This window comes from Desulfobacter sp., assembly GCA_028768545.1.
Taxonomy (GTDB): domain Bacteria; phylum Desulfobacterota; class Desulfobacteria; order Desulfobacterales; family Desulfobacteraceae; genus Desulfobacter.
On record CP054838.1, the window covers coordinates 3655001 to 3885686 of the forward strand.

At 47.2% G+C, this 230686-nt stretch carries 209 protein-coding genes, 2 tRNA genes, 1 rRNA gene, 1 other RNA gene, 6 pseudogenes and 1 riboswitch (2 of these 220 cut by a window edge); of the genes and pseudogenes, 68 read left to right on the top strand and 151 right to left on the bottom strand.

What is annotated here, in order from left to right; genetic code table 11:
- The 21 genes from HUN05_17690 to HUN05_17790 all read right to left on the bottom strand — a co-directional run.
- Positions 1-1192 (bottom strand): 16S ribosomal RNA (locus HUN05_17690) (it extends 370 nt beyond the left edge of the window).
- 172 nt (positions 1193-1364) lie between these two features.
- Complete coding sequence (locus HUN05_17695; GenBank protein WDP86725.1) at positions 1365-2651, bottom strand: tyrosine--tRNA ligase; 1287 nt, start codon at positions 2649-2651, stop codon at positions 1365-1367.
- Between the two features lie 18 nt (positions 2652-2669).
- Positions 2670-4223, bottom strand: a complete 1554-nt coding sequence (gene rny, locus HUN05_17700; GenBank protein ID WDP88123.1) for a ribonuclease Y — start codon at positions 4221-4223, stop codon at positions 2670-2672.
- 129 nt (positions 4224-4352) lie between these two features.
- Positions 4353-4539, bottom strand: a non-coding RNA gene (ssrS, locus tag HUN05_17705) — 6S RNA.
- A gap of 27 nt (positions 4540-4566) precedes the next feature.
- The gene (locus tag HUN05_17710; GenBank protein ID WDP86726.1) at positions 4567-4863 is read right to left on the bottom strand and encodes a cell division protein ZapA; all 297 of its coding nucleotides are present in this window, start codon (positions 4861-4863) and stop codon (positions 4567-4569) included.
- Between the two features lie 27 nt (positions 4864-4890).
- Positions 4891-5163 (bottom strand): hypothetical protein, encoded by a 273-nt coding sequence (locus tag HUN05_17715; GenBank protein WDP86727.1) that lies wholly within the window; start codon positions 5161-5163, stop codon positions 4891-4893.
- 54 nt (positions 5164-5217) lie between these two features.
- Positions 5218-5970, bottom strand: coding sequence for an NTP transferase domain-containing protein (locus HUN05_17720; GenBank protein ID WDP86728.1), 753 nt, complete (start codon positions 5968-5970; stop codon positions 5218-5220).
- Between the two features lie 118 nt (positions 5971-6088).
- Positions 6089-6496, bottom strand: coding sequence for a F0F1 ATP synthase subunit epsilon (locus HUN05_17725; GenBank protein WDP86729.1), 408 nt, complete (start codon positions 6494-6496; stop codon positions 6089-6091).
- 21 nt (positions 6497-6517) lie between these two features.
- On the bottom strand, positions 6518-7921 hold the full coding sequence (gene atpD / locus HUN05_17730; protein ID WDP86730.1) for a F0F1 ATP synthase subunit beta: 1404 nt from the start codon (positions 7919-7921) through the stop codon (positions 6518-6520).
- Positions 7922-7967: 46 nt separating this feature from the next.
- Positions 7968-8864: an ATP synthase F1 subunit gamma gene (gene atpG / locus HUN05_17735; protein ID WDP86731.1), complete on the bottom strand. Its 897-nt coding sequence runs from the start codon at positions 8862-8864 to the stop codon at positions 7968-7970.
- 62 nt (positions 8865-8926) lie between these two features.
- Positions 8927-10441 (bottom strand): F0F1 ATP synthase subunit alpha, encoded by a 1515-nt coding sequence (locus HUN05_17740; GenBank protein ID WDP86732.1) that lies wholly within the window; start codon positions 10439-10441, stop codon positions 8927-8929.
- Positions 10441-10992, bottom strand: a complete 552-nt coding sequence (locus tag HUN05_17745; GenBank protein WDP86733.1) for a F0F1 ATP synthase subunit delta — start codon at positions 10990-10992, stop codon at positions 10441-10443. Before HUN05_17745 ends, HUN05_17740 begins: the two co-directional genes overlap by 1 nt.
- Positions 10992-11582, bottom strand: coding sequence for an ATP synthase F0 subunit B (locus tag HUN05_17750; GenBank protein ID WDP86734.1), 591 nt, complete (start codon positions 11580-11582; stop codon positions 10992-10994). Before HUN05_17750 ends, HUN05_17745 begins: the two co-directional genes overlap by 1 nt.
- Positions 11582-12013: an ATP synthase F0 subunit B gene (locus HUN05_17755; GenBank protein WDP86735.1), complete on the bottom strand. Its 432-nt coding sequence runs from the start codon at positions 12011-12013 to the stop codon at positions 11582-11584. Before HUN05_17755 ends, HUN05_17750 begins: the two co-directional genes overlap by 1 nt.
- 280 nt (positions 12014-12293) lie before the next feature.
- Positions 12294-13406: a rod shape-determining protein RodA gene (rodA, locus tag HUN05_17760; protein ID WDP86736.1), complete on the bottom strand. Its 1113-nt coding sequence runs from the start codon at positions 13404-13406 to the stop codon at positions 12294-12296.
- Between the two features lie 2 nt (positions 13407-13408).
- On the bottom strand, positions 13409-15274 hold the full coding sequence (mrdA, locus tag HUN05_17765) for a penicillin-binding protein 2 (GenBank protein ID WDP86737.1): 1866 nt from the start codon (positions 15272-15274) through the stop codon (positions 13409-13411).
- A gap of 1 nt (position 15275) precedes the next feature.
- Positions 15276-15626 carry a hypothetical protein gene (locus HUN05_17770; protein WDP86738.1) on the bottom strand — a complete coding sequence of 117 codons (351 nt, stop codon included), beginning with the start codon at positions 15624-15626 and terminating at the stop codon, positions 15276-15278.
- 204 nt (positions 15627-15830) lie between these two features.
- Complete coding sequence (gene mreC / locus HUN05_17775) at positions 15831-16640, bottom strand: rod shape-determining protein MreC (protein WDP86739.1); 810 nt, start codon at positions 16638-16640, stop codon at positions 15831-15833.
- A gap of 4 nt (positions 16641-16644) precedes the next feature.
- Positions 16645-17691: a rod shape-determining protein gene (locus tag HUN05_17780; GenBank protein WDP86740.1), complete on the bottom strand. Its 1047-nt coding sequence runs from the start codon at positions 17689-17691 to the stop codon at positions 16645-16647.
- A 111-nt stretch (positions 17692-17802) separates the two neighbouring features.
- Complete coding sequence (locus HUN05_17785; protein WDP86741.1) at positions 17803-18900, bottom strand: beta-lactamase family protein; 1098 nt, start codon at positions 18898-18900, stop codon at positions 17803-17805.
- On the bottom strand, positions 18900-19778 hold the full coding sequence (locus tag HUN05_17790) for an LD-carboxypeptidase (protein ID WDP86742.1): 879 nt from the start codon (positions 19776-19778) through the stop codon (positions 18900-18902). The genes HUN05_17785 and HUN05_17790 overlap by 1 nt, the downstream gene beginning before the upstream one ends.
- A gap of 483 nt (positions 19779-20261) precedes the next feature.
- Between HUN05_17790 and HUN05_17795 the strand changes: the two genes are divergently transcribed.
- Positions 20262-20789 (top strand): hypothetical protein, encoded by a 528-nt coding sequence (locus HUN05_17795; protein WDP86743.1) that lies wholly within the window; start codon positions 20262-20264, stop codon positions 20787-20789.
- 14 nt (positions 20790-20803) lie between these two features.
- Here HUN05_17795 and HUN05_17800 read toward each other — a convergent pair whose 3' ends face one another.
- A complete protein-coding gene (locus tag HUN05_17800; GenBank protein ID WDP86744.1) occupies positions 20804-21127 on the bottom strand; it encodes a cupin domain-containing protein in 324 nt (107 codons plus the stop codon).
- 136 nt (positions 21128-21263) lie between these two features.
- On the opposite strand from HUN05_17800, the gene HUN05_17805 reads away from it, so the two are divergent.
- Together HUN05_17805 and HUN05_17810 are read left to right on the top strand one after the other, a co-directional pair.
- Entirely contained in the window at positions 21264-23237 is a 1974-nt protein-coding gene (locus HUN05_17805; GenBank protein WDP86745.1) for a U32 family peptidase, read from the top strand.
- A 182-nt stretch (positions 23238-23419) separates the two neighbouring features.
- Positions 23420-24832: a transferase gene (locus HUN05_17810; protein WDP86746.1), complete on the top strand. Its 1413-nt coding sequence runs from the start codon at positions 23420-23422 to the stop codon at positions 24830-24832.
- A 129-nt stretch (positions 24833-24961) separates the two neighbouring features.
- Here HUN05_17810 and nuoB read toward each other — a convergent pair whose 3' ends face one another.
- The 9 genes from nuoB to HUN05_17855 all read right to left on the bottom strand — a co-directional run bounded on the left by nuoB (position 24962) and on the right by HUN05_17855 (position 36936).
- On the bottom strand, positions 24962-25705 hold the full coding sequence (gene nuoB, locus HUN05_17815; protein ID WDP86747.1) for an NADH-quinone oxidoreductase subunit NuoB: 744 nt from the start codon (positions 25703-25705) through the stop codon (positions 24962-24964).
- A gap of 46 nt (positions 25706-25751) precedes the next feature.
- On the bottom strand, positions 25752-27263 hold the full coding sequence (locus tag HUN05_17820) for a hydrogenase (protein ID WDP86748.1): 1512 nt from the start codon (positions 27261-27263) through the stop codon (positions 25752-25754).
- Complete coding sequence (locus HUN05_17825) at positions 27260-28714, bottom strand: hydrogenase (protein WDP86749.1); 1455 nt, start codon at positions 28712-28714, stop codon at positions 27260-27262. The genes HUN05_17820 and HUN05_17825 overlap by 4 nt, the downstream gene beginning before the upstream one ends.
- Positions 28715-28724: 10 nt before the next feature.
- A complete protein-coding gene (locus HUN05_17830; GenBank protein WDP86750.1) occupies positions 28725-29366 on the bottom strand; it encodes an NADH-quinone oxidoreductase subunit K in 642 nt (213 codons plus the stop codon).
- Positions 29363-30283 (bottom strand): NADH-quinone oxidoreductase subunit H, encoded by a 921-nt coding sequence (locus HUN05_17835; protein WDP86751.1) that lies wholly within the window; start codon positions 30281-30283, stop codon positions 29363-29365. The genes HUN05_17830 and HUN05_17835 overlap by 4 nt, the downstream gene beginning before the upstream one ends.
- Positions 30284-30415: 132 nt before the next feature.
- Positions 30416-32374 (bottom strand): hydrogenase, encoded by a 1959-nt coding sequence (locus tag HUN05_17840; protein ID WDP86752.1) that lies wholly within the window; start codon positions 32372-32374, stop codon positions 30416-30418.
- A 575-nt stretch (positions 32375-32949) separates the two neighbouring features.
- A complete protein-coding gene (locus tag HUN05_17845) occupies positions 32950-34362 on the bottom strand; it encodes a transferase (GenBank protein WDP86753.1) in 1413 nt (470 codons plus the stop codon).
- Positions 34363-34685: 323 nt separating this feature from the next.
- Positions 34686-35594 carry a transcriptional activator NhaR gene (gene nhaR / locus HUN05_17850; protein ID WDP86754.1) on the bottom strand — a complete coding sequence of 303 codons (909 nt, stop codon included), beginning with the start codon at positions 35592-35594 and terminating at the stop codon, positions 34686-34688.
- 106 nt (positions 35595-35700) lie between these two features.
- Positions 35701-36936, bottom strand: coding sequence for a hypothetical protein (locus tag HUN05_17855; GenBank protein WDP86755.1), 1236 nt, complete (start codon positions 36934-36936; stop codon positions 35701-35703).
- Between the two features lie 89 nt (positions 36937-37025).
- Here HUN05_17855 and HUN05_17860 point away from each other — a divergent pair, with 89 nt between their 5' ends.
- From HUN05_17860 to HUN05_17920, 13 genes are all read left to right on the top strand, one after another.
- Entirely contained in the window at positions 37026-37604 is a 579-nt protein-coding gene (locus HUN05_17860; protein ID WDP86756.1) for a TetR/AcrR family transcriptional regulator, read from the top strand.
- Between the two features lie 25 nt (positions 37605-37629).
- Complete coding sequence (locus HUN05_17865) at positions 37630-38847, top strand: response regulator (GenBank protein WDP86757.1); 1218 nt, start codon at positions 37630-37632, stop codon at positions 38845-38847.
- A gap of 15 nt (positions 38848-38862) precedes the next feature.
- Positions 38863-40620 carry a sensor histidine kinase gene (locus HUN05_17870; protein ID WDP86758.1) on the top strand — a complete coding sequence of 586 codons (1758 nt, stop codon included), beginning with the start codon at positions 38863-38865 and terminating at the stop codon, positions 40618-40620.
- Positions 40621-41265 carry a hypothetical protein gene (locus HUN05_17875; protein WDP86759.1) on the top strand — a complete coding sequence of 215 codons (645 nt, stop codon included), beginning with the start codon at positions 40621-40623 and terminating at the stop codon, positions 41263-41265.
- Positions 41266-41314: 49 nt separating this feature from the next.
- Positions 41315-41743 carry a response regulator gene (locus HUN05_17880; protein ID WDP86760.1) on the top strand — a complete coding sequence of 143 codons (429 nt, stop codon included), beginning with the start codon at positions 41315-41317 and terminating at the stop codon, positions 41741-41743.
- Between the two features lie 392 nt (positions 41744-42135).
- Positions 42136-43590 (top strand): SLC13/DASS family transporter, encoded by a 1455-nt coding sequence (locus HUN05_17885; GenBank protein WDP86761.1) that lies wholly within the window; start codon positions 42136-42138, stop codon positions 43588-43590.
- Between the two features lie 21 nt (positions 43591-43611).
- Positions 43612-44166 (top strand): CBS domain-containing protein, encoded by a 555-nt coding sequence (locus HUN05_17890; protein ID WDP86762.1) that lies wholly within the window; start codon positions 43612-43614, stop codon positions 44164-44166.
- Between the two features lie 232 nt (positions 44167-44398).
- Positions 44399-45169, top strand: coding sequence for a hypothetical protein (locus HUN05_17895; GenBank protein ID WDP86763.1), 771 nt, complete (start codon positions 44399-44401; stop codon positions 45167-45169).
- Between the two features lie 307 nt (positions 45170-45476).
- Positions 45477-46841 (top strand): Trk system potassium transporter TrkA, encoded by a 1365-nt coding sequence (gene trkA / locus HUN05_17900; GenBank protein ID WDP86764.1) that lies wholly within the window; start codon positions 45477-45479, stop codon positions 46839-46841.
- Positions 46841-48292 carry a TrkH family potassium uptake protein gene (locus tag HUN05_17905; GenBank protein ID WDP86765.1) on the top strand — a complete coding sequence of 484 codons (1452 nt, stop codon included), beginning with the start codon at positions 46841-46843 and terminating at the stop codon, positions 48290-48292. The genes trkA and HUN05_17905 overlap by 1 nt, the downstream gene beginning before the upstream one ends.
- Before the next feature lie 1308 nt (positions 48293-49600).
- On the top strand, positions 49601-49744 hold the full coding sequence (locus HUN05_17910; protein ID WDP86766.1) for a hypothetical protein: 144 nt from the start codon (positions 49601-49603) through the stop codon (positions 49742-49744).
- Between the two features lie 23 nt (positions 49745-49767).
- Positions 49768-50013, top strand: coding sequence for a hypothetical protein (locus tag HUN05_17915; protein ID WDP86767.1), 246 nt, complete (start codon positions 49768-49770; stop codon positions 50011-50013).
- Positions 50006-51778, top strand: a complete 1773-nt coding sequence (locus tag HUN05_17920) for a Na(+)/H(+) antiporter subunit D (protein WDP88124.1) — start codon at positions 50006-50008, stop codon at positions 51776-51778. Before HUN05_17915 ends, HUN05_17920 begins: the two co-directional genes overlap by 8 nt.
- Positions 51779-52139: 361 nt before the next feature.
- Here the strand turns inward: HUN05_17920 and HUN05_17925 are convergent, their stop codons facing one another.
- The 19 genes from HUN05_17925 to HUN05_18015 form a co-directional block, all read right to left on the bottom strand.
- A complete protein-coding gene (locus HUN05_17925; protein ID WDP86768.1) occupies positions 52140-52613 on the bottom strand; it encodes a cyclic nucleotide-binding domain-containing protein in 474 nt (157 codons plus the stop codon).
- A gap of 22 nt (positions 52614-52635) precedes the next feature.
- Positions 52636-53142, bottom strand: a complete 507-nt coding sequence (locus HUN05_17930; protein ID WDP86769.1) for a cyclic nucleotide-binding domain-containing protein — start codon at positions 53140-53142, stop codon at positions 52636-52638.
- Positions 53143-53154: 12 nt separating this feature from the next.
- Positions 53155-54945, bottom strand: coding sequence for a Na(+)/H(+) antiporter subunit D (locus HUN05_17935; protein ID WDP86770.1), 1791 nt, complete (start codon positions 54943-54945; stop codon positions 53155-53157).
- Positions 54935-55207 (bottom strand): hypothetical protein, encoded by a 273-nt coding sequence (locus HUN05_17940; GenBank protein WDP86771.1) that lies wholly within the window; start codon positions 55205-55207, stop codon positions 54935-54937. The genes HUN05_17935 and HUN05_17940 overlap by 11 nt, the downstream gene beginning before the upstream one ends.
- A gap of 159 nt (positions 55208-55366) precedes the next feature.
- Positions 55367-56848 carry a monovalent cation/H+ antiporter subunit D family protein gene (locus HUN05_17945; protein WDP86772.1) on the bottom strand — a complete coding sequence of 494 codons (1482 nt, stop codon included), beginning with the start codon at positions 56846-56848 and terminating at the stop codon, positions 55367-55369.
- 33 nt (positions 56849-56881) lie between these two features.
- Positions 56882-58393, bottom strand: a complete 1512-nt coding sequence (locus HUN05_17950; GenBank protein ID WDP86773.1) for a monovalent cation/H+ antiporter subunit D family protein — start codon at positions 58391-58393, stop codon at positions 56882-56884.
- Positions 58390-58797, bottom strand: a complete 408-nt coding sequence (locus HUN05_17955; GenBank protein ID WDP86774.1) for a cation:proton antiporter subunit C — start codon at positions 58795-58797, stop codon at positions 58390-58392. Before HUN05_17955 ends, HUN05_17950 begins: the two co-directional genes overlap by 4 nt.
- 9 nt (positions 58798-58806) lie before the next feature.
- The gene (locus HUN05_17960; protein ID WDP86775.1) at positions 58807-59625 is read right to left on the bottom strand and encodes a Na(+)/H(+) antiporter subunit B; all 819 of its coding nucleotides are present in this window, start codon (positions 59623-59625) and stop codon (positions 58807-58809) included.
- Positions 59622-59867, bottom strand: coding sequence for a DUF4040 domain-containing protein (locus HUN05_17965; GenBank protein WDP86776.1), 246 nt, complete (start codon positions 59865-59867; stop codon positions 59622-59624). The genes HUN05_17960 and HUN05_17965 overlap by 4 nt, the downstream gene beginning before the upstream one ends.
- 2 nt (positions 59868-59869) lie before the next feature.
- Positions 59870-60223: a monovalent cation/H(+) antiporter subunit G gene (locus HUN05_17970; protein WDP86777.1), complete on the bottom strand. Its 354-nt coding sequence runs from the start codon at positions 60221-60223 to the stop codon at positions 59870-59872.
- 12 nt (positions 60224-60235) lie between these two features.
- Positions 60236-60523 carry a pH regulation protein F gene (locus HUN05_17975; protein ID WDP86778.1) on the bottom strand — a complete coding sequence of 96 codons (288 nt, stop codon included), beginning with the start codon at positions 60521-60523 and terminating at the stop codon, positions 60236-60238.
- Positions 60520-60975, bottom strand: coding sequence for a Na+/H+ antiporter subunit E (locus HUN05_17980; GenBank protein WDP88125.1), 456 nt, complete (start codon positions 60973-60975; stop codon positions 60520-60522). Before HUN05_17980 ends, HUN05_17975 begins: the two co-directional genes overlap by 4 nt.
- A gap of 147 nt (positions 60976-61122) precedes the next feature.
- Positions 61123-61596 carry a response regulator gene (locus tag HUN05_17985; protein WDP86779.1) on the bottom strand — a complete coding sequence of 158 codons (474 nt, stop codon included), beginning with the start codon at positions 61594-61596 and terminating at the stop codon, positions 61123-61125.
- Positions 61597-61787: 191 nt separating this feature from the next.
- Positions 61788-62657, bottom strand: coding sequence for a universal stress protein (locus HUN05_17990; GenBank protein WDP86780.1), 870 nt, complete (start codon positions 62655-62657; stop codon positions 61788-61790).
- Between the two features lie 32 nt (positions 62658-62689).
- Positions 62690-63082 (bottom strand): response regulator, encoded by a 393-nt coding sequence (locus HUN05_17995; GenBank protein WDP86781.1) that lies wholly within the window; start codon positions 63080-63082, stop codon positions 62690-62692.
- The gene (locus HUN05_18000) at positions 63082-64635 is read right to left on the bottom strand and encodes a response regulator (GenBank protein WDP86782.1); all 1554 of its coding nucleotides are present in this window, start codon (positions 64633-64635) and stop codon (positions 63082-63084) included. The genes HUN05_17995 and HUN05_18000 overlap by 1 nt, the downstream gene beginning before the upstream one ends.
- 15 nt (positions 64636-64650) lie before the next feature.
- Positions 64651-66714, bottom strand: a complete 2064-nt coding sequence (locus tag HUN05_18005; GenBank protein WDP86783.1) for a PAS domain S-box protein — start codon at positions 66712-66714, stop codon at positions 64651-64653.
- Between the two features lie 40 nt (positions 66715-66754).
- A complete protein-coding gene (locus HUN05_18010) occupies positions 66755-68269 on the bottom strand; it encodes a sodium:proton antiporter (protein WDP86784.1) in 1515 nt (504 codons plus the stop codon).
- Positions 68270-68584: 315 nt separating this feature from the next.
- Positions 68585-68962, bottom strand: a complete 378-nt coding sequence (locus HUN05_18015) for a PilZ domain-containing protein (GenBank protein WDP86785.1) — start codon at positions 68960-68962, stop codon at positions 68585-68587.
- Between the two features lie 398 nt (positions 68963-69360).
- On the opposite strand from HUN05_18015, the pseudogene nhaA reads away from it, so the two are divergent.
- A pseudogene (gene nhaA / locus HUN05_18020) lies at positions 69361-70540 on the top strand (Na+/H+ antiporter NhaA).
- 52 nt (positions 70541-70592) lie between these two features.
- On the opposite strand, the gene HUN05_18025 reads toward nhaA, so the two are convergent.
- Both HUN05_18025 and HUN05_18030 read right to left on the bottom strand, forming a co-directional pair.
- The gene (locus HUN05_18025) at positions 70593-70781 is read right to left on the bottom strand and encodes a hypothetical protein (protein WDP86786.1); all 189 of its coding nucleotides are present in this window, start codon (positions 70779-70781) and stop codon (positions 70593-70595) included.
- A 182-nt stretch (positions 70782-70963) separates the two neighbouring features.
- A tRNA-Pro gene (locus HUN05_18030) sits at positions 70964-71040 on the bottom strand.
- Between the two features lie 430 nt (positions 71041-71470).
- Here HUN05_18030 and HUN05_18035 point away from each other — a divergent pair.
- The 6 genes from HUN05_18035 to HUN05_18060 are packed head-to-tail and all read left to right on the top strand — an operon-like array spanning position 71471 to position 77904.
- Positions 71471-71974: a hydrogenase maturation protease gene (locus HUN05_18035; GenBank protein ID WDP86787.1), complete on the top strand. Its 504-nt coding sequence runs from the start codon at positions 71471-71473 to the stop codon at positions 71972-71974.
- A gap of 36 nt (positions 71975-72010) precedes the next feature.
- Positions 72011-75061, top strand: a complete 3051-nt coding sequence (locus HUN05_18040; protein ID WDP86788.1) for a CoB--CoM heterodisulfide reductase iron-sulfur subunit A family protein — start codon at positions 72011-72013, stop codon at positions 75059-75061.
- A gap of 30 nt (positions 75062-75091) precedes the next feature.
- A complete protein-coding gene (locus HUN05_18045) occupies positions 75092-75295 on the top strand; it encodes a hydrogenase iron-sulfur subunit (protein WDP86789.1) in 204 nt (67 codons plus the stop codon).
- A 21-nt stretch (positions 75296-75316) separates the two neighbouring features.
- A complete protein-coding gene (locus HUN05_18050) occupies positions 75317-75541 on the top strand; it encodes a hydrogenase iron-sulfur subunit (protein ID WDP88126.1) in 225 nt (74 codons plus the stop codon).
- On the top strand, positions 75532-76467 hold the full coding sequence (locus HUN05_18055) for a methyl viologen-reducing hydrogenase (protein WDP86790.1): 936 nt from the start codon (positions 75532-75534) through the stop codon (positions 76465-76467). The genes HUN05_18050 and HUN05_18055 overlap by 10 nt, the downstream gene beginning before the upstream one ends.
- The gene (locus HUN05_18060) at positions 76468-77904 is read left to right on the top strand and encodes a Ni/Fe hydrogenase subunit alpha (GenBank protein WDP86791.1); all 1437 of its coding nucleotides are present in this window, start codon (positions 76468-76470) and stop codon (positions 77902-77904) included. It begins immediately after the preceding gene.
- Between the two features lie 147 nt (positions 77905-78051).
- Here the strand turns inward: HUN05_18060 and HUN05_18065 are convergent, their stop codons facing one another.
- Complete coding sequence (locus tag HUN05_18065) at positions 78052-78492, bottom strand: hypothetical protein (GenBank protein WDP86792.1); 441 nt, start codon at positions 78490-78492, stop codon at positions 78052-78054.
- Positions 78493-78602: 110 nt separating this feature from the next.
- Entirely contained in the window at positions 78603-79325 is a 723-nt protein-coding gene (locus HUN05_18070) for a hypothetical protein (protein ID WDP86793.1), read from the bottom strand.
- Positions 79326-79768: 443 nt separating this feature from the next.
- Between HUN05_18070 and HUN05_18075 the strand changes: the two genes are divergently transcribed.
- The 5 genes from HUN05_18075 to HUN05_18095 all read left to right on the top strand — a co-directional run bounded on the left by HUN05_18075 (position 79769) and on the right by HUN05_18095 (position 84714).
- Entirely contained in the window at positions 79769-81205 is a 1437-nt protein-coding gene (locus HUN05_18075) for a sigma-54-dependent Fis family transcriptional regulator (GenBank protein ID WDP86794.1), read from the top strand.
- A 226-nt stretch (positions 81206-81431) separates the two neighbouring features.
- A complete protein-coding gene (locus tag HUN05_18080; protein ID WDP86795.1) occupies positions 81432-81803 on the top strand; it encodes a response regulator in 372 nt (123 codons plus the stop codon).
- Between the two features lie 128 nt (positions 81804-81931).
- Positions 81932-83563: a two-component sensor histidine kinase gene (locus HUN05_18085; GenBank protein WDP86796.1), complete on the top strand. Its 1632-nt coding sequence runs from the start codon at positions 81932-81934 to the stop codon at positions 83561-83563.
- Positions 83560-83919, top strand: a complete 360-nt coding sequence (locus HUN05_18090) for a response regulator (protein WDP86797.1) — start codon at positions 83560-83562, stop codon at positions 83917-83919. Before HUN05_18085 ends, HUN05_18090 begins: the two co-directional genes overlap by 4 nt.
- Positions 83920-84009: 90 nt before the next feature.
- Positions 84010-84714, top strand: a complete 705-nt coding sequence (locus tag HUN05_18095) for a HAMP domain-containing histidine kinase (GenBank protein WDP86798.1) — start codon at positions 84010-84012, stop codon at positions 84712-84714.
- Between the two features lie 28 nt (positions 84715-84742).
- Here HUN05_18095 and HUN05_18100 read toward each other — a convergent pair whose 3' ends face one another.
- The 3 genes from HUN05_18100 to HUN05_18110 are packed head-to-tail and all read right to left on the bottom strand — an operon-like array spanning position 84743 to position 87353.
- Positions 84743-85912, bottom strand: coding sequence for an IS4 family transposase (locus tag HUN05_18100; protein ID WDP88127.1), 1170 nt, complete (start codon positions 85910-85912; stop codon positions 84743-84745).
- Positions 85913-85953: 41 nt separating this feature from the next.
- Complete coding sequence (locus tag HUN05_18105) at positions 85954-87114, bottom strand: hypothetical protein (protein ID WDP86799.1); 1161 nt, start codon at positions 87112-87114, stop codon at positions 85954-85956.
- Between the two features lie 56 nt (positions 87115-87170).
- The gene (locus HUN05_18110; GenBank protein ID WDP86800.1) at positions 87171-87353 is read right to left on the bottom strand and encodes a hypothetical protein; all 183 of its coding nucleotides are present in this window, start codon (positions 87351-87353) and stop codon (positions 87171-87173) included.
- Between the two features lie 263 nt (positions 87354-87616).
- On the opposite strand from HUN05_18110, the gene HUN05_18115 reads away from it, so the two are divergent.
- Together HUN05_18115 and HUN05_18120 are read left to right on the top strand one after the other, a co-directional pair.
- A complete protein-coding gene (locus HUN05_18115; protein WDP86801.1) occupies positions 87617-88111 on the top strand; it encodes a response regulator in 495 nt (164 codons plus the stop codon).
- Between the two features lie 83 nt (positions 88112-88194).
- The gene (locus HUN05_18120) at positions 88195-89406 is read left to right on the top strand and encodes an IS256 family transposase (GenBank protein WDP86802.1); all 1212 of its coding nucleotides are present in this window, start codon (positions 88195-88197) and stop codon (positions 89404-89406) included.
- A 274-nt stretch (positions 89407-89680) separates the two neighbouring features.
- Here the strand turns inward: HUN05_18120 and HUN05_18125 are convergent, their stop codons facing one another.
- On the bottom strand, positions 89681-89869 hold the full coding sequence (locus tag HUN05_18125; protein ID WDP86803.1) for a hypothetical protein: 189 nt from the start codon (positions 89867-89869) through the stop codon (positions 89681-89683).
- A 115-nt stretch (positions 89870-89984) separates the two neighbouring features.
- On the opposite strand from HUN05_18125, the gene HUN05_18130 reads away from it, so the two are divergent.
- On the top strand, positions 89985-91430 hold the full coding sequence (locus HUN05_18130; protein WDP86804.1) for a PLP-dependent aminotransferase family protein: 1446 nt from the start codon (positions 89985-89987) through the stop codon (positions 91428-91430).
- Between the two features lie 2 nt (positions 91431-91432).
- Complete coding sequence (locus HUN05_18135; protein ID WDP86805.1) at positions 91433-91891, top strand: ferritin family protein; 459 nt, start codon at positions 91433-91435, stop codon at positions 91889-91891.
- A 20-nt stretch (positions 91892-91911) separates the two neighbouring features.
- Here the strand turns inward: HUN05_18135 and HUN05_18140 are convergent, their stop codons facing one another.
- The 10 genes and pseudogenes from HUN05_18140 to HUN05_18185 form a co-directional block, all read right to left on the bottom strand.
- On the bottom strand, positions 91912-92937 hold the full coding sequence (locus HUN05_18140) for an NAD(P)-dependent glycerol-3-phosphate dehydrogenase (GenBank protein ID WDP86806.1): 1026 nt from the start codon (positions 92935-92937) through the stop codon (positions 91912-91914).
- Positions 92938-93095: 158 nt separating this feature from the next.
- The gene (locus HUN05_18145) at positions 93096-93575 is read right to left on the bottom strand and encodes a hypothetical protein (GenBank protein ID WDP86807.1); all 480 of its coding nucleotides are present in this window, start codon (positions 93573-93575) and stop codon (positions 93096-93098) included.
- A 24-nt stretch (positions 93576-93599) separates the two neighbouring features.
- Positions 93600-94148, bottom strand: a pseudogene (locus HUN05_18150) (DJ-1/PfpI family protein).
- A 23-nt stretch (positions 94149-94171) separates the two neighbouring features.
- On the bottom strand, positions 94172-96661 hold the full coding sequence (locus HUN05_18155) for a BatD family protein (protein ID WDP86808.1): 2490 nt from the start codon (positions 96659-96661) through the stop codon (positions 94172-94174).
- A gap of 4 nt (positions 96662-96665) precedes the next feature.
- Positions 96666-98618, bottom strand: coding sequence for a VWA domain-containing protein (locus HUN05_18160; protein WDP86809.1), 1953 nt, complete (start codon positions 98616-98618; stop codon positions 96666-96668).
- Between the two features lie 4 nt (positions 98619-98622).
- Positions 98623-99663 (bottom strand): VWA domain-containing protein, encoded by a 1041-nt coding sequence (locus tag HUN05_18165; protein WDP86810.1) that lies wholly within the window; start codon positions 99661-99663, stop codon positions 98623-98625.
- Positions 99663-100211: a hypothetical protein gene (locus tag HUN05_18170; GenBank protein WDP86811.1), complete on the bottom strand. Its 549-nt coding sequence runs from the start codon at positions 100209-100211 to the stop codon at positions 99663-99665. Before HUN05_18170 ends, HUN05_18165 begins: the two co-directional genes overlap by 1 nt.
- On the bottom strand, positions 100208-101086 hold the full coding sequence (locus HUN05_18175; GenBank protein WDP86812.1) for a DUF58 domain-containing protein: 879 nt from the start codon (positions 101084-101086) through the stop codon (positions 100208-100210). Before HUN05_18175 ends, HUN05_18170 begins: the two co-directional genes overlap by 4 nt.
- 7 nt (positions 101087-101093) lie before the next feature.
- Positions 101094-102068, bottom strand: coding sequence for a MoxR family ATPase (locus tag HUN05_18180; GenBank protein ID WDP86813.1), 975 nt, complete (start codon positions 102066-102068; stop codon positions 101094-101096).
- 120 nt (positions 102069-102188) lie between these two features.
- Positions 102189-102806 (bottom strand): TetR/AcrR family transcriptional regulator, encoded by a 618-nt coding sequence (locus HUN05_18185; protein ID WDP86814.1) that lies wholly within the window; start codon positions 102804-102806, stop codon positions 102189-102191.
- A gap of 304 nt (positions 102807-103110) precedes the next feature.
- Between HUN05_18185 and HUN05_18190 the strand changes: the two genes are divergently transcribed.
- From HUN05_18190 to msrB, 3 genes are all read left to right on the top strand, one after another.
- On the top strand, positions 103111-103299 hold the full coding sequence (locus tag HUN05_18190; protein ID WDP88128.1) for a hypothetical protein: 189 nt from the start codon (positions 103111-103113) through the stop codon (positions 103297-103299).
- The gene (locus HUN05_18195; GenBank protein WDP86815.1) at positions 103289-104317 is read left to right on the top strand and encodes an arginine kinase; all 1029 of its coding nucleotides are present in this window, start codon (positions 103289-103291) and stop codon (positions 104315-104317) included. The genes HUN05_18190 and HUN05_18195 overlap by 11 nt, the downstream gene beginning before the upstream one ends.
- Before the next feature lie 67 nt (positions 104318-104384).
- Positions 104385-105527 (top strand): peptide-methionine (R)-S-oxide reductase MsrB, encoded by a 1143-nt coding sequence (gene msrB / locus HUN05_18200; protein ID WDP86816.1) that lies wholly within the window; start codon positions 104385-104387, stop codon positions 105525-105527.
- Positions 105528-105579: 52 nt separating this feature from the next.
- On the opposite strand, the gene HUN05_18205 is transcribed toward msrB, so the two are convergent.
- The 8 genes from HUN05_18205 to HUN05_18240 form a co-directional block, all read right to left on the bottom strand.
- On the bottom strand, positions 105580-106509 hold the full coding sequence (locus HUN05_18205; GenBank protein ID WDP86817.1) for a UbiA family prenyltransferase: 930 nt from the start codon (positions 106507-106509) through the stop codon (positions 105580-105582).
- Entirely contained in the window at positions 106499-107110 is a 612-nt protein-coding gene (coxB, locus tag HUN05_18210) for a cytochrome c oxidase subunit II (GenBank protein ID WDP86818.1), read from the bottom strand. Before coxB ends, HUN05_18205 begins: the two co-directional genes overlap by 11 nt.
- A 9-nt stretch (positions 107111-107119) precedes the next feature.
- Positions 107120-107401, bottom strand: a complete 282-nt coding sequence (locus tag HUN05_18215; GenBank protein WDP86819.1) for a cytochrome C oxidase subunit IV family protein — start codon at positions 107399-107401, stop codon at positions 107120-107122.
- A gap of 14 nt (positions 107402-107415) precedes the next feature.
- Entirely contained in the window at positions 107416-108021 is a 606-nt protein-coding gene (locus HUN05_18220) for a cytochrome c oxidase subunit 3 family protein (GenBank protein ID WDP86820.1), read from the bottom strand.
- 69 nt (positions 108022-108090) lie between these two features.
- Positions 108091-109713, bottom strand: a complete 1623-nt coding sequence (locus HUN05_18225; protein WDP86821.1) for a cbb3-type cytochrome c oxidase subunit I — start codon at positions 109711-109713, stop codon at positions 108091-108093.
- A gap of 56 nt (positions 109714-109769) precedes the next feature.
- On the bottom strand, positions 109770-110687 hold the full coding sequence (locus tag HUN05_18230) for an SCO family protein (GenBank protein ID WDP88129.1): 918 nt from the start codon (positions 110685-110687) through the stop codon (positions 109770-109772).
- 23 nt (positions 110688-110710) lie between these two features.
- Positions 110711-111250 (bottom strand): DOMON domain-containing protein, encoded by a 540-nt coding sequence (locus tag HUN05_18235; GenBank protein ID WDP86822.1) that lies wholly within the window; start codon positions 111248-111250, stop codon positions 110711-110713.
- A gap of 10 nt (positions 111251-111260) precedes the next feature.
- Positions 111261-111686: a hypothetical protein gene (locus HUN05_18240; GenBank protein ID WDP86823.1), complete on the bottom strand. Its 426-nt coding sequence runs from the start codon at positions 111684-111686 to the stop codon at positions 111261-111263.
- 373 nt (positions 111687-112059) lie between these two features.
- Between HUN05_18240 and HUN05_18245 the strand changes: the two genes are divergently transcribed.
- Positions 112060-112197, top strand: coding sequence for a hypothetical protein (locus HUN05_18245; GenBank protein ID WDP86824.1), 138 nt, complete (start codon positions 112060-112062; stop codon positions 112195-112197).
- 228 nt (positions 112198-112425) lie between these two features.
- Here HUN05_18245 and HUN05_18250 read toward each other — a convergent pair whose 3' ends face one another.
- From HUN05_18250 to HUN05_18275, 6 genes and pseudogenes are all read right to left on the bottom strand, one after another.
- Complete coding sequence (locus tag HUN05_18250) at positions 112426-113079, bottom strand: thioesterase family protein (protein ID WDP86825.1); 654 nt, start codon at positions 113077-113079, stop codon at positions 112426-112428.
- A gap of 3 nt (positions 113080-113082) precedes the next feature.
- The gene (locus tag HUN05_18255; GenBank protein WDP86826.1) at positions 113083-113256 is read right to left on the bottom strand and encodes a hypothetical protein; all 174 of its coding nucleotides are present in this window, start codon (positions 113254-113256) and stop codon (positions 113083-113085) included.
- Between the two features lie 3 nt (positions 113257-113259).
- Positions 113260-114261 carry an electron transfer flavoprotein subunit alpha/FixB family protein gene (locus HUN05_18260; GenBank protein ID WDP86827.1) on the bottom strand — a complete coding sequence of 334 codons (1002 nt, stop codon included), beginning with the start codon at positions 114259-114261 and terminating at the stop codon, positions 113260-113262.
- Positions 114245-115108, bottom strand: a pseudogene (locus HUN05_18265) (electron transfer flavoprotein subunit beta/FixA family protein). The gene HUN05_18260 and the pseudogene HUN05_18265 overlap by 17 nt, the downstream one beginning before the upstream one ends.
- A gap of 28 nt (positions 115109-115136) precedes the next feature.
- Positions 115137-116294: pseudogene (locus HUN05_18270) on the bottom strand (acyl-CoA dehydrogenase family protein).
- A gap of 98 nt (positions 116295-116392) precedes the next feature.
- Entirely contained in the window at positions 116393-117553 is a 1161-nt protein-coding gene (locus HUN05_18275; GenBank protein WDP86828.1) for an iron-containing alcohol dehydrogenase, read from the bottom strand.
- A gap of 209 nt (positions 117554-117762) precedes the next feature.
- Between HUN05_18275 and HUN05_18280 the strand changes: the two genes are divergently transcribed.
- Positions 117763-117924 carry a hypothetical protein gene (locus HUN05_18280; GenBank protein ID WDP88130.1) on the top strand — a complete coding sequence of 54 codons (162 nt, stop codon included), beginning with the start codon at positions 117763-117765 and terminating at the stop codon, positions 117922-117924.
- 547 nt (positions 117925-118471) lie between these two features.
- Here the strand turns inward: HUN05_18280 and HUN05_18285 are convergent.
- Complete coding sequence (locus HUN05_18285) at positions 118472-119917, bottom strand: adenosylhomocysteinase (GenBank protein WDP86829.1); 1446 nt, start codon at positions 119915-119917, stop codon at positions 118472-118474.
- A 164-nt stretch (positions 119918-120081) separates the two neighbouring features.
- On the bottom strand, positions 120082-121254 hold the full coding sequence (locus tag HUN05_18290; GenBank protein WDP86830.1) for a methionine adenosyltransferase: 1173 nt from the start codon (positions 121252-121254) through the stop codon (positions 120082-120084).
- A 235-nt stretch (positions 121255-121489) separates the two neighbouring features.
- Between HUN05_18290 and HUN05_18295 the strand changes: the two genes are divergently transcribed.
- The 3 genes from HUN05_18295 to HUN05_18305 all read left to right on the top strand — a co-directional run bounded on the left by HUN05_18295 (position 121490) and on the right by HUN05_18305 (position 123982).
- The gene (locus HUN05_18295; GenBank protein WDP86831.1) at positions 121490-122461 is read left to right on the top strand and encodes an adenosine kinase; all 972 of its coding nucleotides are present in this window, start codon (positions 121490-121492) and stop codon (positions 122459-122461) included.
- A gap of 312 nt (positions 122462-122773) precedes the next feature.
- A complete protein-coding gene (locus tag HUN05_18300; GenBank protein ID WDP86832.1) occupies positions 122774-123451 on the top strand; it encodes a response regulator transcription factor in 678 nt (225 codons plus the stop codon).
- A 378-nt stretch (positions 123452-123829) separates the two neighbouring features.
- Entirely contained in the window at positions 123830-123982 is a 153-nt protein-coding gene (locus HUN05_18305; GenBank protein WDP86833.1) for a hypothetical protein, read from the top strand.
- A gap of 307 nt (positions 123983-124289) precedes the next feature.
- Here the strand turns inward: HUN05_18305 and HUN05_18310 are convergent, their stop codons facing one another.
- From HUN05_18310 to HUN05_18330, 5 genes are all read right to left on the bottom strand, one after another.
- On the bottom strand, positions 124290-124499 hold the full coding sequence (locus HUN05_18310; GenBank protein ID WDP86834.1) for a hypothetical protein: 210 nt from the start codon (positions 124497-124499) through the stop codon (positions 124290-124292).
- 347 nt (positions 124500-124846) lie between these two features.
- Positions 124847-126280, bottom strand: a complete 1434-nt coding sequence (locus HUN05_18315) for a hypothetical protein (GenBank protein WDP86835.1) — start codon at positions 126278-126280, stop codon at positions 124847-124849.
- Between the two features lie 616 nt (positions 126281-126896).
- Positions 126897-127493 (bottom strand): hypothetical protein, encoded by a 597-nt coding sequence (locus HUN05_18320; protein ID WDP86836.1) that lies wholly within the window; start codon positions 127491-127493, stop codon positions 126897-126899.
- 253 nt (positions 127494-127746) lie between these two features.
- Positions 127747-128319: a cob(I)yrinic acid a,c-diamide adenosyltransferase gene (locus tag HUN05_18325; protein WDP86837.1), complete on the bottom strand. Its 573-nt coding sequence runs from the start codon at positions 128317-128319 to the stop codon at positions 127747-127749.
- 115 nt (positions 128320-128434) lie between these two features.
- Entirely contained in the window at positions 128435-129355 is a 921-nt protein-coding gene (locus HUN05_18330) for a hydroxymethylglutaryl-CoA lyase (protein ID WDP86838.1), read from the bottom strand.
- A gap of 326 nt (positions 129356-129681) precedes the next feature.
- Between HUN05_18330 and HUN05_18335 the strand changes: the two genes are divergently transcribed.
- Positions 129682-130851, top strand: a complete 1170-nt coding sequence (locus HUN05_18335; protein WDP88131.1) for an IS4 family transposase — start codon at positions 129682-129684, stop codon at positions 130849-130851.
- 107 nt (positions 130852-130958) lie between these two features.
- On the opposite strand, the gene HUN05_18340 is transcribed toward HUN05_18335, so the two are convergent.
- The 8 genes from HUN05_18340 to HUN05_18375 form a co-directional block, all read right to left on the bottom strand.
- A complete protein-coding gene (locus tag HUN05_18340) occupies positions 130959-131609 on the bottom strand; it encodes a flagellar brake protein (GenBank protein WDP86839.1) in 651 nt (216 codons plus the stop codon).
- A 363-nt stretch (positions 131610-131972) separates the two neighbouring features.
- A complete protein-coding gene (locus tag HUN05_18345; protein ID WDP86840.1) occupies positions 131973-136220 on the bottom strand; it encodes a cadherin-like domain-containing protein in 4248 nt (1415 codons plus the stop codon).
- Between the two features lie 105 nt (positions 136221-136325).
- On the bottom strand, positions 136326-138023 hold the full coding sequence (locus HUN05_18350; GenBank protein WDP86841.1) for a hypothetical protein: 1698 nt from the start codon (positions 138021-138023) through the stop codon (positions 136326-136328).
- Positions 138024-138098: 75 nt separating this feature from the next.
- Positions 138099-138284, bottom strand: a complete 186-nt coding sequence (locus HUN05_18355; GenBank protein WDP86842.1) for a hypothetical protein — start codon at positions 138282-138284, stop codon at positions 138099-138101.
- Positions 138285-138456: 172 nt separating this feature from the next.
- Positions 138457-139671: an ISL3 family transposase gene (locus HUN05_18360; GenBank protein WDP86843.1), complete on the bottom strand. Its 1215-nt coding sequence runs from the start codon at positions 139669-139671 to the stop codon at positions 138457-138459.
- A 254-nt stretch (positions 139672-139925) separates the two neighbouring features.
- Positions 139926-141311 (bottom strand): phenylacetate--CoA ligase family protein, encoded by a 1386-nt coding sequence (locus HUN05_18365; GenBank protein WDP86844.1) that lies wholly within the window; start codon positions 141309-141311, stop codon positions 139926-139928.
- The gene (locus HUN05_18370; protein WDP86845.1) at positions 141308-142189 is read right to left on the bottom strand and encodes a 3-keto-5-aminohexanoate cleavage protein; all 882 of its coding nucleotides are present in this window, start codon (positions 142187-142189) and stop codon (positions 141308-141310) included. The genes HUN05_18365 and HUN05_18370 overlap by 4 nt, the downstream gene beginning before the upstream one ends.
- On the bottom strand, positions 142186-142665 hold the full coding sequence (locus tag HUN05_18375; GenBank protein WDP86846.1) for a GNAT family N-acetyltransferase: 480 nt from the start codon (positions 142663-142665) through the stop codon (positions 142186-142188). The genes HUN05_18370 and HUN05_18375 overlap by 4 nt, the downstream gene beginning before the upstream one ends.
- 331 nt (positions 142666-142996) lie before the next feature.
- Here HUN05_18375 and HUN05_18380 point away from each other — a divergent pair, with 331 nt between their 5' ends.
- Together HUN05_18380 and HUN05_18385 are read left to right on the top strand one after the other, a co-directional pair.
- A complete protein-coding gene (locus HUN05_18380; protein ID WDP86847.1) occupies positions 142997-144115 on the top strand; it encodes an ISAs1 family transposase in 1119 nt (372 codons plus the stop codon).
- Positions 144116-144226: 111 nt separating this feature from the next.
- Complete coding sequence (locus tag HUN05_18385) at positions 144227-145438, top strand: IS256 family transposase (GenBank protein WDP86848.1); 1212 nt, start codon at positions 144227-144229, stop codon at positions 145436-145438.
- 227 nt (positions 145439-145665) lie between these two features.
- On the opposite strand, the gene HUN05_18390 is transcribed toward HUN05_18385, so the two are convergent.
- The 25 genes from HUN05_18390 to HUN05_18510 all read right to left on the bottom strand — a co-directional run bounded on the left by HUN05_18390 (position 145666) and on the right by HUN05_18510 (position 173092).
- Positions 145666-145938: a hypothetical protein gene (locus tag HUN05_18390; protein ID WDP86849.1), complete on the bottom strand. Its 273-nt coding sequence runs from the start codon at positions 145936-145938 to the stop codon at positions 145666-145668.
- 33 nt (positions 145939-145971) lie between these two features.
- A complete protein-coding gene (locus HUN05_18395; protein ID WDP86850.1) occupies positions 145972-146616 on the bottom strand; it encodes a hypothetical protein in 645 nt (214 codons plus the stop codon).
- A gap of 17 nt (positions 146617-146633) precedes the next feature.
- Positions 146634-148034 (bottom strand): phenylacetate--CoA ligase family protein, encoded by a 1401-nt coding sequence (locus HUN05_18400; protein WDP86851.1) that lies wholly within the window; start codon positions 148032-148034, stop codon positions 146634-146636.
- A 211-nt stretch (positions 148035-148245) separates the two neighbouring features.
- Entirely contained in the window at positions 148246-150729 is a 2484-nt protein-coding gene (locus HUN05_18405; protein ID WDP86852.1) for a VWA domain-containing protein, read from the bottom strand.
- A 30-nt stretch (positions 150730-150759) separates the two neighbouring features.
- Positions 150760-151599, bottom strand: coding sequence for a hypothetical protein (locus tag HUN05_18410; GenBank protein ID WDP86853.1), 840 nt, complete (start codon positions 151597-151599; stop codon positions 150760-150762).
- Between the two features lie 108 nt (positions 151600-151707).
- Positions 151708-154368: a hypothetical protein gene (locus tag HUN05_18415; GenBank protein WDP86854.1), complete on the bottom strand. Its 2661-nt coding sequence runs from the start codon at positions 154366-154368 to the stop codon at positions 151708-151710.
- A 226-nt stretch (positions 154369-154594) separates the two neighbouring features.
- A complete protein-coding gene (locus HUN05_18420; protein WDP88132.1) occupies positions 154595-155764 on the bottom strand; it encodes an IS4 family transposase in 1170 nt (389 codons plus the stop codon).
- Positions 155765-155875: 111 nt separating this feature from the next.
- Complete coding sequence (locus HUN05_18425) at positions 155876-156559, bottom strand: hypothetical protein (protein ID WDP86855.1); 684 nt, start codon at positions 156557-156559, stop codon at positions 155876-155878.
- Positions 156560-156652: 93 nt separating this feature from the next.
- Complete coding sequence (locus HUN05_18430; protein WDP86856.1) at positions 156653-157315, bottom strand: endonuclease III; 663 nt, start codon at positions 157313-157315, stop codon at positions 156653-156655.
- Positions 157316-157326: 11 nt separating this feature from the next.
- On the bottom strand, positions 157327-158013 hold the full coding sequence (locus HUN05_18435; protein WDP86857.1) for a DUF554 domain-containing protein: 687 nt from the start codon (positions 158011-158013) through the stop codon (positions 157327-157329).
- 56 nt (positions 158014-158069) lie between these two features.
- The gene (locus tag HUN05_18440; GenBank protein ID WDP86858.1) at positions 158070-158894 is read right to left on the bottom strand and encodes a phosphoribosylformylglycinamidine synthase subunit PurQ; all 825 of its coding nucleotides are present in this window, start codon (positions 158892-158894) and stop codon (positions 158070-158072) included.
- A complete protein-coding gene (locus HUN05_18445; GenBank protein WDP86859.1) occupies positions 158891-161890 on the bottom strand; it encodes a phosphoribosylformylglycinamidine synthase in 3000 nt (999 codons plus the stop codon). Before HUN05_18445 ends, HUN05_18440 begins: the two co-directional genes overlap by 4 nt.
- 1 nt (position 161891) lies before the next feature.
- Positions 161892-162962, bottom strand: coding sequence for an RIP metalloprotease RseP (gene rseP / locus HUN05_18450; GenBank protein WDP86860.1), 1071 nt, complete (start codon positions 162960-162962; stop codon positions 161892-161894).
- A 9-nt stretch (positions 162963-162971) separates the two neighbouring features.
- Positions 162972-164138, bottom strand: coding sequence for a 1-deoxy-D-xylulose-5-phosphate reductoisomerase (locus tag HUN05_18455; GenBank protein ID WDP86861.1), 1167 nt, complete (start codon positions 164136-164138; stop codon positions 162972-162974).
- Positions 164135-164950, bottom strand: coding sequence for a phosphatidate cytidylyltransferase (locus HUN05_18460; protein ID WDP86862.1), 816 nt, complete (start codon positions 164948-164950; stop codon positions 164135-164137). The genes HUN05_18455 and HUN05_18460 overlap by 4 nt, the downstream gene beginning before the upstream one ends.
- Positions 164917-165687 carry an isoprenyl transferase gene (locus tag HUN05_18465; GenBank protein WDP86863.1) on the bottom strand — a complete coding sequence of 257 codons (771 nt, stop codon included), beginning with the start codon at positions 165685-165687 and terminating at the stop codon, positions 164917-164919. The genes HUN05_18460 and HUN05_18465 overlap by 34 nt, the downstream gene beginning before the upstream one ends.
- A complete protein-coding gene (gene frr, locus HUN05_18470) occupies positions 165677-166234 on the bottom strand; it encodes a ribosome recycling factor (protein ID WDP86864.1) in 558 nt (185 codons plus the stop codon). Before frr ends, HUN05_18465 begins: the two co-directional genes overlap by 11 nt.
- Positions 166235-166355: 121 nt before the next feature.
- The gene (locus tag HUN05_18475) at positions 166356-167078 is read right to left on the bottom strand and encodes a UMP kinase (protein WDP86865.1); all 723 of its coding nucleotides are present in this window, start codon (positions 167076-167078) and stop codon (positions 166356-166358) included.
- A gap of 4 nt (positions 167079-167082) precedes the next feature.
- Positions 167083-167679: a translation elongation factor Ts gene (gene tsf, locus HUN05_18480; GenBank protein ID WDP86866.1), complete on the bottom strand. Its 597-nt coding sequence runs from the start codon at positions 167677-167679 to the stop codon at positions 167083-167085.
- 24 nt (positions 167680-167703) lie between these two features.
- Positions 167704-168579: a 30S ribosomal protein S2 gene (rpsB, locus tag HUN05_18485; GenBank protein ID WDP86867.1), complete on the bottom strand. Its 876-nt coding sequence runs from the start codon at positions 168577-168579 to the stop codon at positions 167704-167706.
- Between the two features lie 163 nt (positions 168580-168742).
- Positions 168743-169609: a peptide chain release factor N(5)-glutamine methyltransferase gene (gene prmC / locus HUN05_18490; GenBank protein WDP86868.1), complete on the bottom strand. Its 867-nt coding sequence runs from the start codon at positions 169607-169609 to the stop codon at positions 168743-168745.
- A gap of 20 nt (positions 169610-169629) precedes the next feature.
- Complete coding sequence (gene prfA / locus HUN05_18495) at positions 169630-170694, bottom strand: peptide chain release factor 1 (GenBank protein ID WDP86869.1); 1065 nt, start codon at positions 170692-170694, stop codon at positions 169630-169632.
- 78 nt (positions 170695-170772) lie between these two features.
- A complete protein-coding gene (gene rpmE / locus HUN05_18500) occupies positions 170773-170991 on the bottom strand; it encodes a 50S ribosomal protein L31 (protein WDP86870.1) in 219 nt (72 codons plus the stop codon).
- 82 nt (positions 170992-171073) lie between these two features.
- Entirely contained in the window at positions 171074-172321 is a 1248-nt protein-coding gene (gene rho / locus HUN05_18505) for a transcription termination factor Rho (GenBank protein ID WDP86871.1), read from the bottom strand.
- 156 nt (positions 172322-172477) lie between these two features.
- Positions 172478-173092, bottom strand: coding sequence for a dephospho-CoA kinase (locus HUN05_18510; GenBank protein ID WDP88133.1), 615 nt, complete (start codon positions 173090-173092; stop codon positions 172478-172480).
- Between the two features lie 141 nt (positions 173093-173233).
- Between HUN05_18510 and ndk the strand changes: the two genes are divergently transcribed.
- Positions 173234-173713: a nucleoside-diphosphate kinase gene (gene ndk, locus HUN05_18515; protein WDP86872.1), complete on the top strand. Its 480-nt coding sequence runs from the start codon at positions 173234-173236 to the stop codon at positions 173711-173713.
- Between the two features lie 115 nt (positions 173714-173828).
- Here the strand turns inward: ndk and HUN05_18520 are convergent, their stop codons facing one another.
- From HUN05_18520 to HUN05_18530, 3 genes are read right to left on the bottom strand one after another with little or no spacing between them, the layout of a single operon-like run.
- The gene (locus tag HUN05_18520) at positions 173829-174272 is read right to left on the bottom strand and encodes a DNA-binding protein (GenBank protein WDP86873.1); all 444 of its coding nucleotides are present in this window, start codon (positions 174270-174272) and stop codon (positions 173829-173831) included.
- Between the two features lie 28 nt (positions 174273-174300).
- A complete protein-coding gene (gene larE, locus HUN05_18525; GenBank protein ID WDP86874.1) occupies positions 174301-175134 on the bottom strand; it encodes an ATP-dependent sacrificial sulfur transferase LarE in 834 nt (277 codons plus the stop codon).
- Positions 175103-175408: an antibiotic biosynthesis monooxygenase gene (locus HUN05_18530; protein ID WDP88134.1), complete on the bottom strand. Its 306-nt coding sequence runs from the start codon at positions 175406-175408 to the stop codon at positions 175103-175105. The genes larE and HUN05_18530 overlap by 32 nt, the downstream gene beginning before the upstream one ends.
- Before the next feature lie 127 nt (positions 175409-175535).
- On the opposite strand from HUN05_18530, the gene HUN05_18535 reads away from it, so the two are divergent.
- From HUN05_18535 to HUN05_18545, 3 genes are all read left to right on the top strand, one after another.
- Positions 175536-175609, top strand: a tRNA-Gln gene (locus HUN05_18535).
- An 887-nt stretch (positions 175610-176496) separates the two neighbouring features.
- Positions 176497-176943: a hypothetical protein gene (locus HUN05_18540; protein ID WDP86875.1), complete on the top strand. Its 447-nt coding sequence runs from the start codon at positions 176497-176499 to the stop codon at positions 176941-176943.
- Positions 176944-177405: 462 nt separating this feature from the next.
- Entirely contained in the window at positions 177406-177822 is a 417-nt protein-coding gene (locus tag HUN05_18545; protein WDP86876.1) for a hypothetical protein, read from the top strand.
- A 150-nt stretch (positions 177823-177972) separates the two neighbouring features.
- Here HUN05_18545 and HUN05_18550 read toward each other — a convergent pair whose 3' ends face one another.
- Entirely contained in the window at positions 177973-178200 is a 228-nt protein-coding gene (locus tag HUN05_18550; GenBank protein WDP86877.1) for a hypothetical protein, read from the bottom strand.
- Positions 178201-178788: 588 nt separating this feature from the next.
- Here HUN05_18550 and HUN05_18555 point away from each other — a divergent pair.
- The 4 genes from HUN05_18555 to HUN05_18570 all read left to right on the top strand — a co-directional run bounded on the left by HUN05_18555 (position 178789) and on the right by HUN05_18570 (position 183438).
- Complete coding sequence (locus HUN05_18555; GenBank protein WDP86878.1) at positions 178789-180003, top strand: ISL3 family transposase; 1215 nt, start codon at positions 178789-178791, stop codon at positions 180001-180003.
- A 362-nt stretch (positions 180004-180365) separates the two neighbouring features.
- Positions 180366-182285, top strand: coding sequence for a PAS domain S-box protein (locus HUN05_18560; GenBank protein WDP86879.1), 1920 nt, complete (start codon positions 180366-180368; stop codon positions 182283-182285).
- Positions 182286-182375: 90 nt separating this feature from the next.
- Positions 182376-182454, top strand: a riboswitch (cyclic di-GMP riboswitch).
- A 427-nt stretch (positions 182455-182881) separates the two neighbouring features.
- Positions 182882-183172 carry an integration host factor subunit alpha gene (locus tag HUN05_18565; protein ID WDP86880.1) on the top strand — a complete coding sequence of 97 codons (291 nt, stop codon included), beginning with the start codon at positions 182882-182884 and terminating at the stop codon, positions 183170-183172.
- A 2-nt stretch (positions 183173-183174) separates the two neighbouring features.
- The gene (locus HUN05_18570) at positions 183175-183438 is read left to right on the top strand and encodes a YheU family protein (protein ID WDP86881.1); all 264 of its coding nucleotides are present in this window, start codon (positions 183175-183177) and stop codon (positions 183436-183438) included.
- 102 nt (positions 183439-183540) lie between these two features.
- Here the strand turns inward: HUN05_18570 and HUN05_18575 are convergent, their stop codons facing one another.
- From HUN05_18575 to HUN05_18590, 4 genes are all read right to left on the bottom strand, one after another.
- Positions 183541-184440 carry a hypothetical protein gene (locus HUN05_18575; protein ID WDP86882.1) on the bottom strand — a complete coding sequence of 300 codons (900 nt, stop codon included), beginning with the start codon at positions 184438-184440 and terminating at the stop codon, positions 183541-183543.
- Between the two features lie 170 nt (positions 184441-184610).
- The gene (locus HUN05_18580) at positions 184611-185063 is read right to left on the bottom strand and encodes a PaaI family thioesterase (protein ID WDP86883.1); all 453 of its coding nucleotides are present in this window, start codon (positions 185061-185063) and stop codon (positions 184611-184613) included.
- Positions 185064-185148: 85 nt separating this feature from the next.
- Complete coding sequence (locus HUN05_18585) at positions 185149-187389, bottom strand: molybdopterin-dependent oxidoreductase (GenBank protein ID WDP86884.1); 2241 nt, start codon at positions 187387-187389, stop codon at positions 185149-185151.
- Positions 187390-187415: 26 nt separating this feature from the next.
- Positions 187416-188378, bottom strand: coding sequence for a 4Fe-4S binding protein (locus HUN05_18590; protein ID WDP86885.1), 963 nt, complete (start codon positions 188376-188378; stop codon positions 187416-187418).
- Between the two features lie 172 nt (positions 188379-188550).
- Here HUN05_18590 and HUN05_18595 point away from each other — a divergent pair, with 172 nt between their 5' ends.
- The 3 genes from HUN05_18595 to HUN05_18605 all read left to right on the top strand — a co-directional run bounded on the left by HUN05_18595 (position 188551) and on the right by HUN05_18605 (position 190108).
- Entirely contained in the window at positions 188551-188913 is a 363-nt protein-coding gene (locus tag HUN05_18595; protein WDP86886.1) for a hypothetical protein, read from the top strand.
- Positions 188914-188918: 5 nt separating this feature from the next.
- On the top strand, positions 188919-189536 hold the full coding sequence (locus tag HUN05_18600; protein ID WDP86887.1) for a helix-turn-helix domain-containing protein: 618 nt from the start codon (positions 188919-188921) through the stop codon (positions 189534-189536).
- Positions 189537-189769: 233 nt separating this feature from the next.
- Complete coding sequence (locus tag HUN05_18605) at positions 189770-190108, top strand: tRNA-binding protein (GenBank protein ID WDP86888.1); 339 nt, start codon at positions 189770-189772, stop codon at positions 190106-190108.
- 2 nt (positions 190109-190110) lie between these two features.
- Here HUN05_18605 and HUN05_18610 read toward each other — a convergent pair whose 3' ends face one another.
- Both HUN05_18610 and HUN05_18615 read right to left on the bottom strand, forming a co-directional pair.
- The gene (locus tag HUN05_18610) at positions 190111-191703 is read right to left on the bottom strand and encodes an amidohydrolase family protein (protein ID WDP86889.1); all 1593 of its coding nucleotides are present in this window, start codon (positions 191701-191703) and stop codon (positions 190111-190113) included.
- Positions 191700-192839 (bottom strand): hypothetical protein, encoded by a 1140-nt coding sequence (locus tag HUN05_18615; protein ID WDP86890.1) that lies wholly within the window; start codon positions 192837-192839, stop codon positions 191700-191702. The genes HUN05_18610 and HUN05_18615 overlap by 4 nt, the downstream gene beginning before the upstream one ends.
- A 353-nt stretch (positions 192840-193192) precedes the next feature.
- Here HUN05_18615 and HUN05_18620 point away from each other — a divergent pair, with 353 nt between their 5' ends.
- Together HUN05_18620 and HUN05_18625 are read left to right on the top strand one after the other, a co-directional pair.
- Entirely contained in the window at positions 193193-194947 is a 1755-nt protein-coding gene (locus tag HUN05_18620) for an adenylate/guanylate cyclase domain-containing protein (GenBank protein WDP86891.1), read from the top strand.
- 180 nt (positions 194948-195127) lie between these two features.
- The gene (locus tag HUN05_18625) at positions 195128-196297 is read left to right on the top strand and encodes an IS4 family transposase (GenBank protein WDP88135.1); all 1170 of its coding nucleotides are present in this window, start codon (positions 195128-195130) and stop codon (positions 196295-196297) included.
- A 7-nt stretch (positions 196298-196304) separates the two neighbouring features.
- Here the strand turns inward: HUN05_18625 and HUN05_18630 are convergent, their stop codons facing one another.
- The 14 genes from HUN05_18630 to HUN05_18695 form a co-directional block, all read right to left on the bottom strand.
- Positions 196305-196526, bottom strand: coding sequence for a DUF3781 domain-containing protein (locus HUN05_18630; GenBank protein ID WDP86892.1), 222 nt, complete (start codon positions 196524-196526; stop codon positions 196305-196307).
- Positions 196527-197072: 546 nt separating this feature from the next.
- Positions 197073-198242, bottom strand: a complete 1170-nt coding sequence (locus tag HUN05_18635; GenBank protein WDP88136.1) for an IS4 family transposase — start codon at positions 198240-198242, stop codon at positions 197073-197075.
- Positions 198243-198353: 111 nt separating this feature from the next.
- Entirely contained in the window at positions 198354-199706 is a 1353-nt protein-coding gene (locus HUN05_18640; protein WDP86893.1) for a sodium:alanine symporter family protein, read from the bottom strand.
- 325 nt (positions 199707-200031) lie between these two features.
- Positions 200032-201255: a sigma-54-dependent Fis family transcriptional regulator gene (locus tag HUN05_18645; protein ID WDP86894.1), complete on the bottom strand. Its 1224-nt coding sequence runs from the start codon at positions 201253-201255 to the stop codon at positions 200032-200034.
- A gap of 177 nt (positions 201256-201432) precedes the next feature.
- Positions 201433-202644 (bottom strand): IS256 family transposase, encoded by a 1212-nt coding sequence (locus HUN05_18650; protein ID WDP86895.1) that lies wholly within the window; start codon positions 202642-202644, stop codon positions 201433-201435.
- 213 nt (positions 202645-202857) lie between these two features.
- A complete protein-coding gene (locus HUN05_18655) occupies positions 202858-206283 on the bottom strand; it encodes a transporter substrate-binding domain-containing protein (GenBank protein WDP86896.1) in 3426 nt (1141 codons plus the stop codon).
- Complete coding sequence (locus HUN05_18660) at positions 206258-207370, bottom strand: transporter substrate-binding domain-containing protein (protein ID WDP86897.1); 1113 nt, start codon at positions 207368-207370, stop codon at positions 206258-206260. Before HUN05_18660 ends, HUN05_18655 begins: the two co-directional genes overlap by 26 nt.
- A 115-nt stretch (positions 207371-207485) precedes the next feature.
- On the bottom strand, positions 207486-208400 hold the full coding sequence (gene lipA / locus HUN05_18665; protein ID WDP88137.1) for a lipoyl synthase: 915 nt from the start codon (positions 208398-208400) through the stop codon (positions 207486-207488).
- 49 nt (positions 208401-208449) lie between these two features.
- The gene (gene lipB, locus HUN05_18670; GenBank protein ID WDP86898.1) at positions 208450-209181 is read right to left on the bottom strand and encodes a lipoyl(octanoyl) transferase LipB; all 732 of its coding nucleotides are present in this window, start codon (positions 209179-209181) and stop codon (positions 208450-208452) included.
- A gap of 4 nt (positions 209182-209185) precedes the next feature.
- On the bottom strand, positions 209186-210613 hold the full coding sequence (gene gcvPB, locus HUN05_18675) for an aminomethyl-transferring glycine dehydrogenase subunit GcvPB (GenBank protein ID WDP88138.1): 1428 nt from the start codon (positions 210611-210613) through the stop codon (positions 209186-209188).
- Between the two features lie 26 nt (positions 210614-210639).
- Positions 210640-211980 (bottom strand): aminomethyl-transferring glycine dehydrogenase subunit GcvPA, encoded by a 1341-nt coding sequence (gcvPA, locus tag HUN05_18680; protein WDP88139.1) that lies wholly within the window; start codon positions 211978-211980, stop codon positions 210640-210642.
- Positions 211980-212378 (bottom strand): glycine cleavage system protein GcvH, encoded by a 399-nt coding sequence (gene gcvH, locus HUN05_18685; protein ID WDP86899.1) that lies wholly within the window; start codon positions 212376-212378, stop codon positions 211980-211982. Before gcvH ends, gcvPA begins: the two co-directional genes overlap by 1 nt.
- 36 nt (positions 212379-212414) lie before the next feature.
- Entirely contained in the window at positions 212415-213680 is a 1266-nt protein-coding gene (locus HUN05_18690; GenBank protein ID WDP86900.1) for an aminomethyl transferase family protein, read from the bottom strand.
- 29 nt (positions 213681-213709) lie between these two features.
- Positions 213710-214135, bottom strand: a complete 426-nt coding sequence (locus HUN05_18695) for an Lrp/AsnC family transcriptional regulator (GenBank protein WDP86901.1) — start codon at positions 214133-214135, stop codon at positions 213710-213712.
- A gap of 223 nt (positions 214136-214358) precedes the next feature.
- Here HUN05_18695 and lpdA point away from each other — a divergent pair, with 223 nt between their 5' ends.
- Positions 214359-215792, top strand: coding sequence for a dihydrolipoyl dehydrogenase (gene lpdA, locus HUN05_18700; GenBank protein WDP86902.1), 1434 nt, complete (start codon positions 214359-214361; stop codon positions 215790-215792).
- 46 nt (positions 215793-215838) lie between these two features.
- Here the strand turns inward: lpdA and HUN05_18705 are convergent, their stop codons facing one another.
- Positions 215839-217629: an SLC13 family permease gene (locus tag HUN05_18705; protein WDP86903.1), complete on the bottom strand. Its 1791-nt coding sequence runs from the start codon at positions 217627-217629 to the stop codon at positions 215839-215841.
- Between the two features lie 259 nt (positions 217630-217888).
- On the opposite strand from HUN05_18705, the gene HUN05_18710 reads away from it, so the two are divergent.
- The 6 genes and pseudogenes from HUN05_18710 (at position 217889) to HUN05_18735 (ending at position 223158) form a co-directional block, all read left to right on the top strand.
- On the top strand, positions 217889-218986 hold the full coding sequence (locus tag HUN05_18710) for a HAMP domain-containing histidine kinase (GenBank protein ID WDP86904.1): 1098 nt from the start codon (positions 217889-217891) through the stop codon (positions 218984-218986).
- Positions 218987-220327: a sigma-54-dependent Fis family transcriptional regulator gene (locus HUN05_18715; protein ID WDP86905.1), complete on the top strand. Its 1341-nt coding sequence runs from the start codon at positions 218987-218989 to the stop codon at positions 220325-220327.
- 217 nt (positions 220328-220544) lie between these two features.
- A complete protein-coding gene (locus HUN05_18720; GenBank protein WDP86906.1) occupies positions 220545-221021 on the top strand; it encodes a heavy-metal-associated domain-containing protein in 477 nt (158 codons plus the stop codon).
- A 26-nt stretch (positions 221022-221047) separates the two neighbouring features.
- Entirely contained in the window at positions 221048-221503 is a 456-nt protein-coding gene (locus HUN05_18725) for a DUF2318 domain-containing protein (GenBank protein WDP86907.1), read from the top strand.
- Between the two features lie 11 nt (positions 221504-221514).
- Complete coding sequence (locus HUN05_18730) at positions 221515-221676, top strand: hypothetical protein (GenBank protein ID WDP86908.1); 162 nt, start codon at positions 221515-221517, stop codon at positions 221674-221676.
- Between the two features lie 311 nt (positions 221677-221987).
- Positions 221988-223158, top strand: a pseudogene (locus HUN05_18735) (IS4 family transposase).
- A gap of 7 nt (positions 223159-223165) precedes the next feature.
- Here HUN05_18735 and HUN05_18740 read toward each other — a convergent pair.
- From HUN05_18740 to HUN05_18755, 4 genes and pseudogenes are all read right to left on the bottom strand, one after another.
- Positions 223166-224314 (bottom strand): annotated as a pseudogene (locus tag HUN05_18740) (IS256 family transposase).
- A gap of 223 nt (positions 224315-224537) precedes the next feature.
- A complete protein-coding gene (locus HUN05_18745) occupies positions 224538-225035 on the bottom strand; it encodes a GNAT family N-acetyltransferase (protein WDP86909.1) in 498 nt (165 codons plus the stop codon).
- Positions 225036-225149: 114 nt separating this feature from the next.
- On the bottom strand, positions 225150-225590 hold the full coding sequence (locus HUN05_18750; GenBank protein WDP86910.1) for a hypothetical protein: 441 nt from the start codon (positions 225588-225590) through the stop codon (positions 225150-225152).
- Between the two features lie 168 nt (positions 225591-225758).
- Positions 225759-226337, bottom strand: a complete 579-nt coding sequence (locus HUN05_18755) for a hypothetical protein (protein ID WDP86911.1) — start codon at positions 226335-226337, stop codon at positions 225759-225761.
- Between HUN05_18755 and HUN05_18760 the strand changes: the two genes are divergently transcribed.
- The 5 genes from HUN05_18760 to HUN05_18780 all read left to right on the top strand — a co-directional run.
- Positions 226280-227730 (top strand): IS3 family transposase gene (locus tag HUN05_18760; GenBank protein WDP86912.1). Its coding sequence is split into 2 segments (ribosomal slippage): positions 226280-226667 and positions 226667-227730, totalling 1452 coding nucleotides; the frame shifts between segments, so codons are not numbered across the junction. The two genes, HUN05_18755 and HUN05_18760, sit on opposite strands and share 58 nt — an antisense overlap.
- 353 nt (positions 227731-228083) lie before the next feature.
- The gene (locus tag HUN05_18765; GenBank protein WDP86913.1) at positions 228084-228266 is read left to right on the top strand and encodes a hypothetical protein; all 183 of its coding nucleotides are present in this window, start codon (positions 228084-228086) and stop codon (positions 228264-228266) included.
- Between the two features lie 56 nt (positions 228267-228322).
- Positions 228323-229483 carry a hypothetical protein gene (locus tag HUN05_18770; protein WDP86914.1) on the top strand — a complete coding sequence of 387 codons (1161 nt, stop codon included), beginning with the start codon at positions 228323-228325 and terminating at the stop codon, positions 229481-229483.
- A 572-nt stretch (positions 229484-230055) separates the two neighbouring features.
- Entirely contained in the window at positions 230056-230331 is a 276-nt protein-coding gene (locus HUN05_18775) for a hypothetical protein (protein ID WDP86915.1), read from the top strand.
- A 293-nt stretch (positions 230332-230624) separates the two neighbouring features.
- Positions 230625-230686: the 5' portion of a site-specific integrase gene (locus HUN05_18780; protein ID WDP86916.1), read on the top strand. 1030 nt of this gene lie beyond the right edge of the window; only the first 62 of its 1092 coding nucleotides appear in the window; its start codon is at positions 230625-230627; its stop codon lies beyond the right edge, outside the window.

Below are 230686 nucleotides of genomic sequence, written 5' to 3' on the forward strand. Positions count from 1 at the left end.
CCCCGTTAACCGGGGCAGTCTCGCCAGAGTTCCCACCATTATGTGCTGGCAACTGACGATAAGGGTTGCGCTCGTTGCTGGACTTAACCAAACATCTCACGACACGAGCTGACGACAGCCATGCAGCACCTGTCACTGTGTTCCCGAAGGCACTCTCGTATCTCTACAAGATTCACAGGATGTCAAACCCAGGTAAGGTTCTTCGCGTTGCGTCGAATTAAACCACATGCTCCACCGCTTGTGCGGGCCCCCGTCAATTCCTTTGAGTTTTAGTCTTGCGACCGTACTCCCCAGGCGGTTCACTTACTGCGTTAGCTTGGGCACAGCAGATTTTAATATCCGCCACACCGAGTGAACAACGTTTACTGCGTGGACTACCAGGGTATCTAATCCTGTTCGCTACCCACGCCTTCGCGCCTCAGCGTCAGTATCGATCCAGAGAGCTGCCTTCGCCATCGGTGTTCCTCCTGATATCTACGAATTTCACCTCTACACCAGGAATTCCGCTCTCCTCTCCCGTACTCAAGCCTTGCTGTTTCAAATGCACTTCCAGGGTTGAGCCCCGGGCTTTCACATCTGACCGACAAGACCGCCTACGCGCCCTTTACGCCCAATAATTCCGAATAACGCTTGCGCCCCCCGTGTTACCGCGGCTGCTGGCACGGAGTTAGCCGGCGCTTCCTCCACTGGTACCGTCAATATAAACACCTATTGGATATTTATAATTTCTTCCCAGTTGACAGAGCTTTACGACCCAAAGGCCTTCTTCACTCACGCGGCGTTGCTGCGTCAGGGTTTCCCCCATTGCGCAAAATTCCTCACTGCTGCCTCCCGTAGGAGTCTGGACCGTGTTCCAGTTCCAGTGTGACTGATCATCCTCTCAGACCAGCTAACCATCGCAGTCTTGGTAGGCCATTACCCCACCAACAAACTAATGGTCCGCAGACTCATCTCCAAACGATTGCTTTCAAGAAGAGGCAATCTTTCATAGATCAACTTATGCTGATCAACTTTATCCGGTATTAGCTACCCTTTCGAATAGTTATTCCAGGTTTGAAGGTAGATTATCTACGTGTTACTCACCCGTGCGCCACTCTACTCAGGATTGCAAGCAATCCCTTTCTCGTTCGACTTGCATGTGTTAAGCACGCCGCCAGCGTTCATTCTGAGCCAGGATCAAACTCTCCAGTTATAATCCTTTTACTAAAACTTGCGGTCACAGCTTCCAACGAAGCTGTGACCTGCTCTTTTCTTCTTCACTGACCAATTTTCAAAGATCAAACATCGTCAGGTTTTAAACCCCCTGACCGACAAAACCAGAACAATATACACGCAGGTCCTGGTTTTGTCAAACCCTTTTTTAACTATTTTAAAATAATTTTATGGTACTTCTTTTTCCCGGCCCGAAGCAGAATTTCACCCCCATCCAAATCCTTGGTTCCGATGATCTGATCAAAAGCTGAAAGCCGTTCTCCATTGATATAGGCACCGCCCTGTTTCACCAGGCGCCGAGCATCTGACTTTGACTTGCAAAGGGCTGTTTCACAAAACAAATCCACGGCCGGCTTTAGATCAATGACCTCTGCCATGGGATATACCGTCGCAGGAACAGACTCATCTTTGCCCGCAGATTGGGTTCCCCTGGGTATGGTTGCCGTGGGCAAAAGATTTGAGGGTACCGTAATGGACCCAAACACAGAAACCGTTGCCTTGAATGCCTTTATCGCTTCATCTTCACCATGGGCGATTTTTGTAGCCTCATAGGCCAGAATTGTTTTAGCCGGATTTAAATCCGCCCCCTCAAGGCCTTTTACCGTTTGGATTTCTTCCATGGGTAAAAAAGTAAACAGGGCAAGAAAGCGAGCCACATCAGCATCATCAGAGTTAACCCAGAATTGATAGTACTCATAGGGGGAAAACCTTTCAGGGTCCAGCCAAACAGCACCTTTGTGGGTCTTACCCATTTTGATGCCCGATGCGGTGGTAATCAACGGAAAAGTAATCCCAAAGGCCTGCTTTCCGGTCATTTTCCTGACAAGGTTGATGCCGGCCACAATATTACCCCATTGATCAGAGCCGCCCATCTGCAAAAAGCAGTCATACTCCTGACTTAAGCGCATGAAATCATAGGATTGAAGCAGCATATAGTTGAATTCAATAAAGGTCAGTCCGTCTTCGGAATCCATACGGGCTTTATAACTTTCAGCTTTGATCATCCGGTTAACGCTAAAATGCCGCCCCACATCCCTTAAAAAAGGGATGTATTTTAAATCATTGAGCCAGTCTCCATTGTCCACCAGCAAGGCTTTATCATCTGAAAAGTCAATAAACCGTTCCAATTGACTCCGGATCCCCGTCTTGTTTTCACTCACCTGTTCGGTGGTGATGACCTTGCGTAATTCGGTTTTTCCGGAAGGATCACCAATCATGCCGGTGCCCCCGCCAACCAGACCGATGGCCCGATGCCCTTCCCGCTGCATATGGGCCAGGGCCATGATACAGACAAGACTTCCCACATGAAGACTTGAGGCCGTGGGATCAAATCCGATATAACAGGTTGCCCTGTTGTTTGTCAGATAATCTTCCAATTCCTCAGTGTGAGTTGTCGCCTCAACAAAACCCCGCTCTTTTAAAACCGATAAAACACTCATTCAGCTTCTTTCCTTCATCTATTTCTTTGTATATTCAACTGCTCTGGTTTCCCGAATCACTACCACCTTAACCTGGCCCGGGAAGGTCAGATTCTCTTCGATCTGACGGGCAATATCCCTTGAAAGAAGCACGGCACTGTCATCGGTTACTTTTTCACTTTCCGTAATAACACGGATTTCACGCCCGGCCTGAATGGCATAGGTATTGGTAACCCCGTCAAAGGCATTGGCTATATTTTCAAGATCTTCAAGGCGTTTAACATAATTTTCAAGGCTTTCTTTTCTGGCACCCGGCCTTGCGCCTGAAAGGGCATCTGCGGACTGAACAATAAAATCATATACGGTTTCAGGCATCCGGTCCTCATGATGCGCGGCAATGGCGTTGACCACACTTTCAATCTCACCATATTTTTTGGCAAGCTTGGCGCCAATAATGGCATGGGCGCCGTCCACTTCATGATCAACCGCTTTTCCGATATCATGGAGCAGCCCCATGCGCTTGGCCAATTTAATATCCAGACCCAGTTCCGCAGCAATCACACCGGACAAAAAGGCCACTTCCACAGAATGCTGAAGCACGTTCTGGGCATAAGATGTTCTGAACTTGAGCTTACCTAAAACCTTGATCAGTTCAGGATCAATACCATGAACCCCAAGGTCAAATGCAGCCTGCTCACCAGCCTCCTTAATGGCGGCCTCCACCTCTTCTCCGGCTCTTTCCACCACATCTTCAATCCGTGCCGGGTGAATCCTTCCGTCTGAAATCAATTTTTCAAGGGAAAGCCTTGCCACCTCACGGCGAACCGGATTAAACCCGGAGAGAATAACAGCTTCGGGTGTATCATCAATGATGAGATCAATCCCGGTTGCCGCTTCAAGGGCTCTGATATTCCGCCCTTCCCTGCCGATAATCCGACCCTTCATCTCATCACCGGGCAGATGAACCACAGAGACCGTGCGTTCTGCCACATAATCACCCGCATACCGCTGAATCGCTGTGGAAATTATTTTCTTGGCCTCTTTATCTGCCTTTTCTTTGGCTTCGGAAGTTATCTTTTTTATCAACTTGGCCCCTTCATGCTTGGCCTCATCTTCCATGGCCTTGAGCAGCAGTTCCTTGGCCTCCTCCAAAGTCAGCCCGGAGACTTTTTCCAACTCTTTTTTTGTCTCATCAAGCAATACATTAAACCGGTCTTCCTTCTGCTTGGCGGAATCAAGCCGTTTGCGGGCCTCTGATTCTTTACTGGAAATTTCATTTTCCCGCCTGGAAAACAGGTCTTCTGATCTGTCTAATTTCTCACTTTTCTTGGCCAACCGCCGTTCTTCTTTTTTGAGTTCAGACCGTGTCTCCTCGGTTTCAGCATCAAAATCACTTTTCATTTCAAGAAGTCTTGAACGGGCTTCGAGTTTTGCTTCTTTGAGAAGGGTCTGAGCCTTTCGGTCCGCCTCTTCAACCCTTCGTCTTTGTTCTTCTTCTATATTCAGATTTTCCTGGGTTACCTTTTTCTTAATTACGAAAAAGGCCACAACACTGCAACCCAGCAGGACAACCAGAACTGATGCAAGCATCATCATAAGGTCCATTCAATCAGTCTCCTAAGTTTATTAGCATCCAAAAAATAAACGATAGTGTTTGACTTTATAAAAATATGGAATGGGATAATGCCTCGAAAGGGGATATAAAAATTAGATATGATAACAATTCCCCCCACAAACTGCCGTGTTGCTTTTAAGGCTTTGAACCAAAGGTCCAAAAGGTGGGTGTTCAATAATGCCTTTAGGCTTTTCCATAACCGTTGGAACCTGCTCACCAGCATCAGTGTGAACGCCCTTTTTTCTATGCGTTAGGACAAAGTCTGTCATACAATCACGCACATTGCAGGGGGGGGTGTTATAAGAACAAATTAAATTTTACCTATTCAATTTCCTTATCTATCTTTTGTATCAAGGATAAAATTTTATTTTCGACATCTCTTTCCAGTTCAGAATATTGCAGCTTTAATTCATTAAAATCTTTAGATAAGTTCATGGCTGCCAGAAGCAAAATAGCAATCTTATTTTTAGCGCTTGTTTTATTTTGAAAAAGATTTTCTGCCTCTTTTACATACTCCTGTACATGGTCTGCAATCTTTACCGAATCTATTTTCTCATTATCATCCGGTTTAAACCGAAATTCTTCCCCGAAAAGCTCAATTTTAACAATTTCATCCAAAGAAATCCCTTTACCGATTCACTTTTGTCAAACGCCTGACAGATCATCTCTGGATTCAGTTGTTGTAAACGCATCCAGTTTATTTAGAAGTCCGTCGATTTTTGACTGTATAAAAGATTCCTGCTCTACATAGACTTCTTCACTTTTTGACCGCCTTTCCAGTTCAGCTTCCAGTGTCGCAACCCTGGAAAGCAATTCTCGATTTTCTTCCTGCAAAGACTGGCTAAGTTCAATCAAAAAATCTACACGGATCTCAATGTCATCAAACTTGCTTTTAATACCCTCATTACCCAATTTCATAGTCTCATAAAGTGGTTTATTAAAATTTAGTATAGTTCAGATTCTCAAGTAAAGTCAAGATAATTCATTTTGGATTTGCCCAAACAAAAACTCTGCTCGACCCAATTCTTCCGGGGTATTCACCCCCATAACCTGATCTGGTTCATCTATCTGCTGAACAAGGGTTTTTACATTCTGAGACACGGCAATCTCCACAAGATCAGTAAGATAATACTCGCCCTGGCTATTCTTATTTTCAATCAGGCGGATAGCAGCCTCAAGAAAATTGCGGTCAAAGCAATAGATACCAGAATTCACCAGATCAATATGTTTTTCAGCTTCACTGGCATCTGATTCTTCCCTGATAGCGGACAATCCCCCCTGGGGGTCAATAACAATACGACCATATCCTTTAGGGGTATCCACTTTAACGGCCACCACACTCAGTTTGGATTTGACCTTTATATGGGCATTGACCAGGTCCTGAACCGTTCTTTTTCGAATCAAGGGCACATCCCCGCACAGCACCAGAACAGATTTAATGGAATCCTCTATTCCGGGCAAAGCAGCCCTGACAGCATCTCCTGTGCCAAGCAATTGTTCTTGATAAGCAAAACAGACCGGAAGGCTTTTTAAAACTTCGGTTTTCACCTGCTCTGCCTGGTGACCGACAACCACATGAATATGATCCCGTGTCAGGGCACTTGCACAGGTAATCACATGGTTAATCATACTTTTACCGGCCACTGGATGGAGTACCTTGGCAATGTCGGATTTCATTCGAGTTCCTTTGCCGGCGGCCAAAATAATTATTGCAAGATCATCCATTTTAAATATCCGTTTTGAATCATTGGCAAAAAAAAGGGGGCGCTGTTAACAGCACCCCCTTTTTGACGTCATCATACAAGCAGTCAAACTGCCTGATCTAACTATGGGATTCCCTTATCTACTTGGTATCCGCAAGATTGAGCCGGTAAATAGCCCGTCTCAGAGCAGCTTCAGCCCGGACCAGATCAACATCAGCAGCCTTTGCTGCAATCCGTTTTTCAGCCCGTTCCTTGGCTCCCATGGCCCGGGAAACGTCGATGTCTTTACGGCGCTCAGCTGATTCGGCCAGAATGGTCACCTTATCAGGCAGAACTTCTGCAAATCCGTCATTGATAAAGAGAAACCGTTCTTTGCCAGAGGCGTCCTTGTACCGAAGGGTGCCTGTCTTCAAAGAAGTCAGAAACGTGGTATGCCCTTTCAAGGCACCGAATTCACCTTCAGAACCTGGCGCCACAACAATCTCAGCCTCTTCACTGACAATTGCCTTTTGTGGTGTAACTACTTCAAGAAATAGTTGTTCAGCCATGATAGTCCTCCGTTTGCTTATTTACGCTTTTGCTTTTGCAACGGCGTCCTCGATGGAACCTACCATATAGAAAGCGTTTTCAGGAAGATCATCATGTTTACCATCAATAATCTCTTTGAATGATCTTACCGTGTCTTCAACCTTTACAAAGATACCGGCCATACCGGTGAAAGTTTCAGCAACATGGAAAGGCTGGGACAGAAATTTCTGGAGTTTTCTGGCCCGCTGTACAGTGATTTTATCCTCGTCTGACAGCTCATCCATACCCAGGATAGCAATGATATCCTGAAGCTCTTTGTATTTTTGCAAGGTCTGCTGAACCACACGGGCAACATTGTAATGTTCTTCACCAATGTAGGCTGCATCCAAAATCCTGGAAGTGGAGTCAAGGGGATCCACAGCAGGATAAATACCCAGTTCCGCAATCTGACGAGAGAGTACAACCGTACCGTCAAGATGACCGAATGTGGTGGCAGGTGCAGGGTCAGTCAAGTCATCGGCAGGTACGTAAACGCATTGTACCGCTGTGATGGAACCTTTATCAGTAGATGTAATACGTTCCTGAAGCTCACCCATGTCAACTGCCAGTGTGGGCTGATAACCAACCGCAGAAGGCATACGACCAAGCGTTGCAGAAACTTCGGCGCCCGCCTGGGTGAAACGGAAAATATTATCGACGAACAAGAGCACGTCCTGGCCTTCGACATCGCGGAAGTATTCAGCGCAGGTCAAAGCGGAAAGTGCAACCCTTGCACGGGCTCCCGGAGGTTCCGTCATCTGACCATAAACCAGGGCACATTTGGGAAGAACGCCTGAGTCTTTCATCTCATGGTAAAGGTCATTACCTTCACGGGTTCTCTCACCAACGCCGCCGAATACGGAGATACCACCATGCTGCATGGCGATGTTGTTAACCATTTCCATCATGATAACGGTTTTACCAACGCCGGCACCACCGAACATACCCATTTTACCGCCACGGGGAAAGGGAACCAAAAGGTCAATAACCTTTACGCCGGTTTCAAGAACACGTACGGAGGTATCCTGCTCAATGAACTCAGGGGCATGTCTATGGATGGGAAGCATGTTTTCCTGGGAGATGTCTCCCAGACCGTCAACGGGACGGCCCACAACGTTGAGAACACGTCCCAATGATGCTTCACCAACCGGCATCATGATGGGAGAACCCGTATCTTTTACGACCATCCCTCTCTGGAGGCCGTCAGTTACGTCCATACCAATGCAACGAACCACATTGTCTCCCAGATGCTGGGCCACTTCAATAACCAGATTGTCTTCCATGTCCCCGATGGTGGGATTTGTTATGGTCAAAGCGGTGAGGACCGGAGGAAGGTTTCCGGGCTCGAACTCAACGTCAACAACCGCGCCGAGAACCTGTGAAATTTTACCTATATTTTCAGCCATTTTTATCTCCTATAAAGCTGTTTAATTATCTTAAGTATACCTAATTTTATCCCTTAAGTGCCTCTGCACCGCCGACAATATCCATAAGGTCCGCTGTAATGCCGGCCTGACGGGTTTTATTAAAAATTGTCTGGAGTTCATCCACCATGTCTTCGCATGCCTTGGTGGCATTTTCCATGGCCCGCATACGGGCGGCATGTTCGGAAGTCGATGTCTGAAGCAGCGCATCATATATCTGAATAAAAATATTCTTGGGCAGCATCTCACCCAGTAACGCATCAGAAGAAGGCTCGCAGAGATGTTCGGGTAGAAATGTCCCGTCTGCGGGTGTCTCTTTTTCATCTTTTACCATCTCATCCAAAGAGGGGATGGGAAGAATCTGCTTTACAGAGGGAATCTGTTTTGCCATACCCTGAAATTCAGAGTAAATCAGATATACTTCATCAACAGCTCCGTCAAGGAAACTGTCTATCAAGGTCTGGCCTGAAGTGGAAGCCACGGAAAACTCGACATTCCCGCCGACCACACCAATATATTCATCCTCAATGGTGAGTTCGGCTTTCTTTGCCCAATCCCGTCCTTTTTTGCCGAAGCAGACAAAGGAGACTTCTTTTCCTTCAAGCTCATATTTGAGCATTTTTTCAGCTTTATCAATCAAGTTGATATTAAAACCGCCACATAGTCCCCTGTCAGATGTACACAGGAGCAGGGCCACCTTTTTTACTTCGTCTCTGGGAACCAGGAGAGGAGATGCTTCCTCGCCTGAGTTCCCGGCAATGCTGCCTAAAACTTCGGCAAACTTGGACGCATAGGGCATAAACTGCTCCATGCTGGTTTGTGCACCGCGCAATCTTGAAGTGGCGACCATTTTCATGGCAGAGGTAATCTGTTTAGTCTTTTTTACACTGACTATTTTCGATTGTACTTCTTTTAATGTTGCCATATGATCTACCTTTACGCCTATAAGTTAATAATTGTTTTCACAAAAATGATCCAAGTCACCGATTAAACGGTCTCCTTGAATTCTTCATCATAGGCTGTCAGGCATTCTTTCAACTTGGCTTCGAGGTCATCATCAATTTTCTGTTTTTCTTTGAGTCCGGAAAAAACCTCGGGGAAACGGCTTTCAACAAAGGGATAAAGCCCTTCTTCATATTTGGCAACCGCTTCTCTGGGATATTTATCAATATAACCCTTGGTTCCTGCATAGAGGGCCGTTACCATTTTTTCCATGGGAAGGGGCTTGAACTGGGGCTGTTTGAGCAGCTCAACAAGGCGCTCTCCACGGGTCAGCTGTTTCTGGGTAGCTTCGTCAAGATCCGAACCGAACGCTGCAAAGGCTTCAAGCTCACGATACTGGGCCAGGTCCAGACGCAGGGTACCTGCCACCTGTTTCATGGCTTTTACCTGGGCAGCACCACCAACACGGGAGACAGAAAGTCCAACGTCAATGGCAGGTCTGATACCGGCAAAGAAAAGGTCTTTATCCAAAAAGATCTGGCCGTCGGTGATGGAGATAACATTTGTGGGAATAAAGGCGGAAACGTCACCTTCCTGGGTTTCAATGATGGGCAGAGCCGTCAGGGAACCTGCACCCTTTTCATCACTGAGCTTGGCAGATCTTTCAAGAAGACGGGAATGGTTGTAAAAAATATCACCAGGGAATGCCTCACGTCCTGGCGGACGCCTGAGCAGCAGGGATACCTGACGGTAAGCAGCAGCCTGTTTTGAAAGGTCATCATAAACGATCAGGGCATGCTCGCCTTTGTCACGGAAGTATTCACCCATGGCACAACCGGCATAAGGTGCCAGGTACTGCATGGCAGCAGATTCCGATGCAGAGGCAATGACAACGGTGGTATATTCCATGGCACCATGCTCTTCAAGGGCAGCCACAACCTGGGCAACTGTGGATTTTTTCTGACCGCAGGCAACATAAACACATTTAATGCCGCTCTCTTTCTGGGCAATGATGGCATCAACCGCAACAGCAGTCTTACCGATCTGACGGTCACCAATAATGAGCTCACGCTGGCCGCGACCCACAGGGGTCATGCCGTCAACGGCTTTTGCACCGGTGTAGCAGGGTTCGTGAACCCCTTTTCTGGCAATAACACCAGGGGCAACCAATTCCATATTCATGTAAATATCAGAGTTGATCGGGCCCTTGCCGTCAACCGGTTCACCAGTTGTGGTTACAACACGACCGAGAAGGGCTTCACCAACGGGCACGGAAGCGATACGGTCTGTTCTTTTGACCACGTCACCCTCTTTGATGACCTTGTCATCACCGAGAATGGCCACACCCACATTATCCTCTTCAAGGTTCAGAGCAAGACCCAGAATTCCGCCGGGAAACTCAACCAGCTCCATTGCCTTAACTTTTTCCAAACCATAAACACGGGCAATACCATCACCCGCAGACAGAACCACACCTGTTTCGCTCAGATCAACCTCTGCATCAAATCCCTTGATCTGGTCTTTTATAATCTGGCTTATTTCTTCTGCTTTAATTTCCATTAGACACTCTCACCTTTTTTTAAAGTTTCCCTCATATTGATCAGCTGAGTTTTCACGCTGCCGTCAAGAACAAGATCGCCGATTTTTGTCACCACGCCGCCGATAAGGCTTGGATCCTGTTCAACATTCAGAACAATTGTTTTACCGGTCTTCTTAGACAGGGATTCCTTGATTTTATTCACCGCATCCTCGGACAATTCGGTTGCGGAAGTCACACTGGCCTTGACAACCCCGTTGAGTTCATCGGCCATGTCTTTATAGTAGGAAGCAATTTCCCTTAGAAAACCGATTCTTCCCTTGTCAAACAATAGTATCATAAAAGATTTCATGATATCTGACAGGTCAGTAGCGCCGATAACGGCCTCCAGCAATTTCTTCCTGTCGTTCTTATTGATCAAAGGATTGGTCAAGGCAGATTCAAATCCTTCCTGGGTGTCGAAAAGCCCAACGATGGCGGAGAGCTCTTCATTGTATTGTTCTGCCTGGCTGTTTTCCTGGCCGATCAGAATCAATGCTTTGGCATAACGCCTTGAAACCGCAAGATTTTTCATTATGCCTCCACCTTTTTCAAGTATTCGCCAACAAGTCGATCCTGATCTTCAGCTGAGATGGATTCTTTAATGACTGCTTCTGCCTGTTCCATTGCCTGTTCAACAATACGCTGCTGAAGTTCAGCCTTGGCAGACTTAAACTCTTGTTCGATATTCCGCTTGGCCATATCTTCGAGTTTGCCTGCCTGGGTCCCGGCCTCTGCAATGATTCTTTCCTTGGCCTCTTCGCCCTGTTTAATATAATCTTCAACAATCTGTTTAGATTCTTGTTCAAGATTTCTAAACCGGACTTCATACTCTGCCAATTTTTTTTCTGCGTCCGCTTTTTTCTGTTCCAGATCGCTCAGTTCTTCTTCAATATCCTTTGCACGGGTAGAAAAGAACTGGGCTACCGGCTTCTTAGCGATAAAGAACACGCCAACGGCAAGAAGACCAAAATTCAACACTTTCCAGGTATCAACAGTCAGCCATGAGTTATGAACCTCACCGTGACCACCGCCAGACGCCAATGCAACAGCCGTAGAACCTGCAACCAAGGCCATGACAGTTCCGGAAACTTTCAGGTGTTTTTTCCAATTAATTTTTTCCATTAACAAGCCCTCCCTAAAATCTTTTCACCAATGGCTTTGGCATAAGCATCCACCTCGGCTTCAAGCGCTTTTTGGGCCTGCTCAGCTTCTTCTGCCACCTGCTGTTTAATTTTGGCAAAATTGGCCTGAGCCTTCTTGTTAATCTGGTCGATTATTTCCTTTTCCTGTACAGATGCCTCTTCGATGAATGCCTCTTTCTTTTGGAGACCTTCACCTCTGGCTTGCTTCAAACCGTTCTTGTAAGCATCTATCCCGGAGTCAAGATCAGCAGACGCTTTTTCAACGCCACCTTCAAGGTTTTCCACCTTGGCTTTTCTCTCAAGAAGTACATTACGGATCGGTTTGTACAAAACCATGTTGAGGACAAAGAGCAGGACAAGGAAATTGATCATCTGATATACCGCTGATATATCAGGAATCACAGTTATCATAAAATTCCCTCCGCCAGTTAATAATTACAAAAAAAATCAACCACTTATATCCTATTGGCCGTTTTTACACAAAAACAGCCCAAATTCAAAAATAATCGAGACTTGAGTACCATCCGGCAAATCATTTGTCAATATTGAATCACAAATAATTTCACGGTTTGACCCCTGTTTTTTTCAAGTCTTCCAGCCCGAGACAACCCCAAATTTTTTTTGTTTGAATTTTAGATTTTTTTGTTCAAAAATCATGATAAAAACCATACAAAACTCAAAAAATTACAGGTCAGGACTTGGTGAATTTCCTCATGCTGATATTCAACAATATACCAAATCCAACCATATTGGTCACCACAGACGAACCACCGTAGGAGATCAGGGGCAAAGGAACCCCCACCACCGGCATCAGACCCATCACCATACCGATATTGATAAAAATCTGCCAAAAAATCATCACTGTAATGCCAAAGGCCAGGATGGACCCAAACATGGACCGACAGGCATAGGCAATATTCAACCCCCAGAACAATAAGATCAAATAAAGGATTAAAAACACTCCGCAGCCGACAAGACCCCACTCCTCCGCCAAAACCGACAGAATAAAATCAGTATGCTGCTCCGGTAAAAAGTTCAGGGCATTCTGGGTTCCCTGTAAAAAGCCTTTTCCGGTAATCATACCCGAGCCGATGGCGATTTTCGACTGAATGATATGATATCCTGCTCCCAGAGGATCCCGGTCAGGGTTCAAAAAAGTAAGAATTCTTCCTTTTTGATACTCTTTGAGTCCGAAAAACCAAACCAGAGGCACAATGGCAAGACCGATACCGGCCAGAGTAAAAATCACCTTTTTTTGCACCTTCACAAAAAAGGTGATGGATCCGGCAATGAGCATTAACAGTAACCCTGTTCCCAAATCCGGCTGTTTTACAATCAGGGCAAAGGGAATGAGGCATAGGATCAAAGGCTTGATCAAATTTCTAAACCCCAGGCCTTCCTGGGAGACAACATTGTCCGAATACACAGCTGCAAGGCTGATGATCAAAGAGATTTTCATCAATTCCGAAGGCTGCATGCGTACCGCCCCCATGACCAGCCATCGTCTGGACCCGCCGCCCATCTGCCCGAACAAATAGGTGGAAATCAAAAGCCCGACACAGATCACATATATAAACAGGTTGAGTTTATCCAATTCTCTAAAATCAATGATAAGGCTACCCGCCATAATCACGAACCCCGCCCCCATCCAGATCATCTGTTTTTTTAAAAGCGTGTGCAGGGCGGCACTGTCAGCTCCGGCGGTCACGGCAGAGTATAAAATAACAAGACCTGCCGAACAGATCAAAGAGATCACCCCAAGAAATCCCCAGTCAAAATTCTCAATCAAGCGACGATCAAACATGACTACTCCTGTTTAGCTTCATTGGCAGGCAAAACCATAATATCTGTGTTTGTTCCGCCCAAATAGGTCTTGATTAATTCCATGGCCACGGGGGCTGCCGCGCTGGACCCGTGCTCACCATGTTCAATGATCACCGAAATGCCAATTTTGGGATTCTTGGCCGGGGCATAGCAGACAAACCATGCATGGTCCTGCATGGTCCGTTCCAATTTTTTATTGTCAAATTTTTCACCGGCTTTTCTGCTGAAAACCTGGGCTGTACCCGTTTTCCCGGCGATATCGATATCTTTGATCCGAATCCGGCGGGCAGTTCCCCGATCTCCGTGGACCACCTTGAGCAACCCGTTCTTGACAATGGCCAGATTCTCTTTTGATGTAGGCAGGCCCCCGGTGATTTCAGGCTCAATCGCCTTTACCACGTTCCCTTTAGCGTCCCGCACCGATTTTACGATCCGAGGTTTATACAAGGCCCCCCCATTGCCGACGGCAGAAATAAAAACAGCCATTTGCAGCGGGGTAACCAGGTTAAACCCCTGACCAATACTGATGGACAAGGTTTCACCTGCCTGCCAGGCTTCCTTAAATCGCTTTTTTTTCCATGCAGCCGTGGGAATCAGTCCGCTTCGTTCATGGGCCAAACGGATCCCTGTGGGCCTCCCTAATCCGGAGCCTCGGGCATATTGTGCAAGAATGTCCACCCCTAATTTCTCACCGGTCTGGTAAAAAAAGACATCACAGGACTGGGCCAGGGAGTCAACCACATCAATGTCTCCGTGCCCGTGCCGGTTCCAGCAATGGTAACGGCGGTTTCCGAATTTATAGAACCCAGGGCAATGAAACCGGCTGTTTCGATCAATCACCTGTTCTTCAAGGCCGGCCATGGCAGTGAGAATCTTATAGGTAGATGCCGGCGGGTATTCCGCCTGAATAGCCTTATTGTTCATGGGCCTTCCCGGGTCATCCATCAGGGCCCGCCATTTTTTGCTGGAAATCCCGCCGATAAAATCATTCTGATCAAAGCTGGGGGTTGAGGCCATCACCAAGACATCCCCGTTTCCAGGATCGATCGCCACAACACACCCGTCCTTGCCTGCCAATAGTTTTTCAGCCCGTTTTTGCAGGATCAAATCCAGGGTAAGATGCAGATCTTTTCCAGATACAGGTTCCACGGTTTTGAGGACTTTGATCACCCGTCCGTTCACATCCACTTCGACCTGACGCCCTCCCCGCTTGCCCTGGAGAAAGGATTCAAAGCTTTTTTCCACACCGTATCGGCCAATGGAATCCCCTGCCCTGACATTGGGATATTGCCCGCTTTCAAGTTCTTTTCGGTTAATCTGGCCCAGGTATCCCAGCAAATGGGCGGCTGTTTTTTCATATATATAATGACGGGTGGGCTTAACATCAATATGTATGCCGGGCAGATCAAACTGGTGCGCCTCCACAATGGCCAACTGGTCACGGGAAATATCCCGTTTCAGGATCATGGGGGTATAAAAGGCGGATTTGCCGGCTTTTTCAATACTGTCCATAAGCTCTTCATAGGGTTCATCAATGAGCAGGGAAAGACGGCTTATGGTCTCTTTCACCGGCCCTGAATCCTCTAAAACAATGGTCAGATCAAAAGCTGGCCTGTTGTCCACCACCAGCCGGTTATCACGATCATAAATCAGTCCCCTTGAAGACTTAATGCTTTTCAGACGGACACAATTGGTTTGAGAAAGTCTTCTAAACTCCGCCCCCTTGATCAACTGAAGGTATACCAGCCTCAAAAACAACAGGGAAAAAACAATCAGCACACAAAGGCTTGCACCGATAAGCCTTTGTTTTACCCAGTCCCGGTCCGGATTTTTATTAATCGCACTCATCCTACCCCCTGTATTTTCTCTCTAATTCCCGCCTGATCTGTCTGGCAAAATAGACAAAATTTTGTCGCATCAGGTTCATACCCCATATTCCCGGGGGGATAAAGAGAACGCCCCAGATAAGCTGTCGAAGCATGAGGGAAAAATCCAGGGTTAAGACACCCTCCTGGCCGTTGGAAACAAAAATGGAAAAAAGAATAAGTCCCTGGTGAATCGCCACGGAAATCAGGCTGATCACCATCATAAACACCAGGTTTCGCTGGAACACAAATTGTTTGAGCAGTTGAACGATCATATAAACCCCAAAATAGGAAAAAATATGAAGAAAAAAGGGAACTCCGGAAAGGCTGTCCATGATACCTCCAAGCAGAACCAGACTTAAAACCACCCAATAATTGGAATAGGCAAGACTTAGGTAGATAACAAGGATGATCAAAAGGTCAAAGGATTGGGGAAACCAGAAAACCCCAGGCAGAATAATGGTCTGGCATATAACCAAAAAAAGGGCAACAACAACAAAAAAAAAGAAAAAAATCATACCATGATCTTTGGGAAATTATCAGTCATTTTTATACACTAAAACTTCCTCAAGTTTATCAAAATCAACACTGGTCTCGATAATAATATCCTGGAAGAGCTGGGAGTGAACTTTTTTGACATCCAGAATTTTTCCGATCCTCAACCCCTTGGGAAAGACCTGATCCATTCCTGAAGAGACAATCATTTCACCGGGTTTGACCTCATCCTTGCGCAAGGCATACACAAAAGAGCAGCTGTCCAGATTGCTTCCTTTGACCATTCCCCGCACCCGGGTATTCTGGACCAGGGCATCCACAGCAGAGTTTCTATCGGTAATCAGCAGCACCCGGGAAAAGGTGCGGGCCACTTTAATGACCTGCCCGACAATGCCTTCTGACACCAAAACCGGAGATCCCTTAACAAGTCCGTCAGCCTCTCCTTTGTCAATGACAATGGTCTTGAACCAGGGAGAAGGATCCCGTGCAATGACCTGGGCGACCACATAGGTCGCAGGTACCGACCCTGTAAAATTAACAAATTTTTTAAGCCGGGCATTTTCAAGTTCAAGTTCTTCATACCGATTTTGAATTTCCAAAGCCCGGGCCAACTCTTGCCTGAGCTGATGATTTTCCTTGACCGCAAGAACAGAAGCAAAATAGGTTTCCCACACACGTTGGGTAAACCCGATGGTCTGGGTGACCATAAACTGGAACGGAGAGGTAATGGAAATGGCAAGACGTTCCAGGCCGCTGACCGGCAGGGATTGTCGACTGGTCATAGTAATCACGGTGAAATTCACCGCAATGAACAAACCCACGCCGACAATAATAATCATCCGCCTGGAAAACATTTATTTAATTAATCACCACTTCTTTGAGGATTTCAATACTGTCAAGGGATTTGCCGCACCCCAAGGCGACTGTGGACAGAGGATCATCTGTCACCACAATGGGCAGGCCGCTTTTTTCCTTGAGCAGTTTATCTAAATTTTTAAGCAGGGCACCACCGCCGGTGAGCACAATGCCTGAATCTACAATGTCGGCAGCCAGCTCCGGGGGGGTCTGCTCCAGTGCAATGCGCACGGTTTCCACGATGGCGTCTATCTGCTCTGAAATCGCCACCCTGACCTCTTCGGAATCAATGGCCAAAATCTTAGGAATCCCGGAGACCAAATCCCGGCCTTTGACTTCAATGGTTTCCAGATTTTCCGGATCAGGATAGGCATTCCCAATGGTGGTTTTTATAATTTCCGCAGTTCGTTCACCGATCAAAAGATTATATTTACGTTTAATGTGCTGGCTGATGGAAGAATCCATTTTATCCCCGGCCACCCTCAAGGACTGTGTATAAACCACCCCTGCCAGGGAAATCACGGCCACCTCGGTTGTGCCGCCGCCGATATCCACCACCATGTTGCAGGTCGGTTCGGTAATGGGAAGACCGGCCCCGATGGCGGCAGCCATGGGTTCTTCAATGAGAAAGACCTCTCTTGCCCCTGCAGACTCTGCACTTTCCTTTACCGCCCGCTTTTCCACCTGGGTGATACCCGAGGGCACAGCAATGATAATTCTCGGCCGAACCAGGGTTTTTCTATTATTATGAACTTTACGGATAAAATGCTTGAGCATGGCTTCAGTCACTTCAAAGTCGGCAATCACCCCGTCCCGCATGGGGCGGATGGCCACAATATTTCCCGGGGTACGCCCAAGCATCCGCTTGGCTTCAAGCCCCACCGCCAACACCTTGTTCTTGGCCCGTTTATCTGTTCTTACGGCCACAACAGAGGGCTCACTCAGTACGATCCCCTTTCCCTTCACGTAAACCAATGTGTTTGCAGTTCCAAGGTCGATGGCCAGATCATTGGAAAAGGCACCAAGCAACGTATCAGTTATAAAGTTCATTTGTCCTCTTTCATGCAAAATTTTGGTTAATTTTCCACATCATTTTAAAAAAAAATTATTAAAAGATATTTGCTAACAAACTTACGGTTTTTTTACAAGAATAAAAATGTTTCACACCCGTATATTTCTATTATAGGCCAATGCAACTAAATCATGGAGCTTGGGCCTGAAGGACTTGATTTGCAAATTATCCCGGCGAGGATGCACCCTATTGGTCAATAAAATCACAATCAGTCCGGTTTCAGGGTCCATCCAAAAGGAGGTGCCGGTGAACCCCAAATGCCCCACACTGGATTTTGAAAAATAATGACCCGATGAAGAATTTTTTGGGGACGGGGTATCAAACCCGGCCACCCTGTCCCGGCCCGGGGTCTTGTTGACAAAGGATTGGAGAATTCCCGAATCCAGAACTTTTGGATGGTTATGGGTCAGGGCATCCATGATTTCACAGCAGAGGCGGTGTATGGAAACCGCATCCCCGAACAGCCCGGCATGCCCTTCAATACCACCGACGGCCCAGGCATTTTCATCTTCCACCTCACCTTTGAGCAGTTTCCCGCGCCAGGGACAATCCTGGGTGGCGGCACAAAAATCACCCGATCCCTGATGATTTTCTCCAGATGCCATGAAAAACAGATGGTTTATATTCAAAGGATGATATATCCTCTCATAGACAAACGCATCCACCCCCTGGTTTGCTATATTTTCCACCACCCAGGCCAATACCATATAGCCAAGATCACTATACGTCTGCGCCATTCCGGGCTGAACGTCCAAAGGTTCTTCAAGAATCAGGCGCCTTAACACCTGCCTTGAATTCTGACCTGGGCCCTTGAGATTTTTAAAATATTTTCTGTGGGCCGGGAGGCCGGAGGTGTGGCGCAAAAGCATATCAATGGTAATTTGGGCCTTATCCGTTCCCAGGGTTTCAGGTATGAGCCTGGCAAGGGGAGTAAACGTTTCAAGGGCCTTAGATTTGATCAACTCGGCCACGGCAAGAGCTGTGGCCAAAGGTTTGGTCAAAGAGGCCAGATCAAAAAAGGTGTCAGGCTGAACAGGCGCCCCCGTGGTCAGATCTTTAATTCCAAATGCCTTGTGATAAAGGATGGTCTCTTTTTGGGCCCAGAGCAAAACCGCGCCCGGAAAAACGTTCTCCTGGACCCCCCTTGCCATGGCCTGATCGATTTGATTTAAACCCAAGCCTCCCATTACAGGCACTCCCACCCAAGAGATCGTTTCTGGGTATCAAGTAACACCGGCTCTCCCATGGGGAGAGACAAATTGATCTTGCCATGGCCGGCCTCAAGTCCCATGAGTACGGGCACTCCAAATTCGTCAAAAATTTCAGTTATAATCTCAGGGATATAATCGCTGTTGGCACAATCTTCAAACGAGCCTGTCACCACCCCTTTGATATGGTCAAAACACCCTGCCATTTTCATTTGAGAAAGCATCCGGTCAATTTTATAGGCAGGTTCCCCCACATCTTCAATAAACAGGATGCCATGATCAAACTTGGGCTCAAACCCTGTGCCGATCATATGGACAAGGGTGGCCAGATTACCGCCGACCAGAGGGGCTACAACCTGTCCTGGAAAAATGCAGCGGCCGTTATCAACCTTAATCTGATTTAATTGTCCTGTAACAGCCCTGAAAAATCCATTCAAGGTCTCTTTGCCGGCCCTGGCCAAAGAGACCAGATTAGGGCCGTGGACAGCGGTCATACCGGCCTTTGATATCAAACCTGAAATCAATGCGCTGGCATCTGAAAACCCGACAAATAAACTAGGATTTTTCCTGATCCTGTCCCAGTCCAGCCCCGCTAAGATCCGCATGGCCCCAAAGCCTCCCCTGACACAAATAATGCCCCTGATCTCTGGATCTTCAAATAATTCATTGACAACCCTGGCACGGACAGAATCGGTTCCGGCAAGATATCTGTGCTCATCAAAAATGGCAGGGGGGATGCGGACAGAAAATCCCATTGATTCAAGGCAATCCACCCCTTTTTTAAAAAGGTCCGGGTCAAACCGGGCTGAAGGGGCTGCAACCCCGATGGTATCTCCGGGTTTTAAACAAAAGCGCATGGATTTTACTTTCCCTTCACTGGTCTGATCTTTTCTTAAATTAGTTGAAAAACAAGTATACTTTCACGGACAAGTCAAATCATACCCTTTTTCAGGAGAAAAACAATAGGGCCGCATATATCACGAATCAATTTTGCTTTAGGTGCAAGGCGTCGGCCCGTGAAGCCGCAGTGACTTTACTGCCAACGGTCTGCAACGCCGCAGATGAGGTAAAATCGGTTCGCCCGAAAAGTGACCATTTTCACCCTTGCAATTGGTTTGGCGAGCCATTATAAGGTATTGTATTTAAAGGAATACAATATCCTGTCGCCTCAAATTGTCAGTTTCTGACCTACAGGTGATGAAATATTCGGTATAGGCCATCTTTTAAGGATATTCGCATGCATGCCTTGACAAAAATCCCTGATTCGCCATACAAGAGACTGAGTACAGATAATCGTCTTTTGAATTTTGCTAAACGTCTACACACAATGGGGCTTATCTATGAAGAAACTAGTTTTCGGTTTTTTGGCAATCATCATTGGTCTGCCGGGATTTTCATTATTATTTTCCAATTTTATAGGCGTGGTCACCGGCGGCCTGCCCATAGTTCTCATTCTTGGGGGCGGACTTGCCTTTTACCTGGGATTTGAAGAGATCCGGGCTGAAAAAAAAGACACAGAATCACCCGTGACAGAAGATCTGCAAAAAAACAAAGAGACCTCCCCATTGGAGCAGGACTTGGCATCCACCGCGCCCAGAGCGGATGCCCCCAATGATGAAACAATGCCCAAGTCAGACCCTGATTCTGCCGATGATATCAACGAAACAACCAAACCGGCCTCAAACACACAAAATGAAAAATCTCTTCCCCAGGAAAATCTTCCTTCTTTCATGGGAAACATTGATACCCTGGTATTCCACAGCCTTGAATGCAATTTTTCACAGGGTAAAAAATGCACCGCCGCCTTTGCAACCCGGGAAGATGCCCTGTCCCAGGGGTATAAACCATGCAAAGTGTGCAATCCCTAAAAAAAGCCCTCCGGTTAGGGCAGATAATCCTCCCGCACCGGGGAAAAGACCTCAATGGCCACAGCATCTTCCATAATCTGGGCGCTGTGTGTCACATGACCGCCAATGGACCAGGAGTCACCCGGCCCTGCGTCAAAGGATTCATTCCCGATGGTCAGACGGATTCTGCCTGAAATAAGATAGCCTGTCTGTTCATGGGGATGGGAATGGAGAGGCAGGCGTGCACCTTTGGCCAGACAAAACCGTGATAGAAGACTTTTTTTTCCGAAAACCAGGGTTTTCATCGAAATACCCTCGGCAGGTTCTGCATATCCATTGTCATTAAAGGCTTCAAACATAGGAAATCCTTTATTTTTTTAAATTTAATAATAAAACTGAACACCGTGACCAGGGGATATTTTGACATTTTCCCCTAAAATTGCAATACTAAGCTGATTTTAACCCAAACCCCATAACCCTTTCATTGAAGGCTGTATGACTCCCAATAATATCACCCCTCCCATGATCCTGGCACCTGCCGGCGATAAAAATGCCTTTTTGGCTGCTATGGCAGCAGGGGCGGATGCCATCTACTGCGGGCTTAAAATTTTTTCCGCCCGCATGGAAGCGGATAATTTTTCCATTGAATCCTTGTCCAGGCTCACCCGCCTTGCCCATTCAAAAAACATAAAGGTCTATATTGCCTTTAATTCCATTCTCAAAGAATCAGAAATGGAAAAAGTATACCGCATTTTGACCAAACTTGTCCGGTATGTGGCGGCGGATGCCCTCATTGTCCAGGATCTGGCCATGGTCGATCTGGCCAGAAAAGCCGGATTTAAAAATTCCCTTCACCTGTCCACCCTTGGCAACTGCACCCATCCGGCAGGTCTTGAATCTGCCCTGAAATCAGGGTTTTCCAGGGTGGTTCTGCCCAGGGAATTCAATATTGATGAGATCAAGGCCATGGCCCAGGCCGCCCCTGAGGATCTGAACCTTGAGGTCTTTATTCACGGGGCCTTATGCTATTCTGTGTCCGGACGATGCTATTGGAGTTCCTGGTTTGGGGGCAAAAGCGCCCTTCGGGGAAGATGTGTCCAGCCCTGCAGGCGAATCTATACCCAGGGCAGTCAAAAAATGAGGCATTTTTCCTGTACGGATTTTGCTGCAGATGTCCTTGTTAAAGTGCTCAAGGAGATCCCCAAAATAACCACATGGAAAATTGAAGGACGGAAAAAAAGCCCCCACTACGTGTATTACACGGTAAAGGCATACAAGCTTTTCCGGGATGATCCCAAGCAAAAAAAACAGGCCCTTTCCTTTCTTGAATATGCCATGGGCAGAGAATTCACCCATTATAATCTTTTATCCCAAAGAAAAATAAATCCCCTGGCCCAGGGAGATGAAACCGGGTCCGGCCTTTTTTTAGGACGGGTAAAAAACCCGGCAGAACCCTATTTTATTACCCGGGAAGAACTATTCTCACAGGATTTGCTGCGCATCGGTTATGAAGAGGATAGATTCCACGACATCCAAAAAGTGACCCGGGCCGTGCCCAAAAAAGGAAAATTTTTCCTGTCTAAAAAAGCCAAAAATCGTGTCAGAAAAGGAACCCCCGTCTTTATCATTGACCGGAGGGGAAAAGAACTGCAAACCCAGATCCAGAGTCTGGAATCAGAACTTGCCTCCTTTGACCCGGTCACGATCAGGCCGGCAAAAGAGGATAAATTGCCTCTGCCCCACCGCCAGGGGGCCTTAAAAAATAAAGGCCCAAAAAACATTCATGAAATGACGGTTTTCAGAGGCGTATCAAAGCCGCCAAAGGACTTTGGGGACAGGGGGATGTGGATATCTGCAAAAGGCTACGGAATCAAGCCTGTGGGAAGGGCCTGGCTGTGGCTGGATCCCCTGGTTTTTCCCGAAGAAGAAATTCTTTGCCGCCGGTATGTGGAAACCGCCATTAAAAAAGGGGCTAAAAACTTTGTTCTCAATGCCCCCTGGCAAATTGAAATGTTCAGGCAACCCAAACCTCTGAATCTCTGGGCAGGCCCTTTTTGTAATATTACCAACTCAGGTGCTGTGGACCGGTTAAAGCGGCTCGGGTTTTCAGGGGCCATTGTCAGCCCGGAGCTGGACAAAGAGACCTTTTTATCCCTGCCCCGGGCGTCATCCCTCCCCCTCGGGGTCGTGACCCGGGCCAACTGGCCTTTGGCCGTGTCCAGGATTGTCTCCCCAAACCTGTCCATCGGCCAGGTCTTTTTCAGTCCCAAGGGAGAAGGGGCCTGGACCTCTAAATCCAACAACACCTATTATACGTTTCCCAACTGGCTTCTCGATTTTTCCAAACAAAAACCAGATCTGGAAAAAGCCGGTTACACTCTCTTTGTAACCTTGAATGAAAATATTCCCAAATCCGTAAAGATAAAACCCCGGCCCGGATTGTGGAACTGGAACTTGAATCTAATATAGACCGATTGGGTCAAAACGGGCATGATTTTCCAAGCCCAGGCCGGGGAATCTTCCTGTCCAATGGTCTTGCCAGAGATCTGTTCTTATGTTATTTATTTGAATTCACCTTGGTTTTTTCAAAAAATTGAACTTTGAAAAAATTGGAACTCGACATTTTTTTTTAATGTATTAAGGATATGCCGATGAATCAGTTAAAAAAGCTCAACGACAGAATTATCAGCCGCGTAAATGTAAATTTAAGCGAGTTTGATTTTGATACGGAAAATTTTGTAAAAAATGCCCTTGACTACGAGAAGATGCTGGATTTTTATGCATTTTACGGAATCACTTCCCACCATCCCATCTATTTCCACTTTAAAAACTCAAATATTGCCGGCAGTTATTTTCTCGGAAAATGCCATGTGGGACGGTCCGCCATCTACAAGAGTGATGTCCGGGGAGATGAATTAAAACGAAAAGGGGATAATATCCGCTGCGCCAAAGACATCCCCCTTGTGGAAGATGAAATGATCACCATCAGGGACAGCCTTTTGTATAAAACCCTGGTGCATTCCAACTCCCACAATCCTGAAAGCCCCGAAGAATTCGGTATTAAAAATACCGTGTCAGCCCACTATGCAAACATTCACGGGTCCACCCTTGAAGGATGCTTTCTAGGTCCTTTTTCCACGGTGGATTTAATGAACCTTCACTCGTGTATTGTGGGTGAATTTTCCTATGTTCAGACCGGCGAACTTTTCCACAGAAAAATTGATCCGGGCACCGTATGGGTCAGAAGTCCCCATTTTGAATTCAAGTATAAGTTTAAAAAAGAAATCCTGGATAATTTTATCGGCATGAACGAATCCTCCCAGCCCAGGGGGATCATCTATGATTTTGTCCAGGAAAGAGAGCAAGATTATGAAAAATTATTTGATGTCATGAACATAGAGCCCATAAATGCTCCTGCATCCTCTGCAGTGAACCGGTATGCCGTTGTCCAGGGAAAAATCAATATCGGTGAAAATGTTTTGGTGGCCCAGAGGGCCTTTTTGGAAAATGCCGTCATGGGAGACGGGTCCAATGCCCAGGAAAATTCATATATCATCAATTCAACCCTGGCCGGCAATGTTGTCACCGCCCATGGGGGAAAAATCATTCTCTCAGAGATCGGCCTCAACACCTTTGTAGGATTTAACTGCTTTTTAAACGGCAAATCAACGGCCCCCATAGAGATCGGTGAAGGATGCATTGTCATGCCCCACACCATCATAGACCCGGACCGGCCCATAAAAATCCCTGCGGATCACCTGGTCTGGGGATATATCGCCTGCGAAGAAGACCTGGCAACCAACACCATTGCCATGGATGATCTTGCCGACACCAGGGATGAACTGAAAATCGGCAGAATGACCTTTACCGGAAAAGGATCGGTCTTTATTGAAGCCTTCCGTAAAAGAATCGACCAGATTCTGCTGCTCAACGGCGCCCTTTTTCAGGACGAAGAGAGCCGGGGCCATGCCCAGGACGATCAGAACATCTCTTTTAATATCATTCAGCCCTACAGGACAGGTGAACTTAAAGGATTATACCCTTCCATAAGAATTAAACCTTAATTTTCACACCAAATTTTTTTAACAAAAAGGCCGTGATCATAAAACCTATGATCACGGCCTTTGGTATTGGATAAACGACCTGAATCATTCCCGGGAACTCATTTGAGTTAAGATCCTCGGTCCGCTAGGTTATTTAAAAAAATCTAAAAATCCGTGGAGATTGGTCAACGGATGGGGGGGACACCCCGGTATGAACAGATCCACCGGTAAAATGGTATCCAGTCCTTGTGTGATCTCATCACTTCCCACAAAGGGCCCGCCGGAGATGGTGCAGGAGCCGACAGCCACAACGACCTTGGGATCGGGCATGGCCTCATAGGTCTGAAGCAAGGCGGTCTTCATGTTTCTTGACACAGGACCGGTCACCACAATACCATCGGCATGGCGGGGAGAGGCCACAAAATTAATGCCGAAACGGGCCAGATCAAAAAACGGGGTGGCCAAAACGTTCAGGTCGGCCTCACATGCGTTGCACCCGGCAGCAGAGACCTGGCGAAGCTGAAGAGATCTGCCGAACAATTTTTTAAAATGCTGTTTGGAATGGGCTGCTAAAGCCGGAAGATCCCCGCCCGTAATCAGGTCCGCTCTCTGGGCAGTGGAAATCTCAAAATCCCCGGTAAACTCGACAAATTCTTTTTTGGAAACCCTTTCACAGGTGCCGCAAAATACGCACTTGCCCATGTCTATGGTTTTTTGGTCCACATTAATCGCATCCTGGGGACAGGCATCCGCACAGGCCTGAATCACTTCAGCAGCGGCATCTTTCCGGACGACTGGCCTTCCCCTGTATCTTGGGAATACAGCGGGTTTTTCCTTGGGATAGCTGCAGGTTCGATACCCCTGTTCATACCTGTTTTTAAGTGTATTGAGCATAAAAACTCTCTTTTATTATGGTCTTAATTTATTTTTAATTTCCAGCTTAAAGGTCAAACCCGCAATATGACAGGTTAAAACTTTTATTGTTCAAGGGAAAATCCGATATACCCGTATCCCTTAAAGACATGGCAAGCCCGTTCCAATTATGGAAAGAGGGATCTTTGACCTTATACCTTAAAATTTTGCCGGTTTCATCGGTGAGAACGGCATGGGAAATCTCGCCCCGCCATCCTTCATTGATGGTCACGGCAAACGAAGACGGATCCAGATCAAACCCTGTCCCTTCAACACATTGGGTTTCAACAGGCTCAAAAATCAGGGCCTCAATAATACTCATGGACTGAAGGATCTCATCATACCTGACCCGGGCACGGTCATAGACATCCCCGTTGGGTTTTTTATTTTCCGGAATATTAATTCTGCCATAGTGTTCTGTGGGAAAACAGCGCCTGGCATCATAGGGGATGCCGCAGGCCCTGCCGGCCGGACCCACAAGTCCGAGTTTTTCTGCATCATGGGTGGAAACTGTCCCGCATTCTTCAAACCGGGCCCTGACCGTTGATGCCCCGAAAAGAAGCTCCATCACATGCTCCACCTGGGGTCTGAGCTCGGCAAGCCGTTCTGTCAGCGTCTGTCTGACCTCATTGTTAAGATCAAATCTCACCCCTCCGGGTCTGACCAGTCCCTTGCCAAACCTGTTTCCGCACAAGAGCAGGGAGAGATTTAAAAAATCCCCCCGAATCCGTCCAAAATAATTGGCCGGGGGCAAAAAGGCCACATCCCCGCTCAAAGCCCCTAGATCACCGATATGATTGGCCAGCCGTTCAAGTTCCAGGGCAATGACCCGGATAATTTTAGCCCCCCGGTCCGGTTCAACCGAGGTCAGGGCCTCAACTGCCTGGGCCATGCAGAGCCCGTGACCGATTGTGGTATCCCCTGCAATATTCTCAGCAAGAATGGGAAGACGCTTGGCCGTGACATTGTTGAGAAGGTTTTCAACCCCCCGGTGCTGGTACCCCAACTGAATTTCCAGGTGAAGTACCCGCTCTCCAATGCAGTTGAACCTGAAATGCCCGGGTTCGATCACTCCGGCATGAACAGGCCCCACAGCCACTTCGTGAATCTCGTCCCCGTCCACCTGGTAATAGGGATAATTGCCCGGAATATCTTGGGTATAGTCATTGCCAAACACATCGTCCCTACCCTGGCTATTGGGATGGTACCTGACCATCTTGAGCCAGGGATGACCTTCGGGCCGTATACCGAACTGCTCGGCAATTTCCCGTTCAAACAGGTGAAAGGGTTCACATTCCTGGGTTAAACACGGGTAAGTTTGAGGGGCATCGCATCCGCCAACCAAAATCTGGGTCTGGGTTCTTAAAACCGTCAGAAACTTAAGTTTGTCCTTTTCCTTGTAGGCAAAAAACTGGACCACCTTGCCCCCCTCTTTCACAATTTTGAGTGCATTTTCACTCAATGCATCAAAGGACAGGTGGGGGATGAGATTTCTGTCAATTTTTTCGCCGTTGGATATGTTCAAAAAAGCAGTTGTCATTTAATTCCTCCGCCAATGGCAGTCACCGCATCAATGATCGTTTGATATAATGTGTCCGGGATAAAAAAACATAATACCAGGGATGTTAATAGCAGTATATATTGTGGCCAGACCAGGCTGGCTTTTTCTTTGATAAGAATTTGTTTATCAGATGCCTGTTCATCGTTTCTGCCGCCCTTAAGATCATTAAATGAAATCTTCATGACCTGATTGGCAAGTCCTGCAAAAATAACGCAAAGGCTTAGGATGAAAATGGTGACCACCACATAGTGGCCTGTTTTAAAAGCACCCACGATAATAAAAAGCTCGCCGATGAAGATACCAAAGGGTGGAAATCCTGAAATGCCGGCAAACCCTGCAAAAAATGCCTTGAATGTTTTGGGCATCAGCCTTGCCATTTCTCCTGTGTTCTTGATCATCCGGTCTCCATATCCTAAAAGGATATTCCCGGAAGACAAAAACAAAGAGGATTTGATCAGGCTGTGGTGGATCATGCAGATCACGGCGCCATAAGCGGCAAGCCCGCCGATACCGGTTCCAAATGCTATGATCCCCATATTTTCAATACTGGAATAGGCCAGCATTCTTTTGTACTCATTCTGCTTAAGAATAAACGTGGCTGCCGCCAATATGGACATGAGCCCGAACACAATGAGAATGGTGCCCGAAAAATCCCCTAGCCCGGCAGCGTACATGATCTTATTGGTCTTGAAAATACCCAAATAGGCGCAGTTTAACAGCACCCCGGATAAAAGGGCCGAGGCAGGGCTGGGAGCCTCGCTATGGGCATCGGGAAGCCAGGTATGCATGGGCGCCAATCCCATTTTGGTACCGTACCCCACCAGGATAAAGACAAACCCCGCCTTGAGCCACATGGGATCAAGCGCTTTGGCCACCTGGGTCAGGGCAGAAAATGAAAGCGCGGATTCCACATTGCCGATATCCATGGAAAGGGTGATTAAAACCGTGCCCAAAAGGGCCATGGCAATCCCCACCGAACAAATGATCACATACTTCCAGGTGGCTTCAAGAGAAGCCGAAGACCTGTGGGTATAAATCAAAGGCGCACTTGCCAGGGTGGTGGCCTCAATGGCGATCCACATCACCATGATATGATCGGACAGGGTGACCATGGTCATGGTGGATAAAAATAAAAGCATGGAGCCTGTAAAAATATTCTCCGATTTCAGGTCGCTCTCTTTAAGATATCCCATGGTGTATATGGATATCAGAAAGAAAAGAAGCGAAATCACCAAAAGGGAGAGCAATCCTTCCGGGGTCACTGCAAAAAAATGATCAAAAACGGGCAGGGATCTGTTTTTCCACAACAGCAAGGAGAGAAACAGATGAATAGCTCCGGTGCCGACCAAAAGCTGGCGCCCGACTGCTCTGGGCAGGAAAAAAGCAAGGACGCCGGTAATAAAAGGGGCTAGAAAAATAATTTCCACCATGAAATAACACCTATTCCTTTAATGTTCTGAGTAGAGCCGTATCAACGTCGTCAAAGGTCTTTTTGATATTTTGAAAAATAATGGCCATGATCATGACACCGGCCAGGACATCCAGTAAAATACCAAACTCAACAATATGGCGGGCCTGAACCGAAAAGGTCGTTCCCACAAGATAAATCCCATTTTCCATCATGATATAACCGATGACCATGGCAATGGCGTTTCTCCTTGCAATCAAAAGAAACATGCCGGTGACCAGCAAAGCGATGGCCGCAGGGATGATCAGCAAAAATTCACTGATATTGGGAATATTGAGCTGGCTGCTGATATAGGTCGCGGCAACGATCAGCCCAAGACCGAAGAGCAACGAGGCCTGGTATCCGATAACAGGCTCCACCTCTCTGTCAATGGCGACTTTCTTGATGGCCAGATAAATACTTGCCGGAATGATGATCCCCCGTATCAACAGGGTCACAAAGGTAAAGATAATCCCGCCGGCAGACATGTCATGACCAATAAAAAAAGGCACAACAGATACCACAATCCCCTGAAAGGCTAAAAGCTTTATGAGTCCCGGAACCCGGCTGGATCCGTATGAAAACAGAACGGACAGCAACACAAGTGATAAAATCGTATCGACCGGATGTATCATTTGATAAACTCCATACTGATAATGGTTGCAAAAAAGGCCAGGGCAAAGGAGGTCAAAACAAATTGGGGCACTTTATCCATTCTGTAGCGGGCAATCACCGACTCGGTTACCCCCACACCAATGTAGACAATAAAAAGCCCGGCAATATAAAGACAGAACCCAAGTCCTGAAATTTCCGAAGAAAAGGGTAAAATCAGCCGTGAGATAAGGGTTGAATAAAAGAACAACTTGCAAAAAGAACCCAGCTCAATAAGCGCAAAATCAGGTCCTGAGTGATCCAGCACTATGCCCTCATGAATCATGGTCAGCTCAAGATGGGTGGCAGGATCATCAACCGGAACCCGGGAATTTTCCGTCAGAAGAATAATAAAAAAGGATATCACGATAAAGAGCAGAGGGGCGCCGGCAGTATTCCACAGCGCCATGGTATTTTCCCCGGCAAAATAGGCGGACAGCTGAAGTTCACCGGTCAGCCGGTAGAAAAATATCAGAATCATGAACATGGCAGCTTCGCAGATAATGGGAAAATACGCCTCCCTTGCCGCGCCCATGCCTTCAAAGGGAGAGGCCGTGTCCATGGCTGCGGCAATGGTGAAAAACCGCCCCAGCCCCATGACGTAAAGGAGAAAAAGGATATCTCCCTTAAACGAAAACACAGGGGCATGGCCTGCAATGGGCAGAAACAATAGCACAACAACAGCCGTGCTCAAGGAAATGATGGGACCCAGCTTAAAAACAAGGGTGGTGCTGTGACTATAAACAGACCCCTTTTTAAACAGCTTGATCAAAGTGTAATAATTGATCAGCAGTGGCGGTCCTTTTTTCCCTCCGAAAAAAGCCTTGATCTTGAGGATAACAGCAGAGAAAAAAGGCGCTGTTAAAATTGCAAGAAACCAGAGAATAACGGATTCAATCATGAAATTTTCTCACTTTTTAATTTATTATATGAAACTCGAGCCAAGGTCTTGCAATCATCAGAGTTTCATTTTCAATTGTGGCCAAAAGCGAATACCATGCTCCTGCCAATTTATGCCCTTTAGGTATGCCGCCTATACAAAAAACAACAATAAAACGATGGCCAGCAAAATATAGCCGATATACAGGTGAATGTCCCCATGCTGAATCCATCGAAGCTTATCAAAAAAGGATAAGACTGGCCGGACGATTGCCCGGTCCATATGGAATTCTGCAATATCGTGTATTCGGCTTTTGTAATATGTTTTTAAGGGAAATCTTCCCTTGATTTCAGGATGATCTTCTTCCAAAGGGGCTGCGGCGCTGAAAAACTCAAGGATGGAACCAGCATAGGAAGATCCGGTATACTGCATTTTTACGGTGGGCTGGGTAAAGCCGCACCCCCAGGTCCCTGATTTTCCGACAACTTTTCCTTTATAGCTCAATGAGCGCAGAATCGCGACAATCAGGATCACGGCAATGAGAAGAACCGCTGCCTGGGTGATATGGCCGGTCATCTGGTAAAAGGGTTCCAAGGGTACACTGCCAAAATCCAGGCCCAGGGCAGAGACTGCGGTCATGGGCAAACGGATCAAAATACAAGGATAAACACCGATAAAAAGGCATCCTGCAGCAAGAACCGCCATGGAAAAAAGCATGCTCCCCCCTTTTTCAGTGACATTCTGGGCTGCTTTTGTTCTTGGTTCTCCTTGAAATACCACGCCCACAACTTTGGTAAAGGTGGCCAGAGCCAATCCCCCGATCACGGCCAGGCCGATAATGGCCACGATGCTCATCACCAAATCGGTTTTTCCCAGAATTACCCCTTTAAATGCGCCCAAATAAATAAAGAACTCACTGACAAACCCGTTAAAGGGCGGCAGCCCGGAAATGGCCAGGGTCCCGATAACAAATGTTGTCCCGGTAATTTTCATATTTTTTAACAACCCGCCAAGGGCATCAATGGATCGGGTTCCGGTCCTATGAAGCACCATGCCCGCCCCCATGAACAACAAGGATTTAAAGATGGAATGATTCAGGATATGAAGAAACCCGCCTGAAAACCCCAGAACCGCCATAAGTGAATTGCCTGTTGAGACCCCGATCATCCCGATGCCCAATCCAATGAAAATAATACCGATATTTTCTACACTGGAATAGGCCAGCAGCCGTTTGAGGTCCTGCTGGCCCAGGGCGTAAACCACCCCGAGAATACCGGATATGACCCCTACAGACAAAACAATATACCCAAAAACCGGGGTGTTGAACCCCAGAAGCGAATATACCTTGAGGATGCCGTATACGCCGGTCTTGATCATTACCCCTGACATGACCGCTGAAATATGGCTGGGCGCTGCCGGATGGGCATGGGGCAGCCAGACATGAAACGGAAAAATACCGGCTTTTGAGCCAAACCCGATAAAAGAAAAAATAAAAACCAGATACTTGGTTGGCTCAGGCAGGGCCCCAAATCCCTCAAACCCAAAATGACCGCTATGCGCGTAAACAAGAGCAAATGCCACAAAAATAAACATGGCCCCCACATGGGAAAAAATAAAGTAAAGATACCCGGCCTTTCGGTTTTCATCGGATTCATAATTATAAATGACCAGAAAAAAAGAAGACAGGGACATGATTTCCCAGGAAATCATAAAGGTTATGATGTTTGCGGATGTTACCACCAGGGCCATGGAAGCAATTAAAATGCTGAAGAAAAAATAATTGCCCGCCACCCGGATCCATGATTTTTCATGGCCCATATAATCATAGCTGTAAATCGTTGCCATGAGTGAGACAACAAAAATGGCACAGAGAAAAAAAGCAGAGAGCCCGTCGATCTGAAAGGCCAGGGAAAAGACTTTTAAAAAAGCAAATGAGGCGGTAAAGCTTCCGCCTGCCATGAGCTTTATCCCGGTATCGATTACCCCGAAAAGACAACCGGCGCTTAATGAGAGAACGGCAACAATTCTCATTAATTTAGCCTGCCGCGCTAACACAAGGGCAGATATACCCCCAAAAAAGACTATCAGTATTGCCATGAAAAATTGACTCATAAATTCCCCAACCTATATTTTATTGTTTTATCTATTCAATTTTTTATCCGGTTTGACGGTTGAGCTTAAAAGGCTTGATGTGCTTTGAATTTTCAGATGGCATTTTTCCAGGTTACCCTCTGGCTGCAACGCCCGTATATGCCTTTATTCTTAAGCTGTTATTCATTATTGTTTGTTATTTTTTCAAGACTTGACTCTGAATACATTTGTACCCTGAAATCCATTTTTCGCCTTGTTTAAAATGATTTCTACTATGATAGGCACCTGATTTTGTCAAGACTTTAAAAAAAACAAACCCATGGGTTTGAAACAAAATTAAGGGAAAAACTAGCTTGGGATAAATCAGAAATAAAGGGGAAAAAAGGGATTAAAACCAGATAATTTCAACCTTGTTGCCCAGAATTAAACCTTTAAAATCAATCGATTGCGGTTTGGTTTTAGGTCCTGGATCTAAAATAGTCCAGGGGGGGCTGTTTTTATTATTAACCAAAGATCACCGGGTTTAAATAGATTTTTTATAGGCTAAGCAAAATTGAAAACACCCGGAGCCATGGGGAGAAGACCGGCAAATGCCCTCACGGATCAATGCAGACAGAAGGAAAAATCCCCCTGTTCTCCCCTGTGGCATAGGGCTGCAGCGTATTAAAAGAAATATTCTGACCATCCTGGGCATGCCCCCTGTTTTTCCCGTTTTGGAAAAAAGCCCCGTTGGCCTTTAAAATTTGATTGATTCGATCTTTGTTGGCTTTAATAAAAGCATGCCCGTTGCCTGAGAAGCTCAATTTACCCAGGATCATTTCTTCTTTGACAGTTTCAAACTCAGACAGGGAAATGGTATGGGCATCAAGGTCCCGGAAAGATCGAATATATCCCCAGACCAGGTGATCGTCCGGAATATCCAGAAAAACCTTGGGGGCAATGATGGTGTGGGGCATGATAATGCACCCCTTTCCGATTTGCACCCGGGCTGTTTTTTTCCCATGCACAAAGGCATTAAATCCCACAAAGGTTTTAAATCCCACCTGGGCGTGAACGATTTTTGCGCCATGGGCAGTCACGTTCATTCCTTCAAGATGGGCGTCAACCACATAGGCATTTTCCTGTACATTGGACCCGCACCCGAGCCTGGCATTGTCCAGAAAAGCCCGCTGGGCCACCAGCACATTTTCACCAATGATCGTTTTCCCCTTGATCACAGCATACCTGTTGACCGCAGAACTTTCGGGAAAATCCAAGGGCTTAAGTGAAACCACATCAAAAAGGCGTTCGTATTCTTTTTCCCTTTGTTTAACAAAGTCAAAAATTATTCCACAAGGCTGGTACTCAGCATCGACCTGAACATACCGGCTCAATATCTCTTTGGCAAATCTATATTTAAACTCAAATTCAGGGTGTTTTACCCAGACGGTGCCCGCACCAATTTTCCGGTGAAACAACTCACCGGCCTGCACATAGGAAAAGGGCCCGATAATAGAGGCATGGAGATTCATAAGATCCACGGTGGCAAAAGGATATAAAAAACATCCCACCAGTGTGGATCCGTGGATATTGGAATAATGGGCTGCAATTGTATTTCGAATTGAAAATTCTTCAGGGGACTCAGGGTTGTGGGAATGGGAGTGAACCAGGGTTTTATACAGCAGGCTGTCCCTTATGGTGATCATCTCGTCATCGAGCAGGGGGATATTTTTCACACAGTCAATGGGATCTCCCTTTTTCTTGAGTTCATCTCCCCGGATGTCGCTTTTATAGATGGTTGAGCGGCTCACATGGCATTTGCCTAAAAAATAACTGCCGGCAATATTGGAATGCTTAAAATCAAACGAAATGGGATGGTGGGCGGTTATCCCGTAAAAGGCATAAAACCGCATCATTTTTTCATCATCAATGGCAGCCGAAACAAAGGCGTTTGAATCAAAACTTAACCCGTTCAGATTCGTGTTCAACCGGCTTATCACCCGGTCATTTAGTTGTTTGAGTTTACTCATGGTTTATTCTTATACCTATATTCTTCCCCAAAAGGCCCAATACATCTGTCGGCAAAGTCATTTTAACAAACCTAACGATAACGTAATTAAATTTTATCACAACGAACATTCATTGTCGCCAATAAAAAGCTCATACCTGCTGGATAATACAGCTAAGCACCTGCAAAATCAACACAGGAGGTCAACCATACCGGAAAATTTAAATTCGGTCAACACGAATCCAAATAAAAAATAATTCGTATTGATCGAATCGTTTTCGCAGCGATTCGTATTCAGGCGACAACCCATTCGGGTCAAAAAAAGACGCTTCTTTGGGGAAAAAATTATTTTTGATGAAAAAAGGCTTTTTCCCGGGTGGCCTTGTAAATAGCAACAAGGGCAGGATGTTTGATCACCCGTTCCACAGACAGGGCATAAAATTTTTCCAGGACCTGGTTTGATCTTCCAAGAACCTCGACCTGGTATTGCTGCTGAATCTCTTTTTCAATCACCTGGGGACCTGCAAACACGCCGTCCCCGGCCTGACCAAAGACCTTGAGCAGGGCAGAATCATCAAATTCTCCGATAATATGGGGCATAATGTCCAAGGTATCAAACCATCGGTCCAATCTCCCCCGCAATGCACTTTTCCCCATGGGAACCAGAATGGGCGCCCTGTCAAGGGAGTAGGGGAAATTTTTGCTCAGCCGGGAAGCCAAATTTTTCCGGGCAAAAAAACTGATACCGCACTCAAAGAGAAGGTGACTATAGGCTTTTACACTCAGCCCCGGTCTCATGGGCACATCCGAAAGCACCACATCAAGGTTGTGAACGGCAAGCTCCGACAACAGGGTTTCCAACTTGCCTTCCTGGCAGACAAGATGAAGATGATCATCCATTTCCATGGCCGGCAAAAGAAATTTCCGGGTCAAAAGTTTTGGCACCACATCCATGACCCCCACCCGTAACGACAGGGGGGATTCATTGGGCATGCTGTGGATGGCATTCATCATCTCCTGACCAATGGTAAATATTTTGTCTGCATAGCTAAAGACCATATGGCCAAGGTCTGTGGGTTCAAGATTCCGCCCTACCCGGTTAAAGAGCTTGCCCCCCAGGGTTTTTTCAAAGGAGCTCAATTGGGCGCTGATGGTGGACTGAGCAAGTTCCAGTCGGTTGGAAGCCGCCCTGATACTGCCCGTATTCATGACAACCCAAAAAAAATAAAGATGATGATAATTAAGCATCTCCATGAACAAAACTCCCATATCCAATCAAAGGGTTAATCCCAAATTCGCAGATCTGTCCTCGGTCCCCATACCATATTTCAGCCCCCCTGTTTTTTTAACAAATCACAGGTTATAGCCTGAAAATAACCGGGCGACCGTCAATATCAATATCAATTCCCACAGAATCGCCTGTTTTAAATCCAAGGCGGGAAAAATCCTTGACCATCTCGTCATGGCGTTCCACTTTCCAGTAAACAGACCAGAGCGGATTTCTCACCGTATCAATCCCATAGGCATCATGGCTGCACAAATTTATCCGAAACTTATGCTTGGCAATCAGGGTATCTGCTTCACCCAGAAAAATATCAATTTTGTACAAATTGTTGTGCAAGGCTCGGGACACTTTTTTTTGCAAGTCTGGAAATTCATCCAGATAATGGTTGGCCACCTGAAACAATTCCCCTGAATCCTGGATGGAAAACCCAAGAACGGCAAATCGTTGATGCCTTAAGGCAAAGGCTTCCAATTCTTTTTCATAGGCCTGAATGCATGAGATCACATCAGAAAGATCAAGACTTGTGGGATCTGTTTTATGAACAAGCTCTTCGCACCGGCTGATAATATTAATGTAAAACGCCTTGTTGTTCATCACATAGACAGGGCGCTCTCTGTAGCTTCTGCGTTTTCGAATCCGCCTGATGCCGTCAAGCTTGATGGACCGTTCGCTTTCTTTTTCCTCAAGGGTCTCTATGTTTGAAATATCTTTGGCCTGGACCACATAGATATCCCCCTGGTTGGACACGATATATTCAATTTCACACCTGAATCCCAAGGTTTTTTGAATCTCTTTTGACAATTGCATCAGTCGGCGGTCATGGGGGGTTTTAGTAATATGGGGTTCGTTTTGAACTTTATGGGACCTGTTTCTGCAATAGCCAAACTCCCACTCATCTCCAATCATCTTGGCCATAACACTTGCACCGGTCACAAAGGGCATGACAATCACCCCCATTTCATCCATATCAATCTGGGGTGCATGGTTAAAGACCTGCTGCCGCTTGATTGACAGGCGTTTGGATGTCCTGGCAATTTTTATCACCTTGTTCCTGGCATATTCGATTCCCTTGATGTCGGCATAGGTTTCAAGGGAGTCAAATGTACCGCCCTTGTATTCGGATTCCAAGGGATGGGCGCTTCTGGCTATTACTTTATAACTTTCACGGTGGATCTCTAAAAAGGCTTCAAGCGCTTTAAAATTCCCAGTATTGAACTGGTCTGCAGTCACATAAATAAAGTCAGGCACCATGAACCCTTTTTCTCTCAGTTTTTCCAGCAATCTTGCCTTTTCAGGTAGTCCGTCTGTCATGTTTGGCCTTGACTTTTTAGGTGAATTTTCATACTTGTTAAAAACCCGACCGATCATTCGGTTGGAGTAACCTTATATTTAGGTAACATATGTCCAAACGAAATGCAATACTTGCCGCTGCCACCCGGTCCTTCTCAAGAAACGGATACAAGGAGACCTCCATGTCCGACCTTTCCCGGATGACAGGGGCAGCCGGCGGCACCATCTTCCACCATTTTAAAAATAAAGAAGATCTCTTTTTGAACATACTCAAAGATGTTCAGGATACAATCCTGGGCGCCTTTGCCCGGCACAAGGAGACCATGAAATACGATACCGGCCTTGACATGGTGGAAGGGGTGATTGCCTTTTATCTCCACCTGGCCGGAGAGATGGAAGATCAATTTTTAATGCTCCACCGGCACTATCCCTATCAAATGGCGGAAACCAATGCCCTTTGCCGCTCTTACCTTGAATCGGTTCACAATTGTCTTTTGGATATTTTTGAACAAGCCATTTTTGTGGGCGTAAAAGACGGGACGGTCAACACAGCCGCCCCTCGAAACACGGCAATGATCATATTTGCCCTGGTGGACGGTGTTGCCCGGTTCAACACCTACAATCTCTATCACGGCGCCTCACTATATCAAGATCTTATTTTATCCTGCCGGAAAATACTCAACCCATGAAAACCTATAGGGCCAAGGAAATACAATGTCTATTATAACCCTGTTCAGCGGCGTGTTCTGCAATGAAACTGCCGTGGCTCAAGATATTATGGAAAGTACGGGATACAGACTGATCACAGACGAGATGGTCACGGCCCGGGCACAAACCTTATCCGGTATGGACAAAGATAAAATCAAACGGGCCTTTACCGCAAGGACCTCTGTTTTCAATCCATTTACCCATGAAAAAGAACAGGCCATAGCATACCTGAAACTGGCCCTGGCAAACATGCTGAAAAACAAATGCATTGTCACAGGGTACAGCGGACTGTTGCTTCCCCAAACCATCACCCATGTCCTCAGGGTCTGCCTTATCGCCAAAACCGAATTCAGGCTCAGCATTGCACAAACCCAAAACGGTGTTTCAAAAGAGGCAGCCTGCGATTGTATTCTTGCAGAAGACCTTGACCGCACGGCCTGGACCACCACCTTATTTTCCCAAAAAGATCCCTGGGCACCTTCACTATACGACATGGTCCTGCCCATGGGAAAAACCGTTCCTCCCAAGGCGGCGGCCCTGATCGAAGAAAATCTTTTAAAAAAGGTGGTCAGGCAGACCCAGGATTCAAAATCCGCAATGGATGATTTTCTGCTGGCGGCCCAGACAGAGGTGAATCTTGTAAATGCAGGTCACAATGTCGGCGTGGATGCCCACAACGGGATCGTTGAATTGACCATCAATAAAAAAGTACTCATGCTCAGCCGTCTGGAACAAGAACTCAAAAGCATTGCCGGAACAATCCCCGGGGTCGAATCGGTTCACACCCATGTCAGAGAGTCTGACCTTTTAAATGCGGTGTATCAAAAACGGCCAATGGATATTCCCCCAAAAGTATTGCTGGTGGATGATGAAAGGGATTTTGTCCAGACCCTTTCAGAACGGCTCCAGATCAGGGACATCGGTTCGGCCGTTGCCTATGATGGAGAATCCGCACTTGATCTTGTCCATAACGATGATCCGGAGGTGATGATCATTGATTTAAAAATGCCGGGCATAGACGGAATGCAAGTATTAGAGCAGGTCAAACTCAACCGCCCTGAAATAGAGGTCATTGTATTAACCGGCCACGGTTCTGAACAGGACAGGGAAAAATGCATGAACATGGGGGCCTTTGCCTATATGCAAAAACCTGTTGATATCAATCAATTAAGCACGACCCTGAACCAGGCCCATGAAAAAATAAAAAGGGCAAGCGCCGTTTAAGGGCGCAAATCTGCCATGGTTCAATTTAAAAAATTCAAACCAGCGTTCTGGGACTATCAGGACCCCCAGGCAGGTCCCCAGGGACAGGCCCGGTTCGATTTCAGAAAAAAATGGAAACTGCTGGTTATATTCACCGCTTTTATGGCGCTTTTACCCCTCTTTGTCATGACCTTCATGGATTTTCGTCTCACCCGGAGGATCATTGAACAAGAGCTGAAAACCAGCATGGTGAAAACCACAGTCTCGGCCGCTAATCTGGTTTCTTTTTCCATTGACCGTGAAAAAGCCATCATGGAAAACCTGGCCTCCCAGACCAGCCGTGACATGCTTTTAAGCCCCGGCAGACTGGAGGCGGTCTATGACCATCTGTCCATTTACTCAGAAGGCATCGTTCATATCTATTTGGTCTCTTTAAAGGGAGAACTCCTTGCCCAGGAAGGCCGATTGCCCTCCCCCTTGTCAGACTTCGATCAATTGCCCGGGGCCCTTGATTTTCAAAAAACAAACACTTATTTCCAGGAAACCTATGAACCGCCTTATATAAAAATATCCCTGATAGCCCAGGACCAAGGATATATTTTACAATTTATCTTGAATATGGACCTTTTGTTCGACCCGACCCAGTTTATCGATTCAAAGAACGGCCAGGATATGTTTCTTATCGACAATCAAAATAGGGTGCTGACCCCGTCAGTATATTTGGAAAAAACAAAAAAATCCCCCTTGTTTGACAAGGTTATATTTCCAGATCATCAGGGATTTGTCCAATTGGCGCCTTTAAAAAACACCCCTGTCATTACCGCCTATACTAAAATTAAAAACACCTCCCTGACCTGTGTTCTGATTCAAAGTCAAACAGGGGTGACAAATCTCTGGTTTGGACCCCGGCTCAAACTTGCGGGCTATCTTGGAATCAGCATTCTTGTCATTCTCCTGTCCATCATGGGAACGGCCACCTACCTGATCAAGCGGATCCAGATTGCCGACAAACGAAGACTGCAGGCCCTTCACCATGCAGAATACGCAAACAGGCTGGCCTCCATTGGGCGGCTGGCCTCAGGCGTGGCACATGAAATCAACAACCCCCTGGCCATTGTCAACCAGAAAACCGGGCTGATCATGGATTTGTTCTCCCTCAATGAAAAGGGTTGTCCAGAGAGCCGGTTGATTCCCCTGGCCAAAGATATTCAGGATGCGGTAACCCGGTGCAGTTCCATCACCCGGCGACTGCTTGACTTTGCCCGGCACATGGAACCGAGCATCGAACCCATCAATTTAGAAAGGGTCCTGAACCAGGTATTGGCATTCCTGAAAAAAGAGGCAGAACGAAGAGAAATTACCATTGAAATCGTTCATAAAGATCAGGTGCCGGAATTTGAATGTGACAAGGGCAGTCTCCAGCAAATTTTTTTAAATCTTGTTGAAAATGCATTCAGCGCAATGGAAGACGGGGGAAAATTAAAAATCAAAATCTGTTCAAAACATCAGTCAACGGTCATTCTGGAATTTTCAGATAACGGCTGCGGCATTGCCCAGGAGGATCTTGCCAAAATATTTGAACCCTTTTATTCGTCAAAAAATGATTCCTGGGGCAGAGGATTAGGCCTTGCCACCACCTATGGTCTTGCCAAGGAACTGGGCGGTGATATCAGGGTAAAAAGCCGTGAGAACAAGGGGACAAAATTTATACTGACCCTGCCTCTGACCCAGGACGTCCCCCTGCAACCCAATTCAGATACACCTTCAAAAACAAACCCAGAAACGAGGCAATAGATGGCCCCAGATAAAAATATCGAAACCGGCATCACCTTTTTGGGACAAATTTTGGCATCCGCCACCCATGAGATAAAAAACCACCTGGCCATTATCAATGAAAATGCAGGACTTCTCGGTGATCTTTCACTCATGGACCCCATGGCTTTGGCCCCGGACCGGACAAATGGGATATCCCTGAAAATAGCTGAACAGGTCAGGCATGCAGACCTGGTATTAAAACGGATGAACGAGTTTTCCCACAGTGTTGATCTTTGTGACCAGCCTGTAGATCTTGAACAAACCGCCGCCTTTGTTATAAAATTTGGATCCCGGCTGATCAAAATGGCGGGTATTGAAATAAAGCTCATGCCTGCGCCCTCCCCTTTGATGGTATCCACCCATTTGTTTTTTCTTGAATACCTGATCTGGCAGCCCATCAACGCCTGTATTGATAATCCAAAAAAAATAAAGCAGCTAGGTATATCCTTTGAAAGCAGCAGTTCAGGGGCATTGATCTGGTTTTCTGCCAAAAATGAAAACCGCCTGCTTAACCCCTTTGATACCCCGAAGAACAAGGCGTTGCTGGAACATCTTGGTATCTGCCCGCAAATAAAAAATAACAACCGGGATTTAGGGCTGTTATGGCCCTGTCCTGACGAATAATTTAGGCCAGCCGAAAAGGTCAAAACCCAATAGTTACAAGGAGAGAAACATGTCAGAAAAAGTATTGCTTGTGGATGATGAAAAAGAATTTTTAGAAATCATGTCCGAACGGATGCAGGCCCGGGGAATGATCGTTACGACCGCAAGCTCTGCGGATCAGGCCCTGGCCATCATTAAAAAACAAACATTTGACGCCATTGTCATGGATTTTCAGATGCCTGAAATGGATGGAATGGAGGCGTTAAAAGCCATTAAAACCCAAAGGCCAGAACTGCAGATTATTCTGCTGACCGGTTATGCAACCGTTGAAAAAACAGTAGAGGCCATGAAAATTGGGGCGTCTGACTTCTTGGAAAAACCGGCAGATATTGAAGCACTTGCAGAAAAAATCAAAAAGGCCAAAACCGAAAAAATGTTGATTGTTGAAGAAAAAACAGAACAAAAAATAAAGGATATTCTCCAGCGGTTCGGCAATTGATGCACTGAACCTTTTGAGGGCCCTTATTCCATTTAATGATTCAAATCAGAATGAAACAAGGGCTTTCCTATAAATTTTAGAACCATATTCCAGCCATTTTTGGCGATCTGTTATCGCACATAAATTGTTTTTGTATGGTTGCGCCCATATTTAAGTCTTCTCAATTTCAGATCTAAACCCTTAAAGTCAAAGAGTTTTTCTTCCAAAAAGATCTTTTCAACCACCATAAAAACAGCCTAAAAACCTGTTTTTTTCCATAATTTACACCTTCAAAATCCAAGACTCTTCTTGACAACAGCAGATCTCCTATCTTATTAAAAACAGATTTGAAAAATAAAAGGGACGTATATCCCTTATACGCAATAAATTAATTATTAGGAGATATCTTGACTATGAACGAAACCGCACCAACCTTTGACTGGAAACGAATTCTCTTTATTCTGATAGGGGTAACCCTGTTTGCAGTTGTTAATTTTTCACCGGCCTGGCCCGATGCCATTGATCCTACGGGCAAACATTTTGTGCTGAGTGCCGAGGGCAAAGGCGCATTGGCCATATTCCTGCTTGCCGGCACCTGGTGGGTGTTTGAAGTCATTCCCATTGGTATTACCAGTTTGACCCTGGGTGCCCTGCAGGTTCTTTTCATGGTCCGTCCTGCTGAAAAAGCACTTAAAGATTTTATGACCCCGTCCGTATTGTTCATATTCGGATCTCTGGTCATCGGCATGGTATTTACCAAAACAGGTCTGACCAAACGTCTTGCCTATAAAATGCTGGCCGTTGTGGGGGAAAAAACCAGCATGATCTACCTGGGCTGTTTTGTGGTCACGGCTGCCCTTACCCATATTATGGCCCATACGGCCGTAGCCGCCACCATGTTTCCTTTGCTCATGACCATTTACGGCATGTACACCGAAGAGGAAGGCCCCACCAAATTCGGCAAAGGCCTTTTCATGGGTATGGCATTTGTGGCAGGAGCAGGCTCTATTGTCACCCTTTTAGGCGCGGCCCGGGGTGCTGTGGCCCTTGGTTTTTTCAAGGATATTGTGGGCAGGGACATCAGTTTCTTTGAACTGACCTTTTATATGTTCCCCATTGGATGGCTCATGACCTTTCTGCTCTGGGGATTTTTCATGATCTTTTTCAAGCCTGAAAAAAAAGAAATCCCAGGCCTTCGTGAAAAGGCAAAAAAACTGGGAACCGCCATGGGCGGAATCACCAAAAATGAAGTATTGGCCGCTGTGATCATTTTTTCCTGCATCGGCATCATGTCTGTTAAGCAATTTATTCCGGCCATCTCTTCTTTGGACAAAAATGCCATCATCCTGGTCTCCACCGTATTGTTCTTTGTATTTAAAATACTTGACATTAAAGATCTTGAGTCTATCCCCTGGAACATTATCCTGTTGTTTGGCGGTGCCATGAGTATTGGATTCTGCCTCTGGGAAACAGGTGCTGCCGAATGGCTGGCCATCAACTGGCTGACCATGTTTCAAAATTCTCACTGGTTTGTATTTGTTATGAGCATTGCGTTTTTTGTTATGATCATGACAAACTTTATCATGAATGTGGCCGCCATTGCCATCTCCCTGCCCGTTGCCCTGGTTATTGCGCCTTACCTGGGAGTCGCGCCTGAGGTCATCTTGTTCTCCGCCCTGGTCACTGCAGGTATGCCCTTTCTCCTGCTGGTGGGTGCAGCGCCCAACGCCATTGCATACGATTCAAAACAATTTACCACAGGGGAATTTTTCCTCTATGGCATCCCGGCCAGCATCATGCTGATGGTTATTGTTGCATTTGCCATCTGGCTGTGGGGAATTATGGGAATGCCTATACTGGTAAGCTAACCACCGAAAGGAACCAATAGGATGAAAGCAAGAAAAGTCAATGAATTGATGATTCCCTTGTCGGATTATGCAACGGTTTTAGAGGATGCCTTTCTGGCCGATGCCATCAAGGCCCTTAAGACGGCCCAGTCCGATACCAAATTCCAATACAAGCACCGCGCAATTCTTGTATTGGACCCAGGCAACAATGTGGTGGGAAAACTTGGGATCCGTGAAATCCTCAAGGCACTTGAACCCAAATACCGTCAGTTTGAACACAGTGATGACACCGCCAGTATCGGATTGTCACGGTTTGGGTTTAATATGGGATTTCTCTCTTCCCTTGTGGACAAACTCGAACTTTGGGACGAGACCATGGAAGAACTGGTTCTCAAGGCGGGCCGTTTGACGGTAAAAGATATCATGTACTCCCCTTCCAAGGCCGAGTATGTGGACCAGACCGCCCCCATTGCCGAAGCCGTTCATCAATTCATCTTAGGCTGTCACCAGTCCCTGCTCGTTCTGGACGGGGATGTGGTCGTGGGCATCCTGAGGCTTGCAGACATCTTTGATCTGGTCTGTGACCTGATTGAATAAAAAAACCACCCCGGCCTGTCCATAACAGGACAGGCCGGGCGTTTTTATGTGTCATTGCATCCTTTGGCCTGATCAATTAAAAACACAGATCCAGGTTAAAAAACTCTTTTCTTAAATTCAACTCTCCGGTTGAAAAAATCACGTTTTGATGCAAAAATCAGCAAAATTGAAAAAGGGGTTTTGCCTTTAAACAGGCAAATGCCTTGAACATGAAAATCATAAGGATGGGTTGATGAGTGATAAAAAATTACGGGAACTTGTTGAAAACCATGTTCCCGGCCTCTTTGTCATTATTGTTGTTTTTGCCATTATTGAGTTTGGCATTCTGCTTGCCTGTGTTGCCTATTCCGCCAATCAGGATATGGTTAAAATTTACGGCAAAAACAATGAACCCCTGTATGAGAATGTCTATAACTTAAGCCATATAAATGAATTTAAAAAGCTCTACGGAATAGACAATTTTCAAGAGAGCGGATTTGTCCTGACCCGTATGACCATTGAAAACAAATTTCCCACAAGGGCCTGGATCGCCTTGTCCGTTTGTGTCCCCTTAGTTCTTATTCTCTTTGTGGTATTTATCGTCAAGGTCTTTGAGGATATGTTTCATTCCCAAAAAGAGAATACCCGCAAAAAAGATGACCCGGACCCGGAATTTGAAGAGACCCGGTTTGAAAAGCTGTTTTCCACTCTGGGACGGCTCAATATCTACGCTCTGGGTACCACGGTTATTTTAACGGCCTTTCTCTTCTGGATGGTGCCCGACCTTTTAGTCTATCTTGGCAAGGTCAGCTATGAGACCATTTCAGAACTTAAATGGGTAATCCTGGGCATTATTCTCCTGGGCGGGCTTTACCTGATCTTCAAAGCCTATTTTTCCTATAAGACTAAAATTCAGATCATCAAGCACCAGGCAGTTATCCAGCAGCACCGGGACCGGCTGGCCATTGAAGCCAAAACCGAAAAAAAACGTCTTGAAGATAAGACAAGTCATTTAAGTCTATAGACCCAGCACATCGGGTGATTGACTGAAACCTCCTGACCCGGTGCCAAAATCCATCCTTTAAATTTTTCTTTTGTAATCCGGACCGGTTCCCCCCTTTCTGCCGCCCCGGCAATCGCCCCCATTGCAGCGCCAAAATGATAACCAGATTGTCCAAGTTATCCTTTCCAGACTCCCCCCTATTATAATCGGATGCCTTGATCATGGATCAGGGCTGTTTTAGCATCATTGACAGTCCCGGTACAATTTAGTAAAAGTTTGTCCCATAAATTTTAAGGTCTGCCCATTCCAAGCAAAACAGGAGAAAATTTTGAAAATCGTGATCATCGGAGCCGGCGAAGTCGGATACAACATTGCCAGACGACTGGCCCAGGAAAGCAACGCCGTCGTGGTCATTGACCAGGATGCGGCTGCCACCCGAAGAATTGCTGAAGATCTTGATGTGCAGGTGCTCACAGGCTCGGGAAGCAACCCTGATGTCCTGAAGCAGGCGGGTATTCTGGATGCTGATATCCTGCTGGCGGTTACAGACAGTGATGAGATCAATATTGTGGCCTGTTTGATTGCCAACCAGATTTCACCTTTAACCCGCAAACTGATTCGCCTTAGAAACGAGGCCTTTATCCCCTTTCACCCCAGCCTGAAGAATGAAAACCCGAGCATTGACACCATTATCAACCCCGAAGCCGAGGTGGTTAAAACCATCATAAAGCTCATGGCTGTGCCCGGAGCCTGTGATATTGGTGTTTTTCTGGACGGCAAGGCCAAATACGTGGGCGTCCGCCTTGACAAAAGCTCACCCATTGCCGGCATGGAACTGTCCCAATTTCATGCTGAATTCGGCCAGGAACGGCCCCTGATTGCGGCCATCATCAGAAACAATGAAGTCATTGTACCCAGGGGCAAAGACCAGACCCGTGCTGGAGATCTGGTCTATTTTGTCTGTGAATCAAGCCATCTTGAAAAAACACTCACCCTTTTGGGATTGTCCATCAACCCCGTTAAACGGGTATTGATCGTGGGCGGAGGCCGCATTGGCGCCCAGCTTGCAAAGGCGCTTGAAACTGAAAAAATCGAAGTGAAAATCATTGAATCAGATCTTGACCGCTGCCATGAACTTTCCCGGGAAATAAAAAAAAGCGTCGTCCTCCACGGAGACGGGTCTGACCAAAAATTGTTCATGGAAGAAAATATAAGACAGATGGATGGTGTGGTCTCGGTCACCAACGATGATGAGACCAATATCCTTGTCTCTTTGCTGGCCAAAAACATGGGCGTGACCAACACCATTACCCGGATCGGCAAATCAAGCTATTACCCCCTGCTTTCGACCATAGGCATTGAAAAAGTCGTCTCCACGAGGATATCGGCAGTCTCCTCCATTTTAAGCAACATCCGCCAGGGCAACGTGGTCTCTGACATCTCCATTTTCGGGGAGCGGGGAGAATTCATCGAAGCCATTGCCCTTGAAACCTCGGATATCACCAAAGCCCCCCTTAAAAAACTGGCCTTTCCCAAAGGCTCTCTTTTGGTCTGCATCATAAGAGAGGACAAGGTGATCATGCCCATGGGCGACAGCCAGGTGGCTCCGGGTGACAGAATCATTCTTTTTGCCGTTCAGGGGGCGGTGAAAAAACTTGAAAAACTGCTCACTGTAAAGCTTGGCTTTTTCTGATGCGCTGGCCTTTTATCCTCAGAATCATCGGCATTCTTCTCTTTTTTTTGGGCCTGTCCATGGCCGTTCCCCTTGCCGCCAGCCTCTATTTTGCAGACGGGGAACATATTGGGCATGGGGTTGCCATGGCCCTGACCATGGCCATGGGGATCTTGTTGGTGCTTGTTTCGGCCAAGGCCAACGGCCAGACCTATATCAACCAGAAAGAAGGCATGGCGGTGGTGGCCTTAGGATGGCTGGGCATAGGGCTGTTCGGCGCCCTACCTTTTTTCATGGCCCCGGATTTTTCAACTTATACCGATGCCTTTTTCGAGTCGGTCTCGGGCTTTACCACCACAGGCTCATCCATCATGTCCAATATCCAGGGAGCGGCCCCAAGCCTGCTGCTCTGGCGCAGCCTGATCCAGTGGCTGGGCGGGATGGGTATCATTGTGCTCTCCCTGGCCATTCTTCCCTTTTTAGGAGTGGGCGGTATCCAGCTTTATAAGGCAGAGGTGCCAAGTCCCGTGCCGGACAAGCTGACACCGCGACTCTCTGATTCGGCAAAAATTTTATGGATGGTCTATGCCGGCATGACCCTTATCCTAATTTTTCTTCTTTATATGGGAAAAATGCCTTTGTTCGAAGCTGTATGTCATGGCCTGACCACCCTTCCAACCGGCGGATTTTCCCCTAAAAACGCCTCCATTGCTCATTATAACAGCGCCTATTTTGACTATACCATCCTGGTGTTCATGATTTTGGCAGGGATTAATTTTTCCCTTCATTACCAATTGCTCAGGGGCCGGCCCCTTGCCTTTTGGAAGGACAGTGAATGCCGGTTTTTCCTAGGTCTTGTTCTGGTCTGCACCCTGGCCATTACCTGGGATACAAAAGGAGCGGTATATGAAAGTTTTTCCCAGGCCTTTCGCTATGCAAGTTTCCAGGTCGGCTCCATCCTGACCACAACCGGATTTGCCACGGCAGATTATGAACAATTTCCAGGATTTTCCCAGGCCATCATCCTTTTGTGCATGTTTGTCGGTGCCTCGGCAGGCTCCACAGGCGGCGGTATTAAATGCGCCCGGATTATGGTCTGCTGCAAATACTTCTATCGGGAGCTGTTTCAGCTTGTTCATCCCAGAAGCGTCAGCCAGATCAAGGTCAATAACACCATTATTTCCGAAGAACTGTTACGGACCATTATGGGATTTTTGAGCCTGTATATTCTGGTATTTGCCGTGGCCACCATTCTTTTGGCTGCCATGGGCGTTGACCTGCTCACCTCCATTGGGGCCACGGCATCTTGTATCGGTAATATCGGACCTGGATTCGGGAGTGTGGGCCCGGTTGAAAATTTTGCCCATTTGCCCGGCCCCGGCAAATGGCTGCTCTCCTTTTGCATGCTGGCAGGACGCCTGGAAATCTATACCGTGATTATTCTCATGGTGCCTGAATTCTGGAAGAATTAAACAAAGGCAAGCCTTTTGTCACTTTATAATTTTAAACCGTTTCCCAACTCATCACAGATCCAAATTTAGGTTCCCGGTCGGTCTGCCTGTTTCCATGGGCAGACCTTTTTTTACCCTCCCCACAAAGCAGTTAATTATTTGAATTTAAAGCATATTTAATGTGGCTGTGTGTGATAAATAAATTTTAGGTTAATTTGCAAAATTTTCCCTTTGACACCTGGGGCAGAATGACCTATTTTTATCGCCTTTGTGCACTATTTTTTTATTTTGGAACCCAAGGCCATTTTTATGGAAAGTTAACCCCCTAAAAAGGAGGAAAGTATGACAATTTCTCCCGCAATCATTGCGGCGCTCTGCCTGGGAGCGACTTTTGTCTGTGTTGCCGTCTGCCTGGCTGTAGCCATTAAAAAAAATCTAATATAAGAATCGATTGTCTCCCCCAAAATAAAAGATTTTGGGGGGAGATATCGTTTTATCCTTTCCCCCAAACCACAGCCTGAAAAAGAAAATCGATCCAGGCATAATTTTTCCACGCCCCTCCCGCCATCCAAAGCCGAAAATCGGTATTATAAAAAAAATTGAATCTTTACGGATTGAAATTTTAAATAATCTCTTATATGAATATATTAAATGCAAGACTATAATTAATTCCCATGGAATTGACAGGGCGGAGCTATGACCTGGTCAAAAATTGCAATGGGACCTGTAAGAGATGGTATTTAACAATAAAACTCAATGAGTTTACCTATAGGACCTAAAATAATACTCTGATTCTAAATTAAACCTGACTCGTGCTTTTCTCTCTACTCCCAGCACAAGCCCATTATTCATCTCATTTCTTCTCCATTTCTCAACTTCTCTTGTTTTCCTTACCCCACTATTTTTCTTTTTTTATTTTTCCGATTCAACCTGTTTTGGCAAACCGGACCTATCTTTTGTTTCTTTTTTTTCTCCGGTTCCCCCCTTTATTCAAAAATTGAGGTTTTTCCCACAGCATAATTTCATCTAAATACGATTGCACCTGGACCTTGGCAAATCATCTGTTTATCACACCCTGCGTGGGGGCAACGGCCTTGATTTGCCGTCCAAAATTTTTTCATCAAAGGTTAAGCCCATTTGAACGGACCTGGCAGACCTATTTCACAATGCCTTGATGCCCCTTGCCCTTATGAGCAGGCCAAGAATATGGTGCGACCCCAAAACAGCCCTCCGCCCTGGTGGGACTGGTGACCAGCCTTATCGGATCTAAACAACGCGCATCTTCCAAGCATATCTCTTTGGAGCGTGAACAGAAATTAAGGAAAATCCATGAATACAAAAATTAAAAAAATCAACAACCAGGACTTTGAAATTTTGGAGCACGGTGAAACCCCGGAATTCAGAACAGCGTTTCACATTATTTTTGGTGTGGCTCTTGCCTACTTCATCTACATATTTACCCGTGTGCACTGATCTAATTGAGAAAGGACCAGAAAATGAAAAAGGAATTAACGATTTTTGACAAGCCTAAAAATGTCCGCCGACTCTTAAAAGGCTTTTTCGCAGCCCTTGTTCTCATTCTGATTGCCGAAGCCTTTGTGGACATGCATGCCGAATTTTCCGTGGCTCATTTTTTCGGATTTTATGCGGTTTTTGGATTTATCTCCTATGTCACCCTTATTTTTGTTGCCAAGTTCTTGAGAAAACTCATTATGCGAAAAGAGGACTATTATGATGACTGATCTGCTCCCCCCGCCGTCATTGATTCTTATATTCGGTGCTGTCCTGATTCCGTTTCTGCGTGGAAACCTGAAACAGGGCTATATGCTCCTATTGCCGATCATTGCTTTTTTTCTTGTAATCAAGCTGCCTCTGGGAAATTTCTGGACTGTTGAATTTTCCGGGTTTGATCTCATCCTCGGCCGGGTGGACCGCCTGTCCAGGATTTTTTTAATCATCTTCACCATCATGGCCTTTATCGGGGTACTCTTTGCCCTGAAAGTAAAGGACAACCTCCAGCAGATATCTGCCATGGTCTATGCCGGATCCACTTTAGGGGTGGTCATGGCAGGGGATTTTCTTTCCCTTTACCTCTTCTGGAAAATCATGGCCATTGCCTCCACATTCCTGGTCATTGCCCCCAGAACAAAGGCCTCCAGAGATGCGGGATTTAGATATCTTATGGTTCACATCGTGGGCGGACTCATCCTTTTGGCCGGAATTGTCTTTTACATCCAAAAAAACGGAACAACCACCTTTGACTATATCGGGCTTCAAGATCCGGCCTCATGGTTTATCTTTATCGGGGTGGCCCTGAATGTCGCAGCCATACCTCTACATTCCTGGCTGCCGGACGCCTACCCCATGGGTACCCCTACAAGCACGGTGTTTTTAAGCGCATTCACTACAAAATCGGCTGTTTATCTGCTCATCAGAACCTTTCCGGGCACTGACCTGCTCATTGTGATCGGGGCATTAATGGTCTTCATCCCCATTTTCTATGCGGTTCTTGAAAATGATATCCGTCGGGTACTCTCATACAGTCTCATGAACCAGGTGGGGTTCATGCTGGTGGGGGTGGGCGTTGGCACGGAACTGGCCCTGAACGGGGAAGTGGCCCATGCCTTCTGCCATATCATCTACAAGGCGCTTTTGTTCATGGCAGCAGGCTCTGTGCTTCAGATGACAGGTAAAATCAAATGTACGGAAATCGGAGGGCTGTACAAGACCATGCCCCTGACATGTCTGTTCTGTCTTGTGGGGGCCGCATCCATATCAGCCTTTCCCCTCTTTTCGGGCTTTGTCTCCAAATCCATGATTGTGTCAGCGTCGGCCCAGGAAAAAATATTTCTACTCTGGCTGGTCCTCCAGTTTGCCTCCACAGGGGTTGTGGACCATGCCGGCATAAAGGTGCCCTTTTTCACCTTTTTCGGCCATGATTCAGGTATCCGTGCCAAGGAGCCGCCTTTAAATATGCTATTGGCCATGGGATTTGCAGCCTTTCTTTGCGTTGGCTTAGGTGTCTGGTACCAACCGCTTTACAATCTTCTGCCCTTTGCCGTGAACTACCAGCCCTATAACGGCGCCCATGTGGTGGGACAGCTTCAGCTGCTCATGTTCGGAGCCTTTGCCTTTGCCCTCCTGATTTTGTCAGGCTATTATGTTCCTGAAATTAAAAGCCGAAACCTGGATGCAGACTGGCTCTATCGCAAAGGGACTAAAATCATCTATCAATCACTGGATAAGGGGCTCAATTCATTGAACCGGGCCTGCGAAGGAATCCTTTTGGAATTTGTGCGAAAAACAGCCGCCTTTTTCCAACAGGCAAGCATTCATTTTGCCTTGTTTTGTGCGGTTAATCTCTGGCTTGTCCAGGGATATCGGGGCAAGCGCCTGAGCTATAAAAAGGAACAATTTTATAACGATCTAACCCATGGCACCCTTCCCATTGGTATTGGGGCGGCAGCGGCCATATCATTCATAATGATTATATTTTTAATCACCTGATTTAGCCCGAATATTTCATGAAATTTTAGGTATTTTACCAAAAAGTTATATTATTACAATTAGTTGTGTCGTGGTTTAAGTCGTTTTCCATTATACAAAACCTCACCCTCCGGGCAAAGCGTTTTACCTCATCTGCTGGGTTACAGTCCGCTCGCAGTAAAGGACTACGGCTTCTCGGTCTGTGCCTTGCAGCTAAGGCAAAAACGCTTTGTGAAATATGCGGGTTAGGTAAAATCGAAGCGTTTAATAAAAAACGGTCTTTGACATTGTCAAAGACCGTTTTTTTGTTTGAAACAAATGCGCTCCAACCAGAGCTTTTTTTAATAGGCTATCTGGTTAAAGCCACGAATGGGTGTCGCCTTTATGCCTGCCGGATGGCCGGGTGGGTGGCAAGGGACTTTAAAAACTGAGCCGTATGCCGGTTCATTCGCGTTTTAAATTTTTCAACCACCTGCTGCATCACCGTATAACCGATGGCATAGTCTGTTTTAAACAATTGAAGCATTTGGGCAGAAGAGAGGGTAATAATCTGACACTCCTGTGCACATATAGCCGTATAGGTTGAAGGAGAATTTTCCAGCAGGGCTGAGACGCCAAAGGTCTGTCCAGGGCGTAATTCATCCAGGGTCAGGGCCTGGCCTCCAGACGCACGGCAGTTGAGAAAAATCCGTCCGGAAACCAGCATGTAGATCAGATGCTTGGCCTCATCCTGACGGATGAGAATGGTCTCTTCGTCAAAGGTTTCCATCTGGGCCACCGTGGCAATTTTCTCCAGAATATCATCGGGAAGGGTTTTGATAAAATTTATTTTTTTCAGGTCTTTAATACCAATCATGGGACTGCCTTTTTTCTTTGGGTTAGTACACCGGCGTCAGTTGCTCAATATCCTGAATCCCCTGTTTGAGGTCAGGATTCTCTTCAAGGGTCTTGATGATCATCTGGGCCCGCTTGTCCATGGTTCGTTTATACTGGCCGGCCACACCGATCATAAGATGATAGGCCAGTTCCTGATTCTCTTTAAAAAGTTCAAGCAGGCGGGGACCGTAAAGGGTAACCACCTCACAGGGTTCCTGACAGACGGCAGTATAAGAGGCAACGGAATCTTCTATGAGAGCGGAGGAGCCAAAGGCCCGTCCAGACTGGAGATTATCTAAAATAACATCAATATCCGGGGTCAACGCGACCTTCAGGGCTACCTGCCCCATAATCATCAGGTAAAAGGTATCAATCTTGTCTCCCACAGTGAACAACTGGGTATCGGTACCGTAAATATTGAGCTGGGCCTCCTGACTCAGGATCTCAAGCAGATGGTCCGGCACCTGTTTCATCATATTGATACGCTTTAAATCTTCTATTTTTACCATTATATCTTTCCTTTAGGTTAACACATAGACCAGAACAACAAATGAAATGGCAACTGCCGCACCAATGCCTATGGGCATGGTGCCCTGGAGGATGTCATTGTAAAGCCGCTGTTTTTTCATGGCCAGCCGTTTGTCCTTCACCCCCTTGATCATCCAAAAATTCACCGAGAAAAACAGGGCCAGCCTTGCAGCAGAATCCTTAAAAAAACGGGAGACAAAAGAGGCCACAGACCGAACAATGGATTCACACCAGGTATTCAAAGGATTCAAGGTTTTGGACAGCAGGGCGTAAACCCCTTTACCGCCTTTGCGGTAAATCCAGTCGGAATCCAGGTTGATCGCCCGCTGCTCAGCCGGGTAGATCCCTGCCAGAAGCAGAAGGGTAAAGGCCAGTGCTGAGAAGAACAAAAGTTCGGTCTGGGTCAGGACATGGGAAATGGTATAGGGTTCATAATCCGTGGGAAAGGGCAGCACATCGTACAAAAAGCGAGGAAAGGTCCCGACAAAGATACACAAAAATGCGGCAATGCCCATGGCAATGAGCATATTTTTAGGGGCTTCTTTTACCCTCAGACCTGAGTCATGCCCGAAAAAGGCAAAAAAGGGAATCTTAATACCGGCATGGTGGAACACCCCTGCTGCGGCAAAGAGCAGCACCAGCCATACATAGACCAGAGAACCCTGCCCCGGTATATGGGAATTTGCCGCCACGGCTGACATGACCATGGATTTGGACACAAAACCGGAAAAAAGCGGGAAGGCTGATATGGATGCCGCGCCCACACAACAGAACAGACAGGTCCAGGGCATACTTTTGTATAGACCTCCCAGATCCGTTGCATTAATTTTGCCGGTCCGGTACATGACCGCCCCCATGGACATGAAGAGCAGGCCCTTGAACAAAACATCGTTGAATGCATGGGCACAGGCCCCGTTAATGGCAAGCTCGGTGCCCACACCAATACCCACAACCATAAATCCCACCTGGTTGATCAAACTGTAGGCCAGAACCCTTCGCAAATCATTTTCAATGACCGCATAAAAAATGGGAAAAGCGGCCATGCCCACACCGATCCAGATCAGCATTTCTGTGCCCGGATAAAGCCTGGCAAGGGCATATACTGCCGTTTTAGTGGTAAATGCACTTAAGAATACCGAACCGCCTATGGTGGCTTCAGGATACGCATCTGTAAGCCAGGGATGAATCAGGGGCCAGGCACAATTGATGCCGATACCGAAAAAAATCAGGTAGGAGGAGAGGCTGCCCAGGGTAATATGAGACATCTCAAGGGAACCGGTCTCTGTAAAATGGAAAACAATCCCGGCCAGAAGCACAAGTCCGCCAAAGGCATGGACCATAAGGTATCGAAAGCCTGCGGCCTGGGCGGATTTTGTTTTCCTGGACCAGATCAGCATCACAGAACCGATGGTCAAAGATTCCCAGAAGACAAAAAAGGTAAACAAATCCCCGGCAAAGATGGTGCCTAAAGCGGCCCCGGAGTAGAAAAAACCTGCCATATATTCCACATTATCCTTAAAATTCAGGATATAGATCACCGTAATAAAGGCAATGATGTGAAAGATGTACCCAAAGAGCAGGTTCAGCCGGTCCACCTGGAGCAGAACCAGGTTAAAGTCTCCAAACCCCATGAGCATGTGCTGACCTTCCGGGATATGGATCAGGTTTAAAAACCCTGCCACAGGAATGGCCATCATATAAAGGGATTTGGCTTTTCCCCTGAAAAACGGGATCAAAAGACCGCCCAGCATAAAGATCAAGGCCGGCATATAATTAGTTGTCATAATAATCCTCCTTGCGCTTTACCAGGGGGCGAAGGATGTATTTTGAGACCAGCACCAGGATAACGCAGGCCACAAACCCGTATACCGAGTAAAAACTCCAATACTTTTCCCATTCATATTCCACATGACGGTGGATAATATGCTGTTCGGATAAAATAATATAAACCACATCAATAATGAGAAGTGCAACCACAGAGCTAAAAAAGATTTTCAGCAGTCTTTTTACATTCTGGGGGTTGTCAAACATATTTTTTTTTTCCATGCTTACTCTGCCTATTTTCTATAAACAAGGTTGAGATAAAATATAAGCCATATACAGACAGCTGGCGATGAATACCACCATAAAAACCGGTATGTAGCCTGGTACTGCCTCGTGTTTCAACTCCATGAGTTCTTCTTTTTTGTGTTTTTTCATGGGTGGTTAACCTCCGATAAATCCTTTAACAGCCATGGATGCAAGGTTTAAAAATGGCTGGGGTACAAAAAATAGCACAAATGAAATCAAAGCGGTGATCACCAGGGGTACCACACAAATCATGGGTGCTTCGTCAATTTTACGTTCAAACATCGCCTCTTCAGGAGTACAGAAAAACGCTTTATAGAAAATGGGCATGAAATAGGCTGCATTAAGCAGAGAAGAGGTCAGCAGGACAAAGAGCATGATCATCTGATCACCCTCAAGCGTCCCTAAAACCAGGTACCACTTGGAGATAAATCCTCCTGTGGGGGGCAGTCCGATAATGGACAAAGACCCGAGAAGAAAAGCGGTCATGGTCACAGGCATCCGGTACCCGATTCCCACCATCTGGCTCAAATATTTTTTCCCGGTGGCCACAAAAATAGCCCCTGCACAGAAAAAGAGGGTAATCTTGCCAAAGGCATGCATGGCAATATGAAGCATGCCGCCGGTCATCCCCTTGGGGCTGAGCAGGGCCGCTCCCAATACGATATAGGAGAGCTGACCTATGGTTGAATAGGCCAGGCGCCGTTTAAATTCATCCTGGGACAGGGCAATGGCTGAACTGACCAGAATGGTGACTGAAGCAATCCCGGCAACCACAGCCCCAAGATCAAATGAGGCTAAGAATTCAACACCGAAAATCCCTGTGAGCACTCTGACAATGGAAAACACCCCCACCTTTACAACCGCCACCGCATGAAGCAGGGCAGAAACAGGTGTGGGGGCCACCATGGCTGCGGGCAGCCATGAATGAAAGGGCATGATGCCGGCCTTGGCAAACCCGAATACAAACATGAGCAAAAGAACCGTTGCATGGGGTTTGGACAATTGGTCTGTAAAAATCCCGGCACCTGAAAACTCAAGGGTTCCTGTGGCATGGTAGCACCAGATCATGGCCGGCAGTACCAGACCAATGGAGGTTCCCAGAATAAAGGTGAGATAACGTCTGCCCGAGGTTCTGGATTTGGCATCCTGATGGTGGGCCACCAGAGGATAGGTTGCCAGGGACAAAATCTCATAAAATAAATAGAGTGTCAGAAGGTTGGCAGAAAATGCCGCACCGATGGTTGCAGAAATTGCCAGGGCAAAAAAGGAGACAAACCGGGTCTGGCCATGTTCATTCAGCCCCCTCATATACCCGATGGAATACATGGAGGTAATAATGTACAAGGAAGAGGCTACCAGGGCAAACAGCATGCCCAAGGCATCCACCCGAAAGGCAATATCCGCTCCCGGGGCAATCTTGAACAGGGTTAAGCCCACCTGGTTGCCGTCCAGAATAACAGGCAGCATTGAGACCACAATTAAAAACTTGATGGTACCGGCTATAAATGTCCAGGACTCCCGGGCATTAGGCTTGCTCGAAGACGAGATCAGCACTGGAATCACTGCCAGGGACACCAGCACAGCCAGAAGGGGTTTAATTGATGTAATCAGTTCCATTTATTCCTTAGCCTTTGTGTAAATTTATTTGTTTCATTTTAAAAAGGGCAGGATAACCTTATCCACAATAGTGCCGGAATAAAGCCCCACCACAATCAAAGCAATGCTGACAATTCCCAGGGTCGCAAGGGAGGACACAGGTGCCTCTTCCATGGCCACAGCATCCTTACCATGGCCGTGGCCGGAATCGTCTTCAGCCACATCGTGACCGTGGTCTTCAGCCATGGGTTCAAAAAAGCAGATCTCAAACACCTTGAAAAAAAGCACGGCGCAGATCAGAGAAGAAATCAGCAGGGCAGCAGCAAAGTGGTAGGCACCGGCTTCAAAGGCCCCGAGAATAAGGTACCATTTTGAAAAGAAACCGCAGGTCGGGGGCACCCCAACAATGGAGAAGGCTGCCAGCACAAAGCCTGCCATGGTCCAAGGCATCTTTCCAAATAGTCCTGAAAGGTCATTCAGATCCACCCGGCCCAGCTTATAAACCATATTGCCCACAGCCAGAAACAGGGCAAAGGTCATGAGGGCATCGTTGACAATGTGCAAAATGGCGCCGGTCATGCCCAGGGTATTGCCCAGCCAGGCACCGCCCACCATATATCCGATTTCACAGACAATGATATAGGTGAGCATCTTTTTAAGATTATTCTGAGACAGGGCCATAATGCCGCCGGCAAGGACGGCAAAGGTTCCCAGCCAGACAACGCCCTGGGCCAGGTTCAGGGTATTAAAAATATAGTCCAGGCCAAATACGGTCACCATCAGTCTGACCATGACATAGACCATGACCTTGGTCATGAGCGGGGCCACAACCCTTGCAAATCCCACGGGAGAGTAGGCATATGCATTGGGCAGCCAGACATGGAGGGGAAAAAGGGCCATTTTGATCCATACCCCGAGAATACAGAGGATAAAGGCCACCAATAATGATGAAGAACTGCTCATGGCAGGAATCATCCCCGCCACATCCCCCATGTTCAACGAACCGGTAATAATATAAATATAGCCCACCCCGAGCAGGTAAAAGGATGCGCCGATAACCCCGATAAAAACATAGTTCAAAGAGGACAGAGGCCCTCTGTCCTTGTCCCCCAGGGCAATCATGGTATAAGAGGTCAAAGAGGTGATTTCAATCAAAACATAAAGGTTGAAAAGATCGCCTGTTGACACCACACCCAAAAGTCCCACAACAAAAAGCAGGTACATCACGTAAAAGGCGCCGGTCCGGTCAGGGGTTTCCTGGGCGACATTCTTGAAACTGGCCACCAGGTTGAGAAAGGCAATGCCGGTAATCAAAACCAGAACCATGGCGTTGAGACCGTCAATCCTGTATTCAATGCCCATGGGAGGCATCCACCCGGCCATGGTGTACTGGATGGGACCTGAGCTTAAAACCAAAAACAGGTCATTAACAGCAGCGGCAAGGGCAATACCAAGGGCAGTCAGGGCAATGGGGTAGGTAAACCGATCATCCACCCAGGCGGTGATCCCCGCAAAAAAGGCCCCGAGCAATGGGGCAATGACAACGATTGCTGGATAATTGTTCATATCTTTTTTTCCGATAAGCGCATTCTGAGTTCATCTTCTTCCAGGGTATTGTACCGCTGGTATATTCTTACACACAGGGCCATGGCCACCCCAAAGGTGGCAACAGAAACAACAATGGCCGTAAGCATGAGCACATGGGGCAAGGGATTGATATAATCTGCCGCCTTTATAATGGCCTCTGCGCCATGACCGCTGTGATCCCCCTGGATAATGGGGATGGTGGCGCCTCTTTTATATCCGATGGATACATAAAAAAGGATAATGGCGGTCTGGAAAATATTCATGCCCACCAGTTTTTTGATAAGATTGTTCTTGACAATCATGGCATAGAGCCCGATCATCATGAGGATGATATAGAGCCAGTAATTGTACTTTGCCACAATCAGGGGTAAAAAATCAGTCATATGCGCCTCCTATAGTCCTTCGTCGTGTCTGCCTTCGGAGACGATATTAATATAAATAATGGCCATGACTGCGGTAACCGCCATGCCCACACCGATTTCAACCCCCAGCATCCCCAAGGCCCGGATGTGGTGTTCCCCAAAAAAAGGAATATATTGGGAATAATCTAAAAAATGACCACCCAGCACCATGGAAAAGGCACCGATGCCCACATAGACCAAAACACCGGCAGCTGAAAAAATGCCCAGAAACTTTTCACTCACGCGTTTCATCAGGGTTTTCAAATTGTATGAAATGGCTAAAAGGATAAAACTGGACCCGAAAATCACCCCGCCCTGGAATCCGCCGCCCGGAGAAAAATCCCCATGGGCAACCACGTAAAGGGCATATATCTGAATAAAGGGAATCAGGATCCGGCATACGGTTTTAATAATGGTATCTGACGGGACCCAATCCTTGTCCACATCTTCAAACTCTTTGCCCGGGGCGATCTGTCTTTCATTGTTCTTGACATGAAGGACAACGCCGGTGGGCACGTGCCGGTAGTAATACTCTTTTTTGGGACGGAAATCGCGAAGCAGCAGAAAACAGGCAAGGCCCGCACAAAAGACCACCGCTGTTTCAAACATGGTGTCATACCCCCTATAGTCTGCCAATACAGCCGTGACCAGGTTAGGGACTTCAGTCTGCTCCATTGCATGCTCGATATAATCATTGGACAGATGGATGGATGCCGGCGAATGAGGATCCCCCCAGTCAGGCAGTTCCCCTGTCCCGTATAATAAGAGTCCGCCGGTCAGGCAGACAATAATAAACCCGAAAAGCTTCAATCTTTTGTCCTCCTGCTTGTTCTAAATACAGCTGCAACAAAAAAAACAGTGCTCACCCCAGCCCCGACAGAGGCCTCGGTAAACGCCACATCCACCGCCCCCATGACAGCCCAGAGCAGGCACATCATAAAAGAATAGGCACCGAATAAAATGGCAGTTCCCAAGAGGTCTCGAACGGAAATGGCGGCAATGGCACAGAAAATAACAAAGGTCAATACAATAAGGTCAATGGGCCAAGACATGTTTATTCCTTTCCTGTTTCCCGGGGTTGAATCGTATTATTCTTAGGCTTCCGGGTCCATGGCCTCAAGCCTGCCCGCATCCCGGCATCCACAATGGAGTGGGTTGCCGTGGGGCTGGACATGAATACAAAGAAAACGATCAGCATCATTTTAATGGATAAAAGAACGGTCCCCAGGGAAAAATGATGAAGGTTATACAGAGCAAGGCCTCCCACCATGGCCATTATCCCTAAGGTATCAAGTTTTCCTGCAGGGTGAAGCCTTGAATAAAAATCAGGCATCCTGATAATGCCCACAGCGCCCCCCAGAAAAAACAAAAAACCAAAGGCCAAGAGTATGATTACAAGTATATCCATGACAACTCCTCATCAATCCATAAAAGATTCTTCGTACAGGCCTTTTCTTTTGTGGAAATACCTGGACGCGGCAATCACGGCCACAAAGTTTAAAAAAGCATAGGCCAGGGCAATATCCACAAACATATCCACCCGTTCGTATAAAAACCCGATCAGCAGTAAAAGGACAACGGTCTTGCTGCCGATGGCATTCACCCCGACCAGCCGGTCCAATACTGTGGGACCGAACAGGCACCGGTACAAAGACAGGAACATGAGCAGGCAAAGGCCCATGGCGACGATAAGAAAAAAGGTGTTCATATATCTTCTCCGTAAATATCAGCCACCTTGTTCAGCATGTTTCCCGGACAGCCTTGGGCAGACGGCTTATCAATGGCATGAACCCTGTATACTCCGTCAGCACCGTTGGTGACGGTGATCGTCCCCGGCGTCAGGGTAATGGAATTGGCAAGGGTGGTAATGGCAAGGTCTGATTCAAGGTCGGCTTTAAAATTCATAATATGGGGATCGATCAACTCGTTCATCCGGGGATGAAAAACAAGATAGAGCAAATGGAAATTTGCCTTGATAATCTCCACAATCAGCCAGGGAATATAGGCTGAAAACTTGATAAAAATTCGGAAATGGCCCGGGGTGATGGACGGGAACAAAAGATCGTGGAAAAACCAGGCCACAAGCAGACTGGAAACCACCCCCAGGCTGACGAGAAGCCCTGAAAAATTCCCGGACAGGACCAGCCAGGTGGCAAACATAAGTATAAATGTGATTAAAAACGAAACAAAAGAAAATCCCGACTTTTTTTCAACAGCAGGGGCAGTTTTCCCCTCACCGGTACCAGATTGAATCAATGGAGGTCTCCTTAATCAAAGTAATGTAAATCTTCAAGTGCCGAACATCGGCTATTTTTCAACGCCGTAAATTCCCCGGAACTTGTCATACAGCTTTGATAAGGTCCCTTTCTTTTTTGAATCCAACAAGGTGTGTTCGGGAGTATCTGAACGGCCTTCCTGAACCAGCCTGTGATCATAGGCGGCATTTATGGTCTGGATGAGGGTTTCCATATCCACGGGTTTTGACAGGAATTTAAAGGCATTATACTTGCCGCTTTCAAGTGCATTTTCAACACTGCCATGCCCGGTTAAGACAATACAGGGCAAAAACGGCTGCAAATCTTTTAAACGTTTCTGGACCTCAATACCGTCAATTCCGGGCATCTGCAGATCCACCACAGCCACGTCAAAATCCTCCTTTGATGCCGCTTCAACCCCTTCTTCACCTGAAAAAGTGGTTTTTACCGTAAACCCATCCAACACCAGCCGCTTGGCAAGGTACTTCAAAAACGTCTGTTCATCATCTATAAATAAAAGCTTCATATTGACCCTTTATTAGCATAAATATCTTATTTCTCACTTAATATTTTTTTATCAAAAAACAATTTAGTACCAGAACCAAAAATCGGAGTCAAGGCGTTCTTTTTACAAGTCAAAGCTAATTTATAGATTTACAATTTCCCCCTATATCCTTAAAACAAGCCGCTTTTAAAGGATCAATCCTTGATTATCCGTCAAACCGGAAACAAGAGACACGGATAAATACTCTTGTCTGCTATATTCCTTGATATGGACCCCATCCATCTTTCAAGCATGGCATTTTTCTCACTGGTCCCCAGAACGATCATAGATGCCTGATATTCCCTGGCCGCCTTGAGGATTTCATTTTCAGGATCGCCCACATAGACATGGGGCCTTGCATCAATACCGGCGGCTTCAAACTCATCGCAAAGGTCATCCAGGCGGCCGCGTTCATATTTTCTGACCTTCTGCACCTCATGGGTATCGGTACTTTTTAGATCCTTATCACTGACCACATGCATGAGATGAATCTGGCCGATGACATTGGAAAGTCCCTTTAAACAGTCGACGGCAGCCTGGCTGCTGCCTGACCAGGAGGTGGCAAACAAGGGACGTTTGAATAGTTGTTCAGGCACCACCTGATCCTCGAGCATATGCTTGAACACCAGGATGGGAATTTTCACCCGCCGGGTCAGCTCGGTAATATCAGACCTTGAGTAAAGCTGCTCCAAAGGTCCTTTGTGGGACCTGCCGATAACGGCAAGGTCCGGCTCCTCCCGGTCAATGACCTTGAGCATCTCATACACAAGACTTGAGACCTCAATATAGGCCCCGACTTCCATGCCCAGTTCAAATAAATTTTCCGCCCAGTCAATAAACCGGATATTGGCGGTCTCTTTAAGTTTTACCTCTTCTTGTTTTAAATAGCCTGAGCCCCGCTTCATGGAGACCTTGTCCCGTTCGATCACATTGAGGAACACCACATGGTCGAGATCTGCCTTGCGCAGGCTTAAAAGAGCATTTAAGGCGTCAAAGCATAAATCCTCAAACTTGGTGACAAAAAGCAGTTTTTTTATTTTCATAACCTCTCCTGGGGGCTGGTTTTACCCTGAATTTAGCCGATTTTTGTTTCAATGGCCTGGACCAGTTCTTCGGGTTCCACGGGTTTTTCAAGATAAATATCGGGCTTGGGAACCTCTCCGCCTTTAAACTCGTCCAGCACTTTCTGGGATTTTAAAAACGATCTTAGGGCAATGCCGGTGAACATGATCACAGGCAAATCCTTGAGCGTCTCATCGGTTTTCAGGTGACGGTAAAGCCGGATGCCGCTGCCCCGGGGCATGAGCACATCAAGGATGACCAGATTCGGCCGGTTGGCCTGGATCTTTTCAAGTCCGTCAACACCGTCGTGGGCAACCAGAGGCAAATAACCGTTTTCCTCCAGCACTGTGACCACAAATGACCTGACATCAGGATCATCATCTACCACAAGCACCTTTTTGCTCATTATTTATCCTCCTTGGCCAGTCTTTCATCAAAGGGCGAAATGGGGTCAAAGGGAAGCTTGAGGGTAAAACAAGACCCTTTTCCCTTTTGGCTTTTAGTATCGATACGTCCCTTATGCTCTTCCACAAGCTTGCCGGTCACCAAAAGCCCAAGGCCTGTTCCCTTGCCCCCCTTGGTACTGAACATGGGATTAAACAATTGCGACAGGGTCTTTTCATCCATGCCGCAGCCGTTATCCTCAACTTCGAAACAGATCATCTCCTGGGCGTCTGTATAGGTTTTGATTCCAATGACAAATTTTTTGGACAGATCCTCATCTTCCAGACAGGCGTCCATGGCATTGTTCACCAGATTGAGCAATGACCTGTGAATGGTTTCAGGATCGGCAAGGACAACTCCGATACGAGGATCAATCTTTGATTTTATAGAGATATCTTTGGCCTTTGCCGCCTCTTTGACCAGGCTGACCACCTCCTCGACAATCTCATTGGGAGAACAGGGGGCCATCTCAGGATCATGCTCCCTGGAATAGGTGAGCATGTCCTGGGTCAGGTCCGAGACCCTGGAAATGTTCTTTTTAATGGTCTCCCAACCTGTCTTAAGCTTTTGGGTATTATTTTTTTTCATGCCCACATCCACCACATAGGATCCGCCTTTGAGGCCGATGAGAATATTTTTCACATAATGGGCAAGGCCGGACACGGTCTGGCCGACTGCTGCCAGCCGTTCGGACCGGACCAATTCTTTTTCCAGGTCCTTGATCTCGGTTAAATCCTGAAAAAAATTAACAATCCCCATGAATTCACCTTTTTCATACAGCACATTGGTGGTAAACCGCACAGGAAAAGTTTTCCCCTCCTTGATGGTCAACATCATTTCCTTCCAGGGCAGATTACCGGCGTTGGGGTTTTTTCTTGCCTCTTCTTTGAAAACACCAGAGATCTCAGGCTGGTAAAGATCCTCAATGGTCATCTTGTTGATCACATTCACCGAAGGTTCATTAAAAATCCGGGCCGCCTCTGGATTATAGACCACAATTTTCCAGTCATGATCAAAGGCCACAATGGCGTCATTGGAAAAATGGATCAGCAATCGTTGAAAGTTGGATTTGCGGCGAATCTCTTCTGTGGCCTGGGCCACTTTAAATTCAAGGTTTTTGGTATACCCCTCCAATTGCTCCCGGATATGGATCTTTGCCTTGGCGCGCTCCAGGGCAATGGCCAGGGCCTCGTCCCGCACAGGCTTGTTGATAAAATCACTGGCCCCGTACTGAAGCGCTGTAATGGTCGAATCAATATCCCCGTGACCGGTGACAATGATCACCTCTTTGTCCGGATCAATCAGCTTGATTTGTTTTAAAAGCTCAAGCCCGTCCATCACCGGCATTTTGATATCCGTGACCACAATATCAGGAGACTGAGCCTTGAGCACCTCAAGCGCCTCTTCACCGTTACCGGCAGTCACCGTTTCATACCCGTCACTGCGAAGGGACATGGACAAGAGCCGGACGATAATTTCTTCATCATCAACAATGAGAATTTTATTTGCAGACATAGGTTTTTTCACTCCTTAATCAACGGCTGGAAACCAAATTATAAATTGTGCGCCCTCACCTTCACGGCTCTCTATTTCTATGGTTCCGTTATAATCTTTTATGATTCCAAAACTGATACTGGTGCCAAGGCCCGTGCCCTTGCCTGTCTCTTTGGTGGTAAAAAAAGGTTCAAATATTTTACCTTTGACCGTAGCACTCATGCCCACCCCTGTATCGGCCACAGAAACCCCCACTTTGCGGTCCTGGGCCCAGGTTTTAATGGTCAATATTTTTTCCACAAAAGACTCTGTATTTTGGGCTTTTTCGTCCATGGCATCAATGGCATTGGTGACCAGATTAATAAAGACCTGCTCAAGACGGTTATGCTCGGCCCGGATCTGGGGAACCTGATCATCAAGATCCAGTTTCACCTTGACCGAATGAACCGTGAGCTGGTGTCCCAAAACCTTGAACACATCATTGATGGGATCGTTAATGCAAAGCTTTTTCAAGTCCCGGTCCGACTGGCGGGCAAAATCCCTGACATGCTTGATCACCCCGGACGCCCTGGCCACGTTGTCAATAATGTCCCTGGCCATGGTCGTGATTTCTTCATCCGGTATGGTCAGCCCTTTTTTGATCATTTTCAACATCAAATCGGCACAGATCTGGATCACGTTCAACGGCTGATTAATCTCATGGGCCATGCCTGCGGCCATGGTGCCCAGGGTGGCCAATTTTCCGGCCTGGATCAGCTGGGTTTCTTTTTCAACGCTTTCAGAAATATCCGTTGACGAGGCAATGAGCACATCTCTGTTGCTGTAGGTGGTGTTGACCACCTTGGTATTGACAAAAAACGACTCTCGGGATTTTTTAAAATGCCGCCTTTTGGTAAAGAGCAGTGTCTGGCCCTTGTATAGCCCCTTCAATCCCTTTTCTATGGTTTCATCATCCTTGTCCCAAAGATCGAGAAAAGGCCGGCCCAGAAGATCGGATTTTGAATACCCGTAATCCTCTTGCACCCTGTGATTTATGTCAAGAACCTCAAGGGTGATACTGTCGATGATAAAAATGGGATTGGGATTATTGTTAAACAGGGACCTATACTTTTCTTCTGATTTTTTATACTTTTCATGGAGCTTGAGCAGTTCCTGATCCTGGAGGGCAATTTCCTGTTGGGCGGCCTTGTCTTCACTTCTGTCCCTGAGGGTTTCAATGGCGCCTATGATTTCTCCGTCCGGGGATTTGATGGGGGCGGCCGTAAAAAAAATCCATTTCCCCCGATCTCCGATGTGGGGAAAAAATTCTTCTGCCTCCAGGGCCTCTTGTACAATTTTGGATTTACGCCAGGAGGTGCCGTAATATTTTTGGGTATCTTCCTCGCTCAGACCGTCAACCACAATATCTGCCAGGGTGGGACGCTTAGCCGAACGAAAAGGGACCCATTGCCGGTCAGTGCCCACAAGTTCATAGGCATTGTGGCCGGTGAGTTCTTCGCAGGCCCGGTTCCAATGGGTCAGGATATGCTCATTATTTATAATAAAGGTGGGGATCATACTGCCCTGGATCACCTGGGTCAGCTCTTTTTCCATTTCCAAGAGTTCTTCTCTCTCGGTCTTGAGAAACTGGGTTTTTTTACTGAAAATCTCGGTGATATGACCTGAGAACCGGTCAAAGAGACATACCAAATCATCCCGGCAGACATCTATGTCCTTAATTTGTTCCCTGACCCTGATTTTTTCAGCCTCGGTCCCAAGCAGACTGAGAAAAGAGACCGCCTGGTAGGAGTCCAGCTCCAGCACCTGGACACCCCGCTGTTCCAATTGCCTGAGAATGGGGGCCAGGGCCTGGTCATTTTTCAGTTTCAGCACAAGATCCATGGTATCCAGCCCCAGAAGATCCTGATATTCGACTGTGGTGGGAACCCCGACCCGTTTGGCACAGGCAAAGCCCTCATTCTGGACCAGAGGGTCGGCCAGCAGCATCACTTCACATTTCAGGCTTGCCAGAGCCGAATCGGTCAGCCGAGTGAGTATCTCGCAGCAGGGATTGTTCCCGCCGATGATGCCGATCTTTCTTTGGTTCAGGTCAAGCTTCATGAACAGCTCCTTTTTTTGTTTGGCTCCGGGTATCAGTATATTAAAAGAAAATCAGGGTGACAACCACAAAGGTCGGGATGAGAAAGACCAGAGAATATTTAAAAATATACCCGAAGAAACTGGGCATTTCCACACCGGCTTCACTGGCAATTGACCGTACCATAAAATTGGGGGCATTACCGATATACGAGCAGGCCCCGAAGAAAACAGCCCCGGCAGAAACCGCTTTCAGATAGATGGCATTTTCCGTCATGAGCAGGGGCACAGACACAGCTTCGGTCATGCCCGCATAAAAACTGCCCAAGGCGGTATTAAAAAAAGTCAAATAGGTCGGGGCATTGTCCAGAAAGGCAGACAACAACCCTGTCACCCAAAAATAATGCCAGGGCTCTTGAACCGCATTGATCAAAAATGCAAACCCGCCTTTGGATCCGGCCTTGAGCAAAAGCAGGCAGGGAATCATGGTGATAAAAATTCCAATAAAAAGATAGGCCACCTCGACAATGGGAAACCAGGTAAATTCATTTTCCTCCCTCAAGGGTCTTGGGGTGGCAAAAAGGGAGGCCAGCCCCATGATGATGAGCAATCCATCCCGAAGCCAGTCCTGGACCGCCCTGTGAATCCCAAAGGTGGACACCTGGCCTAAATCCAGAATACCGCTCATGAGAACCGCCCCCACAATCCCGCCAAGGAAGATAAAATTATAGGTGCCGATAAGACGTAAAGGCGCAGGTTCCCCGTCCTCGGGCGGAGGGGCACCCCCTTCTTTTTTATAAAAAAACAAATCCAGGCAAAAATAGATGCCAATAAGAAGAGTTGAGGTTACCTGCATATGGGGCAGAATTTTAAAGGTCCAAAAAAAGCTAACGCCGTGGAGGAATCCCAAAAAAAGCGGGGGATCCCCCAAAGGGGTAAGCGCCCCGCCCACATTGGCCACTAAAAATATAAAAAAGACCACCATAAAGGTCTTGTTTTTCCTGTGGGCATTGGCCCGGATAAAGGGACGAATCATGAGCATGGCAGCTCCTGTGGTTCCCATCCAGGATGCCAGCAGGGTGCCAACAATAATAATCAGGGTGTTTACCCCGGGAGAGCCCCTCAGCCGTCCTTTGAGCAAAATTCCGCCGGACACGGTAAACAAGGCCCAGAGCAGGATAATAAAGGGTAGATAATCGGCCAGGATAATATGAAAAATTTCATGGATGGCCTGGCCCTTGTGAACAATAACAAAGGGAATGGCAAGACAGGCGGCCCAAAATGCGGAAACCTTGCCGAAATGATGATGCCAGAACCTGCCGGCCACCAAGGGCAGCAGGGCAATGGACAAGAGCATGCCGGCAAAGGGGATGCAGGAAAAAAGGGGCAGTACTTCTCCCAAATTAATATGGCCGTGGCCGGTTTGGTCCCGGCCTTCTGCCGCAACATGTGCGGAATCTGCCAATGTCCCATGGGGGAGATTTTTTTTGTTTTGTCCCCCATGGCCCGCAGTAACAAGGAACAAAAAAATCAAACAGACAAAAACCAAAATCATAGCCGCATGCTTGTCCAACTTCATGATCCAATCCCCCTGGGGTTCTGGGTGCTTTTGAGCATTGGTCACCGGATGAATGCCCGCACGGCTGATCATGCGGGACTTGAATATCCACAAAAAAAAGGTGTGGCGAAAACCAAAATCAGACACTAACGGGACAGGTAAAATACAGATGCATTAAAAATGCACTATTAAATATCCTTGTAAATGTCAAGACGAAACCTTGAAGATCCTTGAATCAAAAACAGGGCCCCCATAAAAACAGAACAAAAATAAAAGACAGAAAACCCCTTATAATCCTTTTTTTCCTGAAACTTCAATTAAAAAACGGCCTGGGGCTCAGGCAAGAAGCAGCTTTCCCAATGCCTTTTGGGCATAATTGGTCATTTCTGAAAACCAGATGGCCACCCCGCCCTCTTCTGTTCTGACCACCTTGCCCTTTAGTTTAAACGGGGTTTTCTGGCCGGGAACCATAAAAACCACTGTGGCAGAAGTCCCTGGCTCAGCCTTTACACTTGTATTGATAAAAACCCCGGAGGCACTCATATTTCTTGAATCTGACTGGATGACCTTATCATCGATGAGCACATCCACCTCAAGCCGGGTCTTCACCCTTGGATAGGTTCTGACATCCTGAATGGATTGAATGTACTTGAGAACATCTCTTTGCTGATCTTCATTTAGCGCACCGGCCTGCCTGGTGATTTCATCCAGCATTCTCTTTTCTCCTGAATTTAAATGACCCAATAACTGCCTCCTTTTTGCCGCTCCCCCGGAAAAACAGGCGTCCAATAACTAAAGAGGGGTGTGCCATGGGGAGAGCCTGATTGACCCTATGCCTTTTTCAAGTATACAAGCTTATCGTAAAGATTACCATGGAAACACGTCCCGGCATTCTCTTTTAATTCCCCCCAAGACCGTTGCACCGGGTATGATCCCGGTCAAAATGTATACAGCCCCCAAAAGGGCAGTCCCTTAACGGCCCTCCTGCCCCATGGGGAAAAAACATCTTTTCAAGATGCAGGCTCCCAATATGGGTATTGCAACCAAACCTTTTTTCTGATAGCCATTTATTAATGCTCGCTAACGTTGATGATAGAATTTGAGGTTATATTATGGATCACGCTCAAGAATCTTTTTTATCTAAATTTTTCAAATTGGAATCTGCCGGGGGATTGACGCTGATGTTTGCAGCAGCTCTGGCCGTTTGCATTGCAAACACACCCTTGTACACATACTATGCAATGCTCATAGATACGCCCGTAGAAATCCGCATTGGGGGATTACACATAGCAAAACCTGCCCTGCTCTGGATCAATGACGGATTGATGGCGGTATTCTTTTTTTTGATCGGCCTGGAACTCAAACGTGAGGTCTTGGAAGGCGAACTTTCCGATAAAACAAAAATCATCCTTCCGGGCGTCGGGGCCATAGGCGGCATGACAGTACCGGCACTCATATATATCTATTTTAACATAAATGATCCTATGGCCATGAAAGGCTGGGCCATTCCAGCGGCAACAGATATTGCATTTGCCCTGGGGATACTATCCCTTTTGGGATCACGAGTCCCGGTGAGCATCAAGGTGTTTTTGACCTCACTTGCCATTTTCGACGACATCGGCGCCATTGTGATCATCGCCATGTTCTATACGGAAAAAATCTCCATGGCAGCCCTATTGGTAGTGCTGTGCTGCATACCGATTCTGGCATTTATGAATTGGCGCAACATAGAGTCAAAAACCGCCTATGCCGTGGTGGGCCTATTCATGTGGACCGCAATGCTCAAATCAGGAATTCGCCACCCTGGCCGGGGTTCTACTGGCCTTTTTCATCCCCATAACCTCTGCACAGGACCCTGAATATTCTCCTTTAAAAAGCATGGAACACGACCTGCATTTTACTGTGGCCTTTTTCATCCTGCCGGTGTTTGCCTTTGCAAATGCAGGCATTTGTTTTACCGGCATGGGGGCTGAACAGATTTTTCATCCCGTATCGTTGGGCATTGGCCTGGGATTGTTCATCGGAAAACAGATCGGCATCTTCGGCCTCTGCGGTCTGGCGATTCGTGCCGGGCTGACACAGCTTCCCAAAGGTATGTCCTGGAAATCTTTGTACGGGGCATCCGCCCTTTGCGGGGTGGGATTCACCATGAGCCTTTTTATCGGCTCATTAGCCTTTCAGCAGACCGGGGCCGTCCGGATGTTTGACGAACGTCTGGGCATCATCTTAGGATCTTTAGTTTCAGGTATTGTGGGTTATCTTTTTTTGCGGCGCAGCCTTGGGGAGAATTGATATTTTTTTAAAAACAATCTGATTTAAAGAAAATCTATTTTTAACAGGTAATCTATGGGGTATATTCCGCCTTTTTGCCAGTAATTTTTTGATCGCCCCATCTGTCTGGGGCAACCCCGATTTTCGGCAAAAAATCAACAAAAAAACAGATATTTGCTGTATTAAAAAAGTAGACAGACAAACCGATTATAATACCTGCCAATTTTTCTGGAGTAAGACGGCCAGGAATGCTATTATCCATAAAATGCCTTATAAGATGACTTTGGCCGATCCTGTCACTGTTCTTCTTGCTCACGACTCTTCTTGAATTGTCTTGGTTTCTTGCTCCAAATCCCATCAAAACGCTGACCAGACTTGCAGGCAGACAGGTTTTTAAAACAAAAAAGGCCCTTGACGAAATCGTCAAAAGCCTTGATTTTTAGATGGTCGGGACGGCAAGATTTGAACTTGCGACCACTTGTCCCCCAGACAAGTGCGCTACCAGACTGCGCTACGCCCCGATTGAAACAAGGGGTATCTATCACTTTGATCTTCAGGTGTCAAGAAAGAATCTTGAACACCTCATTTTTTTTGTAAATCATTTTTCAATTGGAATTAATTTTTTAATTTATAGAGGAATAAAACAAAAATTTCAGAAAAAAATACCTGACAAACCCGTTTATTAATAAATAACCAAACAATAATCAAACACTGATCATCAGGGCGCTTCAAGGTAGAAGAGGTATTAAATAAAGGTATTTAGATTCCCTTGTTTGGGTGATCGAAAAAATGCTCACCCTTTTATTGTTCCCTGTTCACTTGACAGTCCCCAAAATACCTGCTAAGGTTTGGGCTTTTTTGCAGTGAAAAAAACCATAGTAAATAAATGAATAGCATTTGCTTTTTAATTATTATTTATAAAATTGACCATAATTACGGACATAAGAACCTGTGACTACACAAGTGTATGATAGGCAGTATTTAGTTTTTGGGTGTGGCAACACGCTGTTTGGCAATGACGGATTTGGCCCGGAAGTTGTCTACGAGATCAATGCGACCCATACCCTTCCGGATTCTGTTTTAGTCCTTGATGCCGGCACCGGCATCAAGGATTTTGTTTTTGATCTTCTTCTGGTGGAAAATCCCCCCAAGATGGTCATTGTTATTGATGCCGTGACCGTTGAAGGACGGGAACAAGGAGAGGTGTTTGAAATTGAAATATCAAATGTGCCCAGTGAAAAACTGGCTGATTTTTCTCTTCATCAGGCCCCTTCATCCAACCTGCTTGCCCAGCTTGCAGAACGGGGTATTGATGTTCAAGTGATTGCCATGCAAACAGAAACCATTCCGAACGAAATCAGCCCGGGTCTTTGTCCAAAGGCCAGAAAGGCGGTAAAGGAAGCAGCAGCACTCACTATTAGGAAATTAGAAAGCCGTAAAGCTTTCGATTTATAAAAAAATTTAATCTTCTAACCCCAAAACGAGGTGTTTATGGCGAAACAACCAAAAGGTTCCGTGTTAATGGCAGGAGGCGGAATTGCCGGTATTCAGGCAGCTCTGGATATGGCGGATTCCGGATTTTACGTTTATCTTGTGGAGAAAAGTGCAGGTATCGGGGGGGCAATGTCCCAATTGGACAAGACCTTCCCCACCAACGACTGTGCCATGTGAATCATCTCACCCAAACTGGTTGAGTGCGGTCGGCACTTAAATATAGAGTTATTAACCCTCTCAGAAATCGAGACTGTTTCAGGCGAACTGGGAGATTTTACAGTAACCGTCAAAAAAAAGCCCAGGTATGTTGATGAAAACAAATGTATTGCCTGCGGCCTTTGTGCGGAAAAATGCCCGAAAAAAGTCGATGACGAATACAATGCAGGCTTAAACAAACGCAAGGCCGCCTACATCAAATATGATCAAACCGTGCCTTTGAAGTACGCCATTGACCCGGACCATTGTATTTACCTGAACAAGGGCAAATGTGGAATCTGCGCAAAAATCTGCCCCACCGGCGCCATTGATTATGAAATGAAAACCGAGTACGTGGACATCAATGTCGGTGCGGTTATTCTGGCACCGGGATTCAAGCCCTTTTCCCCAAAAGGCATTGACTATTACGGATATGATACCATTCCGGACGTGGTCACAAGTCTTGAATATGAACGTATGCTTTCAGCCTCCGGTCCTTCCATGGGCCATTTACAAAAAGAATCTGACGGCCAAGAGCCTAGAAAAGTTGCCTGGATCCAATGCGTCGGTTCCAGAAACAATAATTGTTCTAAAAACGGATATTGCTCCAGCGTCTGCTGCATGTATGCCATAAAACAGGCGGTGATGACCCAGTCACACATGGCAGAAGGCAACGGAGAGCAGACCATTTTCTACATGGATATCAGAACCCCGGGCAAAGAGTATGAACGCTACTATGAAAGCGCAAGAACCGGGGGGGTATCATTTATCCGCGCCCGTCCCCATTCTCTGCTCAAAGGACCTGACGGCCACGGGGTTACCATGCTCTGGACCGACCAGAAAGGAAATTCCCAGGAGTCTTTCTTTGACATGGTGGTTCTCTCCATCGGGCTTGAAGCCCCTGAAGATGCCAAAGACCTGGCTCAAAAATGCGGAATTGAACTGGACCATTACGGATTTGCCAAAACCTCAAGTTTTGATCCGTCAAAGACCAACAAGGAAGGGGTATTTGTTACGGGCAGTTTTCAAAGTCCCAAAGCCATTCCCCAGTCCGTCACCATTGCATCCACAGCCGCAGCCCGGGTCAAATCGGCTCTGGCCGACTCCAGGGGCAGCCTGACCGTTGAAAAAACCTTTGTTGAAGAATTTGACATTAGTGATCAGGAAAAACGGATCGGTGTTTTTGTCTGCTCATGCGGAACCAATATTGCCGGTGTTGTGGATGTAAAAGCGGTCGCCGAATTTTCAAAAACCCTTGCCCATGTAGTTTATGTGGACAACAACCTGTTTACCTGCTCTGCAGATACCCAGGATCTGATTGCCGAAACCATTAAAAAAGAAAACCTTAACGCCGTAGTCATTGCAGCGTGTACGCCGAGAACCCATGAGCCTCTGTTCCAAGAAACCCTACAGAATGTAGGCTTAAACAAATATATGGTGGAAATGGCCAATATCAGGAACATGAACGCCTGGGTTCATCCCAACGAGCCTGAAAAAGCCACGGCAAAAGCCAAGGAGCAGGTAAAAATGGCTGTTGCAAAAGTATCTCTCAACTATCCGCTTCAGGACATTGAAGTTAATATCACGCCCAGGGCTCTTGTGGTCGGAGGCGGGCTTGCCGGAATGAGTGCGGCCAAAAACATGGCCAACCAGGGATATGAAACCGTTCTCATTGAAAAAGAAGGCAAACTCGGCGGCGTGGCCAACACGATATTAAAAACCTGGAAAGACGAGGACATCAAGGCCCATACACAGGCCTTTGCCCAGGAAATCATGGCCCATGAAAAAATCCAGGTCATGACCCATACCCAGCTCACGGCTGTTTCAGGCTTTGTGGGATCTTTTACAGGCGAACTCACCCACAACGGTGATACCGAAACCGTTGATTTTGGTACCTGTATTATTGCCACCGGTGCCAACGAATACAAACCGGATGAGTACCGGTACAGAGAAGATGATCGGGTCATGACCATCATGGATCTCAACAAACGGATCCATGACACCCCTGAATTTTCAGATTCCCTGGATTGCGTTGCCTTTATCCAGTGCGTTGGATCCCGGAATGAAGAGCATCCATATTGTTCAAGGGTCTGCTGTACCCAATCCATTAAAAAGGCGGTACGGTTCAAAAAGGCAAATCCGGACATGGGCGTGTATATCCTTTACCGGGATATCAGGACCTATGCTGACAAAGAAGATGCATATACGGAAGCCAGAAACCTGGGTGTGATTTTCATCAAATATACCCGGGACAATAAACCTGAAGTGACCGATGAAAACGGGGAGCTTACTGTCAAGGTCTTTGATCCTATTCTCCAGATGGATGTGATCGTCAATCCAGACGCTTTGGTACTGGCCTCAGCCATTGTTCCAAACAACACGGCGCCCTTTGCAGACCTGTTTAAATGCGGGGTCAATGCAGACGGGTTCCTCATGGAGGCCCATCCCAAGCTCAAACCGGTGGATTCCACCACAGACGGTGTGTTCCTGGCCGGCATGTGCCATTATCCCAAGCCTGTTGATGAAGCCATTGCCCAAGGCAGGGCGGCAGCTTCCAGGGCCAGCGTAATTCTGTCAAAGACGACCATGAAGCTGGATGCCATCAAGTCCCATGTGACCCATAATTGTGACGGCTGCGCCCTCTGCGTCGACATCTGCCCCTACAATGCCATTGAACTGGTTGAATTTAAGGGTGAGGATGACAAACAGCATAAACGGGTTAAAATCCGTGAGGCGCTTTGCAAAGGCTGCGGTCTCTGTGCCGCCACCTGCCCCAAAGAGGGGATTGTGGTCAACGGATTTACCCCGAGCCAGCTCAGGGCCCAGATTGATGCAATCCTGGAAGATGCATAATTGACGACTATTAAGGAGAATAAATATATCATGTCAGATCAATTCGAACCGAAAATCATTGGATTTCTTTGCAATTGGTGCTCCTATGCCGGCGGAGACCTGGCCGGCGTATCCAGACTTCAATACCCGCCCAACATGAAAGCAATACGGGTCATGTGCACCGGGATGGTCCATCCGGATTTCATTCTTGACGGCCTTAAAAAAGGGGCTGACGGCATTATGGTCATGGGCTGACATCTTGGAGAATGTCATTACCTGGATGGTAATCACAAAGCCAAGGCCCGAATCGCCGTTGTTAAACTCATGCTCGAAGATGCCGGCATCAACCCGGAACGTGTGGCCATTGAATGGGTATCAGGCGCCGAAGGCCCCAGATTTGCCCAGAAGGTGACCGAATTCACAGAAAAAATCAGGGCCCTTGGCCCCAATACATTTAAGGCCCGTCACCAGGCCTTAGAAGAGGAGGCCCCATGCCAGTAAAAGTTGCCAGTGAATGGCTCAACTCCTGTTCCGGATGTGAAATCGCCATTCTCAACCTTGGAGAAACCTTGCTTGATCTTCTTCCTCAGCTTGATTTTGTTCACATCCCCGTACTCATGGACCATAAGCATTACGGCCAGCTGGGAGATAAAAAAGAGATTGATATTCCGGCGGCCACAGTCGGCCTTGTTTCCGGCGGTATCAGAAACGAAGAACACCTTGAGGTCGCCCTTGAGATGCGCAAAAAATGCGACATCCTCATTGCCCTTGGCACCTGTGCCACCCATGGGGGAATTCCAGCGTTGATCAACTCTTACACCAACAAAGAGCTGTATGATGACTACTATCATACCGAAAGTACAGATCCCGGCGGAGAAGTACCCACCAACGGTGTGCCCCCCCTTCTGGACCGGTGCTACGCCCTGGACGAAAAAATAGATGTGGACATCTATCTGCCCGGGTGCCCGCCCCATCCGGATCAGATTGCCCATGCCATTCTTTCCCTGCTCAGCGGGGATAAAGTGGAGCTGCCCTTTAAGAGTGTCTGCGACACCTGTCCTACCATCAGACAGGGCAAAGGCGAGATAGGCGAAATCAAACGGTTCACCGAATCACCCGAGTTTAATCCGGACAAGCCCATCAGCGAGATGCGCTGTCTTCTGGAACAAGGATATCTGTGTGCAGGTCCTGTGACCCGGGCCGGGTGTGCAGGCAACACAGGCGAAGCCCCTCGCTGCATCGCAGCACGGGTGCCCTGCAGGGGATGTTACGGCCCTGTCAGACAGGAAGGCAACCAGCTTCTTGACATGCTCAATGCCCTGGCATCCAACGGCGTTGACATCAGTAACATACCGGACCGGGATAACCTGCTGCGGTTTTCAGGGGCCCACAACCGGCTGGTCTCCAACAAAAAAGGAGGTATGTAAATGGGAAAAACCATTAATATCGCCCCCCTGTCTCGAATCGAGGGGCATGCAAGTATAAAAATTCAATTAGACGACCAGGGTGAGGTCTCTTCGGCCACCACCCATTTTAACTCCATCAGGGGGTTTGAAAAATATGTCCAGGGCAAGCCTGCCGAAGAAATCACCCGGATTGTGACCCGGATCTGCGGTATCTGCCCCTGGCACCATCATCTTTCCTCCACCAAGGCCGTGGATGCCTGTTTTGCAGCAGAAGTAGCCCCTGCAGGCCATCTGCTGCGCGAATGCATGCAGAACCTTGCCCATATCAATGACAAGATTCTTCACTTTTATTTTCTGGCAGCCCCTGACTTTGTGCTGGGTCCTGATGCCGACTATAAGGTCAGAAATGTCATTGGTATTGCCCAGGCAGCGCCGGATCTTGCCAAACAGGTCATTAAAATGCGGCAGCTGGGCCAGATGATGATGGAAAAATTTGCCGGCAAGGTGATTCATCCCATTGCTGCGGTTCCGGGCGGTTTTTCCAAACCCATGTCTGACAGCCAGCGGTTGAGCCTGATCGAAGATACCAAAGAATTGTTGGAATTTGCCAAATTTTCCATGGCCCATGCCAAGGAAAATATCTTCCCCAACTATCTTAAAGAAGTGACCACCTTAGGAACCATTACCACAGGCTTTATCGGTACGGTTGAAGATGACGGGGCATTGAACTTCTATGACGGCAAGATCCGGCTGATGAAGCCCGATGGCAGTTTTGATGATTTTGAAGATACAGATTACCTGGATTATATCAGTGAAAAGGTGGTGGACACCTCCTATGGAAAATACCCCTATGCCAAGTGCTGGGACGAAGGATTTTCCATGGATCTGGATGCTCCTAAAGGCATTTACCGGTCCAACTGCCTGGCACGGCTCAACGCCTGTGAGTATATTTCCACCCCCCTTGCCCAGGCTGAATTAGAAGAGTTCAGATCCAGCTTTGGCAGACCTGCCCAGCACACCCTGCTCTACCACTGGGCACGGCTCATCGAGCTGGTCTATGCCTGTGAAAAGACCCTGGAGCTATTATCTAATACGGCCATCTGCGGAAAAGAGTCTCGCATTGACTTCACCCCCAAAGCGGGTCGCGGCGTAGGCCATGTAGAAGCCCCCAGAGGCACCCTGATCCATGACTATACCACAGACGAAAACGGGCTCATTGAAAAGGCCAACATGATTGTGGGCACCACCCATAACCTGGCCCCCATTTCCATGAGTGTTGAGCAGTCTGCAAAAATGCTGATCCATGAAGGCCGTGTCGATGAAACCATCCTTAATATGGTGGAAATGTCGGTCCGTGCCTACGACCCCTGAATTTCCTGTGCCACTCACCGCCTGGATGGCGGCAAAGCAATCGATATCAAAATCGTTGATGCAAACGGTAACCAGATTCAGCAGTAAATCAGTTTAAAGATTAAAGGGGGGTACGAAAATTTCGTACCCCCCTTTTTTTTATGGTATCCAGTCAGCCCTATCTTCTATGGCCTTAGCCGCTGTTTCATTTGCCATCCCGGCATCCTTCCGGATGCGATCCTTAAAAACAAAGGGTCAAAAATCAATTAATTTATTCTTTTGCACATACGCTGTAAATTCTTCTGACCAGGGTAGATAAATGGTTATTTTTAGGGGATCTTTGATTTTGAGCATACAATACCCAAATTCCAAACCAGGTTCATTTAATTCAGATGAGAAGGGCGAGGTTTCTGCGCCATCGGCCAAAGAGGCGGGATCCAGGAGACGAATGCTTACCACCTGTGCCCAAGGTATTAATACAGAAGAGGTAAACCAGCTCAAGGGGATTGTATTCGAAAAAACCATTCCTTTGATGGACGGGGATACTTTTTGGGTTCTTATTTCATGGGCATTCTGGGCGGAGAACCCGCACTTACCGATCAGGTAGTTTGGGAAACTGAGTTCAAAATTCATTTGAATCTTGGTGGAAAGCCTGTATCTATTTTTAACAATCGCCCAAATTTTTGTAACATTCATATTAGACTCTTAATTTAATTATGGTGTGTTGGTATTTTGAAAAGACCGGGCATTCCAGAAAAATTTAACCTGCCAGGCTTTAGCGCATCTTTTTTTCCCCTTCTGACAGACTATTGTGCCAGGGGTATTTTACGATGTTCTGAAAATCCCATCAAATCTTTACACGCCTCTTTATTTCCTAACGTACAAGAAATATCCAAAGCCTTTAACATCTGATTTGTTTTATTCAAAGAATAAAAACCAATGGCTTTAGCAAGGTAAATTTCCAGCCAATTGGGATATTTTTTTTCAAGATGATCCAAATAAATTATGGCGATCCTGGATTCTTTTTTTCTAAGATATCGATAGGCCCTTGATATTTCATTTCCAGGCTCAATGGTTTTAAAAAGATATTGTTCCATTTCTTGTTGCCAGGAAAATTGGTTCTCTTGTTTTTCAAATTCAATATTTTTAATCTCAGCCCGTGTAAAATCAGCCAAATTGATTTTTGTTCTTACCTTGACGTAATATTTTTCTGAATTTATCAATTGTTTTTTAATGATATAAGGGGTTAAATCTTCTGCGATGATACAAAAAATTTCCCTGGTTTTGTTTCCATAATTTTTCAACACCCCCGTATGGCTTAAATACTTTGCCGATAGTGCAACGGCAGTGTATTTTGCACCAAAAAGGCAGAGTGATTCATACAAATTTTCAGCGTCTGAAGGGGCTATAACATAGGTGCAGTCCGATACGATTTCAAATGCGTTGTTCATCTGAGCATTCCCGGTATGCCCCAGGACAGGTGACAATAAGAATATCAAAAAACAGATGAGCAAGTTATAAAATTTCATTGTCCGCCTCCCGAACCGCCATCTATAAGATGGTCATTAAAATTAAAGCACCCTTTTATTAACAGGCCGTATTTTCGTTGTAAATGATTATTCCCTTTTTTAACAAGCGTGCGAACCGAGTTTAACCAGCCCTTCCAGGATCTAGGATTGCCTCCCCAAAAAGCCCTCGTACAAAAGACCGTGCAAGACCCATGGAAAAACACCAGATCCTGGAAGGGCAGATCTCTTTTTTTTGATCCCCCATTCCTAAGATACGGATGTGTTTCAATATTAAAAATAGTATTGACTGTTTTAAAATTATACTTTATATCTCAACACAAGCTATTTAATGTATTAAATGTAAACAAACTAAAAAATACGCTTTAAATTTAAACAAATCAACAATGATGGCTGAAACCAACACCATTGTTGATGCAATTCAGATTGAAAAAAGAAAGTAATCCGTGACACAGACAACTAAAACAATATTGCTCGTTGATGATGAAGAGCGCCTCCTGGATTCAATATCCAAGCGGATATCATTATTGGGTTTTTCTCCCTTAAAAGCAACATCCGGCCAACAGGCAATTGAAATTGTCAAACAGACCCAGGTTGATTTGGCCATTGTCGATCTGAAAATGCCGGATATGGACGGCCTGGTCACCATTGCCAAACTCAAAGAAATCACTCCGGAACTAAATACCATCCTGTTGACCGGTTATGGCAATGAAAAAATAAAACAGGCCACCGAGTCACTCGACTCCTTGTATGTTGAAAAAGACGCCATGGGCGGTCTTTGGGACATTATCAAACAATCAAGCACCCAGGGCAAGGTGGTTGTTATCAGGCCGCCTGCAGGCCCAACCACGGCTGATAAATTCGTGTCAGAGCAAGTGGAGATCCTAGATCCTTTAAGTCAGAACAAACCCATAGCTCACAGGTTGCCCAAACCCGGCCCGGGCAAGAGGCCAAACCCCCTGTCAAAAATCATCGGCGGCACCCCTGAAATACAGCGATTAAAGAAAAATATCAGGCGATTTGCTGAAATGGATTGCGCCATTATCATCAGAGGAGAGATCGGAACCGGCAAAGAGTTGGTTGCAAGAACCATCCACAACCTCAGCCACCGCAAACAACAAAGATTTTTAGCCTTTGATTGCGGCTGTTTCAGCAAAGACTTTCGGTTTGCCCAATTGGTTGCCTCCTACGATGACACCCCTAAAAATGATCCGTTAAAAAAAGAATATGGGGCATTAAATCCGCCCTATACCGGCACCATACTCCTGGATCATATTGAGAACATGCCCAAAAAGCCCCAGCAGGAAATGCTCCAGTTAATTGATGGAAAAACATCGGATTCTGCCCCCTTCATGGATGTCAGATTTATCGTGGTTGCCCATCAAAGCATAGAAGAAAAAATCATCGAAGGTAAATTCCAGATGGAACTTTACCGACGGATACGTGCCATTGAAATTGAAATTCCGCCTTTGCGCCGCAGACTTGAAGACCTGTCCATTCTGTGTCATTATTTTTTAGGCCAGTTAAATGAAGAATTTGGGAAAAAAATAAAAACATTTTCAGATGATGTCTTTTCCCTGTTTGAAGCATATGAGTTTCCGGGAAATATTAGAGAATTGCGCCACATTATCGAAAGAGCGGTTATTTTAGCCCAGGGTGATATCATCACCGGCAAGCATCTACCCAAAAAATTGAGCCAAAAAAATATCACACACACGCCCGATGACACCTCCCCCTTTCTGACCGTCCAGCAGATGGAGCAAAAGCATATTCTCAAGGCCATTGAAATCACCCACGGCAACAAGACCAGGGCAGCAGAACTTTTAGGCATCAGCCGGGCTGCACTGTGGAGAAAACTGAGACTCATTTCTGAAAAATCATAATTGCTCATCCAACACAACTGATGACCGAGCCGATTTCCCATTCATGCCCATCAATGCATTTTGGGTAAAAGAGGGATGGCCATACGATCCTTAAGGAACCCTTTTGAACGATAGATGTTTCATTTTTAAAATTTTTTAGATTTATTGTTTACAATTTAAACTGTTTGATTTATACATGTTCCATATATCAATAGTAAAAGACCTATAACCTTGATAAGGCTAAGATATGGAACACCATGATATATTAATTGTTGATGATGAGGAACGTTATGCCACCATGCTGGCCAGCCGGCTGGGATTGCGCGGATTTTCCTGCAAAGTCCGTAACGATGGACAGACAGCCATTGATATCATAAAAACCCTATCGTTTTCCTGGGTTATTCTGGATTTACGGCTGCCGGATATTTATGGATCAGAGGTGCTGTCTCAAATTAAAACAACTGCCCCCCAAACCCAGGTCATCATTCTGACAGGGCACGGAACTGATAAAGATCGAGTTCAGTGTTTGGAGCGTGGTGCCCATTCTTTTATGAATAAACCTTTGGACATTGACCAAATGATTTCGATTATGGGCCAGAATAAAGAACACTCAATATGAAAAACAGGCTGAAATGTAATTTAAAGTCATATTTCCCGTATTTCCATCGGTCAAACGAGGAACATCTGAATCCTTACTATGCCTTTTAGGATTATCGCAAGATCTGGGGAAGCGTGGTTTTCTTTCTCATGATCACAGCATTGGTTCCTCTGACAGCCATGACATCCATCTATTATCAGCTTGTTGATCAATCCATTAACACCGAATCCCTTTTGCGTACCGAACGATTGGCCTCCAATGCCCGCAGGGCCGTGACCTTTTTTTTAGAGGAACGCCTGGATGCACTAACCTTTACAGCAAAAGAAATGGGATATGGCCGCCTGAGCGATCCCAAGCGTTTGGAAGAGATATTTCGAAACCTGAAACTGGGGTTCGGCGGATTGACTGACTTGAGTGTGATCTCGGATAACGGAACCCAGGTGGCCTATGCCGGCCCATTCAATCTAAAGGGAAAGGACTACAGCAACCAGGCATGGTTTTTGGAATGCCGCCTCAATGACGCCTGTGTCAGCGAAGTGTTTTCAGGCCACCGCGGTGTTCCTCATATTGTTGTGGCTGTTAAATCCCAACGACCGGACGGTGGTTTTTTCATGCTGCGCATGACCCTGGATACCGACCGACTGATTCAGGCCCTGTCATCTTACAAGACCGGAGAACATACCGATATTTTCCTGACCAACCGCGATGGGAAGATGCAGACCCCTTCCATGTTTTATGAAGGCGAGGCCCGCCAGCTTACCCTTCCTTTGCCCGTCTATTCCGATCGGACAAAATCCTTGATATCAGATGATTTCAACGAGCGGCCCATGGTTGTCGGCTATGCGTTTATCAACACGAAGATGGTCCCCACCCCCTTTGTCCTCATGGTTGTCAAACAAAAACAGGGGATGATGAAAGTCTGGCTGGATCTTCGTTCAAATATCAACTGGTTTTTATTTGTAAGTTCACTCATCGTCATCCTTGTCATTTTTCTGACCTCTTCTTTTATGGTCAACAAAATGTTTGACGCAGACCGGCAAAAGGCCCGGACCATGGCTGCGGCAGAACAAAACTGTCAATTGGCATCCATCGGGCAGCTGGCTGTCGGAGTGGCCCATGAAATAAACAATCCTTTAGCCCTTATCAACGAAACCGCCGGTTATATCAAAGATCTGTTTATCATAAAAAAACAATACGGGGATGATCCGGAATTAATCGAACTTATCGAATCCATCATCGAGACCGTAGAACGTTGTGGTACCATTACCCGGCAATTGCTTGGTTTCTCAAGACATTTTGATGTCCAGATACAGGGAATCCACCTTAAGCCCATGGTTTTTGACGTGCTTAATTTTCACAAGAAAGAAGCTGAGTACCGGGATATTACCATTCATACCGACTTCCCGGATGAAATTCCGCTGATCGAAACCGATAGAGGAAAACTCCAGCAGATTATTTTAAACCTTGTGAACAATGCATTTCATGCCATTGAAAATGGGGGATCATTGGATATTCGGGCAAAGCTGGACAATGAAAAAGACTGCGTTCACCTGAGCATACAAGATGATGGTTGCGGTATCTCCGAAGCAGATCTCTCTAAAATTTTTGAGCCCTTTTTTACCACAAAAGAAGAAGGCAAAGGGACCGGGTTAGGACTCTCCATTACCTATGGTCTGGTAAAAAAACTTTACGGCGACATTAGAGTTCAAAGTAAACTCGGTAAAGGAACAACGTTTACGGTCACCTTGCCTATCCATACAGAAAGGGATTTTTCAGGATGAATGTTTTATTGGTGGATGATGAAAAAAAATTTGTAATGATGCTTGCCAAAAGGCTCGAATTAAGAGGGTTCCAGGTGACATTTGCCAACACCGGCGCGGATGCGCTTGATTTGATCAAAAAGGGTGAAAGGTTTGATGTGGCCCTCTTGGATGTGAAAATGCCCGGAATCGGCGGGATTGAACTTCGACGGGAACTGCATCGACTGGATCCGGATATGAAATTTATTTTTCTTACCGGTCATGGATCGGACAACGACTATCTGGTGGGAGACAAGGAGGCAATGCATTATCTGCCCAAGCCCATAAAAATAGATCTGGTTGTAAAAACCTTATTAGAGGTGGCTGGAACGAACTAGTAAAAACCGGCCTCATTGGGTTGCAGGCTTTGATAATATCCGGCAGGTTTTGTTTAAAAAAATAAAATATGCCGACAACAGGAGGAGTGAATGGATCATAAACCAAACCTTTTTGACTTTGAAAGTCTGGCCTTTTTCGGGAGGGTCAATGCGTCTATCTCCCATGAATTAAAGAATATAATGGCCATTATTTCAGAAACGGCCGGACTTCTCAGCGACCTTTCGGAAATGGCCCGAAAAGGCGGTACCATTGAGCTTGATATGCTCACGGACAGTACCCAAAGCATTGTCGAAGAAATTCAGCGGGGGTTTACAACCATTCGGCAGATGAATCGGTTTTCCCACAGTATTGATACCCCCATTGTTTCCATTGACTTAAGGGAGATCCTGGATCTGGTCGCCCGACTGTCAGAATATTTGGCCTTTGCCGGCAAAATGAACATCTCCCCTGTTGAAGGGGATGCCCCCATGGTCAAGACCTGTCCGTTCATTCTCCAGGCAATTATCTATGAGGCCGCAGTCCGGATATTTAAGGAGACAGGGCCTAAAGCAAACCTGTCTGTATCTATCCAGCCAATAGAGGATTCAGCCTGGCAGATTGCCTTTACCGGTTTGAGTATCACAAAATCAGACACGTTTTTGGGTCAAAATATAAAAAAAATGGCAGCATCAATAGGTGTTTTTATCAACCACACCCCTTCAGATGCCCGCCTGGAAATTCAGGTCCCGATTTCAATCAAAGAGGGGGCTGTCTGTTCGGAATCAAACACAATACCGGCAGGACATGACCGGTAATAATGTATAAAACCTCAGTGATGTCCGGTTAGGTTTTTGCTTGCTCAATAATTTTTTGATCTTTGACAATATTGTCCCTGTTTGAACTATGAGAGCCCTGCTCCTCGCAGCCAAACAGGTCATTTAGAATGGCGGTTCGCAGCTGCCGAACTCTTTTGATCGTGACCTTTTCATTAAACTGTTTTTGGCAATGGATTGCCAGTAACAGGTAAGTGATAAGGCCGCCAAGAATCTGAACCATAAGGCCGTATTCACTGCGGGCAATGAGATGATATACCTTCAGATGTTCTTTCCACCATTTGAAAAAATCCTCAATGGTCCACCGGAGTTTATAAATTGTTGCTATTTGTTCCGCTGTTAAATCATGCCTGTCAGTTGCCACATAGTATTTGACGCCAGCAATTTTATAGCCAACAACCCGAACAGGCCTTTTCGTCTGGTTTTGATTCGGAGTACCAAGTTTAACCAGTGCATCATAAAAAATGTAGCTGTCGGAAGGGGTCTCGTGGTTATCAATAATTGTTCTTGTTGTCCTGGTTTTTATACGGCAGACAAAATGTTTGCCTTGCTCCTGAAGCAGGTCAAATTCTTTATGGGATTGATATCCACGATCCATAACACCTGTTTGCCCCTTGGAAAGTATTTTGGGAACAAAAGTGCGTTCAGCGCCGTTGCCTTCAGTCAAAAAGATTTTGTTTGGGATTCCGTGATTAATGTCAAATCCGCAATGTACTTTGGCTTTTTTACTTCCTTTTCTGTAGTTCGCCCAGTGCATTGAAAGGACTGCATTTATGAGACTACCGTCAATGGAAACCAACTCTCCTAACTCGGCGTGTTCACCCGGATGACACTCAAGAGCCTGTTTATAAAGATCCTCAAAGATAAATTGCAGTTGTTCGAGTCCCCTGTGATTGATGGCTTCACAGAAACTACTACGGCTGATACCACCGTCTGGCGCAATATTTTCTTTAGCAAAAACATTCTCCTTGAGATCCTGAATTAAATGTCGGGCAGACTTGTGCTCCTGAAGATGGAAATAAACCAAAGCATTTATCTGGTCTTCGAATGTCATTTTTAAAGGGCGGTCTCCTCGAGATTGTAATTCCGGTGCTTTTGAAAGTGACTTTATCAGAGGGCACCTGAAATTGTCAAAGTTCAGGGACCGTAGTTGTTTTTTAGGGACTGAGATGTGCGTCATTTGAGCTCCTTGAGTTAAGGGGCGCATTCCCATTTTCCCGGTTATACCGCTGGCACTGGATTGTGCATGTTTGCCATCTGCTTCAGGCAGTTCCAACGCCCTGCTTTATAAAATGATCGCAGCATAATCATTTTTTCTGCATTCTCCCGATACCAAAAGATGCATGGACCTTTAAGACGTAAATTCACGACTCTCCGAATCGAACTTTCAATAGCACCGCTGCCAATAGGTAAGTTCAACGCTTTTACAGTTGAGAAATTAAGCCTCAGTTCATTGCGCACAAAATAATCCCGTTCCGTCTTGATAGCCTTACTGTTTCTGCCTCTACAAAGCTTCTGGACGGCCTGTACCACCTCAATCGCCTTTCCCTTCAGCAGAAGACCTCGCTGCTTCGATACCCAGCGTTTGCGTTCCTTGGATGACCAGGTCTTCCTTAAGCCTACTACTGTACCCAGATGCTCAACTGTATGGTAGAAATCGAGAAGTTCATACACACGCTCAGGAGCCAAACCCAATGCTTTTAGCAGTCCGGGGATTCGATTCCAAATCCAATGTGCCCCATCTGCAACAAACAGTATTTTGTCTGAGTTCTGAATATGAAGGGAGTTCAAATAACCCTTTAACAAGTGGAATACACCATCCGGTCCATTGAAACAGCCATCAATAAATGGTGAAAAGCTTTTTTCTTGTTTTCCATGGGCGTCCACTACATAAATGATCAAAAGCTTGGGTTCTCGCCATGCCCCACGAAATCGGGTTCTATCCTTTTGGGTTTTTGGTCCCCTTTTCTTCTCTCTGAGCCGAGTGCGGCCACCATCAGTGCTGATAACGACTCGCCGCCCTTCAAGTAAATCTCCATCATTTAATGGGATTCGGCCCGCTTGTTGTTCGGCTCGAGCCCGCTCTGCGTACCGATAGGTCAGTTTACGGATGACCTTTATACCCAACGTCATCCCACGGTCACAAAGCACTTGACGGACTTCTTCAAAAGAACTTAATAAGGCTGACCAAGAACTCACCATAGAAGCCAAAGCAGGCGAGCAGCGATCATGGATTCCAAGAAGGATTAAACCAGCGTATGCACCTTTATATCTTTTTCCTTTTCGGCGGTCACAGGACCTTCGATAGTATCGAACATGAATATCAACCGAACTATCTGTACAAAGCTGAATCCAAACGGTCTCAAGCCCTTCGCTTTTCATCCGTCCCGGCCAATTGGACATCAATTCTTTTTCTTGGTCGACCTGTTCAGAGGAATCTACTGAGGCCTGGATCTTTTTTTTAAAAAAAAGGCGCTTATCCGATTTGTATACTCAAGGATTTCCTGCTCCATCTGTTCTAATTCGTTAGCGTTACGAACCAAGCGATTTGGATCTTCTTCCAGTTCTTTGAGGCATGCAAGGACTTCATCAACAGTATTACAATCTTCAGCTTTCTTCATTAGCACAATCCATTTATGTTCATTTCAGCGTAACAGAGGATATCATTCTTTTTGCTCTAAAAGACAGGCCTTTTTAAAACCGGGAAAATGGGAATGCGCCCTGAGTTAAGTTTTCAAGGCGCACAAAAATTTTTACGCACATTTGTCAACACAAAACCGACTGTTTTTTTCAATGATTTTAGATGCTTTTTATATGCAACAACCTAACCGGACACTACTGATAAAACCTATTTTAATCAAAAAAATAAAGGAAGGAAGGAACCATGGAAACTGACAACAAAATAAAAATTCTTTTGGTGGATGATGAAGTCAAATCTTTAGACGCAATTTCAAACCGGTTGAGTTTAAAGGGATTTGAAGTGACCACGGCCACAGATGGCGACAAGGCCCTCAATGAGGCCCAAACCGGCCGCTTTGACCTGGCCGTGCTTGACCTTCAAATGCCGGGCACTGACGGTTCGCAGGTCCTTAAAATCCTCAAAGAAAAACATAAATTTATTGAAATCATCATGCTGACGGGCCATGCCACAGTGGACTCAGCAGTGGAATGCACCAAACTCGGGGCATTCAAATACCTGGAAAAATCCTATGATTTTGACACATTGGTGGATGCGCTAAAACAGGCCTATCAGGCCAGGATGGAAAAGAAATTTGAAAGCAATGAAAAGCGAATGGAAGCCATTCAGCAGATCGCCATGGGACAGTCTCCTTTGGGAGTCCTCAGAGAAATGGCACAATTGGATGACAGCCGCAAATAAAGCTGCGCTCGTCTAAAGGGCGTTCAAAATTCTGTGTCAGTTGAATGAAAGCTGATATACTCAGCTAAATAAGGAGAACTGACATGACCGAAGAAAACACCGAATTTGATTTTCAAAAAGCCCTTAAAGGCATCCAGGAAGGTAAACCCTTCACAGGTAAGGGCGGCGTCCTTACATCATTAATCAAAAATCTTGCTGAAGCTGCTCTTGAAGGAGAGTTGGAGTCCCATCTCGGGCAGGAAGTTTCTGCCAACCGCCGTAATGGAAAAAGCAAAAAGACCATTAAATCCCTGGATGATAAATTTGAGCTAAAAACCCCGCGTGACAGGGCCGGAACCTTCTCTCCACAGATCGTCAAAAAACATCAGACAACGCTCAGCGATGAAATTGAAAGAAAGATAATAGCCCTTTACGGCCTGGGCATGAGCTATAATGACATGGCTGCCCATTTACAGGAAATCTATGGACTTGAGATTTCAAATGCCACTCTGAGCACCATTACCGATAAAATCATCCATACCGTCAAAGAATGGCAGGCCAGGCCGTTGGAAAATGTGTACCCAATCGTATGGCTTGATGCCATACATTATAAAGTACGAGAAAACGGAAAGGTCGGCAGCAAGGCCGTTTACACAATTCTTGGGGTGAATATCGAGGGCCGCAAAGAGGTTCTTGGGCTGTACATATCCGAGAATGAGGGTGCGAACTTCTGGCTGCAGGTGTTAACAGACCTTTCAAACCGAGGGGTAAAAGATATCCTGATTGCCTGTGTTGATGGTCTAAAAGGTTTTCCCGAGGCCATTGAGACCATATTCCCGGACACAGAAGTTCAACTCTGCGTAGTCCACCAGATCCGAAATTCATTGAAATACGTTGGTTCCAAAAATAAAAAGGAATTTATGGCAGATCTAAAACGTGTTTATAAAGCGGTCAATAAGGATCTGGCCGAAGAAGAACTGGATATCTTGGAAAATAAATGGAATGACAAATACCCGATTGTGATAAAATCCTGGCGGAACAACTGGGAACGCCTCAGTCATTTCTTTAAATATCCAGAAGAGATTCGACGGATAATATACACCACAAATACCATTGAGGCTGTGCATCGACAGTTTCGAAAACTGACCAAAACAAAGGGATCATTCCCGAACCAGGACAGCCTGTTAAAGCTGCTTTACATGGGGATCCAGAACGCCAGTAAAAAATGGACAATGCCGATTCAAAATTGGTCACTGACAATTTCCCAGTTGGCAATTTTCTTTGAAGGCCGGCTGGATAAAGAGCTGGGAATTTGATAGGGATTTATTTACAGATGGAAAAGATGGTTCCAGGAACTCCACTCCAGCAAAAGTCAACTCCTCCGACGTGGCTGATTGAAGGCCCATTCTCGGACCTGACTTTTACTTCCGCTGGCGCTGAGGCAGATCCGGGAACCGAAACCGTGACACAGAATTCTGAACATTCCCTAAGAAAAGAAAACGGGTATATAAATCAAAAACGGGCGGATGCTTAAAGCATCCGCCCGTTTACTGTCCGTACACCGGCCTTGGGTTAAAACGAATTAAAATCCTAGGTAAAGGCCAGCATAATTAAAACAGATAAGGTCAGTATGAAAAACACCTTTGAGGCTTCAAGGCAGAATCTGTTCAAAGGGGTTTTTTCTGCCAGAAAGACGCCGTTCCAATAGTCTATTCTTCCGGGTCTTGAATCTTCAGGAGCCATGAAATACCGAAGTATCATTATCCATGAATTTTTCATTTTTTATATCCTCAATGCATTATTTGTTTAACAAAATTCAGCGATTATGAAATAGTATAGACAAAGCGCCCAAAAAATAACAGAAGCAGAACCCATCAAAAAAAACAGAGCAGATGTGAAAAATAAAAACGGGAAATTCCTTTATTCAGATCTTGCAGACCAGATTCAGGCCCGGATTGAAAGCGGGGGATTTAAGATTTCAGAAAAACTGCCCTCGTTGCGCGCCCTTTGCCAGAGTACGGGATACAGCATGACCACGGTGTTTCAAGCGTACGTGGAACTTGAAAAAAGAGGGGTGGTCGAATCCCGGGACCGGTCCGGCTATTTTATCAAGCCCCGGCTTAAACGCCTGAAAGACCGGGCCCAGATGACCCGGGAAGAGATGGTGCCCAGAAAGATCAATCTGGATGATCTCATCCATCAATTGACAGAAGATATGGGGGATCCCCAAATTTTAAACCTTGGCGGGGTAATGGTCGCGCCCGAGCATCTGCCGGTTAAACGCCTTCACAACCAGTTAAAAGCCATTCCCCAAGATCAGATTCCCAGGATCATTGCAGGCTATGCCCATCCCCAGGGCGTCACCCTGCTCCGCCACCAGATCTCCAATTTATTGTTCCCCATTATCCCCGGGGTTAAAATTGAAGATATCATTATCACAAACGGGTGCACTGAAGCCTTGAGCCTGAGTTTAAAAGCCGTGTCCAAACCGGGAAGCACCATCATTGTTGAATCCCCAACAGATCCATGGCTGAGGCAGACCATCAAGGATTCAAATATGTTTACCCTGGAAATCCCTGCCAATCCGGAAACCGGAATGGATCTTACGGCCTTGGAAAAAATTATTCACCAGGAAAAAATAAGCGCCTGTATTGTCAATCCCAACTGCCAGAACCCCCTTGGATTTATCATGCCTGATGCGCACAAGCGCAAGCTTGCTGAGCTTTGTTTTCAAAAACAGATCCCCATTATTGAAAACGATGTAACAGGCGACCTTTACTTTGGGGAGACCCGGCCCTTTCCCATCAAAAAATGGGATCATCACAACAATGTCATTTACTGTTCTTCATTTTCCAAGGTCCTTGCCCCGGGCCTGAGAATCGGGTGGGTGATTCCGGGACGGTTCAAACAAATTGTCAAACGGATGAAACTCAACCGGTCCCTGATCTCCCCGACCCTGAGCCAGACCCTTGTGGCCAATTATTTAAAGGAAGGAACCTATAACCGTCACTTGAGACAGTTGAGAAAAAAGATTAAACTTCAGCACACCCTCTGCGCCCGGGCCCTGAACAGGTACCTGCCCTTAAATGTCAGGATGAGTTCCCCCAAAGGGGGATTGTGCATATGGATAGAACTTCCCCAGGGGGTGGAAGGGCGAAAAGTCTATTATGAGGCCATAAAAAAAGGAATTTCCATCCTTCCGGGGTTTTTGTGCACAAGCTTTAACACCTATGACAGGTTCATACGCATCGGCTACGGGGGCGTATGGAATGACACCATGGACAATGCCATTGAGAAAATCGGCCAGATCATAACAACCATTGGACAAGAGGAGACATAACCATGGATTTTCAAGACTACAAACAGGCGATCCAAGATGCCATCCAGAGTGAAATCGACGCCAGAATCTTTTATGAAAAAATCAGCCAGGGAATTAAAAACAAGGCCTTGAAAAAAACCTTTGAGGAATTTGCCGCAGAAGAGGGCAAGCATGAAGTTATCCTGACCCGGATTTTAAACCAGGAAACCATCACCATTGCCCATTTTAACTGCGACAAGGATTATAAGGTGGCCCAAACCATTGAAATGCCGGAGGTCACCCCGGAAATGGACCTGAAAAACGCCATAGGACTTGCCATGAAAAATGAAGAGATTGCCATGGAAAAATATATGGCCCTGGCAGACAATTGCACCGATCCTGAACTCAAACTGGTATTCCAGGATTTGGCCGCCATGGAACGGGACCACAAGTTTAAAATGGAAGAACAGTTCGTGGATGTGGCTTACCCCGAGGTCTGGTAACCCCGGGGTATCTTAGAAAATCAGAGCACCCCGTCCATTTCATGTTTCAGGGACCGGGTCATGAGGCGGTCCACGGTCTGGTCCACGGGCCGTCCTTCAAAGAGCACGGCATACACCTCGTTGCAGATGGGAAGATCCACCCCAAGCTTTTTGGACAGATTGTAAACCGATCTTGTGGTTTTAACCCCTTCTGCCACCATGCGCATGTCAGAAATAATATCATCCAGGGCCTTTCCCTGGCCGATCTGTTTGCCCACAGTATAGTTCCGGCTCAGATCCCCGGTACAGGTCAGCAGTAAATCCCCTACCCCGGCAAGGCCGGACAGGGTCAAAGGGTCTGCGCCCAGGCGGGTGCCCAGACGGTTCATCTCGGTAAGGCCCCGGGTGATCAGGGCGGCCCTTGGATTAAGACCCATGTTCATCCCGTCACAGATGCCCGCGGCAATGGCCAAAACATTTTTCATGGCACCGCCCACCTGGGTGCCCACGGGGTCATCATTGACATAGACCCTGAACCGAGGACAGGCAAACACGGTCTGGACAAATTGGGCCACCTCACGGTCAACAGCGGCAGCGGCCACCACCGTAGGCACCTGGGCCGCCACTTCCTTGGCAAAGCTGGGGCCCGAGAGCACGGCAAAATTCTTTTTGGGCAGATGGTCCATGACATTGGAAAGAATATCGGTCATGGTCTCGTGGGTTTTATTTTCAATGCCCTTGGATGCGGTGACCACAACGGTCTCAGAACTGATAAAGGCCTTCATCTCCTGGGCCACAGACCGCATGCAGTGGGAGGGAACCACCACCAGTACAAGGTCCTTGTCTTTCACGGCCAATCCCAGGTCATTGGTGGGAGTTATCCTGTCCGGCAGGGTAAATCCGGGTAAAAACACCTGATTCTCCCTCAGGGTTTTGATCTGCTCTTTGACTTCAGGTTCAAACACCCAAAGATCCAGGGCAAATCCTTTGTCTGCCAACAATTTGGCAAGGGCGGTGCCCCAGCTGCCGCCCCCGATAACCCCGATTCGAATATTTTCCATTTTCATTTGCATCCTGCCTATATTAAATCTCATTCAGCGTTACATCTGAATCCAAAAAAACCGGCACCTGCCGGATTGTAAATGCTTGTACATACATTAAATTCATCTTTGTTTCAATCCCCTGCCCCGTCTCATCAAGGCGCTGTGTTCTTTGCTGATTCAGCTCAATCATGAAAAACCGGGTAGTTTTTCTGGGTGTTTAAAAAATCATCAACATGGGTGTCCGTGGAAAAACAGGGAAAAAAAAGATCCTCCTCCCCATAATTTTCAGGCAGGTCGTTGAGATAGAGAATCCGGAAAAGACGATCCTTTTTAAACAAGAAATAATAAGCCCCTTTTTTCCGGTCCCAACATTGCCAGGTAACGCTATCGGCCAGCACAGGGACCATGTCAAATGCTTTGCGGGAAGACAGACGGACCCGGCCTTTGGGAAAACAGGTCTCAATAAAACGGATGGATTTGATCTTATTGATCTGACTTAATACTGCTGTTTTTTCATCCCCGATAAAAAAGCCCTGGGTTCCGGACCGGGTATACGAGTAAATGCCCTTGGGCGAAACCGCCACCATTTCCACCAAAAAGACCGCCAGGATCAGGACCACAGCCATGAACAACTGCCAAAACCGCTGATTTTTTTTCTCCAACACAGGTTGCATCATCTAAGCCCTTTAAAGGGCAAGTCCTGCCCGAACCTGCTCAACCTCATCCCGGGAAAAAAGGATTTCAACCAATTTGAGGGAAAAGGCAAGAGCAGCACCGGCCCCTTTACCGGTGATACATTTTCCATCCACCACCACGGCCTGGTCCTGAACATTGCCATTGTCAATCAAATGGGAAAATCCAGGATGACAGGTTACCCCTCCGGGCCTGACCAGGCCAAGAGGGTGGAGCACAACAGCGGGTGAGGCGCAAATCGCCCCGTAATACCGGCCTGACCGGGCCTGTTCCTTTAACATCGTTTATAGGTCCTTTGAGGCCTTTAAATTCTCGGCCCCTGGAATTCCGCCGGGCAGTGCAATAAGATCAAAGGCCGTATGGGTCAGATCTGCTATCAAAGCGTCGGCCATTATCCGTGTTTGCCTTGCGCAGAGGATGTCAAGGGTGTCCACCGAGGCGGTTGTCACATGGGCACCGGCCCGCCTGAGCACATCAACGATGGTGACAGCCTCCATTTCTTCTATGCCCTGGGCCAGGGGAACCAAAACTTTTTTTGCCATCACGGCCTCCTTTGGATTAGAGTTTAAATAATTTGGGCCTCGTCCATTGAAACCCAGCCCACCTTTTCCTTGCCAATCCGGATCTTGATATGATTTTCTTTTTTGTCCACCACATCCACCCGGGTACCGGCATGAAGGTCAAACAGCTGGGTGGCGGCCTCATGGGTCCCTGACCTCACCGATACGGTTTGCCCGAGGATCACGGCGCACCGCTGTGAATTAAGTCTGCCGGCTTCCAGACCCGTGGCCAGGCAAAAGACCATGAGCATGACAAAAAGCACTATGCCCGGGCCTGAAAAAACCTTTTTCTTCCGTATTTTTCTGATGACGGCCCAGGCAAAAAATAAAAGCGATGCGCCTATGGATAAAAACTGAAAATATTTCAAAGGCATCACACCCTGCCAGAAAAACAGGACGGTCCAGGGAGAAAAAGAGCGCTCGATCTTGTCCGTTACCTGGTTCCGGGCAAAGTTCAGGTTGAAATTAAGGTCAGGATCCCCTGGAGACAACCTTAGGGCACGCTCATACCAGAGAATGGCCCGGCCGATATCATTGGATTTCAAATAGGCATTGCCCAGGTTATAAAACAAATTTGAATTTTTAATTCCCTGGGATGCAATGGTTTCAAAGCATTGGGCAGCCTCCTTAAAGGATCCTGCCTTATAGGCCCGGGTACCGTCGATAAAAAGCCCTGCCCTGTCCTGGGCATGGGCCTGGGCTGAAAAACTGACCAGGGGAAGTACAAAACAGGCCATCACGGCCATGGTCTTTATCATCCTTTGGACACGCTCAAAGGTGTGGACTGCCTTTTTTTCATCCATTGCAGCCCCCCCGAACCGTGCCGAATCCAAGGTCTCCATGAGTGCCATGATTTTGTTGTTCATATCTGTATCCTCAGAGGACTGGCCCAAAATCCGCTCGGCCTCCTCCCGGGTAAGGCTTTCTCCCTGTTTATCTCCCAGGGATAAAACAGCGGCAGTCAGGGCCGCCTGGACAAGGCCTAAATATTCAGGCGATCTGGGAGATATTTTTTGGGCGGCCCCCAGATAGTTCTGGGCCCTGGCCCGGTAGGTTTCCTGGATGGTTTTTTCACGATTTTTAAATCTCAGCCCCAGGATACAAAGGACAAATCCCAGACCGGGCAGTCCCAAAAGCATTAAAAACAGGGGCAGGGGCAGATAAGCGGCAGAGGAAATACTTGAAATTTCTTCTTTGATATCAAAAATATCCCGGTTGCGCATGACCACGGCCTGCTTTGACGCAACCGTCTTTGACTCTGGTTTTTGATCCGTCAGTGTTGCTGGGTTGGCTGAGGGTTCCACCACCAAAGGGATGGGGTCGGTAACAATGGTTTTATAGGCCCTTGTTCGGGTATTAAAATAGGTTAAGCCCAAGGAAGGGATGGTCACACGCCCCGGGATACCCGGCACCAGGGCCTGCTTGAATATTTTTTTGCCTGAAAACCCGTTTTCCGTAGCCGTGATCTGCTCTTCAGGGGAATCTTCATACACCTTAAACCGTTTGGGATCCAGTTTCAAAGGGGGGACACCTGCATCCATAATATTGCCCTTCCCTTCAATGGTAATGGTCAGGGTGGCAGACTCGCCCACAACAAGGGTGTGTTCGTCCACCCCCGTTGAAATGGTAAACTCGCCCACAAGTCCTGAAAAGTCTTGGGTCCCTGAATATTGAGGCAGAACAATTACCTTGAGCGTGACCGGGTTAGATACGGCCCGAACCCTTGAGGTCCTGCCCCCGGAAAAAAACGAATCATTAAAAAAAGAATCAAACGAGTCCCTGGAAGGGGTGACAGGCTTTTGGGCGGTGAACACGGCCGGTGCAATTGTAAATTCCCCCAGGGCTTCTCCCTGGACCAGGTAATTGATTTCAAGAACCACAAAGACCCGGCCGTTGATATTCCGGGTATATTTTTTTTGTTCTCCGGCTTGCCGGGTCATAAGATCCTTGAATCCCAGGGAGGTCAAAGCGACATTGTAAAGTTTTTCAGCCAGATACAATTTTAAGGTATATACGGCCTGCTGGCCCTGAACAATGTCCGGGCTTGACAGGCTGGCCTCGGCATAAAAGGATTTAACCCCGTCACGGGCCAGGTCTTCCTCTGAGACAAGGATCTGAATTTCCCGGGTCACGGTCTTTTCTTTCTCCCGGGTCACGGTCAGCTCGGGAATTTTTAACACCCCCTGTTTTTTGGGCATCAAAGAATACTGGTAGATCACCTGGTGATGGAACTTCCCGTTGACATAGCTTCTGCTGGACTGGGTGCCTGAAGAAAGCACCTGAAAATCCGTGATCGGGGCCAGGTCAACCTGGCCCTTTCCTCCGTCCACAATCACCTGAAAAGAAACCGTATCATGGACGCTGATACGGGTTTTATCAACATGGGCCTGGGCTGAAAAACAAAATCCCATGGATGGAAATATTAACACAAGCCCCAAAACAACCCAGGCCAACAGCGCATAATTTTGTTTGGCTTCTATTTTTCTTCGTTTCATCGGGTTACCAGTCTTTATCTGTTGTTTGGGCTTTGCCCTGGGGAATCAAGGCCATGCCCGGCTTATCTTGCAAACGGTTGAGGCGGTTTTCCAGCATCTGGGCCCCTGGATCGCCATTTTCTTTTTCACCTGCGGCCGTTGCTCCTGCCTGGTTCTCTTTGGGGTCCGGGGTCTGATCCGGATCCGGCAAAGGGGGATTTTTTTGGGGCCGGTCTTTTTGTCCGGACCGGTCCTGGTTGTCCCGGCCTTGCCTCTTCTGGTCCTGTTCAGTCTGATCCTTGTTTTCTTTTTGCTGATCCTGGCCAGGATCTTTGTTTTGATTCTGCTGTTCAGAGGCTTTATCCGTCTGATCTTTGTTATTCTGGTCTTTATTCCGGTCTTTGTCCTGATGATCTTTTTGGGAATCCTGATTTTTTTGATCCGGGTTGTCCTGACCCTGATTTTTTTGGTCTTGATCTTTTGGGTCCTGATCTTTTGGGCTTTGGTTCCGGCGTTCTTTTTCCTGGGCCAGTTTTTCCTTTACAAAGGCCAGATTTTCCCTGGCCTCTTGATCATCGGCAAACTCATTGACCAGGGTGGTATAATCGTCTATGGCCTGGGGTAAATTGCCCAGACGATATTGGGTATTGGCCAGGTTATACAGGGCACGATGGCGCAGGTCCCTGTCTTTGGACGTGGCGGCCTGCAAAAAATTTGACTTGGCCAGTTCATAGTCTTTTAAGGCGTAGGCAGCAGTCCCGATATTATAATAGAGTCGAAGATCCCGGGGATTGTCCAGCTGGGCCTCGATGAAAAACGTCTTGGCCTTTTCAAATTCTTTTTTTTCAAAGGCCGCTGACCCCTGTCTTGCCTTTGAAGATAAAAAATCTGCCCTGGCAGAGAGGGGGAAGGCCATGCTGCCTGCCAGAACCAAAACCAGGGCAAGGCCCAAAATACTCCTGAAGCCTGATCGCAACCCGGATCTTTTTTGTTCAGGCCAGAACAATTCCAAAACAAGCAATAAAATACCCGGCAGCAGCAGCCATTGAAACCTGCGCTCCCATACTTTTTTTCTGCCCTGGGTCATGTTTTTGCGTGTCATTGTGCCTAAAATATCTTGGGTATATATGAGTTCCAAATCCATGTCACCGGCCACGGACCTGACATACCGGCCCTGGGTCATGGCGGTTATTTTTTTTAAAGTGGTCTCATCCACCCGGGATAAAATAATATTGCCATGATCATCTTTTTTAAATCCTCCGCCGGGTTCAGGAACGGGCGCACCTGAAGGATCCCCCACCCCAATGGCAAAGACCCGGACCTTTTCTCGGGCAAGCGCCTGGATCTCGTCCATCAGGGCCTGATCCCCTTGGGCGGTATCTTCACCGTCCGTGATCAGGATAATGGCTTTTTCAGTGTCAGATTCCTTTTCAAATCCCTTGTAACAGGTCCTGAGGGCAGCCGTCAAATCGGTTCCCCCGCCCGGAAGATAATCAGGGCCCAGGACATCTAAAAATATTTGAAAGGCCTGATAATCAAGGGTGAGAGGACATTGAATCATGGCCTGGCCGGAAAAGGCCACAAGTCCTGCCCGGTCGGAATGAAGCAGACGGGACAAATCAATGATCTCTCTTTTGGCCCGTTCAAGGCGGGTGGGGCTGACATCCGCGGCCAGCATACTTCTTGAACAGTCCAAACCGATCATGATATCCACCCCCTTTGAGGTGGTCTTTTCCCAGCGGAACCCTGCCGCAGGCCCTGCCAGGGCAAAAATGCAAAGAGAAAACCCCGCCAGTACCAGACCTGCTTTAACCCATTTGGGCCCATATGAAAATCCCGGCAGGATACGGCCAAAAAGATTTGGATCTGCAAATTTAAACAGAATTTTCTTATGCCGCACAATCCCGTAGGCCATAATGCCCAAAAGGGGCAAAAGCCCCCAGAGCCAGAACAATAGATGGGGATGGAAAAATTTCATTTTTCTAAGGTATCCGAATAAATCTGGTATTTGCCAAAATCAGGCACACGAGATAGAGCAGCATGGCAGGCACCAGGAAAAAGGCAAACAACTCCCTGTATTCCACCCATTTGTCCACCTCTACCCGGGTTTTTTCCATGGCATTGATCATCTCATAAATCGCTTGAAGGGCCTGGGTGTCCTCGGCGGCAAAAAAGCGGCCATGGGTGGCCGAAGAGATGGTTTTCAGGGCATCCCGGTCCACATCCACCTGCTGATAAACATATTGTTTTCCAAACAGCCCGTCCACAAGAAAGGGGGCCTTACCTTTGGAGCCCACGCCAATGGTATGAATTTTTACCCCCTTTTGGGCGGCAATCTTTATCCCGTCCTCCCAGGACAGCTGCCCTGCATTGCTCTTTCCGTCGGTGAGCAGAATAATGATGTTGGACTTGGCCTTGACATCTGCCAGCCGTTTCAATGAGATGCCAATGGCGTCCCCGATGGCGGTCTTGGGGCCTGCTGCCCCGATTTTTAAATGGTCCAGCATAAAGGCAATGGTGTTGTAGTCCCGAGTCAAAGGCAATTGGGTAAAGGCCTGGGACCCGAACACCACCATGCCGATACGGTCCCCTTCCCGCTTCATAATAAAATCAGAGACCACCCCTTTAACCGCCTCAAGCCGGGTGACAATCTGATTGTCAAGCTTAAAGTCAAGGGCCCGCATGGACTCGGACAGGTCAAGGGCCAGAATAATATTCACCCCCTGGGTCATGACCTTGACCTTTCTGTCCCCGGCCTGGGGCCTTGCCAATGCCAGTATCATCAAACAGATGGCCGCCACCTTGATCAGGGTCAGGGCCCGCACAGCCCAGATGCCCGATGTCAGGGGCATTTTTTCCATACCTGACAGGGAAGATACCCTGAGAAAACGGCCAGGCCTTTTGGGGAACCCATGGGGATTTTTGGATCTGAAACGCCCAATGCTGCGGGCCCACTTCAGGGCCAAAAATCCCAGGGGCAGGGTCAGCAGTACGAGAAACCAGGTAGAGGCAAACCGAAACATCAGTGGTTGACCTCCTGTTCTGACAATCGTGCCTCTTGTTCCGCCTTTTCCACGGCCATGATCAAGGCACGGCCCTGTTCAAGATCTTTTTTAATCTGTTCTTTGTCAGGCTTGATGGGGGCATATCGAAAGGGGTCGCAAAGATCCTGAAAAAGGGAAACTTGAGTTCTCAAGGGGGAGGGAATTTCTTTTAAGCTGCGCAAGGTTTTTGTCAGCTCCTGGGTGGTCATTTCAAGACCGTTGAACCCATAAGTTTTACCCATATAGGTCTTTATGGTCCGGCCCAGGTCAAAATAAAAGGCCTTGGCATCATTGACCCGGGATACGGCAAGATCGTCCAATGCCTTTAACGCCGTATCATAGGCAGATATATGGGGAAGGAGATCCTTGGCCAAAGCGTTTTTCTTTCGTTTCCACAGGTACCGGACAAGGACAAACAAAAAGCAAGCGGCCATACACCCCGCCCCGATCCAGAGTCCAAGTCTTACCAGGGCCGGGTCCATACCCACCATCACAGGCGGTCTGATATCGTGGATATCTTTTATCATTTCTGCCGTCTTTCCCTGAGCCTGAAATACTGGGTAATGATATCTGAAACCGAGTCAGAGGTTTTGATGTCCACAAGATCGGTTTTCGCCCGGGAAAAAATATTCTGGGTCTCTTCATGGAGATCTGTCCGGGTCTGGAAAAACCAACGGCGAATCTTTTTGCTTCCGGCATCCAGAAAGCAATGCTCCCGGGTTTCAAAATCCCGGACTCCAACGATCCCGGATTCAGGCAGATGGAATGCGCCGGGATCATAAATCCTGAGCCCCACCAGTTCATGGCGCCTGCCCACGGTTTTAAGTCCTTTTTCATACTCTTTGGCCAAAAAATCAGAGATCACAAAGGCAAAACTTTTTTTCTTGGATATTTTTGACATAAAATCAAGGGCGGCTTTGATATTGGTGCCCTGGTTCCGGGGCTCAAAGGTAAAAATTTCCTTGATCACCCGCCAGACATGGGAGGATCCCTTTTTGGGAGGAATATATTTTTCAACCTGATCCGTGAAAAAAATCACCCCGACCTTGTCATTGTTTTTAATGGCATTAAAGGCCAGAACAGAGGCAAGCTCGGCCGTTTTTTCAAGCTTAGTGCCAAAATGAGTGCCAAAGGACAAGGAGGCGCTCATATCAATGAGCAGCATGACAATGGATTCACGCTCTTCCCTGTACAATTTGACAAAGACCTTTCCTGTTCTTGCCGAAACGTTCCAGTCAATGGTCTTGACATCATCCCCGGGAGCATACTCCCGGACCTCCTCAAACTCAATGCCCGCCCCCCGGAACACGGAGCGGTACTGACCGGCCATCAGAGTGTTGACGGTTCTCCGGGATTTGATATGAATCTGTCTGATCTTTTTTATGATATGGGCGGGAATCATCTTAAGATCAGGGCACCTCCACACTGTCAAACAAGTCCGCAACCACCTGGTCACTGGTGATTTCTTCGGCCTCTGCCTCAAAAGACAAAAGGATCCTGTGCCTGAGCACATCAGGCCCCACAAGCTTGATATCCTGGGGGGTGACATAGGCCCTTCCCGCTAAAAAGGCAGCCACCCGTGAGGCCTTTGCCAGAAAAATACTGGCCCTTGGAGAGGCCCCGTATTCAATATACCGGTCCGTATCCATTCCGTAGTTTTCAGGCGCCCTTGTGGCAAACACCAGGTCGACAATATACTCTTTGAGCTTGTCATCCACATAAATTTTTTCCACCAGCCCTGCCATTTGAGCAAGTTCCTCACAGGTGATCACCGGAGATATTTTTTCCGGGGCACCGAAACTGGTCTTTTTAAGGATCTCAAGTTCCTGCGCCCTGTCCGGGTAATCCACCATGACTTTGAGCATGAACCGGTCCACCTGGGCTTCGGGAAGCGGATAGGTGCCCTCCTGCTCAATGGGATTCTGGGTAGCCAGAACCAGGAAGGGAGAGGGCAGCGCATAGGTGGTGTCCCCGATGGTGACCTGTTTTTCCTCCATGGCTTCCAAAAGAGCGGACTGAACCTTGGACGGGGCCCTGTTAATCTCGTCCGCCAGAATAATATGGTTAAACAAGGGGCCTTTGCGGGTGATAAAATCCGTGGTTTTAGGCCGGTAAATTTCAGTGCCTGTCAAATCTGCCGGCAAAAGATCAGGGGTAAACTGAATCCGTTTAAAATCAGCCTGAATGGCAGCGGCCAGGGCTTTGACCGCAGAGGTTTTGGCCAGGCCGGGCACCCCCTCGATCAATACGTGTCCCCCAGTCAAAAGCCCGGTTAAAAGCCCGTCCACCAATTTTTCCTGGCCAACCAGGGCTTTGCCCACTTCTTTGCGAATCCGGCTCACCAACAGGTGAGCATGCTCAATGGCACGAGTCGTTTCTTCCATGAAAATCCATTCCCTTTATGCCTTGACCATGTCAAGGAGATGCGGTTTTTTGCTTTAAAATATAGTCAGCAGTATTCCGGTGTCAAGGCAGGATATTGTCACGCCCGAAACGGTTTGGAATTAAACGCCCAGAAGCTGTTTAGAATATAATGAAGAGTTAAGTTTTACAATTTTTATAATATGCTCACGAACCGATTGGCGATCTTTAAGGGGAAAATTTCTAAAGGTCATGAGAATCCCTGTGATCGAGGCGATAAATGCGTGGGAGTATAGCCGTGCACTCTCCTCTTCCACGCCGTGGCGTTGGAGCAATTTTGTAAACAGATCAAAAAAGATCTTGGTAACCGAATCAAATCTGCCCATGACCGGATGGGTGAGATCGTCTTTGAGCATGAGATAGGTCATCATCTGAAAACTGGATTCTTTTTCAATGAGATGGCCCACGAATTTCACGGCAAACTGCTCAATGCTGGCCGGCTCATCCTTTTCCACAAGCCGTTCAAACTCTTTGCTGGCAGACGAAATATCCTGAATAAAGGCCTCGTTAAATAATTCTTCCTGGCTGGGAAAATACCTGTAAATAGTGGCAGGGGATATACCGGCCTCATCAGCCACCTCCCGCATGCCCACCTCGTAAAAGGGTTTTTTGGCAAACAATGCCAAAGCGGACTCAATAACAATCTGTTTTCTTGCCAGTTTTTCTTTTTCCTTCAGTTCTGCAAATCTTGATTCAGCCACAAATCTTACCTTACGTTTATTAATTGATTTTAGTGATTTGTCGAAAGTAACTTAGTTCTAAGTTTTTATTATCATTTGTATTTGGATCTGACAAGGCAAAAGCAAACACTAATTTTTTTTGGTAAACGCTAATTTTCTTTCCTATGTATGTTTCATTGAAATCATTGATAAAACCAATCTTGGACAATGGTTTTCAAAAAGAACCTTAACCCTGAAGTCCCTATTGTTTTGGGATTAAGATCAAAGATTGACGATTCAGGTTTATAAATGGTATATGATCAATTCATTTTAAATAAAGATATGTATTATGGAAACGACAATTAAAAGAGACATATTTGATTTTGAAGTCGGCTATCTGACCAAAAGCCCTTGCCTGAACTGTGAGTTCAAAAAACAGTTGCCCAAATGCCATTCCGACTGTGTGGTTCTCGATCAAATCCAGACCCGCCTTGCCAGGGGGATCTCCTCCCAGTCCTCCCGGTATGAAAGCTGAACCAGCCCTGCCCTTGTTTCATCCCGATTCCCGGGCGCTTGTAAAAACCCATTTACCCCCTGAGCTGTATACAGCCCTGGCCCGTGTCAAAACAGGCACCGGATTCACCCTGGAACAGGCCATACAATCCGGGGTAAAACATCCGGATTCAAGCATTGGCATCTATGCAGGCGACAAGGAATCCTATACCTGTTTTTCCAAGGTATTTGATCCCATTATCCAGGCCTACCATCACCCGGGAAAGACCCATAAGCCTGAATTTTCCCCCCAAAAAATGCCCTGCCTTGACCCGGAGGGCCTTTATATTAAATCCGCCAGGGTCAGGGTGGCCAGGAATCTTGATTTATTTCCCTTTCCATGCCAGATCAGGGCAGCCCAGCGGGTTCAAGTTGAAAAGCACATTGTCCAGGCCCTTGAACAGCTGCCCCCTGATCTTTCGGGCCGATATCTTTCATTTTCAGATATGAAACCAACAGACCTAAAGGATCTTGTCCGCAAGAAACTGGCATTCCCCCGAGGCGACAGGTTCCAGGAAGCTGCCGGCATAAACCGGGATTTTCCCCTGGGCCGGGGGGTGTTTTTATCCCATGACCACGGATTCAGGGTCTGGGTGAACGAGGAGGATCATTTGCGCGTCATGGCACTTTGCTTTAACGCCGACATTTCGAAAGTTTTTAATCGGGTCTGCCGCGGCCTTGAATCTCTGACCCCTTTTTTGGGATTTTCCCATGATGACCAATTGGGTTTTTTATCCTCTTGTCCCACCAATATCGGGACAGCCATGCGGGCAGGCGTGCATATCTGTCTTAAAAAACTTGAACAGCGGCCTAATCTCTTAAAGGAAATTGTATCCCGTCACCACCTCCAGGTCCGGGGAACCTTGGGGGAAAAGACAGCTGTGGATCAATCGATCTTTGATATTTCAAATGCCCGGCGCTTAGGCATCTCTGCCAATACCATTCTCCAGGACCTTCACGCAGGCGTTACGGCCATTCTCCAGACTGAAAAAAATCTTTAGCCCCCCCTTGTATCAAACCGGATAATGCCTAATTTTTAGTTAGTCCCAACCTACAAAGGAGGTGCCTATGAAAAAAATTTGGCTTCTTATATTATTCCCAGCATTGATTCTGATTCCGGGATTTTTGATTTTTGCCGATACTGGCTCCATCCCCAAATCCAAGGAGGACCCAATGAAAAATACTCAGATCGCCACCTTTGCCGGGGGATGTTTCTGGTGTGTGGAATCCGCATTTGAAGGACAGCCCGGTGTGTCAGATGTCATTTCAGGTTACATGGGCGGCCATGTGGAAAATCCCAGCTATGAGCAGGTTTCCCAGGGCATCACCGGCCATGCAGAAGCGGTCCGCGTCGTGTTTAATCCAGAAAAAATTTCCTATTGGGCATTGCTCAAACTTTTTTTCCAGCAAATTGACCCCACAGACGAGCTCGGCTCTTTTGTGGACAGGGGAAGCCAATACCGGCCGGCGATTTTCACCCACTCTCCTGAACAAAAAGAACTGGCATTAAAGATGATCGCTAAAATCAATTCAGCCAAAATCTTTGATTCGCCTGTGGCCACAGAGGTGACAGAGGCCTCGGTATTTTATCCGGCAGAAGATTACCACCAGGACTACCACAGCAAAAACCCCATCCGGTATAAGTTCTACAGGGCAGGTTCGGGCAGGGACAAATTTATCAAAAATGTCTGGGGGAAAAAAACAAATATCAATTTTTTTGATGCCCTGCCTGTGGAACAAGAGGTCTCTGGCCAGTCTTGGGAAAGGCTAAAAGATCGCCCCATCCCAAGTGATGAAAAATTAAAGCAGCAATTAACCCCTCTTCAGTTTAAGGTCACCCGGGAAAACGGAACAGAACCGGCATTTGACAATCCCTATTGGGATAACAAACAACAAGGCATTTATGTGGATATAATTTCAGGCCAGCCCTTGTTCTCATCTGCGGATAAATTTGACTCCGGCACGGGATGGCCGAGCTTTACCCGGCCCATCAACGATCTGGCCATTGTTGAAAAACAGGACCGCTCCTTTTTCATGACAAGGACCGAGGTGAGAAGCAAAGACGCAGATGCCCATTTAGGCCATCTCTTTGATGACGGCCCCGCCCCCACAGGACAAAGATATTGCATTAACTCGGCAGCATTGGTCTTTATTCCCAGAGACCAGCTTGAAAAAAGAGGATATGCCCATTTGATCCCCCTGTTTGAATAGACCTGTTTGATGACAATTTGAGCCAGCCGGATCGATTCACACCATATGCGGGTCATATCCGGTCCAAAATAATGATGGATAGGTATGCCAGCATGGACAGGTTGAAAATGTTAAAACAAAAAAAAAGAGATCGGCGGCTGAAGTTTTGCGCCTGACGGCCCAGGGAGGGCAGGCAAAAAAAACCTGCCAACACAAAAGGGAGAACAAGGGCAAGGCCAAGAAGGATGTCTGCAAGCATGGGGCTGTTGACCCAGCCGCAGATTAAAAACAAGACCAGACCCAGGCTGAACACAAGGCTCCATATCAATACCTGGCAACGCAAACAAGGCGGGGTCCAAACCTGACCAAACCCTTTTGAATGACCATTTTCCTGCCCCTGACTCAGCTCCACCAGCATATAATGGGGCAATTGCCAAAATCCAAGACAGGCCATGAGGATAACAAGACCTGTCCGGTCTGTACAGGCAAGGGCCTCGGGCACTGCAAACCAGCCGATGGCCGGAGGGATCATGCCGCAGATCACCCCCGGAACCAGCGCCCAAAGGCCTTGTTTTTTTATGGGGGTATACAATCCATTGTAGCAGACCAGGGCCAAAAGCCCGAGCACACAAGGCCAGATGGAGGTATATGAAAGATACAACCCCCCAATGCCCATGCCCGCCAGCACAAGGGCCAGTGTTAAGGCCTTTTTTACCCCCATGCCTTTGCGTGCAAGCACCCGGTGCCGGGTCCGCTGGAACCTGCGGTCAAACTCACGGTCCTGAACATTATTGAGCCCCCCTGCCCCAAAGGCCAGGACCAACACCCAGAATCCCAGCACAAGGCTGTTCAAACCGAGATGATCCTGGGCCAGAACATGGCCTGCAAGGGCGGACAATCCAATGTACAGACTCAGATGCACCTTGATCAATTCAAAAAAATCCTGGACCCGTCTGCCTTGCCCCGACCTTGGCGAGCTTTTCAGAATGACACTACCACTCATCTTCTTGGTTGATCCATTCATAATATTCCTCGGGTGAAACCACCTTGACCACCCCGGTCATATCTGCATGGCCGGTGCCGCAAAACTCCGTGCACTGGAAAAAATATTCCCCTTTTTTTCTGGGCAGAAACCAGGCATAGGTATTCATCCCCTTGACCGCATCCACCTTGATTCTAAAGGCCGGAATAAACAGGGAATGAATCACGTCCAAAGAGGTCAGATTGAGCCTTACAGGCGTATCTACGGGAACCACGATTTCGTCTTCGGTCTCCTTGTCATTCTCATAAACAAAGAGCCAGGAAAAAGACTGGGCCGTGACATCTATTTCCATGGCATTGTCAGGCACATTCCGCAGCCCGGTATAGGACTGCCATCCAAAGACAAACATGGCCAGGGCAATGATGCTGGGAATAAATATCCAGGTGATTTCCAGCCAGACATTTCCACGGATATCTGCAGGCACAGGGTGTTTGCTCCGCCGATACCGGATCACAAAATAAATCATCACCGTGGTAATGCAAAACAAAAATAAAAAAGAAAACCCAATGATAAAATAAAACGATCTGTCCACCAGGGCGACAGGATCAACGATTTCATTCATACCTATACCTCACCTGAATGCAATGTCCCAGAATGTAAACCCGATCATGATGGCCAGAAATCCTATGGTTGATAAAAACGAAATAACGAGCATTCGTGACTCAAACTTCAGATGCATGAAAAACATCAGCACCAGGCTGGCCTTTACAGAGGCGATTCCCAGGGCGATCCACACATTGAACCGGCCCAGATCCACATAGGATGCTCCCACAGTGATGCCGGTAAGCACCAGCAGGAAAAAGAGCACTGTGGCCTGTAGCTTGTAAGATAAAATAGGGGGATGATTTTCCATTTGATATTCTCGCGTTAAATAATCAGATAAAACAAGGGAAAAATAAAAATCCAGACCAGGTCCACCAGGTGCCAGTAAAGTCCTGCATTTTCCAACAGGCCAAACCGTTTGGCCGTGATCCTGTTCGATGCCCAAAACCCCATGGCCACGGCCAGAAGACTCATGCCGACAATAATATGGATGGCATGGAGCCCTGTGACCACATAGTAAAGGCCGAAAAAAATATTCTGGCCCGCAGGCCCGTCCAAAAGCAGGTCTGAATTGGGATAAATCCCGTTGTGAATTTTATGGCCCCACTCAAAATATTTGTTTACCAAAAAGATCGCACCGCAAATTTGGGTGGCCGTAAGCGCAGCCAAACCAAGGGTTTTCTGTCCTTTTTGTACGGCGGTAATGCTGGCCGCCACACCAAAGCTTGAGATGAGCAAAATGATGGTATTGACCAGGCCCAGCACCCGGTTCAGTTGACGGCCGCCATCGATGAAATCTTCAGGATAAAAGGTCAGGTACACGGCATAGAGGACAAAAAGACCGCCAAACAACACAATCTCCGTGTACAAAAAAAGCCACATCCCCAGTCTCTTTCCGGATTCGTCATGATCTGCAGAATGAAACGCCATAGGCATCCTTTTTTTGGCTGGTCTTTATTTTTGGCTGGTCTTAATTTTGGGCTCGTTTTTGTCTGGGGCTCATACTTTGTTTTGGGCCTTGATCACCTTTGAAAAATCATAGGGATAGTCCAGAATATCCGGGTCGGTTTCAAAATTGTGCAGTGGTGGCGGAGAGCTGGTCTCCCATTCCAAGGTCACCCCGCCCCAGGGATCGGCCGCGGCATTCCGGGCGGTTCTCAAGCTCAATCCCAGATTAACAAACATCAGTCCGATTCCCAGAATCATGAACAAGGCCCCGAATCCGGCTAAAAAGTTGCCCAGGGCAAATTGAGGCAGATAATCATAATACCGCCGGGGCATCCCCCCAAGTCCTAAAATAAACATGGGCACATAGTGAAAGATAAAACCGCCGGTCACCAGGATGGATGCAATATAGGCCCGTTTAAAATCATACATCCTGCCGAACATCTTGGGCCACCAATAATGAAGCGCCGCAAAAAAGGCAAAGCCTGTGCCCCCGAACATGGTAAAATGAAAATGGGCCACCACAAAATGGGTGTCATGGACATGGATATCCGTGCCGGCCGCCCCCAGCACCAGCCCTGTCAGCCCGCCCACACAAAAAAGATAAACAAAGCACAGGGACAAAAACAGGGGCGGACTCATCTGAATGGCCCCCCGGTACAGGGTGGCGATCCATGAAAACACCTTGATGGCAGACGGGATGGCCACAACAAAGGTAAGCAGGGAAAAAACAAACACGGCTGTATCGCTCATGCCCGAGGTGTACATGTGGTGGGCCCACACCAGAGATCCTGCCACGGCAATGGCCATGGACGAGGCCACAATGGCCTTGTACCCGAAAATGGATTTCCTGGCAAACACCGGAATAATCTCGGATATTACCCCCATTCCCGGCAAAATCATGATATAGACTGCAGGATGGGAATACATCCAGAACAGGTGCTGATAAAGGATGGGGTCCCCTCCCCGGGAAGGATCAAAAAGGCCGATATTAAAAAAGCGTTCGACCATCACCAGCACCAGAGTGATGGTGACCACAGGGGTGGCCAGAAGCTGGACCCAGGAGGTGGCATACAGACTCCAGGTAAACAAAGGGATCTGCATCCACCCCATTTTAGGACTTCGCATCCGGTGAATTGTGGTGATAAAATTCAAGCCGGTAAGCATGGAAGAAAACCCCAGGACAAACGCGGCAAACACGGCGGTTGACACGTTGGTCTGGGTGGAAATGGAAAAGGGCACATAAAAGGTCCAGCCCGTATCCGGGAATCCGTCGGAAAAAAGGGCGGCAATGGCGATGCCCCCGCCCAGCATGTAAAGATACCAGGAGAGCAGGTTAAGTCTGGGGAAAAACACATCATCGGTCCCGATCTGGATGGGCAGGAAAAAATTGCCAAATGCCCCGGGCAGGGCCGGTATGATGAATAAAAAAATCATGATCACCCCGTGAAGGGTAAAGGCTGAATTATAAAGTTCCGGGGATAAAAAATTCTCCCCGGGCTGCATCAGCTCCAGACGGATCAGGCCGCCAAGAATTGCAGCCACACAGAACCAGAACAAAATGGCAAACAGATACATCAGCCCGATCCGTTTATGATCATGGGTCAAAGCCCAGGACCAAACGCCTTTGAACCTTGCAGGTGACGGGGTTTCAAAAAAAGAGGGTTCAGGGTCCATATCATCCTTTCAGCCAATGGATACACCCAATGGATGCCCTGGGTGATGCATCGGGTTTATTTATGCTGGCGGCCCCTTTTGGATCTGTATTTGGACGGCCTGACAAGAAAGAGAAGGAAACCGATCAGCAAGATCAAAATCGCAGTTCCTGTAATCCGAAACATTTTAAACACATAGGTTTTATTTTCAGCATCGTAATCAAAGCAAAAGGAGAGCACCCCTTGTTTGATGGATATTCCACTCTCCCCTTTTCCAGCCTCGCTCAATGCCATTCCCACATCAAAGGGAAGAAAGTTCGGGCCATATAGGTAACGGATGATCTTGCCCTTCTTTGCCAAGACAATCAAAACATTGGGATGGATATAATTATGTTTGCCCTGTTTGACAAAATAAAAGCCCAAAGACTGGGTGAGCTTGAGGATATTTTCCCGGTTTGAGGTCAAATAGTACCAATGGTCCAGGTCCATATCCCGGGTGATCAGATTGGCATAGTTCTGCTTGGAGGTCCTTGCATGGGAGGCATCCTCGTCATCACTGAAACTCAGGGAGATGACATTGAACTCTTTTCCCACACTCCCGGGGACCTGGTTGAGCGCATGACTGAGATTTGCCTGGAGAATATTACAGACAGAAGGACACATGAAAAAAATCGGCAGCAGGATTACAGGTTTGTCAAACACGGATTCAAGATCAACTATTTGATTTTTTTCATCCCTGAATTCAACTGCAAAATCAATAAAATCATCCAGTTTTTCATCCACTCTCACCTGGCCTGCCAAATCGGCATTCATGGCCTGGGCAGACATCTCCATCTTTTCATGGTCATGGCCACCGTTTTCATCACCCGAAAGGGTGTGATCCATCTTTTGCTCGGCCACGGCCTTAGGGGGCGATGGCCCATGGCCTGAATGGTCGTGGGTGTCGCCCAGGACACTGCCCGAGCAATATGCCATGGCCCAAAGAAATGCCATCATGAAAAAAAAGGTTCGAAATTTCATTATTTTATCTTTTGGGTTTCACCGGTGTTATAGTTGACCTCGTACACCTCCCGCCAGGCATGACCTGCCCTGAATGAATCCCGCCCAAACCCATAGGCAATCATGATGCGCGAAACCTTGTCCGGATCAATGGACTTATCCCACTTATCCTGGGCTTCTAGGAGCAGGGAAAAAGAAATGGTGGTGACCCCGTCTTCTTCCTGGCCCTCGGGATTGAGCACATGATTTTCGCCCCCCAGTTTTTCATCTGAAGAATGTCCTCTTTTACGATCGCCATAATGATCTTCTATTCTGACCTTTCCCTTTTTAACGGCCCCAATGATAATATTGGCCCCCTGCATGGCTTTTTCAGGGTCAAACCCAATGGCCACCCATCCTTGGGTTTTTGCAGAAAGTTTAACATGAATCCGGTCTTGATCAATCCGCCAAAACACCGTCATATCATCAGCCTTAAGCTCGTGATCATATTCCGAACCCATGGCCGTGCCGGGTATTAAAATAAAGGCTGCAATCAAAGCACTAAAAAAATATCGTAACATGTTTCCCCCTTTATCCAAAAACAAGTTCACCGCCGGAAAAGCCCAGACCGACAGCCAGTAAAATCAATAAAAAATAAAATCCGGTCATTTTGTTAAACCCCGGGTTTTCAGGATCATCCTTGACAGCAATAAAAATCATGAGAATGGCCAGAAGCGCGGCCAGCACCATTTTTACAATGATCAGGGTCTCCCACTGGCCCTGGTACTTGTGCTGCCAGTCCAGATACCCTGTAAATACCGTTGGCACAATTCCCAAAAGCCCTAGGATCAGGCAATGATACCCTGTTCTGGCAAGGATTTTCAACCGAGGCACCACTGCACAGAATCTGAACACCACAGCCCCCATCACCATGCCCATGGGGATATGGGTAAAGGCAGGATGAACAGGATGCAAAAAACCGATTTGGGTTAAAAATTCAAAAATCGTTTCAGTCATGGAATCACCTTTTTGTAGTTCATTTATACTTAAGTTAAGATGCAGCCACAATTTTTAAATGGCCCTGCTCGGGCAATTAAACGGTTACAGAGATTAAAGTTATTTCTCAAACCATGGTGCGTTTTCCATGTTCCAATGGGATCTGGCATTGTCTGCCAATGGTCAAGACGAATTTGATCTATATTTTATATATAGAATCGAGCTGGGAACAAGTCAAGAAAAATTGGGGTCTTTTCATAAACACGAACAAAAAAAGTTAGCTTATTAAAACTTTTTACTTGACAACTTATCATTGGTGCGCATAATATGTCTAACACGGGACAGAATTAAAAAAGTACACAACAAACCAATCCCAGAAAAAAAGGAGAATACCATGAGCAGCCACGAACATAACTATATAGAAAGTGATGAAGAAAGAGAAGTCGGACACGAAGATACCCGCCATTTAAACTTTGAATGTGAAACTTCTGACTCCATTGGATGCGACAACGGAGTTGATGTTGCAGGATAACCCATAACCCTCGTTAAGTTTAAGTATTATATTGCTTCCGAATAAAGGCGGCGCCCCTTGCCAAGGCGCCGCCTTTATTTATTTGAAACTTGAGACAAAAGCCCCTTATCAACCCGCATGTTTCACGAAACGATTTTACTTTAGCGGCAAGGCCGCCAGGCAAAACATTTCAATAGAGGGTCTGTTTCATTGGATACAAAAACAAAGCCCATGGTCCGTCCATCCAGGTTATTGAGGGTGAAACTTGGCAATCTGCCGGGACAATGCAACCAGCCTTCCGTTTTCATCCCAGAGTTCACCATCTTCCTCCACCAGACCGCTTGAAATAAACCGGGTGGTAAATATGCCTTTGAGCCGGTCAGATGAGGGCAGTTCCCTGATATTGACCGAATATTCAATGGTGAGCACCCAGGCCACAAGCCCGTGGCGGGCAAGGACACAAGGGGGAAAACTGTCTGCAAACAGGGTCAGGGCCTCAAGGTCAACGGCCCGGGGGTCTTTAAAGCGTACCCAGCCTTTCATCACAGATCTTTGGGCCAGATTGCCCTCCATCCACCCGGCATACTCAGGATCCAGCCTCAGGTCCACCTGATCAAACAAGGAATATCCGGGCATGGACGGCACCTTTATGCACCTGTCCCATGGGGCCACATCTTCGGGCACCCCATCATAGTCCGAAGGAAAATCAATTTGACTGGGCCTTACAAAAGTTCCCATGGCCCTGATCCGTTCCCTGCCATCCTGAACGATACTTGCCTGTTTTCTTATAAAATGGGTGGATTCTCCCAGGGTGGAGACCTGGATCCGGGTCGGGCAATGAAGACACCGGTCCATGTAATTGGCCGTGATAATGGCAGCCGTGTTTTTGATACCCCCGGCCACACCCTAGCTGTCACCGGTGTTATTCCCGGGCAAATCTGCTCCCATGGCCCGGGTCAAAAGGGCCATAATATAACCTCCGTTTGCCGTGTTATTGATGGCCCATCTGTCTGACAACACCAGGGTGTGACCCCCGGCTTTTTCCGGAACCATTCTTAAATCATTGTCAAATACATGCATGGCTCAATCCCTGATATTTTTCTTTATTTCCCTTATGATGCCGGAACAGACCTGGTTGGCATCCGCCACAATGGCCACATCCGCCATTTTCATCATGGTGGCGTTGGGGTTTTTATTCACGGCCACAATAAAATCGGCATCAGAGATGGCCGCAGTATGCTGAATGGCGCCTGAGATGCCGAAGGCAAAGAGGACCTTGGGCCGGATCTGTTTGCCTGCCTGTCCCACCAGGGCATCATGACCGATCCAGTCGGCATAGACCACAGGTCTTGTGGCCCCGACTTCTGCATTCATAAGACCGGCAAGGTCGAATAATTTTTTAAACTTTCCCTTGGAGCCCATGCCCCTGCCCCCGGTGATCACAATATCCGCCTCTTCAATCCCCACAGCCTTGGCCGGTTTATATTCGGACTGAAGACAGCAAACCCTTTGTTCGGGAAGATCTTCTGGCAGATCCATGGGGATTATCTCCCCTTTGGCATTGTCATCATGGGCCAGTTCCCGGAAGGTGCCGGGCCTGACAGTGGCCATCTGGGGCCTTGCCTTGGGGGTGATGATCCTGGCGATGAGGTTGCCGCCAAAAGAGGGGGCAATCTGAACCAGACGCCCTTTTTCATCAATTTCAAGGTCAATGCAGTCTGCGGTCAAACCCGTTTTCAAGGCCTTGGCCACCCTCGGGGCAATCTCCTGACCAAATCGTGTGGCCCCGATCAAAAGAATATCAGGAGAAAATTCTCTGGCCAGGCTGGTGAGCAGAAAACTGTAAATTTCAAGGGAATATCCCTCAAGCCGGGGATGATCCATCACATATACCCGGTCAGCCCCATGGGCAATATACTCACGGGCATACTCGTCCACATCATGGCCGAACACCACGGCACAAACCTTTGCCCCGGTCTTTTCAGCCAAAAATCTGGCCCGGGCCAAAATCTGAAGGGTAACCCGGCTGCGGAAATAATTCCGGTAATCTCCAAGCACCCAGATATCTTTATTTGTTTTTTCCATTCTGACCTTCTTTCATCTCAATATCCTTGCCCATGGCAGAGCTGATAACCTTGCCATAGGTTTTAAACAATTGGTCGACCACAGACTTTGCAGCCCCTTTGAGCACTGTATTTTTCTTTTGGGTGGTGGGAGAATATACCTCTATAATTCTTGTGGGAGAATCCTTGAGCGCATTGAATTCCTTGTCAAGACCCAGCATCTTTGCGTCCACAACCGTCACCCGGGATGTTTCAAATGCCGACTGGACATCTCCAAGACAAGCATATCCCGGGGCAAAGGCCCCCTGGTCAATGGTCACAAGGCCCGGCAAATCCATTTCCAAGGTTTCTAAAAATTCATCCACATGGCGCTGTACAATCAGGGTTCGGCCTGAAAGGCTCAGGTGGGAGGCCCATCCAATGGCCGGCATATCCAGTTCACATGCCAATTGGGGGCCGACCTGTGCGGTCTCGCTGTCACTGGTCTGGGCCCCGCAGAGAATAAAATCGGTTTGGGGCTCAAACCTGCGGATATATTCGCCCAGGATAAAAGAGGTCAGGCAGGTGTCTGCTCCGGCCATCTGCCGGTCAGAGAGCAACACCCCCCGGTCTACCCCTAAAGCCACGGCCTGGTGAAGGGTTTCTTCGGCCATGGCAGGCCCCATGGACAGGGCCAGTATCCTTGTGGAAACCCCGTCTTCTGACCGGGCCTACTTGAGCTTAAGACTTGCTTCAAGGGCCAGCTTTGAACAAGGATCCATCATACCCTGGGCCAATTCCCGTTTCAGGGTCCCTGTTTTGGTATTCCAGGGCAGCTCGGATACCATAGGCACCTGCTTAATACATACAACGATATTAAAATTTTCCATTTTTTATCATCCTGATACTTGGATTGGCTTAACTTGGCCGGGTCAGCAGATCCCTGGCAATGACCATTTTCTGGATTTCACTGGTCCCTTCATAGATCTGGGTAACCTTGGCATCCCTGAAATACCGCTCCACATCATACTCCTTGGAATATCCATACCCCCCGTGAATCTGTACGGCAAGGTCGGTGACCTTTTTGGCCGTGTCACTGCAGTGAAGCTTTGCCATGGAGGCCTGGGCTGAAAATGTCCCTCCCCTGTCCTTGGCAGCCGCAGCACGGTATAGCAAAAGCCTGGAAGCCTCAATCCCGGTTGCCATCTCTGCCAGATAATTTTGAATGGTCTGGAACCTGGAAAGGGAGGAATTAAACTGCTGGCGTTCCCTGGCATAGGAAAGGGAGGCTTCAAAAGCGGCCTGGGCAATGCCCAGAGCCTGGGCAGCAATGCCGATTCTGCCGGTGTCCAGGGCTGACAAACCGATTTTCAATCCCTGGCCATGTTTACCCAGAAGATTGGTTTCAGGAATCGTGCAATCCTCAAAAAAAAGAGAAGATACCGGATTCGCCCGCATCCCGCAGAGTTCTTCAACCTCCCCCACCAAAAATCCGGGCCGGGTTTTTTCCACCACAAAAACATTGGCCACGGGTTTGCCCTTGACCCTGTTCTCCTGCTCGTCCACGGCAAAAACCAGGGCAATATCGCAGACCCCACCATTGGTGACAAAAATTTTGGTCCCGTTGATCACATAGCCTGAATCTGTTTTCCGGGCCATGGTTTCCACGCCTCCGGCATCAGAACCGGCATTGGCCTCTGTCAGGCAGAAGGCACCGATATGGCTGCCCGAGGCCATATCCGGCACCAGGCGTTGAATCTGCTCCGGCGTACCAAAGGCCAGAATGGGATATATTCCCACAGAGTTGTGAACGGTAACACAGAGCCCGAGAGAGGCAGATACCCGGGAGAGTTCTTCGATGACAATGGCATAGGAGATACTGTCCAGTCCTGCCCCACCTAAATGCCTGGGAACCTAAAGCCCGAAATAATGAAGCGGCCCCATTTTCTCTGCGATTTCACTCGGGAAACGACCTTCCTTGTCCAATTGTGCCACATGGGGCTTGATTTCAATTTCCGCAAACTCCCGGACTGTTTTTCTGACCAATTGGTGTTTCATACAGGGATTAAAATCCATTTGATCCTGCCGTAAATTTTTTATTAAACAATTAAGGCTGTGCCAAATTCGATCCCCTTGTCCTTGAATTCAGCCCAGACACACGGACGGACTATACCCTATTCCAAAGCATTTTCAAGTATTTTACAATAATCAGCCTGCCCAAGGGTCAAGGGATTTGAATCGTTTGAATTGTTGGCCACAGACATCCGGGCAATGGTCTTGTTCTGGTCCGGGCCAATGTTCAAATCAGAAAAACGCGGAATTTTCAGGCGGGAGGAAAGCGACCTGATCTCCTGGATAAAGGTTTTGGCCAGAGCGTCCTGGGGATCCTTTGCCCCGGGAAAAACGGCCTTGGCCTTTTGGGCCATGCCGGCGATTTTGGCAAGATCCGCCATTTTCCCCTTGCAGGCCAGCAAATTATAGGCCAGCACATGGGGAAGAAAAATGGAATTGGCCACCCCGTGGGGAACATCGTAAAGCGCCCCAATGGATTCTGAAATACAGTGGACCGCAGTCACATCTGAATTACCAAAGGCAAACCCTGCAATGGTGGAGCCCATCATGAGGTTTTCCCGGTCAAGCCGGTTATTTTCAATATCTGCCCAGGCCTTTTCCAAAGATCCCAAAATCAATTGCACAGCCCTGGCCGCACAGGTATCGGTAACCAGGGTGGCAGGTTTTGACAAATAGGCCTCCACAGCATGGGTTAAGGCATCAAGGCCTGTGGAGGCAATAATGGATTTGGGCAGGCTTGAAATCAGATCCGGGTCCACAATGGAGACACAAGGATACATCCGTGACCCTTTGATGCTCATCTTAAATTTTCGGTTTACATCGGTGATCACCGAGACCCAGGTCACCTCTGACCCTGTGCCGCAGGTGGTGGGAATGGCCAAAAAGGGTAAAGGATCTGAAGTGTACTTTTCCCTGCCTTCATAATCTTCAATATTCCCCCCATTGGTCACCAGCAAAGCCAGGGCCTTTCCAGCATCCAGGGGGCTGCCCCCGCCAAGGCCGATGATCAGGTCTGGTTTATCCGTTCTCAGGGCCGCGGCAATCTGGTTAATGGTGTTGGATTTGGGATTGGCTTCGATCTGATCAAACACCCTTGCACCGGGCAAAAGATCTGTTACCCGGTCCACAAGTCCTGCCTCAGCAACACCTTTATCCGTAATAATGACTGAAGATTTGGCCTTTAACTCTTCTGATACAATAGATTTGAGCTGTTCAATCTGGCCAGGTCCAAAATAGAGTTTAACCGGCATGTGAAATAGCATTTACCCTCCTCGATCATTTAAGCCTTTTAAATTTAATTGGCCTGCATTAAACTCTTTTTGAACAAATCCTGCAAGGTCAAATTCGGTAAAAAAGGCCTTGGAATAATTGATAAACAAAAGAGACATACGACTTTAAGTCAAAGGAAAATTAAATGAAAATTAAGATCACCTATTGCTCGGTCTGAAACTACCAGCCCAAAGCTGCCGGTCTGGCAGCCCTCATCAAAGAACAGACAGGCATCGTTGCCGAACTTGTCCCCGGTGCCAACGGTATCTATGAGATTGTTGCTAACGATACTCTTGTATTTTCAAAGCATGCCTCGGGCAGATTCCCGGAAGACAAGGAGATCATGGATCAGCTGTTAAAATAAACCTATTTTGCTGTTCTCATAAAAAAAAGGGAGAGATTGCCCGGACAAAAACGTGGAAAACCTTACAGGTTTATATTTTCCAACTAAAACAGGCTGCCGGGTAACCCTGGCAGCCTGTTTTCAGAAAAGGAAAAAAAGATGAAAAAATTAATTTAATTTGTATAAAAGCAATCCTTGTGCCAAGTCCTTTTTAAATATCTTAAAACAAAGCTAAATCATTGTTTTTATTGAAAATAAAAACATTAGGCTTTCTTTTCTATCCGATTTCACCCGTTTTCCGGTGGGAATCCATGGATATTGCGGACAATTTTCAGTCTAAAAGTTCAAAATTTTGAACTCCATAAAGACCCGTCCAGGCCTGTGTCAGGGTAACCAGCTTAAATTACGATAAAATCAACAGGTTCAAACCTGTGAATCCGGCCGCTGCTTTAAAATTCACAGATTTGAACCCGGCCATGGTCCAAGATCAATTCACCCGGGGGCATAAAAAAACAAACCCCCGGCAGGCTCGATGGCCTGCCGGGGGTAAAAACAACTAAAGGTTTAATTAATACTTATAATGCTCTGACTTAAACGGACCGTTTACCGGAATTCCAAGGTAATCTGCCTGTTCCTGGGTGAGCTTGGTCAACGTAACGGAAAGATTTTTCAAATGAAGCCTTGCCACTTCTTCGTCCAATTCCTTGGGCAGGGTATAGACCTTTGCCTCAAGATCTTCCTTGGCCAGTTTAATCTGGGCCAGGGTCTGATTTGAAAAAGAGTTGCTCATGACAAAACTGGGGTGACCTGTGGCGCAGCCAAGGTTGACCAGCCGGCCTTCTGCAAGCACGATAATCGAGCGGCCGGATGCCAGGGTCCATTTGTCCACCTGGGGTTTGACAACAATCTTTACGGCCTTGGGATGATTTTCCAGGTATGCCATATTGATCTCATTGTCAAAATGGCCGATATTGCAAATAATGGATTCATCCTTCATCATCTCCATATGTTCTCCTGTGATCACATGGTAGCTGCCCGTGGCCGTGACAAAGATATCTCCCCGGGTGGCGGCATCTTCCATGGTAACCACCTCATATCCTTCCATGGCCGCCTGGAGGGCGCAGATGGGATCGATCTCAGTGACCAGAACAATGGCGCCATACCCTTTCATGGAAGCGGCACATCCCTTGCCCACATCACCATACCCTGCCACGACAACGGTTTTGCCGGCAAGCATCACATCGGTTGCCCGCTTGATACCGTCGGCCAGGGATTCCCGGCACCCGTAAAGGTTGTCAAACTTGGATTTGGTAACCGAATCGTTGACATTGATGGCCGGAAACAAAAGTTCTTTTTTGGATGCCAGCTGATAGAGGCGGTGAACCCCTGTGGTGGTCTCTTCTGAAACCCCTTTGATCTTTTGGGCAATCTCTATCCAGCGCTGGGGATCCCGGGCCTGGGAAACCTTGAGGCGGTCCATAAGGCACCGTTCGTCCTGGCTGTGGGTCTGTGTTTCAAGTATAGAGGGATTTTTTTCCACTTTTACACCCTGGTGAACAAAAAGGGTGGCATCCCCTCCGTCATCCACGATAAGATCCGGGCCGGACCCGTCAGGCCAGATCAAGGCCTGTTCTGTGCACCACCAGAACTCGTCCAGGGTTTCTCCTTTCCAGGCAAAAACAGCCGCAGTCCCTTTTTGGGCAATGGCGGCAGCTGCATGATCCTGGGTGGAAAAAATATTGCAGGATGCCCAGCGGATATCAGCGCCCAGCTCGTACAGGGTATCAATGAGCATGGCGGTCTGGATGGTCATGTGAAGGCTGCCCATGATTTTCAGGCCCTTGAGAAGTTTTTCAGGACCGTACTTTTCCCTGATGGCCATGAGTCCGGGCATTTCCTTTTCAGAAAGCTGCATGTCCTTGATTCCGTCCTCGGCAAGGGAAATATCCTTGACCTTGTATTTTAATGAAAGGTCAAGATCTATAAAATCAGGGATTTTCCTTGGCTCTAGCATATGGTAACTCCTTGTGCTTTGAGTGTTTTGTCTATAAGGTTATTTTTTAAATCAATAAATAGTAAACCCCAGAGCGTTACTCGTAAATTTAAGGCCGCCTGATCCGGCATTGGTCAAAACCCATCACACCTTGTCAGACAGCCTTTTTTAGGGGGTTGTCAGGTTTATAATCCTGCCAGAGTTCTGATCTGGTCAGCTTTGATGGTTCTTTCCCAGTAAAAGTCAGGGTCTTTACGTCCAAAATGGCCATAGGCTGAGGTCTTTCTGTAAATGGGACGCAAAAGGTCCAGCTCCTTGATAATGCCGGCAGGCTTTAAGTCAAAAACCTCTTTGACAATCTCAACCGCACGGGCTTCATCAATTTTGCCTGTGCCCATGAAATCCACCATCATGGACACCGGCTCTGCCACACCAATGGCATAGGCCACCTGAACCTCGCACTTGTCTGCAAGACCTGCTGCCACAAGGTTTTTGGCTACGTAACGGCCCATATAAGAGGCAGATCTGTCCACCTTGGAAGGATCTTTTCCGGAAAAACATCCGCCGCCGTGGCTGCCCTGGCCCCCATAGGTATCGACAATAATCTTACGGCCGGTAACCCCGCAGTCGCCCATGGGACCGCCAACCACAAAACGGCCGGTTGGATTAATGAAAAACCGGGTATCTCCGTCCATCATATCTTCAGGAATCACTTTTTTAATGACTTCTTTAATTATGGCCGCCTTAAGGTCATCATGGGTGACATCGGGAGAATGCTGGGTGGAAATCACAACGGTATCCACCCGTTTAGGCTTGCCGTCCACGTACTCGATGGTCACCTGGGATTTGCCGTCGGGCCGGAGAAAATCAAGGGCACCGTTCTTTCGGACCTGGGTCAGGCGGTTGGTGAGTTTATGGGCATAAATAATGGGCATGGGCATGAGTTCTTCGGTTTCATTGGTGGCAAACCCGAACATCAGGCCCTGATCACCCGCGCCCTGCTCTTTAAACAGCCCTGCGCCTTCGTCAACACCCTGGGCAATATCACGGGACTGCTGATCAATACTGGTGATGACAGAGCAGGTCTGCCAGTCAAATCCCATGGTGGAAGAGTTGTATCCGATATCTTTAATGGTATTTCTGACCACTTCGGGAATATCCACATAGCAGTCTGTGGTGATTTCGCCGGCCACCATGGCAAGGCCTGTGGTCACCAATGTCTCGCAAGCCACGCGGCAGTTTTTGTCCTCTGCCATGATCGCATCCAGAATGGCGTCTGAAATTGCATCCGCCACCTTGTCTGGATGACCTTCGGTAACAGATTCAGATGTAAACAAAGATGAAAGTTTCTCTGACATGCCGTCTCCTTATGATTAGGGGTAATTTTATAAAAATCTGATATATTTTATATATGTTACGCATACAATATCACCGTAAGATATAGGCTGTTTCCATAAAATTGTCAATACTTTCAAAAAAATATATCAATATATGTTCATGTTTGTATAAAGAGTAAAAATCCCTTGACAACCAAGCCCCACCTTTTATGATGCATGATAAATTTATAACCTGAATTAAAAATGGAGAATCATAATGTCCAGCACCAGAATCACCGGAATCGGCGCGGCATTGGTGGATGTCCTCATCAATGAAACCGATGGTTTTTTATCAGCCCTCGGCAAAGAAAAAGGGGGGATGACCTATGTGGTTGATGCCGACCACCAGGCGATTTTATCCCAAACAGACCAGACACCCATTGTCGTTCCCGGGGGGGCGGCCTGCAACACCATCCTGGGGGTGGGAAAATTGGGCGGTAAATCACGGTTCATCGGCAGGCGGGGAAAAGATGCCTATGGTGAAAATTTTGAAGCCCAAATTCTTGCCTCTGGAGTGGACCCGAAACTAAGCCTGTCTAAAACGCCTACAGGCAAGGTGCTTTCCGTGGTTACCCCCGATGCCCAGCGTTCCATGTTCACAGACCTTGGCGCATCCACAGAGATGGACCCTGCATCTATTACGTCTGAATTGTTTGAGGATACCGCCATTGCCGTGATTGAAGGGTATCTGCTCTTTAACCCGGATCTCATAACGGCGGCCATGGAGGCGGCAAAGGCAGCCAATGCATTAATCGCCCTGGATCTGGCAAGTTTTGAGGTGGTGGAAGCATCCAAAGAGATCCTGCCGGACATGATCGAAAAGTATGTGGATATTCTCATTGCCAACGAAGATGAAGCCTTTGCATATACAGGTCAGAAAGATGAAAAAAAAGCGCTGGATATCCTGGCCCAAAACGTGACCTACGCGGTTCTCAAGGTGGGCAAAGATGGCAGCTATGTTAGGTTTCAAAACTCAACCACTCAAATTCCCCCGGTTTCAGGCAATGATCCCAAAGACACCACAGGGGCGGGGGATTTATGGGCTGCAGGCTTTTTATACGGCATTGCCCATGGATATTCCATTGAAAAAAGCGGGCAGCTTGGATCGGCCTGCGGTTATGAAGTCTGCCAGGTCATGGGCGCCCAGATACCTGACACGGCCTGGGAAAAAATCCAAAAGTTAAAATAATCGGCCCGATCAAAGATCAAGCCTGTTCTTTGATAACCGAGTCTGTAAAATAATGGGGAAAGGGCCCTGCCCTTTCCCCATTTTTCATCCTCCCCCCTGACACATTGTGATTTGCTGATCTCTCATTCTGGGTTCAAGGCTTTATCCCTTGAACCGGCCATGGGATTTGGGGTATTTATACTAAAAATCAATTCACAATTTATGAACGATTTATCCTCTGCACAAACGTTTGCAGGGAATGAAAATTGACCGCATTCACTGACTGGACGAAAAAACCAATCGGTGAAGCAAACCAATGGACATAGATACAAGATGAACGAGACACGGCTTTTTATCACAGGCACCCAGCGTCTGTTCAGGGAAAGCCTGGTGAACACCGTTGCAAGAGAGGATGGGATACAGGTGTCAGGAGAGGCGGACTCAGGCCTTTCCACCATTGACTCGGTTGCTTGCCTCGCCCCTGATATCCTGATTCTCGAAACAGCCTTGCCGGATATGAACGGGATGGAAGTCGTACGTCAGATCATATCCCAAAATCCAAAAATCAAAATTATTGCCCTGTCCAAAACCGCAAATCCTGAATTTGTCTGGGGTATGATTAACCTGGGCATTTCCGGATACCTGCTCAGATCCTGTCCTTTAAAAGAGTTGATCACAGCGGTCAGGATCGTTGCAAAAGGCGAAATCTATCTCAGTGCTGCCGTTGCAGGCTCTGTGGTTAAAAACATCTTGGACCAAAAGGTTGCCAATCCCATATTTTCCATCCTTTCAAACCGGGAAAGGGAGGTACTCCAGCTCATTGCAGAAGGCTACAAACCCCAGGCCATTGCCCAAAAATTATTTATCAGTCCCAAAACAGTACAAACCCACCAATCCAACCTGAAAAAAAAATTAAAACTCAACAATACGGCTGAACTTACGAAATATGCGGTATCCAAAGGAATTACCACTCTTAATTTCATCATCAAGGGCCGGCCCGCCACCAAATAAACAAGCCGTTTTGATCTTTTCAACTTAACTTTATTATTCAACTAAGATTTTTTACCTAATAAAATAGGGTTTTCCCTGATTGCTTTATTTCTCTTTCTGGTATTAATTGGGTACATGCCAAAGAGATATGATCAGGGTCCAAAATCATCAGGGCACCTCCACTGATCATTTTTCGCATCGGCCGTGCAGGGATGGCACCCCCTGCACGGTCGTTTGCAAACCAAAACTGCAGGATCCTCAAACCGATGATCAAGTCTGAAAAACACCGCCTATTCTGAGTATTCCAAAAGAGGGAATCTGATCCGGACAGACGTGCCCAATACGCTGCCGCTGCTGGTATCGGGCAAATATGTTCACGAGGTCACACCGCAACACTTTTTGATATATGAAAAAAAACAAAACAATGATGTGGCCCAGAAAATATTGCCCGCATCAAACCAGCACCCTGAAGGATGGCAGTGCAAACAGATGGTCTCTTCTGTCCAAAGGATAAATTTGACAACCGCAGAAGCCTATGAGCCTGCAGAATAACCCGCTTTAGACGGATAAAAAAATATAAAAGGGGAGATTGCTTTGGGGGGAAAGCAATACCCCTTTTTATATTTAACACTCAACTTTCAGGGCTGAATCCTATTGGCCAGCCTGATTCTTTCCGGTTGGCCTTCATCAATGCGAATCCTGGATCCAGATGAAATAAAGATCCGCCCCCCCCCCCCTTAACCTCCAGCCGCAGAAAAATAATAATTCACACCATCCTGAAAACCGCCTTCAAACCCGTCAAGATCGACCTTGGGATCATTGATGTTAGCCCAGTTTTCTTTGGCCTTGCTGCCGGCGTTCAGGGCATCGGCACAGCACCGCCATAGCGGCCTTCCATATCGCTGATGCCTATGGTCCATTTGATTTCAAAATCTCCGACTTTAATTGATGCGCTGAAGTTTTCGGTCAGTCCCAAGGCGAATTTTTTCGCTGCCGCAAGATTTTTTTTATAGTCTGTCACTATCAATAAAAAGGCACTCACCGACCAGGCAGAGGAACTGATACCCACCAGGCCGCCGGGGATGTAGTCAAGCCCGTCCCGTTTTGCAACCCAAGAGACAAACCAGTCTCCGTGCCGACGGCTTGACTAAAACTATAGCAATCAACCAAATTTAATATTTCATGGATCACGTTTCGTTTTATTTCCAAATCACCCAATGGTGTTCTTTTCGCCGAAAAAAAGCGGCTCACATTCGTCTCCGCCTATTTGACGGGGCCTGAGACGACCCAGCACTCTGGCGTGAAATATCGTGCGGGTTTGATTGTGCCTTGATCACCCCTGCACAACGGCGAACAATGGTTTGGGGCATACTGAACATTATCCATGAGATCCGGTGTATGTTCAATGGTGATTTTTTAAAATGAAAATTGTTCCGTATGAATGGTACAGCTTGGGATTTTTGTTTCTTTTAACACCTGTAAAATATCCATTGTCATTGGTCCAGGCCCGCAAATAAAAAATTCACAGGCAGCCTGATTCAAAGCATCCATGTTCACCCCATGACGCTTGAGCACCTGATCCAGCATAATTTTATCAATTCGCCCCCTGAGCCCAGCCCACACGGGTTCCCGTGATAACACCGGTTCAAAAACAAAGAGGGGCATCTGTTTTCCGATCGCCTGTATTTCGTTTAAACGGATGAGATCTTTTTTATACCTTACCCCCCATAGGAGTATGACTTTGCGCTTTGGATCCTGAATGGAAAGATCACCGAGCATGGACAGCATAGGGGTTACACCAATGCCTCCTGCAATAAAAATCAAAGTGCGGCCGGATAACACCCGGTCATATGAAAAATCCCCATATGGCCCGTTTATGCTGACCGAGCTGCCGCATTTGATCTCTTTGATTTTAGCTGTAAAATCCCCCAATTGTTTAACCGTAATGCTCAGTTGCCGGTCTTTTGGTGGGGATGAAATGGTGAAAGGATGGGATTGTGACGGCATGGACCTGTCCAAAGGGCGGATATAACAAAACTGGCCGGCCCGGTGTTTGATCTTTCTGCCCGGGGGCGGATCAAAAAGCATAGTAAAGACCGAGTCGGATTCGAAAATCACCTTGTTGACCTTCCATGGATCTTTTTCCAGCATTTGGGGAACACGTATCTTATAATACAAAAAAACAAACAGGGGGCCAGCGCCGATCATGGCCATGCCTGCCTTGAATACGATCAATCCCTGTTCGGGGATGAGCACCACATGGGCAATCAGCAATACCATTCCTGCGGGCATGGCATAATGCAACAGCAGGCATCGTTCGTGTGTAAGGGTTAACACGGCTGCGATCTTATCCCTGAATGGCTTGAGAACCGGCAGGAACCGGATAAAATAATTGCTGAAAAACAGACCGCTGAACAGGGTTGCCCAAAGCAAGACCATATCGGCCGTGCCGCCGAGGCCTGCCTGAATTTTGCTGATATATTTTTCATTTCCAAAGCCGGTATGAATGAGAACAATCACCAGGACACCAATGGCAAAGAGCATGTGAAGGACCAGCCGTTTGTCCTGGGCAATCAAGCGTTCCAGCAAACGGATCCTGGCGGTTATGATAAATTGAAGCGCATACCAGACAAAGGCATATATTCCGGCAGTTCTTGAGACAAGGGTAGACCAGGTGATATTTTCGGTTGCCTGTAAAAACAAAGACAACAGCAGCAACGGCAGCAGCAGGTACAGCAACGATAACAGGATAAACTTAAAAGACCTCACCCCTTTTACCCCTTTATTTTCATTCCCCCCATGGAGTATTCTGTATGATGTATCAAAAACCGGAACAAGGACAGCGCACAAGAAATCACCAGGCTTGCGCTTGTCGATAAAAAAAATTAAAAAAGGGTTTGCCATTGAAATTCTATCAAACAGCACCATATTATTTATCAATCGCCCCAAAACATTGTCAGGCATAAAAAACATTAACAGCCCAGCATCCGGTGGTAGATACTCAGACCCAAAACAGGAGGTTACCTATGATCGTAACAGTTCTGACAATGATGTTCATCACCTAACATTTAAGCCAAAGCCTTGTATTGGCTGAGGCCGTTTGCAAACGATAATTTTACCCGCAGATACGTGGGTATCCTGCGCCATAAACCTGAAACCGGAGGATTTAATATGACAACACATAAGAACGCCCCATGGTGGCATATTTTCTCAGATCATCATTCACGGCCGGAAGAAACCTGTCCTGCCGTTCCAGTCCTCTCGGGACAAACCTGGCAGAGAGGACTGGCCACCTTTTACTGCCCCTGTAAGTCTGACCCCCGGCCAAGTGAGTGCCAGTTGCAGATGATTTAATGGCAATACTGGCCGGCCCCGGGGGCTTTAAACACACGGTAATCCGGATTGCTTAACAAACGCCGTCAACTGAACCGTTCATTAAAAACCAGGGACCCGGGAAATCTGCGGTCTATAATGCCCATGCATCCTGTATCATTTGCCTGCCGCCGCAAATATAAAATCGGTACTCGCCTCTGGAAAGGACCTGATCCAGATACTGGGTCACATGGCCCTGAAATGCCGAGGCTGCGCCTGGATCACGGCTGAGGCAGGGAACATAGGTTTTGCTGTTTTTTTCAAGACATTCCCGGTAAATCAGGTCTTGGCTTTGTCTTGCGCCCTGAAGCAGGATATACCCCGATACTCCGGAAGCGGCAAACCCAGCAAAAGGGGCAACACCGGTTCCTGTTCCCACAAACACAGAAGGACGCCTCCCGGGTCTGTAAATAAAATGACCGTAGGGACCTGAAATTTCATGTCTTTGACCAGGCTTGCATTTAAAAAGACGGGCTAAAAAACCTTGATTTTCGAACCGTTCCACACAAATGGAGATCCTGGAGTCATCACGGGCGCCCACCAGGGTATAATCGCGTTCCAGCCCCTGAAAGTGAAACCGGATGTATTGTCCGGGAATAAATTGAAAATTTTGTGGCCGGGTAAATGTCAGTTCGCAGATATCTTTGGCCAGCCGTTTCCTGGCAGCCAGTTCAACCGTGTAAGGTCCCATTGAAAATACGCTGTTACCTAATCGTTGTTTTGAATTTTGGGCCATTGGGTGGTATTTCCGGCGATGATAATACGTATTTTTCATTTTTGCCGCTCACCTATCTTGTACATGCACCCCCCCTCAACGGCCGGGCCCTTAAGGGATCGCCTTTTGACCGGATCTGATTGGTTCTCGGGCATTTGCCCAAAAAATATGCAGATGCATGCCCGGAGCCTTGCATATCCGGTCAAATGACGTTTGCGGTATTTAGGTGTTATGGTTTCCACAAGGTATCTTCCATGCCGTGCCGCTTGTTCAGGTACCTGGCAAGAATAAAAAGATAGTCAGACAGACGGTTGAGAAAAACCAGGATATTCTTAAGCGTATCTGTTTTACTTTCACCATGGCTGGCCCCGGTGGCAAAGGCGATCATCCGACGCTCCGCCCTGCGGCAGACAGCCCTTGCCGCCTGGGCCATGGTTGCGGACAAATGCCCCTGGGGCAGAATAAAATGCTTGAGTTCGGGCAGGTGTTCGGAGAGCTGGTCAATGACGGATTCAAGCGCTTGTGCCGGTTCATGGGTAAAAGGGGGTAAAAATAAAGCAGATGAAGCGCCCGGACGGGTTGCCATCCAAGCCCCGGCTTCCAGGAGCTGTGCCTGGATACAGTCGATCTGGCGATCCAACTCGGGATCCTCGATCTCCCAGGCCGCCTTGACAATTCCGATAAATGAATTGAGCTCGTCGATTTCTCCGTAGGCCTCAACCTGCAGAGATGATTTCATCACCCGTTCGCCGGAGAACAGACTTGTTTTCCCCCTGTCCCCCGTACCTGTATACAATTTCATTTCCAGCCTCCTGCCGGCACTTTTTTTGAATTTTCAAATAAGCGGTTTCATCTATTATATTGGGCCTATTGTCTATTATATCCAGTTTACAGAGCCAGATCCAAGATCCGGGTGTTTATTTTTCACAGCATTTATTTCCATCAAAAAATTGACAGACTCTGCATGCCAGGGAGGCTGTCGGGGGTTGGGGTTGAGCCGGCAAATACGGGGCTATTAATTCATAGGCTTGATAAAGCCTGGGAATATCAAGATTTACTTTTTCACCGGCCTTGATCAATTCTGCCGCAACAGATTCCGTGGCCACATTACCGGTGGCGCCAGGGGCAAAGGGACATCCGCCAAGCCCTCCGACACTGGCATCAACAATCTGTATACCGTAAGAGACCGATTTAAGAACATTGGCAATTGCTCTGCCGTAGGTATCATGAAAGTGAACCCCAATACACTCTGAAGGCAGGCATGGCAACAACACATCCATGAGCGTGGCCACTTCATCCGGGGTTGCCTTGCCAATGGTATCGCAAATTGACAATTCATCTATTCCCATATCAATCATCTGTTTTGCCAAATCCACAACCATGTCCGGGCGAATCTTACCTTCAAAGGCACACCAGAACGCTGTGGAAATATATCCCCGGACCGGGAGACCAAGTTTTTTTGACTGTTTGACCACAGGCACAAACCGCTCCAGGAACCCAGCCACTGTTGTATGAATATTGTTCAGGTTGAATGTTTCACTGGCGGCCATAAAAACACAAATCTTATCCGCACCGGCTGCAACCGCATGCTCAAGTCCTTTTAAGTTGGGAACAAGTGCCGAATACACCACATTGTTTTTACGTTGAATATTTTGGAATACAGTTGCGGCATCCCCGAGCTGGGGCACCATTTTGGGCGAAACAAATGCACTGACTTCAATTTCTCTAATCCCTGATTCAGAGAGTGCATCAACAAAGGCCACCTTGATATTTGAGGGGATCATTACGCTTTCGTTCTGCAACCCGTCCCGGGGACCGACTTCAACTATTTTTATCATTGGAAATCACCTTGCTGTCTGTTCATTCATCAATGATCATTCACGGATTCTTTTACCTTCGTTACCCAATTGATTCGAAGTGCAATAAAGAGAAGATTCAGCCGAGGGCCAGCATTTTATTATTTAAAAATCAATTCAGCTTTTATCAATTTGTTTGGCTGTGATAATCGTAAACGTATTGGCGTTTACAGTCAAAATCAGTAGTGTCCGGTTAGGTTGTTGCATATAAAAAGCATCTAAAATCATTGAAAAAACAGTCTGTTTTGTGTTGACAAATGTGCGTAAAAATTTTTGTGCGCCTTGAAAATTTAACTCAAGGAGCTCAAATGACGCACATCTCAGTCCCTAAAAAACAACTACGGTCCCTGAACTTTGACAATTTCAGGTGCCCTCTGATAAAGTCACTTTCAAAAGCACCGGAATTACAATCTCGAGGAGACCGCCCTTTAAAAATGACATTCGAAGACCAGATAAATGCTTTGGTTTATTTCCATCTTCAGGAGCACAAGTCTGCCCGACATTTAATTCAGGATCTCAAGGAGAATGTTTTTGCTAAAGAAAATATTGCGCCAGACGGTGGTATCAGCCGTAGTAGTTTCTGTGAAGCCATCAATCACAGGGGACTCGAACAACTGCAATTTATCTTTGAGGATCTTTATAAACAGGCTCTTGAGTGTCATCCGGGTGAACACGCCGAGTTAGGAGAGTTGGTTTCCATTGACGGTAGTCTCATAAATGCAGTCCTTTCAATGCACTGGGCGAACTACAGAAAAGGAAGTAAAAAAGCCAAAGTACATTGCGGATTTGACATTAATCACGGAATCCCAAACAAAATCTTTTTGACTGAAGGCAACGGCGCTGAACGCACCTTTGTTCCCAAAATAGTTTCCAAGGGGCAAACAGGTGTTATGGATCGTGGATATCAATCCCATAAAGAATTTGACCTGCTTCAGGAGCAAGGCAAACATTTTGTCTGCCGTATAAAAACCAGGACAACAAGAACAATTATTGATAACCACGAGACCCCTTCCGACAGCTACATTTTTTATGATGCACTGGTTAAACTTGGTACTCCGAATCAAAACCAGACGAAAAGGCCTGTTCGGGTTGTTGGCTATAAAATTGCTGGCGTCAAATACTATGTGGCAACTGACAGGCATGATTTAACAGCGGAACAAATAGCAACAATTTATAAACTCCGGTGGACCATTGAGGATTTTTTCAAATGGTGGAAAGAACATCTGAAGGTATATCATCTCATTGCCCGCAGTGAATACGGCCTTATGGTTCAGATTCTTGGCGGCCTTATCACTTACCTGTTACTGGCAATCCATTGCCAAAAACAGTTTAATGAAAAGGTCACGATCAAAAGAGTTCGGCAGCTGCGAACCGCCATTCTAAATGACCTGTTTGGCTGCGAGGAGCAGGGCTCTCATAGTTCAAACAGGGACAATATTGTCAAAGATCAAAAAATTATTGAGCAAGCAAAAAACTAACCGGACATCACTGATAATTATTAGATAAAAATTTAAATATTTTTCGCCAATTTTAAATACAGATTTCGTGGAAATTTAAATTCGTCTTTTATTCCATTTAAAAATAATCAGACAAATCCCTCAATGGACAAAAGAAAATGCATCAAAGGGGTTAAAAAGGCCTGGGTGGCATCCTGGAATTCAGCCCCCACCGACAGGGTCCCCTGCTCTCTTCTTATATTTCTGACACAGGCCATGGCACCGGTTTCGTCTGCAAATCCGGGAAACTGGCAAAAAATCCGCAATACATCCCCCTCTCGGAGGTTGGTTTTCCCCTGGTATATAAAGCTGCATCCTTTTTTACTGATATCGTTGACAATAACAGGCGTATCACTTCTTTTTGCCTCCACCCGTCCCGGTATGACAACGGCCCTGCGCCTGCTGCCGCGAAGTTCTCTTTGCTGAACCACTTTTGGATATTCAAGCGCGATGGCCCGGATGGGGGTGGTGATCATTTCAATCACCCCTGCCTGAAAGGCAAAAACAGATCCTTCATGCAGGTATTTTACAATCATTGTATTGCCCGGGTATAATTTGTTTTTTACGCTTTTATATTTTTGGGGCAGGGTGATGATCATGAACTCATCTTTAAGCATGCCCACAAAAACACTGGTGACAGAAAAGGTGCCCCCGTCAATTTCAAGGTACACCTTGGTACCGATATCAATATAGATTCCCTGGGATTTGTATAGTTCCAAAAGGCCTTCTAATTCGTCCATGTGCAGATTCCTTTCCAGATGCTATCAGGATCAAAAGCCTGTGCTTGTTAACGCTTTTACCTTTTTACCCCTGTCTCCATACGTATTTTACGCTCACATGTTCTGAATTAAGTATTGATTCGCCTGATCTTTGTCAAGAGGTTTTTGTCAAGGGAAAAAAACCACAGGTTTTCACCCGGAAACAAGGAGACAAAAAGAAAAGCTGCCAGATTTTTTGGAAAATCAGATATGTACCCAGGCGGTATCCCCCAATTTTGTCCCCAGGGCCGCCAGGCTGCGATTCCCTATGCCATAAAAAAAACCGGGGCCTGCCAGATCAGTCTGGCAGGCCCCAGGTATAGGTTTATTTGAATATTGATCAAATTAGGTTACGGGATTGCCTTGGTCATCATAGGTAACAACAATCACATCTGTCACTGAGATGGAGACATCCACAAAGCCGGCACCGGTATCAACATTGGCCGTATAGGTATCGCCAGACTGGGTCCAGCCGTCACTTAAATCAAGACTGACTTGGTCTCCGTCATTGCCGCCTGAAATCTCAAGGGAACCGCCTTCGGACATGGCAAAGACATCCTGGGCAGTAAGGCTCAAAGTCTGGGCCTCACCATCATCAGCCAGTTCGATTCTTTCCATATTGGAGACATTGGAAAAATCAAGGGATTCGTAGGAATCATCCATCAACACCAGGGTATCGATTCCGGTGCCGCCGTCAATGACATCGTCTCCGGCACCACCGTCAATGGTATCATTACCTTCCTGGCCGTAAATGATATCATCTCCATCACCGCCGGTGATCACATCATCCCCGCCTTCCCGTCCACTCTCGACAGCAAGGGCTTCATGGTTATCCTGAATGTACTGGATGGTGTCGGAACGTTCCCAGCCGTCCAATTCAGTTTCCAGGGTTTCAAAAACTTCCCAGCCGGATCCGTCGGCCAGGCCGTTGATGGATGAAACATCGTATCCCTGGTCCGCAAGGTCTTCGGCCACACCGTCGGTATTGATGACATCGCCGAAAATCAGGTCATTGCCGTCATTGCCGTTGATGGTGTCATTGCCCGCCGGTAATAGATCTGTTTCCACAAGATTGCCCAGAACGGAAGAAAGGCTTCCTGAATCACCCAGCATCAGAGCATCGCCTGTTGTATCCATGGCGTCCATCAAATCCCCGGTATTGTGAATGTTTACAATGTTACCCTGGGCATCCACCACCCCGTTCACATCCGTGATATTTTCAGAACCGGTCATGCCGATGACCCTGATACCGTCCACGGAATTGGCCAGGGCCTGAACCTCATTTCCGGTATCGGTTTCATCTGTAAACAATGACCACCCTTTATCTTCAGTGGCACCAAATATATCCGAAACAGCCATATCTGATCCATTGTCGAATACGCTTGTATTCCCGTCCCGGTCATTGGGCAGACCGTCACTGATAAAGATGACATGGTTCTCACCATAGGCGCTGTTTACCAGACCATTTGCCCCGGACAGGGCAGACTCATAGTTGGTGCTGTTGCCGTCTGCATCAAGGCTGTCGATCCAGGCAAAAATCCCGCCGTTCTCTTCAAGACCGTCAGGGATACCATCATTGTCGTTGTCGGCATTAAAATCAAAGGATATATTTGAAGTTTCCCAATGGCCTTCCTGCCACCAGTGTTCTGCATCAACCCAGACAGGATTGACCACAGTGATGGTTCCGGCATCTTTATCAAAGGTGATGCTGGCATTCTGGCCAACCGCGTCGGAAAACTCCTGAAGCTGAATGTCAACCAGGCCGGAATCGGTCTTATCCACCTGATTGTAAACATCAAGAATCATATCCTTAACCGCCCCCTGAAGATCTTCCAGTTTGGAACCGTCCATGGAGCCAGAAGTATCCATTTCAACAATATACTGGACACTGCCCGACTCGGTCTGCTGTACGCCGCCGGCATCACCTGCAATGATATCGTCAAACCCGGAACCTGTAATCTCACCGGAGGTATCATTTTCAACATCCGGACCGGGGACTTCAAAGGCTTGTTCAGATCCCTGGATATCATCAGCGTTGGAGCCCACAATAAAGGGGGATGTACCTGCAAACTCGTCAAGATCAAAGTAAACGGTGGCTGAGTCACTGAGACCTTCGGGATCATGTACGGTATAGTCAAATGAATCCTGGGCATCCTTGGTCACCTGGATGGATTTAACCGTGGCTGATCCGAAACCAAGGGAACCGTCAGGCCCGTCAACAGAGACTTCCAGGCTGGCAAATGACAGGGCAGCCCCATTGGCATCAGCAACATCCACATTCAGCTCGCCGGTATCGCCTGCCATGGAATCGGGCTTATTCTCGTAGCCTTCGGCCACAATGTTACCGTCTGCATCCTTGGCCACCCAGTGCACATGTGCATTCTGGGAGGCGCCATTGTTAAAATAAGCCCCCATGCCGGAGAACCCGATGGTCACATTGGTCACACTCACAGCCTGGTCAGCACCATCTGTAAAATTAAGAACAAGGGTTTCACCTTGACCATTTGCATTGGTTTGGATCTGATTGTCGCCGACATTGCCGTTCATACCGATGCCCACACCGTGCTGGGTGGTCGGGCTGTTCTGAAACCCGATACCGGCAGGAGTTCCGTCAGAATTAAGACCGCTGACAATGGCGTTAATGGTGCCGGTTCCCGTTGACAGGGAGGATACATAGGTCATTCCGCCGTCATTTGTAGTACCCCAGTCTGCAATTGAACCGGTGGCATCTGTGGTACCCAAAAGGAATTCAACACTCGGATCAACAACACCGTCCTGGTCAACCACATACTCCAGGCTGTCAAATTCAGCCTGGCTCAGGCTTGTAACCCCTGTGATTTCTATCTGGTCACCATTGGCATCCGTATAAAAAAGACTACCGCTTTCAGGCAGGGTATCAATGGTGATGGTCAGGCCTGAATCCGGGGTTTCCTGGTCAGAGACCTCTTCGGACATGGTAAATGCCTCACGGGCCTGATCCACATTGATAAACTTATCCTGAGCTTCGGGCGGATCATTGACCGGGGTCACGTTTAAGGTTACCGTGGCCGTGGAGGGGTCCCCGTCCGCATCAATAATGGTGTAGGTATAACTGTCTTCCCCATTATAATTTTCATCGGGTGTATAGGTAAAACTGCCGTCCCCATTCTGGACCAGACTGCCGTGTGCGGGCTGGGTAAAACTGTCCATCTCCATTCCACCGTCACCGCCTGGAAGGTCGTTGCCCAGCATGTCCTGAAGATCAATGTCAAGGCTGCCGTCTTCTGCAACCACAAAGGCATCTCCATTATCAGTATTCAGATAGGAGTCATCCTGGGCACTGGGATTAGAATCCTCTATGGACACTGAATAGGGGCTCAAATCAAAATTTGTGGTATCTGTATCATTGTCACCATCTGTAATAACGGCTTCAATGCCAATGCCCTCAAGGCTGAGGCTTTCTGAATCACCCGCATGCTTGATGGGTTGCATCTGATCAAACTCAAGCTTTCCATCGTCATTAATGAACAGAGCAAAATAAGTTGTTCCGCCCTGAACACCTATAATTTGATCACCATCCAACTCAAGAAAAATTTCATTCCCATCATGGGTATAAAGGCCTGACCCCACAGAAGTCTCTCCCGCAGGAAGGCTTAATGTCAGCTCATAGCTTATGCTGCCCTCTCCGTCAGTGCCATAATCTCCGTTAAAGAAAGAGGCAACCGGAACAGGGGTGGTAGCATCGATATCAAAGGCATCTTCGGTCACTGAAACGGAAAACCCCTCACTCTGATTGATCAGCTCCTGATTAATCACAATGCTGGGGCCGTCATCCTTGATGCTCACTTGAATACTTGCAGAGGCCGTATCACCGTCAATAATAGTCATGCCGACAGTCCAGGATGCTTCTTCATTATGGGAGCCTTGAGTCCCGTCTCCGGCAACATCATGATCAACTGCCGTAAGCTGATTAAACTCATACCCGTATCTGGGTGCTTCACCTTCGGCGGCCTCATTGACCATGGTAATGGTCCAGGTGGCAGGACCGTTGGGGGTAAGAACACCCTCAACCTCACTCATCCCGTCCTGATAAAAGGTCAGGGTCATGTCCGCAGGATTCCAGATTCCACCGTCTATGGACAAGGCAATCTCACCATTGGGGCCTACACCGTCCAAATCACCTGGGCCGTCTGTACCAAAATCAATACCCAGCTCATCGGCTGAAATGGTCTGGGTGACCAGGGGATTGATCTCGCCATCCTCCAGACTCTCGTCACCGACAATGGAAAGCGGGCTATTTGAGGAAGACATTACACTAACGTCGCCGGTCAAGGTGACCTGATAATCTCCGGTGCCTCCGCTGTTATTATGATCGGCAAGGGCTTCAGATGAATCCAGGTTCCAGGAGCCCACCCGGAGGACATAATTGCCTTCCGCAAGGTTACCAAAATCAAGATAGGAATCATAATTATGGGTTGATCCGTCAGCACCGCCGCCATGATCATCATTATTAGCAACAAACCCACCAAACTCATCATACAAAAAGATTTCAATATCAAGGTTGGAGGAAGATCCGTCACCGTCAATGATCAATCCGTTCCTTTCAGACAGCATATCAATGGTCAGTGGCCCACCATTATGGTGAAAAGACAATTGGTCAACACTGGTGCCATTGCCTTCAGAAACGATGGTGCCCTGGGCAATGGTGACATTGTCACCCTAGCTGATAATATTCATGTCAGTATTCCCACCCACCGGGGAAATGGAAGGACCGTCATCATCAATACTCACGTTGATGGTGGCAGAGGCAGTATCGCCGTCACCGTCAATCACTGTCATGTTAACGTTCCAAAAAGCAGTTTCATCATGGGAATTGTCAGTACCGTCACCAGGCGTGCCATGATCAATGGCCGTAAGCTGGTTAAATTCATATCCGTAGCGCGGGGTTTCTCCCGGTGCTGCCTCATTGACCATGGTAATGGTCCAAGTTGCAGGGCCGTTGGGAGTAACGACACCTTCCGCCTCGCTCACGCCATCCTGGTAAAAGGTCAGGGTCATGGTCTCAGGATCCCAGATCCCGCCGTCTATGGACAGGGCAATCTCTCCGTTGGGGCCTTCACCGTCAAGGTCGCCGGCACCATCAGCGCCGAAATCAATACCAACCTGACTGGCAGAAAAAGTCTGGCTTACCAGCCCCTCGGTCTCATCACCTTCAACAGCAAGGGAATTCACATATCCAGAACCGTCCGGGCCTGTCACAAATCCCCTTCCGTAAATGGAGGGGCCGTCATCTTCGATGGTCACAGTCAGGTCCTGGGTAGCGGTATCGCCGTCACTGTCGGTAATGGTGGAAATAACATTCCAGGACAGGGCTTCATCATTACTGTAAAAGCCTTCGCCCCCGTCTTCCGGGAAAATAAGCTGGTTAGGTCCGCCTGTGGGATGATTCACTGCAGACAACTGGGTCATCCGGTACATGAGATCTGTTTCATTGGAGCCTGGATCTCTTTCCATCAATTCGACCTGCCAGGTGGGATCCCCTTCAACATTCCCGCTCTGGGAAAAGGTCAAGGTCTGGGTCTCAGCATCCCAGCTCCAGAACCGGGCATCCATATCCATGGACAGGGCAATGTCTCCCCGACCATCCGTACCAAAATCCACATGGCCAAAGCCTTCCCCTTCCCAAGAACCATAAAATCCATGGGATTCATCATTTGAAAGGGCAATGACATTAGGGTCGTTCTCGCCTGAGGAATCATCCAGGTCCATTCTGATGGACATACGCTCACCATCAGGGCCATCAGGGTAATCGGGGCCGGGTTCTTCACCACTCATAATGCTCAGGCTCGGGCCGTCATCACGAATACCTGCGGTAAAATCAAAGCTGGCCGTGTTGCCGTCATCGTTTGTGGCAGTTACCGTGATCTCAAATTCTTCAAGGGCATTGTGGTCGTTGTTGTCAAATCCATGGTCAAAGGCGGCCAGCTGGGTAAAGGTGTATTCACCTGTGGTCTGGTTCACAACCATCTGCCAGACATCAACGCCGTCCTGGCTGAATGTCAGCGTATTAGACTCTGCATCCCAGATCGCTCCGTCTGCAGAAAGAGTGAGATATCCTGTGGGGGTTCCGTAATCCACACGAATGGTACCGGTGACATCGTTGCCCAGGCCGTCTGTTTCATCCACCTCAATACCCTGGGCTGACAAAAATTCTATGGGATCATTATAATTGTCAACTTCCCCCTCAGCCTGTTCCCTTGATGCGGCAGGCGCAGCATCCATGGATCTTGTGCCCACATGGCCTGTGTCCTGGTCCCCTGCGTAAAAGCCGAATGCCTCCCCGTCAAACCGGTCTTCTTCGCCCACGGCAGTCTCTTCTTCATCAATTTCTTCTCCCTGTTCAAGGGCGGCCTGCATCTCCGCTGCCTCACCCTCGGCAGTGCCTGCCTTGGCAACGGCTGAATTATCTTCAACCAGAAGCTCTCCGTTTCCCTAGAGGGAGGCAATTTCATCCCCGTTTTCATTGACAAGGGAAATGCTGATATTTCCTTCGGTTTTCAGGGTTTCACCTTCATAAACAGCATCACCCGGCTTGAGTTCTCTTGTCTGCCCGTTAGAATCTGTTGCTGTGATGGTCACGGTTCCGGTAATCAATTGAATGGTTCCTGCTATGGCCATGGTCTGCTCCTATTCTTAATTTGAGATTCACAATCAAATCCATCTTTTTCTATTTCAATGTCTATAATCTTTACCCCAGTCATTGGGAAAATAATATCGTACAAAAGTACTATTTTTCAAAAAAAATGGGGATTTTTATACACGATTTAATTATTTATAAAAAAAGAAAGGTTCATCCGATTAATGCGTACCTTTTATTGTGAAGGTCCAAAAGTTTCAACCTGAAAAACTCCGAATCCCTGTATCCATAAGCTTTCCGTTTCATGGTTTTTATCTTGTTATTTGTCCCTTCTAAAGGACCTGTAGATATCCTGTAATCATAGTATGAAAGGATTCTTTGCCTGTGCACAGCCAAGGTCTTGGCAAATTTCATCAACATTGGAATTTTGGAAATATTGGCCAGATTGATCCAATTGCTGACTATCTTTTCAGCTGTTTCTTTTTTCTTTTGATTCCATATTTGCCTGAGTTCCTCTTTCATGTAGTAGACTACCAATAGCGGCTGATTTATTTTCAATGCTTCTTCTAACCGTTGGGCCTCCTTCTTGTCATCACTGAGGTTTTCGGGATTTTTTAACAAAAGCCACCGGACTCCCTTCAGAAGTTTTTGTTGCCCGGTATTGGCAAGAAGGTTGTAGAGCTTTCGCCTGAAATCCGACAGTTTCTCATTGAACAATTTAACAACATGAAATCTGTCAAAGACAATTGCTGAACCAGAAAGATTTTCAATAACAGCACTCAAGTATGCCGGGGACATATCGATGCTGACGGCTTTGATTTTTGCTTTCGATATTTTCACTTTTGTCCAAAAAGATTTCAAAGCTTCACCACCTTTTCCTTCTCCCACGTGCAGAATTCTACCGGATTCCAGATCCATCACGATGGTCAAGTATTTATGCCCTTTCCCTATGGAAATTTCATCTATGGCAATCTGCCGGACTTTCTCAAGGGGGATATTTCGATAACGCCTCAGCAGGTCTTCTTTCTGGATCTGCTTTATCGTATCCCAGCTGATCCTTAAATGGATGGCAATATCTTTGATTGTCATGAACTGAGACAACTCCAAGACATACCGTTCAAAAGCCCGGGTATAGCTTTTCCCCTCCTGGGCAAAGGATAGTTTGATTTGCCGGACAAATTGACAGAACGAACACCAAACTCTCTGGATAGCCGTCCTGAGAATCACGGGTTTTGAACCTACCGGTATTGTTCTGAGATCTCTTGTCACAATCCCTTTCCTGGTGACGGACCTGGAATTAAATTCCGGGCATTTTACCGCCTCCGGTTTTGGTATGAGTTCAAAAGTGATTATTCCACCGATGAAACGCGTTGTTTTATAAAAGTAGTCACGAAGGCCAAAGGCATGGTATATGAAGCTTGTGGACATTAATTCATTCTCCGATTTTGTGCGAATAACACAAAAAAATTAGAACATGATCATGTTCACACCATCATTTCAAGCATAAAAATCCTTACTGTGTTATTGCCTTCCCAGTGATGTTTCTCAGTCCAGGTACGCGATTTTCTGATGAACCAAAAGAAATGGGCAAATCACAAGGGAGAATATGGGCAGGTCAGTCAAAAAGACGCAGGTCCAAAAACAAAATCCTGAGCGCTAACTATCTTGAATGATAAAAAATATCAGACAGGTTCAACCAGGGAAATAAAATCCTCATATTTCCCGGATTTGCTTTTGGGAATATGATCAAGGTAGGTCAGGCGGATATTAAACGGATGGGTCAAAGATTTCTGGAGAATGAAAATAATTTGATTTTCCTGGTCCTTTGTCAGCCGGTTTTCCGTGACCAGCTTGAATTCCACCTGCTCCAGATCATGCTGGACAATCTGAAATGGCCTGATCGGGGCCACCTTCATGAACTCTGAAAACCCGAAATAGGGCCAGTGGGTGGAACCGTCGGGCATGATGAGCATATTTCTGACCCGCCCTAAAATTTTATCCAATACGGGCAGGCCCCGGCCGCAGGCGCAGGGCTGGCCCATTACCCCCATGTCCCCCAGTTCATACCGGATCATGGGGCAGGCAAAATTATTTAAATTGGTGATCAAAATTCTTCCGGGCGCGCCTGGCGGCAACGGCTGATTGTGTTCATCCACCACCTCAAGATAGATCCCTTCGGACATGACATGGTAGTTTCCCTGTTCAGGGCATTGAAGGGCAATATACCCTGCTTCCTGGCAGGAATACATGTCGGCAATATCACAGTTGAACACCTGTTTTACCTCGTCTCGAAGGTCCTGGGATACCACCTCTCCCACCCCTCTGATCTGGGTCAGGTTGGATAATTTTTCATCCTGATTTTTTGCGTGGCGGGCCAGGGCCCCAAGGTTGCTGGGATGGGTGATCAGGTAATGGGGATTGTTCTTGACCAGCCATGAATATTGGACATGGACAGGTTCTGACACGTTGAGCATCATGGACGGTCCCGAGGCAAAGACCTTTCCCACGGAGGTGGCCCAGCCCCTGCGGATCACCCCATCAGGGCCTTTTGCCACATCAATGGGCACCGACCGGATGGCCGCCAATTTTTTCCTGAAATCCCGTTTGTGCCAGAGATGGTCTCTTATGGAAAAGGCATGCCAGAGCGATCGTGTCACCCCTGTGCCGTAGGCTGTCACCGGGGTGGAGGTGGAGCCTGATGTCTGGGTATGACTCAGTTTTCCATACTCTTTAGGCGTTTTAAGGGGGCGGATCCGTTTAATTTCCTGCTGAAGCTCGATCCGGGCCAGGGGGGTCAACCGGGCAAAACTTTGGGGGGTCAGGGAATTGATCCATTGATTGCCCAGCCCCAATTCCCCTGCCCTTTGCTTCCAAAACGGGCTGTGCCTTAAGGCAAAGCGTAACAGGACCTGGAGCTGTTTAAACTGAAAACTGATAAGATCCGCCCGGGGCCACCACTGGGTTTGTTCAAGCTGGAATTGAAGGGCCATCTGCATGGCCGCTTCCGAGCCCGGAAGCGCGGGGAATACAATGCCGAGAACACTGCTGCGGATCAAAGAGGCATTCATTTTGGGGACAATCCCAGCATTTCTCTTGCCTGGGAGGGGTTGGCCACCTTCCGCCCGATATTTTCAGCAAAATCCGCAATCCGGCGGATGAGCATCTCATTGGTGGCAAGCTGCTTTTTTTCCGTGTCAAAATAAAGGTTGTCTTCCAGCCCTACCCGGACATGCCCGCCCATGAGCATGGCTGCGTAATTCATCTTCTGCTGAAACCTGCCAATGCCGGCAGCCCCCCAGTTCACCTCAGGCGAAAGGCTTTTAACCATGCAGGCAAGATCAAAAATGGTGCCCGGCGCAGAAAAAATGGAGCCCAAAAGCAAATTAAAATAAAAGGGCGGTTCTAACACCCCTTTTTCAATCAAGACCTTGGCCGCCCATATCATCCCGGTTTCAAATATCTCGATCTCAGGGACCACGCCTTTGTCTTTCATTTTTAAGGCCAGATCTTGGATCATATCCGGAGTGTTGATGGAGGCCTGGCCCGGAAAATTCAAGGATCCCATGGTCAGACTGCCCATGTCAGGTTTTTCATCCCCTGTCAGATCCAGGACATCGGATCGTTTTTCAAAGGTATTGTGGACACGGCCAGAAGTGGAGGCGCAGAGAATGGCATCAGGGCAGGTTTGCCTGATCTCTTTTATGATCCTTGCATATTTTTCCTTTTCATAGGTGGGGGCACCTGTTTCATCCCGGACATGAATATGAATGATGGAGGCCCCGGCCCGGATGCAGGCAATGGCATCCTTTACAATCTCATCATGGGTGATGGGCACATGCGGGGTTTGGTCTTTTGTGGGCACCATCCCTGTAATGGCGGCATTGATAATGAGCCTGGAATATTGCCTCATGGGATGGGGAAGGCCTAGATCATAAATGGGTTTCATTTTGCTTCCTTTTTCCGGGTGTCATCCCATTGAACCAGATCGGTTTCAAGGGTGGTCCAATGATCAATATCAGGAGAGCTGAACTCACAGATTTTTTTTAATCTCCCGATCTCTTTGTATCCAAAATGCTTTTTATACCAGGCAATGGTCTGGACAAGATCCGTATTGGTAATCAGGGTCTTTATTCCCTTTTCCAGCATGGCCTCCATCCGACGTTCCTGAAGCTTGTATCCGATGCCGTACTTGCGAAAGGCTGTATCCACAGCCATGAGTTCTGTTTTGGCAGAAGATGCTGACAAAATCTTATACCCGCAGAATCCCACCACCCGTCCTTCCATCCTGGCCACAAAATAATTTTCAAAGGTCAGCCCCTCCATTTCCTCTGAGGGGATATAATGCATGTTGGCCTGTTCTAGTAGCTCAAATATCCTTGGCTTGTCATCTTCGACAGCCTTTTCAATTGTAAATGTGGTCATTTTTATATTCCCGAAGCAGATAGGCAATGGCCAGATTATCAAAAAGGGCAGGGTCATCGCATGTAACTTTTATTAAGATTCGTCCTTACCCGGCTGGAATAGGTGAGGGGGATTCCGTTAAATCTTAAGCGGTCGTCCTGACCGCTTAAGAAGCGGAAATGATCGGACCTATGCCGTCCTGGCGGGCCGCTCATTTACGCCACTCCACCCCCTTCACCCTATCCCAGCCTGGCTCTCCTGGCTTGTTATAGTATATGAGCATCGAACAAAATTTTCCTAGACATCGCTGCACAGATACGATATATATGGCAATAAACACAAGGAGTTGCCAATGAACGAAAAAAAATCTCTTGAAACTTTTTTTGACAATATTCAGGACCCCAGACACCACAATAAGCTTCATAATTTAATTGATGTCGTCATCATCGCAATTTGTGCGGTAGTTGCTGGCGCAGACACTTATGAGCAAATTGAAAACTTTGGCAAAAAGAGAAAAAGGTGGTTGTCAAAATTTCTAAGCCTTCCCCATGGGATACCCTCCCATGACACCTTTGGCAGAATTTTTGAAAGGATGAACCCGAATGAATTTCAGAGCAGTTTTATGCACTGGGTTCAGTCGGTTGCAAAGATGACCAAAGGTCAAGTCATTGCAATCGACGGCAAAACTCTAAGGCGTTCACACGATACCTCCAATGATAAGAAAGCCATTCATATGATCAGTGCGTGGGCTTCGTCTAATAAAGTGGTTTTAGGGCAATTAAAAACCGAAGAAAAATCAAATGAAATTACGGCCATTCCAAATCTTTTAAAACTTTTAGATATCTCGGGCTGCATTATAACCATTGATGCCATGGGCACTCAAAAGAAAATCGCTGAAACCATAATAAACAAAGGGTGTGACTATGTCCTTGCCCTGAAAGAAAATCATAAAACCTTGCATGATGAAGCGGTACTTTTTTTCAATAAAATGGAAGAAATGAAAAATCAGGGGTACCAGTTTAATGAACAGACCAGTGTTGACGGAGGGCACGGTCGAGTCGAAACGCGCAGGGCTGTGATAACCTCTGATATTGATTGGTTTGAAGATAAAAAAAGTTGGAAAGGTTTGAAAAGTATTGGAATGATTGAATCCACCCGGGAAATGGACGGCCAGATCAGTCATGAAAAGCGATATTATATATCGAGCCTGGATAGCGACCCCAATATTTTTGGTAATGCTGTCAGGAGGCATTGGGGAATTGAAAATTCAGTGCATTGGGTATTGGATATTGCGTTCCGTGAAGACGAAAGCAGAGTCAGAAAGGGGAACTCTCCTGAGAATTTTGCAGCGATTCGGCACATTGCATTAAATTTATTACGGAACAATAAGACATTTAAAGGGAGTGTAAAAACCAAAAGGTTGAATGCTGCTATGGATATCAAATATCTGGAGGAAGTTATGTTTGGATGATACTTGAACCAATCAAAACTATAGGCACTTTACAATATTTACAGAGGGCGTTCAAAATTCTGTGTCAGTTGAATGAAAGCTGATATACTCAGCTAAATAAGGAGAACTGACATGACCGAAGAAAACACCGAATTTGATTTTCAAAAAGCCCTTAAAGGCATCCAGGAAGGTAAACCCTTCACAGGTAAGGGCGGCGTCCTTACATCATTAATCAAAAATCTTGCTGAAGCTGCTCTTGAAGGAGAGTTGGAGTCCCATCTCGGGCAGGAAGTTTCTGCCAACCGCCGTAATGGAAAAAGCAAAAAGACCATTAAATCCCTGGATAGTAAATTTGAACTAAAAACCCCGCGTGACAGGGCCGGAACCTTCTCTCCACAGATCGTCAAAAAACATCAGACAACGCTCAGCGATGAAATTGAAAGAAAGATAATAGCCCTTTACGGCCTGGGCATGAGTTATAATGATATGGCTTCCCATTTACAGGAAATCTATGGACTTGAGATTTCAAATGCCACTCTGAGCACCATTACCGATAAAATCATCCATACCGTCAAAGAATGGCAGGCCAGGCCGTTGGAAAATGTGTACCCAATCGTATGGCTTGATGCCATACATTATAAAGTACGAGAAAACGGAAAGGTCGGCAGCAAAGCCGTTTACACAATTCTTGGGGTGAATATCGAGGGCCGCAAAGAGGTTCTTGGGCTGTACATATCCGAGAATGAGGGTGCGAACTTCTGGCTGCAGGTGTTAACAGACCTTTCAAACCGAGGGGTAAAAGATATCCTGATTGCCTGTGTTGATGGTCTAAAAGGTTTTCCCGAGGCCATTGAGACCATATTCCCGGACACAGAAGTTCAACTCTGCGTAGTCCACCAGATCCGAAATTCATTGAAATACGTTGGTTCCAAAAATAAAAAGGAATTTATGGCAGATCTAAAACGTGTTTATAAAGCGGTCAATAAGGATCTGGCCGAAGAAGAACTGGATATCTTGGAAAATAAATGGAATGACAAATACCCGATTGTGATAAAATCCTGGCGGAACAACTGGGAACGCCTCAGTCATTTCTTTAAATATCCAGAAGAGATTCGACGGATAATATACACCACAAATACCATTGAGGCTGTGCATCGACAGTTTCGAAAACTGACCAAAACAAAGGGATCATTCCCGAACCAGGACAGCCTGTTAAAGCTGCTTTACATGGGGATCCAGAACGCCAGTAAAAAATGGACAATGCCGATTCAAAATTGGTCACTGACAATTTCCCAGTTGGCAATTTTCTTTGAAGGCCGGCTGGATAAAGAGCTGGGAATTTAATAGGGATTTATTTACAGATGGAAAAGATGGTTCCAGGAACTCCACTCCAGCAAAAGTCAACTCCTCCGACGTGGCTGATTGAAGGCCCATTCTCGGACCTGACTTTTACTTCCGCTGGCGCTGAGGCAGATCCGGGAACCGAAACCGTGACACAGAATTCTGAACATTCCCTATTTACATGCTTGAGCCCTGTCAAAAAGGGCGCTTCCTGTTGACACAAAAACCCGCTATTTCTCCATGTTTACGGGAGAGTTTGATTTTAGTAAAGAAAAAAGATCAATTAAACCGCCCCTGTCTATCCGTCCCTGGTCCAGCCAGAGCCGGATATCCCCGTACCTGACACTGTCCATGGATTCAACATAAATATCTGATCGGGCAATAAGATCAGATTCCAGTTCATGCTGGTAATCGGTATCCGCGCCCAGGCTGATCACCAGATCTGCATAAAAGTCTGAGGCGTTGTACACTGGCTTGCGGCTGGTGGTCGCCAGGACCAGCACATCGGTATCCTTCAAGTTCTGCCGTTTTTCGGCTTAAAACCGAAGCTTGGGATATCTTTTTTCCAGGGCGCGAACACATTGGCAGGATCTGGCATCTTCCTTATCGCAAAAAACAATCTCTTTAACCCGGCCCAGGGCTGCAGCATAAAGGGCGGTATAAAACCCCACCCGCCCTGCCCCGATAATGGTTAGTTTCCCAAGGGTATTTCCCAGAGAAACCATGGCCTGCACCGCACAGATCCCTGTCCTTGCAGAGGAGAGCAGGCAGGCGTCAATCATATGGCTGATAAAATTTTCCTTGGGATCCAGAACAAAGGCCTTACCCACGGTAATCTGGTCCGGGACCTGTTCCTGCACCGTGTTGGTGCCCACAATTTTAACCGTCTTGACCAGACTATTATCATCTTGAAACCGACAGGGCATAACTCTAAAATCTCCCAGGGTATCAGGATCAAAAAAAATCTGTTTGGGCGGTATTTCAAGGGTCACCTCTTTATTTGCAATCCTGATCAATGCCTTGTGCACATGGGAATGAAATGCCAGAGGATCTTGGGTAAGCACCTGGTGAACGGCATGCTCATCAATGCAGATACAGGGTTCCCGGGTCACCCGCAGCACCTGCTCTTCTTCCGGGGTTAAGGCCTTGGTATCCGTTTGGGTCTGTCTCAACGCTTTCATAAATATCCTTGAATCCTTTATTGAGGATGGGGTGAAAAATCAGAGGTAAAACTTTCGTACTTGCCGCTTTTAGGTTTGGGAATCTGGTCCACGGTCTTGATCCTTAAAATTGGCGGCTCCTGTCCAAGGGCTTGCTGCCAGGTATTATGAATATAGGCTAAAAATCCATTTTCAGGACAGCCCTTGAACGCCAGACGAAGTTCAAAATGCCCGTCAAAATATTGGTGAAGCTGGTATTGTCTTAAATTAATGCAAAGGGACTCAGGCGCCTCTGAGACACCGTTTAAAATGGCATCCCAACACGCCCAACTGCCCTGGGGCAAAAGGGCTGTGCGCCGGTATCTCCCCTTTAAATTTATGAATCCGGGCAGGGTCCGGCCACAGGGACAAGCCCCCTGTGCCATGACTGCGGAATCATCCGTATCATAGCGAATCAGGGGCATGGCACGATTGGTCAGGGAGGTAACCAAAATTTTTCCCCGCTGGCCAGGGGCACAAAGGTTGCCTTTTTCATCTGCGATCTCCACCCAACAATGCTCAGTATGCACGTGGAAGCGCCCCCCTTCGGCACATTGACTTGCCACAATCCCGATTTCATTCAACCCGTAATTTTGGTACACCGGTGCTGAAAAAACCTTTTGAATTTTATTTTTCACCTGGGGCACCACCTGCTGGGAAACCGCTTCAAATCCCTTTATGTTCAGCACTTTTTTATCCCAGGCAAATGCCAGCTGCTCCAGGTGGGCCGGCTGGCTTAAAAGATAATCCGGTCTGTTTTTTCCCAGCCACCTGACCTGATCCTCAATGGGTGTGGTATCGGAAAGCCCCAGAAAAGGGCCTGTGATAAAATGGGTGCCCACAGAGGGCCAGGCCCTGCCGTAAAATGTGGTATTGGGAGAAAGTCTTTTTTGATTCACCCATGGCAGATCATGGGAATTTCGAATGGAGGCAAATTTTTTTTGGGGATCAAACCTGAACCAGCGCAACTCCCTTTGCTTTAAAATGGAAAACATGGACATGCTCTTTGCCGTAAACATAACCTTCACAGGCTGCCCTGTGGTGCCTGAAGTCGCTATTTCTCCAATGAGTTTCTCTCCTTTGGGCAGCCATCTGGCCAAAAGTTGCCCCTTATTCTCCTGAACCATCTCTTTGGTCAGTATGGGAAGTTTTACAAGATCCTCAGCATCTTGAACCGCCTGCATCCCAAGGCTTAATGCGTCAAACACCCCCCTATAATAAGGAACATGGGCAAGGCAAAACTCAACCATGACTTTTAAACGGGCCGACCTTTGCATCGTCTGTCTTTCGGGAGAAGCAAACTCATTTTTCACCAAAGAAAGAGTCCAGGGCAATGGTTTCTTATGCCTTGGAATCCATTGGTTCTGCAAGGATAATTCCCTTTTCAAAGTGGTGATCATGGCCTGCTCCTTTAGACCTGTTTTCAAAAATAATATTAAATTATTGATCCTGATCTCATAATTCTACGGACTATAACCTGCAAGAATTTTTCCGTCTTTTGGATTCTTCACTCTCTTGGCACCCCCTGCATGGGATGCCCCTGCAACAAAAAGCCGGAGCCCATCAATTTGAATTAATGGGCCCCGGGTTATCGGTTATTTTAGGTTAAAATCAAACAACAGGATTACCCTGATCATCGAATGTTGTACCGTTCAGATCAATATTCACATCAGCAATAACAATGGATACAGTCTCGCCTCCCACATCAGCAACATAGGTAGAGGTGCCTTCTATGGTATCCACAGAATCCAGGCTCCACTCAGAACCGACCGCAACTATATCCCCGTCGTATCCTCCTGTAATTTCAAGGATATTGGTGTTGGGCGTCATATCCAGTACATCGGCTGCCGTCAGGGCTATGCTCTGGGCCATACCGTCGTCATCCATGTCGATTCTCTCAATATTGGAAATATTGGAAAAATCCAGGGAAGAATCAGACATCAGCACCAGGGTGTCAATTCCGTCACCGCCGTCTATGGTGTTGGAGCCTGCACCGCCGTCAATCACATCGTCACCGGTACCGCCGTCAATCACATCGTTGCCGGCACCGCCGTCAATGGTGTCGTCTCCTTCCTGGCCGTAGATGATGTCGTCCCCTGCTCCGCCTTCGATGGTGTCGTTCCCGCCGTCACGGCCCTCTCCGTCCCCGCCGATGGTCTCGGCCGCAAGGGCTTCATGGTTGTCCTGGATATACTGGATGGTGTCGGACTGAGTCCATCCCAGGCCGTTGGCAGGATTTTCCAAGGTGGCAAACACCTCCCAACCCGAGCCGTCAGCCGGCTCCTCAATACCGGAGAGGTCATACCCCTGGCTTTCAAGGTGTTCAAACACCCCGTCCGTATTCATCACATCACCAAATATCAGGTCATTGCCGTCATTGCCGATGATCTGGTCAGAACCGACAGGCTCCAAATGACTCTGGGTAATCAGATCGGCGATCACCCCTTCAAGCTCTGATGAATTGGCCACATTGGCGGCATCACCGGTGGTGTCAATGACATCGAGTCTGGCTTCACCTGAGCTGCTCATATTAATGCCCACGGCCCGGATGGAGTACTGGCCTGCCGCCGCCATGGTATCCATCAGGGTATCCAGTTCTTCTCCATCTCCCAGATAACCGCTGGAGTTGGGGTTCCCGTCGGTAATGAAGATCACATGGTTGGGACCTGTGGGAGCAACAAGGTCGTTGGCCTCCTCAAAAGCATCTTCATAGTCGGTTCCGCCGCCGGCACTCAGGCCGTCAACCCATCCCTCAATGGCGGTCAGGTCATCGGCACCCTTGCTATTGGTGATAACCACTGTGGAGCCAACCTTGGTAAAGGTGATAATGGCGGCATCATCTGAATTGGAGCCAGAGGAAAAGGTCAGCAACTTAATGGATACAAATCCGTCAACACTGGCCTCAACCTGGTCGTAAAGCTCATTGAGCATCCCCTTGGTGGCAGTCTTAAGATCAGCCAGCTTGGTTCCGCCCATTGACCCTGAAACATCCATGATCATGATATAATTTGCCCCAAGGGAAGACTCGCTAACCCCGCCGGCATCCCCTATCAGAACATCTGCGGCATCCCCGCCCTGGATAGCACCTGAAAAAGGTCCTGCCATATTGGGCACGGTATGAAGATCTGTTGATCCGTCCACATCATCAGCATAGGGATCAGGCACCACATCCCCTGTGAGCATGGGCGCTGCATCCCGGACAACTTCAGCTGGCTCATAGTCAGATCCCACAATGAACTGGGAAATGGGCACGGTAATATCCCCGTTGGTCCAGTCGCTGTCCCCATCGTAAATCCGGATATCAAACTCAAGTTCGGATCCTGCAACTTCCATGGTCTGGTACTGGTAGAAGGTCCATTCACCGGTCTCAGGATCCATGAAAATCTCATAGGATCCGTCAGGGGCAACCATGTGGCCTGTTGCAGCAGAACCGTCCCAGAAGAAAAATCCCCCAGGGCCGTCCGTGCCGAAGTCTCCGTCCACATCCCCCTTGACCACCCCGATTACCCCGTCAGGCACCGTACTGACCCTCAGGTCCTTGATGGCAAAACCAGAGTTGTCACTTCCATTGGCATCATTGTCGTTAAGGGCCACAAAATCCACCGTGTCAAACCCGCTCACACCGGTCAGTATGGTGTTAAAAGAGGCATCCCCGCTGGCATCCAAAGAGGTGACTTCCTGGCGGCCGATTTCAGCACCGTTCCTGTAGAATATCACTTCCAGGCGCTCTGTTTCTGCAGCAGAGTCAAAAAAGAGGGAGAAGTTTACCTCAAGCTTGAACCCCAGCTCTCCTTCGGGCATCTCCATTCTAATGGTTTCAGAGCCTGTACCCGGGACAAAGTTGACCTCGTCAAAACGGCCCCCGTCGCCCCCGTCATTTCCTGAAACAACCCCGGCGCCTTCATCCTTGCCGGCAACGGCAAAGCTTGCCTGGGCACCGCCGGCGGCAAAGGCTGAAAAGAGCAGGCCGTTGATGGTATCCTGGAACGAGGTGTTGATATTGGTCAGGTCGGCTGAAATGGTATAGGCAGACCCAAGCTCGGCAGAGAGAATGGCAGCCCCGGTAAGCGTGGGACCGTCATCTTTAATGGTCACATTGATGACATTGCTTGCCGAATACCCGTCTCAGTCAGTGACCTGAAGATCAATGGACCAGTTAAACGGTTCATCATGGTAACTGACAGGCATTTCTGTACCGTCCCCTTCAAAGGGATGAGTCACCGCCTCAATCTGGTTAAACTCATATCCCCAATTTCCGCCGGTGGCATCCTCTTTCATCTCTATGGTCCAGGTGGCATTGGCTGCAGTTGCTGCATCCCCGTATTGATAAAAGCTTAGGGTGGTGCCGTCCCAGGTATAGTCCGCATTCAGGGTATACCCTGACATGGACATGACAATGGGGTTGGTATCAGCCATACCGTCGGTACCAAAATCAATAATCCCTGTAACTGCCTGGTGCACATAGGGATCATCAACAGGCTCGCCGATTTCCAGGGACTCGTCTCCCTTAACCGTAAGGGTACCATAGGGCGCCCCCGGGGTTTCATCATTGAAGATTGAAGGGCCTGAATCATCTATGGCCACATGGATGGTGGCGGAAGCCGTATCCCCGTCTCCGTCCATGACCACCAGATTCACATTCCATTCAGCCGTCTCATCATGGTCTGAAGGATCATAATTTGGCACATGGTCAATGGGGGTCAACTGGGTAAAGATATACCCGTATCTTGGCACCTCATCAGGTCCTGCCTCATTCATCATCTGGATGGTCCAGGTGGCAGGTCCGTCCGGGGTCAGCACCCCGTCCACATCGCTAACCCCATCCTGGTAATAGGTCAGGGTCAGGGTTGTGGCATCCCATATCCCGTTTTCAACGGAGAGGGCCACGCCCTCATCAGGTCCTATTCCGTCAATGTCGCCTGGGCCGTCCACCCCAAAGTCAATGCCCAGGTTCTGGGCAGACACCAGCTGGGTGACAGGATAGCTGTCATCCTCACTGCCGCTGACCTCAAGGGGCTTGCCCGTATAGGTCCCGTCTCCCCCTGTGAGGGTGAGATCCCCGATAAAGGAGATCTAGTAATCCCCGGTTGAGCCGGGGTAATCATAGGGCCAGCCAGGCTCATGAATATTTAGATCCGCAAGGGCTTCAGTACTGTTCATATTATTGGCACCCACATAAAGGGTGTAATCCCCGGCAGGAAGATTGGAAATATTCAGATAGGCATCCCTTGAGTCAATTGAACCATCTGCACCGCCGTAATCAGGATGGGTCGATCCTCCGGAAGAATGCCACCAGTGACTGCTGTTGTTGTACAATATAATATAAGTATCAAGGTTGGAGCTTGCCCCGTCCCCGTCAATAATAGCCCCCCCGAGTTCAGAGAGCATATTGATGGTCAAGGGGCCTCCGTTATGGGTAAAGGTCCACTGATCCACACTGGTGCCCACGCCCGAGCCTGACACCTCTTCATTGTAAATGGTGCCAAGACCAGTAACCACGGGCTGGATGGAAGGCCCGTCATCCTCAATGGTCACCCTGACGCTCTGGGTTGCGGTATCTCCGTCCCCGTCAGTGACCGTGGCAGTTAAATTCCAGAAGGCCGGCTCGTCATGGCTGGCAGGATTTTCATTGGGAAGATGATCCACAGCAGCAAGCTGGGTGAAATTATAATAATGAGTGTTTTCTGAGTACTTAATATCATATTCCATCACCTCAACCTGCCAGGTGGGTTCGCCCGAGTCCACCCCGTCCTGGAAAAAAATCAGGGTATCGCCGTCCCAGAGATAGTCGATGCCTTCAGTATAGTCATCCATGGAAAGGACAATGGCGTCAACATCCGCAGGACCGTCCTGGCCGAAATCTATGGCGGTCATGCCCTCGGCATCAATATAATTACCAAAGCCTTCGCTTTCATCGTTGAACAGGTTGATATCGGCTCTTTCTATCTCAGAGCCCTCGGCAAGAACAGAGGCTTGTTTTCCTCTATAGCCTTCAGCTTCAATAACAGGGCCGTCATCATCAATGTCCACGGTGATGATCTGGGAGACAGAGTCCCCGTCGGAATCCACCACATTCATGGTGACTTCCCAGGAGGCGGTCTCATCATGGGAGCCGTCAGAACCGTCACCCGGCACATCATGATCAATGGCGGTAAGCTGGGTAAACTCATACCCGTATCCTGATTCCGCATCCCCGGTGAGCACGATCTGCCAGGCAGCTTCTTCCCCCTGATAATAGGTCAGGGTCTGGGTCTCTGCATCCCAGATCCCCCCGTCCACGGACAGTGAAATCTCACCAGGGCCGTCCGTGCCAAAATCAACATTCAGGGCCTCGGCAGGGACCTCTTTGACCACCAGCCCGTCGCTTTCATCCCCTGTGATGGCCATGGGATCCCCTGTAACATCCGGGGCAATATTGTCTGTGATGGTAATCTGGTAAGGGAGCTCCGTAGAATAGGGAGAATAGCCGTTAACGACGATCCTGTAATTACCCGGAGGCAGGTCCGGCAGGGAAAGAAAAGGATCATAATCGCTTTGGGATCCGTCATTCCCGCCCCTTCCAAAACCATCATAATATCTTTCTGCAATAAATTCATCAGTGTCTGCATTATAAAGCGCAAACCTGATATCCCCTTCTTCCTGGACCCCGTCTCCGTCAACATCAGGATAAGTCCCCGGAGGATCAGAGGAATAGGGAGAACCTTTGGTTTCAGTCAAAAAATCAATGGTGATCCTGCCGCCGGTATGGGTAAACACATGCTCATTGGTCCCCAGGCCGCTGCCGTTAAAGACCATCACACCGCTGCCGTTGGGATAATCATATTGAAGGGGGGGTGTATCGAATACAATATCATCAATGCCCTCTGCCTGGTAAGGCTGAGGATCAATGGAAGGCCCGTCATCAAAAATCCCGGCGGTAAAGGTGGTGGTGGCGCTGTTCCCGTCGGCATTGGTGGCCAGTACAGTGATCTCAAACTCGGCCAGGGCATTGTGGTCATTATCATCCGGACCGTGATCCAGGGCAGCCAGCTGGGTAAATACATACTGGCCCGTGGCCTGGTTTACCGCCATCTCCCAGATGGGAGTGCCGTCCTGGGCATAGGTCAGGGTGATTGAACCCGCATCCCAGACCGCACCCTCGGCAGAGAGGACAAGGAAACCCGAGGCAGTGCCGTAATCCACGGTGATGGTGCCGGTGATCTCAGTGGCATCATTCAGCCCGTCGGTCTCATCCACAGAGATATCAATGGCTGAAAGGGCCTCAATAAGATCATCATAATTATCCACATCCCCGTCACCGATCTCCCGGGTTCCTGTGGGATCAACACCCAGGGCTCTGGGGTCCACGGCACCGGCATCCTGGTCGCCTTCATAATAGCCGAAGGCATCCCCGTCAAACCGGTCTTCTTCACCTGCGGCTGTCTCTTCTTCGGGAATTTCTTCGCCCTGTTCAAGGGCGGCCTGCATGGCGGCAACTTCTTTGACTGTGGCATCTTCTTCGGCCACCTTTGTGGTGACGGTTTCGTCAATGAGCTGCTCGGAATTAGGGCCGATGGAGGCAATTTCCTGGCCGGCATCGTTGATAATGGTTACGCTGACATTTCCCTGGGTGGCCAGGGTTTCTCCTTCATAGATCACATCCCCTTGTTTGACTTCCCTTGTTTTGCCTTCAGGGGTCGTGGCTGTGACGGTTCCGTTACCGATAATAGATTGAATCGTTCCTGCTTTGACCATGTTTCCTCCTAATATAATAAGGATAAGGTAAAAACTGGGCATTTTCCCTTTGCAAGAAACCTGAAATGAAATCCGAATCAAAAAAATCTGAGTAAGAAGCCTGAGAAAAGAGTATGGAAAAAAGAAAACTGTCCGTTATCTAAATGGCTACTTCAGTATGTATAGTCATATCCCAAAAATTTCAAAAAAACATCGTACTAAGGTACTAATTTTCAGTGATGTCCGGTTAGGTTTTTGCTTGCTCAATAATTTTTTGATCTTTGACAATATTGTCCCTGTTTGAACTATGAGAGCCCTGCTCCTCGCAGCCAAACAGGTCATTTAGAATGGCGGTTCGCAGCTGCCGAACTCTTTTGATCGTGACCTTTTCATTAAACTGTTTTTGGCAATGGATTGCCAGTAACAGGTAAGTGATAAGGCCGCCAAGAATCTGAACCATAAGGCCGTATTCACTGCGGGCAATGAGATGATATACCTTCAGATGTTCTTTCCACCATTTGAAAAAATCCTCAATGGTCCACCGGAGTTTATAAATTGTTGCTATTTGTTCCGCTGTTAAATCATGCCTGTCAGTTGCCACATAGTATTTGACGCCAGCAATTTTATAGCCAACAACCCGAACAGGCCTTTTCGTCTGGTTTTGATTCGGAGTACCAAGTTTAACCAGTGCATCATAAAAAATGTAGCTGTCGGAAGGGGTCTCGTGGTTATCAATAATTGTTCTTGTTGTCCTGGTTTTTATACGGCAGACAAAATGTTTGCCTTGCTCCTGAAGCAGGTCAAATTCTTTATGGGATTGATATCCACGATCCATAACACCTGTTTGCCCCTTGGAAAGTATTTTGGGAACAAAAGTGCGTTCAGCGCCGTTGCCTTCAGTCAAAAAGATTTTGTTTGGGATTCCGTGATTAATGTCAAATCCGCAATGTACTTTGGCTTTTTTACTTCCTTTTCTGTAGTTCGCCCAGTGCATTGAAAGGACTGCATTTATGAGACTACCGTCAATGGAAACCAACTCTCCTAACTCGGCGTGTTCACCCGGATGACACTCAAGAGCCTGTTTATAAAGATCCTCAAAGATAAATTGCAGTTGTTCGAGTCCCCTGTGATTGATGGCTTCACAGAAACTACTACGGCTGATACCACCGTCTGGCGCAATATTTTCTTTAGCAAAAACATTCTCCTTGAGATCCTGAATTAAATGTCGGGCAGACTTGTGCTCCTGAAGATGGAAATAAACCAAAGCATTTATCTGGTCTTCGAATGTCATTTTTAAAGGGCGGTCTCCTCGAGATTGTAATTCCGGTGCTTTTGAAAGTGACTTTATCAGAGGGCACCTGAAATTGTCAAAGTTCAGGGACCGTAGTTGTTTTTTAGGGACTGAGATGTGCGTCATTTGAGCTCCTTGAGTTAAGTTTTCAAGGCGCACAAAAATTTTTACGCACATTTGTCAACACAAAACAGACTGTTTTTTCAATGATTTTAGATGCTTTTTATATGCAACAACCTAACCGGACACTACTGAGTAAAAATAGGTTTTGTCTTTTAACACGGCAAAAATAAAAAAATTATACAGAATCATACTGATCAAAATTCCGTAAATCAGCCCGTAAAACAAAAAATAACGGGTATTCTGATTTTGGAACCCCCTGGTGGAAAGCATCTGAATACCCACCAGAACATCCATTTTGGCCACAAGTTTTAGATAGGCATATTCCCCCTGGGACGAATTGGGCAGATCAAAGACAAAATTTCTGGCAAAATAGGCCCGGGGTTTACCTGCCACCCCGGCCCCCTGGCAAACGAGATCAAACCCGGAATTCAGGGAATCCTTATTCCACAGATAGAGATCGGCATGCCCTAAAAGAAGGGGGAAACTCGGTTTTACCTCCAGCAGCCGGTTTTCCTCAAAACCCTTGGGGATAAAAATTTTTACCCAGGCGACGGGATTGTCCCGGTAAATTCGGATTGAACAGGTCTTGACCGGCGTGAACCGGTCTGCCCATTCAGGCCGGGACACCTGGGCCGCGGTCAGGCCGGGCAGGGCCCCTGAAAAAACCTGAAGCTCCGGGATCTGACCTGTGAGGGGGGTATTGCCTGCCATGGCCCCGGGACAAGACAAACACAAGACCATCAACAATAGGCCAGAGGCGCATCCCCGGTATTTGTATTTTATTTTTAGTTTTTGCATTTTTCCCTGACCTTTAAATCTGAACTTTCAAACAGACCCAGGACAACCCCAGCAGGCGGCCGGACAAAACAAGGATAAACCAGGCTTAAAAGGTCAACCTGTTTTTGTTTTTCTTGGGGTGACCCCTTTTTGGGGACAGTCTTCCCTGATCACGCAGGTGCTGCAATGGGGCCCTATGGGACGGCAGGTCCCCTGGCCGAATGCCACCAGAATCTTGTTCACCTCTTTCCAGTGTTTACGGTCCAGTTTTTTTCGAAGGGCCATCTCGGTCTCCAAAGGATTTTTTGTATTCACATACCCCCAGATATTCATGATCCTGTGCACATGGGTATCCACACAAATGGCATCCTTGTCAAAGGCCACCGACCTGACCAGGTTGGCGGTTTTTCTTCCCACCCCGGGAAGGGTCACCAATTCCTCGATTGTCTGGGGCACCTTTAGGTCAAAGACCTGTAATGCCTCAAAAAGAGTTGACAGATATTTGGCTTTGGACTTGTAAAATCCCACAGGAAAGATCAGTTTTTGAATCTGAGCTCTGGACAGCCGGGCCAGGGCCTCTATATCAGGCGCTTTTTCAAAAAGCCGAAAAGAAGCTTTGGCCGTAACCTCATCCTTGGTCCGGGCCGATAGAATGGTTGCCACCAGAACCTTGAAAGGAGATTGGGTCTGAACGGCAATAAGATCCACCACCGGCACCTGATACCCCGAAACCTCCTGTTTGAGACGGTCCAGAAAATAAGAGATATCCACGCCCATGGCAGCCCTTCTTAAAAGAGATTTTTGATCAGATAATAGATCAGGGGCAGAAAAATGGCCGGCAGCATCTTTCCCACGGCAATCTTTTTTTCTCTGAGCATGTTCAGGCCGATGGCCATGATCAAAAGGCCTCCCGTGGCCGACATCTGACTGACAACCGCCGGAATAAGATAGGGTTTCATGACGCCTGCGGCCAGGGTAATGCCCCCCTGGTAGACAAGTACGGGCACGGCCGACAGCACCACTCCGATGCCCAGAGAGGCCGTAAGAATAATGGAGGTGATCCCGTCGAGAAACGATTTGGCAAACAAGGTATCATAATTGCCGGTCAAACCGCTTTCCAAAGATCCCACAATGGCCATGGATCCCACACAATAAAGTAAAGAGGCCGTAACAAAGGCCGTGGATAAAGAAGATGTTTTGGAGGGGGAAAACTTTTTTTCCAAAAAATCGCCCACCTTTGTAAGATAGGCTTCAATACCGATGAACTCTCCGATGAGGGCCCCTGCAGCCAGGCAGATGATAATCACCAGAAGATCCGGGCATGCCAAAGCACTTTTAATACCGATAAGAATGACGCACAGAGCAATGGCCTGCATAACGGTCTGGTTATACCGTTCGGGGATGCCGTTTTTAAACAGCATCCCCACAAAGGAACCGGCCATGATGGCCAGGCAGTTTACAAATGTTCCCAGCATACAAAATCCTAATTTCGCTAGCGCAGTTTACAAGGGGCGCAACTTGAGACCCTGGTTTAAAAAAATTGGTCCCGGATATAGTTGACCCCGTTTTCAAAAAGACGAACGCCTGTGACCACACCCTCTCCCGATGCCTTTCCCTGGCGTTTGGCAATCTCTTTTGCCTTTGGCCAGTCCGGATGATTGGTAAAATGGTTATAGGCTTCAGGGTGGGGCATGAGCCCGAATATCCTGCCGGTGGGATCACAGATCCCGGCAATGTCTGACACCGCACCATTGGGGTTTTCAGGAAATGCTCCCTTGGCAGGCCTTCCATGGGCATCGGCATATTGGAACACCACCTGGTTTGAACTTAAAAGCCGATCAATCACGGCGGGATCCGCCACCACCTTGCCCTCTCCGTGACGGACGGGATAGTCCACACCCCCCAGGCCCCGGGTAAATACGCAAGCAGAATTTTCATTGGGAACAAGACTCACCCACTGGTCTCTGAAATTACCGCAGTCATTAAAGGTGATGGCCACGGAACGCCGAGTGTACTCCCCGTCAAACCCGGGCAAAAGCCCTAGATTAACCAGGGCCTGGAAGCCGTTGCAAATGCCGATAACCAGCTTGCCTGCACCCACAAAATCCAAGAGGTCTTTACCAATATTATTTTTGAGTTTCAAGGCCTGGATCACGCCGGCCCCGTGGTCATCCCCCCAGGAAAATCCGCCGCCAAAGGCCAGGATATGGTAATCTTCAAGACGTTCTTTGCCCTGGATCAGGGTATTAATATGGACCTTATGGGCCTGGGCACCCGCCATTTCAAAGGCAAGGGCAGTCTCATTGTCACAATTTAATCCAAAACCGGTTAAAATAAGTGCCTTAACCTTGTTCATATCATCTCTCCAAAGGTCTGGTTAAATGCCCTGTCAAGGGTAGTCACGGGCAGATCCACCAGCAAGTTATCATCATTGCCCGTTATGGTCAGGCGATCGCAAATCACGGATCCCACACAGGCACAGGGCAGTCCCTTGCATAATTTTTCAAAAACTTCCCTGTTGTCAGGACAAATGGTTAAAATAAACCGTCCTGATGATTCGCTGAACAAGGCGGCCTGGGAAGAAAGCGCCTCTCCTTGGGGGAGAGGAATTTTTGAAAGATCAATCTGCATACCCAATTGACCGGCCATGGCCATAAGGGAAAAATGAACGCCCAAGCCCCCCCTTGCCACGGCATGGCAGGAAGCCACAAGGCCCTTGTCAATGGCTTTTTCAACGGCCTTGTACACCACCTTTGACCGTGAAAAATCCACCCGGGGCAGATTCAGCCCTGTTTTTCCAAAAAAATCATAGTATTCAGAGGCCCCAAGTTCGTTGGCGGTTGTGCCCATGACATAGACCAGGTCACCTTTAATCTTGGGATCCAGAGTGACGCAGAGGCTGACATCATCAATCACAGTGGTGGCTGAAAACTGGACCGTTTCCAGGGCAGAAACCTTGGTCCGCTCGCCAAAAGGACCTTCAAGATGGCCGTCCACATACATGGAATCCTTGCCCGAAAGCAGAGGGATTTCATAGGCCATGCAGGCATCTTTGAGCGCCCGGCATGCCCGGACCAGCTGGGCCGCCTTGAATTTTCCGTCCGGGTTGTTTTTTTCATCAAACCCGATATTGGGCCAGCAGAAATTATCCAGCCCCCCGATATGATCGAGAGTGCCGCCCACGGCAATGAGTCTGCGGACAGCCTCGTCAATGGTGCAGGTCATCATGTGATAGGCATCGATTTTAGAGTACCAGGGCAAAAGGCTCTGGGAAAACCCAAGTCCCTTTTGGCTGGTCAGTACGGGCCGGGTCACGGAAGCGTCCGAGGGAATATTACGGTTCACCCCCACCAGGGGCTTGATCACAGACCCGCCCTGGACCTCGTGGTCATACTGGCGAAGGATCCATTCCTTGGAGCAGATATTAGGCCTTTCCAGCATCTGCTCTAAAATTTTATTAAAATCCTTGGGGCTTGAAATCACGGGCTCAAAAAGGCCGCGGGTCTCAGGCGGAATCCAGGTGGCATCAAACTCCCAGGCCGGAAACCCCTTGTCCAGAAGGTCCATATCCACATAGGCACAGGTCTCATCCTTATACTTGATATGAAGTTTTCCCGTGTTTGTATACTCACCGATCACCGTGGATTCCACCTCGTGAAGCTCGGACAATTCCATGAACCGGTCCAGGTTCTCAGGTTTTACGGCAATGGTCATCCGCTCCTGGGATTCTGAAATCCAGATCTCCCACATGTCCAGGCCTTCGTATTTCAGGGGCACACGATCCAGCCAGACCTCGCAGCCGTTGGACAGCATGGCCGATTCTCCCACGGAAGAGGACAGCCCCCCGCCCCCGTTATCCGTGATAAAGGTGGTCAGGCCTTCATCCCGGCAGACCAAAAGAAAATCATGCATTTTTTTCTGGGTATAGGGATCCCCGATCTGGACATGGCCTGCCGGGGTATTTTCAGAGTAACTTTCCGAAGAGGCGGTCACCCCGTGGATGCCGTCCTTGCCCACCCGGCCCCCGCTCATGATAATCAGTTCGCCGGCAGAGGTGGTTTTCTCATGGCTGGGCCTGCCTGCAACGGTTTTGGGCATGATCCCGAGAGCCGTGACAAAGACCAGGCTCTTTCCCATGTACCCTGCATCAAACAGGGTCTGGCCGAATGTGGTGGGCACCCCGCTTTTATTGCCCCCGTCTTTGACACCTTCGATCACCCCGTCCAGCAGGCGTCTTGGGTGAAGCGGCGGTTTTAAGGGCCCGTCGTAATTGATGTCTCCCACACAATATCCAAACGAGCCCATAAACAGTTTTGATCCAAGACCTGTTCCCATGGGATCCCTGTAAACACCGACAATCCCTGTGATGGCCCCGCCATAGGCTTCCATATTGGAGGGGGAATTATGGGTTTCGCCTGTGACCACATAGTTGTTTTCCCCATCAAAGGTGCCCACGCCGGCATTGTCCCATAACACCGAGATCACCCAGTCTTTTTTCTCTTTAAGTTCCAGGGTGGGCTGCTGGATATAGGTCTTAAACAAGGAGACCTCTTCAACCGTCTCGCGGGTTTGGACGTCTGTGTACTGAAAAATACCGTTAAAGGTATTGTGGTTGCAATGGTCCGATCTGGCCTGGGAAATATATTCAAGCTCAAGATCCGTGGGTTTGGAAAGCCCCACCTCTCTTCGGTCTGCCAGCACCCGTTTGTCCAGAAAATATTCCCGGATCACCGGGATATCTTTGGGGTTTAAGGCCAGATTTCTCTCATCTGAAATTTGGGCCAGCATCTGGTCGGTATCAATGTCCACAATATCAAAACAGGGCTCATGGTTTAAAATCACCTTGGCCGGCTTGACATTGGCCCCGGTTTTTTTATCCCATTCATCGCGATGAAAGACCTTAAACTGCTGGATAATGGCGTTGGAAAGAATCTGGGAGGCCATTTTTTCAACATCTGCCCGGGTTAAATTCTCTCCTGTCAAACAATAGCGTTTAGAGGTATAAATGCCCTCATCCACGGAAAACGTTTTGCCCAGGACATCATTGACCGCCTCCATGGCTGTGGCACCGGCATTATCCTTGACCCCGGGCCGGAATCCCACCCAGATGCACCAGTGAAACTCTATATCCAGGGGGCTAAGCGCTGAGACCTGGGTCACGGGATTTGTAAAAATCTCCTGCCGGGCCCGGTCAAGGCTGGTTTCGTCCAGGTCGGATTCAAGGGTCACAATATGAATACACCTGGCATTATCAATCTGGATTCCAAAATAAGAATCCGCCTTTTTAATCAAAGCCGAGGCTTCGGCATCCCTAAGGTCCTGTTTTAAAGCTATCTCGATATTGGAAATCATTTTACCCACCATTGAATAGTCTGGCTATGTCGTTATAAAAGACAAAAATCATTAATGTTACAAGCACGGCTGCACCGAATTGTACCAACCGTTCGCGCAGCTTTTCACCCACCGGCCGTCCCATAATGGCTTCAATGCCGAAAAAGAGCAGATGGCCGCCGTCCAGAACCGGTATGGGAAACAGGTTGATGATCCCCAGGTTGACAGAAAGCAATGCAATAAACCATACAAACTGAACCACTCCGGCCTTTGCCTGTTCCCCGGCCATCTGGGCAATCATGATGGGACCGCCCAGGTTGTCGGCGGAAACGGTTCCGCTGATCATTTTAACCACGGACAAAATGGTCAGCTTGACCAGGCCGAAGGTATCTGAAACAGATTTTTCCATGGCCTGGAAGATGTTGAGTTTTTTATGAAAAGTTTCTCCGGTTCCCACAATTCCGATCACATACCGGTCCACGGTTTCGCCGAATATGTTTTTTTCCTCTTGAACCTTGGGAATAATTGTAAAGTCCAGCACCTCTCCCTGCCGCTGAACAAGAAGATTAACAGGTTTGCCCTCGCCCTGGACAATGATCTTGGAAATCTGCTCAAAGGCCTTAACCGGCAGGTGGTTCACCTCTTTTATCACATCCCCTGGCTGAATTCCAGCAGTCATGGCCGGGCTGTCTTCAACCACACGCCCGACATCAGGCTTGCCCATGTAAATCCCTGAAACCTGGTACAGAACATAAAAGATAAAAATGGCCAGGAAAAAATTAAATGCAGGACCGGCCGCAACGATCAGGGCTTTGCGGCCAAGACTTTTGTGGGTGAATGACAAGGCTTTGTCCTCAGGAGAAATGGCGGCGCCGGGTTCTTCACCCACCATTTTTACATACCCGCCCAAAGGGATGGCTGAGATACAATACTCGGTTCTGCCGTAACGGCGTTTTAAAATTTTGGGGCCAAACCCCAGGGAAAACGCATCCACTCCCACCCCGCAGAGGCGGGCAACCAGAAAGTGCCCCAATTCGTGGAAAAAGACAAGAACACCGATAACAACGATAAATGCCACAGCAGAGTAACCCATACAACCTCGCTATTTGATTTTAAGGGATCGGGCAAGATTTTGCGCCTTTTCCCTGGCCCAGTAGTCGGCCTCAATAATACCTGAAAGATCAGGATTGTCAATGCAGGTGTGGCGTCCCATCACCTCTGAAATAAGTGTAAAAATATCCAAAAATCCTATTTCCCTTTGCAAGAACGCTCCAACGGCAATCTCGTTGGCAGCATTCATCACCGCAGGCAGGGTCCCTTTTTGCCTGCAGGCTTCAAAGGCAAATTCAAGGGAGGGAAATTTTCGGGTATCCGGTGCTTCAAAGGTCAGGCTGGCTAAATCGGGAAAATCAGGAAACCCGGTGCCAAGATCCATACGGGAGGGCTGGGAAAAGGCATAGGCAATGGCCGCCATCATATCCGGCACCCCCATCTGAGCCATGACAGCCCCGTCCTTGAATCCGACCATGGAATGAACAATGGACTGGGGATGGACCAACACCGTGATCTGATCATGGGTGATCCCGAAAAGCGCAACCGCCTCGATCACCTCAAGCCCCTTGTTCATCAGGGTGGCAGAATCAATGCTGATCTTTTGCCCCATATCCCAGGTGGGATGGTTCAGGGCATCTGCCGGAATAATATCTTTAAAGGTTTCATGGGGCCGGGTTCTGAAAGGACCGCCCGAAGCTGTTAAAAAGACCTGTTTAAAATCCCTGGATTGATTGCCCTGAAGACATTGAAAAATGGCAGAGTGTTCTGAATCCACCGGCAGGATATCCACCCCTTTTTCTTTGGCCCTTGCCATGACCAGATCGCCTGCCATGACCAGGGTTTCCTTGTTGGCCAGGGCGATTTGCTTTTTTGCATCAATGGCCGCAAGGGCCGGTTTCAGCCCTGCCGCGCCCACCATGGCCAAAAGCACCATGTCTGCCGTTTCCCATTGAGCCGCAAGGACAAACCCCTGTTCTCCCCAGAAAATCTCCGGGCAATCTTTGGGATCAACAAGATGTGAGAGTTCATCAGCCCCGTTTTGGTCCAGCACCGCCACCATCGCAGGCTTGAACTCACGGATCAATTCAGCCATGAGCGCAAGATTTTTAGCGCAGGTCAGCACCTGAACATCGAAACGGTCAGGATGCATGCGGACAATTTTAAGGGCAGAGCTGCCGATTGAGCCTGTGGCCCCAAGGATGGCCAGAGACTTCATCGAATAAACGCCAGAAAAACGTAGAGCACGGGAATGGCCAGAAGCAGCCCGTCAATCCGGTCGAGCATGCCCCCGTGTCCGGGCAGGATACGGCCGGAATCCTTGACCTGGTTGACCCGTTTCATGGCAGATTCAAACAGATCCCCGATCTGGCCTGCAACCGCCATGGCCAAGGCGCAGGGAATGGAAAAAAGGGCCAGAGAAAGATCTGAAAAAAAGATAAGGCAGAATATAAATCCGGCCACAACCGATGTGACCAGCCCGCCCAAGGATCCTTCAATGGTTTTGTTGGGGCTGATTTTCGGGGCCAGTTTATTTTTCCCCAAATAGGTTCCCGTATAAAAAGCGCCCGTATCATTGGCAAAGCTGACAATGAGCAGCCAGATAATCCAGAAGGTGCCGCCGGAAAGTTCCCGGATAAAGACCAGAAGGGCCAGGGAAACCGGAATATAAACAATGCCGAGCACCTGTCTTGCAATCAGATCAAATACCCGGGGCATGGCGGAAAACCTGAACAAGACAAAGATGGACAAGGTCATCAGGTTCAGGGCAAGGATCAGGAACATCACCTGCCAGGATTGCAGGCAGGCACCCATGACCAGCACCATGGAGGTGGTATAGGAAATAATTTTTATGGACTGGGAGGCAGGGCCGTCGTCAGTGCCGCAGATGATCCGCAGATACTCTCGTACGGCAAAAATCGCCACCACTGAGACCAGGGCGGCCACAATCAGGATTGACCCCTTGAGAATAATCCAGAGAACAAGGGGAGCAAGAATTACAGCGGTGAGCCATCGTTGGAGGTGTTGCATTTTACCTTCCCGAACCGTCGGTCCCTTTTCTGAAAATCAATTAATATTTCATGGAACTCCCGGGCTGAAAAATCCGGCCACAGGGTATCTGTGACATAGAGTTCCGAATAGGCGGCCTGCCACATCATAAAATTGGAAAGACGAAATTCACCTGAGGTTCTGATGATCAGATCAGGATCCGGCATACCCTGGGTGTAAAGATGAGAAGACAGGGTCTTTTCGCTGATCTGTTCGGGCTTGAGTTTTCCCTCCAGAACCTTGGCCGCCATCTGTCTTGCCGCCCGGGTGATCTCCTCCCGGCTGCCGTAGCTTAGGGCCAGGTTTAAAACCATTTGGGTGTTGTCCCGGGTCAGATCCATGGTCAGATCGGCCTCTTTTCGGACGTCGAGCGGCAGTTTTTCCTTCTGCCCCAGAATATTCAGGCGAATCCCCTGGGTGGCAAGCTCGTTTCGCTCGGATACCAAAAAGCGCTTGAGCAGTATAATCAATGCCGTAACTTCGGCTTTGGGCCGGCCCCAGTTTTCAGTGGAAAAGGCATACAGGGTCAGCATCCCAATCCCAAGTTCCCGGCAGGCCCTTACAATATTGCGAACCGTTGCAGACCCTTTTTCATGGCCCTTGATCCGGTTCATCAGCCTTTTTTTGGCCCACCGGCCGTTGCCGTCCATGATCATGGCCACATGGTCGGGCAGATGAGACAAATTCACATCTGTGGACTGGTTGGAATCAGACTTCAAGAATTTCTTTTTCCTTGGCCTCGTAAATCTTGTCCAGTTTTTTAATGGATAAATCCGTAAATTCCTGAACCTGTTTCTGGGCTTTAAAACTGTCGTCTTCTGAGATATCCCCCTCTTTCTGGAGGTCCTTGATCATCTCATTGGAATCCCTGCGGATATTTCTCACAGCCACCTTGAAATCCTCACAGATTTTGGCCACGTTCTTGGCAATTTCCTTTCTGCGGTCCTCGGTCAGGGGAGGAATGGCAATGCGGATAAGTTTGCCGTCATTGGAAGGGGTCAGTCCCAGGTTGGCCTTAAAGATAGCTTTTTCCACCTCATTGATCACGCTCACATCCCAGGGCTTTACCGTAATCAGCCGGCTTTCGGGAATGGAGACCGTTGCCATCTGGGGAAGGGGGGTCTGTGTGCCGTAATAATCGACTTTTACGCCGTCAAGTATGGCCTGAGATGCTCTTCCGGTACGAACCTTGGTCAACTCGTGTTCAAATGCCTTTTCAGACTTTCCCATCCGTTCTTTAGTTTCTTGGAGCACTTCATCTATCATAACAACACATCCTTAAAAATAGGTTAACGGTTTAGGTTTAACGGATCACTGAATGGCGGCCTTAAAATAAAAAAAGCCAAGTCCTGCAGTCACCTGTTCAACGCTAACCGTTAACTTAAGGTTACTTATTGTATATCCTTGTACCGATGGCTTCGCCACGTACCGCTTTATAAATATTATCTGCCTTGTGAAGATCAAACACCTGCAAGGGCAGATCATGCTCCATGGCAAGGGAAATGGCCGTCATATCCATCACATGGAGCTGTTTTTCAATCACCCGCATATAGGACAATTCATCAAACATAACCGCATCATTGTGAACAATGGGATCTTTATCATATACCCCGTCCACCTGAGTTGCCTTGAAAAGAATCTGGGCCCGGACTTCATTGGCCCGGAGGACGGCTGCGGTATCTGTTGTAAAATACGGATTGCCCGTACCTGCGGCAAAAATCACCACCCGGCCCTTTTCAAGGTGGCGGATGGCTTTTCTCCGGATAAAGGGCTCTGCAATCTTATCCATGGCAATGGCGGTCTGTACCCGGGTCGGCACATCGCATTTTTCAAGGGCGTCGCAAAGTGCAAGGCTGTTGATGACCGTGGCCAGCATACCCATGTTGTCCGCCGATGTTCTGTCCATACCGGCGGAAGAGCCTGCAACTCCCCTGAAAATATTACCACCGCCCACAACAACGGTAATTTGCACCCCGAGCTGATAGACCTTGGCCACTTCGGCCGCCACATAGTGAATCATCTCAGGGGTGATGCCGAAGCCCTGATTACCCATCAGGGCTTCGCCGCTCAGCTTGATTAGAACCCGTTGAAACTCAGGTTTTTTATCCAAGACTTTATTCTCCTATCTGGAAACGTGCAAATCTTCTGATCTGAATATTTTCACCGATCTTGCCGATTGTTTCTTTCAGGACTTCTTCAATGGTTTTCTGGGGATCTTTAACATATTGCTGGCTCATGAGGCAGACTTCTTTGTAGAATTTTTCCACCTTGCCGTCCACAATCTTGTCAATGATATTTTCCGGTTTTCCCTCTTCAAGCATCTGGGCCCGGTAAATTTCTCTTTCCTTTTCAATCACTGCCGGATCCACATCATCAGAGGTGAGTCCCGCAGGATTTGCCGCGGCAATATGCATGGCAATATTTTTGGCAAACTCCTCAAACGCCTCTGTTTTTGCCACAAAATCAGATTCGCAGTTGATTTCAACAAGGACACCTAACTTGGCACCCGTGTGAATATAGGGAAAGATAATCCCTTCACTGGTGGAACGTCCGGCCCGTTTTGCTGCCTTGGCCAGCCCTTTTTTTCTCAAAAGGTCAATTGCCTTTTCCATATCGCCGTCGGCATCGGCCAGGACCCGTTTACAGTCCATAATACCCGAGCCGGTGGCGGCACGAAGCTCTTTAACCATTGCTGCAGAAATTTCAGCCATTTTTTATCTTGCTCCTTATTCTCTTTATTCAGTGACTGCGTCAGTATTTTCCTGTTTTTCTTCGGGTGCTGCGGTTTTTCTTTTGATCTTTTCAACAACCGGACCGTCGCTGCCGTCAGAAACGATTTCCATGCCGACCTGTTCGCCGAGATTTTCAACCGGTTTTCTTTCAACGGCTTCCTTGTTCTTGTCAGATTCCGCACGTTGTTTTTCCTGCCAGATCTGGCGGCCCTCAATCACGGCATCGGCCACTCTGGAGGTAAAAAGACGAATGGACCGGATGGCATCGTCATTTCCCGGAATTACATAATCAATATCATCGGGGTCACAATTGGTATCCACCACGGCAACGATTGGAATCCCAAGGCGTTTTGCCTCTTTTACCGCAATGGTCTCATTCTTGGAATCAATGATAAACAGGGCACCGGGCAATTTTTTCATATTTGAAATACCGCCGATGGCAAACTCAAGTTTGGTTTTATCCTTGAGCATTTTAGCCTGTTCTTTCTTGGGATAATTTTCCAGGGTGCCGTCGTTTTCAATGGAGTTGAGAAAGTGAAACCTGGAAATATTATTTTTAATGGTCTGAAAATTGGTGAGCATCCCGCCCAGCCATCTATTTTCAACATAGTAGGATTCAGCCCGGTTGGCCTCTTCGTAGATGGCTTCAGATGCCTGTTTTTTGGTTCCCACAAAAAGAACGTCCTGACCGTTGGCAGCAATGTTTTTAATAAAGTCATGGGCGTCTCTGAACAATTTGACGGTCTGCTGAAGGTCGATGATGTAAATCCCATTTCTTGCGCCAAAGATATACTTTTTCATCTTGGGGTTCCAGCGTTTGGTCTGATGTCCGAAATGAACACCTGCTTCCAGTAATTCTCTAATTGAAATGTAAGCCATTTTTTCTCCAAAATTTTAAATGGTTTTTAAATTCTTCCACCCACTTCATTCCCGGATATCGACTTTTTAAAAAAGCACCGGACTCCAGGTCCATGGATGTGCGTTGTTTGCATACAAAAACAAAATCCAAATTTATATATCAAATAACAAAGGGATAATCAATTTATTTTTTAAAGAGGGCCAGTCGGTCATGGCCTGCAAGATCCTTGATAAACTTAAGATCCGAGATCCAGGAATGGGTGGCGGCAATCTGAGACACGCCAGGGGCCTGGTCAAATCCCATTTCAAGGACCACCCGGCCACCCGGATTCAGGCGATTTTTTGCCTGGCCAAGAATATGCCTGATGGAATCCAGACCGTCAGGACCTCCGTCCAGGGCAAGGCGTGGTTCATGATCTTTAATTTCAGGCGCCAGAAGATCAATATCTGCTCCGGGAATATAGGGTGGATTGGACAAAATCAGATCAAACCCGGCATCTTCACGGACGGCATCCATCCATGATCCCCTGAAAAATGCGATGGGGGTTTGGGCAATGGCCGCAGCATTTTCCATGGCCGTTGCCAGGGCGATTTTTGAAAGATCAGATGCAAAAAAACAATGTTCAGGACAGGCCTTGGCCAGGGAGACGATCACAGCTCCGGATCCTGCACCCAGCTCAATGACCCGGGCCGTTTTGCCGGACTCCTTGAAACGAACCAGAATATCCATGGCCGTTTCCACCAGCACCTCAGTGTCCGGCCGTGGAATGAGCACGCCCTGGCCCACCGTAAAAACATCTTCAAAAAACCCTTTTTCACCGGTGATATAGGCCACAGGTTCATGGGTCACCCGCCGTTTGATGCCGGCCTTAAACCCGGCCAGTTCCTGTTTTTCCAGGGGCCTGTCATGCTGAAGATAGAGATCCAGACGCCGAACGCCCAGGGTTGAGGCCAAAAGGATTTCACCGGTCAGCCGGGGACTGTCAATCCCATGATCTGAAAAATACCCTTCGGTCCAGGCAAGCAGGGTTTTAATGGTCCAGTCAGCCAAAAGAGGTCATTTCCCGGGCTTCAACCCATCTCTTTGAGGGATTGGGCCTGGTTGTAGGTCCTGAGCTGGTCTATGATTTCCTGGATATCCCCTTCCATGATATGGTCCAGCTTGTACAAGGTCAGCCCGATGCGGTGATCGGTCATCCTGCCCTGGGGAAAATTATAGGTCCGGATGCGGCCTGAACGGTCTCCGGTACCCACCTGGCCTTTACGGTCAGCGGCCCGTTTTGCCTCTTCTTCCTGAATTTTGGCATCCAGGATTCTTGACTTGAGGACGTTCATGGCCTTGGCCTTGTTTTTGTGCTGGGATTTCTCATCCTGACAGGTGGCGGTCACCCCTGTGGGAACATGGGTGATCCGGACGGCAGAATCCGTGGTGTTGACCGACTGGCCGCCGGGACCGGACGATCTGAACACGTCAATTTTAAGGTCCGCAGGATTGATGTCTATGTCCACATCCTCGGCTTCGGGCAAAACCGCCACGGTCACAGCCGAGGTATGCACCCGTCCCTGGGTCTCGGTTTCAGGCACCCGCTGCACCCTGTGGGTGCCGCTCTCATATTTAAACTCTGAAAACGCGCCCTTTCCCCGGATCATGGAGACCACTTCCTTGAACCCGCCGGCAGCAGAGTCATTTTTTTCAATGATCTCAATATGCCAGTTCCGGCTTTCGGCAAATCTCGAATACATGCGGAAAAGATCCCCTGCAAAGATACCGGCCTCTTCTCCGCCGGTACCGGCCCTGATCTCCAGGATTACATTTTTCCCGTCCCTGGGATCCTTGGGCATGAGCAAAAGGTTCAAATCTGAATTCAAGGACTCAAGACGGGTCTCAAGGGCCGGAATCTCTTCTTTGGCCATGGCCCGGATATCCAGGTCCTCATCCCTGAGAAGCTCTCTGGCCTCTTCCAGTTCTTCTTGAACCCCTTCGTACTCCCGGAACACAGGCACGATCTTGTTGAGCTCACCATGCTCTTTAAGATAATCCTGGTATTTTTTCTGATCACTGATAACGGCAGGATCGCTGAGCAACTGCTCCAGTTTAATATACCGTTCTTCAATGCCTTTTAATTTTCCAATCATGATACAAATACCCTGGCGTAAAAATTCAAAAAGGGGTCCTTGTTCAAGACCCCCTTTTAGTGACTGAATGCTGTCTGACTAAACCAGCTTGCTTGCGTCAAACCCTGCGTATTTTTTCTTAAACCTGTCGATTCTGCCTGCAGAGTCAACCAGTTTTTGTTTCCCGGTGAAGAAAGGGTGGCACTGGGAACAGATTTCAACCTTGATGTTTTCCTTGGTAGATCCCACGTCAAAGGTTGCACCGCATGCACAGGATGCGGTTGTCTTTGTGTAGTTCGGATGGATGTCTTTTTTCATGTTACACACAACTCCTTGTCAGACCTTCGTTATAAAAGGCCTTTAAATCATTTAATTTACATATTGCCTGTTGTTTCTCTTCTTATGAATTCATCAATTCAAGAAACTCTTTATTATCCTTTGTTCCTTGCATTTTTTCAAGTAAAAACTGCATACTGTCCACAGAATTTAAACTGGACAGCAATTTTCTCAAGATCCAGACCCGGTTCAAAACGCTGGGTTCCAAGAGCAGTTCTTCCTTTCGGGTTCCGGACTTGTTCATGTCAATGGCCGGAAAAACTCTTTTGTCCGAAAGCTTTCTGTCCAGAACCAGCTCCATATTACCCGTACCCTTGAACTCTTCAAAGATAACCTCGTCCATTCTGGATCCCGTATCCACCAGAGCCGTGGCAATAATGGTCAGACTGCCCCCTTCCTCAATATTACGGGCTGCCCCGAAAAACCGCTTGGGCCGGTCCAGGGCATTGGAGTCCACACCACCGGACAAAATCTTGCCCGAAGGCGGCATCACCGAGTTATACGCCCTTGCAAGGCGGGTAATGGAATCTAATAAAATAACCACATCATGGCCCTGTTCCACAATTCTCTTGGCCTTTTCAATGACCATTTCCGCCACCTGGACATGGCGTTCCGACGGTTCGTCAAAGGTGGAAGAGATCACTTCCGCATCCACGGACCTTGCCATATCCGTGACTTCCTCGGGCCGCTCATCAATGAGAACGATCATGGGAACGATATTTTTATGGGCCTTGATCATGGAGTTGGCGATATTCTGCAGCAGCATGGTCTTACCAGCCTTGGGAGGCGAGACAATAAGCCCGCGCTGGCCAAACCCGATGGGGCACATCAGGTCAATCACCCGTGTGGAATAATTATCCGGTTCACACTCAAGATTCATCTTCCGATCCGGATACAAAGGCATGAGATTATCAAAAAGAATGGTTTCAGCCGCCATTTCAGGATTGAGAAAATTCACCGCCTCCACCTTGAGCAGGGCAAAATACCGCTCGGAATCCTTGGGCTGACGGACCTGGCCGGAAATGGTATCCCCGGTTCTCAGGTTAAACCGACGAATCTGGGAGGGAGAGACATAGATATCATCAGGCCCCGGCAGGTAATTATACCCGGGCGCCCTTAAAAATCCGAAACCGTCCGGAAGAATCTCAAGGGTTCCTTCCCCGTAAATCTGACCGCTTTCCTCAATATTTGCCTGGAGCAGGGCAAAAATCAGCTCTTGTTTTTTCAGACCGCCGATCCCCTGAATATTGTATTTTTTGGCAAGTTTGGTCAGCTCACTGATTTTCATCTTATTGAGTTCTACAAGATTCATTCAATCTCCTGGATTTTCTTCATCGGTTATATATTTAAAGTCAAAGATTGTTAAAGATATAGGATACCTTTTTTGATAGTCTGGAAGCCAAAACGGCCTGCGGGAAAAAAAGTAATGGATTTTGAAGCACTTTAGTACACAATGCTAAATAAAGCATTATGAATTTTTTGTCAAGCGCTCTTTTACCTCTTTTTCGTATAATACTGCTACAGCCCTGAAAACCGCCTCTTTATCCCCATGATTGAAGATCACATGGTCTGCCCGTTTCATTTTTTCTTCCTGGTCCATTTGAAGGGCCAGCATTTTTTTGGCATTGTCCGGATCCACATCATCCCGGGCCGAAATCCGTTTCACCAGTTGATCATCATCAGCAGCCACCACCAGGGTCAAATCAAAAAAATCTTCCATCCCAAGTTCGAACAGCAGGGGCACCTCAACCACGCAGACCCTCTGGCCCGACCGGGCCATGGCTTCCATCTGAACTGCCATTTCCAGGACAATGGCCGGATGAACAATGCTTTCCAGCTGCTTGCGCATCCCGGGCCTGTTCACCATTATGTTTCGCAGCCGTGCCCGGTCCAGGCTCAAATCCCCGGCCACCACATCAGTGCCGAACAAGGCAACCACCTTTTTATAGGCCTTTATTTCCGGTTCCACCACCTGCCTTGCAATCTGGTCGCAATCCAGGGTTTTCAGGCCCAATTTTTCAAACCCCTTGCGGGCCAGGCTTTTTCCCGATCCTGCAGATCCGGTTACCCCGATCTTAAACACCTGATTATCCATAGTCTCTTCCCCGTTTGTCCGGTCCGGCTGTCCTGCACCATATTTTAGATTAAAATACCCTGGCTGATTTTTCTTTCATTGTTCGGATCTGACACGCCTGTCATAGGATTTGACTTATAATACGTTGTTATGGTATTTTTCAACCCCGTTTTATTTAACAACCTTAACCAAAACAAAAGGAAACCAAACGTGGAAAGAACCTTATCCATTATTAAACCCGATGGGGTTGAAAAAAACATCATCGGTGAAGTGATCAAACACTTTGAATCCAACAACATCAAAATTGCGGCCATTAAAATGATCCAGTTGAGCAAACCCCAGGCCCAGGGATTTTATGCGGTTCACAAGGAACGCCCCTTTTTCGACAGCCTCACTGATTTCATGACCTCAGGCCCCATCGTGGTCATGGTGCTTGAAGGTGAAGATGTGATTGCCAGAAACAGAAAACTCATGGGCGCTACCAACTTTAAAGAAGCAGAAGAAGGCACCATCCGTAAAGATTATGCCACAGACATTGAAAAAAATGTGGTCCACGGATCTGATGCACCTGAAACTGCTGCCTTTGAAATCAGCTATTTTTTCAACGGCCTTGAAATCCAGGCCCGGTAAATCAGCCCTGCAGTAAAACCGGCCCCTTTATAGTAAGGGATGGCCGGACTGAACCCAAAAAAAGCCTTCTGGACTTATTCAGAAGGCTTTTTGATTTTACCCCCCCTTGCCCGGCTCAGGGAATCAGCAGTTCAAATCCGGTCACCTTGTCCAATTGCCTCACCCCTGTGGAATCTTCAAGCTCCTGGACAATCACCTCCATGACCTGCCAGACCTTTACCCCGCCCCGGATGCAGCCGGTCAGGGTTGAAAAACCTCTGCCGCAGGCCATGTGCATGTGAAGCACGGGTTCTCCTTTTTCATTGGGAAACAAGGTGCCCACACCAGCGGCTTCATGCACATTGTCAAGATCCCTTGTTTTGGGCACAATAAGATCTGCCCTGCCGTTTTCAGGCCCCGTGACCAGGGTGCTGCCCTTGTCAGCCCCGCCCAGGACAATCAACGAGGCCGCCCTAATCCCCTGGTCCCGTGCAAACTGCTCAATGGTTTCATGGACAATATCCCCGTCTTCCAGGCGGATCACAAAAACCCGGCCCAATTTTGCCTGTGAATATTTCATTAAATACCCTTTATTTGTTCAAAAATGATTATCTTCTTTGACTGATTCCCCCAAGATCCAGGGAGACAAAACAAAACCCCAGACGGGTCAACCCCTTTACCACCTGTTCTCGAATATGGGGGCTCACAAGTCTGGAAAAATCCTTGGGATCTGCCTGGATCCTGGCAAGACAATTATGATGACACCTCACCCGGAACTGTTTGAACCCAAGTTCTTCAAGCAAAGATTCGGCCGCTTCCACCATTTTCAGTGTTGCAGGGACAATGGGCTCCCCTGTGGGAATCCGCGTGGCAAGGCAGGACTGGGACGGCAAATCCCAGGTCACAAGCCCCAGAACCTTAGAACAGGCCCGGATCTCCTGCTTTGAAAAGCTTTCCTCGACCAGGGGGGCTTTAAATCCAAGCTCCCGGGCAGCACGAATCCCGGGTCTATCTTCGCCCAGATCATCCGTATTAATCCCGTGAACCAGGTGGTGAATCCCTTTTTTTCCGGCAATTTTCTCTATCATTGAAAACCCGTGACGCTTACAAAAATAACACCGCTGCCCGGTATTTTTTTGAACATCCTCATTTTCCAGGATATCCGTATCCAGACAAAGATGATCTGCCCCCATGTCCTGTGCCAGGTCTTTGGCCCCTTGCTTTTCTTTTTGGGTAAAAAATGAGGAGACCAGGGTAATGGCCAGTACCTCTGTGCCTGCGGCTTTTGCCGCAGCAAGGACAAAGGCGGAATCTGCCCCGCCTGAAAATGCCAGGACCATTCGCTGGTACCCCTGCAGCCGAGACTTAAGGCGTTCAAACTTTTTTCCAAGAACAACATCTTTTCCAAAATCAAGGGCCAATGCCCCCTTGATAGTGCTCATAAATTTCAAACTTTGTCTTTGCTCCGGTCAGGGCATCAATTTGTTCCTGATACGCCCTGCGCGTATCACTGATCAGCCACCTGGACCAGTCTTCCACACACTCCCACTTGGAAATGATCAGATATTCATCCGGCTGATCCGCACGTTTCATGGTTTCCGCCCCCAGATACCCCTTCTGGGTAACTGCCAGGGCCACAAGTTCCTGATACAGCTTTTCCAGAAGTTCTCCTTTGCCTGCCGTGACCCTGCGCCTGATCAAAACCGTAACAGCCATGTTCACCTCCTGGTTAATGGGTTTACTGCCTTCTACCATATTACCCTGACACTTGCCAAATTTTCAATCAATATAATTCTTGACTTTTCCAACCCCTTTAGTGTATAAACCCTGACGTTGATTCTGCTGGCTGATCGTCCAATGGCAGGACTACGGACTCTGACTCCGTCAATTAAGGTTCGAATCCTTATCAGCCAGCCACTTCAACAAAGAGGCTTTGAAGTGTTTTCACTTGAAGGCCTTTTTTGTTTCCATCTCAAATTTCCACCATTTTTCCACCACTTTGAAGATTCTATTAGCCAATTTCATGTTCAAAGATCCTTTTTAATCGCGTATAAAACTTGGTATGCAAAAATTAAGATCCGGGGAGGAAGGGGAGGGCTAAAATCACCATGGCTTTTTAACCACCTACCTGATGGACAGGCTTTTTCTCTCTATATCGGTCAATTGGAACTATGAGTATCCCTATTCACCGTCGATAAAAATGATCTTTTCTAAGGGTTTCCCTGATTGACACCACCCTTCGTCAGTGCTTTGTTGAACCATGGACTGTGAATTCCGCAGAATATACATCAGTTCTTTGAAACAAAACGGCCACGACCCTTTGAATGATTCGGTTGTCGCTTTGCAGTGGTGCGCCCACCCGGGGAATAAGCGGTATGGCCAGGATAATGTTTTGGGGCCTTTGCACCTGTATACAGGCGGCTTTATTGTGATGGAGTTGGAGGGGAGGGGTGTCCTGTTTTTGGTACGGGGCCGGATAAAGTTTCTTCTTGCAATCCGGGCTGTGGGCAGGATAAATCCCAGGTGTCCAATTACCCACCCCAGGGTAATTAATCCTACCAGTAAGAATCCTCCTTAAAGTATGAGAAAATCTCGCAATAGCCTGTACCTGGATTGTCCCCTGTCAGGACATTTAAATGGGGTTCAGATCCTGTTTAAAAGTGAGGATTCTCACCTTTAACGGAACTTAGTCCCATTCTTTTAAATTAATTTTCTTTAAGAAATTTAAGAACTTTTTCAATTTACAAAACCACTCCCCGGGTGGTATGCCGGGATATCTTAAAATCTTGTTTCTATAGGCTATCATGAAAAAACTGATCATTCTGTTTTTGTTTTTATTATATGTCCCCTTATACGCTACCGGCCAACAAGATCTATCAGATGCCACAGCAAATTTTTATAAATCTGAAAGCATCACAGACAAAATAAAACGGAAAATTTCTCCTAAAAAATACTGGAAAGCGGTTATCAATGATTATGAAATAATAACTTCCGAAATATCAGCAAGCATCAAGGAAATAAAGTTAGAATTAGAAAAACTTAGGATGACAAAAGACATTGAAATGAGGCAGGCGATATTGTTTGCCAAGTCTATAGGAGAAGATCCAAAACAGGCAAGAATAGATTTCCTTGAGACATACAAAGAAGATATTGAGTTCAATATTCAGTTTATTAGAGATGAAATTGAATATTACAGATTGTGTCGCTCGTATTTAATGGTGGCAAAAAACGAATTATCAAAACTTGAATAAGAGGTATAATGAAACGGTTTATATTAACCCTGTCTATTTGGTTTTGTGGACATATTATTTTATCTATCATATCAGTGGCACTCTTTGGGGACGTGGATCTTTTTTTGTAAATATTATCAATTTCCCAATCGCTTTATATGTATTTCACCGTCTTGGAAAAGAAAAACCTAAAGACCAATTTCCAAAATATCAATAAGTAGGGCAAAGCGTTGAATGGTTAAATTCATTCGAATCGCCATTTACAAAAACCCTCCCCGGGTGGTATGCCAGTTATATCTTTTATTTTTTTGGAGGCTGTCGTGAAAAAAGCCGCTCTTATAATTTCTCTGTTAATATTTGTTTTTACCTCCATTTGCCATACCACGCAAACTGAGCCAGGGATTAAAAAACTTTATATGGTCGGTGAATATAGTAGATGGCAAGGCATATTTCAGAAACATCACCTACCACGCCCATGAAATTATGCCTAAGAAGCAGCCTAAGCCTATGCCAATAAAATCACAACCTCAAAAAATAGATTACAATGAATATCAAGCCTCAAAAAAGAGAAAGGCTGTTGCTGATAGAATACGATCTTTCGATGGATGCTTATTAAACTTACAGCAAGCCCGTGTCCGTTCAGAAAGCAAATATGATTTTTGTGAAGGATTGGTTAAAAATATTTCCGGTAAAACATTAAATAATGTTGTGGCTGTTGTCACTTTCTTTGGAGTGAATGGTAAATATCTACAATCAGAAAGTGCAATGCTCACTTATAAAAATTTAGCACCTGGTCAAACATCCCCATTTAAAGTAATCGCAAGAAACAGGTACCGAGTCACAAAAGCTGATGTAGAATTTAAGACCATCAGAGGGGAGTATCTAAAAAGTTGCCAGTAGGCCTTTGAAGGATACTATTAATGCCCACCCTACCCAAAATTATATTCGGACTTACTAATACAAATAAAAATACCAGAGTAACGGTCTGATTCTCCATCATAGCTTAAGAGGATTAAAATTTCCCAAAAATTGAGGAAGGTGTCAAGAGGTTCATTTTTTGAAAAAATCTTCAAATACTTTCCGCGCTGTATAAAGAAAAAAGAAGAATATCAAAACATACCCAGCGACCTTTTCCCAACCAACCGCATCTGAATACTGCCCCTGGGCCATATCGCTTGCATATTCTCCAAAATGATCGCCTGCATACCCGTTGATGGCCATTCCACACAGAATAATGATGCCTAAGAATAAAAAGACGCTTTTGATATCTATTCTCATGACAACCTCCAGAGAAAATAAAAAGATATTTCCGAAATACCACCATGAAAAAGGTTTGTAAACAGCTAACTTTCTAAAATTTCAAGGAATATAGTAATCTGACATGATAGGTGCTGATAGATTAAAATTATCTCAAACCGTAATAAATCGTAACCTATCATGAGATCCGTTTCCTAAATCCATTCAACGCAGACCGCTTTTTCCCAGCCTTTGTTTTCGGTCCGGTACTTGGGCCGCCATGAAGTCGGCAGCGGCCATTTTCGTACAAATCTTTGCGTTTGCAGGGCGTCCCGGCCCGGATCTTTGCCCCTCAGTATTCCCGTTTTAGAAATTCTTCCCAGGTAAGCTTCATTATGTTCTCCAAAGTATAGTTTTGTCAGGTTCTCATGGGGTTTGCAGTCTCAGCGCCAAATTTGATGGGTTTCAAACTCAACTTTTCTGGTTCATCAGAAAATCGCGTACCTGGACTGAGAAACATCACTGGGAAGGCAATAACACAGTAAGGATTTTTATGCTTGAAATGATGGTGTGAACATGATCATGTTCTAATTTTTTTGTGTTATTCGCACAAAATCGGAGAATGAATTAATGTCCACAAGCTTCATATACCATGCCTTTGGCCTTCGTGACTACTTTTATAAAACAACGCGTTTCATCGGTGGAATAATCACTTTTGAACTCATACCAAAACCGGAGGCGGTAAAATGCCCGGAATGTAATTCCAGGTCCGTCACCAGGAAAGGGATTGTGACAAGAGATCTCAGAACAATACCGGTAGGTTCAAAACCCGTGATTCTCAGGACGGCTATCCAGAGAATTTGGTGTTCGTTCTGTCAATTTGTCCGGCAAATCAAACTATCCTTTGCCCAGGAGGGGAAAAGCTATACCCGGGCTTTTGAACGGTATGTCTTGGAGTTGTCTCAGTTCATGACAATCAAAGATATTGCCATCCATTTAAGGATCAGCTGGGATACGATAAAGCAGATCCAGAAAGAAGACCTGCTGAGGCGTTATCGAAATATCCCCCTTGAGAAAGTCCGGCAGATTGCCATAGATGAAATTTCCATAGGGAAAGGGCATAAATACTTGACCATCGTGATGGATCTGGAATCCGGTAGAATTCTGCACGTGGGAGAAGGAAAAGGTGGTGAAGCTTTGAAATCTTTTTGGACAAAAGTGAAAATATCGAAAGCAAAAATCAAAGCCGTCAGCATCGATATGTCCCCGGCATACTTGAGTGCTGTTATTGAAAATCTTTCTGGTTCAGCAATTGTCTTTGACAGATTTCATGTTGTTAAATTGTTCAATGAGAAACTGTCGGATTTCAGGCGAAAGCTCTACAACCTTCTTGCCAATACCGGGCAACAAAAACTTCTGAAGGGAGTCCGGTGGCTTTTGTTAAAAAATCCCGAAAACCTCAGTGATGACAAGAAGGAGGCCCAACGGTTAGAAGAAGCATTGAAAATAAATCAGCCGCTATTGGTAGTCTACTACATGAAAGAGGAACTCAGGCAAATATGGAATCAAAAGAAAAAAGAAACAGCTGAAAAGATAGTCAGCAATTGGATCAATCTGGCCAATATTTCCAAAATTCCAATGTTGATGAAATTTGCCAAGACCTTGGCTGTGCACAGGCAAAGAATCCTTTCATACTATGATTACAGGATATCTACAGGTCCTTTAGAAGGGACAAATAACAAGATAAAAACCATGAAACGGAAAGCTTATGGATACAGGGATTCGGAGTTTTTCAGGTTGAAACTTTTGGACCTTCACAATAAAAGGTACGCATTAATCGGATGAACCACTTTTCTCAACCTCTCATGGGGTTTGTGCAAGGCCAGCCACCACAATCTTGGTTCGAGGTGTCAAACAGCGCCCAAGTTTGACACCAATCAGCATGAAATTGACCCCATCTATAATTTGTTAGACACGTAGCGGTTTGATCAAAAAGTTCTTTATTAATAGATGCCTTGCCTTTTAAGGCTCAACCATGTTTTTTGTTAAGGGGGGGGCAAAGTTGGGCGCTGACAAGGGGCAATATTCAATGCGGTTTGATATGGAAATTAATTGGTTTTGAAATATAAGGCATTTTAGTATATTCTATTTTAAAATTTCACAGATACAATTTGAATTGTGCTTAAGGCGAATGGAGAAAAGTTAAATTGACTCAAACCTATCAAAGCGCCAAGGAACGATATGCCTTTGCGGCCTGGGTGCTTCTCCTGGCCCTATTAATCATAGCAGCAATTTTGGTGGTTGAATGGACCGAGAATAAACGGTTTGTTGAAAACCAGCGTCAATTAGTTGTTAAACAGCTCAGTACGATTCGCGCACGGCTGGAAGGCGAGCTGAATATTGAGTTGTTATCGGCCCGGAGCATCATTGTGGATGTTGAAACAAACACAGACATCACAGAAGACAGATTCCGTAAAATCGCCCGGAACTTTATGAAGGCATCAAAACACATAAAAAACATCGGGCTGGCCAAAGGGACCGTATTAACCTATGTCTACCCTAAAAAGGGAAACGAAAAAGCCATTGGGCTGGATTATAAAAAACTGACCCGCCAATGGCCGGCGGTCCAGCGGGTCATCAAGAGCGACAAAACGGTTGTGGCAGGTCCCTTGAATCTTGTCCAGGGCGGATTGGCCATTATCGGCCGTACCCCGATATTTACCGGCAAAAAAGAGTCAGGGTCAGATGATGTATCAGGAGAGTACTTTGGCTTATTATCCGTTGTCATTAACCTGCCAAGCCTGCTTGAAGCAGCTGGATTGGAAAAAAAAGACTCCCAGCTGGCAATATCAATCCGGGGCAAGGATGGCCTGGGCAGTCAGGGTGAGTTTTTTTACGGTTCTGAATCTATCTTTAAGGACAATCCCGTATCAATGGAGGTCACCCTGCCCGGAGGTCACTGGCAGATGGCCGCAACCCCGGTGAACGGGTGGCAGATCAAATCTCCCCGGGTGAATTATTATCGTCTGTCAGCAATGGCTGTCGGGTTTATCATTTTCTCCTTGTTATTTATCCAGCACAATGAGGTGGTCAGGCGCAAGGCTGTGGAAAAGGCCATTGCTGAAAAAGAAAAATTTTTAAGCTCGCTGCTCAGTGCAATTCCTGTCCCTGTTTTTTATAAAGACCGTGCTGGTATCTACCAGGGGTTCAATGATGCCTATGAAACTTTTTTTGGGAAACCCAAGGATCAATTGATCGGAAAAAGCGTATTTGACATCAATCCAAAAGAGCTTGCCCAGATTTACCATGCCAAGGATACAAAACTCTTTGAGTCCGGAGGCGTCCAACACTATGAATCAAAGGTAAAAAATGCCAAAAATAAAGTGCGGGATGTGATTTTTGACAAGTCTGTTTACACGGACAACCAAGACAAGGTTCTCGGCTTGATCGGAACAATATTGGATATCACCGACCGCAAGCAAATGGAAAAAGCCCTGAGACAAAGTGAAGAACGGTTCCGGGAGATGGCCGATCTTCTGCCCGGAGCCATTGTAGAAATAGATGTTAATTTCAACGTCACCTATGTGAATCAGCAAGGGTTAAAATTGTTCCATTATAATGATGAGGATTATAAAAAAGGCCTAAATGGTCTGGACTTCATTCATCCTGAGGACAAAGAAAGAGCCTTGAACAGAGTTGCACAAAGGTCAACCCAGAAGACACTCCCACCGACAGAGTATCGAATGATAACCAAAGACGGGCAAACCTGCTGGGTATTTTTCAACGCCTCTGCAATTTACAAGGCAGATAAGATCATTGGTTTTCGAATGGTCTTAACCGACATTAGGGAACGTAAAAAAATAGAAAAAGAACGGGAAAAGCTGATTGATGAATTACAAAACGCCTTGGCAGAGATAAAAACCCTGAGGGGAATTGTTCCAATCTGCTCACATTGTAAAAAAATTCGGGATGATGAGGGATATTGGAACATTTTAGAATCCTATATTCAAAAACACTCCGAAGCCTCATTCAGCCACAGCCTCTGCCCTGATTGTTCGGACAAGCTGTATGGAAAGGAAGATTGGTACAAAAAGATGAAAGAAAAGGGTTCTCCCCCGGATTACTAGCCATCCCCCCAGGTATGCCCATGGAAACAAAGGACGTAAAAAAGACCAAAGATTTCATTGACAATGCCGTAAAATTCAATAAGATATCACCCAAGTTAAAGCCAAACCTGTTGTGAGGCAGGGACGGAAAGCCACGGGTCTTAAGGACCAAGACAGCCGGGTTGCAGTCAAAGCGGTTAAATTTTCGCAAGGATCAGCCCTAATTTCAGGTTTTCTTGATCCCCCCTGAATTGCAATTTAAGTGTGAGACCATAAAAGATATGGAGATAAACTCGGATGGTGCAGCAAAACATCAGGGCAGAAAAAGATCATGGCCGGCCTTATTGCTTTAATGGCAGAAAGGGTTCAGGGGCCAGGACAACGATTGGATGATCCTGAACCTTGCAAATAAAAACTTGACTGACACGGGTTTTCCCCTTCCACGAATGTGTGAAAACCAAATGACAAAAGGACGGTTCCGGCACATGGGCAGAGCAGAAAAAAAGCTGCCAATTCAAATGGTTAACAAATATTTATCTATTTGCTTGACTCTTTGAAAAAACCCATTAAGATAATCCAGACGGTCCATAACAAAACCCAAATAAAAGGCACCCATTTTGACCTGTACCAAAACCACACTCATCGAAAAGATTTCAGACAAATTCAATGAAAAACCGGCACAAGCCAAAGAGACCATCGAAACCCTCATTGAAATCATCAAATCCAGCCTGGCATCAGGGGAAGACATCATGATTTCCGGGTTTGGAAAATTCCAGGTGATTGAAAAAGCCCCCCGAAAAGGCAGAAATCCGGCCACGGGAAATTCAATGCTGCTTGACAAACGGCGGGTGGTCACCTTTAAATGTACGGGCAAACTCAAAGACAGGATGAATAATATCCCCAATTAAATATGGGAAATCCACCCTTTGCCCCAAAAGAAGCGGGCCTTAAAATCCCCTTTGAGCAATTGAGCAAAGACGCTCTTTGGGCCCTGGTTGAAGAATTTGTCACCCGTGACGGAACAGATTACGGGGAGATAGAGGTCCCTGTTCAGACAAAGATCAAAAGGGTTCTTGCCCAGCTTGAATCCGGCAGTGCTACTATTGTATTTGATCAGGTATCCGAGACCTGCACCATTCTCAGCACCAACCACCCGGGTGTGAAAAATCTGTAATACCGAATCGTCAAAAACGGCTGGGTGTATTAAAGACAAAAAAAATCCCGGGCTGAAATACTGCCCCGGGATTTTTTTTATGGCCGAATTAAGGGGTGAGGGCTAATCAAACAAACTTTTGAAAACACTTCTGACACCCTGTTTGACCTCGTCAATGGTGGCATCTTTTGTTTCCTGCCTGGCAGCCTGTCCCACATCTTTTGCATCCTGGCCAACCCCGTAATCATTTGAGGGCTGAGACGGTGTTGACGGCTGGGCATAGCTTTCTGTCTGGGCCGGCGGGACAGCCCCGGCCATGGGAGATTTACCCTCCACAAGATTTTTGACCATCTCTTGTGCCTGCTCTTTCATCATCTGGTCTGCCACAGGATCATACTCAAACTCAATTCCCGGAGGCAGGTTGAACTTGGACGATAAAACACTGCCCGTGGACAGGTTGACTGCCTCCTGGAAAATCTTGATGCCCATGGTATCTCCCTGGATTTTCAAGGGCAGTGCGCTCCCGCTGATATTATAGGCGGTGGTGCCCATGACCGTGACTTTATCGCAGTCATATCCCAGGATATTAACAGCATTTTTTTCTACAGTTCCGTTCAGGTCTTCAATGGTTGAAATCCCCATTGCTTCTGAATTTTTAACCAGTTTTTTCTGATCGCTTGAAGAAAGTTTATTATACTCTTCTTTCATGAATTTGTTCATATTGGTCTGTTTGGTGCCGGTTTTTTCAATGAGATCGGCAGAATAGACCCAGTCCGGGGTGGTGATAATGATCTCTTTTTGGTCCTGACTCATGCCGAACACCTTCATGGTCACAGTGGAATATTCAGCACTTGTCCTGCCGTAATCCTTGACATAAAGGGTTTTTTCTCCTTTCATGCTTCCGGCCACCTTGTATTTGACTGTGGCGGATTTAAAGGGAAGTTTTCTGTCCCAGGGATTTTCTGCGGCAGCGGCAGACGCGGCAAACATTAACAGGATCATAAAAGGCCAAATTTTTTTCATTTTCTTTTTTCCTTTACAAAAGTTTGGGTGGATGCATTTTAAGAACCGGTCTTATTTGTATATGCCAGAACACAACTATTATCAATACAAAATCTTTGAACATCCTTGGCAAGCCCCTGTTCAACCGGACCGGGGGGGGCAACGAAGATACAGAACAACACCCAACAAAATCAAAGGAATTTAGGCACGGCCATGGCGATTCCCTTTTTCTCCAGGGTCATCAGGGACGAACTGCCGTGGGCGATAAGCTCGCCCTTCTCGTCTATCACCCGGGCCTGGGCATAGGAAATGGTTTTGCCCGGACGCATGCAGCTTCCCTCGGCCCTCAGCCGCCCTGAAACAACGGATTTAAGATAGTTAAGTTTTAAATCCACATTCACAAGGCCTGCATCCTGGGGCAGGCGCATGAATCCCGCCCAAAAGGTGGCCGTATCAATGAGGGTGGCGATCACACCGCCGTGGACAATGCCGTAGGGCTGAAGATGACAGCGGTCAAGTTCCATGGCAATGACAGCCTCATCAATATCTATCTGTGCAAGTGACATCTTCATGTGATGGGGATAGGGGCTGGTATTCACCATTTTTTTCAAGGCCAGGACATACTCCGGATTAATCTTGTTCATGGATTTCCTTGTAGATAAAATTTAAAAATCATCCCCGGGCAAATGTGTTCATCGAAAAATCTGTTATTTACACGAGGCCTGACAATTATTCCAGGGGGTCCACCCGGCAGGGGACAAACCGGTGAATGGGGGTGCCAATGGGGTCCCTGTGGGTATTTAAGGTCAGACGGTTCACATTGATCCCGTGAACCTTTCCCTGGTAGTTAAGGCCGAACCCGTGGGGAATCAGGACCATGCCCCTGGCCACCTGGTCTGTGACCTGGATCTGGCCTTGTTCACTGCCGGCTGCCGTAGTGATTCTGGCATCACATCCGTCCTCAAGGCCAAGGGCCTCGGCATCCTCAACGCTGACCGCAATGGTGCAGTCTCTTTTGCCCTTATTCCATTCAGGATTTCGCATCAGGGTGTTCATGGTATATTTTGAATGACGGCCGGCATTGAGAACCAGGGGAAATTCCTTGGGCATTTTAAGATCCACGGCTTCGTCTTCCGGGTTGAGATCCCTTGCCTGGTCTGCCAGTTCAGGGATATAAATCTCAAGTTTTCCCGACGGGGTCTTGATCTGGCCCATGGGGTTGTCTGTATCTGCCCTGCCCACCCATAGGCCCTGGGGAGAATTGACCAGGGCTTCAAAAATCTGGTCCCCCTGGAAAATGTCCGGTTCAAACCCGGCCCTTGCCCCATGGGCTTTAAATTGTTCAGGCGCTGTCATGAGCATGCCCCATAGCCCTGCCTTGGCTGCGCTGTCCCATTCTTTGCCCAGGGTTTTGGCAAGGATAAAGGGCATGGTTTTCAATGCCCTGGGCTCTTTGGCCGCCCAGGTCATGAGCGCTCCTGCAAAGGCCGTGCGGTCTTTTTTTGCAGCCTTGATCAGGGACGGGAGAATTTTAGGCAAAAGGCCCAGAGCATGGGCACGGCCGGTATGAATCTGGAAGGCCTCCAGGCATTGTCCGGGCACCGGGACCACAGGGGATCTTAACTGCAGGTATATTTCAGGATAGGTCCAGGGGAAAAAAGTGGTATCCCAGGATTCGTAAAAGGATCTGCATGGCAGGACATAATGCGCCAAACGGGCGGTTTCACTCATCACAATATCATTGACCACCAGAAGATCCAGGCGGGCAAAGGCCTTTTCATAGGCAGAGGTGTCAGGGTAGGCCCGCAAGGGATTGCAGGCAGAAACATAGACCGCCCGAAGCCGCCGGGGATGATCAGACATGATCTCTTCGGGCATGACAGCCGGGGGGAATGCCCCTGCAGCTGCCGGGGGCATCCGGGTGACCAGGGTTTTCCATACCTTGGAACTTCGTTCATCCGCATGAAATCCCATGGGCATAACCATGCCGGGAATATAATTTCCCCCGGGGGTCTGGAACCTGCCACACACCGCTCCGAGAATATAGAGCAGATAAGAGTTTAAGGTGGAATGCCTGCCCATATAAATCCCCAAATCCTGGTGATAACTCCATTTTTGGGTAATCATGAGCCGGCAAAGTGCTTCCACCTGATCATAGTTCAGACAACAAACCTCAAGGGCCTTTTTAACATCAAAGCCTTTAAACCAGGGTGCCACCTTGTCCCAGCCCTTAACGCAGGTCTCTAAAAAGGCCTGGTTTTCCCCTTTTTTTTCAAGGATAAGGCAGATCATGGACTTGATGAGCAGGGCATCGGTGCCCGGTTTTAATGCTATATGAATATCGGCAATGCTTGCGGTTTCACTCTTTCGAGGATCAATGGAGACAAGGACTTTTAAAGGGTCTTTTGCAATGGCTGAAAGCACCTTGGGCGCCCTGGGCATCTGGTGACTCTCCATCCCGTTCCAGCCCCAGGCCACAAGCATCTGGGTATTTTTCTCATCAGGCCCGGAGATATTGTACTGCTTTCCCATGACCCTGCCGGTGACCCACCAATGGCCTGAAAATTCCTGGCCTGCGGATGAATAATAGTATTGAGATCCCATGCCCCTCAGCAGACTTAAGCCGAATCCCGCCTCCATATGGCCGCCCTGGGAACTGCCCCCCATATAGGCCAGGGACCTTGGGCTAAACTCGCCTACTATGGATTTCATCTTAAGGCTGATCTCTTCAAAGGCCTGGTCCCAGGAGATGGGCACAAATCTTCCATCCACCTTTTTCAAAGGAGAGGTGATCCGGTCTGCCGGATATTGGTGATAGACAAGGTTCAACCCCTTGCGGCAGGCATATCCTTTTGATCTTGGATTGTCCCGGTCCGGTTTTACCCGGGTGATTTTGTCCTCATCCACATAGACTTTGAGCCCGCAGTTCTGGGCGCAGAGCACGCATCCTGTTGTTTTCCACTCTCCCATATCCTTATCTTTGCTCCTTTACAGGCTTAAATATTCCCCCGTTCTTTGGCCATGGTAAAATAGGTTTCAAATACATTGGCCGGTGGATCGTAAAGATCTGAACTCTTTTTCTGCTCAAATTTCATGGCCTCTTCAGGACATTGGGGCACGCAAAGCCCGCACCCGATACACCGGTCCGGCTCGCCCCGGGCGGTCTGGGTCTCGTCGCTGATAACAATGGCATCCATGTGACAGCGATCCACACAGATCCCGCACCCGATGCAGGCCTCTTCGTCCACCCGTGCATAATAATTGGTATGCACGGCTTTTGCCGGCTGATCCAGGGTTTTCAGATTGGCCAGGGCCTCTTTTTGATCAATGGACCGGCCCAGGCCGTTTTCCTCATAATAATAAGCTCCGCTGCCAAAGGAGAGACAGACCTCCATGGGATACTCACATCTTTTGCCCACCATCTCGTGCTCTTTTCTGCAGATGCAGTCTGACACCACGATCTTGCTCTGGGCCCGGATAATCTCCTCGGCTGACTCGTAGTCCATGATACTCATCTGGGCTGTGATCTCCTTGGATATGGGGATCACCCGAAGCTGCTTGGTCTCATGCTTGATCCAGCTTTTGTGCATAAACTGGGGCAGATACTCATTGACCTCCTGGATCAAATCCAAATCCAGGCTCTTGAGCTGGTATTCCCAGATGCCCACCACAAATTGTGAGGCCATATAGGTATGGGTTCCGCCTTTGGAGGACCTGTAGAGCAGCCCTTTTTTGGACATGGATTCCAGAACGGGGGCAAGCGCCTGGACATCCATATCCAACCGCTGGGCAATGGGTTCCACAGGTTCGGGCATCATGGTCAAACCCAGGGTAATCCTGGCCTCTTCCGGGGTAAACAACCGCTTGAGAATTCGAATTTCTACGCCGGATTCAGTGGCAGGGTATCCTGCCGGAAGGGTATCCAAATGATTTGCCAATTGTTCAAAAAGATCTGCCATCTCTGCCTCCTTAAGGTATTAATATAACAATTTGCCCGGGTGCAAGGCAAATTGATCTGCCCTGCCGGTTCTTTTACCTGGATGCCAGGAGAATACGGGTTGTCATTTAAAAAGAAAAGTGTCATAAATGACAAATAATATGCTAAAAAAGACTTTTCCCTGTGGAGGAATCATGGCAAAAATCTATTTATGGGCTGCAGACGGCTGCCTTATCTCGAGCATCACCACCCTGATCGATGCGTTTTCCATTGCAGAACTCTGGCACAATTCCCTGGGTCCAGACGGCTGTACTCCTTTGTTTGACACCCGGATCATCACCACCGACGGCCGCCCGGTGACGGCCAATGGCAATATCCGGATCCAGGCAGATCTGGCAGCAGGCGATATATCCCATGCCGATTGCGTGGTGATCTCCCCTATTCTACCCAAGATCACCCCCATGCCCGAGGATCTGCCCCGGCTCAAATCCTGGCTTGAACAATTGAAAAAAAAGGAACCACCATTGCCACGGTCTGCACCGGGACTTTTTTACTGACCGAGATGGGCCTGCTGGAAGGAAAAAAAGCCACCACCAACCAGACCTATGCCCGGCTCTTTAAAAAACAATACCCCGGGGTAAATCTTCAAGCAGACCAGATGCTCACCCAGGACGATAATATCATCTGTTCAGGGGCCGCCTCGGCCGTAAACACCCTGGCCATCCATCTGATCAGAAAATTTGGTTCCCCCAAACTTGCCTCTGTCTGTTCAAAGGCCCTTTTAGTGGATCCCAACCGGATCAGCCAGGCCCCCTATGCCATGTCGGCCCCCTTGCGGTCTCACATGGATGACCAGGTCCTCAAGGCCCAGACCATCATTGAAAATACATTTTCCAGACTTGAAACCATTGACGATTTGGCCAAAGAGGTGGGGATCAGCCCCCGCCACTTTAAACGCAGATTTAAAAAGGCCACAGGAGAACTGCCCTTAAAATATCTTCAGCGGGTGAGAATTGATGCGGCCAAAGAAAAGCTTGAGACCACCCAGGACACCATTGATAAAATCACCTGGGCCTTTGGATACAAGGATGTCAGCTCATTTTGCCGGCTGTTCAAGCAGCACGCCCGGATCTCGCCCAGGGCCTATCGGGAAAAGTTTTATGCCCAGATCTCGTTTTAATTCGTGCTTGAACGAAAACTTGCCCACTTGCGGCGTTGCTGCACAAGGCTGCAACCCTCACCTACTGCAGTACGCTCGGGTTTCAGCTTTGCTTGCGGTTTGCATCAGGGCAAGCGTTCATCCAAGAACAAGGTTTTTGTTTAGATACGAGTTAGGGATAAATTCATGAAAAACAAACTGATACAAACAATTCCATATTTTTCATACGGCCGACATGAAAGGAGACCAGAACAATGAATGAGATTGAATGGAAGGATTTTTTAAAGGTAAAACTTTGCGTGGGAACCATCATAAACGCCCAGGACTTTCCCCAGGCCAGAAAGCCTGCCTACAAACTGATCATTGATTTTGGAGAAAAAATCGGGATCAGGCAGTCAAGTGCCCAGATCACGGATTTATACGATAAAAAGGATCTTGAGGGCCGGCAGGTCCTGGCGGTTGTCAATTTTCCCAAAAAACAGATCGGCCCCTTTATGTCCGAGTGCCTGGTCACAGGATTTCACCGGGAGGACGGCAAGGTGGTGCTGGCCAAACCCGACACTCCGGTTCCCAACGGATCAAAACTTGCCTGAGATCAGATTTTCTTGCGCTGTCCCCAAAAAGCTCTGGCCAGAAGTCCCAAAGGGGTAAGCCCGTTTTCAGGCAAGGCGCAACCGTCCATATAGACCCGGTCCACCCGGATATCTTCAAGATCCACCTCATCATCCATGATATCCTTGTTGAGCACCATGAAATCCGCCCTTTTTCCAGGACAAAGGCTGCCGCGGTCTTCCTCTTCACACCCGGCAAAAGCCCCGTTGACCGTAAAGGCTTTAACGGCCTGGTACCGGGATATGGACTGGCCCTTAACCGGAAAATCGCACATGCCCCGGATCTGGGCCAAAGGATCCGGATCCTGGACCGGGCTGTCCGAAGAGCCGCAGATGATCCCGCCAGTAGAGACAATATCCCTCAAGGGGATCTGGCTTTGAATCTGGTCAGAGGTCAGCCTGAACCCGTAGGAATTCTGGTATTTATGGTCCACCCAGGTCCATCCGGGCTGGGGCACCATGACAATCCCTGCCTCAACAGCCCGTTTCACCTGATCGGGTGTGGGAAACTCAAAATGCTCAATCCTGTGACGCAAATTTTTTTGTCCCGGGCTTTTTTCAAAGGCTGAAAGCAGGGGTTCAATGGCCCGGGGACCAATGGCATGGGCTGAAATCTGAAATTGACTCTCATCTGCCGTTCTGACCATGTCCTGAATTTTTGTGTCTGAATAATAGCATTTACCCCGGCCATCCTCTGGATTTTTATAGGAATCAAAAAAGGCGGCCGTGCCGGAACTCACCGCCCCGTCCATTTCCCAGGCCCCGCCCCCCCCAAGCCGAGGATAGGCCATCTTTTTCAAAAAGGGAAACACCCGGCCAGGGTTCGTATACTGGCAATACAGCCTGACATGGAGGGGCAGGACCGGGGCTAAAAAGGCAAATATTTTAGTGGAAACATCCCTGGGATCATCATCAAAGCCTTCCATGCAGTGGACACTTGTGATCCCGCATTGGTGAAGACGGTTGACATATCCGCAGATCCCTTTCAAAAAGATCATGGGATTCAGCTGTTTCATGACAAAGGAATTGACCCTGCCCATGTTGAATTCATGGGCCTCTCCTGTGAGCTGGCCCTGGTCATGGAGATGGCCAAGGTCCAGGGCCTTGATGGCCCCTGAAGAATAGGCGCTGGCATGACCGCTGGCATCAAAAATCACAACCGTTTTCCCGGGCAGCCATTGGTCCAGCTCCCTTTGAGAGGGCAGCCTGTTTTCCTTGAGCCCTGCCGTGACCAGGTTAAATCCTATAACCAGCTTTTTCTTTTGCAGGTCTGCCTGGCGGCAGAGGATCTCTTTGACGCCAGAAAGGCTTTTGGGAACCAGGCCATGACGGCCTATCCTGGAAATATTCGCCCCGAATTCATTGAGTACGGCCGAGGGCATAAAATGGCAATGGGCATCGGTAAACCCGGGCAAAACCGTTCTGCCGCCCAGGTCAACACTCTTAGCCCTTTTTTCCGGGCCCTGGCCAAGGGATATGATCCGTCCATTTTCAAGGGTCATGGAAGAAAACGTTTGGGTTTCGTCTTCCATGGTGTAAATCCTTGCATTGGTGATATGGGTCAGGCCCTCTTTCATAGCAAGGCGCCTAAAGCCATGAGTAAAAATCCTGCGGCAATAATAATCTGGCTTAGGGGATGGGTAATAAAGTTTAAATTCACCCCTTTTCCGGTTTGGGGATGGGCCTTGAGCACGGCCCTGTATACCGGCACGATCCCAAACCCGATGACCAGGCCGATGGCCCCGCCGGCAAGTTCCATCAACCTTAAAAAACTGTCCGTGCCCAGATAGACAATGGCAAGGCCGGGCACCGTGGCAAGGCTCCAGCAGACCAGGAACTGCCATTTAAACTGTTCTTGAATAATATCGGCCAGGGCCAGGGAAATGGCCCAGTAGCTGGTGAGCATGGCCAGGATAATAAACAGGCTTCCCAAAATATGGGCCCAGTTTCCCAATGCTTTGCCAAGGGTGATAATGGCCACCTCATTAATTTCGCTGCCAAGGCCCAGGGTCAAAAAGGTCAGGACCAGGACAATGCCTCCGTTAATACCAATACCGGTTAAGATGGCCCGGGGGATAAGTTCGGGACAATGGCCCAGCCCCTCGACCACCTGGGGCACTGAAAAAATGGCAAAAAAACAGAACATGATCATGCCGAACAAGGCCAGATGGTCAGTGACCCCGCCGGCCAGGGGGGCAGGCAGGCTGAACGGCTTAAACAATGCCCCCATGGCAAATACCAGGACAAAAAGACCAATGCCTGCAATGGCAAATTTTTCACTCAGGCCGATGGCCTTGAGCCCGAATGCCACCACCCCTGCTGCGGCCAGATAAAAAACAAGGTTGGCAGCCCATCCCGGGATGGGCATAAGCTGGGCCAGAATCTGGCCGCCCCCGGCAATATAGGCGGAAAGACTGGTTAAGAAAGCAAAAAAGGTCCCCCCGAGAAAGAGCCAGGACAAAAAAGCCAGCCGTCCTTGGCCCAGGCTTTTTCGGATCACCTCGATGAGCTGCCGGGCCTCTCCGTCCCGGATCATCATATCCGCCACTAACAGGTGCATTAAGGCTGAAATCCCAAATCCCAGGGGAAGATAGATCAGCAAGGAGAGCCAACCGGCTTTTGAGCATAGATACGGAATGGTCATAACACCGCCGCCAATGCCGTATCCTGTGATGATGGCCGTGGCTTCAAAGAACTTGAGTCGGGTTTTCATATTCCCATCCTGAAAAAGGGTTGAAATTATGCCGACCCTATCAGGTCGCAGGATTGAACACAATGGTATATTTTGGGGCTTTTGTGAAGGTCAACCCGGTGCAAAAAAAAATTGATATGAAACTCTTATCTTTTGAAATTCGCAGAACAGGCCAATACCCATGTATACTCTTTCCTTAATTTTATAGACCAAATCAATCCAATAATTTCTTGACCCCTCGACAAGCAATTTGTATATTCGTGATAATTCACACGCTCTTATTAATCTGATATTTCAATAAATTCTTTTCTAACAGTTAAACGTTTTCACATTTGAAGTTCTGTCATCGTCGACCTGAACAAAGAGGCAATCAAATGACAGCAGAACAAAAGGTTACAAGAAAACTCAGAGCCATTCTAAGCGCTGATGTCAAGGGCTACAGTCTTCTCATGACCAGGGATGAAGCCTCCACAGTCCAAACACTGAAGGAATATCGGGGCATTATGTCTGAAACAATCAAAGGACATTCCGGTCGTGTTGTTGATGCTCCCGGTGATAACTTACTGGCTGAATTCCCAAGTGCCGTAGAAGCGGTCCAATGTTCTGTTGAGATTCAGAATGATCTAAAAATTAAAAATGCTGAACTGCCGGAAAACAAACGACTTGAGTTCCGCATAGGTGTGAACATCGGCGATGTAATTCAGGAAGGGAAAAGTCTTTACGGTGAAGGTATCAACATAGCGGCGCGGATTGAAGGGCTTGCCAGGCCAGGGGGAATCTGTATTTCAAGAAATGTATACGACCAGGTGAAAAACAAGTTAGGGGTTACGTTCGAATATGTTGGCCGGAAATCTGTAAAAAATATTTCAGATCCTGTCTATCTCTACAAAATCCTGTTAAATCCGGAAGATTCTGAATTTATTTATGGTAAGAAAAAGAAATTTGACCTTCCCCAAAAGCCTTCTATTGCAGTTATACCCTTTGAAAATTTAAGTGGTGATAGCAATTTTGATCATGTCTGTGATGCGATCACCGAAGAAATCACAACGGGATTGACAAATGTGCCACTTTTGTTTGTCATCGCCAGGAGTTCAACAAGCATATATAGAGGGCAAAAAATTGAAACCCAAAAAATAGGGCGGGAACTCGGGGTTCAATATGTTCTTGAAGGCAGTATCCAGAAATCAGGGGAAAGGATACGTGTTACGGCTCAGCTCGTTGATGCTTTGAATCAAAGGCACCTATGGGCTGATAGATATGAGGGGACAATTACGGATCTGTTTGACTTTCAGGATAAAATTACAATCCAAATATTAACGGCTCTTCAGGTCCGGCTCGAAAAAGGTCATAAATCAAATATCTGGGCAGGGGCCACTAAGAACCTGACCGCTTTACAGAGATATCTCCAGGCTCACGAAGCCTTTTTTAAATGCGCAGATATTATTACAGCACGCAGATTATTTAAAGAAGCCAAAGATTTGGATTCCGGTTTTTCACTTCCATACGTCTATCTGGGATGGCTTCATTTATTTGATGCTTGGCTGGGCCTGAGTGAATCACCGGAAAAGTCTATCCAAAAAGCAATGGAATTAGCCCAAGAAGCAGTGCGGCTATACAAAACCGTTGCCCCTGACTATTCCTTGTTAGGGAAAATATATTACACCATGGGCGATGTGGCAAAAGGGATCGCTACCACAAGGCATGCCATAGAAATCAGTCCTAACGATGCAGACTGCCACGTGCATTTGGGAGGGCTTCTTGCTTTTACCGGACATCCGGAAGAAGCGCTTTTCTGGATTAACAAAGCCGTTCGTCTGAATCCGCAGGGAAGTTGGATCTACAACGTATATTTCGGTATGGCATACAATATTCTGGGCAGATATAAAGAAGCTATCAAAGCCTACAAAACGGCTCTGAAACAAAATCCTGATAACATTTTAGGCCTGGCCGGCCTTGTTGAAGGCTATTGTTTGTTTGGAAAACATGAAAAAGCTCAAAACGTTGCTCTGGAGGTTTATAGAGTATTTCCTAGTTTCTCCGCAGTCTACCATGCCAATGCCATGGGGTATCGATATAAAGAAGATACGAACAAATTTCTCGAAGCATTGCAAAAAGCAGGATTAAAATAAGCATTCTATATACGGACAGATATTATTTGAGGGGATAACTTATGGTCTAATCCAGTAGTGTCCGGTTAGGTTGTTGCATATAAAAAGCATCTAAAATCATTGAAAAAACAGTCGGTTTTGTGTTGACAAATGTGCGTAAAAATTTTTGTGCGCCTTGAAAATTTAACTCAAGGAGCTCAAATGACGCACATCTCAGTCCCTAAAAAACAACTACGGTCCCTGAACTTTGACAATTTCAGGTGCCCTCTGATAAAGTCACTTTCAAAAGCACCGGAATTACAATCTCGAGGAGACCGCCCTTTAAAAATGACATTCGAAGACCAGATAAATGCTTTGGTTTATTTCCATCTTCAGGAGCACAAGTCTGCCCGACATTTAATTCAGGATCTCAAGGAGAATGTTTTTGCTAAAGAAAATATTGCGCCAGACGGTGGTATCAGCCGTAGTAGTTTCTGTGAAGCCATCAATCACAGGGGACTCGAACAACTGCAATTTATCTTTGAGGATCTTTATAAACAGGCTCTTGAGTGTCATCCGGGTGAACACGCCGAGTTAGGAGAGTTGGTTTCCATTGACGGTAGTCTCATAAATGCAGTCCTTTCAATGCACTGGGCGAACTACAGAAAAGGAAGTAAAAAAGCCAAAGTACATTGCGGATTTGACATTAATCACGGAATCCCAAACAAAATCTTTTTGACTGAAGGCAACGGCGCTGAACGCACTTTTGTTCCCAAAATACTTTCCAAGGGGCAAACAGGTGTTATGGATCGTGGATATCAATCCCATAAAGAATTTGACCTGCTTCAGGAGCAAGGCAAACATTTTGTCTGCCGTATAAAAACCAGGACAACAAGAACAATTATTGATAACCACGAGACCCCTTCCGACAGCTACATTTTTTATGATGCACTGGTTAAACTTGGTACTCCGAATCAAAACCAGACGAAAAGGCCTGTTCGGGTTGTTGGCTATAAAATTGCTGGCGTCAAATACTATGTGGCAACTGACAGGCATGATTTAACAGCGGAACAAATAGCAACAATTTATAAACTCCGGTGGACCATTGAGGATTTTTTCAAATGGTGGAAAGAACATCTGAAGGTATATCATCTCATTGCCCGCAGTGAATACGGCCTTATGGTTCAGATTCTTGGCGGCCTTATCACTTACCTGTTACTGGCAATCCATTGCCAAAAACAGTTTAATGAAAAGGTCACGATCAAAAGAGTTCGGCAGCTGCGAACCGCCATTCTAAATGACCTGTTTGGCTGCGAGGAGCAGGGCTCTCATAGTTCAAACAGGGACAATATTGTCAAAGATCAAAAAATTATTGAGCAAGCAAAAACCTAACCGGACATCACTGAGTCAAAATAGCATTATATTCAAAACATTTGAAATAATAATTTTTCCCTTTTGTTTCTATTTTCTCCAAAGGTGTCGCCAACACAATTTTTTTTAGATATTCCTCTGTTTCGCCATCGGTAAAATGGATAACCCCAAGATTTTTTTTTATTCTCAAAAATCCCAAAGAGGTATTTTTGAATTGACCGGCGATTGATGTTCTCAAGGTTTCATCCATTTTATCCCCTTTGGTTTTAGTTCTCACTGTTTACAAGGTTTTACCCCCCGCGTCACCAACGACATCCTGTGCATTCAGCGTGTTGGAATCTAAAAACATGAATCAAGGTGCACCCCAGCCTTTAATTTTTAAAGGGCTGTTTTGGGGGCCGCCCCCTCAATCCCAGGCTATTTTTCGGTTTTTTAAAATTATTTCATATTTTCAGTCTATTGACCAGGTTTGAAGATAAGGTTTTGCAGATTAAACGTCCGGCGCAACTTGCTTCCGGCGGCCGGGGGTGACACGGACAGGCGGGCCGAAAGCCACTAATCCAAGCCCATATGAACAGACCAAGATCCGGATTATTAGCCAGACCTTAAAATAGTTTATACTTGCAGAAGGCAAAATTCATATAAAAACAAACAAAGGGCCTCGGCAATGGAAACAAAAAAAATACCCTGCCCGGTCAAAAGGACCGGGCAGGGTATTTTGCACTTTTTCAAAATTCAGGATGGTTTTACCCGAATTTTTCCAGCAGATCGTTTATTTAAAATCAGTGATGTCCGGTTAGGTTTTTGCTTGCTCAATAATTTTTTGATCTTTGACAATATTGTCCCTGTTTGAACTATGAGAGCCCTGCTCCTCGCAGCCAAACAGGTCATTTAGAATGGCGGTTCGCAGCTGCCGAACTCTTTTGATCGTGACCTTTTCATTAAACTGTTTTTGGCAATGGATTGCCAGTAACAGGTAAGTGATAAGGCCGCCAAGAATCTGAACCATAAGGCCGTATTCACTGCGGGCAATGAGATGATATACCTTCAGATGTTCTTTCCACCATTTGAAAAAATCCTCAATGGTCCACCGGAGTTTATAAATTGTTGCTATTTGTTCCGCTGTTAAATCATGCCTGTCAGTTGCCACATAGTATTTGACGCCAGCAATTTTATAGCCAACAACCCGAACAGGCCTTTTCGTCTGGTTTTGATTCGGAGTACCAAGTTTAACCAGTGCATCATAAAAAATGTAGCTGTCGGAAGGGGTCTCGTGGTTATCAATAATTGTTCTTGTTGTCCTGGTTTTTATACGGCAGACAAAATGTTTGCCTTGCTCCTGAAGCAGGTCAAATTCTTTATGGGATTGATATCCACGATCCATAACACCTGTTTGCCCCTTGGAAACTATTTTGGGAACAAAGGTGCGTTCAGCGCCGTTGCCTTCAGTCAAAAAGATTTTGTTTGGGATTCCGTGATTAATGTCAAATCCGCAATGTACTTTGGCTTTTTTACTTCCTTTTCTGTAGTTCGCCCAGTGCATTGAAAGGACTGCATTTATGAGACTACCGTCAATGGAAACCAACTCTCCTAACTCGGCGTGTTCACCCGGATGACACTCAAGAGCCTGTTTATAAAGATCCTCAAAGATAAATTGCAGTTGTTCGAGTCCCCTGTGATTGATGGCTTCACAGAAACTACTACGGCTGATACCACCGTCTGGCGCAATATTTTCTTTAGCAAAAACATTCTCCTTGAGATCCTGAATTAAATGTCGGGCAGACTTGTGCTCCTGAAGATGGAAATAAACCAAAGCATTTATCTGGTCTTCGAATGTCATTTTTAAAGGGCGGTCTCCTCGAGATTGTAATTCCGGTGCTTTTGAAAGTGACTTTATCAGAGGGCACCTGAAATTGTCAAAGTTCAGGGACCGTAGTTGTTTTTTAGGGACTGAGATGTGCGTCATTTGAGCTCCTTGAGTTAAATTTTCAAGGAGCTCAAAAATTTTTACGCACATTTGTCAACACAAAACCGACTGTTTTTTCAATGATTTTAGATGCTTTTTATATGCAACAACCTAACCGGACACTACTGATTTAAAATAGGATTTTGTTTCCCTGACAATGACCGGTGTCAAAAGCAAAAGACCGATGAGGTTTGGAATGGCCATCAAGCCGTTAAAGGTATCAGAAAGGTTCCATACAAATCCCAATTTGGCAATAGCGCCCACACCGACAAAGAGGACAAATACCATGCGGTAGGGTTTAACAGCGCCTTCGCCGAAAAGATATTCTATGGATTTTTCACCATAATAGCACCAGCCTAAAATTGTGGAATAGGCAAAAAGCATAAGTCCCACGGTAACAATATAGGCACCGCCCGGAATACCGGCCTGGAAAGCGGTGGTGGTTAATTCAGCGCCGGTCTGCCCGGAATTCCAGGCACCTGTCAGGATCAGGACCAGCCCGGTCATGGTGCAGACAACGATTGTATCGATAAAGGTCTGAGTCATGGATACCAAGGCCTGGGAAACCGGGTGCTTGGTCTGGGCAGCGGCAGCGGCAATGGGTGCGCTTCCAAGACCGGATTCATTGGAGAAGACCCCCCGGGCAACCCCCATTCGAATGGCCAGCATGACAGATGCGCCGGCAAATCCCCCGGTTGCAGCCGTGGGATTAAAGGCCTGTTTGACAATCAATGCCAGGGCATCGGGAACCCCGCCAAGATTCATCAGGATAATGGCCATGGAACCGATAACGTAAAATACGATCATAATGGGAACCAAGGTGCCGGTGACCCTTCCAATTTTTTTAATGCCCCCCAGGACGACAAAACCGGTCAGGGCCATAAGCACCAGGCCGGTAACAAAGGGCGGTATGTGAAATGTGGCTTCCACGGCATCGGCCACGGAATTTGACTGAACCATGTTTCCGATACCAAAGGCTGCAATGGCGGCAAATACGGCAAAAACCGTTCCCAGCCAGGGCATGTTCAACCCTTTTGAAATATAGTACATGGGCCCGCCACACATTTCCCCTTTTGCATCTTTTTCCCGGTATTTGACCGCCAATACCGCTTCGGAATACTTTGTGGCCATGCCCACAAGCCCTGTGACCCACATCCAGAACAATGCCCCCGGTCCTCCGGCCGCAATGGCTGTGGCCACACCGGCAATATTACCGGTTCCTACGGTGGCGGACAAGGCCGTCATCAATGCTTGAAAATGAGAAATATCACCCGGCTCGTCTGTGTCTTCCTTTTTTTTGATCAAGGCCAGATAAAGGGAATGGCCCAGCTTGGTGAATTGAAGTCCCTTTAGGGAAAAAGTCAGCCAGAAACCGGTTCCTACCAATAGAATCAACATGGGCGGCCCCCAGGCAAAAGCGCCGATTTTTCCAACAATTGCATCTAACGTAGTTAACAGGTCCATAATGATTTCCTCCCTTAAAGATTAAATTTTCCCAGAATCCTTTTTCTGGAATTTCATGTTCTCTGTTTCTCTGTATGACTTCACTATTTGTGCCAGATGACAAACCAATGGAAAATTAAAATTTTTAAGCATAAAAACAGATATTTACATAAAAATTTAAGCACTAATTTGTGAATACAAAAGAAAAGAAAAACCGGGTCATTTTAACCCGGCCCAAAGGAATGGAAGCGATGCAGATGGATTTAGGAGCAAAACAATTATGAAATCAAGTGCTTATAGGATTTGTGTCAAAAAGATACGATTGGGTCATATTGACACACCAAAATTACGCCGATGGTAATTTTATCTCATAGGATTTCAATTTCCTGTGAAGGGTTTTCCGCCCGATTCCAAGAATCCCGGCAGCCCGGGTCTGATTATTTTTCACGCTCTCCATCACCCGTAAAATATGAAACTGCTCCAATTTTGCCAGGGGCCAGGTGATGGCATCGTCATTGGTTGGATCATCATTGGCCTGGGCAGGGGGGTCGTCACCCGCAGAGACTCTGAAGGATGCGCTTTTCAACCGCTCGGTTTTTTCCATGAGAACAGCTGCGGCAATCATATTTTTCAATTCCCTGACATTTCCTGGAAATGTGTAATTCAATAAATAAGATTCTGCCCTTCTTTCTATTCCGGATATTTGCTTGCCTGTTTCAGCTGCAAACTGGGCCATGAAAAGTTTGGACAGCGGAAGGATATCTGCTTTGCGCTCCCGCAACGGGGGGATGTCGATATGAAACATATTCAGCCGGTGAAACAGATCTGCCCGGAATCGTTTTTTCGCAATTTCATCCATCACATCCTTATTTGTTGCGGCAAGCACCCTTACATCCACATCCACGGTTCTGGTACTGCCCACCCTGTAGAATTCTTTTTCCTGGATCACCCGCAGCAGACCGCTTTGGAGAGTGACATCCAAATCTGTAATCTCGTCTAAAAACAGGGTGCCGGCTCCGGCCGCTTCAAAAAAGCCCTTTTTATCCATGGCAGCACCGGTGTATGCCCCTTTTTTATGGCCAAACAACTCATCCTTGAACAGGGTTTCGCTGACAGCTCCCATATTCACAGCAACAAAAGGACCGTCGGACCGGTTACTCAAATCATGAATTTTCCGGGCCACCATTTCTTTTCCGGTTCCTGATTCCCCGGTGATCACCACTGAATAATCAGTGGGCGCCACCATTTCAACCTGGCGCAGCACCCTGGCCATGGCATGATCCGTGGCCACCATGTCTTTGAAAAGTTCCGGATGGGTCAGTGCTGACAGGGATCTTTTTCGCTCATACAAAGAAAGTCCCTGTCGAAGACAATACCGTTCCTGGGCCCACTGAATCAAAATGATCAGTTTTTCATACTGCACAGGCTTGGTTAAATAGTCGTAGGCCCCGACTTTCATGGCGGATACGGCAGAACTGATATCATCACTGGCAGTCACCATCACACATTCAATGTCATAATAGCTGGCCTTGATCTGTTTTAACAATTCCATGCCTGAAATATGGGGCATATAATCGGGAATGTTCAGAATTCTGTGTCACGGTTTCGGTTCCCGGATCTGCCTCAGCGCCAGCGGAAGTAAAAGTCAGGTCCGAGAATGGGCCTTCAATCAGCCACGTCGGAGGAGTTGACTTTTGCTGGAGCGGAGTTCCTGGAACCATCTTTTCCATCTGTAAATAAATCCCTATCAAATTCCCAGCTCTTTATCCAGCCGGCCTTCAAAGAAAATTGCCAACTGGGAAATTGTCAGTGACCAATTTTGAATCGGCATTGTCCATTTTTTACTGGCGTTCTGGATCCCCATGTAAAGCAGCTTTAACAGGCTGTCCTGGTTCGGGAATGATCCCTTTGTTTTGGTCAGTTTTCGAAACTGTCGATGCACAGCCTCAATGGTATTTGTGGTGTATATTATCCGTCGAATCTCTTCTGGATATTTAAAGAAATGACTGAGGCGTTCCCAGTTGTTCCGCCAGGATTTTATCACAATCGGGTATTTGTCATTCCATTTATTTTCCAAGATATCCAGTTCTTCTTCGGCCAGATCCTTATTGACCGCTTTATAAACACGTTTTAGATCTGCCATAAATTCCTTTTTATTTTTGGAACCAACGTATTTCAATGAATTTCGGATCTGGTGGACTACGCAGAGTTGAACTTCTGTGTCCGGGAATATGGTCTCAATGGCCTCGGGTAAACCTTTTAGACCATCAACACAGGCAATCAGGATATCTTTTACCCCTCGGTTTGAAAGGTCTGTTAACACCTGCAGCCAGAAGTTCGCACCCTCATTCTCGGATATGTACAGCCCAAGAACCTCTTTGCGGCCCTCGATATTCACCCCAAGAATTGTGTAAACGGCTTTGCTGCCGACCTTTCCGTTTTCTCGTACTTTATAATGTATGGCATCAAGCCATACGATTGGGTACACATTTTCCAACGGCCTGGCCTGCCATTCTTTGACGGTATGGATGATTTTATCGGTAATGGTGCTCAGAGTGGCATTTGAAATCTCAAGTCCATAGATTTCCTGTAAATGGGAAGCCATATCATTATAACTCATGCCCAGGCCGTAAAGGGCTATTATCTTTCTTTCAATTTCATCGCTGAGCGTTGTCTGATGTTTTTTGACGATCTGTGGAGAGAAGGTTCCGGCCCTGTCACGCGGGGTTTCCAGCTCAAATTTACCATCCAGGGATTTAATGGTCTTTTTGCTTTTTCCATTACGGCGGTTGGCAGAAACTTCCTGCCCGAGATGGGACTCCAACTCTCCTTCAAGAACAGCTTCAGCAAGATTTTTGATTAATGATGTAAGGACGCCGCCCTTACCTGTGAAGGGTTTACCTTCCTGGATGCCTTTAAGGGCTTTTTGAAAATCAAATTCGGTGTTTTCTTCGGTCATGTCAGTTCTCCTTATTTAGCTGAGTATATCAGCTTTCATTCAACTGACACAGAATTTTGAACGCCCTCGCATAATCAGATCAAGCAAAACAAGCTGAAACCAGAGCGGGTTCGGGCATACCGGCACTGACGAACACTTCTTTTAGGGTCAGCAAAAAGCCTTTGTCATCATCAACAATCAAAATGGGGGTGTTTTGATCCGGCATATACTCCACTAGCCTTCTCCTTGTATACGGTTAAGCTTTTCGATCAGATCTTCAAAATCATGAATCATTTTTTGGGTAAAGGCCTTAACCTTTATCATGTCCTTTGCCCGGCAGCAGGCCTCAAGATCTTTTGCCTGGTCTGCATGGGCCTGGGAAAATATTCTTGCAGCAGCCCCTTTGAGGGTGTGGGCATACCGGGCAGCATCTGTCAGATTCTTATTACTGACCGCCTTTGAAAGCGCTTTTAATTGCTCGGGTGTTTCCTGAATAAAAATCTGTATAATGGTCCATAGCAAAGACTCATTCCCCCCTACGGAAGCCAGGGCTTTTTGGGCATCCAGCAGATCGTCCAAAGGGTGGACTGAGCTGGGCAACGAGTTTAAAGCATCATTGCCCCGGGCAGCCGGTTCTGCTGTCTCCGCCTCGGACGAAGGCGGCCTGAATTTTTCAATGATCGAGAACAAATGATCTATATCCACTGGTTTGGCAATAAACTCATCCATCCCTGCAGCCCGGCTTTGCTGCTCGAACGCATCAAGAACGTGGGCGGACATGGCGATTACCGGCTTGTTTCGGTTGATTTCACCGGCAGCACCGTTCCGGATGGACTTACAGGCTGAGATACCGTCCATGCGAGGCATTTCAATATCCATAAATACCATATCCACCCTGTTCTGCTTTAATTGGGATATGGCTTTTTCACCATCACCGGCATGAATGACCCTGTGACCGGTTCCATCCATAAATGTCTCAAATACCGCAGCATTCATGGGGTCATCATCTGCAAGAAGAAAGGTTAACCCATGGGTTTTCCCCTGTGCACCGGCCTCTGGCACAGATTTTTTCATGCGCAGGCTTCCGGCTGTTCGGATGAGCCTTGTGGCATCTTTGCGGTCTGCTATCTTGAGCGGCATTTTCAGGTAAAACCTGGACCCCTTTCCAGGGGTGCTTCTAACGGTCAAACGCCCGCCCATCAGCCGTGCTGCCTCCCTGCAGATGGACAACCCAAGTCCGGTCCCCCCATAATTTCGGGTAACAGATGTTTCCGCCTGGGTAAAGCGTTCAAAAATAGTTTCTATCTGATCTTTTTGTATGCCAATGCCGGTATCTTCTATTTTAAAAATCATGCAGGCAATATTTGGATCATCCTGGTGCCGGTGTTTGAAAAATCCTTTTTTGACCGTGAGCGTTACCCCGCCTGTATGGGTGAATTTAACAGCATTGGAAATCAGATTGCCAAGCACCTGCTGCAGCCTGACAGGATCTGTTTTAACGGCCAGAGGAAGATTCTCATCTGTGATCAGATGGAACCACAGCCCTTTTTCCTTTGCCAGAAATTTCCAGGTATGTTTTAAACTGTTTAAAAGTTCATCCAGATAAAAGACCTGGTTTTGGATTCGCATTTTCCCGGCCTCAATGGTTGAAAAATCCAGAATATCGGTGATCACATCCAGCAGGTGCAGTGCTGAATCCTTGACAGCGGTCAGATTTTTTTTCTGCTGCACCGAAACCTTAGATCTCAACGTCATTTCAGTCATACCAAGGATGGCGTTCAGGGGGGTCCTGATTTCATGGCTTAGGCTTGCCATAAACTTTGTCTTGCTCATATTGGCAGCTTCAGCTGCCTCTTTTCGCTTCCGGATCTGCCAGTTCCAAAATAAAAACACCCCGGCGATAATCAAGGCAGCGATACCTATTTTTAAAAGGCTTCCCCGCATATACGCCTCGTCAACCTTGTGTTCAAACCGGACGGAAAACCATTTTTGACGGATTCGGTCATGCTCCTGATCCGATATGCTGGCAATGGCTTTGTCCAAAATGCCGGCCAGCCCCTGCCGGGTTGTTTTGACTTCCAGAATCCGGATTTCAGGGTGTTCTTTGCCCAGCAGATCTTTAACCGCATATCTTTGGATGACCGCCAGGGTTTTACCGTGAAAATCGCGAATACCGCCGATCAAAGGGGCTTGCTGCTTATTGATAATCACCCAGGGAAACTCAAGATAGGCCTGGGTCCGGAGCATGCCGACCTTTTCGGATTCAAAAGAAATCGCTGACGGAACAACATCAACCCTGGAAAAAACGGTCTTTGTACGGTCCATGCCCCCTGGGATCTGTTCGGCTACGACCATATTCAGGGCCAGTCTCTCATTTAACAAATTCACATAGTCTGACACCATTCCCTTGTATGCAAAATTATCACCGATAAATTCAAAGGGGGGCCATTGGGGGTCCACCCCCAGCCGGATGGACCGACTTAAATCCTGATGTGCAGAGAGCCACTGCTGTTCATCTCTTGTCAGCAGAATCTGATCATTTACCGGATTAAAGACCCGGGCCTTTTTATCCCGTATCCATCGGGATTCGATCTGAATTCGTTCGGCCTGTCCAATGGCATTAAATCCCTGATCAATGCGTTGGATCAAATCCGGATTCAAATTGCGGACAATGCCGCCCATCTGTTGTCTGAACAAGGGATTATCACTTTGAACAAAGGCTTCGGGATATCCCAGGCGGTCGGGCAGAACTGCCATTTCCTGGGGTAAGGCCAGAAAGCCGTCAATTTTGCCTTCAGCCGCGGCCAGAATCATTTGACGGGTGGTTTCAAACCCTGCCACCCGTATATTACGCCTGCTCGAGGCCAGCCATTCATATGCCCTTGAGCCTGTGACCGCCCCCAGTGTCCTTTGGGTTTGCCCTTTGGCCAATGGGCGGTTGGACCTGTTTTTATGGTGGTATAAATACCAGCTTAACCGGTAGAATGCAGAACTGGCCTGTGTCCAGCCTTTGGTGGTCTGTCTTGGGGGAAGAAACGAAACAATATCAACAATCCCGTCTTTCAGGGCATTCACGGCATTGTTTCGATCATAAAACCGAAAAATAAGCGAATTACCAGTTGTCACGGACCATCTTTCCCAGAGATCAATTAAAAGACCCGACGGCCTGTTCTCGGCATTCAACATGGAAAACGGCGGAAAACTCTGGGCAACAGCCACCACAAGCACGTCAGTTTCCCGATTTTCAGATGGACCCATCCATTTTCGTTCAATGGCGGCCCGCTCGTCGGCGGAAATCAATTCCAGCCCTTTGTTTATCTGCGCAACCAGGGCGTCGTTACCCTCTTTTACAGCGGAATAAAACGGCTTGCGGTATAAAGGACTGGCCAGGTGATATCGAAAGGAGGATAATAGGTTCAATTTTTCTAAAAAATAAAGGGCAGTGGGGGTGTCACAGATAAATACCCGGACCTCTCCTTTTGCCACGCCGTCGAACAATGCCTTGTGGCTGCCGTATTTCTTGATGGCGGCATCGGGCAGTTCTCTGGTCACAAATTCAACCGCATAATCCTGATCCAGTATCCCGATATTAAATCCTTTTAAATCTTCGAGATTTTTCAGGCCGAAAATAGATTCATGGAAAAAAAATGGGTCTGGCAATCGCTGAGCACACCGCCATAATCCAGAAATGAATCCCGCGGAATGGAAAAAAACATCCCCCATGGATATCTGCTTGCCCGGTCTTTACCATCTTAAGACTTTCTGCCCAGGGCGCCGGAATAAATGTCACATCCACCCCGGTCTTTTTTGACCATAATTTCCAAAGGTCTATAAAATATCCCACGGCATTCCCTTGTTCATCTGCAAAATGAAAGGGCATATTGTCTATGCTTGAAGCAATTTTCACACTTCCGTCATGGGGGGCAAACAATAGAGGATCGACATCACCGGTCCAGCTTTGAACAATCGCCTGGGTTTCTTCAGGACTGATCAGGGCCAGTCCCTTATTAATCTTTTCGATCAGGGCGGTGTTCCCCTGTTTAACACCGGCAGACTGGGGTTTGGTATATACAGGATACTCAAGCCGGAATAATTGATCTGCGCCATTGTGCTTGGCAATATAAGTGGATGCCACAGGCCCTTCCATTAAAAAGGCCTGAACCTCGTTGTTGATGGCTGCCCGGACTAAACTTTCATGATCCTGGAATATGACCGGTTTCAGGTCAGGCAGGCGCTGTTCCAAATAAGCCTTGGAAAAGTCCTTTGCCACAACCCCGGTGGATAGGAAGAGAATGTCTTTAAGTCTCTTTACTTTTTGTATTGGATCCCCTGACAGATTGTTTTTCCGGAAATACAAAAAAGTGCTCAGGTTCATCAGGGGGGTTGAAAACAGGTATCGGGTTTCTCTTTCTTTTGAATGATACATCAGGGCAGAGATATCAATCTGCCCGGACTCTGTTTTGTCCATGTTCTCCTCCCATGGGAGAAGAACAAATTCCACGGGAATGCCTGTTTTCTGTGACCACTGCTTCCAGATATCCACCAGAATCCCCCTGGGCTGTTCATTTTTGCCTTCAAAATAAAAGGGCATATACCTGCAATAGGCAATGGTCAAAGGCGGTGTTGCAATTTCATTGGCCACAGCTTGGGATGAATTGCTTGTGATCAGAAAAATAAAGAAGGCCAAAAGAATACATAGCAATTGCCTGTATTTTTTTGGCCTGTTGTTTGAAACAATTTGTGCCATAACCTGTCCAGTATTTACCCAGGTGCTGGGGGGTCTTGCCCGTTTTGACCTCTAACAGAGGTGTTTATTGTATCAAGTCTTTTGCTTTCAAACAATGGGGTTGTTCCGGCATCATTTATAATGCTTTGGCATCAAACAATTCCTTTGCCTGGTATGAGCTTCTGACAAAGGGGCCAGAAGCAACCCTGTTGAATCCAATGGAGTTGGCCATTGCTTTGAGCCGGTCAAATTCTTCAGGAGAATAATAGGCCTCAACCGGCAGATGCTCTTTTGTGGGCTGCAAATATTGCCCGATGGTGAGAATATCGCAATTATGATTAAAAAGATCGGTCATGGTCTGTTCCAGCTCGTCCACGGTTTCTCCCAATCCCACCATGAGGCCTGATTTTGTGGGCATATCGGGATCTAACGCCTTGACCTGCCGGATAAGATCAAGGGATCTTTGATACTGGGCTTCGGGTCTGACACGGCTATACAAAGAGGCAACGGTTTCAATATTATGGTTTATCACATCAGGCTGAGCCCTTACAACCGTTTCCAGGGCAGACTCATCTCCCTGAAAATCCGGTATCAACACCTCCACCTGAATCGTGTTGTCAGCGCCCGTTTGCTGTGTTTTTTCATGCCCTGCATCTTTTACGGCCCGGATCACCCGTTCAAAATGGGAGGCACCTCCGTCGGCCAGGTCGTCCCGGGTGACCGAGGTGACCACCACATATCTTAAATTCAGGTCAAGCACGGTTTGAGCCAGTCTCTGGGGTTCTTCAGGGTCAACGGGCTGAGGCGGAAGAGCCGTTATATTGCAGAACCTGCAATGCCTGGTACACTGGGACCCCAGGATCATGAAGGTTGCCGTATCTTTGGAAAAGCATTCAAACATATTGGGGCAATTGGCCTCCTGACAGACCGTATGGAGTTTTGCTTTTGATAAAAGCCGTGTGACGCGCTGATATTGGCCGCCTCTGGGCAGATGTTTTTTCAACCAGGCGGGTTTCCCTTTGGAAGCGGTCGAACAACACTTTGGAACCATTGAATTTTGTTCGGCGGATGCCGGCCCCAATAATTTACTGCTCTTTGTATTAATCATTGTTCTCCTCCATGGAGGTATAATTGAATATATCACAAAAACAATTAAAAAATGTATCCCGGATTTGATCCATGGAAGGATCTGGGCAGGATTGAGCCTTTTTTTTCAATTCGTTTTGAATGGACGTCATGGCTGTATTTTCAAGGCCACAAGGGTTGATCCAGGTAAAGGGCGCAAGATCCGGAACAATATTCATTGCCAGGCCATGGATGGAAATCCCCTTTTTAATGGAAAGCCCCACAGAGCCGATTTTCTCCTGCCCCACCCAGAGACCGTGGTTTTTGGAATCCCGGTCAGCTATGATATGATATTTTGCAGCGGTTTGTTTCATTATTTCTTCAAGCCCGAATACAAAATCGGCCACGCCGATTCGGGCACGCTCCAGGTTGACGATGGGATAGAGCACAGCCTGACCGGGGCCGTGGTAGGTAATATTGCCGCCCCGGTCCGTCTGGACAATGCTGATCCCTTTTTTCTTGAGAACATCTTTGGACACAACAAGGTTTTCTTCCCCCCCGCGTTTACCCAGGGTATACACAGGCGGGTGCTGGACAAAAAAGACCCGGTCCGGACGGGCCGGGTCTTTTAAAAGTTTCTCCCGGGTCGAAACCTGGAGATTAAGGGCATCTGTGTAATCAAGGGTGTGAAGGTCTTCAAATACACAGAACCGCTTTATCTTCCGGGCAGGGCAATTCAAACTTGGATTATCAATCCGGGAAATCATTATACTATCCTCTCAGGCGGGGTTTTCTGGCCGCAGTGACTTCATCCAAACGGGTCACTTTGGGCAGAACCGGTGCCTTGTGAAGAATATCAGGGGTTTGTTTTGCTTCAGCTGCAATTGATTTGACCGCATCAATGAATTGATCAATCTCTTCCTTTGACTCTGTTTCTGTGGGTTCTACCATGAATGCCGCATCAACAACCAGGGGAAAATACACTGTGGGCGGATGAAATCCGTAATCCAAAAGTCGTTTGGCCATATCCATTGTTGTGATATGGTCCTGTTTTTGGAATGCATCGTTGAATACGCATTCATGCATGCAGGGCCGGTCATATGGAAGGTGGAGGGTGCCTTTCAGGCTTTCCTTGACATAGTTTGCATTCAGCACGGCCAGTTGAGACGCTTTTTTCAAGCCTTCCGGACCCATGGACAGAATATAGGCATATGCCTTTATCATCACACCGAAATGTCCGTAAAAGGTATGCAGCAGCCCAATGGTATCAGGGCAGTCCGTGACAAGCTTGTAAGTGTCCAGGTCCTTTTCGACTCTGGGCACCGGCAGAAAAGGAATCAGTTTTTCTGCAACCGCAACAGGGCCGGATCCGGGTCCGCCGCCGCCGTGGGGGGTGGACATGGTTTTGTGCAGGTTGTAGTGGAGTACGTCAATACCCAGATCCCCTGGTTTGATAACCCCCATAACCGCATTCATGTTGGCCCCGTCTCCGTAAACCAGTCCTCCTTTTGCATGGACGATTTCACAGATTTCCTTGATGTTTTCTTCAAACAATCCCAAGGTGTTGGGGTTGGTGATCATAATACCGGCAACATCCTCATCCATTATATCAGCCACGGATTGGGGGTCAATAATACCTTTTTCATTGGATTTAATATTAATGGAATCATACCCGCACAAAGAGGCACTTGCCGGGTTGGTCCCATGGGCCGTGTCCGGAATAATGATTTTTGATCTTTGCTTGCCGTTTTTTGCATGATAGGCATGAATAACGAGCATACCGCACAATTCGCCATGGGCACCGGCAGCGGGCTGAAGGGTGACTCCGGGCAGTCCTGCGATTTCCCCCAGGCATTGTTCAAGTTCATGCATCAATTTCAAGGCACCCTGGGAAAATTCTTCTCCGGCCAGGGGATGGGCGCCTGCAAATCCCTGGCGAGCCGCCTGAACTTCGTTGGTTTTCGGATTATATTTCATGGTACAGGATCCCAAGGGGTACATCCCTGAATCCACACCGAAATTCCACTGGGAAAGACGGGTAAAATGGCGAACAACATCCAGCTCCGAAAGCTGGGGCAGATCAGGGGCATCACCAGTGAGTTCTTCTCCCAAAGGACTTGTCTCTACATCCTGTTTGGGAAGGGAGATGGCACACCGGCCATCCCGGCTCTTTTCCCACAGCTGGGGCTCATTAAAAATCAAACCGCTGGTTCCTGGCTGTTTCATTATGCCACCTCCTTTACCAGATTATCAATATCCTGCTTGGATGCTTTTTCTGTGGCACAAAAAAGATAATGCCCTTTGAGTTCAGGATAGAAGGGTTCAAGGTCAAGCCCGGCAAAGGTGCAATTTTTTTGAACCAGTTCCGTTCTTTTTGCATCAAATCCTTCCGGGGTTTTTAGAACAAATTCATTGAAAAACGGTCCGTCAAAAACAGATTCAAAACCAACCTTGGTCAGGCTGTTCTTTAAATAAACCGCTTTGTCGTGGTTTTGCTGGGCGATCTTGCGGATACCTATTTTACCCACAGTGGCCAGGTACATACAGGCCGTCATGGCGTTAAGCCCGTTATTGGAGCAGATATTGGAAGATGCTTTTTCCCGTCGGATATGCTGTTCACGGGTGGCAAGGGTTAAAACAAACCCATCCTTGCCATTGGCGTCAAGGGTTTTTCCCACAAGCCTGCCCGGCAAGCTTCTCATCATTTTTTTATTCCCGGCCAAAAGGCCTAATCCAGGGCCGCCAAATGTTTTGGCAATACCAAGGCTTTGCCCTTCCCCGGCCACAAGGTCCGCACCAAATGCACCGGGATTTTTAAGAAGACCATAGGCCAGGGCTTCGGTAAAAGAGGTCATAAACAATATTTTTTTCTGGTCCGCAATTTTTCTAACCCCTGCCAGGTCTTCGATATTTCCAAAAAAGTTGGGCGACTGGACCGCAACCCCGGCAATGCCGTCCATGGCTTCCAGGGCGGCAAGATCTGTCAGGCCTTCGCTGGTATGGGGAATGACCACCATTTCATATCCTGTGGGATTGATATAGGTCTCAATGATCTGCCGGTGGCTGGGATGGACCAGGGAAGACACCGCAATTTTATTTGCTTTTCTGTCTTTTTTCAAAGCAATCAGGGCACATTCGGCCAGGGCAGTACCGCAGTCATAGTGGGAAGCCGTGGAAATATCCATGCCCAAAAGTTCGGTGATCATGGTCTGGAATTCGTAAATTCCCTGGAGGGTTCCCTGGCTGACTTCCGGCTGGTAGGGGGTATAAGCTGTTGCAAATTCTGACCGGGAGACCAGGTAAGGGATGATAGAAGGAATAAAATGGTCATAGCTGCCGGCACCAATAAAACATTTATAATCTTTGCAGGCAATATTGTCAGATGCCAGGGCTTCCATATATGTGTTTAATTCCCACTCACTCATGGCCTCGGGAATATCCAGAGGTCCTTTGACCTTCAGTGAATCCGGAATGGTTTCAAATAAATCTTCCAAACTCTCCCGGCCTGTCTTGGCCAGCATGGCTTGGATATCTTCCTGGGTATGTGGCAGATAACGCATGGCTATTATCCTTTCAGCATGTCAAGGTAAGCTGCTTTGTCCATTAAACCGTCCATCTCAGACAGATCCTTTGCTTTGACCTTAACGATCCAGCCCTTTTCATAACAATCATTATTGACAAACTCAGGCGCATCTTCCAGTTCTTCATTGATTTCAACAACTTCGCCGGAAATGGGAATATACATTTCAGAAACTGCCTTTACAGACTCAACACTGCCGAATTCATCCCCCTGTGAAAAGGTATCCCCTGATTCGGGTAATTCAACAAAGACGATTTCTCCCAACTGATCCTGGGCATAATCATTGATACCGATGGTGACAACATCTCCTTCAACTTTGGCCCACTCATGGTCCTCGGTGTATTTTAGGTCTTCGGGTAAATTGAGTTCATTCAGTTCTTTCATAACAGCCTCCTTAAAAATTGATGTGATGTTAAAATACTAAATAAAATTATCCAGTTTTTTTCTTGCGGTCCTGTCCGGTCTGATGTCGGTCACAATGGTCACCAGAATAGACCTTTTACCCTGTTTAAGTGTCAGCTTGCTTCCCGGGCTAAGTCTTTTGGAGACCATGACAAACCCGCAGCTGATCCCTTTTATTTTTATATTTTCAGGAAGGTTGGGAGAAGCAACACTGACAATGACACCTTCGTTCCAGCCGATGCCCATGTCAGTGGCACAGGTGAGAACCTGTCCAATACTCTCCGTTTGTCCAGCCTCTAATACAAGAGTATCTTCTCCGGCAGCCACTTTTTTCAAACTCTCTCCCACAAAAGGAAAAACAAAGCGATCACTGGGGGCTGAAGACAGGGCATCAGCCCCGAGAAACTCTTTGGTAAAGGACTTTTTATCCTCAGAGTAAGGCAGGGCAAAATCCCAGGGATGATTCATAAATTTCCAATGCCCGATATCCTGGTGGGAGAGGGGAAGACAGGCTCCTGCCCGAAGAGAATCCCTGGCGCCCAGGCCGCAGGCTGAGATACCCAATTTTTCCCCGGCCTTTAAAATGCCGGTCCAAAGATCAACAATGGCATTGGGATCCAAAAAAATTTCAAACCCGAATTCTCCGGTATATCCTGATCGTGACAGCAATACCGGTGTGCCGTCTAAAAGTTTGACCTGATCCGCTCCGGACCCTGTTTTGTTAAAATGACCTTTAAATGAAAAATAGGGCATTTTAGTGAATACGGATTCAGGAGACTGGATCAGACCGGATAAAATCCTGGCGGAATTGAATCCCTGGATATCCATTTTGGCCACTTTGCCTGACAGATCGGTTATGACAACTGCCGCATCCTTTTTATTGGCTTCCAGGTGGTCGGCAATCTGTCCGCCCATACCGGCGTTAACACAGATCATGAACTGATAATCGCAAAATTTGTAGACAATGGCATCATCAATGCAATGTCCTTGTTCATCTAAGAACGCACCATAGACGCATCTTCCGCTAACCAGGTTGGTAATGTCTCTTGTAAAACAATCGTTGATCAGGGTAAATGCATCCATCTGGTCTTTGCCCGCCTCAACACTGATGCAGGCCATGTGGCTGGTGTCAAAGATGCCGGCAGAATTTAATACAGCCAGATGTTCATTTTTCACTCCGGTTTCGTACCAGAGGGGCATATCGTATCCCCCAAAATCGGCCATATTGGCGCCCTGGTCTCGATGCCATTTGTTTAAAGGTGTGGTTTTTAATTGGGCATTCATAATTGGGACCTGCTCCTTATGTTATCGGGTTAAAAATCATACGATGTATACACCGCAAATGTTCCCACCGAACTTAGGCCATGACTTGTCCAGATATTTCTGGTAGACAAGATCAGGCTGGCGAACCCTTTTTTGAAAAGACCCCGTACAATGAGTTCGTACCTCCCGGTTGCCGCACTTACGGTGATACCGTCCTGAAGCCTATTGCGCTTCTCGCCTTTTTCCCCTGGGTTTATTTTCCACAGCTGAATGCAAATGATTAGAATCTGATGGCCGGGCATGCCGGCTGGGTATTGCGGACCGTATATATTCAGGAAATTTTCTTTCCTGAACCGCTCGACCCTGGCCCCAACCGTTTTTTCAGGGATACCAATATCGCCAGCGCTTTCTTTAAAGGAGGTTCGTCCTTTTTCAGGTGCTCCGGCTAAGTTGATATTGGCTTGATCAAGTGTCATTTTGTTTTATTTTCTGGGTTACAAAATTAATTTTGGACATAGGGAGAGGCTACTTAACAATGGATGTAAAGTCAATTATTTTTTTTAAAAAACTTATGAAAATATAAATTTAACTTGAAAAAACTTATGAAAACACTATATATTGATTTTTAATTTCGCACGAATTGATCCCGTCAGGAGATAGGGCGCAAACCTAAAACCATTTAACAGCAAGGAGGATATCATGACGGTTAAAATACTCATTATTGGCGGTGGACCCGGGGGCTATGTGGCCGCTTTAAAGGCAGCGGATTTAGGGGGTCAGGTTGTCTTGATAGAAAAAGAGAATTTGGGAGGGACCTGTCTGAACTGGGGCTGTATTCCATCAAAAATCATGAAAAATTCTGCGGAATTGTTTGAAAAATGTTTAAAGGCGGGTTCCATGGGAATTTGTATTGAAGGAAAGATCTGTGCAGACATGGCAGGCCTGATGGACAGGAAAAATAAAATTTTAGATTCCCAGAGAAAAGGAATCGCCTCCCTTCTAGAGTCCCGGGGAATCCGGGTGGAAAAAGGATGCGCCCGAATCAAATCCAAAGGAATTGTTGAGGTGATGTCAGAGGATGGGACATCCCAATCCATTGAATATGATAAACTCATCATTGCCGTGGGAACCAAACCTCTCAACGTACCTGATTTTCCCTTTGATCATCAAAAGATTTTATCCTCAAATGATATCTTAACCCTCGGCCAAATCCCCGAGTCCCTGACCATTGTGGGAGGCGGAGTGATCGGATGTGAGTTTGCCTTTATTTTTTCAGCCCTTGGGGCAAAGGTAACCGTGGTTGAGGCAATGTCCAGGCTTTTGCCGCTTCCGTCCGTGGACAAAGAAATCTCCAAGCTTTTGCTCCGGGAAATGAAAAAACACAAAATTAAAGTGTTTTGCGACACTGTGGTCACCTCGGCTGATGCCACCCGGGACCAGGTAAACATTTCCATTGCCAAAAGCCCATTTACGGATAATGCAAACGCCAGGGATCCAAAAACCAATTTGATCGAGTCTCAACTCATGGCGGTCTGCATTGGCCGAACCCCTTTATCCAAAGACCTGGAAGTTGAAAATATCGGCCTGGAAACGGATAAACAAGGATGGATTCCGGTGAATGATGCAATGGAGACCAATGTTGACGACGTCTATGCCATTGGCGATATCCTGGGGCCCTCACGGGTGATGCTGGCCCATGTGGCGTCCCACGAAGGCATTGTTGCAGCCCAAACCGCAATGGGACAAGAAGGGCAAATGGCTTACAACGCTGTACCGGGTGCTATTTTTACAACGCCTGAAATCGGGACCGTCGGCCTGAGCGAAGAGGAGGCCAAATCCAAGGGCATGGATGTTGAAACGGCCAGCTCCAATTTCAGGGTTCTGGGCAAGGCCCAGGCCATTGATGAGATTGCAGGCCTGGCCAAGATGGTGGTGGAAAAAAACACAGGGAAGGTGCTGGGGGTTCATCTCATTGGGGCCCATGCCACAGATCTCATTGCAGAGGCCACCCTGGCCATTGACAAGGGATTAACAGCCCAAGAGATTGCCCATACCATCCATGCACATCCGACCCTGGCGGAAATCATGGGTGAAGTGGCCTCAAAAGCATCCGGGTTTACAATTCATGGATAATCATCATCTCACGCTGGCGACCATTTACGCCCCCTTGAATTCAGGTTTAAAAGGGCCAGAAAAATGGAATCAGCAGGCTGGATAAACTGATCACGATAAAATTAAGGGGAAGCCCCAGCTTTAAAAAATCTGAAAACCGATACCGTCCCGGACCATAGACCAAAAGGTTGGTCTGGTATCCGATGGGCGTGGCAAAGCAGGCACTGGCACCAAAACAGATCCCAATGATAAAGGGTTTGGGATCAACACCGAGGCTGTCTGCCGTGGACACGGCAATGGGCAGCAGGAGAACTGCCGTGGCATTGTTGCTCAGGATATGGGTGCAAATACTGGATAAAAGGATTATGCCGAACAGGACCACCCCCGGGCCTGTGCCCTCAAACAGGCTGAGGAATGCATCGGCATACAATTGGGTAACAAAGGTTTTCTGCATGGCCGAACCCAGGGCAATGGTGGCGATAATCAAAAGCAGGATATCAGACTCAAGAGAACGATAGGCATCTTTGAGTCTCAGGCAATGGGTCAGGGTCATCAAAAAAACACCGGTAATGGCGCAGGTCATGATGGCGGCCAGGCCCAGGGTGGCAGACAGCACCACACCTGCAAAAATCAGGGCGCCTGTCCCTGCCTTTTCAGTATCGGTCATGGCATGGTGAATATCCTCGATCACGATAAAATCATTTGAGCGGCGCAGCTGGGGCAGTTTTTTTCTGGGACATCGGACCAGGATGGTGTCCCCGATTTTCAGTTTTACGGTGTTGATTTTTCGATAGGAATAGTGATGCCGGCGGGTCCTGAGGGCGATAATCCTCATTTCCGGGTCATGTCTCAATTCAGTGGATTCCAGTTTTTCCCTTAAAAGTCCTGACAGGGGCGGGATGACCAGCTCAATGATAAGATCGTCCTTGCCGGCCGGGCCAAATGCCAGATCCTCTTCTCCATGGGCCAGGGCCAGGATATTTTTCTTCAATGCCGATATGATGCCCTCGGCCGACCCCTTGACCAGAAGAATGTCGTTCTGACGAATGGAGAGCTTTGTCCGGTTGGGGTCAAAAATATTGTTGTTCCGAAAAATTTCAATCACGGTAAGTCCCAGACTATTCTCAGCCGTCTCCACAATCTGTTGTTCACCGACCAGGGGACTGTTATCCGGAATGATCACCTCAGCAATATACCGGGTGGATTTGGAATCGTCCAGCTCACAGACCGGAGCCGTGCGCCCGGGCAGAATTTTAGGAGAGACAAAAAAAAGATAGACAAGGCCGACCAGGGCAATTGGAATTCCGGCCCGGGCAAGCTCGAACATGGCAATGGGTTGGAATCCAAAGCGGGTGGAAAGATCTGAAACAATAATGTTGGTGGATGTCCCGATCAAGGTGCAGGTACCGGCCAGAATTGAAACATAGGACAGGGGGATCAGCATCTTGGACGGGGAAAAATCGCATTCACAGCTCAACCCCATAACAATGGGGATGAACAGCACGACCACAGGGGTGTTGTTAATAAATGCCGAAGCCAGGGCAACGGTCAGAAGGATCAAAATAAAGGCTTTGGTTTTATTCCCTTTTGAAAATCGCAGGGTCAGTTTGGTCACAATGCCCACGGCCCCTGTCCGGATAAGACCGTAGCTGAGCAGAAACATGGCGCCAACCGTGATAACCGCTGGATTGGCAAAACCGGCAACCGCCTCTGCCGGTTTCAAAATACCGGTCAGAACAAGGGAGACCATGATGCCGATGGCAATTTTATCCACCGCAATTTTTTCGGTAACCAAGAGGATAAGAGCAACAATCAAAATCAGGGTTACCAATATCATGGGTGTGGTTAATCCGAACATAATCTGTTTCCCAATTGATTATTATCCAATTTATTTCATTCAATGTAACCACTAATTCTGAATTTACAAAGTCAGAAAATCATGGGCTTGGGATAACATCCATGCGTCCCGGGGTAAGGTTTTTGGCAAACACATGCCATAAAGATATACCTCAAGGCCCCCTGATTATGATATGCGTGAAAAAGCATAGGAATTAATGTGGTTCTATGGGATACTGAAAAACCACACCTGCTAAAGGAAAACTGCCATGACGCCCCGGATGAAAAAAATTTGGTTTGTCTGTCTTCTGCTGATGATCGCAGGAATCGGGGCGGCCCACTATGTCACCCCCGGCCACCTGATTCTCTACCATGATACATACCGCAGGCTGGCCTATTTCCCCATTGTCATCGGAGCCATTCTGTACGGTGTCAAAGGAGGGCTGGCCATGGCAGTGCTTTCCTGTCTCTCGTTTGTGCCCCATTTATTCATGTTTTGGTTCCAGGGAACCCAGGTCTACTATTCAGAATTATCGGAAATATTATTTTATTTGGCCGCTGACCTGTTTATCGGCATGGTTTCCAGCCGGGAAAACAAGTTGCGGATCAGGTACCAGGCCTTGTCTGAACAATTGGCATCTTCTTACCAGAGGCTCCATGACCAGGCTGGACGTCTGGTCCAGGCAGAAAAAGAATTGGGCCAGGAAAACAAGCTGTCCATGCTGGGCCATGTATCTGCATCCCTGGCCCACGAGATAAAAAACCCTTTGGCCGCCATTAAAGGGGCTGTAGAAATTCTGGCAGATGAAGTAAATTTGAATCATCCCAAGCACGAGTTTATTGAAATCATGCGGTCGGAGGTATCCCGGTTGAACAATTCCGTTGACGAGGTATTGGCCTATTGCCGGGGACAGCAGAAAACCCGTGAAGACAAAATGGTTGTCCTGTCACAGGTCGTGGATAGAGTCAGCCAGGTGGTGGGGCCCAAGGTCAGTGAAAAAGCCATTGACCTGTCCTGGGACAGGACCATGGCAGAGGAGGTCCGGATACCGGAAAACGCATTGACCCAGGTGCTGATTAATCTGCTGCTCAATGCGGCAGATGCTGTGGATAAAAAAGGGAAAATATGGGTTTCCCATAGACTGGAATCCAAACGCCTCTGCATTGATATTGATGACAATGGTCCCGGACTGGATACAACTGCCCACAAAACGGTGTTCCAGCCTTTTGTGACCTTTAAGGCAGAAGGGACCGGACTGGGCCTGTCCATTACCCAAAGAATCTTAGAACGACTGGGTGGAACCATCCAGGTCACCCGGTCTGAGTTCGGGAGTGCCTGTTTTTCTATAAACCTGCCCGTAAAAAAAGGACCAGTATAAATGAATCAGACCATTTTGCTTATTGATGATGACCCAAGCCTGCGGCGGGTGACCGAGTATAATTTAACCGCAGCCGGTTTTATTGTGCTCGCAGCAGATTCCGGCACCCAGGGTCTTAAATTTTTCCATGCCAATGAGCCGGATCTGGTGGTTAGCGATGTAAAGTTAGGGGATTACAACGGTTTGGATCTCATGGAAAAATTCAAGGCTGTGTCTCCTGATATACCGATGATTATCATGACAGCCTTTGGTTCCATTGAGATGGCGGTCCAGGCCATGCACAAGGGTGCCTTTAATTTTATTACCAAGCCCTTTGACCGGGATACCCTGATCCTTTCCTATCAAAAAGCCCTGGAACTGCGGGGGCTTATATCCAGGACAAAAATGCTCACCCATGAGGTGAACCGCCTCACCGGAACCCAGGGCATGGTGTCGGCAAGCTCTGCCATGAAAGAATTGCTGGACACAGCGTCCAGGGCAGCCAATTCCGAGGCCACAGTGCTCATCTCCGGGGAATCGGGCACAGGAAAGGAGGTATTGGCCAGGCTGATTCATCAGAATTCACCCCGGAATAAGGGCCCCATGGTGGCGGTGAACTGTGCTGCCATTCCATCTGGCCTTCTTGAATCTGAACTTTTCGGTCATGTGAAAGGCGCCTTTACCGGGGCTGTAAAGGACAGGAAAGGGCATTTCATGACAGCCGGTTCCGGCAGTTTGTTTTTGGATGAAATCGGAGAACTTGCAATGGATTTACAGGTCAAGCTTCTCAGGGCTGTTAAGGAAAGACAGATCCAGCCGGTGGGATCGGAAAAAACCCTGGATGTTGATATCAGGATTATTGCTGCCACCAACCTGGATCTTCAGGACAGGATCTCCAGGGGGGAGTTTAGAGAAGACCTTTATTACAGGCTGTCGGTGATTCCTTTGTTTATACCTCCCCTGCGGGAAAGACCTGAGGATATCCCTGCCCTGGCAGTCCATTTTTTAAAAAAATTTGATGCGCCGGCGGATGTCTGTTTTTCTCCCAATGCCCTCAAAGCGCTGGAAGGGTATCACTGGCCGGGAAATATCAGGGAGATGCAAAATATTGTGGAGCGTTGCATTATCCTTAGATCCAGCGCCCTGATTCGAACCAAAGATCTGAATCTTCCGGGAATGACGGCTGCCCCCTCCGCCTTTGAGCCAATGATTCCGGACGGGGGCATCTCCCTGGAATCCGTGGAAAAGGCCTATGTGATAAAAGCCCTTGAAAAGGCCGGGCAGAATCGTTCTCAAGCAGCCCGGCTGCTTAAAATTCCCAGACATGTCCTTCTTTACCGTTTGGAAAAATACGGGTTGTAGGTCTGGAACACATCGAGTGTAGACTATTCTACATCCCTCTGTGGAATAGTCTACAAGACAGACCTGTGATTTCGTAATGCACTCTTATTCTTTCTTGTAAAATCTCTTTTAATTCAAGCGGGTTAAACCTTTATTTCTTTTTTGCATCCCCTGGCATCTTTTGTGAAAACAACTCTTCTTATCACTGTTATTTAACGAACAACCCAAGGAGAGATCCATGAAAAAAATGTATCTGCTTATCCTGTCAGGGGCATTGATGCTCCTGGCTGCTGCTGTGGTCGCTGCCCAGAATCCCCCTACCCAGAGGGCGGTTTTTAAAGTAGAAAATCTCACCTGCGGCGCCTGTTTTTCAAAGATTAACCAAGCACTGGGGCCTCTGGATGGATTTTCCGGCATGGGAGCCAACCTGCTGCGCAACAGGGTTGCCGTGGATTTTGCAGCGCCCCTTACCCCGGAAAAAATAGGGTCGGCCATTACCCGTCTGGGCTATCCCGCCGCCCTTGATACCGTGGATATGATTGGAGAAAAAGAGACCTTTGCCCATATGCAGTCCCGGCGAAAGGCAACCGGTTATGACAACGGGTGCTGCGGCGGCGGTGCTGCCCCTGCTGCCGCCCAGTGCCCTGGCGGCGGACAAGCCGGTTCCGGCCTTCCCCAGGCAGGCGCTCCCACCCCAAAAACCAAGGATATCTAAGCAAGATCAAGGAAATAATAATAAAAATGATAAGAACTTTAACTCTGTTTGCCCTGGCCGTCTTTATGTCGGCATCCTCTGCCCATGCCTGGTTCGGTGGAGGCAAATTTAAGGATCTGGCGCCTGAAAACGGTATGATTTCTATTCCTGTGGACAAAATATCTGACGGCAAGGCCCACTATTTTAAAATCAAGTCTGACAAGGGGGTGATGGTGGCGTTTTTTGTGGTCAAAAGCCAGGACGGTATTATCCGGGCTGCTGTGGATGCCTGTGACGTGTGTTACAGGGCAGGAAAGGGCTATATTCAGGAGGGCAATGTAATGATCTGTGAAAACTGCGGTATGCGTTTTGCCACAGACCGGATCAATGAGGTCAAAGGCGGATGCAATCCAACCCACCTGGACAGGGTTGTGGATGGTGACCGTCTTAAGATTTCCATGGATGAGATCAATGCCAATGCCTGGCTCTGTAAATTTAAATAATAGGAGAATCTATGGCCTGGGATCCTGAACGCTACAGGGAAAAACGGGAAAAAGTACTGGGAATTCAAAAACGGGGGGTCTCGTTTGGCAGTTTAACCGCCATTATTGGGAATGTTCAGAATTCTGTGTCACGGTTTCGGTTCCCGGATCTGCCTCAGCGCCAGCGGAAGTAAAAGTCAGGTCCGAGAATGGGCCTTCAATCAGCCACGTCGGAGGAGTTGATTTTTGCTGGAGTGGAGTTCCTGGAACCATCTTTTCCATCTGTAAATAAATCCCTATCAAATTCCCAGCTCTTTATCCAGCCGGCCTTCAAAGAAAATTGCCAACTGGGAAATTGTCAGTGACCAATTTTGAATCAGTAGTGTCCGGTTAGGTTGTTGCATATAAAAAGCATCTAAAATCATTGAAAAAACAGTCTGTTTTGTGTTGACAAATGTGCGTAAAAATTTTTGTGCGCCTTGAAAATTTAACTCAAGGAGCTCAAATGACGCACATCTCAGTCCCTAAAAAACAACTACGGTCCCTGAACTTTGACAATTTCAGGTGCCCTCTGATAAAGTCACTTTCAAAATCACCGGAATTACAATCTCGAGGAGACCGCCCTTTAAAAATGACATTCGAAGACCAGATAAATGCTTTGGTTTATTTCCATCTTCAGGAGCACAAGTCTGCCCGACATTTAATTCAGGATCTCAAGGAGAATGTTTTTGCTAAAGAAAATATTGCGCCAGACGGTGGTATCAGCCGTAGTAGTTTCTGTGAAGCCATCAATCACAGGGGACTCGAACAACTGCAATTTATCTTTGAGGATCTTTATAAACAGGCTCTTGAGTGTCATCCGGGTGAACACGCCGAGTTAGGAGAGTTGGTTTCCATTGACGGTAGTCTCATAAATGCAGTCCTTTCAATGCACTGGGCGAACTACAGAAAAGGAAGTAAAAAAGCCAAAGTACATTGCGGATTTGACATTAATCACGGAATCCCAAACAAAATCTTTTTTGACTGAAGGCAACGGCGCTGAACGCACTTTTGTTCCCAAAATACTTTCCAAGGGGCAAACAGGTGTTATGGATCGTGGATATCAATCCCATAAAGAATTTGACCTGCTTCAGGAGCAAGGCAAACATTTTGTCTGCCGTATAAAAACCAGGACAACAAGAACAATTATTGATAACCACGAGACCCCTTCCGACAGCTACATTTTTTATGATGCACTGGTTAAACTTGGTACTCCGAATCAAAACCAGACGAAAAGGCCTGTTCGGGTTGTTGGCTATAAAATTGCTGGCGTCAAATACTATGTGGCAACTGACAGGCATGATTTAACAGCGGAACAAATAGCAACAATTTATAAACTCCGGTGGACCATTGAGGATTTTTTCAAATGGTGGAAAGAACATCTGAAGGTATATCATCTCATTGCCCGCAGTGAATACGGCCTTATGGTTCAGATTCTTGGCGGCCTTATCACTTACCTGTTACTGGCAATCCATTGCCAAAAACAGTTTAATGAAAAGGTCACGATCAAAAGAGTTCGGCAGCTGCGAACCGCCATTCTAAATGACCTGTTTGGCTGCGAGGAGCAGGGCTCTCATAGTTCAAACAGGGACAATATTGTCAAAGATCAAAAAATTATTGAGCAAGCAAAAACCTAACCGGACATCACTGATTTTGAATCGGTATTGTCCATTTTTTACTGGCGTTCTGGATCCCCGTGTAAAGCAGCTTTAACAGGCTGTCCTGGTTCGGGAATGATCCCTTTGTTTTGGTCAGTTTTCGAAACTGTCGATGCACAGCCTCAATGGTATTTGTGGTGTATATTATCCGTCGAATCTCTTCTGGATATTTAAAGAAATGACTGAGGCGTTCCCAGTTGTTCCGCCAGGATTTTATCACAATCGGGTATTTGTCATTCCATTTATTTTCCAAGATATCCAGTTCTTCTTCGGCCAGATCCTTATTGACCGCTTTATAAACACGTTTTAGATCTGCCATAAATTCGCTTTTTATTTTTGGAACCAACGTATTTCAATGAATTTCGGATCTGGTAGACTACGCAGAGTTGAACTTCTGTGTCCGGGAATATGGTCTCAATGGCCTCGGGAAAACCTTTTAGACCATCAACACAGGCAATCAGGATATCTTTTACCCCTCGGTTTGAAAGGTCTGTTAACACCTGCAGCCAGAAGTTCGCACCCTCATTCTCGGATATGTACAGCCCAAGAACCTCTTTGCGGCCCTCGATATTCACCCCAAGAATTGTGTAAACGGCTTTGCTGCCGACCTTTCCGTTTTCTCGTACTTTATAATGTATGGCATCAAGCCATACGATTGGGTACACATTTTCCAACGGCCTGGCCTGCCATTCTTTGACGGTATGGATGATTTTATCGGTAATGGTGCTCAGAGTGGCATTTGAAATCTCAAGTCCATAGATTTCCTGTAAATGGGAAGCCATATCATTATAACTCATGCCCAGGCCGTAAAGGGCTATTATCTTTCTTTCAATTTCATCGCTGAGCGTTGTCTGATGTTTTTGACGATCTGTGGAGAGAAGGTTCCGGCCCTGTCACGCGGGGTTTCCAGCTCAAATTTACCATCCAGGGATTTAATGGTCTTTTTGCTTTTTCCATTACGGCGGTTGGCAGAAACTTCCTGCCCGAGATGGGACTCCAACTCTCCTTCAAGAGCAGCTTCAGCAAGATTTTTGATTAATGATGTAAGGACGCCGCCCTTACCTGTGAAGGGTTTACCTTCCTGGATGCCTTTAAGGGCTTTTTGAAAATCAAATTCGGTGTTTTCTTCGGTCATGTCAGTTCTCCTTATTTAGCTGAGTATATCAGCTTTCATTCAACTGACACAGAATTTTGAACGCCCTCCTCCTTTTGGCCATTTCTTCTTCTATATTCATTACATCCACAATCAAATTCCTTAAATCTGAAATAAGATTTTGTTTTTCTGATGCATCAAATTAATTCTATAATATTTTTATATTTACAAATGGCATATTGAGTCCCTTTCGAGAGTTGATGACTTATAGTTCATATTTATAAAACTTATTATCTACTTTCATTATTGGAAAAGAGCTTGGTAAATATCTTTTGGCTATTTCATTAAAACCATTTTTCCCATAGAAACTATGGGCAGCCAAAAATTTTGGTGTTGTGCCTAAATAAATTTCTCTGATTCCATTTGATTGTGCCCAATTTAAAAGTGTGTGCAAAAGTGCCTGCGCAACTTGATATTTATTTCCTCTATATCTCTTGTTGACAAACATTTTTCTTAAAGCGGCTTGCTTATGACCAATATCAAGTAAGCTTACAGTACCAACCATTTTTTTGTTGAATAAAGCAACCCAGAAATTACCTTTGTTTACTTGGTAAAAGCCTTTAATATTGCAGAGGTCAGGCTGATCTGCCGCAGTGATGTCAATACCAAATTCCTTTTGTTGTATATTAACAATAAGGTTCAGTATATCGTCCTCATATTTCATAGAAAATTCATCTATCTCGATTTGATTTGTATAATTCATCGTTAGTGCTTTCTTTTCGTTTTAAGCATAGAGCTTTAATTGATAACGGTTGCGTTCAGGGCCACCTGAAAAAGGGACAGGAATGCGCCCCTTGTGGTTCGCTGCAATGAATGGCTATAAAATTTTTTTGATTATCTCCCGAGCTTTCAACCAATCGGTCTTAGATTGAAACATATATTCTGAAAATCCGATATAAAACTCTTTTTTCTGTACAAGGGCTATGAAGGTATCGCCTTCAATGACTTTATCAAAAAAATCTAATTTGAGTTTTGATGAAGTTTTATCAGTTTTGATCAAAATTTCTCTACGTTTTAAAACACCTTCCCTTGGTTGGTTAGTTCCCTCAGTGTAGCTTTTTTTTAATTTTTTTTGAGTAGATCTGTACTGCCAATAGCAAATGCCTCCTACAAGCAATGTCAATAGAGTTAGCATGAATATAGTCTCTCCAATTCCCATAGACGCTTTCATTACTAAAAACGTAATCGCCGCTATCATTAGAATAGTTGTAATTCCATATACCGAGAATACTTTTTGGGCCTTGATTTTTTTCAGCAATCTACAATCATCTTAATATGTTAAATAACCTGAAAATATGATTTCATTCATTTTTCCACCTCTGATTTATAACCCCAAATAACCGGCTCGCCCGATTCATTTGGCTCGTTTTCGCTTTGCTCACACGATCTATCCTTATTCGTTGAAATTTGTATCGGAATAAGGCTTTTATGATAGGTAGCCTTGAACCTTCAGCAACTCGGCTGTGAGAACAGCACCGCCAGCAGCACCACGAATCGTGTTATGGTGCAGTCCTATGAACCGGATATCAAACACATTGCATCTGCGCAACCTACCTACGCTCACCGACATTGCCTTATCAGATTCACGGTCTTTTTGAGGTTGAGGGCGATCCGTTTCCCCACGATAAATGATTGGCCGTTTTGGAGCAAAGGGCAACTCAAGATATTGGGGAGTGGCACGAAACCCACGCCAAATATCCACTATCTCATCAAGTTTTGGTTTAAAATTACCAAACTCCAAACTGACACATGCTGTGTGACCGTGTGTTACTGCAACTCGATTGCAATGAGCTGATATTTTTATGGATGCCCTCTGTGACAATATAAGTGAGACACTTACCCCTTGATAAATTAGTGTAGGGCGGGTAAGGCAATACTTATATGAAACCGATAAAAATGAACCCACTACCAGAGTCCGAAAAACAGGCAGCCCCCAAGGAGGCACCAATGGAAGGAGCCCATAGGGCGACTGGAATTGGAGCCTCCTTGGGGGGACAGAATTCAATCCCTGATCCTGAAGTTCCTGAGAAAAAGCCCCGGCGTAATTTCACTGCTTCTTATAAACTGCGTATTCTCCAAGAGGTTGAAAACTGCAATGAATCCGGAGGCATAGGTAGGACACTTCGAAGAAAGGGCCTCTATTCTTCAAATTTAGCCGATTGGCGCAAAGCCCGGAATAAAGGACTTCTCAACGCCATGGCACCTCGAAAGCGAGGGAGGAAATCCAAAGAGAAGAACCCATTGGCAACAGAGGTCGCCAGACTTCAAAAAGAAAAATCTAAATTAGAGCATAAGTTAAAACAGGCGGAACTCATCATTGAAGCCCAAAAAAAAATTTCTCAGATCCTGGGAATCCAACAAAATCTGGACGACCTCAAAGGAGACGACTGATGAATGCCGCCCTAACGTTAAGTCACGATCTTGGGAAAAAGCCTTCATGTGAGGCTTTCGGTGTCCCTCGCTCATCTTTTTATAGGTTTTATTCTCCGAAAAAACAGGTGAAATCAAAGCGGGGCAGCTCTCCTCTTTCTTTGAATCCTGATGAACAACAAACGGTTTTGGATATTCTTCACTCGGACACGTATCGAGACCAGGCCCCATACCAGGTCTATGCCTCTCTTCTTGATAAAGGAAAATACTATTGCTCCATCAGAACGATGTATCGGCTTCTTCACAAAGAACATGGTTCTGTGCCGGAACGAAGACGGCAGGTAAATCGCCCGAAATATAAAAAACCTGAATTGCTGGCAACAGGACCGAATCAGGTCTGGTCCTGGGATATTACCAAGTTGAAAAGTGTCACAAAATGGACTTATTTCTATCTGTATGTAATCATGGATATTTTCAGCAGGTATGTTGTCGGCTGGATGGTCGCCCATAGGGAACAAACAGCATTGGCCAAAAGGCTTATTGAGAAGTCCTGTGAAAACCAAAATATATTACCCGGTCAGCTTGGACTTCATGCAGATCGGGGAGCCAGTATGAAATCCAAAGGGGTTGCCCAACTTCTTGTCGATTTAGGGGTAACCAAAACCCACAGCAGACCGCACGTCAGCAATGATAACCCTTACTCTGAAGCTCAGTTTAAAACATTGAAATATTGTCCAAAATTTCCAAATCATTTTGGTTCGATCGAGGATACAAGAGCCTTCTGCCAGGATTTCTTTGGATACTACAATAAAGAGCATTACCATTCTGGTATTGGCCTGGTAACCCCGGAACAGTTTCATTATGGCATTGCTAAAGAGATTTATGGGTCTCGCTGTAGAACTTTGAAAGAGGCGTTTATTAAAAACCCAATACGCTTTAAGGGGAAAATCCCTCGGCCACCAGCTTTACCAGAAGCAGCCTGGATCAACAAACCGGAACAGGAAGAGAAGGATAAGATTGGAGCCTAATTTTAGGCATAAAATGTCTCATTGTCATTGACACATTCCGCTGAAAGAAAAGGCACAGATTCAAAACAGTCCTGTTTCAGGTTTTTTAACGCCAACTAATGATTGCCCTCCCTGGAAATTTGACATGCTAACCCACGGTATCAGATCATATACCTGGCTACTCAGTGGCAAAGATTATTTTATAAAAGTATTTAATTCCTTAAAACCTGCCCAACGGCCCAATATTACCATTGAAATCCGATCAGAAACCCTGGGCGCATTCCCATTTTCCCGGTTTTAAAAAGGCCTGTCTTTTAGAGCAAAAAGAATGATATCCTCTGTTACGCTGAAATGAACATAAATGGATTGTGCTAATGAAGAAAGCTGAAGATTGTAATACTGTTGATGAAGTCCTTGCATGCCTCAAAGAACTGGAAGAAGATCCAAATCGCTTGGTTCGTAACGCTAACGAATTAGAACAGATGGAGCAGGAAATCCTTGAGTATACAAATCGGATAAGCGCCTTTTTTTTAAAAAAAAGATCCAGGCCTCAGTAGATTCCTCTGAACAGGTCGACCAAGAAAAAGAATTGATGTCCAATTGGCCGGGACGGATGAAAAGCGAAGGGCTTGAGACCGTTTGGATTCAGCTTTGTACAGATAGTTCGGTTGATATTCATGTTCGATACTATCGAAGGTCCTGTGACCGCCGAAAAGGAAAAAGATATAAAGGTGCATACGCTGGCTTAATCCTTCTTGGAATCCATGATCGCTGCTCGCCTGCTTTGGCTTCTATGGTGAGTTCTTGGTCAGCCTTATTAAGTTCTTTTGAAGAAGTCCGTCAAGTGCTTTGTGACCGTGGGATGACGTTGGGTATAAAGGTCATCCGTAAACTGACCTATCGGTACGCAGAGCGGGCTCGAGCCGAACAACAAGCGGGCCGAATCCCATTAAATGATAGAGATTTACTTGAAGGGCGGCGAGTCGTTATCAGCACTGATGGTGGCCGCACTCGGCTCAGAGAGAAGAAAAGGGGACCAAAAACCCAAAAGGATAGAACCCGATTTCGTGGGGCATGGCGAGAACCCAAGCTTTTGATCATTTATGTAGTGGACGCCCATGGAAAACAAGAAAAAAGCTTTTCACCATTTATTGATGGCTGTTTCAATGGACCGGATGGTGTATTCCACTTGTTAAAGGGTTATTTGAACTCCCTTCATATTCAGAACTCAGACAAAATACTGTTTGTTGCAGATGGGGCACATTGGATTTGGAATCGAATCCCCGGACTGCTAAAAGCATTGGGTTTGGCTCCTGAGCGTGTGTATGAACTTCTCGATTTCTACCATGCAGTTGAGCATCTGGGTACAGTAGCAGGCTTAAGGAAGACCTGGTCATCCAAGGAACGCAAACGCTGGGTATCGAAGCAGCGAGGTCTTCTGCTGAAGGGAAAGGCGATTGAGGTGGTACAGGCCGTCCAGAAGCTTTGTAGAGGCAGAAACAGTAAGGCTATCAAGACGGAACGGGATTATTTTGTGCGCAATGAACTGAGGCTTAATTTCTCAACTGTAAAAGCGTTGAACTTACCTATTGGCAGCGGTGCTATTGAAAGTTCGATTCGGAGAGTCGTGAATTTACGTCTTAAAGGTCCATGCATCTTTTGGTATCGGGAGAATGCAGAAAAAATGATTATGCTGCGATCATTTTATAAAGCAGGGCGTTGGAACTGCCTGAAGCAGATGGCAAACATGCACAATCCAGTGCCAGCAGTATAACCGGGAAAATGGGAATGCGCCCGAAACCCTTTGTGCAAACGGGCCAATTCGCTCGGTAGAATATATCTTTGATGTGCTTGAAGGTGTGGGCATTGATATTCTTGAGGTAAAAACAAGCCGGATTGATCTTTGTCTGGACGTCCTTTTAGATTCAAAATTATGGACACCGGCTTTAAAAGATTAAACTTCAACAACAGCCAAATTAAAACATACCTGGGATTATGGATTTGATTTTACCGGCCTCACCATTGGCAAATGGCCATATCAGCGCCCGCCTATATGACAAGGTAAAAGAAATCAGTCAAAAATCAAAAAAGTTCTGGATGTATGGTATCTGGGGAATCCCCGAAAATTCCCTCCCGGAAAACAAACGGATTATCCGGGTAGAGTTCCAGCTCAAAAGAGAAGTCATTAAACAACTGATCAATTGCGAAATTTTCATCACTCTTGAATACCTTGATCAAATTTGGGCCTATTGCTCCCAAGACTGGTTAAAATTCTAAGACAACCCAGGAGAACATCATTCAAAACGAAATACTTTTGATTGGTGGGTTACAATTCAAAATGGATTTATGGGTATTCAGTCCCCTACCCCTTTTGTACGAACCAAGGCCAGAAAACAGGATAAAAAACAGCTCTGCGCACAGATCTACGGCCTTTTAACATCGCTTCATGCTATTTCCCTGGAAGAACAAAAGGCCCAAGACAATATCCCTGCTGACCATGACAGTATTTTATTCAATTATATAGATACACTCAGAACGGCAAAAGATGAAAAGCTCTCTATCCCGGAAATCGTTACAAGGGATACAGAAAAAAAACGGGCCAGGTATCACAACATCAAATGACCGACAAAAAGGGCTTGCACGAGATCCGTAGGAGGCTACTGCCCCTCGGATCTCGGTGACCCCTTTTTGCCAGGTCTTTTTATTTTGTGGATAAGTAGAGAACCTATAACGATCACGCCTAATGATTATGAAACCCGAATTTGTTGACATACAAGACCAAACCAAGATAATGACAGTAGAAAAGGTCGCTCATTATCTTCATAAAAGCAATAGCTGGGTTTATAAAAACTGGAAGATCCTGGGCGGAAGGAAACTCGGAGGTTCTCTATTTTTTCCAAATAAGGAGGATCTCTATGAGTGTATATTTAAGACAGAAAAAAGGATGGAGGTACGATTTCACCCGAAAAGGGATTCG

Coding starts and splice junctions, on each gene's coding strand:
- HUN05_17695 (WDP86725.1), bottom strand. CDS start 2,651: ATGAGTGTTTTATCGGTTTTAAAAGAGCGGGGTTTTGTTGAGGCGACA.
- rny (WDP88123.1), bottom strand. CDS start 4,223: ATGATGCTTGCATCAGTTCTGGTTGTCCTGCTGGGTTGCAGTGTTGTG.
- HUN05_17715 (WDP86727.1), bottom strand. CDS start 5,163: ATGAAATTGGGTAATGAGGGTATTAAAAGCAAGTTTGATGACATTGAG.
- HUN05_17720 (WDP86728.1), bottom strand. CDS start 5,970: ATGGATGATCTTGCAATAATTATTTTGGCCGCCGGCAAAGGAACTCGA.
- HUN05_17725 (WDP86729.1), bottom strand. CDS start 6,496: ATGGCTGAACAACTATTTCTTGAAGTAGTTACACCACAAAAGGCAATT.
- atpD (WDP86730.1), bottom strand. CDS start 7,921: ATGGCTGAAAATATAGGTAAAATTTCACAGGTTCTCGGCGCGGTTGTT.
- atpG (WDP86731.1), bottom strand. CDS start 8,864: ATGGCAACATTAAAAGAAGTACAATCGAAAATAGTCAGTGTAAAAAAG.
- HUN05_17740 (WDP86732.1), bottom strand. CDS start 10,441: ATGGAAATTAAAGCAGAAGAAATAAGCCAGATTATAAAAGACCAGATC.
- HUN05_17745 (WDP86733.1), bottom strand. CDS start 10,992: ATGAAAAATCTTGCGGTTTCAAGGCGTTATGCCAAAGCATTGATTCTG.
- HUN05_17750 (WDP86734.1), bottom strand. CDS start 11,582: ATGGAAAAAATTAATTGGAAAAAACACCTGAAAGTTTCCGGAACTGTC.
- HUN05_17755 (WDP86735.1), bottom strand. CDS start 12,013: ATGATAACTGTGATTCCTGATATATCAGCGGTATATCAGATGATCAAT.
- rodA (WDP86736.1), bottom strand. CDS start 13,406: ATGTTTGATCGTCGCTTGATTGAGAATTTTGACTGGGGATTTCTTGGG.
- mrdA (WDP86737.1), bottom strand. CDS start 15,274: ATGAGTGCGATTAATAAAAATCCGGACCGGGACTGGGTAAAACAAAGG.
- HUN05_17770 (WDP86738.1), bottom strand. CDS start 15,626: ATGGACAGCCTTTCCGGAGTTCCCTTTTTTCTTCATATTTTTTCCTAT.
- mreC (WDP86739.1), bottom strand. CDS start 16,640: ATGTTTTCCAGGCGGATGATTATTATTGTCGGCGTGGGTTTGTTCATT.
- HUN05_17780 (WDP86740.1), bottom strand. CDS start 17,691: ATGAACTTTATAACTGATACGTTGCTTGGTGCCTTTTCCAATGATCTG.
- HUN05_17785 (WDP86741.1), bottom strand. CDS start 18,900: ATGGGAGGCTTGGGTTTAAATCAAATCGATCAGGCCATGGCAAGGGGG.
- HUN05_17790 (WDP86742.1), bottom strand. CDS start 19,778: ATGCGCTTTTGTTTAAAACCCGGAGATACCATCGGGGTTGCAGCCCCT.
- HUN05_17795 (WDP86743.1), top strand. CDS start 20,262: ATGAAGAAACTAGTTTTCGGTTTTTTGGCAATCATCATTGGTCTGCCG.
- HUN05_17800 (WDP86744.1), bottom strand. CDS start 21,127: ATGTTTGAAGCCTTTAATGACAATGGATATGCAGAACCTGCCGAGGGT.
- HUN05_17805 (WDP86745.1), top strand. CDS start 21,264: ATGACTCCCAATAATATCACCCCTCCCATGATCCTGGCACCTGCCGGC.
- HUN05_17810 (WDP86746.1), top strand. CDS start 23,420: ATGAATCAGTTAAAAAAGCTCAACGACAGAATTATCAGCCGCGTAAAT.
- nuoB (WDP86747.1), bottom strand. CDS start 25,705: ATGCTCAATACACTTAAAAACAGGTATGAACAGGGGTATCGAACCTGC.
- HUN05_17820 (WDP86748.1), bottom strand. CDS start 27,263: ATGACAACTGCTTTTTTGAACATATCCAACGGCGAAAAAATTGACAGA.
- HUN05_17825 (WDP86749.1), bottom strand. CDS start 28,714: ATGGTGGAAATTATTTTTCTAGCCCCTTTTATTACCGGCGTCCTTGCT.
- HUN05_17830 (WDP86750.1), bottom strand. CDS start 29,366: ATGATACATCCGGTCGATACGATTTTATCACTTGTGTTGCTGTCCGTT.
- HUN05_17835 (WDP86751.1), bottom strand. CDS start 30,283: ATGATTGAATCCGTTATTCTCTGGTTTCTTGCAATTTTAACAGCGCCT.
- HUN05_17840 (WDP86752.1), bottom strand. CDS start 32,374: ATGAGTCAATTTTTCATGGCAATACTGATAGTCTTTTTTGGGGGTATA.
- HUN05_17845 (WDP86753.1), bottom strand. CDS start 34,362: ATGAGTAAACTCAAACAACTAAATGACCGGGTGATAAGCCGGTTGAAC.
- nhaR (WDP86754.1), bottom strand. CDS start 35,594: ATGGAGATGCTTAATTATCATCATCTTTATTTTTTTTGGGTTGTCATG.
- HUN05_17855 (WDP86755.1), bottom strand. CDS start 36,936: ATGACAGACGGACTACCTGAAAAGGCAAGATTGCTGGAAAAACTGAGA.
- HUN05_17860 (WDP86756.1), top strand. CDS start 37,026: ATGTCCAAACGAAATGCAATACTTGCCGCTGCCACCCGGTCCTTCTCA.
- HUN05_17865 (WDP86757.1), top strand. CDS start 37,630: ATGTCTATTATAACCCTGTTCAGCGGCGTGTTCTGCAATGAAACTGCC.
- HUN05_17870 (WDP86758.1), top strand. CDS start 38,863: ATGGTTCAATTTAAAAAATTCAAACCAGCGTTCTGGGACTATCAGGAC.
- HUN05_17875 (WDP86759.1), top strand. CDS start 40,621: ATGGCCCCAGATAAAAATATCGAAACCGGCATCACCTTTTTGGGACAA.
- HUN05_17880 (WDP86760.1), top strand. CDS start 41,315: ATGTCAGAAAAAGTATTGCTTGTGGATGATGAAAAAGAATTTTTAGAA.
- HUN05_17885 (WDP86761.1), top strand. CDS start 42,136: ATGAACGAAACCGCACCAACCTTTGACTGGAAACGAATTCTCTTTATT.
- HUN05_17890 (WDP86762.1), top strand. CDS start 43,612: ATGAAAGCAAGAAAAGTCAATGAATTGATGATTCCCTTGTCGGATTAT.
- HUN05_17895 (WDP86763.1), top strand. CDS start 44,399: ATGAGTGATAAAAAATTACGGGAACTTGTTGAAAACCATGTTCCCGGC.
- HUN05_17905 (WDP86765.1), top strand. CDS start 46,841: ATGCGCTGGCCTTTTATCCTCAGAATCATCGGCATTCTTCTCTTTTTT.
- HUN05_17910 (WDP86766.1), top strand. CDS start 49,601: ATGAATACAAAAATTAAAAAAATCAACAACCAGGACTTTGAAATTTTG.
- HUN05_17915 (WDP86767.1), top strand. CDS start 49,768: ATGAAAAAGGAATTAACGATTTTTGACAAGCCTAAAAATGTCCGCCGA.
- HUN05_17920 (WDP88124.1), top strand. CDS start 50,006: ATGACTGATCTGCTCCCCCCGCCGTCATTGATTCTTATATTCGGTGCT.
- HUN05_17925 (WDP86768.1), bottom strand. CDS start 52,613: ATGATTGGTATTAAAGACCTGAAAAAAATAAATTTTATCAAAACCCTT.
- HUN05_17930 (WDP86769.1), bottom strand. CDS start 53,142: ATGGTAAAAATAGAAGATTTAAAGCGTATCAATATGATGAAACAGGTG.
- HUN05_17935 (WDP86770.1), bottom strand. CDS start 54,945: ATGACAACTAATTATATGCCGGCCTTGATCTTTATGCTGGGCGGTCTT.
- HUN05_17940 (WDP86771.1), bottom strand. CDS start 55,207: ATGGAAAAAAAAAATATGTTTGACAACCCCCAGAATGTAAAAAGACTG.
- HUN05_17945 (WDP86772.1), bottom strand. CDS start 56,848: ATGGAACTGATTACATCAATTAAACCCCTTCTGGCTGTGCTGGTGTCC.
- HUN05_17950 (WDP86773.1), bottom strand. CDS start 58,393: ATGAACAATTATCCAGCAATCGTTGTCATTGCCCCATTGCTCGGGGCC.
- HUN05_17955 (WDP86774.1), bottom strand. CDS start 58,797: ATGACTGATTTTTTACCCCTGATTGTGGCAAAGTACAATTACTGGCTC.
- HUN05_17965 (WDP86776.1), bottom strand. CDS start 59,867: ATGTCTTGGCCCATTGACCTTATTGTATTGACCTTTGTTATTTTCTGT.
- HUN05_17970 (WDP86777.1), bottom strand. CDS start 60,223: ATGGATATACTTGTAATCATACTCTTGGCCTTTGGTTTTTTGTTTTTT.
- HUN05_17975 (WDP86778.1), bottom strand. CDS start 60,523: ATGAACACCTTTTTTCTTATCGTCGCCATGGGCCTTTGCCTGCTCATG.
- HUN05_17980 (WDP88125.1), bottom strand. CDS start 60,975: ATGTTTGCCACCTGGCTGGTCCTGTCCGGGAATTTTTCAGGGCTTCTC.
- HUN05_17985 (WDP86779.1), bottom strand. CDS start 61,596: ATGAAGCTTTTATTTATAGATGATGAACAGACGTTTTTGAAGTACCTT.
- HUN05_17990 (WDP86780.1), bottom strand. CDS start 62,657: ATGAAAATAAAAAAACTGCTTTTTGTCACCAAGTTTGAGGATTTATGC.
- HUN05_17995 (WDP86781.1), bottom strand. CDS start 63,082: ATGAGCAAAAAGGTGCTTGTGGTAGATGATGATCCTGATGTCAGGTCA.
- HUN05_18000 (WDP86782.1), bottom strand. CDS start 64,635: ATGTCTGCAAATAAAATTCTCATTGTTGATGATGAAGAAATTATCGTC.
- HUN05_18005 (WDP86783.1), bottom strand. CDS start 66,714: ATGAAGCTTGACCTGAACCAAAGAAAGATCGGCATCATCGGCGGGAAC.
- HUN05_18010 (WDP86784.1), bottom strand. CDS start 68,269: ATGAAGTTGGACAAGCATGCGGCTATGATTTTGGTTTTTGTCTGTTTG.
- HUN05_18015 (WDP86785.1), bottom strand. CDS start 68,962: ATGCTGGATGAAATCACCAGGCAGGCCGGTGCGCTAAATGAAGATCAG.
- HUN05_18025 (WDP86786.1), bottom strand. CDS start 70,781: ATGGATAATAGCATTCCTGGCCGTCTTACTCCAGAAAAATTGGCAGGT.
- HUN05_18045 (WDP86789.1), top strand. CDS start 75,092: ATGTCAGATCAATTCGAACCGAAAATCATTGGATTTCTTTGCAATTGG.
- HUN05_18055 (WDP86790.1), top strand. CDS start 75,532: ATGCCAGTAAAAGTTGCCAGTGAATGGCTCAACTCCTGTTCCGGATGT.
- HUN05_18065 (WDP86792.1), bottom strand. CDS start 78,492: ATGAATGTTACAAAAATTTGGGCGATTGTTAAAAATAGATACAGGCTT.
- HUN05_18070 (WDP86793.1), bottom strand. CDS start 79,325: ATGAAATTTTATAACTTGCTCATCTGTTTTTTGATATTCTTATTGTCA.
- HUN05_18080 (WDP86795.1), top strand. CDS start 81,432: ATGGAACACCATGATATATTAATTGTTGATGATGAGGAACGTTATGCC.
- HUN05_18085 (WDP86796.1), top strand. CDS start 81,932: ATGATCACAGCATTGGTTCCTCTGACAGCCATGACATCCATCTATTAT.
- HUN05_18090 (WDP86797.1), top strand. CDS start 83,560: ATGAATGTTTTATTGGTGGATGATGAAAAAAAATTTGTAATGATGCTT.
- HUN05_18095 (WDP86798.1), top strand. CDS start 84,010: ATGGATCATAAACCAAACCTTTTTGACTTTGAAAGTCTGGCCTTTTTC.
- HUN05_18100 (WDP88127.1), bottom strand. CDS start 85,912: ATGACGCACATCTCAGTCCCTAAAAAACAACTACGGTCCCTGAACTTT.
- HUN05_18105 (WDP86799.1), bottom strand. CDS start 87,114: ATGAAAAGCGAAGGGCTTGAGACCGTTTGGATTCAGCTTTGTACAGAT.
- HUN05_18110 (WDP86800.1), bottom strand. CDS start 87,353: ATGAAGAAAGCTGAAGATTGTAATACTGTTGATGAAGTCCTTGCATGC.
- HUN05_18115 (WDP86801.1), top strand. CDS start 87,617: ATGGAAACTGACAACAAAATAAAAATTCTTTTGGTGGATGATGAAGTC.
- HUN05_18120 (WDP86802.1), top strand. CDS start 88,195: ATGACCGAAGAAAACACCGAATTTGATTTTCAAAAAGCCCTTAAAGGC.
- HUN05_18125 (WDP86803.1), bottom strand. CDS start 89,869: ATGAAAAATTCATGGATAATGATACTTCGGTATTTCATGGCTCCTGAA.
- HUN05_18135 (WDP86805.1), top strand. CDS start 91,433: ATGGATTTTCAAGACTACAAACAGGCGATCCAAGATGCCATCCAGAGT.
- HUN05_18140 (WDP86806.1), bottom strand. CDS start 92,937: ATGAAAATGGAAAATATTCGAATCGGGGTTATCGGGGGCGGCAGCTGG.
- HUN05_18155 (WDP86808.1), bottom strand. CDS start 96,661: ATGAAACGAAGAAAAATAGAAGCCAAACAAAATTATGCGCTGTTGGCC.
- HUN05_18160 (WDP86809.1), bottom strand. CDS start 98,618: ATGAAATTTTTCCATCCCCATCTATTGTTCTGGCTCTGGGGGCTTTTG.
- HUN05_18165 (WDP86810.1), bottom strand. CDS start 99,663: ATGTTTCGGTTTGCCTCTACCTGGTTTCTCGTACTGCTGACCCTGCCC.
- HUN05_18170 (WDP86811.1), bottom strand. CDS start 100,211: ATGATAAAAGATATCCACGATATCAGACCGCCTGTGATGGTGGGTATG.
- HUN05_18175 (WDP86812.1), bottom strand. CDS start 101,086: ATGATTCCCGCCCATATCATAAAAAAGATCAGACAGATTCATATCAAA.
- HUN05_18180 (WDP86813.1), bottom strand. CDS start 102,068: ATGGAAGAAACGACTCGTGCCATTGAGCATGCTCACCTGTTGGTGAGC.
- HUN05_18195 (WDP86815.1), top strand. CDS start 103,289: ATGAAAGCTGAACCAGCCCTGCCCTTGTTTCATCCCGATTCCCGGGCG.
- msrB (WDP86816.1), top strand. CDS start 104,385: ATGAAAAAAATTTGGCTTCTTATATTATTCCCAGCATTGATTCTGATT.
- HUN05_18205 (WDP86817.1), bottom strand. CDS start 106,509: ATGAGTGGTAGTGTCATTCTGAAAAGCTCGCCAAGGTCGGGGCAAGGC.
- coxB (WDP86818.1), bottom strand. CDS start 107,110: ATGAATGAAATCGTTGATCCTGTCGCCCTGGTGGACAGATCGTTTTAT.
- HUN05_18215 (WDP86819.1), bottom strand. CDS start 107,401: ATGGAAAATCATCCCCCTATTTTATCTTACAAGCTACAGGCCACAGTG.
- HUN05_18220 (WDP86820.1), bottom strand. CDS start 108,021: ATGGCGTTTCATTCTGCAGATCATGACGAATCCGGAAAGAGACTGGGG.
- HUN05_18225 (WDP86821.1), bottom strand. CDS start 109,713: ATGGACCCTGAACCCTCTTTTTTTGAAACCCCGTCACCTGCAAGGTTC.
- HUN05_18230 (WDP88129.1), bottom strand. CDS start 110,687: ATGATGGCATTTCTTTGGGCCATGGCATATTGCTCGGGCAGTGTCCTG.
- HUN05_18235 (WDP86822.1), bottom strand. CDS start 111,250: ATGTTACGATATTTTTTTAGTGCTTTGATTGCAGCCTTTATTTTAATA.
- HUN05_18240 (WDP86823.1), bottom strand. CDS start 111,686: ATGACTGAAACGATTTTTGAATTTTTAACCCAAATCGGTTTTTTGCAT.
- HUN05_18245 (WDP86824.1), top strand. CDS start 112,060: ATGAGCAGCCACGAACATAACTATATAGAAAGTGATGAAGAAAGAGAA.
- HUN05_18255 (WDP86826.1), bottom strand. CDS start 113,256: ATGCATGTATTTGACAATGATTTAAGAATGGTTCCGGAAAAAGCCGGG.
- HUN05_18260 (WDP86827.1), bottom strand. CDS start 114,261: ATGGAAAAAACAAATAAAGATATCTGGGTGCTTGGAGATTACCGGAAT.
- HUN05_18275 (WDP86828.1), bottom strand. CDS start 117,553: ATGCTATTTCACATGCCGGTTAAACTCTATTTTGGACCTGGCCAGATT.
- HUN05_18285 (WDP86829.1), bottom strand. CDS start 119,917: ATGCTAGAGCCAAGGAAAATCCCTGATTTTATAGATCTTGACCTTTCA.
- HUN05_18290 (WDP86830.1), bottom strand. CDS start 121,254: ATGTCAGAGAAACTTTCATCTTTGTTTACATCTGAATCTGTTACCGAA.
- HUN05_18295 (WDP86831.1), top strand. CDS start 121,490: ATGTCCAGCACCAGAATCACCGGAATCGGCGCGGCATTGGTGGATGTC.
- HUN05_18300 (WDP86832.1), top strand. CDS start 122,774: ATGAACGAGACACGGCTTTTTATCACAGGCACCCAGCGTCTGTTCAGG.
- HUN05_18320 (WDP86836.1), bottom strand. CDS start 127,493: ATGGGACCTTACACGGTTGAACTGGCTGCCAGGAAACGGCTGGCCAAA.
- HUN05_18325 (WDP86837.1), bottom strand. CDS start 128,319: ATGAAATTGTATACAGGTACGGGGGACAGGGGGAAAACAAGTCTGTTC.
- HUN05_18330 (WDP86838.1), bottom strand. CDS start 129,355: ATGATAAAAATAGTTGAAGTCGGTCCCCGGGACGGGTTGCAGAACGAA.
- HUN05_18335 (WDP88131.1), top strand. CDS start 129,682: ATGACGCACATCTCAGTCCCTAAAAAACAACTACGGTCCCTGAACTTT.
- HUN05_18340 (WDP86839.1), bottom strand. CDS start 131,609: ATGGACGAATTAGAAGGCCTTTTGGAACTATACAAATCCCAGGGAATC.
- HUN05_18345 (WDP86840.1), bottom strand. CDS start 136,220: ATGCTGTCTGAAAGGAACGGATTGATCATTGACGGTGACGGATCTTCC.
- HUN05_18350 (WDP86841.1), bottom strand. CDS start 138,023: ATGCAGGCCGCCCTTGAACAGGGAGAAGAAATTGATGAAGAAGAGACT.
- HUN05_18355 (WDP86842.1), bottom strand. CDS start 138,284: ATGGCCATAGCAGGAACCATTCAATTGATTACCGGAACCGTGACCATC.
- HUN05_18360 (WDP86843.1), bottom strand. CDS start 139,671: ATGTCCACAAGCTTCATATACCATGCCTTTGGCCTTCGTGACTACTTT.
- HUN05_18365 (WDP86844.1), bottom strand. CDS start 141,311: ATGAATGCCTCTTTGATCCGCAGCAGTGTTCTCGGCATTGTATTCCCC.
- HUN05_18370 (WDP86845.1), bottom strand. CDS start 142,189: ATGAAACCCATTTATGATCTAGGCCTTCCCCATCCCATGAGGCAATAT.
- HUN05_18375 (WDP86846.1), bottom strand. CDS start 142,665: ATGACCACATTTACAATTGAAAAGGCTGTCGAAGATGACAAGCCAAGG.
- HUN05_18380 (WDP86847.1), top strand. CDS start 142,997: ATGAACGAAAAAAAATCTCTTGAAACTTTTTTTGACAATATTCAGGAC.
- HUN05_18385 (WDP86848.1), top strand. CDS start 144,227: ATGACCGAAGAAAACACCGAATTTGATTTTCAAAAAGCCCTTAAAGGC.
- HUN05_18395 (WDP86850.1), bottom strand. CDS start 146,616: ATGAAAGCGTTGAGACAGACCCAAACGGATACCAAGGCCTTAACCCCG.
- HUN05_18400 (WDP86851.1), bottom strand. CDS start 148,034: ATGATCACCACTTTGAAAAGGGAATTATCCTTGCAGAACCAATGGATT.
- HUN05_18415 (WDP86854.1), bottom strand. CDS start 154,368: ATGGTCAAAGCAGGAACGATTCAATCTATTATCGGTAACGGAACCGTC.
- HUN05_18420 (WDP88132.1), bottom strand. CDS start 155,764: ATGACGCACATCTCAGTCCCTAAAAAACAACTACGGTCCCTGAACTTT.
- HUN05_18425 (WDP86855.1), bottom strand. CDS start 156,559: ATGCAAAAACTAAAAATAAAATACAAATACCGGGGATGCGCCTCTGGC.
- HUN05_18430 (WDP86856.1), bottom strand. CDS start 157,315: ATGGGCGTGGATATCTCTTATTTTCTGGACCGTCTCAAACAGGAGGTT.
- HUN05_18435 (WDP86857.1), bottom strand. CDS start 158,013: ATGCTGGGAACATTTGTAAACTGCCTGGCCATCATGGCCGGTTCCTTT.
- HUN05_18440 (WDP86858.1), bottom strand. CDS start 158,894: ATGAACAAGGTTAAGGCACTTATTTTAACCGGTTTTGGATTAAATTGT.
- HUN05_18445 (WDP86859.1), bottom strand. CDS start 161,890: ATGATTTCCAATATCGAGATAGCTTTAAAACAGGACCTTAGGGATGCC.
- rseP (WDP86860.1), bottom strand. CDS start 162,962: ATGGGTTACTCTGCTGTGGCATTTATCGTTGTTATCGGTGTTCTTGTC.
- HUN05_18455 (WDP86861.1), bottom strand. CDS start 164,138: ATGAAGTCTCTGGCCATCCTTGGGGCCACAGGCTCAATCGGCAGCTCT.
- HUN05_18460 (WDP86862.1), bottom strand. CDS start 164,950: ATGCAACACCTCCAACGATGGCTCACCGCTGTAATTCTTGCTCCCCTT.
- frr (WDP86864.1), bottom strand. CDS start 166,234: ATGATAGATGAAGTGCTCCAAGAAACTAAAGAACGGATGGGAAAGTCT.
- tsf (WDP86866.1), bottom strand. CDS start 167,679: ATGGCTGAAATTTCTGCAGCAATGGTTAAAGAGCTTCGTGCCGCCACC.
- rpsB (WDP86867.1), bottom strand. CDS start 168,579: ATGGCTTACATTTCAATTAGAGAATTACTGGAAGCAGGTGTTCATTTC.
- prfA (WDP86869.1), bottom strand. CDS start 170,694: ATGATTGGAAAATTAAAAGGCATTGAAGAACGGTATATTAAACTGGAG.
- rpmE (WDP86870.1), bottom strand. CDS start 170,991: ATGAAAAAAGACATCCATCCGAACTACACAAAGACAACCGCATCCTGT.
- rho (WDP86871.1), bottom strand. CDS start 172,321: ATGAATCTTGTAGAACTCAATAAGATGAAAATCAGTGAGCTGACCAAA.
- ndk (WDP86872.1), top strand. CDS start 173,234: ATGGTATTTTTCAACCCCGTTTTATTTAACAACCTTAACCAAAACAAA.
- HUN05_18520 (WDP86873.1), bottom strand. CDS start 174,272: ATGAAATATTCACAGGCAAAATTGGGCCGGGTTTTTGTGATCCGCCTG.
- larE (WDP86874.1), bottom strand. CDS start 175,134: ATGAGCACTATCAAGGGGGCATTGGCCCTTGATTTTGGAAAAGATGTT.
- HUN05_18530 (WDP88134.1), bottom strand. CDS start 175,408: ATGGCTGTTACGGTTTTGATCAGGCGCAGGGTCACGGCAGGCAAAGGA.
- HUN05_18540 (WDP86875.1), top strand. CDS start 176,497: ATGAAAAAACTGATCATTCTGTTTTTGTTTTTATTATATGTCCCCTTA.
- HUN05_18545 (WDP86876.1), top strand. CDS start 177,406: ATGCCTAAGAAGCAGCCTAAGCCTATGCCAATAAAATCACAACCTCAA.
- HUN05_18550 (WDP86877.1), bottom strand. CDS start 178,200: ATGAGAATAGATATCAAAAGCGTCTTTTTATTCTTAGGCATCATTATT.
- HUN05_18555 (WDP86878.1), top strand. CDS start 178,789: ATGTCCACAAGCTTCATATACCATGCCTTTGGCCTTCGTGACTACTTT.
- HUN05_18570 (WDP86881.1), top strand. CDS start 183,175: ATGGGAAATCCACCCTTTGCCCCAAAAGAAGCGGGCCTTAAAATCCCC.
- HUN05_18575 (WDP86882.1), bottom strand. CDS start 184,440: ATGAAAAAAATTTGGCCTTTTATGATCCTGTTAATGTTTGCCGCGTCT.
- HUN05_18580 (WDP86883.1), bottom strand. CDS start 185,063: ATGAACAAGATTAATCCGGAGTATGTCCTGGCCTTGAAAAAAATGGTG.
- HUN05_18585 (WDP86884.1), bottom strand. CDS start 187,389: ATGGGAGAGTGGAAAACAACAGGATGCGTGCTCTGCGCCCAGAACTGC.
- HUN05_18590 (WDP86885.1), bottom strand. CDS start 188,378: ATGGCAGATCTTTTTGAACAATTGGCAAATCATTTGGATACCCTTCCG.
- HUN05_18595 (WDP86886.1), top strand. CDS start 188,551: ATGGCAAAAATCTATTTATGGGCTGCAGACGGCTGCCTTATCTCGAGC.
- HUN05_18600 (WDP86887.1), top strand. CDS start 188,919: ATGGGCCTGCTGGAAGGAAAAAAAGCCACCACCAACCAGACCTATGCC.
- HUN05_18605 (WDP86888.1), top strand. CDS start 189,770: ATGAATGAGATTGAATGGAAGGATTTTTTAAAGGTAAAACTTTGCGTG.
- HUN05_18610 (WDP86889.1), bottom strand. CDS start 191,703: ATGAAAGAGGGCCTGACCCATATCACCAATGCAAGGATTTACACCATG.
- HUN05_18615 (WDP86890.1), bottom strand. CDS start 192,839: ATGAAAACCCGACTCAAGTTCTTTGAAGCCACGGCCATCATCACAGGA.
- HUN05_18620 (WDP86891.1), top strand. CDS start 193,193: ATGACAGCAGAACAAAAGGTTACAAGAAAACTCAGAGCCATTCTAAGC.
- HUN05_18625 (WDP88135.1), top strand. CDS start 195,128: ATGACGCACATCTCAGTCCCTAAAAAACAACTACGGTCCCTGAACTTT.
- HUN05_18630 (WDP86892.1), bottom strand. CDS start 196,526: ATGGATGAAACCTTGAGAACATCAATCGCCGGTCAATTCAAAAATACC.
- HUN05_18635 (WDP88136.1), bottom strand. CDS start 198,242: ATGACGCACATCTCAGTCCCTAAAAAACAACTACGGTCCCTGAACTTT.
- HUN05_18640 (WDP86893.1), bottom strand. CDS start 199,706: ATGGACCTGTTAACTACGTTAGATGCAATTGTTGGAAAAATCGGCGCT.
- HUN05_18645 (WDP86894.1), bottom strand. CDS start 201,255: ATGCCCCATATTTCAGGCATGGAATTGTTAAAACAGATCAAGGCCAGC.
- HUN05_18650 (WDP86895.1), bottom strand. CDS start 202,644: ATGACCGAAGAAAACACCGAATTTGATTTTCAAAAAGCCCTTAAAGGC.
- HUN05_18660 (WDP86897.1), bottom strand. CDS start 207,370: ATGGCACAAATTGTTTCAAACAACAGGCCAAAAAAATACAGGCAATTG.
- lipA (WDP88137.1), bottom strand. CDS start 208,400: ATGGTTCCAAAGTGTTGTTCGACCGCTTCCAAAGGGAAACCCGCCTGG.
- lipB (WDP86898.1), bottom strand. CDS start 209,181: ATGATTTCCCGGATTGATAATCCAAGTTTGAATTGCCCTGCCCGGAAG.
- gcvH (WDP86899.1), bottom strand. CDS start 212,378: ATGAAAGAACTGAATGAACTCAATTTACCCGAAGACCTAAAATACACC.
- HUN05_18690 (WDP86900.1), bottom strand. CDS start 213,680: ATGAATGCCCAATTAAAAACCACACCTTTAAACAAATGGCATCGAGAC.
- HUN05_18695 (WDP86901.1), bottom strand. CDS start 214,135: ATGACACTTGATCAAGCCAATATCAACTTAGCCGGAGCACCTGAAAAA.
- lpdA (WDP86902.1), top strand. CDS start 214,359: ATGACGGTTAAAATACTCATTATTGGCGGTGGACCCGGGGGCTATGTG.
- HUN05_18705 (WDP86903.1), bottom strand. CDS start 217,629: ATGTTCGGATTAACCACACCCATGATATTGGTAACCCTGATTTTGATT.
- HUN05_18710 (WDP86904.1), top strand. CDS start 217,889: ATGAAAAAAATTTGGTTTGTCTGTCTTCTGCTGATGATCGCAGGAATC.
- HUN05_18715 (WDP86905.1), top strand. CDS start 218,987: ATGAATCAGACCATTTTGCTTATTGATGATGACCCAAGCCTGCGGCGG.
- HUN05_18720 (WDP86906.1), top strand. CDS start 220,545: ATGAAAAAAATGTATCTGCTTATCCTGTCAGGGGCATTGATGCTCCTG.
- HUN05_18725 (WDP86907.1), top strand. CDS start 221,048: ATGATAAGAACTTTAACTCTGTTTGCCCTGGCCGTCTTTATGTCGGCA.
- HUN05_18730 (WDP86908.1), top strand. CDS start 221,515: ATGGCCTGGGATCCTGAACGCTACAGGGAAAAACGGGAAAAAGTACTG.
- HUN05_18745 (WDP86909.1), bottom strand. CDS start 225,035: ATGAATTATACAAATCAAATCGAGATAGATGAATTTTCTATGAAATAT.
- HUN05_18765 (WDP86913.1), top strand. CDS start 228,084: ATGAAGAAAGCTGAAGATTGTAATACTGTTGATGAAGTCCTTGCATGC.
- HUN05_18770 (WDP86914.1), top strand. CDS start 228,323: ATGAAAAGCGAAGGGCTTGAGACCGTTTGGATTCAGCTTTGTACAGAT.
- HUN05_18775 (WDP86915.1), top strand. CDS start 230,056: ATGGGTATTCAGTCCCCTACCCCTTTTGTACGAACCAAGGCCAGAAAA.